Raw genomic sequence first — 172,849 nt, forward strand, 5'->3', positions numbered from 1 at the left:
TGGGTGACTGACTGCCCGAGCGCCCGCCGTCGAAAGCGGGCACCCAGTGGCCGCTGTGCGCGAACCACCGAAACCAACTAAACAGTCAGCGCGTGGAAGCAAACAGAGCAACCATGGGGCGGCATTGGAGCAAGAATGGAGCGCTACCTTCGATGACCTGCCCAAACACCATTCGAGCGACGCATACGTCGAACGAATAATAATACGGACACGATTCTAGACGGAAGTCTCGCGTCGCCGGGTAGGCTGAGAGCGGGCGCTCACGTTCCCGCGCCCGCTCTCAATCGAAGCCACACTTCTCCCGACAGCTTTTTCGGTCAGGACTTCGGCGTTACCCCTGTTCTCTGGCCGTCGCCCGCGAGGCAAGGACGGGGATTGCCTCGATCTTCTCCGGGGTGAGGTCTTCCCAGACAAGTCCCTGTGGTCGACGCCGATTGGTACACTCGATCGCTTCATCTGGTGTGATGATGAGATCGACGCTGACGTCGTGCTCGGTTTCGGGGATCTCCTCATCGACCACCTGAAGTTGGTGAACGGGTGCGACGATGGTCGTCTCGTCCGTTACCAAGCCCGCCTCGATAAGGAGAGCCACCTCCAAATCCGAGTACCCGGCGCCTTTACCGATGCGAGCGCCCGATCGGTTCACCGCGACACTGCCGCAGATCACGAGGTCGATTGGGGGTATGTCCTCGATGCTGACACGCTGCGCTACCTGCGCCGCTCCCCTCTTCTCGGCTGCCTGCTCAGGTGGGAGACCGAGAGAGGCCGGGTCGAGCAAGAAGAACGGCTGGAGGCTGGCCATTCTCGGGACAGCCATGTACAGCAGCTTGCCCTCCTTGAGCGCGTGGACACGGATCGGCAACTGCGCCCGGTCGGGGTTCGCCTTGATCGTCCTGGCTGTCTTCCAGACCTCGAGCTCGGCCAGGCGCTCGGCTGCCGCTTCCGCGCCGTAGAAGCCAGGAATCTTGCCATAGGAACCTTGCGGCACCGCACCCTCGCGCTCCAACAAGCGCCATACGCGGTCCCGAACGGCTTCCTTGGCCTGATCGATGTTCGTCACACCTCACCTTTACCTAGATCGTAGCGATGAGAGCAAGCAGACGGTCGTTGATGTCCTGCACCCACGACTCCTGCCGCCACTGGTGAAGCTCTCTCCCAGCGGCAAAGGCCAGGTTAAGACCGCCACCGCCGCGCGTCATTTCGACAGCGTCGATCGTCGCGTGCATGACGGTCGCCGCTTCGTCCAGCTTGCCCTGCCGGATCAGCGACAGGGTGAGGTTAGCAAGCGCAATGGCCTGGCTCTTTTGCTTCGCAGCGAGTGCACGCGCCGTGGTGCGCAGGATGGGCTCGGCGCGGTCTGGCAGGCCGAGGTAGAGGTAGCACGAGCCAGTCAGTCGGTTGAACTCGTTGATCGTGTAGGCCGGCGCGGCGACGTCGTCGGGGTATGTCCGGCCGAACTGGGCCTCGGCGAGCTTCAGTGCTTCCTCACACGCCTTGAGGTCGCCTGTCATGGCGTAGCCCTCGGCAACGTGCAGTAGGCTCAGGCCAGTCAGCGAAGGGCTGACGGGCTTGGCGATTTCGGCCCCTTCGCGGGCGAGCTGCAATCCCTTCTTCGGCTCCTTCTCGCCATATAGCGCCACGAAGCCTTTGCGCAAGACGGCGTACGCCTCGGTGTAGGGATCACGCACTTGCCGAGCTGCGGCGACCGCCTCGTCCAGATAAGTGATCGGTGCGGCGTGGTCGCGGCGCTGACTCACGTCCCACACGAGCTGACCCATGAAGGTGGCTGACTCGGCTTCGACCTCGAACAATGCTTTGCGTACGCGTGGATTGGCCGCATTCTCTCGAACGAATTTCACTTGGCCGTGGAGCTGGCCTGCAGACCCAAGCAGAGCCACCGAAGGTATCCGATCGTACTGCTCGTCGAGTTGGCGGACACGCTCGTGGAGGTAGCCGACAGTCACCAGATCTGCCGAAGAGGGGTTCTCGAGCACGTAGTTCATCCGGTCATTCGGCCGGATTTGAATGACCGTCACGTCATCGAGCAATGCCTGTAGTTCGTCGAGCGGCGCGCCGAGCGCGGCAGCCAGTTTGGGCCGGACCCATGGTTGCGGTTCGGTCTCCGCCCTTTCCCAGCGCACGACGGTCGATCGCTCGACTCCCAGACGTTCAGCAAGCTTCTCCTGCGTATAGCCCGCCGATTTGCGACGCTGGGCGAGGCGTGCACGTTTCGCCGTCATCCCCTCCTCCTCCCTGGGGTTGTCTCCACGATAGCCATGGTGTCGCAATTTGCCGAGGTCAGGGCAAACGCTGCATCATTTTTGCCTCAAACCTGCTTCGTTAACGGTCTGGAGCATAGCAATTCAACGCGGTTTTCTTGGTGTTCCGAATGCAATCCGCACTACCTGACTTCTGGGCCGAAGCGAGGAGGGGAAATGCTGGACTGTCGTTGGGTGCTCAATCCGGTCGGGCGTCGTGGCGTGCCCTGGTTGACCCGTACCGGGTGCAAACAGGTGTTGGTCATGATGGATCAGATGGTGGCGGGCACGCGGTTGTTGGATTTGTTGCCGCTGCTGGAGGTCGACCACCGGGTGCAGGTGGTGTTCACGGTGCCGGAGCCACCGGAGTCTTGGCGGGCCAGCCACGAGTTCGTCGAGGCGCAGGGTGGAGTGGTGATTCCGTGGTCGCAGGCCCGCCATCTGCGGTTCGATTTGGCGATTGCGGCCGGCCAGTTCGGCATCGACGAGGTCGACGCGCCGGTCATGTTGGTGCCGCACGGGTACGGCTTCGGCCAGTACAGGCTACGTCCTCGAGTTGCGGGCGATGACCGCGAACTCGTGATGAACCTGGACCGTGAGCAGTTGATGCGAGACGGACGGGTACGGGCGGAGGTCGTCGTGTTGATTCACGACGCGGAGCGGGAGGTTCTCGCGCGCACATGTCCGGAAGCTCTGTCTCACGCCGTCATTGGCGGCAACATCGCGTTCGATCGGCTGCTGGCCAGCGTAAGGGCGCGTGAGCGGTATCGCCGGGCGCTGAAGGTGACCGGGCGACGCAAGCTTGTCGTGGTCAGTTCCACCTGGACATCGCAGTCGGCGTTCGGTCGTCACCCGGACCTTTTCGGGCGGATCATGGCTCAACTGCCGCCGGAGGATTACCAGGTGGTGGGGTTGCTGCACCCGAACATCTGGGCGCATCACGGCCGTCGGCAGGTGCGGGCATGGCTGGAAGATTGCCTCTGCGCAGGGTTGGGGCTGGTGCCGCCGGAGGAGGGGTGGCGGGCAGCGCTGATCGCCGCGGACTTCGTGATCGGCGACTACGGCTCGGTCACCGGCTACGCGGCGGGTCTGGGGACTCCGCTGCTGCTGGCCGCGGAGCCGGACGATGCCCCGTTGGAAGGCAGCCCTTCTGCTGCCTTGCTGGACGCCGCATGGCGTTGGAAGCCGGAGCGGGCGTTGTTGCCGCAATTGGAGGAACTGGCGGAAAGCCATGCGCCCGACACATTTGTCGAGGTCCGTCGACGGTTGACGTCGCGTCCTGGCCAGGCTGCGGCCATTTTGCGGCGCACGATGTATGGACTGCTCGGCCTGCCCGAACCCGCTCGTCCGGCGTGTGTATCCCCTGTCCCCCTGCCGACGCTGGTCTCGTGAACAACGACTCGCTGCGTCGGGAGGCGACCAGTGGTCAGTTCGTACTTGCCGCCGCCGGAGACGTGGGCTACGAGCCGTTGGCCGACGTCGTCGTACTTCCTGCACACTCGAGCCTGCCCGATGCGCAGGCCGCGCTGACCTCCGTCCTATCCCGGCTCCCTGGTCTGACGTTGGCGGCGTCCGAATACGCGGGCGATCACCGTTTGCTGGCGACATCGAACGGTGAGACGGTCTCCGCCCGGGGCTCGTCGGTGGTGGCGTGGGCGACAGTTGGATACCTGCGGATCCTGACCTGCGGCAGGCTGACTGACCGTCACTCAGTCAGACGCGGCCTGGTCGAGGGCGGCGAGGCAAGCGTGGAGTCGTTCCTTCTGCGGGCCGTCGATGTCCTGGCACAGCTCCAGCGCCTCGGACAGGTAACGGCGGGCAGCCTCAAGGTCTCCGTGATCACGACTGATCTCCCCATAGGCGATCAGCACGTCCGCGTGGAATACCGCCGAACCTAACCCGGACAACACCTCCAGCGCCCGGTCCAGCCGACGCATCGCTTGATCGACGCGCCCGGCACGGGAATCGAGACGAGCCAGACTGATCAGCACCTGCGCTTCGTCTCGGGAGTCAGACAGGCCGGCAAACACGGTCCGAGCCTGCTCCAGGTGCACGGCGGCCTCGCCATCACGTCCAGCGCCGAACAGCACCTCGCCGATGCGTTGATGCCGCAGGGCCACACCACGCTCGATGCCCAACTCCTGCTCGATCAGCAGACTCTGCCCGAGGTGGTCGAGAGCAGCATCGATGTCACCGAGCCCCTCGGCGGCGAGTCCCAACTGTTGCAGCGCAACCGACTCGTTACGCCGGTCACCCGCCCGAACGGCCAGTACCCTGGCCTTCTCGGATTCCTCCCGGGCATCGTCGAAACGACGCAAGTCCAGGTAGGCGCGGCCCAACTGGCAGCGCAGCCGGGATTCCGCCACCGTGTTCGCGCACCGCGCTGCCGCCTCGATCCCGAGACGGTGAGACGCGATCCAATCCGGGTAGTGCTTGCGGAACACGAACAACTCCCACAGCGCCTCGCACACCTGCCAGGCCAGGTCGTCCCATCCGCGCGCCACCGCGTCCTCGAATACGGCCAGGAAGTTGGGCAACTGAGAATCCAGCCACTCCACCGCCTCCTGCCTGCTCGCGAACAAGGCAGGCGCGCCCTGGTACTGCCCGGATACGGTCCCTACGCGCCACCGGATCGGGATCACCATCATGTTTGCCCTGGTCATCGTGTGCAGGAACCATTCGCCGATCCGCCGCCGAGCAGGGTTGCGATCCGCGTCGGCCTGGGCGCGGGCGTGCAGTCGTACCAGGTCGTGGAAGCGGTAGCGATCCGGCCCGATCTCCTCCAGCAGGCTGACGTCCGCCAACGCTTGGAGTCCGTCCTCGGCATCGCCGTCGCTGATCTGTGCCGCCGCCGTAGCGACTCCGGCGCTGAACTCCGGCCCTGGATGCTCGCTCGCCAACCGGTACAGCCGCGCCAGCTCGTCGGGCAGCGCCTGATACGACAGATCGAAGGCAGCACTCACCGACACATCTCCCCCAATCGACAACCGGGACAACCGTTGGCACTCGTTGGTCAGCTCGGCCACGACTCGCGCTACCGTCCACCTTGGACGCGAGGCCAACCGCGCACCGGCCACCGACAACGCGATCGGCAACCGCCCACACAATGACGCCAGCTCCCGCACCTTCGGCAACTCGCCGGTAGCACGCTCGGGACCGACCGATCGGGCGAGCAACTCCTCCGCGTGTGCCGGTGGCAGCGGCGCTACCTCCACGAATCGCGCGCCCTCGGCGTGCAGCCCGTGAAGTCGCAGCCTGCTGGTGACCAGCACCAAGGACTCCGAAGACGTAGGCAGCAGTACCCGTACCTGCGCCGCCGACAGCGCGTTGTCCAGCACCACGACCAGCCGCTTGCCGACGGTCGTCGACCGGAACAACGTCACCTGCTCTGCCAACTCCACCGGAACGCGGTCGGGAGCTACCCCCAACGCACGCAGAAAAGGCCCCAGGACTTCATGAGGACGAGCAGCACCATCAGCGGAAAACCCACGCAGATCGGCATAGAGCTGACCATCCGGATACCGCTCCCTGTTTCTGATCGCCCAGGCCACGGCCAACGCCGTCTTACCCACACCCCCAGGGCCGGTCAGCAACACGAGCCCCGGCAGACCATCAGCGATCTCGGAACCCGTCGCGGTCTGATCCAATACCGCCATCTCGTCGGCCCGGTTGGTAAAATGCGCGACAGCCGGGGGCAACTGCCTCGGTATGGGCATCGCGTCTCGCTTGGCCTCGGCTGGCAGGACTACCTGCTGGATCGTTCCCGCTTGCACGACGGCACCGGCCGTAATCCCGCTGATGGTGTTCGCCACGCTCTCCCGCTCGATCACACACTTCAGTTTGTCGGCGTTTAAGCCAATCCAAGGCAACGCGTCTCCACACCACTCTGTTGGAGCAGCCCGATCGACTGAGGGATCTCCTGCTCGGGCCTTGCGCAGTCCCACCCAACCGCATCAGTGGAACACGCTGATCGTGAGCAACGCCCCGAACAGTAGGAACGGCCCCAACGGCACCGGCGAGTCCCGTGGTCTCCGCCGGATAATGCGGAGGTGTAACCACCCGAGGCCCGCGCCGAACCACGTGAGGAAAGTGGCAGCGATGAGGGCCGACCAACTCGACCAACCAAGCGCCAAGCCGAGCAGAGCGCTCAGCTTGACGTCGCCTGCTCCAAGTCCTCCCCCGGAGGCCAGCGCGAGGACCAGGTAGAACACCGCGAGGACCAGCATGCCAGCCATAGCGCGAAGCAAGTCAGGCCCGCGGGAGTGCAGGATCGCCGAGGTCGCCATCAGGGCACCGACAACTGCGACGCCAGAATAGGTGAGCACGCTGGGCAGCCGTTGCTCAATGACGTCAACCAGACCCAGGGTGGCCCCGACGGCGGCGAGCACGCTGTACGGCAAGACGTCGAATTGGTTACCGAAGCGCCAGGCCAGCCCACCGAACGCGCACCCTGTCAGCAGGGAGGTCGCAAGCTCAGCCCACGGCAAGCTGCGTGGGGCCGAGTTGAACAGCCGTCTGGAGTAGGCGGTCAGCGCTGCGCCGGCGAGGATGCCGGCGCCCATCCACGGAGCGACGAACGCGCCGGCCATCAGCCGGCACCGCCATCGCTGTGTTTCGGTCGCTGATTTGACACCACTTTGCCCCCAGGAATCCGCTGGTCGCGCCCCAAGTGTTACCCGGAACGTCCGAGGACGAAGATGTCAGTAACCCGGAAGAGTGAAGATTCAGAGGTGGGAGCATTCCGACTTGAAAGTCAGTACGTTACAGAATTTGCAGTGGGCGAGGGGTAATGGTGTACACGTATTACGTAACACTTGACGTTGGACGACTGTATCTGCCGTAGGGGGTGGATTGTGGTAGCCAGCAAGATCGCAAAGCCTGGGAGCATCCGGGCGGCGGCGATCCTCGCGGCGGCAGCTGCGGTGATGACCACAGCCGCCTGCAGTTCAGGCACGGCGAGCGACCCTTCACCCGCCACGACGCAACCTACTGGGCAGGCGTCTAGTTCGGCTCCTGCGTCCACCACGTTGTCCGTTGTGGACAAAGCGAAACAGGCCGCGCTGGTGGCCTATCGTGGCATGTGGCAAGACTTTGTGTCAGCCGGAACCACATCGGACTGGCAGTCACCAAAGCTCGGCCAGTACGCGACGGGAATCGCCCTGACCAACCTCTCCCGGAGCCTCTACGCCGATCACTACAACGGCTTGGTGACCAAGGGCGAGCCAGTTCTGAACCCGAGCGTATCGTCTGCGGACCCTTCCGACGATCCAACGAAGATCATCATCGCCGACTGCGGAGACTCGACACACTGGCTGAAGTACCGCGCTGACAACGGCCAACTCGCCGACAACGAACCAGGCGGACACCAGTTGATCAACGCTATCGTCCAGAAACAGGCCGACGGCTCATGGAAGGTGTACGACTACGGCGTGCATGACGTCGGGAGCTGTTGACCATGCGCCGTACCGCGATCATCACAGGCATCGTGACCGTGAGCATGCTCGGCCTGACGAGCCCGGCTCTGGCCAGCAACGGTTGGGGCACCACTACCTGCAGCCAAACTCCGACCCCTGCTTGCGACATCGGCGCGGGAACAGAGGGAAGCCCCGGAACGCCAGGCGGGGACCCTGGTAGTAGCAACCACAACCCCGGCCAGTCAGGTCATGTAGGACCCAGGGATAACGAGAACAACGGCGATCAGGTCGTCGGCGGTAAGCCAAACCTGGCGAACTGCTCGTACGTAAAAACCGACTTCCAACCGCCAGTGGGTGGGGCGACGGCCATAGCCCATGCCAAGCCGCTGAACCGAGGCGCGACCACCGTCCAGCCAGCAGTACTGGACGACGCGACCGGCCAGCCAGCGGTAGCTCGACATGCGGCGAACCCGGCGCCGGGGCAACAAGGTGCTTGGTATGTCTGGAAGTGCGACGGCCAGGGCATGGCTGATGCGCTATATCGGCCTCCGGTGTGGATTCCTGGTGGCCAGCAACCGGGAGCGACGCAGTTGCCCTCGCCCGCGGAACTCGCGGCGCTGGCGCATAAGCAGTTGCGGCTACCGACGCCGACGATCGCGGCAAACCCGACGGGCGATCAGTTGGTGAATCTCCCGACGTGGCTGTGGTTGTCAAGCGGGTGGGGGCCGGTGTCGGCAACCGCTTCGGTGCCCGGAGTGTCGGTGAGCGCGGTGGCAAGGCCGACTTCGGTGTCGTGGTCAATGGGTGACGGCGACACGGTGACCTGCACTGGTGCGGGCACCCCGTTCCGTCCAGGCGCGGACGCGACAGCGCCGTCGCCCGATTGCGGCCACACCTACCGCACCTCGTCAGCAAGCCAACCAGGGCAAGCGTTCCCGGTCACCGCAACGGTGCACTGGACGGTCACGTGGTCCGGCGCGGGTGAGGGTGGCACCTTCCCGGATATGACCACGACCAGCACCGCGACCTTCCGCGTGGCGGAGTCCCAAGCCCTCAACAACGGCGGCGGCTGACCCACCTCACAACAACACACGGCCAACTCGTCCTTCCGCCCGCCGAAAACGTCGGCGACGCGGCGCACTACCCCCATGCCTGGAGGTACGGCATGACCAGCAACATCACAACCCAGCCGGGCACCAACCGGTCCACGTCGTCGGCCACCGGCTCCTGGGCCACGGAAGGCACGAAGCCTGCCTCGCGGCTGCGCGCACTGAGGCGGCCACGCAGTCTCCCGCATCTGCTGCTGGGCGCGCTGTTGGTGCTGGCCTGTGCCGCCGCGTTTGCCGTGGTGTCACTGAACTCCGGGAACCGGGAATCAGTGCTCGCGCTGGCGCGGCCCGTGGCGGTCGGGCAGGTGTTGACTGCGCAGGATCTCAAGCAGGTCAACGTCGCCGTCGACCCTGGAGTATCCGTTATGGACGTTAGCCAGGCGGCGAGCGTAGTGGGCAAGACGATGTCGACGAGCCTGCCTGCCGGAGCCTTGTTGACCCCGGATGCGGTCAGCGGAGCCGGGGTTCCCGCGGCAGGGCAGGCGCTCGCGGCGTTGTCGTTGAAGGCGGGCCAGTTCCCTCCGGAGGTGTCGCCGGGAACGCACGTGTCGGTGGTGTTCGTACCCGGCCAGGCGGGCGCCGCGCTCGCGAGCCCGCCGGCTCCGTACTCCACAACGGTGTGGCCTGCGGTGGTGACCAGCGTGACAGCGCCGCCGAACCAGCAGAACACCGTCATTTCGGTGCAAGTGAGCCCCGCCGCAGCCCACCAGATCGCCGCCGTGCCCGCCGGCCAGCTGTCGGTTGTGATGCTGCCAGGCGGTGATCGGTGATGTTGGTCGTCGTCGTGAGTGTGAAGGGCTCGCCGGGCGTGACCACCTTCTCCATCGCGTTGGCCGCGCGCTGGCCGGCATCGGCACGCGCGCTGCTGGTGGAGGCCGACCCCTCTGGCGGGGACGTCGGCGTCCGGTTTTCGTTGGGGTCGGCGCCGAGCCTGGTGAGCCTGGCGGCTGCAGCCCGGCGCAGCGATGACCCGGCACTGCTGTGGCAGCACGCGCAAGCCCTGCCGGGTGGGCTACCGGTGGTGACGGCGCCACCGGATGCGGACCGCGCCCGAGCTGCCCTGTCCGCGCTGACCGACCCCACCAGTGGAGCGCGCGTCCTGCGTGTCCCCGCCAATGCGCCGGATGCGGCAGTAATCGTGGATTGTGGACGGATCGACACCGGATCACCGGCCATGCCGGTCGTACGCTCGGCCGACGCGATGATCTTGTTGACCCGTGCGCATGCTGACGACCTCGCGCACCTGGCGCGCCGGCTACCGACTCTCGGCCGCTGGACTCCGCATCCGGTGATGTTGCTGGTCGGGCAGGGCTACTCGTCGACCGAGGTCGCTCGCGAACTCGGTGTGCAGCCGCTGGGTCGTATTCCGGACGATCCGCGCGGCGCGGCGGTGCTGTGTGGGCGACCCAGCGCCCTGCGATGGGGCCGTAGCGGACCGGCACACTCCGCATTGGGCCAGCTGGCGCACAAGGTAGCGAAGGCACTCTTCGCCGAACAAGCACCACCTCCCGCACTGCCGCGCCAGGGACCGACCGAGGGCCAACCGATGCCGATCTTGCAGACCGTGCCCACGAGCCCGCTCCAGACCAACGGTCTGCGGCTCGCCCCGCCACCCCAACATCCCCATCACGGCCGGGATGCCACCGGAAATCCGGGCGGAGGACACGCGTCATGACTCACTCGAACAACGGCTACCCGCCACCGGTGCCTCTGCGCCTCCACCAGCAGCACGATCGGAGTGGGCAGCTCAGCACGGATGGCGTGGAGCGCATGCCGAACATCGAGGCCGTCGGGCGACTTCGCCAGCATCTGCGCGACACGCTCAGCTCCGAGCTGCCGAAGCGGGTGGATGCCCAGCAGGGCCGCACCGGCGCCACGGTCACTCGGGAAGGCCGCCGTGAACTGGCCCGCACGGTCCTGGACGACGCGGTGCGGGTGCACAGCGAGAACGAGCTGATGGCGAACCGCGCGCTCGTGGGCCGGGAAGTTGAGCAGCGGGTGATGACCGAGATGATCAACGAGTTGTTCGGCATGGCCGGGCTCCAGCCGCTACTGGACGACCCGACGGTGGAGACGATCAACGCCAACCGCTACGACCGGGTATTCGTGCAATACACCGACGGCCACCGTGCCCAGGTCGGCCCCATCGCCGACTCAAACGAGGAACTGACCGACCTCGTACGGCTGCTCGCCGCACGGGCGTCGAGCCAGGAACGCCGCTTCGACTACGGCTCCCCGGCGGTGAACCTCCAGTTGCCGGGCGGGGAACGGTTGTTCGCGGTCATGGGCCTGACCGCGGGCGGGGTGACTTCGCTGTCGATCCGCCGCCACGGGTACCTCACCGTGACCCTGTCCGAGTTGCGCGCTCGCGGCACCCTTGACCCCGGCCTGGAGCAGTTCCTGCGCGCCTTGGTCCAGAGCAGGAAGAACGTCTTGATCACCGGCGGTACTGGGGCGGGCAAAACCACCCTGCTGCGAGCGCTGGCCTCGGAGATGGAGCCGATGGAGCGGATCGTCACCATCGAGGACGCCTTCGAGCTCGGCCTGGAGCGAGATCCCGACATCCACGCCGACGTGACCGCGTTCCAGGCCCGCGAGCCCAATGTCGAGGGCGAGGGCGCGATCTCTCAGGCGGAGTTGGTCCGGTGGGGCCTGCGGATGAGCCCGGACCGCGTGATCGTCGGCGAGATCCGTGGTCCGGAGGTCATCCCGATGTGCAACGCCATGTCCCAGGGCAACGACGGCTCGATGGCTACTTTGCACGCATCCAGCTCAAGGATCGCCTTCACTCGCTTGGCCTCCTATGCCGCCCAAGGCCCCGAACGGCTCCCGCTGGAGGCCACCAACCTACTGGTGGCGAGCGCGGTGCATTTCGTCGTGCACCTCGCTCGCGGCCTGAACCGCACCACCCGGGTGGTGTCCTCGATCCGGGAGGTCGTCGGCGCCGACGGACCGCAGGTGATCTCCAACGAGGTCTACCGGCCCGGTGTGGACCGACGCGCCCGCCCGGTGGCCGGGGCGCTGCGCAGCGACACCCTGGACGACCTCGTCGACGCCGGGCTGGACCCTGGCGTGTTGGAGGAGCCCGACGGGTGGTGGCCCCGGTGAACGTCACGATCGGCGCCATCACCGCCTTGTCTACCGCGCTCGGCCTCGGCGTGGGCGTCGGCCTGTTGTTGGTCATCCTCGGCTGGCGGGGAACGGACCCGAACCGGCCATCGCGCAAGGCGCGGTCCCGCCGCGTCCCAGGGGACCAACGCAGGACGCTGCGGATCGGCTTGGCCGTCGCGGTCGGCGTGCTGACCGGTGTGGCCACCGGATGGATCGTGGGTGCCGTACTGGCCGGGCTCGCGGTCTGGGCGCTCCCCCACATCCTGGGCGGAGATCCCGAGCACGCCCGCCGGGTCGCTCGGATCGAAGCCATCGCGACCTGGACCGAAATGCTGCGGGACACGCTCTCGGCTGCCGCCGGTCTGGAGCAGGCCATCCTCGCCACCGCGTCGCTGGCCCCAGCGCCGATTCGCAACGAGATCACCGACCTCTCCACGAAAATCGAGAACGGAGACCGCCTGGCGCCCTCGCTCCGTGTACTGGCTGATCGGCTCGCCGATCCCACCGGCGACCTCGTGATCGCCGCGCTGGTGCTAGCCGCCGAGCAACAGGCTCGCCAGCTGTCCGATCTGCTCGGCTCGTTAGCCCACGCTGCCCGGGAACAAGCCTCGATGCGGATGCGCGTCGAGGCTGGACGTGCCCGCACCCGCACCTCGGTGCGGGTGATCGTGGGCACCACTCTGACCTTCGCCGTCGCCGTGGTGCTGCTTAACCGCGCCTACCTGTCCGCCTACGACACCGTCACCGGGCAAATCGTCCTGCTCGGCATCGGTGTCCTTTTCGGATTCGGGTTCGCCTGGCTCGTCCGGATCGCCACGCTCCCCGAACCGGACCGATTCCTGACCGCCGGCGAGACGGCCACGAGCCAGACTCCGCTCGTCGCCGAAAGGCAGGTGTAACCCGCCGTGATCACCGCACTCATATTGGGAGCAGGATGCGGCGTCGGCCTATGGGCACTGGCGGTCTGGCTGTTCCCGCCTCGACCCGCCCTCGGCGCAGTCCTCAAACGCAGCACGACCGCTACTGCCCCGACCCCGATCCTGGTCACCGAGGACACCAGCTGGGCCACCAAACTCGGCCGGCCGTTCATCGCCCCGCTACGCGCCCTCGGTCTACCCGGAGCGCGCCTGACCCGAGAACTGGCTGTCATCGGTCGCCCGGTCGCTACCCACCTGGCGGAGAAGGCGACCCTGTCCATCGCCGGGCTGCTCGTACCGGTCCTGGCGCACCTGCTACTCGCCCTCGCCGGGCTGTCGCTGGGCGTCGAGTTCCCCATCATCGCCGGGCTGGTGCTGGCCGCTGCCGGATTCGTCCTGCCCGACCTGCAAGCTCGTTCTGAGGCGGCCAAACTTCGCACCGGATTCCGCCATGCACTGTCGGCCTACCTGGACCTGGTGTGGATCACCCTTGCCGGAGGTGCCGGGGTCGACAGCGCGTTGAACGACTCGGTCGCCATCGGTCGCGGCTGGACATTCGTGCAAATCCGGCGCGCTCTGGACACCGCTCGCCTGACTCGCACCACCCCGTGGACCACGCTGCGCCAACTTGGTGAGGAACTCGGCATCACCGAACTGTCCGAACTCGCCGCCTCGGTCAGCCTCGCGGGCACCGAGGGCGCCAAGGTTCGCACCTCACTGGCCGCGAAGGCAGCCACGCTGCGCACCCATCTGCTCACCGACGCCGAAGGCGAAGCACAGGCCGCCACCGAACGCATGTCGCTACCGGTAATGGCGCTATTCCTGGGTTTCTTGGCGTTCATCGCCTACCCCGCGCTTACCGAAGTCCTGAATGGACTCTGAGTTCGCGGCGCACGATAAGAGGGAGGAGAACCCGATGCACGCCCTTCTGCTGGCATTGTGGACAACGCTGAAAGCACGGTGGGACCTGCTGCGCGAGCAACCCGAAGCTGGGTACTCGACCGAAACCGTCTTGGTGACCGCACTCTTGGTAGCTGCCGCGTTGGTGATCATCGCGATCATCATCGCCAAGGTGACCACCAAGGCCAACGGCATCGAGCTATAGCCATGACATGCACGATGAACACGCTGCTGTCCCGACGACGGCGTGGCCACTACGCCGACTCCGGTGACCCGCCCCTTGTTCCAAGGCGTATCCGGCGGCTGCTGCGCGGCGACCGTGGGGCAGTCAGCGTTGAGTTGGTAATCGCGACGCCATTGCTTCTGTTGATGCTGCTGGCAATCGTGCAGTTCGCGCTATGGTCGCACGCCACACACGTCGCCCAAGCCGCCGCCTCCCAAGGACTCTCCGCCGCGCGAGCCCAGAACGGCACCGCGGCCGCGGGCAGCGCGAGCGCACAGCAGATGCTCGATCGGCTCGCACGCGGCCCATTGACCGGCGCCAGCGTGAGCGCCGACCGCACCGCAGCCTCGGCGTCGATCCGCATCAGCGGCACCGCCACTCCTGTGATCCCGTTCTTGCATCTGCCTGTGCACGCCGAGGCGGCCGGTCCGGTCGAACGTTTCGTCCCGAATCTCACCAGCGGCGGGTGACACAGCGATGACCACGAACACGCCGCTATCGCACATGCCCCCACGCGATGGCCCGGGACGGCCGCTGGGACGGGACCACGGCGGCCTGGGTTGGTGGCTGGCCTGGTGGCACGCGGACCGAGGTTCCGTGGCTGCGGAAGTCACGCTCGCGGCACCGTTTCTGGTCATGCTGCTCGTGTTCGTCGCTGTATTCATCCACCGCGGCGTCGACGCGCGGCTGCGGCTGAACGACGCCGCACACCAAGCCGCTCGCGCGGCCAGCATCCAGCGCATCTCCGCCGCCGCGACCGCAGCGGCCCAAGACACCGCCTCGGCCGCGTTGTCCTCGGCCGGAGTGAGCTGCTCATCCCTGACGGTGGCCACCGCCACCGGCGGAATGCAGCCGGGCGGCACGGTGAGCGTGACCCTCACCTGCACTGTGGACTTCGGCGACGCGCTGACTCTCGGCGTGCCAAGCCAGAAAAGCCTGTCCGCTACCGCGATCGAGCCCGTCGACACCTGGCGCGCGGTTCCCCGTGAGTTCGCGAATTCTGAAGGTCTGTTGGGAGGGAACTGACGTGTGTCCGATGTGGATGGCCGTGTGTGCGTGCGTCGGTTGGGGAACTGGCGGTCGATCAGGGCTCGGTCGTCGGCAAGTTGGTGAGGTCGGGGTGGTCGAGGTCGGTGGTGTAGCGGGTAGCGGCTTTGATGCTGAGGCCGAAGAGGTCGACGATGCGGCGGGCGTCGCCGTCGGTGGCTCGGGCTTCGTCGAGGATGCGGTCTTGCCGGATGGAGGTGGCGGTCAGGCCGGGGCCGATGGTGAGTTTCACCCAGCGCTGGCCGACGGGGATGGTGCGTCCGGCGGTGCGGTAGTGCAGGAACAGGTGGGGGTTGAGGCTGTTGGGCCAGCGGGTGTTGCGGTAGTCGAGGTATGCGCTCAGCCGTGCGCGGACGGGGGCGGCGAGCACGATGGTGCGGCCGGCGTGGTGGAGTCGGCCGTCGCGGATGTCGGTGAGTTGCAGCGCGCGTATGTGGCTCGGTGTCAGGGCGTGGAAGGCGATCAGGGCGACGACGAGGGCTTGGGCCGGTTTCGGCGAGCTGATCGCCTCACGCAGGTTGGTGAGGTCGGCGGGCAGCAGTTGGTGTTCCTCGCTGTTGCTGGTTTTGATGCGGACGGTCGGGTTGGTGAAGAGGACTTTCTGTCCTTTGAGGATCTTGAAGATCGATTTGAGTGCTTGGCCTGCTTCGGCGCGTGGGTTTCCGCTGGGAGGCAAGGATTCCAGAATTGTGGTGCGGTCGATTTCCCGAAGGGATGTGTGTCCGGTCTTGGCCCAGATGTGCAGGGTGGGCAGGGCCCATTGCAGATGCAGGCGAATTGTGATGGGACTGCGCGGTCGGCGGCGAGGTGGGATGACGGACCCATTCTTCATGATGTCGAACCAGGTGCGCAGTTCGTCGGCCATAGTCTCGGGGAGCCCGGCAATGTTGCGGTCGAACCAGGCGTCGAGCGCGGGGGTCCGGTCTTCCTCGAGGAGCTCGGCGTCAGCGAGGACTTCCAACACGGTCCAGACGGGCAGGTCGATGCCGCGCAGCGCGGCGACTTCGCTGGCCTTGATTGGCGCGCCAGGGGTGTCTTGCAGACCGAGCAGGATGCGCAGGCCGTGGCAGGTGTCCTCGGTGGTGTTGGCTGTCCAGCCATGCTGCGCGGCGTGGTCGCGAGCGCGTTGGGCGAGTTCAGCGGCCAGGATGGGATCGGGCGGCTGCGGGAGTCCAGCGCGGCCGCGGGCGGCGAGGTCCCGCTGGACAGGGAACAGTACGTGTTGGTCGCCCGCGGTCATCTGGATCAGCGACGGTGTCGGTGTCTGGGGTGGCCGGGGCGGGCGTGGGGTCTCGCGTTGGAAGGCCATCCCGGCGAAGAACAGTTGCTGGCCATAGCGGTTGGCGCCGATCAGGTCGAGTGGCTTGCCGAACTCGCGCACCATGCTGGCCTGCTTGTGGCACAACCGGCAGGATCCGCGGCCGCTGAGGTGCGCAGTAGTGTGGCAGATGCAGCATTCGGCGACCGTTTTGTGCTGGCGACGCCAGCCGTCGCAACCACGGCAGAGCCAGCCCAGGGTGCGGGTCGCGCCCCAGGCGTGGCAGTCGCGGCAGGACTCGACTCGCGGGATCGCCGAGGGGTGGCAGCGGCGGCAGAGACCCGACGCGTAGTAGTCGATGCGGGAGGCGCAGCGCAGACAGGGTGGCGGGGTGACCGGCCCGCCTGGCCAGCAGCTGAAGCAGTAGTCCACGCGGGCCATCGCGACCGGTGTCGCACGGCAGACCACGCACAGGTTCTTGTGTCCGTGGCTCACGCGGGAGGCAGCGTTCGGTTGCGGCCCAGGTGTGGTGTGACAGACGGCCCGGCGGAGGCTTCGGCTGCCTGGGTGGGGCGGCGGGCGGCGACCTTGTCAGGTTCGCAGATCAGCAACTCCGCGGAATCGCAGTCCAGCACGGCGCAGATGACATCGAGGTCGTCGAGGCGGATCGAGGTCGGGGCTCCGGTCCATAGCGCCGACATCTTGCCTGCGCTGATCTCCAGCCCCGCCGCGGCGAGCTGGCGGCGCATCTCGGTCGATTTCCAGATGCCGCGTTCAGCGGCTTTCATCCGCAGATTCCAGCGCATCGGTGATCTCCCTTCCGGTTGTGAGTCGGGCCGCGACCCGGTCGTTGGCGGTGGCCCAGGCATGCTCGATGTGGTCGTCGTGGACGTGGATGTAACCGGTCGTTGTGGACAGCCAAGAATGGCCAAGCAAGTCCTGGATCGCTTTGAGGTCAACGCCTCTGGCGTAGAGCGACGAGGCGCAGAAGTGCCGCAGACCGTGCGGGCTGAGCCTACCGCTCCACGCCGGCAGCCAGCGGGTGACCGCGCCGGCGAGCCCGGTCCGCAGTGCGTCGTCCCCCGCGCGCAGACAGCTGCCCGTATGAGGATCGCGGCGCTCGCTGGGCAGCAACGGCGCGTCGGGATCGTCGTAGTCATTGCCGAACTGGTGGCGCACGTCGGTGAGCCACCAGGTGATCAACGCGTTCACCGAGTCGATCGCCGGGATCAGCCGGGTTTTCGGTCCCCGGCCCTGACTTCCCTTGCCGAACCGGATGTGGAGCTTGCCCAGCTCGCCGAGATCTGGTCGCCAGTCACGAATGTCGAGCATGACGGTCTCGTTGATCCGCAGACCGGCGCGGCGCCACAGCGACGCGGCCAGATAGTCCCGCGCCGCGGGAAGATACTTCCGCGCCTCGGGCAAGGACGTGCGCCACGCGTTGAACAAGCGGTCGACCTCGTCCTGGCTCGGCGGGATTCGCGGGGCACCGTAGACGGCTTTTGCCGGACGGTTGAACTCGTCGATCGGCTGCGTCACGACGTGCCCGGTCAATGCGTGCAGGTCGCCTTGATACCGGGTGATGAGGAAGTCGAAGAACTGGGCCAGCTTCCACGCCTTGCTCTGCACCGTGGTTTTCGCCTGCGCCCGGTCCTTACGCAGATAACCAAGGAACCGGTCGGCGTCCTCGGGCACGATCGTCCACACCGGTCGCCCGACAAACCGGGCGAACTCGAACACCGCGGTGCGATGGTCGCTCACATGCTTGTCGGTGATCCCCGCGCCGGCCATCGCCAGCGCGTACTGATCGACCAGACATCGCAGAAGTCGACAGTCTGTCAGGAATCTCGACTAATGGTCGGAATCGTTATGCGAACGAGCGCAACCACCCTGGCCAGCACAGGAGCCCCACCAGCCCCTTCATGCCCATCAGCAACCCGCGGGAGTTCCCACAGTGACCAGAACCGCCGTTGGAGGTGGGTCATGATCTGTCGGGGACGGTGCACCGTCCAGCGCGGTTGGTGGCGGGCCGACGAGGGCCGGACCACCGCGTTCGTTGTGGTCCTCGCCATCGGGATCCTCACCTTGGCCGGGCTCACCCTGGACGGCGGCATGGCGCTCGCAACCAAGGTCAAGGCTAACGGTCAGGCCGAGGCCGCAGCCCGCGCCGGCGCCCAGGCCATCGATCTGGCCGCCTATCGCAACACCGGCACCCTGCAGCTCCTGCCCACCCAGGCCGTGGCTGATGCACAACGCTATCTGGCCACCGTAGGCGCATCTGGAACCGTGACTGTCTCCGGAGACACCGTGACCGTCGTGATCACCACCACCCAAAGCACCCAACTGCTGGGCATGGTCGGGATCTCCCGCCTCTCCGTCCATGGCATTGGCAGCGCCCATCCCCAACGCGGGGTGGTGACAGAAGACCCCGGGTTCGCGCTTTCTGGAACAGGGATTGGCGGGAACTGACGTGCACGCCTCTTATATGTCTGTCGGATCTGGCTTCGGTTCCGGAACCGGCGTATGCCTTGCTCATCAGAATCGCGCAGCTGAGGTAGCTGGGCTCTGCTCAGCGCTGATCTCCAGCCCAGCCTCGACCGGCCGGGGGCGCATTTCGATGGACTTCCAGATCCCACGTTCGGCAGCGGTCATCCGCAGGCTCCTACGCACCAGCTCACACCTCGTCGGTCCTGGTGTCAGCTTCGTCGATGCCGAGTCCTGTGGTGACACCGTCATTGGCCCGCGCCCAGGCGTGCTCGACGTGGGCGTACTCTGGCGACGGCGGATGTCGCAACTGTCTGAATGCCCCTTCGGGTGGAGTGGTGGTCCGCCGCGTCATGGGCCCACGCGCTGGCTGACGTACGCGAGGGACTCAGTTTGTTGGGGGCAGCAGGTTGGCAAGCATGACCATGTCGCGTTGCTTGTCGCCGATGCGGTAGTAGGAGCGCAGTGTTCCTTCCTTGGTGAATCCCACTGCCCTGCAGACAGCTTGGGACGCATGGTTGTCGGTCTCGACAAGCGCTTCCAGCCGGAGGAGACCCAGCTCGCGCGCAAGGTCTGGGAGCAGCTCGAGCGCGGCCTTGGCGAAACCCTGCCCCCGGTAGCGGTGCAGGATCCAGTAACCGACGGCAGCTCGACGGTGCGCCCAGTTGATGCCGTTGATCGCGGCCATGCCGACCACGTCCCCGTTCTCGGTCGTGGTGATCGCCATCGGGCGTCCTCTGCCTTCGGCTGCCTGATCGTGTTGGCGGCGCAGCCAAGCGTGGCCTTCTTCTGTGGTGTAGACGCTCGGAGTGGTGGTGATCAGCGGGATGTACGGATCTCGGCTGGCTTCAGCGATGACGGGCAAGTCGCTCGGCAGCCATGGCCGGAGCGTGACGAGGTCGTTGCTTCGGGGACCGACCGTGCGCAGGTCAGGTGGTTGGCGTACGTCTCCGCCGGTTTGGTGCGCGAGCGGGCCAGCGCCGATGTTCCGGTTGTCAGTCACGGTCACCTTTCGAGGGTTCTTCTATTGGGTGCGACGGCTGATATCGGCGGATTAGCTGGTCCAGGGGCCTCTTGGGTGTTGGTTCCGGCTCAGCCAGAGCTGCGGTTGCAGGAGTTCGTACTGTGGGGCAAAGTCGTTGTCTCCTGGGAACCGGCCATCGCGGTCTGGCCAAAGCAGTTGCAGGAAGGGCACGGCAGGAGTGACTCGGTAGAAGCCCATGGCGGCGCCGAAGAACGTTGCGTACCAGCCCTCATCGATGGACCGGACGGTAACGAGGTAGTCGTTGCCGAGGACCTCATCAAGTTCGTCGCCCGCGCTCAGGGTGCGGCCGGCAGCGACCTGAGCGCCGACCGTGTTCAGACACCGCATCGCGATCGCAGGGTCAAGGCCGAACAGTGCGATCTCGGGTACCCGATAGGAGTGCCACAGGCCGACCGTAAAAGCCCAGCCGGGACTCGTGTCGTCCTCAGGAATCGCCAGAACGCCCCAGCCTGTCTGGTCGATGTTACTGATCAACTTGGCGTCGACGTCGTCGATCTGGTCTCGGTCGCCATAGTCCTGACAGACCAGGCATCGACAGATAGATGTGTTGTCAGTGGACATAGCGAGAACAGTAACGAAGCCGCCACGTTCCTGGTTAGACGCGAAGCGCACGTGTCTACCTCGGCATCTTGTCAGGAAACTCGACCACCGGTCGGATTCTCTACGCGATCGACCGAACTCACGTCCACCAGGACAAGGGCGCGACCTCGGGCCGCGGTCGATCAACGAACTCACGACAGTTCAGACAGTTGAGCCATGACCGTGTCGATCCCACGCCTGCCCAGCGTGTCAAAGAAAGGAGAATTTGCATGGCTACGTCTGAGGAGATCGAACGCCGTGTCGAGGCAAACGATGCGGCCCGCAGTGCGAGGAGAGCCGCTGCGGCCAAGCGGGTCGGTGAACTCGCCCAGCAGCGGGCTTCCGTCGTCGAGCAGCTGGCTGGCATCGAGCATGAACTCGGCGATGTCCTCGCTTCCGCCCAGGATGTCATCGACGTCGACGAACTGGCTCGGTTCACCGACGTCCCGGCATCCGATCTCACACAATGGCTCACCGCGCGCACGACCCGAAAGCCGACCCGCGCCAAACGCAAACGGCCACCCACCAACCCGTCGGGCGCGAACAACGACACCAGCGCAGAACCGCCTTCGGCGACGACACCGGACGCGGGTCGGGAAGCCACGCCGAGAAGGCCCGCCACACCTGGCGCCAGCGCCCCACACGCGCATATCCCGGCGGAGGTCACATGACGCCGCACAACCGCACCTCGGATGGGGTATTAAGTCCAGGCCACAGCCAGATCGTGTGCTTCCAGCGCCCTGCGGGTGGTGATCGTCAAGCCATAAAACCCTGTACAGCCGAGAAATCGAGCACATCGTGACCACGTCATCTAACGCCCCTCGCCGGAGGCCGGTCCGGCCGTCGAGCACGGGTCGTCGTGGTTGGTCGATGGTGGTGCAGACGTCCCGGTTCGTCGGCCGCGTCGTGCGGGGGCTGATCGCCGCCATGATGCTGCTCGCGCTCGTCGCGGGTTTGCCGTGGGCGTTGTGGCACTACATCGGCTGGCCGCTGCCGCATCACATCCCGACCTTGGCAGAGGTCCAAGGCGTGCTGCTGGGCCCGATGACTACGACGTTCGTGCTGGATGTGTTGGCTTGCCTGTGCTGGATCACGTGGGCCGCCTTCACCGTCGACGTTGGTCGCTGTGGGATGGAGGTGGTGCGGGGGGCACGGTTGCCGGACCTGTCGACCGTCGGGCCGGTGCACACGCTCGCCGCTGTGCTCGTGGGCGGGGTCATGTTGTCCCTCCTGGGCAATCGATCAGCGCCGGCCTCGGCTCCTGTGCTCTCGACCGCGCTCGGGACCGGCTCGGAGGTGGTCGCGACCGCACCGGCCTGGCAGCACGCGCAACCGCACGGTGAGGCCCTCGCTGTGCGGAACGTTGTCCTTACGACGCAATGGTCGGGCGGCAGTTCGACGACCGGAACCGCGCCCGTATCCGTTACCTCGGTGGTGGTGAGGGCACCAGCGAACGGGGTGCACGATTCGCTGTGGCGGATCGCCGAGCGAACCCTCGGTGATGGAGCGCGCTGGCCGGAGATCTTCGAACTCAACAAGGGCAAACCCCAACCCGGCGGCCACACCCTCACCCAGCCGAGCTTGATCTTTCCCGGTGAGGAGCTTCTCCTCCCCACGACCACGGCGACATCCCCGACACAGAACCCCAACCCTCCGGCGATCTCACCTACGCCGACGAGCACCGCGCCACCCACCAGTTCGCCGTCAACCACGAGCCCGCCACCCGCCAGCCGAGCACCATCGACGCCTGTTCCCTCCACCCAGGCACCGGCGACCCACCCGACACCGCCAGCCCTGACCGGAACAGGGTCGGAACCGTCGTCGCCCGCGCGAGAGCCGGGAACGCGATGGGGACCAGAGCTGTTCGTCGGCCTGGGACTCGCGGCGGCGGTCAGCGCCGCGCTCGTGGTCGCTCGCCGCCGCTACCGCGCCCGATACCGGCCCGGCAGCGGCGACCGCGACGACCTCCCGGTGGCGCCTGTGGTCTACCAACTGCGCTTGGCGCACCTGCGGGCCGACCAGGACGACGAGATCGACCTTGAGGAGAACACCGACCAGGGTGGCCGAGGAGAGCACGTCCCCTCGCCGCCCCTGGTGGTCGGCGCGTCCGACCCGGACTCGCCTCCTTCGTGCGCGCCGGGATTAGGCGTGCGTGACGGCCGTGAGATCGCCCTGAACCTGGCCAGGGCACGTGGTCTCGGCCTCGTAGGTCCCGGCGCCCCTGGCGCGGTACGCGCGCTTTTGCTGGCCACCCTCACGTCAACCGCGGCGGCAGGCGCGACGGTGGTGGTCCCCGCCGAGGATCTGGCTGCCCTGCTCGGGCACGCCGCCACACGCACGCACCTGCCCACAGCACTGCGCGTCGTCGACAACCTCCAGGCAGCGCTCGATGCGCTGGAGGCCGAAACCCTGGTACGCGCGGCGGCCCACCGCGAACAGGACACCGCGCCGCAGGTGTGGCCGGCCCTGGTGCTGGTGGCCCAACCACCGCAGCAACAACACCAGCGGCTGCAAGCGATCCTGGACAACGGCGCGCCGTTCGGCGTCACCGGGCTTCTTATGGGCCAGTGGCAACCCGGCATCACCTGCTACGTCCGCGCCGACGGCACGATCTCGGCCACCGGGCCCGGGCTGGGCGAGGCCCTGCGCGGCACCCACATGTTCCACCTCGGCGACAACCACACCGCCGAGGTGCTGACCCTGTTGAGCCAAGCCGACCCTCGTTCAGCCATCGAGGAGGACACCGTCATATCGCCGGTATCGAGGCCCAGGATCGTGCCGGCCCACACCGCCGTCGACCAAGCTCCCCGCCAGCCCAACCTGTTCGGCACACGCCACTCAGACCACACCGACGCCGAACCGGTCCCCGACTCCCCACTGGAGGTCACTGCCGCGAGCCACCCACCGGCAACTTCCGACACCCAGTTAGAGATCCTTGGTTCGAGGCGCCCACCAGAACCTGCCCCGAGCCAGTGCCCACAAGCCGCTGCGCCCCAACAACCTGCCGCGTCCCGCACCATCGTGGACGAACCGGAAACGCCCAACATGCACGCGCCTGTCGCCGAGCCCATGTCCAGATCAGACTGTGAAGCTGGCGCATTACGGGTTCCGGTCACCATCACGGTGCTGGGCGCCCTGCGCGTGCACTGGCATCCAGACCCCACCACCGTCGAACACGAGGAGCGGGAAATCACCGGGGCGCTGCAGCCCCGGACCCAGGAACTGTTGGTGCTGCTGGCGTTGCATCCTGGCGGTACCACCCGCGACTCGCTCGTCTCGGCGCTATGGGGCGACCAGCCACCGGCCCGCCCGACCAACGCCTTGCACACCGCGCTATCCCGGTTGCGCCGCGACTTCGCCGCGGCCACCGGCGGTGCGGTCACCGACATCACCTCCGTCGACAACGGCCACTACCAGCTCGATCCGGCGATCGTCGATGTGGACTACTGGCGCTTCGCGAAGGCCGTCACTGCCCGCCGCACGGCCACCACCGAGCAGCAACGGATCGACGCCTACCGAAAGGTCGTCACCAGCTATAGCGGGCCCCTAGCCGAAGGCATGTCGAAGATCGAGTGGATCGAGCCTGCACGGGAGGCGACCCGCCGCGACGCCATCGACGCCGTAGCCGCCCTGGCACGGGCCATGGTCGAGCACGATCCACAACAGACACTTGACCTCCTGGAGATCGCACGGGCCTTCGATCCACACAACGAGGCCCTTTACCGGGACATCATGCGACTACAGGAACGGCTCGGGCAGCTTGACGCCATCCCCCGCACCCTGGCCCTGCTGACCACCCGACTGGCCGAGATCAACGAGGCACCCAGCGAGCACGCCATCACACTCGCGACCCGGCTACGGCAACACCACCGGACAACAACTGACACACCCGCACGGCGACCCCAACCCGATGCGACCATCCCGCGGCGTCACGCCGCCAGCTGACCATGACCGCGGCAACGACGACCGCCGGCGTGCCTCACCCGGCATCCGCCCGGCTGGGTCGCCCGCACGCGTCCCACCATGGGTTTTGGCGGGGAAGCCTACTCCCCCGCATCGTCGGCGCCGGGCGACTTGTCGTGGTCATGACCGCTGCGCCGACGGTGAGCTTGAGCGCGCGCGATGAGATCTTTGTGGCGGCGCGCCCACTCCCGCACCGGCCCGATCGCGACCAAGAACTCCTCCATCGGTGGAGTCAAAGAGTAATACACCTCAGCCGGAAACGTCGGCGGATTGGACTCGGTGCGCACCAAAAGACCCTCTTCGGTCATCTTCTTCAATGCGCGCGCCAAAATGCTATCCTGCAGCGGTGTTTGCCTGTCCGACCATTCCGCACCATAGGAAAAAGAATTGATCGTGGAAAGAATGTCAGCCCGCCGCATTTCACCTTCGGCAAGAGTCACCAGGATCGCCGGCGCCCACTTGTCGTTGAGCAACTGCTTCACGTCATAAAACTGCCGCAGCAACTCCCCGTCCACGGCCATGAGTACCTCCCCTGTACGCGGCACGACACCCTCACCGCGCCACTTGTCCCATTACTCGGCCGAGTCCCCCTCGACCTGCCGCATGCCCGATCCCGTCTGGTCAACACGATCGCCCCGCCACGACGCGTCTCCCACACGTGGATCATGACAATCCCGACATTACTCCGAACAGTCCGAACTCGGCCACCGTAGTCCTACTCAAACGACCGTGAGCACTTGTCACCAACAGTCATCACAGGCGGGATCATCGGCGCGGATCGTGACGCCCGACAGGGGTTCATACAGGGGATCAGGATGGGGTTCAGACGGGGGATCACGTTAGACCACCACCCCCTACGCCTGGCGAAGCTGCTGCTCACCGGGGCCGTAAGGGGATCCGCTGGTATCCCAGACTCGCTTGGCCACAAGCCGGTAGACACATCGGGGCGGACTGCGTGGGCGGCCGTCCTCCTAACCCTGTTCGGTCGGCTACATATTTCGCCTCGCCTCCCACATTCCTCACTCCTCTTGTTTTCTTATTTCATTTCCTATCGTGCGATTCTATTGTTTTCCGACCCCGCCGAACTTTTCGCTCTCGACTGTCGACACTGCCTGCCCAGGTCGTCGACCTGCGGGAACCCAAACAGGCACGGAAAGAGTCTTGAAAAAGAGCGGCGTTTTCGGTTGCACGCAACACGGCGCAGAGTCATAATTGAATTGTCGCCGGGGAACCGGAAATCACATCGAATACCACGCCCGGCGCGAGCTATGTCCAACGAAGACCACCCGTAAATAACCGGAAATGTCCCGCAGAATGCGCGCCCGTCCGCCGCGCGATACCCGAAAGGACTCGCGATGACCACGCCGACCCCGCACCCGGCATCCGCTACCGCCGCCCCGTCGGGTGGGTCGGTGCCCCGGTTGCGTAACGGTGAGCTGCGCGCGATGGTTGCGCGGGTGCTCGCCGAGTCCGGGCAGGACCTGACACCCCGCGCCATCGCGCACACCCTGAACCGGTCATCAGGCGCGGTGGGCAACGCGTGCAAGGTGTTGGCCGACCGGGGCGAGGCGGAACTCGCCGCGACCGCGCCGCTGGCCTACCGGGCGACCGCGACCACCGCCTCCGCCGCAACCACGCCCGCCACGTCTAGCACTTCCCACCCGCGCCGCCCCAAAAAGACCCCCGTCACACCTGCGCCCGCCATGTCCGGGGCGAGTTCGGCGGCACCGGTCACCGGTCCCGTGATGCGCCCGAACGGCATGGCCTACCACCCCCGCCAGTTGTCGGGGATGCCGGATGTGACCGCGCTGCGCAAGCTCCGCGAGGCAGGTGTCGCGGCCCTGATGTACGGACCGCCCGGAACCGGGAAGACGTCAGTGGTCGAGGCGGCGTTTCCGGACTTGGTGACGGTGCAGGGCGACGGGGACACCACGGTCGCCGACCTGGTCGGCGAGTACACCCAAACCGGGGACGGGCGGTACGTGTTCGTCCACGGCCCCCTGGTCCGCGCGATGCGCGAGGGTCGGACCCTGTTCATCGACGACGCCACCCTGATCCCGCCGACCGTGCTCGCCGTGGTGTACCCAGCGATGGACGGACGCCGCCAGATCATCATCAAGGCCAACGGCGGCGAGGTTATCGACGCCGCACCGGGTTTCTACGTGGTCGCCGGACACAACCCCGGCGTGCATGGCGCGGTGCTCACCGATGCCCTGTCGTCGCGGTTCGCCGCGCAGATCCACGTGTCCACTGACTACGACCTCGCTGCGCAACTGAACATCGACCGCCGCGCGGTCAAGATCGCCCGCAACCTGGCCACCCGACAGGCCAACGGTGAGGTCGGATGGGCACCCCAACTGCGGGAGCTGTTGGCATTCCAAAAGATCGCCGACGTGTTGGGCGCGAGTGCCGCCGCCGGAAACCTGGTCGGCACTGCCCCGGAAGACGACCGCGCCATCGTCGCCGCCGTGGTGCGCGACGTGTTCGGCGGCACCGTCGCCCCGCTGTCCCTCGGTTCCCGCATCTGAATCCGCCCCGCCAGACAGCCAATCCACCGACCGTCCCGAAAGGACAGCCGACGCCATGAGCACCCACCTCGCCACCGACCCCGCCGCCACCGGCGCCGCCGTGTTCCCCACCCACCCCGAATGGCTCACCCTGTCCGCCGCGCTGGCCGAGGAGGTCGGTGTGATCGCCGACCGGGAAGACCTCCTCGTGTCCATCGCGCCCGGCGCGGGCGGCGGCGCCCCGGCGTGTTTCTACCCCGCCCGCGCGCTGATCGAGGTCGACGGCACCCACCTCGGCGTCGATCCCGCCACCGTCAACCCCGCCAACCTGTCCGACCGCCCCCGCTACGCGACCACATGGGGACTGTTGACCCACGAATGCGGGCACGCCAAACACACCGCCTGGGAGCCCCCGAAAGACGCGCCGCCCGCCGTGGTCGACGCCGCGATGTTGTTGGAAGAGCCTCGGATGGAAGCCGCGCAGATCCGCCGCCGCCCGGATGACCGGCACTGGTTGCGGGCGAGTGCGCGCGGCATCGTCGCCGCCGACCTGCACCTGTTCGCCGACCCCGCCCGCGCGCCACAGATGACGCGCACCGACGCCGCCCGCGCCGCCGCCCTGTTGCTGGCACGGGTGGACGGCGGAATCCTCACCCGCGTCGAAGCCGACCCCCTCGCCCGTGTCATCGACAACGTGCTCGGCGCGGACCTTGGCAAGCTACGCGCGGTGTGGCGCAAGGCGTTACACACCGCCGACAACGACGGCGAGGCGATGCTCGACCTCGGGCGGCAATGGTGCGAGATCGTCGGCACCGACCCGAACACCCCACCGAACCCCGGCGCTGCACCCGACCAGTCCAGCAGCCCGAACAGTTCCAGCACCCCGTCACCGTCGCCGTTGGCGGGCGCAATCGCCGCCGTGCTGGACACCGTCGCATCGAAGGTCGCGTCGGAGAAGGCACCGGAAGACCCCGCCACCCGCGCCGCCGCCGCACAGGCACGCGAGAACATTGCGAAGAAGATCGCCGACCAGGCCGCGCGGTCGGTATTCGGCGTCACGCCCGGCTCACGCAAAGGGCGCACCGCCTGCACCGGCACCCGCCCACCCACCACCGAGGAACGCACCGCCGCGCGGGTGCTGGCGCGCGCCCTGTCCACCGCCGGGATCCGCGACCGGGTGGCGGTCAAGACCACCTCGATCGTCCCGCCCGGACGGTTACGGATGCGCGGCGCGCTCGCCGCCGACGCGCAACGCGCCGCCGGAGCGCTGCCCACCGCCGAACCGTTCACCCGCACCACCCGCACCCCGGTCCCGACCCCGCCGCTACGACTCGCGATCGCGTGCGACGTGTCCGGCACGATGGGCTGGGCACGCGACCACGTTGCCTCGGCGGCATGGATCCTGGCCAATGCCGCCCGCCACACCACCGTGCCCGCCCAGACCGCGACCGTGATCTTCGGCGACCGGGTACGCCCGCTGACCATGCCCGGCAAAGCCCCCGCCGTGGTCACCGAGTTCGCCTCCAACGACAACTGGGAAGACATCCCCACCGCGATCGACGCCCTCGACGGCGCGCTCGGACTGTCCACCCCCGGCGCGGCGCGACTGCTGGTGATCGTGTCCGACGGCCGCTACCGCGACCAGCCACGCCGGGACGGACAGAAGAAACTCAACCGGTTACGCGCCAACGGGTGCGCCGTGCTGTGGCTGACCACCCGCGACACCGACACCCCACTGGACGGAGCAACCGTGCACCGGTTGACCGACCCCACCACCGCCGCCCGCGCCATCGGGCGCTCCGCCACCACCGCCCTGCGCGCCACTGCCCGCTGAACCTGCCTCAGCCGGGGGCGGGCCCACCAACCCCGCCCCGGCCGCAGCCCCATCGAACAACACACCAGAGGTGATCACCATGAACAACAACCCCATCGCGACCGTCGGCGACCTCATCGCCGCCATCACCACCTACGACCCCGCCACCCCGATCCGGGTCGCTACCCAGCCCAACTACCCGATGGAACACACCCTCGCGCGTGTCGTGTGCACACCCAACGACGCCGAAGGCGACGGCACACCGCCTACCGACCCACCCATCGTCTGGCTGGGTATCGGTGGCCAGGTCGGCTACCTGCCCCGACCCGCCGCCGACGCGCTGGGGTGGTCGCGATGAACACGACCACCCCGTCCGCACTCGCCGCCGAACTGGCTGAGCGCGCCGTGTACATCGCGCACCTACCAAGCCACCGCCCAATGTCAGAGCTGCGCAACGCACTCGGCACCCGTTGACCCGATCCGGTCGTTACCGCCGGAACAACGCCCCGGCGGGAATCCCGCCAACACGTGAAGACGAAAGGTTGCCATGACCACTGTGATCACCATCGAAGCGCGACCGCTGTCGCCGCCGAGGACGGCTACCCCTACGGCCTAGACGCCGACATCGCCGGGCAGACCGTGCGCGTCAGTATCGAGCGTGGCTTGTCCCATTCCGAGAGCTACGCGACCGACGACGGGGTGTGGACCTGTATTGTCCGGGACCTCGCCCACGAGTGGTGGGACACCACCCCGACACCGCGCCGTCATGGTCCTCGCCCCGACCCCGACGACGCCCACGCTCTCGCTCCATCTCCTCGGCGCCGTCAACGCGCTGCTGGCCACCACCCACGGCTACAACGGCGAACGCCGCATCACCCCGAACGACATGACCTCGGCACGCAATCACGGCGGCACGCTACGCGTCATCGAACACAACGACGGCAGCGTCACCTTCACCAAAGCCCACCATGGCGGGTGCCCGTTCATAACCAGCTCAGGGACCCAGGACTGCGACAACGAGTGCGCCTTCGAGCACCCCGCCCAGGTGCAACGGGCGCTCGCTCAGTGACCACCACCACCGCCGACCTCTACGACGGACGCGAACCGCGCCATCTAACTCGACTTCGAGGCGATCATGCTGGCCAAGGTCGAGCCGCAACGGGTGGCTGCGATCGTCGCCGACGCTGATCGGCCCACGCCATAGCAGACCCTTGCTCTTTTAGCCTCTGTGGCTGCTGGTCGAGTATTCGGAGAAGATCTCGCTGAGGATGCGACGCGCGTTCGGGCCTCTTCATCGGCTCGGCCCACGGTTTGAGCGCAGGCGATGAGCGTTTTCCATAGGGCCCAGCCGCGCCCGCGTGCCCATGTCGCCTCGTCGCTGGTTAGGCGCTCGCGGAACGCCTGGCGGCCGTCGGCGGTGGGACAGGGATGGGTAGCGGCAGTCGGGGAGCGAGCGCCGGAAGCCACCGTTGTTCCTTGCCGACCGCCAGTGCGTACTCGGACGCGCTGGGCAGACGCGCCACGATTGTGTCGCCGAGGTGGAAGGTGACGTTATCCCAACCGTTCTTGGCCACGGGCCGAACCGGGAGGCCGGCCCACTGCGGGAACTGGTCGCCGATCAACCGGCGCACCTGCTCCGCGCCGACGCTGACGCGCTTGGGTACGGGACCAAGATCCGGTGTGCTGCTCAAAGCGGCATCCTTTCCTGATACGGAAAGTCGAAGGGTGAGACCAGGACGATAGTTCGTGCCGTGAGGCAACAAACGAGCACCGACAAGACAGAACCGAACGACATGCTGTCACCGCACCACGGCCGCCGGCGCCAAGTCGACGCCACGAGGCTCACCTGCAGTCATCCTCTCATGCCGTGGATGAACTGGCGAAAATCCCGTTGCCCACGGGCGCTGATCGGGAACAATCCTGGCCCATGGATCTGGAGGAGTTGTCGGCGCGGCTCGACTCGTTGGTCTTTCCGACACGCCAGCGCGTTCTGGCTGACACCGCACGGTCGCTGGCCGGGACGCCGGCGCTGACCGCCCTGCTGGCGGAATTGGAGGGCCAGTCCGGCATCGCACGCACGTGGGCAGTGATGATGGCGATTGTCGCGGGTGACCAGACCTATCTGCGGCGCTGCCCGACCTCGCCCGACATAGCGGTAGCGGCAGCTGCGGTGAACTACTGCGTGCGAAAGGGCCTGCACTTCGAGGTGATCGCTGATGCGCTGCCGACCGCGCCGATGGCGTGGCGGCGCTCGCTCTATAGCGCATTGCGTGCCAAGAACAGGGTTGAGTGGGCGAGCAGCCTGCTGCCTTCGGTGCGCGAGCGGTTCGGCGATCACGAGGCGGCAGCCCTGTTGCCGGCCTGCAATACGGCTACGGTCACAACGCTGCTGCCCGAGTTGGACTTCGCGGTGGCGAACGTGGAAGTACTCGCCCGTCGGCATCCCGCCGTGGTGCTGGGTCACCTGCGGCGTCGACTGGTCGAGGCGGGTGAGGCCGAGCGTGCCGGTGTGTGGGCGCGCTACGGCGCGGCGGTCGGCGGTCTTGCCCGGCATGACTCCGGGCAGGTCCTCGAATTGCTGGAGCGGTGGGGACCGGTGACCGGGTTGCCGCTTGGGGCCGGCCGCTGGCTGGTCATGCTGGCCAAGGTCGAGCCGGAACGGGTGGCCGCGATCCTCGCCGACCCTGATCGGCGCATCCGTTTTCATCCCAGTCGAAACCTGTGCCAGGCGTTGCGGCAGGCGTCGGACGTGTCCCTGGCGGCACTGGCGCGTGCCGTGATCGGTGACCACGATCGTCTGACCACGCTGCTGCGTCGGCTCCCGCCGTCGCGGCGGGCGCGAGTGTTGGATGCCGCACTGGGCGGCCGGGACATCGTCGCGGCCGGACTGCCCACCCCGGTGTTGGATCTCCTGCATTGGCAGGCACGGCACGCCCAGGCACGCCGGCTGCTGACCACTCGGCCCGTGGCGGACAACCCTGGGGTCCGGTTGGAGGTCACCGCCCGGCTGCCGTGGGCGGAGGCCGAACCGATGCTGCAGGCGCAGACGGCTCGCCCGGTCGCCGCCGAGCGCGAGCACGCCTACCCGCTCCTGATAGGCGCGGCGGCGGCCACCCGCGACCCGAACACGGTCGGACAGGTGTTGGCGTCGCTGACCCGGCTGCCCAACGAACAGGATCCGGTCCGCCGCGCGGCGATGCAGGCGATCGCCGCGATCCCCGCGCGGCTGTTCCGGCCGTCCGACCTGCCGCAGGTGGAGAAGATGGCCACCGACGCCTTGCAGGCCAGGGACGCGTCCTGGACCACGCGGCAGGCCGTGGAGGCCGTGGCCGTGGGCCTGGTCCGACACGGCGCGGTGACCACCGATTCCCTCGTGGTCGACTGCGGTTTGCGGATCATGGAACTGGCCGGCGGGCACACCCGCATGCTCAACCTGTACAACCTGGACCGGAACTTGCCGCGCGGTGCGGAACACGCCGTGTTCGAGGTGTTGCGGCCGCGTATCGCCGCCGACGCGCGGGTCGACCGCCACGAACTCGCGCTGTCGCTCGCGGCGGGCCTGCGGCGGCGTGCCTGGGCCATGCCGGATCTGCAGGACTACCTCGGCGCGGCCATCACCGCGGCCTCGGACAGCACGGTCCGGCGCGCGATTGATCTCTGGTTGGCGTCACCGGCGAGCCGAGCGGAACGGGTCGAGATCGTGTTCGGCCACGACCCGTCGACGATCACCGTGGCCTCGGTCGCGGACGCGATCAGCCGCCTACGCACCGACCTGTTGGACCGAGTGCTGGACCAGCCGCTGCACGGCCGGTTCGTCAAGCCCGGTGTCCGGGTCGTGCCGATCTTCCACGGCTCGCTGCGGCACTGGCTGCCCCGCCAGGTCACTCGGTATGCCGAACTGCTGGCCGACCTGGCCACCGCACCGGGAAAGACGGTCTGGGAACGGGTGGCCGCCGTGCGGCGGCTGGGTCGGCTGCCCGGGGCCGGGGCCGACGCGGTGCGACCGTTCCTCTCCAACGATGAGGTGGCAGTGGTCGAGGCCGCTCTGGCAGCACTAGCCTGGACCGATCGTCCTGACCAGGTGCTGGGCGAGCTGCTCAGCTACGCCGATTCTGATCGTGCACGGGTCGCGGTGTACGCGGCGAGTCGCTGCGCCCGCGCCGTCTCACCCGAGATGGTGCTGGATGCACTGCGGCCGGTGCTCTCCGGCCGAAAGGTGACCTCCCGCAAGGAGGCGGTGCGGCTGATCGCCGAGCACCGCGCGCCCGGCGCTGTGGACGAGTTGACGGCGTTGTGGGCCGATCCGGACCTACACCGCGATGTCCGGCGCAGCGTCGTCTCGGCGGCGCGATGGGTGCTGGACGACGATCGCGTGTGGACGATGCTGTCCGACGCCGCTACGGCGGATGGCTCGGTTGCCATGGCGCTGGCCGACACCGGACCGTTCACTGTCGCCGAGCGGCACCGGGCTCGGTACGGCGTACTGGTCCGGACCGTGGCCGGTCATCCAGATCCCGACGCGGCTCGTGCGGGATTGTCCGCGTGGCCGTCATGGGCGGCCTGCGACCACGACGGCGCAGCATCGCTGGCGACGGTGATCTGCGACCTGCACAACACCGCCACCTGGCGGGCAGCGGTCGACGGGCTGATCACAGCCTGCGCGCTCACCCGTGATGCAGCGCCACTGCGTGCAGTGGTCGCGACATTGGCCAGCGTGGACGCGGTGATGGGTCCGGATCGGGATCTGCCGGCCCGCCAGCGTGTGCGCCACCTAGTGGAGAGTCTCGCAGCCCGCGTCGACATGTCGGGTGAGGCCCTGCGCGGTGTGGCGGATGCGATGTCCGAGGTGTTGGCCTCCACCGCGGAATACCGAGCAGACGGGCTCGCACTGGCCGTGGCCGCGTTGCCTCGGCGGGGCGACCTGTTGCCGGCGTTGCGACGGATCGCCAACCTCGCGGATCGACCGGTGCTGGCGTGGTGCGTCACGGACTGGCTGGAACGCTGGCTGACCGCACACGATCCGGGTCGGCCGTCGTTGTTGCCCACCGCTCGCGATCTTTCGACGACGTCCACGGGTGCGCTACTGGCCGCCGGCATCGCCGCCCAGGCCGGCCCGTACGCGGGCTGGCCGGCACCGTGGCGCGATCTCGTACTGGCACTACGCAAGCATGCCGACCCCGATATCCGCGAGCGCGCCCTACGAACTGCCACTGCCCCCGAATGACGTTGTGCCGGTGCAAGCGACCTCGCAAGGAACGGATCACAGCAGACGGCCCGCCGGAATGGACAGTGCACGACATCTGAACGCACGCTGATGCCGAGGTACGGGCGATGGCGTGACTTCAGTAGCAGTGCGTTTCCTCCCGACCACTGGAGGCTGCTGCCGAACGAGCGGACGTGAATGTAGTTGCGCCCCGGAGGGACGATCCCGTTGGGGCGCAACCACATCGGCCATGCTGGGCGGCTCAGTTCACGGGCGCGGCGGTAGTCGACTGCTCCGCCGGGGCGAGCGCGAAACGCCTCGGCCTGTCGTTGGTCTTCACGGCGGTACTGTCGGCAACCAGCTTGTCCAGCACGTTGCTCACCGCGCCGCTGGACTTCCCGCCCAGGGCCTTGGCGATCGCGGTGGGACCGAACTCCTCGCCGGGGTGGTCGCGCAGGTAGTCCTCGACCATGCCCCGCAGCGCACCGGGTGCCAGCCGCTCGGCCTTCTGGACTCCTCCGCTATCAGATGCCGCGTCGTGGGCAGTCGTCCCGCCGTCGGCGGGTTCGGTCGCCTCGGTGACGGCGGGTTCACTGTCTGGCGGTGCGATCTTCTCGGACTCTGCCTCCGAAGAGGCCGACGCGGTCGCGTATTGGGCGTCGTCGGCTGCGGTGGTCGTGGGCTCCGTTTCCGCAGGCTCGGCGGTAACGCTCTCGGACGGTGTGGCGTCGTCGGGCACGGCGTCGGCGTCGGGCGTGGCCAGGGCTCTGGACGCGATGGTGGGGTCGTCCAGCGCGGTGTCCGTCGGGACGGTTTCTTCCGCCGCCGGCTCATTGGCGGGTACGTCGGCACCGGTGCTGTCGGTGTCGGTGATCGTCCACAGGTCGGCGGCGCGCCGACCACCCTCGGCGATCCCAGGGGTGCGGGTGACGGTGCGGTCGCTCTCCCAGCGGGTCAGGATCTTCTGCGCGGTCGACTTCCCGATCTTTGCCGCGACCGACAGCTCGGCGGCGCTACTGTTGGGGTGGGCGTACAACGCAGCCCACAGCTTGTCTTCGGCGTCGGTGCGCACCGGCGCGGTGGTGGTCTGGTCAGGCACTGGCCGCAGTGCGCGGGCTGAGCCGGTCGTGCGGGTGGTACGGGCTTTGCGGGTACGGGTCTTGGTGGACATGACGTCCCTCGATTCGCGGTTCGTGGTCGGTGCTGGTCATTCCCCAGCCGGAGCGGTGTGACCCCCGGTGCGCTGCCGGTGTGGTCGGGCCACACGACTATGAACGCTTCCTTCGGCCCATGAAGTCAAGCGGGTTCGGCAAACAAGATTACTATCTCATGTAGACATTCGATCAACGTGCTCGAAATCTTTGCCCCACAAGGCGTGCATTTCCTGCCGTCGCCTATACGGGCGTTGACAATCGCGCGGCGACGAAGCGTCCATATAGGTCAGCCAACCGGCCAACCGACGTCAGAACCCGAAGGGACGCATAGACAATGTCGACCGACTACAACATCCCCGAACCGCCTGAAACAGCCCTCAACGCGGCCGTAGATACGGCGAAACGCGGCCCTGCACCCGATCACGCCAACGCGACCGCCGGGGCCCCGCGGTCGCACGAGGAGGTGGCGATGTGGGAATGGGAAGAGTTGCCGCCAAACACGATGATCCTCGCCCCTGCGTTCGACCCGCCGCCGATGCGGTGCCCGGACGGTGTGTGGGCGATGCTCGTGGCGGCGGTTGACCTCGTCGGTGACGCCGATCCCGACCGGGCGGGAGGGGTGGCGTTGTTCGCCGGGTGCTGGGTGCCCGACCAGCCACCGGCCGATGGCCTGTATGGCGGTGATCTCGTCGTGCGCCTGACGAACCCGGCCGGCCCGACCTACCCGCTGCCCTACAACCACGTGGCCGATGTCGAGATGCTGCTGGCCTTCCACGGCCGCTGGCAGTGTGTCGGCCGATGGTGCGGGGTTGACGACCGCTGGCCGCATATCGTCGCGCCCGCCGCCGCCGCTGTGATGGGCTTGCACGGCGTTCTCCGTGAAGCCACCGTGTCGTGCAATAGGCCACAGCCGCCGATCACGTGGACGAGTGCCGGTGTCGCCGAATTGCTGGATGCGGGACTGGTCAAGGTTGGCGAGGAGTTGTTGTTCTGGAATCAGCGCAACCTTGGCATCCGCCACAGCGCCCGGATCCGCGCCGACGGTGCGCTCGTCCTCACCGACGGCCAGGTGTATGCGAACCCGTCCGGTGCCACCACTGCGCTGGGCGGCACCCACCAGAACATCTGGGGCACGTTTCGCCGTGCCTCCGACGGACGCACCTAAAGTGATCTGCGAACCGAGCTTCATGCACGGCGAGGACAGTAAGTCCCGCCACCCGTAGCACGTTGTCCACGCCGGACGCCGCCTTGCGTGAGGCTTCGCCATGTGGCGGCGTCCGGCCAACCCGGAGGTATTCACCATAACCACATCAGAGTCCACAGTAGATTCTCTCGTCGTGTGGGGTGCGCGCCGGGGTAGGTCCCGGCTTTACCCTGGAGATCGCTGCGGTGCGATTGGCCAACGACATCGCCGAGTTACGCGACGACGGCGGCATTCCGGCCGACGTGCGCACCGTGACCACCGTACTTCCACTACAGCGAGTTCTAGAAATCAGAGTGCAGGCTTGTCGGTCGAAGCCGACCCGGACCGCACCACCATCCGCGAGGTGTCCAACACCCTATTCGAACTCGCCATTTTCCGGAGTTGGCGGCTGCGGCGTTGCGATGGGTAGGCGGCATCTCCGGCATACGTTGTCCAGGCCCGCAATGCGGGGTCGCGGCCAACCGTAGGTGCCGGATCGTGGAGCATCGCCGGGCGCCGGAACAGCACGGAACCTCCGAGGCCATTCAGGCGCCCGGTGGTCAGCCATCAGCGCGGCGCGGGCTTGCGGTTGTCGTGGACCAGTCACTCATACGGGCCCGCTCTGTCAGTGTGGTGATGAGCGGTTCTGGCTGGACGATGAGGCCGGCGAGGCTGCTATGAGTGTGCTCGACCGAGGCGACGAAGTCGGGGTGGGTCGCCCCGAGGGCCAGGAGTGCCTGATAGGCGACGAAGAAGGCGTTGGTGTGACATACCCGACGCCGATCGGGCGGGAGAGCTGCGGCGACGTCGTCGACGCGGTAGGTGCCGAGATGTTGGTAGGCGATCAGGAGACCTTCTCTGCGCACGATGGGGATATCGTCCTCGGACAGGCTTGGGACGACAACGGGGTGGCGGTGCAGCTGCTCATGTCTGGCGATGGCGCGGACCGCCTCGAGTTGTGGTACGACGGGATCGACCAGGTGACCTGGCGACCGTACCCAGGCCACATGGTGCGGAACACGGCACGTGCGAACCTTGGTGGGGTTCGCCATCGCCATCTCTTGCGGTTCGTCGAGCCTGATGTGTCCGTCATCGTGCAGCGCGAACAGGGCGACCTCGGCAATGTCCGTCTGCAGGCCGAGCATGCGGGCGGCGAGACAGGTTTCGACGGCGACCTCGAGCGGTTCGCGGGGAGGGCCGCCGGCAGCACGGTGAACTTCGACGGAGCCGAGCGCGCGGGCCGGTGCTGGGCCAGCACCGTGATGGAGCAGGAGAGTGCGCATGGCGTCTTCGTCGATAGGTAGCACGGTGTCGGGTGCGGGAACCCGCGGCCTGCCAAACGTCATTTCGCCACCATCGTCTGGCGGTTCGAACGGTGTGGTTGCCTGTCGATCAGCGGTGTCCTCGCACCAGGTCAGCAGAAGCCGCAGGATCCTGTCCACCAGGCCGGTGCGCTCGACTGCGGCAATCTCGGCCGGCACTGCTTCGGCGAGCCACGCAGTGCAGGCCGCCTTGTCCTCGTCGAGGTAGCAACGTAGTGCTTGCAGGACGGCCAGGATGTCGCGGTCGCCGGCCTGGATTGGGATCTCTTGCTCGCGAGCGAGGTCGGCGATGCGCCCAATCGCCGCGAAGACCCGAAATGCCCTGTGCTCCTGAGTTGTCATGCCCCCGATGCACGCGATGCCGAGGTTCCGTATCACTGTCGCGATGTCGAACCGTTGTAGTGCTCTCGCTCGGGCGGTGTCTTCGAACCGAGCAACAATGGCGTCTGCCCCGTCCCAGTCCCCGGTGTCGACGCACGCTTCGGCGATGATCCGCAGGACCTGGGGATACTCGGTATGATCGTGGTTCATCTGGGCGAGCAGTGCCTCACCCTGGGTCCGGGCTTCGGCGGCGCGCCCGGTTCTGATCAGCTGGTTGAGCCCGAGTAGTTCGTCGAACCAGTCGAGCCGGGTCGTGGTCGGGAGCATCCGGTGGAAGTCTCGCAGTGCGGACTGCAACGCGGCCAGTTGGGGATGCTCGGCCCCGTGATTCAGCAGGTTCTGCACAGTCGCACCGGCCCATCGAATGGACTCCGCCGCAGCTTGCTCGTGCAACGCTACCGCGCGGGGTACCTCGGCGATCAATCGCTCCAGGGCCGACACGATCTGATCAGCAACGTCGCGTGGACGGTCGGCCAGTTGATATAGCACGTGCGCGTAGGACGCGAGTGTCTGGATACGGAGAACGGCCGACTCGTCATCGGTCACGCTGTCCAGGTATGTCAATTCCGCAACCACATATCTCGCCACGCGCGGCCATGCCTCCCAGGCTCCGAGGACACCTGCGGTGTTACCCCACAAAAGAGCGCTCGCGCGGTTGACGACGCCCAGTTCGATGGTGCGTTCCGACAGTTCGATGGCATGAGACACGATGCTGACCGCCGCCCGCGTCTCGTCGCTCGACGTGAACGTCTGCAACCACGCTTGCGCGCAGAATGTCAGCTTGAACAGGGTGATGTCGGTGACGCCTTCGTTATCGACCAGACCCCGAACGATGAACTGAACGATGTCGTTCATGGCCACTGAGACACCGATCGGTCCGACGTCGATGGGGCCGCCGGACTCGATCAAAGGTAGGGGCAGAGGTTCATCCGCTGTCACCAGCGAGTCACGTTTCATCGCTCGCACGACCTCGCCCACGGGAGGATCAGACTGTGCGTAGTGTGGAAAGGTATTCAGCACCGTGTCTGCCGCAGCGGCCAACAGCAGTTGTACCGGGATCTGCCGCGACGCGACGAAGGCCGCACCACGCAACGCCTGCGCGGCCAGCACAGCCGCAGGGTCCGTGCGTCCGGTCACCCGCTGCCACATCGCGGTGATCGTGCCCACGACGGTGTCCGGGTAGCCCACAGGGACCGAGGGCCTGTCGTCCATCGCTCGTTGCAGCAGCCTCTCGAACTTGGCGATGGAACGAGCGAGATCGCTGTGATACTCCAACACCGTGGCCATCAGATAGGCCGCCGTGATCTCCAGGGCAAGCGGCCAGTTGTGCAGTCGAGTCGCCAGCCGCCGCAGTGACCGACGATCGTCATCCGCCGGTGAACGTCCCGCGAGAATACGGCGAGCGAGCAGATCGACGGCTTCGCTGTCGGTCATGGCACCCACCTCAACCTTCGCAGCGGCCGGTCCGACCAGCCGAGTCTGATCCGTACTGGTCACGATGACGTGACCATGGCCGCTGGGCGGGATCCAGTCCCGTACCACCATCTGATCCGCGCAGTTGTCGAACACCAGTAGCCAGGGCCTCGCGCTGCGCCCGAGCGCGCCGACAACCCGCTGCCGCAAAGGGACAGCCCGATCACCATCTGCAAGAAGGCCATGGTCCTGCAGCCATACCGCGACCGCAGTGAACGACGCCGTGATCCGCGATGATGTTGTCGCATCGATCCACATGATCATCGCGTAGGTGTCGGCGTTGTCATCGGACCATGCCGCAGCCAGGCTGCTCTTGCCGATACCCGACAGGCCAGTCAAGACACACACCGGTGCCCTGTCACGCGGCACCGGAACCGGCAGGTGCTCCCGCATCCGCGCTAGCACTTCGGGCCGCGGAATATCACCGGTTCGAGGCAACGGCGTCACCGGAACAGCCCAGTCTCGCTCACGCATCAACGCCTTCAACGACGCCGCATCCGTCCCCAATACGGCGAGGAGATCAGGCATGGTCAACTCCGTTTGAGCGGCGCCCGCTCCTTTCGCCATCACCTCCCACAGCAGATAGCCAGTCACCAACCCGGCCGCGTCCCACCCCACCGTCGACGGAGCGACGTGATGCCGCGCGGCGCGCACGCGTTCTCGCACGTCCATACGGACCTGCTCGATGCCCCGCGTGTCCAGCACAACTTGCACACGCCGCATCCGCTCCCAAAACCGCTCATCCTTGGTCGCCAAGACGGCCGCGACCTTCGACCGCCCAGCCACGGCGAGCACACGCTCCCGCAGGTCGGACTTGCCAGCCCGCAACACCGCCAGCAACTTGGTGAGACGGTCATCGGCCGACCGATTGGTGACCACCAGATACCGCTCGGCGGCATGAGTCAACAGCCGCACCAGAATGTCCAGCAACTGGGCCGCGGTCATGACGGCGGCCACGCCGCCGCTTTTCACCTGGGCAACGGTCCGGGTCCGCTCGCCACATCGCAACGAGAAATCGACAACGTCCTGGTCGGCATCAACCGCGGTGGTGAGGACGTCCTCAACCCCCAACGCAGTCACCTCCGCATCGTCAGAGAACACCGCCGACAGCCCGTATTCCAACGTCCACAGAAACTGGAACTCGAACCCGCGTATGGCGTCCTGTCCGCCCACCTGCGTGACTCCTTAAGCCTCGACCGAGCAGCCTCACCAAGCCGCCACCACGCGGTGACTCCGTGCAGTGGATCCACTTCGCGTGAGACCGATACAGAAACTCGGCCACCGTACTCCCGGGCACCGACAACAACGACGGTGTGCGTACCGAGAAATAGGTCCGTGCAGGTCAACGGGCATCGGCAGGGACTCGTTGCTGCTCCGCTTCGCCTACCTTGCCATCAGCCATGCTTTCGGCGCCCTACGACTGTTACCGATGTCCGAGCACGAGAACGACACCGAGATCCTCGCTCTGCGTCACCAGTTGGGCGGCGCGTAACGGCAACTCGCCGGCCAACGCCCCCAACTCCGGCCCGAGGACAGGGCGTGCTGGTACCGCAGTCTGTGCGACGTTGCGCCGGATACGGCTGCTGGTCCAACCAGACACCATGCTGCGCGGGCATCGTGACCTGGCGAAACACCGTCATACCCGCGTAAACATGAAGCGAAGACTTGGCCGCCCGCAGACGGCGGCCTCGATCAGCCGTCTCGTCCTGCGTCTGGCAGGTGAGAATTCTGCCTGGGCTACCGGCGTATCCACGGCGAACTCGCCCTTCTCGGTATCACGGTCGCCACATCTTTTCCCAACTACTGTAGGACCGTCCATTTTAGCCGTATCGTCCCCCCGCAAGGGTCGGATATCGAGGCGCGATTGAGGAGATAGCCAAATCCAACTTCGACTATCCGCCCGTGATGATCGGCAGACCGAGGTTCACGGGGCCGTTGTACAGACCGCGTTTCTGGGCGCGGTCGAGGCTGACGAGTTTCTCCTTTGCCTTCGTGAGGCTGGCTGCGAGTCCCTGGGCTTCTCCGAGCGAGCCGTTGGCGCGGGCCTCGATGATCCGTTCGGCGAGGTTGCGGATGATCTCGATTAGGCGGCGCCGCTGCCTCGGCAAGCCCCGGAGCATCTGGCAGCGGATGCATGTGTCAGATGTTCACTCCTGCTGCCGGACTCGGCCCAACGCGGCCGACTGGAGGAGATCCGCGATCACCTCATCGCCCGCATTGCCGAGGCCGAACGTGAAGGCTGACTCGGCGAAGTCGAAGGGCTCCGCGTCAGCCTGGCCGGCTCCCAAGACAAGCTCACCCAGCTCGATCGAGGCCGCGGGCAGCATACGGCCGTGGACCCTGGCATCCCCACCACGCGTGGTGATCGATGAACCCACGAAGGTGGGCTGCCACATGGCCCTCTACCAAGATCGAAAACAAGTACAAAGCAAGCGTGCATCAGACGCCCTTCAGAACACGATCAAGTGCCGCCCGGCCTGCAGGCCCCCAGTTCGGCTTACCGCCAGGAAGGCCTCGATCTCCGTTCTGCCCCATGAGCATCAGGAAGAGGCTCTTCATAGCGGCCAGCCCGCGGGCGCGCCGGATCGCCGCCTCATCTGCATGCGCGTACATCTCGAAGAACCGTGAGGCCGTGCCCGCAGGTAGCACCACCCATGCGGCAGCGAGGTCCCACGCCGGATCGCCGGCGAACATGTCACCGAAGTCGACGATGCCGGAGAGCGTTCCGTCCGAGACGACAACGTTCGCGGGATGGAGGTCGCCGTGCACCCACACCGGCGGGCCCTCCCACGCGTGGGCTGCAACGGCGTCGTCCCAGACGGCCCGGACGTCGGCAGCGATGTCGTCGGGAGCAACGGCCTGGAAGAAGTTCTCGAAGCCGTCCGCGCAGTCCCTGGGATGGGCTCCGCGGTCCGTAGCGATCGGTGCCTCGGCGGGCGCCGCCACATGGAGCGCCTGGAGGAAGCCCGCCAGAGTGTCGGCCGCCTGGGCGCCGCGGCTGATCGTGCCGTGGTCAAGCGGCTCGCCGGGAACCCACGTCATCACGGTCCAGTGCTTGGGGAAGCGCTCGGACGGTTCGCCGAACCGCACCGGGGTCGGCACTGGGAGCGGCAGGCGCGGGGCCAACACGGGTAGCCACCGCCGCTCCTTGAGCTGGAGCTCCGGGGTGGGGTCCATGCGCTGCATGCGTACGGCCAACTCGTCCCCGAGGCGCCACATTTGGTTGCCCCAGCCACCCGCCACCTCGCGGATGGTCAGCCCTGCAAGGTCTGGATGTTGCTCCTGCAGCAGGTCACGGACCAGGTCTGCGGTGATCTCGATCTCGGTGTCGGTCATGCGAAGTCACCGTACTGAGGCAGCGTGCGGAGTGGCGGATCGGAGGCTTTGCGACGGGGCCCCAAAGTTCAGAGAAGCTTGCGTCAGGTGTCTGCGGTCTGACCCAACGCGACGACCACGGTTGGAGGAGATCCGCGACAATCTTGAGGCCGGATCATCGAGGCCAAGCGTGAAGGATGGCGCCCAGATCGACGCTGCGCTCCAGCGCCGAACCAGTGCGGTCGCACTCGGCATGCCGTCGTTCACCTCACTGGCCGGTTACTGGTCGGCTAGCCTGCGGGCGTGTCCCTTGTGGTGGCGACGACGATGCCTGGCTTGCCACGTTGGGTGTGGTGCCACAGGCCGAGGCGGTCACCGGAGATGATTGAGTTCAGGAGGTCCTGTTCCCGATCTCCAAGTCGGAGGAGCTCCACCTTACGTGGGACATAGGCGCCGCGAGCGTGCGCATCCGATATCGGCGCGACGCCACCGTCGTGGTGGACCTTTTTCGCGAGCAGGCGACGTTGCTGACCATCGAGGCACAGAGCGACCGTTGCGCGGTGGTCGTGGAGTGGCGGGTGCCGGATGGAGTCGGACGGTCCAGGGCGCAGGTTCGGCCTGCGTTCGCCCTTGAGGATTCCTTTTTGCGTGTGTAGGCCGTCGGCGCGTTATTTCAGAGAAGCCTGCATCCGCTACCCGATGCTGCACGTCAACCCCAAAATGCTCGCCCGGCTCGACGAGCTCGAAACCAACCTGCTCGCCCGCCGCACCCGCGCCGAGAGCGAGGATTGGATCGGTGAGATCGAGGGCATCGACATGGCCCTGACGTTCCTGCGAGCCAAACGCGACGACACCCAACGCCGCACCAACAGGCCAGCTGTTGGCCTTGGGATCCCGCCGATCCAAGCAGCGCCCGAGGAGGCGAGATGACTCATCAGGCAAGGGATACGGCGGGACCCAGCCCACCTGTCGGCAAACAGAGCGACGAGATCAGCTACTCGACGGCCTTTCCGGGCAGTCTGCTTCGTTCCAGGTGGCGATCAAGTCACGACTGACGACGGTGAGCCATCCATCGAGGAAGCCAATCTCATGGCTACATCCGTGCTCGTGGGGCAGGATCTCGTCCAACGTGACCGCACCGAAGCTGGCCCAGTCGGACTGGTTGATCGTGTCGAGGCTGAGACTGCTGACACCGACATAGCGAATACTCAGGTCTTCTTCGTGCTTCCAGCAGTTGTGGCGGAAGCCAAGTTGCAGCCACCCCTCGCCAGCCGTTTCTCCGCGCAACAGAGTGTCGGGTGTGAGGTCCTTGACACACCGCCGGCTGAAGAAGTTGTAATGATCCGGATCGGCAGCGAACGCCCGTGCGCCAAGCGGAAGACCGCCGACTAGCGTGGGCAACAGACCAAGATATGCATCAGGGTCAAGGAAGTTGCCCGTCCCGGTCGCCTCCACCCTGACGTGTTCCAACCGCTACTCAACCTCTCCGCTGACGCGAGCGCAGTGCACCGGGTCCAGTGGGGACTACTCAGGACGCGGACCGCGCGCCTCGCCTGCGGGTCTCCCGCCTACCGCCTCTTACTCCCACCGGTTCGACACGTCGAGCCTCAGGCGCCCCGGAACGCCGGTTGTCGGGATAGCCAGATCATCGCACGCCAGTCAGTCGCGCAGCCACCAGATTTCCAACACCCTCAGCAGCGCCGCGTCAGATGCAATAACCGTCAATGAGCGGGACGTGTAGCTCCGGCATAGTCGTCTCCTTGGTACCGGTACGGTTCGACCTTTATGCTTTGGCCGACGTCCGGTGCGTCGATCATCAAGCCTCCGCCTATGTAGAGGCCCACGTGGTGGATGTGCGCCGTGGTGCCGTAGAAGACGAGGTCTCCGGGCAGTAGCGGCTGCCCGTCCGGCACGCGCGGCCCAGCTTGGAATTGCGCGTCGGCGGTGCGGGGTAGGGTGATTCCGGCCGCGCCGTAGGCGGCTACGGTCAGCCCGGAGCAGTCGAATCCGCCGTCGGCGGCCCCGTTTCCGCCCCATACATATGGCAGTCCTCTTTGTCCGCAGGCGTAGTTGATCGCGGCCAGGGTGACCGCGTTGGGGGCCTGGATGGCGGTGCAGTCGCCGGTGCCGACCATCTGGCTTGTGGTGGTCGTGCAGCTGGTGCCCTCGACCGCAGCGAGCACCTCGCGCGCCGTCTGCTCGTGTTGGGCGTAGGCGTTCGGGGTGCCGGAGCGTTGCACGGCTTGTGCGGCGTCGTTGATGCTCATCTGCTGCCAACCGGGCACGGCGAGCAGGTGTTGGTAGAACTGGGTGGCGGCGTAGGCGGGGTTCATGATCTGCGCCGGGCTACCCCAGCCCTGTGAGGGGCGTTGCTGGAACAGGCCGAGGCTGTCGCGGTCACCGTGGTCGAGGTTGCTCAGGCCCGATTCCTGCAGTGCGACGGCGAGCGCCACGACCTGGCCCTGCTCGGGGACGTTGAGCTGCGTGCCGACCGCGACGATGATCGCGGCGTTGGCCAGCTGATCGGCCCCGTACCCTGCCGCACCTACCGAGGACGAGTCACGGCCAAGGGTGCAGGCCATCCTGGTGCTGCTGCCGCCGAAGAGGGCCGAGATCGCGCCGGACACCCCAGCGGCAAGCACCAGCGGGATGAGCAGGAGCGCGGCGAGCACGGCAGCACCCACTTTGCCGATCATGGACGGCTCACCGCTTGGCGGATGCCCGGTTCGCGCGAGGTGGCCTGTGCCTGCGCGGGTGGCATGGGCGGCGGAGCCGGCACCATCAGCAACGACGGCGAGTCCGGCTCGAACGTCACCTCACCGCCCGGCTCACTAGCGCTGCTGGGCGCGAGGACGTGTGGCCAGGCGTCGGGCAATCGGTGCAACTCTCGCCGAACACCGGGCTGATTGGTGTGGTTGTCCAGGGGCAGCCACACTTTGTCGGCGGGGCTGGGATGGTCGGTCTCGGGGTTGAGCAAGTCGGCCGCCGCGGTGGCCACCGGCACGGTTCTCGGGTTGTCGAGTTCACGCCAGGCCCGGTGGAGCAGCCGGCGGGCGGTGGCTTCCCGCCGCGAGGACTGCAGCCACACCAGCACGGGCGTGGTGATGCCGGTGGCCTCGGCCAGCGCCGCATAACCGGCCAGTTTCCCGGCGAGTTTGGCCAGGACTTCGGTGCCGAAGTCATACTCGAGGAAGAACTCGATCTCCGTGCCATGCGCAGCCCAGCGCCCGTAGGCATCCGGCTTGATCAGATCGCCGAAGTGGCGGGCGCAACGCGCCTCCGACCACCACGCGGTCAGCACAGTGCGCTCGGCAGGGTCGCTGTGCCGGGCGCGAGCGACCAGGGCGGTGAACCACTCGTTCACCCCGACGGTGTGCGCTAGGCGCAGGGAATGCGCGATGGCGAAGGCACGGTCGTGGCGGTAGCCGAGACCCTTGACGTCCAGACCGTCCTCGCCGGCCAGCACCGCTGCCCCGGCGGGTGCGAGAACGTAGTGCATCGGCGCGGTTCCGACCGAGATGAAGGGCTGGAACCGATCCACCACACCCCACAGGTACAGCTCGCGCAGCCGCTGGCGTCCACTACGAAAAGACGGAAACGCGACGGCGGTGATCTGGTGGGCGGTCAGCACCCGATGCTCATGCAGCATCCGGATAATCCACCGATCCCGCGGCGTCAGCCGCCACGCCAACACGGCCTGGTGCTCGACCGTGTTCGCCGCCCGCGGGTTCGGGCGGGTGGCCTTGTGCCCGCGCAGATCGCGTTGCCTGGTGGAGTTGGTGATCATGACAAGAACCTCCGAAAAGGGTTGTGCGGTCGGGGAATTTTGCTCGCTGGTCGTTGGTCAGCCCCGGGTTCACGCCCGGCGGCGTGGGTCGGCACTGCGTGGTCGGACGCCAGGCCGGTTGCGATCGCGGGTAGTGGGCCGCTGCGGCTGCCCCGCGGTTACGGCGGGCTCTTGCGAAGGTTGGGGCATCGGCTGCGTGCTGGGGGCTGGCGTGGTGATGTCGCCGGCACGGGAGTGCCTGGTGCGGCGGGCGAGAGCGCGGATCTCCCGTGCCCGGCCGGGAATCGGTCTCGGGAGCGGCTGGGTGTGCATGGTGAAGGGCTGCGCTTCTTCCCCGTTGAGGACGAGGCGCACGGCGGCGTGGTAGGCGCCGAGGTGCGCGAGGTCGTGATCGGACAGCCGGGGCGCGGTGTGCCGGGACAGCTCGCGCGCGTCCTCCGGGGAGGCGTTGAAGAAAATCTTCGACCGGGCATTGGTGGACATGCCCTCCCGTAACTCACGCGGCAACTGGCCCAGATGCTGGTGCGCCAGCGTCATCGCGACCCGGAACCCCCGCGCCTCGGCCAACATGTCCTCGATGGGGTAGGGCAGGTTGAGGAAGTTGTGGCACTCGTCGATGACCAAGCTCGCGTCGCGCCGCTGGCGTTGCGGGATACGGGCACGGCCCGTTGTGGCCTGCCATGTGCGAGCCACCACCAACGACCCGACCAGCCGGGTCGTCTCCTCGCCCAAGCTGCCCTTGGGAATGCGCACCAGGCAGATGCCACCATCGAGCACACGAGACATGTCCACTGTGGAGCGCCCTCCGGCGATCGCGTCCCGCACGAACGGCCGCAACAGGAACGCCCGCAGCTTGTTCATCAACGGGGAGATGACCTGGCTGCGGGCCGAGTCGGTGAGTTCGGCGTACCAGGACCAGAACCCGCGCAGCACCGGGTCGGTGACACCGGCCGTGACCCGTGACCGGAAGGCCGCATCGGCCAGCAGCTTGGGCAGGTCGGCAAGGGTGGCGACCCCTTCCTGCGTGCACAGGGTCAAGCACGCGGCGCGCATCACGTCGTCGGTGCGCGGCCCCCAGAACGCCGAGTAGACACGGCGGAACACCGACACGAGGTTGTCGACGGTCAGGTCGGTTTCCCCGCCGTCCAACGGGTTCAGGCACGGCGGCCGGGACTTGGAGTCGGCGTCGAACAGGACAACTCGCTCGCCGGCCGAGCGCGGGAGCCGGGAGAGCACGTCGGTGACGAGGTCGCCCTTGGGGTCGATGAGCACGATCCCGCGCCCGGCTTCGGCGTCGGCCAGGATCATGTTGCCCAGCAACGTGGATTTGCCCGAGCCGGTCGCGCCGAGCACGTGCAGGTGGTGCCGCGCGTCCGGGACGCGCAGCGCGACGGGGCGCTGCTGGCCGGTGTCGGTGACGCCGATCGGCTTGGCTTCGGGGCCGGGGGTGGCGATACCGGGCGGTGGGGCGATGGCCTTGGCTCCGGCGCGCTGCACGCCGGGGATCGCCTCGTCGGTGGGCAGGTGCGCGATCGCGGCCAGCTCACTTACCGACAGCAGGTCGCCTGTGCCGAGGCGGCGGTCGGCCAGCACCGAGCCGGGGTGGCGCAGTCGGCGGCGGGTGTAGTGGTTGTGCTCGGTGTAGGAGGCGAAGCTGGCCGCCAGCGCGTGTGCCCTGCCGCGGGCGACATCCCGCGCCGCGCGTATCTCGGCCTCGGCCGCGCCTTCTGGGAGCAGTGTCGCAACGGCGTAGCGGATCACCGTCTCGTACTGGGAGCCGCGCTGTTTGGCCACGATCGCGCGGTTCTGCGCGGCATATTCGAGTGAGGTCTGCGGATCACTGTGCAACGCACCCGAGCGCGTTCTGCCTCCGCTGGGGCGGCTGGTCTTCATGCCAGGGGTGATCAGGTCGAGCACTCGCCCGACCATGCGGGTGGAGCCGCCGGTGTGTACCCGCCGTGCCGCGCGGCGCGCGCGGGCCACGCGGCGGCCGGTGACCGGCCGGGCGAGGACCTGCACGCAGGCGTACTCGTCCCGCCCCAGTCCGACCGGCGCGCCGATGAGGGCACGGATCGGGTCGGCGTCGAAGTCGGTGCGGATGGGCAGCGCCTCGTTGCGGGCGAGTCGGAGTTCGCCGGCGATCACCAGTCGGTGCTGCCCTGCGCCGGGTGGTGGCAGCGGTGGCTGGGCCGGGCTGGCTGTGTGGGTGTGCGCGCCTGGCCAGGCGGCCTCGATCGCCCGTTCCACCAAGCCTGGTGGGATGACGCCAGGCACCCACAGCCGGATCGCGACCCCGGCGTCGGAGAACACGTACTCGCACGCGACATGCGGCTGCCCGCTCCACCACCGGCGCCAGGCGGGTCGCAACAGCCCGACGAGGTTGGACCACAATGCCGCCCCACCCGCGGGATCGACGGTCGGTGGCGCGAGCACGGTGACTTGGCGGGCGTCGGCGACCAGCCGGGCGTGACAGCGTCGCGCCCACCAGCGCCGACCGAGGCCGAGCCCCGCGACACCGGCCGCGAGTGCGGGCGCGACGATCGGCCCCCACACGACCGCCCAGTCGCGCAGATGGTCCAGCAGCGCAAGGAACGCGCCACCGGGATCGCGCAGGTAATCATCGAGCCACCTGTTCGTTAGCCCGGACATCCTGGCGCCGGCAACGATCGGGGCGGACAAGTCGGGGTGAAAGAGGGCAGCCCGTATCCAGGCGCACATAGAAGGTCCTTCCACGAAGCACAGAAAAGCTCGGGTAGAAATGGCTGAGCGAGCGTTATGCGGCGTCGAGTTCGATCTGGTCGTCGGAACCGAAAGGACCGAACTCGCCGGTGTCTATCGCGTCGTCGGCTCTGTCAGCGGCGTCGTCAGCCCAGCCCAGGTCGACGTAAGATTGCTCGGAGTCGGCGGATTCGTCGGCTTCTCCGTCGGCCGCGTATCCGGCGAGTTCGGCCGGATTACTCGTAACGAGATAGTGCTCGGTCGGCGAGGCGATGCTCTGGAAAGCCACCCTTTGTGTCCCCGCCGACAGCAATCCCTGGCCCCGATCGGCCGAGAGCAGGAATTGCCGTTCCCCGGCCGACAGATCAAAGGTCTGGGTGATCTCGTCGATCGCCTGGGACGCCTGCCGCAACAGAATCTGTGTCGCGGCGTTCGCCACCACCGCTTTGCCGAGATCGCTGCCCAACACGTCGGCGGTGTCCTGGGTCGCGACCGTCAACCCGGCCCAGTGTTTCCGGGACGCTTTCGCCATCCTGAACAGAAACTCCGCGCCGGACTTTTCTTTCATCAGCAGCCACGCCTCGTCCACCACGACCAGGCGCGGGCGGCGGATCGCCGGGTTGGACACGCGCCGCCACACCGCATCCAGCGTCAGCAGGGTGCCGATCCCCTTCAGCTCGTCCGGTAGGTCCCGCAGCGAGAAGACCACCAAGTGGCCTTCGGGGTTGGTCGTGGTCGGGCCGTCGAACAATTGTTTGAACACGCCTTCGACGAACGGATGCAGCCGTGCGGCGAGTTCGCCGGCCGCCTGGTCGCCGGCCTGGTCCGCGGCGGCGAAGTGGTCGCGCAGCATACGCAAGGTCGGCGCGGGCCGGGTCCAGGTGCGGGCATCGGCCGTGATGCCCACCGCCTGGTAGGTCGCCGCGATGCCCCGATCCAGAGCGGCCCGCTGCCCGGCTTCCAACTCGCTGCCAACCAGCACGGCGATGACTGTGTGCAGGAACAAGCTGCGGCGCACCAGCGCGTCCTCTGGCGCGGTGCGGCGGCCGTCGGCGCGGGTGTGGATGGGCAGGTCGAACGGGTTGAGCCGCACGTTCTGTGCGCCGAGGTGGACGTAGGTGCCGCCTACCGCAGCGGCGAGCCGGGCGTATTCGTCCTCGGGGTCGACGACGGCGATCTCGATCCCTCGGTACAGGCTGCGCAGGAGTTCGAGTTTGACCAGGTACGACTTGCCCGCGCCGCTGCGCCCGAGGATGACGGAGTTGTGGTTGTGCATCCCCTCGCCGAATCGGTCCCAGTGCACCAGGCCCTGGGAGCCGACGTTGTAGCCGTAGAGCACCCCGGACGGAGCGGCCACGCTGGTCGGGTCGCCGCTGGGGAGATCGGGACTGGTGAAGGGAAACGCTGCGGACAGCGCGCTGGTGTCGAACGTGCGGCGCATCCCGATCAAATCCAGGCCCATCGGCAGCGTGGACACCCAGCCCTGCAGCGACCGGTAGGTGGTGTGCTTGGCATCCAGCAACAGTGACGCGCACAGCGACCGCAGCGCGGCGACCTCGTCGGCCAACGCGTGCTCCGAGGGCGCGTGCACCGTGAGGTAGAGGCCGACGCGGAACAGCTTGCCTTCGCCACGAGCGACGCGGGCCGAGAGGTCGTAGGCATCTTCGGTGGCGGCTTCGACCTGCGGGTCGTAGAGGCGGCCGTGTTCGGCGGTGTGCCTTCGACCGGACTCAAGTTTGGCGAGCTGTTTCTTCAGCCGCGCGGCAGCGGTGGCCGGGTCGATCGGCTCCACGTGCAGCGCAACATCCAACCGGCCTGGATAGGTCAGCAGTGGGGCAAGCCAGCCGGGGTGCACCTCTCGTGGGAAGCCGGTGACGGCGAAGCTGGCCACCCATTCGTTGCCGACCTCCAAGTGCCGGGCACCGACCGACAACGCATCCGGAGTGAACGCGGCGCCACCGTGCACCTCCCTGGGAAGGGAGCTGTAAGCGCTGCCGCGTGTGGCCGGGCGGCGCTCGCCGCGCCGGGTGCGTGCTCGGGCGGTCATCACAACCGCCCCCTCTCCACGAAGTCGCCCTGGAAGTCGTTGGCTTCGTTGTCGCAGTCCCAGTCGTCTATGTCGTTGTCGGAGTCGTGCTCGTCCGGGTCGGCGTCCACGTGGGCACGGCTGGCCTGCCAGAAGACGCCGTCGCCCAGGTCGTCCTCGCCCAGGTCTGTTCCACTGGCCGTGGTGATGACCTCGTCCGCACCGGCCAGACCGGCTGAGGGCGGCAGCAGGGTGTCCGGGTTGCAGGCGGAGGCGAGCACGGCGGTGGCCTGCCCGGCGTCCAACGGGGTGATCACGATTCCGGCCGGAGCGAGCAACTCGATGGCCTCGCCCAGGCGCCGCACCAACCGCGATTCCGCCGCCCTCCGCTCCCCCGCACTCACCCCGCTGGCCGCAGCGTCGGCACGGTGCCTGCGGTGGGCCAGGGAGGACAACACGGATAGGGGTCCTGGCCCGCCGAGCCCGTCGGTCGGCGCGGCCGTTGCGCCACCGATCGGCTCACGCAGGACGAGCAGTACCTGGCGGCGCAGCAGGTCCGCCTGCTGCCCGAGCTGCGCGAGGTAGTCGGCGTGCTCCACGGCGGCGGCCTCCAACGCCGGATGAGGCAACCCTCCCGCCCGCGCCCGCAGCTCGGCGATCTGCCCAGACAGATCAAGCCGCTCGGCGCGCACCAACACCTGCACTCCGGCGGTGAGCGAGTGCAGGTATCGGCCGAAACTGGCAACCAGCGCCTCCTGTTCGGCTGGTGTGCGCAGCGCGAAGTTCACCGTGGAAGCGACCGCCACGACAGCCAAACCATCGGCACCCAGGTCCACCACACCGGTGTCGGTGACCGCCTCAGCCGGTAGCCGCAATGCCGACGGCGAGATCCCCTCCCGTCCCGCCACCGAACCGGTTCGGCCCCTCGCACGCTTGGCCGATGTGGACCCTGCCCGAGCGGTGCCCGTCGCGGTGGTGGCGGCCGTGGTCAGCCACTGCGGCGCGGGCCGCACTCCTTCGGGCGCGGCGACACGGTGGCGCGGACCCATGCGCTGCCGGATCGCGGCGACCATCAGCCGGTCCAGACTGACACCGTCACGCTGGCCGAGCGCGAGGATCGCCGCAGCCACCCCGATCGGGATGGCCAGTGCGAAGAACACCGGCATCGGCACGAACGCGCGGGTGACCGTCCACACGGCATAGAGGACCAACCCGGTCACCGCGAGGATCGCTAATTGGCGGGAAGTCAACGGGCCAAGGACGCGATCGTGCATGTCGACGTCGGCCGGTATGCGAACAGGCGAAGTCACGACTTACCTCCAGGTGTGGGCGGGGTACGGCGCGCGGGTTTGGGCAGGTCCAACGGCAGCCGGAACTGCTGCCCCGCACGGGGTGTGCGCCGGGCCGCGGGAGGCGGCGTCGCGGGCGCGGGTTTCGGTGAGGCGACGCGGCGCACGCCCTCCAGCGGCAACGGATACTGGCCACCCCGGTTCGGGCGGTTGCCCTTGTACGGGTCGAACGGCAACTCCAACTGCGTCCCGCCACGTGGGCGTCCACGCGGCCGACCTCCCGTTCCCGGCTGGCCGGGCGGGGGTGGAGTGGGCTTGATGCGCTCGACGTCCAGCGGCAGCCGGTACTGGCCGTTGGGTCCGTGCTGCTTCCACTCCGGCCAGTCGTCGCCGAGCGGCAACGCGAACTGACGTCCTCGCGCGGGACGCGGTTTCGGCGCCGGAGCGGGCGTGGGTTTCCGCGTGGGACGGGTGCGGCGCACGCCCGTCAACGGCAACACGTACTGCCCGCCGGTGGTGGTGCGGGTGCGGGCGTAGGGGTCGGCCGGGCCACCACCACCGCCGTTGCCTCCGCAAGAATCCCCGCCGCCGGGCGAGCGCGGCCGACGGCCACCACCGCCTCGGCCTCGTAGCAGGCCGAAGGTCTTGTAGGCGATGAAGCCACGCGCGATCGACCCGAGCAGCGAACGCCCACCGCCGCCACGCAGCGATCCCAGGAACCAGAATGGGATCTTGAACAGCACGTACATGATCGCGAGCGCGACGAGCAGGTTGACCAACCCGTCCACGGTCGGGCCGAAGAGCGTGAACCCGCCGGGCGCGAGGAACACCCGCATCGCCGTGATCAGCGTGAGCGACTGGCCGACCTGGATGGCCAGGCAGCCACCGAACGCCTTCCACCACCACCGGGCGATGCCCTCGGTCTGCGGGAGCGCGTGCGCCATTAGCGCCAACGGCGCCCCACCGATCAGGATCACCGTGAGCGCCACGCGGACGATGTAGGTGACCAGCAGGACGATCAGCATCCCGGCCAGAAAGATGCCAATGAAGATGATGAAGATCCCGCCGTTCAGAGATCCGAGGACGAGGTTGCGCAGCGTCTGGCCGGCCGAGCTGGCATCCAGCCCGCCGCCCATCACCGCCTGGGCCAGCCCGTTGGCAATCTTGATGGCCTTGGTCGCCACCCACAACGACAGGGCACCGGCGAGGAACCCCACCACGAGCCTCGGCGCGATCTCCTTGATCGAGTGCCGGGTCTGGACCGTCTCATAAGCCATGACCAGGATCCCGGCGATCAGAATCAGCAGGCCATAGGTGGCGAGCAGGATCTGCCAGGAGTTGTTCCATAACTCGCCGATGCGCGGCAGCGAGTCCGGTGTCGGTGTGGTCAGCAGTGTCTTGGACAACAAGTCCAGCAACGGGTTGAGCGCGGCGGTCACGATGCCGCGGAAGAACGCGTTGATCGCGTTGGTGATGCAGCCACCGATGTTGGTGATCCCGCAGTCCTCATCACCGTCGCCGCTGTCGCCGGACTGGCCCGAGCCGGAATTGGACGGTGCGGGCGCCGAGGTCGTGGGCTGCGGGATGCATCCCTCGCCGATGCACGGCGCGGCCGACGAGGTTGGCGCCGGCGGCGTGAGACTCACCGTCGGCAGCAGGCACGCCGGGTTCGTCGAACCCGGCGTGCACGGGTCGCCGACGGTCGGCGGCGAAGTGGGAGCGGGCCGCGCCGCGGCCGGACCATTGCCAGGCGCGGCGACGGCGCCCGCCGCCAGCGTGCCGCCGAGCAGAACGACCAGGCTCACCGCCAGCATCGCCAGCGCGCGGCCTCGCGTCATGCGCGGCAGCCATCCCGGCAACCGCCGGCGGCCACCGACGCGCCGAGTGCTGTTCGTCTGTGGAGGCGCGAGCACTTCCCGGTCGGCGCGGGTGACCTCCCGACGGACCTGAGCGGACTCGTCGAAGCGCAGACCGCGGGCGGTCGCAGCGGCCGGTGTCCGACGACAGGTGGGCCTGGTCGTGGACATGGCTCAGGCCCCGACAATGCCTTGGAGCACGGTCACGACGACCGGCGCGAGCGCCGCCAGGCCATAGCCGATCCCGGCGGCCTTGAACGCGGTCTTGGCTTTCTCGATCTCACCGGGGTCACCGCCGCCCATCACGTAGCGAACCCCGCCGATGGACAAGAACACCGTCGCCAGGCCGGCGAGGATGCCCATCACCCAGTTACGGATATTGGTTAAAACCTCGTCGATGGATCCGGCCAGGGCGAGCACCTGTGCGGTCTCCGCGTGCGCCGCGGACGCGGAGACCACCAGGGCGAGCGCGGCAACCTCGGTGATCACGATGAGCCGCCGCCGGACAACAGTGCGCCGACCAGTTGACCCGGCAGAGGTCGGAGGTGTGGTGCACGGGTCGGCGGCCTGCCGGGACACGCAGGAGTTGACCGCACGGACTCGCTGAGCCGCCGCGAGCGGCGCAGCGACGCGACCGCAGTGAGGCCGCTGGGCATCGCGGCGGCGGTCCGGTTGACGAGGTTGGGGCGAACGGGTCAGGCGCATCGCGGCAACTCCTCCGGAGTCATGCCCGAGAGCCGCCGGGTGGTGCCAGTGGGGCGGCCGAGCGAGGTGGTGTGCGCGGAAGCGGCTGGTGTCCTCCCGCGGCCCTCGACTCCGGAATCGGGCCTGTTTTTCCCGGCTCGATACCGAACCGTTATCGAGAATCTCGCCGGCACATCGGTCCCAGAGCGCGATGACCGGGCCGGGCGGACGCGGTCGGCGGCGGTCCTGATGGCCGCGTCGTTGAGCGCGTGTGTCGCGATGTCGTGCTGACTGGGATCACTGTTGGAGTCGTCGTGCGCGGCTTGCTCGGTCAGCCATTCCAGCAACCGCGCTTCGGCGTGAGCGCGGGCGCGCTGCAGGGCGGTGACGCTGGTACCGGTGTCGGCAGCAGCGGCTTCGAGGGTGTAGTCCTCCAGCCGCGTGGAACCGATCAGTTCGGCCTCGTCTCCGCTGATGGCGCCCTCGGCGACCGCGCGCGCCAGGACGAAGTCCGGGTGGCCCCACGGCGGGGTGGGCTCGCTGGAGTGGAAGTCCTCGTCCGAGGGCATCGGGCGGTCCAGTGCCTCGCGGATGAAGACATGTCCGGCGCGCAGTGCCGCGCACCGCAGCCGCCACATCACCCACGGCCGCGCGAGGTCGACGGTGGCCAACTCCGACAGAAACCCGGTAAGCACCGCGGCGTGAATGTCGCGGTAGTCATCGGCGTAGGGCGCGCACAACTCGGCAGCGATGGCGAACAGGGCAGGCAACGCCACACCGACACACGCCACCGTCCACGCCCCGCCCTCGTCGCGGGAGCGGGTCACCAGGTGCATCCACACCAGGTCCACCGCCGACATCGGCAAGCGGGGGTCGCACAGCAACTCGCGCAACTCGTCCAGCGGCACCCGCCGATCGGGCAGGCCGGGAAAGAAGCGGCCGTCGATCGACAGCGGCGCCGGACCGGTGACCAGCCAGTCGAATGCGGTCCGCGCGTTGTCCAGTGCCAGGGAATCCCGTTCGAAGGGAATGCTGCGGGATTTACGTTTCGGCGTCATTACTCGACTCCTTCGCATGGTCGGGGAAACGACCAGACAAGGAAGCCGGGTCAAGTCCACCAAAACGCCACGAAACGACCACCAGAAGTCCACCAAAACGCCACCGATGACCTACCATGATCGTTTCGGCTCATCCACAAAAATCATCTAGTGCCCTACCGGGTCGCTCCCGAGCCCCGAGGAAAGATTGCGTGGCGATCGTCGGCAATAGTCGATGAGCTGCTAAAACAGTGCTTTGGTGGCAGTTTGGTGGCAATCCGGTAATAGCCCCCTACGCGTGCGGCGCACCCCGAGAGTCATCCCCGAGCTGCACATGATGGACACGCCAAATTTTTTTCCAGCAGCGCTCTCGCCTATCAGTCCTCAGCAACCCGCGCGCCCTCCGACGCGGGCGTACGCGCGCGAGCTTTTTCACCTTTCAGCCGCCATATCGCACCAAAACTCGACGATAAAGATTTGATAACGAGGCGGGAAAAGAGGGGTGTTTTTCGGAGTCGGGGGGTGTTACAGGGCGCCGCGGACAGCGCGGCGCAACCGACGGACTCTGCGAGGCATCCATGACGCAGCCCGACCACTCAGCACGCCGCTCTCGGCCGCATGGCCCGAAGCGGCGCGGCGACTCCACCCGCCTGGCGGGCACTCGCCGCGACGGCGACCGGCGCCCCTACCCGACCGCCCCGACCACCACCAGGATCAGCCCCGCCAAACCCGGCTCCGCGACCACCCGCACGCGGCCCCGTAGCTCGACCGAGACCCCAACCCCGGCGACGGTCTGGACAGCCGGCGCGACCGCGATCGACCTCGACGCGAGTTGGCCCGTGCCGATCGTGCGCAGGATCGTCGGCGCGTTCAGCAAGCCCGGAGCCCGGGTCGTGCTGCTGCCCTGGCCTACCCCTGGCGACCATTCCCGGCTCGGTCTCGTCGGCGCGGACGGCGTGATCGAGCGCGCCCCCGGAGCCGACCCGGATGCAGAAGTTGCCGACGCTCTCGACGCCGTCGATGGTCTCGACCGCAGCGCTCGCGTGGTGCGCGTCGCGGCCGAGACCAACCTCACCGGTCCGGCGTCACGACCGTTCTGGGCCGACCTTGTCGGCGACCCGCAACGCGCGCCCGTGGCCGACTCCGCGCCCTTGCTGCCCGGCCTCGACCCCGCAGTGCTCGACGGTCCCGACGCCGTCCCCGCGGACACGGATCTGATCATCACCAGCCTGCGTCCCGAGCACAGCGGCGACCACAGCAGCGACCTGGTGGCACTGGTCGCGGCCCGGCTGTTGCGCGTCGGCGGGATCCTCGCCGTTCTCACGCACAGCGACTGGTCCCAAGGTGAGCTGATCGACCCAACCGGCGCGGTCGTGGCCTCCGCGCAGAACGCCGACCTGCTCTACCTCCAGCACATCGTCGCCCTGCACGCGCCCGTGCACGGCGCCCGGTTCGCCACCGAACTGATCCCCGATATCAACGGTTCCGCCGCCGAGCAGCAGGCGCGCGCCACGCACCGCGCGACCGTGCGAGGACTACCCGCGCCACATCGACGCATCCACTCCGACGTGTTGGTGTTCGCCCAGCCACACGAATACGAACCGCTCCCCATCAGCACGGCCGGGCAGGCACACACGAGCGAAGCCATCCGATGACTAGCTCGCCGATCCCGCACTCCGCCCACCCCGGACCACACAGCCAGAAAGGCACCCCCGTGACCGACACCCGCAACCCTCACGCCCTGTCCGACCGCGCGAGCGACGCAGCGTCGGCGCCCTCTGACCCGGCCGTGGACACACAGCAGCAGCGCATCCCGAGCACCATCACCGACGCCCTCGACGCCACCGCCGAAGACATCGCGCCGGAACCGGTCGTGTCGGTGTGGACCACCGCGCAGACCTCCCCGGCCGCCCAACGCAAGAACCGCTACGTACCCGAGTCCACCGCACACCCGGCCAAGATGCTGCCCGCCGTCGCAGCCCACGCCATCAGCCACTACACCCAACCCAGAGACCTGGTGCTCGACCCCATGTGCGGCATCGGCACCACACTCGTCGAAGCCGTCCACGCCGGACGGCGCGCGGTCGGTGTGGAGTACGAACCGCACTGGGTCGACGTCACCCGCGCCAACCTCGCCCTCGCCCGCGACACCGGGGTGGCACACGAAGGCCAGGTGTTCCACGGTGACGCCCGACAGATCGCCGCACTCCTGCCGCCGGAGTACCTCGGGCAAGCCGCACTCGTCGTGACCTCCCCGCCCTACGGCCCGTCCACGCACGGGCAGGTCGCGGTCGCGCCCGGCCAGGGCGTGCAGAAGTACCACCACCTCTACGGCAACACCCTCGACCGCGGCAACCTCGCCAACATCGGCCACCACCGACTGCTCTCCGGATTCACCCGCATCCTCACCGGACTCGTGCCCTACCTGAAACCCGGCGGACACATCGCCATCACCATCCGGCCCTGGCGCGAACACGCCGAACTCATCGACCTGCCCTCCCAAATCCTCGCCTGCGGCATCCACGCCGGCCTCATCCCCGTCGAACGCTGCGTCGCCCTACTGGCACGCGCCGCCGAACACGACCTGGTACCTCGGGGATCGTTCTTCCAACGCGACTTCATCCGCAAACAACGCGACGCCGGACTACCGCTACACCTGATCGCACACGAGGACGTGCTCGTGTTCCGCACACCGTTAAATTCCTTAAGTTCCCAGAAATCCCAGCTTATTCCGGCAGAATCCGAGCGCGCGTTGGCGTCATTGCCGAGGCTGGACACTTGGGTTCGCAAGGATTCCGAGAATGCGGCGGCGTGACCGTCCTCCGAAGCCTTCGACCTGGTCATGTCCGCTCGGTGGAGGCGCTTACGACGGACACGATCCCCACCCGCTCACTACGCGGCGGCGCGCGCCGCGCTGGGCGCTGTCGATAGAAGGAGACCGGCAATATGACAACGCGTCCGCGATCGCGTCGTGGCGTCGCTCGCCCGAGCCCCAGCCGTCTTCCGGGCGAAGCCACCACGACACGTTCGGATGAACAGAAACCAGCGCTCACTGCCTCAGGCAACACCGAACCGCTCCTATATACCGCTGAGCAAGCCGCCGAACTGCTGCAGGTCCGGCCGTCCTGGCTGCGCCGCAAGGCCGCCGCCCGCGCCGTGCCCTGTCGCTTCGTCGGGAAGCATTTGCGTTTCTCGCGTGCCGACATCGCCGCTATCGCCGAGTCCGCCGCAACACCACCCCGCCAATCCCGAGCCTTTCCCGGCCGATTCTCAAAACCAGAAAATGACTCATCTCATCACCTATAGTTCTTCGCACAGTCGCTTGATTATTGACGAACATGGAGCGTCCATATGTTCGTCAATTCACATTTAGCGAACGAAGGAGCGGCAGTATGGCTTTCGTGGAGAAACGCGGCAAGAATTCGTGGCGAGTTCGTTATCCCAAAGACGACGGCGGATTCGGAACCATCACCGGATTCACCTCGAAGAAAGACGCCGAAGCCAAGGCTGACGAGATCGAAGCTGACCGCCGTCGCGGCACCTTCCTGGACCCCGATGCCGGAAAGCTGTCGCTGGCGGAGTGGACGGTCGCCTGGTTCGACGCCCTCGATGTCGCCAACACCACCGAAGAGCAGTACCGCAGCCTGGCCCGCAACCACATTGTTCCCCGCTGGGGCACCACCCGCCTCGACGCCATCTCCGGCCTGGCCGTGCACACTTGGGCCAAGAAACTCCGCGCCGACGGCTACGCCGTCTCCACCGTGGCCACCATCACCAAGCTCATGTCGATGATGCTGGCCGATGCCGCCGACGAACGCCTCATCCCCGCCAACCCGATCCGCCCCCGCCGCCGGGGCAAGCGCCGCCACCAACCCCGCACCGAACGCCTGTGGGCCACCCCCGAACAGGCCCTGACCGTCGCCGCCCAAGCCGCCGCCCTGGTCGGCGACTGGGCTGCCGTGCTGATGATCACAGCCGCCTGGACCGGCGCCCGCTGGGGAGAACTCACCGGACTCCGCCGCGTCAACACCCACCTCAACGACGGCGTCATCGTCATCGACCCCGACACCGGCGCGCTCCACGAGGTCCGGGGCCGGCTCGAACTCGGGCCACCCAAAACAGCCGAGTCCGCCCGCACCATCACACTCCCCCCGTTTCTCATCGACCTGCTCCGTGTCCATCTCGACAGCCATGACCACCCGCACGTGTTCGTCACCGCCGAGAACGAACTGCTGCGCCGGTCGAACTTCGCCCGCCGCGCCATGCGCCCCGCCGCCGACGGCAACCTCCACCGCAAACATCCCCGCCCGCGGGTCCATCCGGTCGTGCCCGGGCTGGTCTTCCACAGCTTCCGACACAGTCACAAGACCTGGATGATCGCCGACGGCATCCCCGACGTTGCCCAAGCCCGACGGCTAGGCCACACGATCCCCGACAAGATCGAACACATCTACTCCCACGTCGCCCCCGAAGTCGAAACCCGCCTCATCAACGCCCTCCAACACCGCTGGACCACCGCCGTCACCAGCCTCACCGGAAGCCACGGCGATACCGACAGCCTCGGGACCCTCGCACTGCCTGCAACGGCGCCGCAGAGGCGCGCCACCGCATAACCGCATACGACCAACAGCACCCGATTCGCCACCTCACCCGAGGTGGCGAATCTGCTTTCCAACACCCCGACCAGCCCAGTGAGTGGCGCCAGCTCGGACAGGACGATCCCGAGACGCCGTGGTCGGCAACCCGTCTTCCGGGTCGCGTCAGCCGCGCCGACCGGCCCGACCCGCACCCAACACACCCCACCGACCGTCACCAGCCGCCAACGGCCACCACACGGCCGCAACCGGCCCCAACGACGGCCAACCGACCCACACCGGACCCAGGTTGGCGACAGTTGACGCCTGTTGCGAGGCGTTGGACACACCGAGGCTGGGAGAGGCCGTTTCCGCGACCCCACATGGTCGTTTGGTCAAAGACGACCAAGATCGTCTCCCAATTTTCTCCCAAGCGGGCTTATTGATCTTGGTTCAGACCACAATGGACAGAGGGGCAAGATCAAAAAAGGAAAGCAAAAAGGCCCGCCGACCTGGGCTTTCACCCAGAACCAGCGGGCCTGCTCGACCGTCGGGACGACAGGATTTGAACCTGCGACCCCTTGACCCCCAGTCAAGTGCGCTACCAAGCTGCGCCACGTCCCGGCCATCGCCTCGCGAGGCGACGACCAATACTCTATAACGCTGCGACGGCGACCTTGAAGTCAGGTCATCCAAACGTTCAACCTGCGGCGATGCCCCAGTCGGCGGGAGCAGGCCCACGGCGAGTCGCGGACACGAAAGGGTCGACAGGCAAGCGAAGCCAGAGAGCCGGAGGAGTGCCTCGGACGGGTGGCGGTGAGGCCACGATCGCGCAGGTCACGGGCGATCTCGACGCGGGTTTGGCACCTGCGGCCGAGCAAAGTGGACAACCGTCACCATATCCGGCGGCCAACCCCCGCACCGGGCGGACAGGATCCGTCAAGCCCTAAAGTGAACGGCGATGCCAACACCTTCTGCGAGAACCGATACCCGGCACGTGAGCGGTGCCACGGGGAGGCAGGGGTCGGATGGCCCCGCTTGGGCGCGGCTGCCGCGGATTCCACGCAAGTTCCTGTGGCTGGTGCCGATCCCGTGCGCGGTGTGGCTGTTCTTCGCCCTGCAGGGCATGTTCCACTACCTGCCCACCCGACCCCAGATCGACCTCGAGGTCTACCGCTTCGGCGTGCAGGCGTGGTGGGCGGGCCACGACCTGTACGGCCCGCTACCGCGGGTCGAAAACGGCGCTGAGCTGCCGTTCGTCTACCCACCGTTCGCGGCGGTGATTCTCGGCCCGCTGGCCATGCTGTCGCGGGACGCGTCGGTCGGCACCGTCTACGTTCTCAGCGGCCTCGGCCTCGCGGTGACGCTCTACCTCGTCTCACGCGCGGTGCGCCCGTCGCTGGGTCGCGCCGGTGGGGTGGCGGTCGCCTCGCTCGCGCTGCCGCTGACCGTGTTCCTCGAACCGGTGATCGAGACGTTCGGCTTCGGTCAGGTCAGCCTGATCGTGATGGCGCTGGTCACGATCGACTGCCTGGCCGGGAAGACCCTGTGGCCGCGCGGGTTCGGCATCGGGATCGCGGCGGCGATCAAGCTGACGCCTGCCGGTTTCATCCTTTTCTTCCTGGTGCGCAGGGACTACCGGGCGGCGATCACGGCGGGCCTGACGTTCGCGGGAGCGGCGCTGATCGGGTTCATCGCCGACTTCCACGCATCGATCGAGTACTGGTTCCAGGGCGGCCTCAGTGGGGGTGGGGTCAGCGGCACGGCCTTCCGGACCAACCAGGCCATCGAGGCCACCCTGGTCCGGGCCGGCCTGTCCGGGATGACGGAAAAGGTCGTCTGGATCGGGGCCGTGCTGATCCTGCTGGTGCTCACCGCGCGGGCCATGCGGCACGCCGAACCGGCGCTCGCGCTGATGGCCAATGCCGGCCTCACCCTGCTCGCCTCTCCCACCTCGTGGTCGCACTACTATGTGTGGGTCGTACCGGCACTGCTGGTAATGTTCGGCTACGCGATTCACTATGCAGAGCAGCGCTCGTGGTGGTCCGCCGCGTGGCTGGCTTGGGGGGTTCTCACCGCCGTGTTCTTCCATCTCGCGCCGTTCCACGACCTGCCGGTCACCGACTTCCCGGTCGTCCACGTCCAGTGGACCTGGCCGCAGCAGTTGTCCGCCGCCACCTACGTGCTGGTCGGAGTGGCGCTGCTACTTGCCTTCGCATTGCCGAGGCTTCGCCGCCCGGCCCCGCTCGACGCGCTACCCGGAGTGAAGGGGCCGGCCAACGCGATCACCTCGTGAAATTCGCGCGTTACTGGGTGCCGCTGGTCGCGGCGCTCGCGCTCGCAGTGGAATTCCCGTGGCATTTCGCGAACCATCTGGATCTTGAGGTCTACCGCCTCGGGCTGCAGGCGTGGTGGGACGGCCGGGACATCTACGGCCCGCTGCCGACCACTTCGGCCGACATCGACCTGCCGTTCATCTACCCGCCGTTCTCGGTGCTCGCGCTCGGCGTGCTGGGCGTGTTGCCCTGGGCGCCGGCCGTCCTGCTGCTGTTCGCGGCGAACCTGGTCTGCATCGGCGGGACGCTGTTTCTGGTCGCGCGGCGAGCGTGGCCGTCGGGCGGCCGCGAGGGCGCGCTGCTGGTCGCGGCGGCGGGCCTCCCGGTGACGATGGCGCTCGAACCGCTGCGGCAGACGTTCGCCTTCGGGCAGGTCAACCTCCTGCTGATGGGCCTGGTCGCGGCGGACTGCCTGGTCGCACGGCCGCGGTGGCCGCGCGGCGTGGGGGTGGGACTGGCCGCCGCGATCAAGCTGACGCCGCTCGCTTTCGTGCTCTTTTTCCTGGTACGCAAGGATTACCGGGCCGCCGGGACCAGCATGATCACCGCGGCCGTGGCCACCGCGCTCGGGTTCGCCATCAGCCCGCGCGGTTCGGTCGAGTACTGGTTCGGCGGCCTGGCCGGAGCGGGCGGGCTGAGCGGTTCCCAGTACCGCACCAACCAGGGCCTCGAAGCCGTCCTGGCTCGGCTCGGCCTGCCGGCGGGCGCCACGACGCTCTGCTGGCTCGCGCTGGCGCTGGTGCTGCTCGCGCTCGCCATCGTCGCGATGCGCCGGTCGGAGCCGGCGGTCGCGCTGATCGCCAACGCCGGGTTCGCGCTGCTCGTCTCGCCGATCTCGTGGTCGCATCACTGGGTCTGGGTGGCTCCCGCACTGCTGGTCATGGTGATCCACGGCGCGCGGCGAACCCGCGAACGGTCGTGGCATGCGGCGGCAGGCTGGTGGGGCTCGGCGGCGGTCACCGCAACGGTGTACGTGGCAGCGCCGTTCCGCCACCTGTCCGCGCACGACAAGCCCGGCATGACCTGGGCCCCGCTCGAACAGTTGCCCGGCAATGCCTACGCCCTGCTGGGCACCTTGCTGCTCAGCGGCTATGCGCTGTCGAGGCTCAGGCGCTCGGCCGACCTGGTCGCTGCCGTCCCCAGTGACGGCTCACCACGCCCCAGCCGGATCGGGTGAGTACAGCGGGTTGGGGGCGTCGCCCCACCGGACGTCGAGCTCGTCGTCCCGCTCGATCTTGTCGAATCCCTCACCCGCCAGGAGTTCCCGGTTCGGCGTGACCCGCTCCACCCGCGGTGCGAACAACCGGCAGGCGTCGAAGGAGTCCGCCAGTTCGAAGTGCTCCTCGCGGAACCGGGTGACGACCTGCCTGACCAGCGCCCAGAATCGTGTCCTGGGCAGGCCGAGGTCATCGTCGAGCAGCTCGGCCCAGAACCGGAGTTGCCCCGAAAAGACGGGGCTGAACAGCGACTGGGCCAGCAGGGGCGCGGGCAAGCGCAGCATTTCCGCCCTCACCTCGCCGTCGAGCGCCGCATAGCAGTCGAGTTCCTCGTCGAGCAGGTCAACGCCCTGCGAAAACTCCTTGATCGCCACCCGCAGCGGGCGCCCGGCGGTATCCACGATCAGGACGAGGTTATGGCCGTGCGGGCGGAATCCGACGCCGTAGCGCAGCAGCCAGTGCAGCAGCGGCGTGAGCAGCAGGTCGAACACCCGCGCACACCACTGCTCGGCCGACCAGCCGCTGCGCCGGACCAGTTCGCCGATCACGGTGTCGCCATCGAGGTCGCGATAGGGCAGGGCGGCGAAGGAGATCGCCTGCTCGCCTTCGGCCAGCCGCGCGACGAGCGGCTCCTGCCACAGCGCGCCGAGCGCCTCGTGGAAGCGGTAGGGCAGGTCCTCCAATGACCCGAACAGCGGATGCCGCACGGATACGCCGGCGACCTCACCGAGCAGTTCGAAGCGATATTCCTCCGACAGCAGGGGATCTCCGTCGCTGATGCGCTTCAACCATGCCGTCACGGTGGGCCCGGCGAGGTGCGAATCGGCAAGGCCGCGGTGGGCGGGCATGTTGTGCAGGGACACGGTCGTCTTGACGTCGCGGCGGTCGGGCCGGCTCACGTTGGCCAGCGTGCGCACCGTCTGGTGTGCACGGTAGTGGTCCCGGCTCGGACCGAGGTCGACGAGCACCCCGGTGGCCAGTTCTCCGGCGTAGAGCGTGCCCACGATCTCGTCCGCCTCCCAGGGGTGCACCGGCAGCCACAGGTAGTCGGCCGGATCGCCGAACTCGGCCACCTTGACGGTGAACTCGGCGCGCTGCTCGGCGTCCAACTCGTCCTGCACGAGCTGGTCCTCGGTGAGCTCTCCGGCGGAGAAGAACCGCGCGTGCTCGCGGGGCACGGCGAACCAGTGCAGCAGAATGTCCGAACCGGACTCCGGCGCGTACAGCGCACGATCGGCGGCGGAGAACCCCACGCGAACCTTGTTGAGTACCAAGCCGGGAGACCCGGCCAGGTGCCCATCGGCCAGGTTGTAATCCATTGTGGACAGCTTCTCCGCGGTCGGCGCGGTCTTCAGCCGGGTGGCCTCGTTGGTCACCGTCGCGGTCAGCTCGGCCAGGACGTCGGCGAGCCGGGGTTCGGACAGGCCGAGCGTGGCCCTGGCGTCCACGACGAGGGTTCGCGGGTCCTCGGCCGGCACCGGCGGCGCCGAGCCGGCCCGGCGGGTGGCGGTCCCGGCGGCGACCGCCCAGGAGTCGAAGGCGCCCCGGCGCGCCTTGAAGTCGTAGCTGACCTCGTCCGGCAGCGACAGCCGCCATCCGCGGTAGGCGCCGGGGATCTCGTCCTCGGTGGGCACCGGATCGAAGGGCCCCTCGTAGGACAGCTCACCGAGCATCTTGTGGGTCACCAGCGACCCGGCCAGCCGCCAGGCCACCGCGTCGTCGACTTCCTCGGTCACCAAGCCCTCCAAGCTCCCTCCGCGGGTCTGCGCGCGACCGCGATCGTGCCGTCATGGCGTTCCTCACGTGCTCCGGCCACATCCTCCGCAAGAGCGCCCCTGCCGCCGGCGGCGCGCTCTGTGGTTGGCCTCAGAGCCGCGGCTTGATCTCTCACTTGGCCGGTCGCGCCGTGCCCCAGACCCGAATCTAGTGAACGCGGTCCGCGAAGGCAGGTCGTAGCCCGGCCTCACCCGGGCGCGAGGGCGGTGACCAGGCGGACCGGGTCGTCGATCTGGCCGGCCAGCGCGATGACCGGGGTGTCCAGTCCGTTGTCGACATATGCCTGGATCTTTTCGCGGCATTCGGCCGGTGAGCCGTGCACCACCAGATCGTCCACGACCTCGTCGGGGATGGCGGCGTTGGCGGCCTTGCGGGCACCCTCGGCCCAGGCCCGCCGCATCGGCGCGAGCAGCTCGCCACGCCCGAGCCAGTCGTGGAACGCCGCGTAGACCGGCACGGTGAGGTAGCTGCTGATCATCAGCCGGCCGATCGCCCGCGCGGCTTCGCGGTCCTCGGTCGGGCAGACGAAGATCCGCGCCACGAGCTCGATGTCCGGGCCGAGGGCGGCCCGGACCTTCGGCACGTCGCCGGCGGCGAGCCAGTTGGTGATCGCGCCGTCGGCCTCGCGGGCGGCGAGCGCGAGCATGCCCGGCCGCAGCGCGGCGAGCATGATCGCCGGCGCCGGGTCCGGCACCCGCTCCAGCCGGAACTTCTCCACCGAGAACGTCTCGTACTCGGCGGTCACCTTCTCCCCCGCCAGCGCCGAACGCAGGAAGCGCAGGGTGTCCCGGGTGCGTGCGAAGGGACGCGCGAATTCCGCGGCGTTCCAGTTCGACACGATGACCGGCGAGGACGCGCCGATGCCCAGCACGAACCGGCCCGGCGCGACGTCCGCCAGGGTCGCCGCCGACATGGCCAGCAGGCCGGGGCCACGGGTGTAGACCGGCACGATCGCGGTACCCAACCGCAGCCCCGGCGCCCACTGAGCGGCGAGCAGCAGCGGTGAGAACCCGTCGGCGCCCGCGGTCTCGGACGTCCAGGCGTCGGTGTAGCCGAGATCCGGCAGGCGCTCGACCAGCTCGCGGTGCGCGGTCAGCGGCAGCCCGCTCAACGGGATCGTCAAGCCCCAACGCCTCATGAGATCTCCTTGTCTGTGTTCAAACGGGCGCGATCGGATTTGGGTAGCCAGACCGTGACTCCCGCATGCCCCTTGCCTTCCCGGTCGGCGGCCCGCCTCCCCAAATCCGAGGCCGCCGGCGCCCCCGTGGTCGCCTTGGGTGGAAACACGACTTTGAAACGCACTCTAGTCCGCGCCGGCCATGCCCAGTGCTGCCTTGATCCAGTCGACCTGTACCCGCATCAGGTTCTCGGCGACGTCCTCGGCCTGCGGGCTCATGTGTGTGGTCCCGACCAGTGGCAGGAACGTGTGCGACCGTCCCGCGGCCAGCAGCGCCGCGGACAGTCGCAGCGAGTGCGCCACGAACACGTTGTCGTCGGCCAGACCGTGCACGATCAGCAGGGACCGGCGCAGTTCCGCGGCACCGGCGATCAGCGAATTCCGTTGGTAGGACTCGGGATTCTCCCCTGGCGTGCCGAGATACCGTTCCGTGTAGTGGGTGTCGTACAACGACCAGTCGGTGACCGGTGCGCCGGCGACCGCCGCGTGGAACACGTCCGGCCGCCGCAGCACCGCCAGCGCGGACAGGTACCCGCCGAAGGACCAGCCACGGATCGCGACCCGGCCGAGGTCGAGCTCGTCCCGCTCGGCCGCGACCGCCTGCAGCGCGTCGACCTGGTCGGCCAGCGGCACGTCCGCGAGCTCGCCGGCGACCGCCTTTTCCCAGTCCCTGCCCCGGCCCGGCGTGCCCCGCCCGTCCGCGACCAGCACGGCGAAACCCTGATCCGCCAGCCATTGGGAGGTGAGGAAGGCGTTGCGGCTACACAGCACACGCTGCGCGTGCGGGCCGCCGTAGGGATCGAGCAGGACCGGGAGCTTTCCGTCGCCGGGCCGGTAGCCGGTGGGCAACAGCAGTGCGACGCGCAGCCCTCGCTCGCCCACGGTCAACCGGATCGGGCGGGGCTCGATGCCCGGATCCACCGGGTACGAGCCGACCGTCGCGACGGGTTTGGAGTCCCGCACCACGGAAACCTCCGGCCCAGTGCGGTCGAGGCTCCACGACGAGAGCACCGCGACCTCCGCCGTACCACCACCGACGTGCACACCATCCGATGTGGACAGACGAACGACCTCGCCGCCTTCCGTGCGATACACGTGAATCTGCGCCGGGTCTTCCGCGGAGGCGCTGAACAGCACCTCGTCGCCGACGTCGAGCACCGACCGCACCTGCAGCCCGGCCGGGGTCACCGGCTCGTCGTTGATCACCAGCCGGTAGTCGCCGTCGGCGGCGCTCACCCGCACCAGCCGCCCGTCCCTGGTCCACGCCGGCACACCGGACACCAGCTCGACCCAGTCCGGGTCGGTTTCGGTGTGCAGGAGGGTGGTCGAACCGTCGACGGGGTCGACCGCGTGGATCTCCAGGCGCCGCTGGTCCCGGGGCTGGACGGCCAGCAACGGTGGCCCGCCGGCCGACCAGTGCACCGCGGCGAGGTACTCCCAGTCGCCGCGCTCGACGTCCACGCGCGAGCCGTCCAGTCCGAGGAAGGACAGGGACACGGCGACGTTCGCGGTGCCGGCGGCCGGGTAGGCGACGGTGTTGGGAGCCGCTCCCGGGTCGGCCGGATCCGCGATCGTCCAGCGCGGCACGCCGCCGCGGTCGGTCCGCTCGGCCAGCAGGCACGAGCCGTCCGGCGACCACCAGTAGCCGCGGGCCCGGCCCATCTCCTCGGCCGCGATGAACTCGGCCAGTCCCCACGCGAGGTCTTCGCCGTCCTCCTCGACGAGCGCGCGGTCCGCACCGGTCGCGAGCTCGACGACGCGCAGCCTCCGGTCGCGGACGTAGGCGACGTACCTGCCGGTCGGGTCGGGCCGCGGATCGACCACCGCGCCCTCGCCCAGCTCGGTCACCTCGCGAGTGATCAAGTTCACCGTGTAGAGCCGACTGGAAAGCGAGAAGGCGGCGACGCGCAGTTCGTCGTCCACGCCGTAACCGACGACTCCGCCCGCGCTCTCCCGGCTGCGCTCGCGCCGGGCACGCTCCTCGGGCGGGAGCTCCTCCTCGCCGGGTAGCAGCACCGCCGCGTCCACCAGCTTGCTCTCCTCGCCCGACGCGAGATCCAGCTCCCAGAGGCTGTTTCGCCGGTCCGTACCGGACTCCGAGCGCAGGAACAGCAGCCTCGAACCGTCCGGGGCGACCCGGAACTCGCGTGGCGTGCCGAGGGTGAAGCGCTGGGTCCTGGCCTGCTTGCGAAGAAAGGACAGCTTCTCGTTCACGCCCGCACTCTTCCAGACTCCGGCCGGGCTTGGCGAGTGTCGGCGCGCCGCTCTCCCGCCGGGCCCGGGAGCAGAACCCCGAATTCGGGCCCCACTGCAACAAACTGCCGACAAGTGACAGAATCACGCAACGAATCGCCCATCCCAGCAACGTTTTGCGGGGTGAATCGGCACTGAAGCTCCCTTTAACCTGAGGGCATGACGACCTTCGCGGGCCCCGCCCCAACCGAGTTCATCGAGCTGGACGAACGCTGGAGCACCCACAACTACCATCCGCTGCCGGTGGTCATCACCGAAGCCGAAGGCGCCTGGGTCACCGACGTGACGGGCCGGCGCTACCTCGACTTCCTGTCCGCGTACTCGGCACTCAACTTCGGGCACCGGCATCCCGAACTGGTGGCCGCGGCCGTGACGCAACTCGGCCGCGTCACCCTCACCTCACGGGCCTTCCACCACGACGTGCTGGGCCGCTTCTGCGCGGAACTGGCCCAGCTCACCGGCACCGAGATGGTCCTGCCGATGAACACCGGCGCCGAGGCCGTCGAGTCGGCGCTGAAGGTCGCACGCAAGTGGGCCTACGAGGTTAAGGGGGTCCCGGCGGGGCAGGCGGAGATCGTTGTCGCGGGATCGAACTTCCACGGGCGGACCATCAGCATCGTGTCGTTCTCCACCGACGAGACGGCGCGCACCGGGTTCGGGCCGTACACACCGGGCTTCGTCGTCGTCAAGTACGGCGACGCGGCAGCGCTGGCGGACGCGATCACCGAGCGCACCGCGGCCGTGCTGCTCGAGCCGATCCAGGGCGAGGCCGGTGTGATCGTCCCGCCGGACGGCTACCTGGCGGAAGCGCGCCGGCTGTGTGACGAGGCGGGCGTGCTCCTGATCGCCGACGAGATCCAGTCGGGCCTCGCCCGCACCGGCACCCTGCTCGCGCTCGACCACGAACGCGTCCGCGCCGACCTGTACACGCTGGGCAAGGCGCTCGGTGGCGGGATCGTGCCGCTGTCCGCGGTGGTCGGACGGCGGGACGTGCTCGGGGTGCTCAACCCCGGCGAGCACGGCTCGACGTTCGGCGGGAACCCGCTGGCCTGCGCGGTCGGGCGCGCGGTGATCCGCCTGCTGTCGACCGGCGAGTACCAGCGGCGGTCCGCGTCACTGGGCGCGCACCTGCACGCCCGGCTCGGCGAGCTCGTCGGCCATGGGCTCGCCGAGGTCCGCGGGCGCGGGCTGTGGGCGGGCATCGACATCGCACCCGGTGGGTTGTCCGGGCGCGCGGCGTCGGAGGAGCTGGCCGGACGCGGCGTGCTGTGCAAGGAAACCCACGGCGCCACGTTGCGGATCGCCCCGCCACTGACGATCAGCCAGGAGGACCTCGACCAGGGCATCGACGCCATCGCCGCGGTCGTCCGCCGCCCCGCCACGAGTTGAACCCACGCCCTCGCTCGCGTCGGAGTCAGCTCACCGGGACGGCGTCGCGGGCGAGGGCGGTCAGGCGGCTGAGCGCGCGCAGGTACTTCTTCCGGTAGCCGCCCTGCACCATCTCCTCGCTGAACAGGGCGGACAGCGGCTGCCCGGAAACCACCACCGGGATCGCCCGGTCGTACAACCGGTCGGCGAAGGCCACCAGCCGCAACGCGACCGTCTGGTCGGGTGCCGGATGCACGCCGCGCAGGTGCACCACGGAAACGCCGTCGACCAACCTGCCGTACCGCGACGGGTGCAGGCGCGCCAGATGCGCGCACAACGCGTCGAAATCGTCCACAGTGGACCCTTCGTGGGCCGCCGCGGACGCTACGAGGGCGTCGTCGTCCACCGGCGGCGGCGCCTCGGGCAGGCCGCGGTGCCGGTAGTCGGGTCCGTCGATCCGCACCACGGAGAACCGCTCGGACAGCGACTGGATCTCACGCAGGAAGTCCTCGGCGGCGAATCGGCCCGCCCCGAGTTTCTCCGGCAGCGTGTTGGACGTGGCCGCGACGCGCACCCCGGCGCTGGTGATCTCGCGGAGCAGCCGGCTCACCAGCGTCGTGTCGCCCGGATCGTCCAGCTCGAACTCGTCGATGGCGAGCAGCCGATGCTCCGACAGCCGCTTCACCGCGTCGGCGAACCCCAGCGCACCCACCAGGTGGGTCAGCTCGACGAAGGTTCCGTACGCCTTCGGACCGGGAGCGGCGTGCCACATGGACGCGAGCAGGTGGGTCTTGCCGACACCGAACCCGCCGTCGAGGTACACGCCGGGCGCACCGTCCGGCACCGAAGACCCGAACAGCGTCCGCCACCGCGACTTCTTCCGCGTGCCGTCCGGGATCGACTCGGTGAACGCCGAGCATGCCTGCACCGCGGCCGCCTGGCTCGGCTCGTCCGGGCTGGGCAGGTAGGTGGCGAACCGGACGCCGTCGAAGCGCGGCGGCGGGACCAGCGCTCTGATCAGCTCGTCGGCCTCGATCTCGGGGAACCGGTCAGTGAGGTGCATGAATTCGAATTTAAGCTGTCGCGCGCAGCACATCCGTTGAGGGTGGTGGTGGGCGAGGGCCGGCCTTGGCTGCTGTGAGCCGCCGCGCAGCGTCCGTTCGGGGTGTGGCGGGGGAACGGCCGGCCCTGGGCTGCCGCGCGGGTGGTGGCGGGCACATGCTGGGATTCAAGACATGCGCATGCTGTGGCCCGAATCGCTCGACGACCTGACCGACGACGACCTCGCGAAGATCTACGGGTATCCGGCGGAGGTCACCGGCTCCTGGGTGCAGGTGAACTTCGTCTCTTCCGCCGATGGCGCGGCCACCGTCGAGGACCGCTCCGAGCCGCTGTCGAGCCCTGCGGACAAGCGGATCTACCTGCTCGGGCGCGATCTGGCCGACGTGGTGCTCGTCGGCGCCGGCACCGTGCGTGCCGAGGGCTACCGGGGCGCGCGGGCCAACGACATCCGCCGTGAACGCCGCAAGCGCCTCGGTCTCGCGGAGATCCCGCCAATCGCCGTGGTCACCGCCAGCGCCCGGATCGACCCGGCCTGTGCCCTGCTCACGGACACACAGGTCCCGCCGATCATCATCACCACCGAAGAGGCACCGGCCGAGCGCGTGGCCGAACTCGCCGACGCCGGTGCGGAAATACTGGTCGCCGGACAGCAGCGGGTCGACCTGGCCGCCGCGCTGGCCGAACTGTCCCGCCGCGGGCTCAAGCGCGTCGACTGCGAGGGCGGCCCGTGCCTGTTCGGCGAACTGATCGCGGAGAACCTGGTCGACCAGTTGTGCCTCACCGTGGCGCCGCTGCTGGCCGGTGCCGGGGCGGACCGTATCGCGGTCGGCCCGGCGACGACCGAGTCCCGCCACCTCGAGCTGGCCTCGATCCTGCACGAGGACGGCTTCACGATGCTCCGCTACCGGCGACGGACCTGACACTGTCCGGCCGTCCACATCCGACTGGGGGCAGACCCGCTTACCGGCTGCTCACCGTGGCCGTGCGAAGGTCGGAGCGGACATGGATCGACCACGAGGGGAAAGCGCCTTGCGCCGCCGTAGGAGGCTGTTGCTCGCCCTGCTCGTGCCCGCCCTGCTCACCGGGTGCACGGCCGGGCCGTCGGACCGTCCGGCCATGCTGGAGAACGACGAGGAGTCCGCGGCGCCGACGACAACGTCCCCCCAGGACGTGCCGCTGCCGCCACTGGCCGAGCCGCGGTCGCCGACGATCCACTGGTCCGACTGCGACCAGCAGACCTTCGCCCGGTTCGATCCACCCGCGGTGCCGGACTCGCTGTCCCTCACCTGCGCCACGGTGATGTCGGTGCTCGACGCACCGGACCTGCCCGGCCGCGTCCCGATCGACGTCGCGCTGCTGAAGGCGGGCGACGGGCCGATTCCCCTGGTGGTGCTCAACGATGTCGAGGGCGAGGCCGGCACCGCCTACGCCGCGCATCTGGCCGCGAGCCTGCCTCCGGAGCTGTTGCAGCGGTTCTCGCTGATCGGCGTGGACCGCCGCGGCACCGGTGACTCCGACCCGCTCGGCTGCCTACCTCCGGAGGTGCACGGGCCGCTGCTGTCGCAGGATCCGGCCGGCGCCGGCATCGACGGCGTGCTCGACGCCGCCCGCCGGTCCGGCCAGCAGTGCGCGATCGACCTGGGCAGCTCGCAGCTGGCGATCGACAGCTGGCGTGCCGCGGGCGACCTGGAGGAGATCCGGGACGCGCTCGGCACCCCCACCCTCAACGCGATCGCGCACGGCGAGGCGTCGCGGGTGCTGATCTCCTACGCTGCCCGCTTTCCAAAACACCTCGGGCGAGTCGTGCTGGACGGCATCCCGGACCCGTCGCCCGATCCGGCCACCAAGGTCACGGACCAGGCCGAAGCCCAGCTGGCCGTGCTGGGCGCCTTCGCCCGGGACTGCGCGGCCCGGCACTGCGCGCTCGGCACCGACGCCACGAGCGCGGTGAACGCGCTGCTCGACCAGCTGCGCTCGGCGCCGGGTCCGGCCATCGGGGGTGTCGGCTTCGGCCCCGGGCTGGCGATCAACGCGATCGCCGTCGGCCTCGCCAACCCGGTGCGCTGGCCCGAACTCGGCGACGCCATCCAGGCCGCGCGCGGCGGCGACCTGTCGAAGCTGACCGCGTTCGTCGCGCCGCTGGTCAACGGCACGGAGCCGGTGCCGTCCCGGCTCGACGGGGCGCTGGCCACCGAATGCAACGACAGCGCGGACCGGCTGTCCGTGAACCAGATCAGCGCACTGGCCGATCAGCTGCGGAGCCGGTTCGCGCCGTTCGGCGCGCTGGCGACCCAGCGGCTGACCTGGTGCCTGCCCTGGCCGGGCAACACCAACACACCGGTGTTGCCGGGCAACGTCGCACTGCCGCCGATCCTGGTCACCAGCGCACTGGCCGACCCCGTGACGCCGGAACCCGGCACGGCGCGTGCCGCCCAGCAGCTGCCCAGCGCGGTCCGGGTCTCCTGGCAGGGCGCCGGGCACGCCGCCCTGATGTCGCCGTGTGTCGCCGACGCCGTCCGCGCGTTCCTGGTGGACGGGAAGGTGCCGGCGAACGGCACGCTCTGCCCCGCTTAGGGGCGGCCACGACCGGCCGATACGCTTCCCGACTGATCGCATAGTCGAGTGCCACAGAGGGGTCACCGTGTCGTCATCCGCCGTCGAGGCATTGGCCGACGCGCCGGTTCCCCCGCCGCAGAGGCGACCGATTCCGTGGCCGGCGTTCTGGGTGGCGTCGGTCCTCGGCCTGGTGGCCGCCGCCGAGTACCTCAAGGAGGTGCTCGCCGACCGCGGCGCGCTGATGCACCTGACGGACCTGAGCGTCTACCGGATCGCGGGCATGCGGGTCCTGGACGGCATCTCGGTTTACGACACGCCGCTGTACGGCCACACCCGGGGGGTCTGGGAGTTCGTCTACGCCCCGTTCTCCGCGCTGCTGTTCGCGCCACTGGCCAAGCTGGACGGTGATCCGCTGACCTACGTCGGCGCGATCGGGAACTTCGCGATCCTGGCGCTGGGCGTGTGGGCGGCGTTGGCAATGCTCGGCTACCGGCGCGACCTCCGGCTGGTGGTGGTCAGCCTGCCGGTGGCCGGGCTGCTGCTGTGGATCGAGCCGATCCGGCAGACCATGGGGTTCGGGCAGGTCAACATCCTGCTCATGTCGATCGTGCTGGTCGACCTGGCACTCCCGGATTCCTCCCGGGTCAAGGGCGTGCTCACCGGGATCGCCGCGGGCATCAAGCTCACCCCCGTGTTCTTCGTGCTGTATCTGCTGTTCACCAGGCGCTACCGGGCGGCGGCGGTCTCCGTCGGCTCGCTCGCGGCGACGGTGGTGATCGGGTTCCTCGTCCTGCCGCACGATTCGGCGACGTTCTGGTCGGGCGCGTTCGCCGATCCGACCCGGGTCGGCGTGCCGGAGAACCCCGACAACGAGTCGCTGCGGGGGTTGTTCGCGCGCAGCATCGGGCTCGTGGGCGGGACGCAGTTGCTCTGGCTGGCGGCGGCCGCGGTGATCGCGCTGGCCTGTCTGCTGCTCGCGCGTCGGCTTTCCTTTGCCGGCGAGGAACTTCTCGCCGTTGTGCTGTGCGGGCTGACCACCACCGCGGTGTCGCCGTACAGCTGGGTGCACCACTGGGTGTGGCTGGGCGCACTGATCATCTACCTGCTGCATGCATCGCTGCGACCGTGGGCGGTGGGCAGCTGGATCAGCCTCGTGCTCGTCTTCGTGGTCGCCTCGGGTGGCGTGCTGATGTTGTTCGATTACCCCGAAAGCAGCATCCTTTTCTTCCCGTCGTGGGGCCATCTCGGCGTCGTTTATCACAACGCCTACATCTGGCTCACCGTGGTGATCCTGCTCGTCGTCGCGATCGCGCAAGCCGTCCGCCGCCAGGACGCCGTCGTAACGAGTGAAGGCGTGCGGAGTCCCCACTAGGGTCGGTATATGCCATTCGCGATCTCCATCCCGCAGTTCTATTCCGATGGTGCCTTCGACCCGACCGCCTTCCGCACCTACGTGCGACGCGCCGAGGCGCTCGGCTACCACAGCGGCTGGACCCAGGAGCAGGTTCTGGGCCCGGGGCCGAACCTCTCGCCTGTGGAGACGATGACCTACGCGGCCTCGTGCACCGAGACGCTTCGCCTTGGCTGCGCCGTGTTCGTCACGCCGCTGCACAACCCCGTACACCTGGCGAAGAGCCTGAGCTCGCTGGATCAGCTCAGCCGGGGCCGGCTGGAGATCGGGATCGGCACGGGCGGCCGGGGCCGGATGTTCTCCGCGTTCGGGGTCGACCCGGATCGCCTGGTCACCCGCTTCACCGAGGGACTGCGGGTGATGAAGGAGCTGTGGACGCAGCCCAAGGTCACCTTCGAGGGGCGGTTCTGGCAGCTTTCCGAGGCGGCCATGGAGCCGAAACCGTTCCAGAAGCCACATCCGCCGGTCTGGTTCGGCGGCAGTCACCCAGCCGCGCTGCGCCGGGCGGTCCGGCTCGGGGACGGCTTCTTCGGCGCCGGCTCGACGACCACGGCCGCGTTCGCCGAGCAGGTGCGGATCGTGCTCGAGTCGCTGGCCGACGCGGGACGGGACCCGAAAACCTTCCGGATCGCGAAACGCGTCTACATCACGGTGGACGACAACGTCCAGCGCGCGCGGGAACGCACGGCCGAGGGGCTGGAGATGATCTACGGCGACTTCAGCCGGCGGCTCGGGTCGGTCGCGGTGGCCGGCACGCCCGAGGACTGCGTGCGGGGCGTGCAGCAGGTCATCGACTCCGGCGCCGAACTGGTCCTGTTCACCCCGATGTTCGACCAGGCCGCCCAGATGGAGCGGGTGGCCGCGGAGGTCATCCCCCAGCTCACCGGCAGCGTTGATCCAGGTTGACCGGGCGGCCAGGCGGGTGCAATACGGTAGGGCCATGTCCCGCCGCACCAAGCTGATCCTCGCGCTCGCCGTACTCACCGTGGCGGTCGCGGCTGCCTTCCTCCTGCGCCTGCCCGCCCCGGCGCAGGTGCGGGACTGGGCGGCGGGCAGGGGCTTTCTGGCCGCCGTGGTGTTCCTGGCCGCCTACTCCGTGCTCACGGTGGCGCCGGTGCCCAGGACCGTGTTCAACCTGGCGGCCGGGCTGCTGTTCGGCAATCTGGCGGGCATCGGCATCGCGATCACCGCCACGGCGATCTCGGGCATGCTGGGCTTCACCGTGGCCCGGCTGCTCGGCCGTGACCTGGTGACCCGGCACCTGCACCGCCGGTCCGTGCGCACGGTCGACGAGCGGCTGGCCGGTGGCGGCGTGCTCGCCGTCATGTCGCTGCGGCTGATCCCGGTGGTACCGTTCGCCCCGCTCAGCTACTGCTGCGGGATCCTGTCCGTGCGGCCGCTGCCCTATCTGGCCGGCACCGTCGTGGGCAGCGTGCCCGGCACGATCGCGGTGGTGGTGCTGGGCGACGCGCTCACCGGCGGCACCCCGCCGGCGCTGGTGGCGTGCTATGCCGTGTTCGCCCTGGCCGGAGCGCTGGGACTGATCAAGGTGGCGCGAGGGGCAGCTTACGACGGGCGCACGAACCAGGCCGCTACACTCGGTCCGGTGCGCGAGAAGCTCGTTCGCGCTCAACGAAGCCAAGAAATGCGGGTAGTTTCCGAGGAGTAGTCGCCATCGACACCGGTCAGCTGATCGCAGGGCACTATCGCCTCGTTGAGCACATCGGCAGCGGCGCCATGGGCGTCGTCTGGCGCGCGGTCGACGAACGCCTGGAACGCTCGGTGGCGGTGAAGCAGATCCTCGCCCAGCCGGGGATGTCCGAGACCGAGCGCAACAACATGCGCCAACGGGCGATGCGCGAGGCGAAGAACGCGGCACGATTCCAGCATCCCAACGCCATCGTCGTGTTCGACATCGCCGAGCACGGCGGTGATCCATGCCTGGTCATGGAGTACCTGCCATCACGAAGTCTCTCCGCGGTGCTCGCGGAGCGGACCACGCTGCCGCTCAGCCAGGTCGCCAGGATCGGTGAGCAGGTCGCGTCCGCGCTGGTGGCCGCGCACCGCGCGGGCATCGTGCACCGCGACATCAAGCCCGCCAACATCCTCATCGACGACTCGGGCACCGCCAAGATCACCGACTTCGGCATCTCGCGCGCGGCCGGCGACCTGACCCTGACCCAGACCGGGCTGATCGGCGGCACCCCCGCCTACCTGGCGCCCGAACTGGCGCGTGGTTCGGACCCCTCGTCCGCCTCGGACGTGTTCTCGCTCGGCGCGACGCTGTACCACGCGCTGGAAGGCCAGCCGCCGTACGGCAACACCACCAACCAGCTCGCCCTCCTCTACACCGCGGCGAACGGGCAGGTCATCCCGCCCCAACAGTCCGGCAAGGCGACCGCGCTGCTGATGAGCCTGCTCCGGATCGAGCCCGACGAACGCCCGAGCATGGCCGAGGCGCGAGACAGACTCGCGGCGCTGGCAGCAGGCGAACCCGAGCCCGCCTCGGGCACGCTGCTGGCGCCTGGACTGAGCACCACCGGCCGGCAGCCCGCCATTCCGCCCATCCCGGCCGACCCGCCGCCCCCCGTCGCGCCGGCCGAACGCCCGCCGTGGCAGCGCGTCGACAATCCCGTCGCCGGCCACGTCGGCGGCAATGCCGCTCCGCCGCCCCGGCTGCAGAACCCGACCGCGGCCTTCATCCCGTCGAACAGACCACTCGTCGGGTCGCCGCAGGCGGTCTCCGACCCCAAGCGCAAGGGCATCCTGATCGGTTCGCTCGCCGCGGGCGTGGTGGTGATCGCCGTCGTGGTGTTCCTGATCGTCAACATGTCGGGCAACGGCGGCAACAACCAGGGCCAGCAGGGCAACACCGGTGGCACCTCGCAGCCGGCCTCCCCACCGCCTTCCAGCCCGTCCTCATCGGCTTCGGTACCGTCGGCGGCGCTCGGCACGTACCCCAGCGGCGGCAAGCTCGACATCATCCCGGCCGCCAATTTCATGAAGGCCTTCCTCGACTCTCTGGGCACATCGAGCGCGTGGAACCAGTTGACGCCCGCGGCGCAGCAGGTCTACGGCAGCCAGGAGGCGTTCGCATCCTACTGGGCCCAGCACGTCATCCAGACGTACAAAACCATCAACGCGGACAACGGGCTGAACGCCGATGGCTCGGCCGAGATGTTCGTCTCGGTCGAGGGAGTGCCCGGACGAACGCATTGGCGCATCGTCAACACCGGGTCCGGGATGAAGATCGACGCCGATACCCGCTTGTTCTGATGCGCTACCGTGGTCGCATGGCCACCGAACCGGCCCGCAACCACCGCTTCGAGGAGGACCTGGTCGGGCTCGACCCGGCCGACCCCGAGGCGCAGGCCTTCGCCGCGCACCTGGACCGCATGGAGCGCTGCGAGCCGGCGTTCACCGTCGAGGCATCGCTTCAAGGGGTGTCCGACTTCGCCGACTCCAGCACCCGCGCGAGCGGGCCCCGCTGGTTCTTCGCGGCCCTGGTCGCCGCGCTGATCGTGCTGGGCGTGCTGGTCAGCGCGTGGGACATCATCGTCCGGGCCGTCGAGTGGCTCTCCCAGTGACTCCGGCTCGTGGACGGGTAGATTCGAAGACATGGCATCCGGAACGGAATCCGAACCACGCGTGGTGAAGTCCGACCAACAGTGGCGGGAGCAACTGTCCCCGCAGGAGTACGCGGTGCTCCGGCAGGCGGCCACGGAGCGCCCGTTCACCGGCGAATACACCGACACCAAGACCGAGGGCGTCTACGAGTGCCGTGCCTGCGGCGCCGAACTGTTCCGCAGTGACACCAAGTTCGAAAGCCACTGCGGCTGGCCGTCCTTCTACGATCCGGCCGACACGGACGCGGTGATCCTGCGCGAGGACCGCACGATGGGCATGGTCCGCATCGAGGTGCAGTGCGCCGCCTGTCACAGCCATCTCGGGCACGTGTTCGAGGGCGAGGGCTACGCAACCCCGACCGACCAGCGTTACTGCATCAACTCCATCTCGCTGAAACTGGTCCCGGCCAGGTAACCCTTTTCCCCCTCGCACGCCCGGTGGCGCGGATATCCTCGGCCGGTGAACGAGCCCTGGGGGATCTCGGGTCCCGAATTTCTCGCGATCTACGCCTGCCTGCTCGCGCTGCCGGTCGTGCTCATGCTGGGATGGTTGGTCGCGCTCCGGGGACGGCCGGCCACGATCGTCGCGCCGCTGCCCAGCGCCTACCACTACGCGTACCTGATCGGAGGCCCGGACCGGGTCGTCGACACGGCCACCGCCACCCTGATCGACCAGGAGCACCTGCGCGTCGACAGCAGGGGCAGGCTGACGGCGATCGGACGGCGGCCGCCGTCCGAACCGCTCGCCGCGGAAATCTGGAGATCGGTCCGGGAGAACCCGTCGCGCCCGGTCTTCTCCGTTCGCGCCAACCTCGGCCGCCACTCCCTGGTCACGCGCATTGGCGCCGATCTCGTCAACCGTGGCATGGTCGTGCCGAAGGTGAAGCTCACGGACGTCTGGTGGACCGTCGTCGTGCTGTACGCCCTGGTGCTCGCCCTTGGCATCGTCCGCATGTTCAACGGTCTCGTCCTGGAGCGACCGGTCGGCTATCTACAGTTGCTGATCGTGCTCGCGACGCTGCTGACCATTACCGCCCTCGGGAGCAGGCGCCGGTTCACCACGACCGTGACCGCACGCGGCGCCCAGGCCCGCCAGGCCGCGCAAGCGGGACAGGTGGCTCTCCTCACCGGCGTCGTCGGCGCGGTCGTGGTCGGGGGCCTGCCGGAGTATCCCGACCCGGAGATCGGTGCCGCTTTCGTCCCATCGCCGGGCTGGAGCGGCTCCACCGGCGGAAGCGGGTGCTCCTCGGTCGACAGTGGCAGCAGCTGCGGGTCCAGCAGCAGCGGCAGCAGTTGCGGTGGTGGCGGCTGCGGTGGTTGAGCCGTAGCTACGGAAGGTTGGTGATCAGTTCGGCCGGCGGCACCCGGGTGCCGGTGTAGAACGGGATTTCCACGCGAACGTGCCGTCGCGCCTCGGTCTCCCGCATGTGCCGCATGAGGTCGACGATCCGGTGCAGTTCGTCCGCCTCGAACGCCAGGATCCACTCGTAGTCGCCGAGCGCGAACGACGCCACCGTGTTGGCGCGCACGTCCGGGTAGTTGCGGGCCTTCATGCCGTGGTCGGCGAGCATCTTGCGGCGCTCGTCGTCCGGCAGCAGGTACCAGTCGTAGGAACGGACGAACGGGTAGACGCAGACGTACTTACGCGCCGCCTCGCCTGCCAGGAACGCCGGAATGTGGCTCTTGTTGAACTCGGCGGCCCGGTGCAGCGCGAACTGGCTCCAGACCGGGACGGACACGCGTCCCAGCGGGGTGCGCCGGAACCCCGTGTAGGCGGCCTGAACCTGCTCGGCCTCCTCGGCGTGCCACCAGATCATGAAATCGGCGTCCGCGCGCAACCCGGAAAGGTCGTAGACGCCACGGACCACGACTCCCTTGTCCTCGAGCGCGTCCAGGTACTCGGTGGTCTCGCTGGCCGCCGCGCCACGGTCGTCGGGCAGCCGGCCGGGCTCGACCCGGAACACCGACCAGGCGGTGTAGCGAATGGTGTCGTTGAGCTCGTTGTAGTTCAGGCGGGCCATGTCTCCATCATGGCACCAGCGGCTCCTTCAGCGTGCGGGTGTGGACGTGATACGTGCCGCTGCCGCGTCCGCGGTGGCGATGCAGGCGGGCACGCCGACGCCGTGCAGCGCCGCCCCGGCGATCGCCAGTCCGGGCACCTCGGCCACGGCACGCTCGATCGCCTCGACCCGTTCCCGATGTCCCACCCCGTATTGCGGCAACCCACCGCCCCACCGGGTGACCAGGGTGTCCACCGGCGCGATGGTGATCCCGGTCAGCTCGGCCAGATCCGCCCGCACCCGGCGCACGAGTTCCTCGTCGTCCGCGCGCAGCGCCTCGGGCTCGCCGAACCGCCCGACCGAGCCGCGCACGAGTACCCCGTCCCGGCCCAGATGCGCCCACTTCCGGCTGGAGAAGGTGAAGGCCTTGGCGGTGAACGGGGTGCCGTCCGCACGGCGCTCCCCGGCCGCGATGAGCATGCCGGAGGCGTCCGGCAGCTCGGTCCCCGGCGGCAGGGCCAGTGCGACCACGGCCATCGAGGCCAGCTCGATCTTCGCGAGGGCTGCCGACGCCCGCGGCGCCACTTCTTCGGTGAGCCGGCGCGCCGCCGGGGCGGGTACCGCCAGAACGACCGCGTCGGCCTCGACGGTCTCGGTCAGCCCGACGTCCAGCCGCCACCCGGCCGCCAGCCGGTGCAGCCCGCACACCGTGACGCCCAGGCGCACCTCGGCCTTCGCCCGCTGCACCAGCCGGTCTATCAGCGTGCCCAGGCCGCCGGTCAGGGTGCCGAACACCGGCGCCGGACTTGGCGAAGCGGGCAACAGTGACGAAGCGGCCGCGGTCAGCGAACCGGCGCCCCGGTCGAGCGCGTCGGCCAGCGCGGGCACGGTCGCGCGCAAGCCGAGGCTGTCCGAGCCGCTGGCATACACCCCGCCGAGCTGCGGATCGACCAGCCGGTCCACCAGCTCGTCACCGAACCTGGCGCGCAGGAGCTCGCCGAGTGCGACATCCCGCCCGCCCAGCGAAATCTGGGGCAGTCCCGGTTCGGCCGCGACGAGCTTCCGCCCGTGTTCGGAAAGCACTCCGGCCACTGCCTCGACAGACCCGGGAACGCCCATCACGGTGCCGCCGGGCAGGCCGGCCGACCGCCCGCCGGCGCGCACCGTGGAGCGCGCACCGGTCGGGTGAACCAGGTCCCCGGCGAGCCCGATCTCCTCGATCAGCGCGATTGCCTCGGGCCGGCGCGCCAGAAAGGCCTCGGCACCCACGTCATAGGCGTGGCCGCCGACCTCGGCCGTGCGCAGCTTGCCACCGAGCGCCTGGGTCGCCTCGAACAGCGTGATGGTCGCGCTGTCGCCGAGCCGGGTACGCAGGCGGTAGGCGGCGGCCGCGCCCGCGATGCCACCGCCGATGACCGCGATCCGCAGGGGCCCTGGCGAGGCCCCGGAGGGGCCCGTCATCAAACCTCCAGCCCGTGGACCAACTCCACCACGCGGGTCAGCACCTCGGGATCGGTGTCCGGCGGCACGCCGTGCCCGAGGTTGAAGATGTGCCCGGCGGCGGCGCGGCCCTCGGCGGCCACCCGGCGGACCTCGGCTTCGAGCACCGGCCAGGGCGCGCCCAGCAGGGCCGGGTCGAGGTTGCCCTGGACCACGGGCGGCGCCTCGCCGTGCGCGGTGAGCCGGCGCACCGCTTCGTCGAGCGGGATCCGCCAGTCGACGCCGACCACGTCGGCGCCCGCTTCGCGCATGGCCGGCAGCAGCTCGCCGGTGCCCACACCGAAGTGGATCCGCGGCACGCCGGCGTCGGCCAGCCCGGACAGCACGGCCGTCGAATGCGGCAGCACGAACTCGCGGTACTCCCGCTCCGACAGCGCGCCCGCCCACGAATCGAACAGCTGCACCGCGTTCACCCCGGCGTCGATCTGGACGCGCAGGAAGGTCAGCGCGGTCTCGGCCAGCCGCCCCGCCAGCGCATGCCACAACTCGGGCGCACCGTGCATGAGCGCCTTGGTGTGTTCGTGGTTGCGGCTCGGCCCGCCCTCGATGAGGTACGAGGCAAGGGTGAACGGGGCACCGGCGAAGCCGATCAGCGGCGTGTCACCGAGCCGCTCGACCAGCAGCCGCACCCCGTCGGCGACCGGCCGCACCTGCTCGGCCTCGAGCCTGGGCAGGGCCGCGACGGCGTCCGCGCTGCGGACCGGGGCGGCCACGACCGGGCCGGTGCCCGGCACGATGTCGAGGTCCACTCCCGCCGCGTACAGCGGCACCACGATGTCGCTGAACAGGACGGCCGCATCCACCCCGTGCCGGCGAACCGGCTGGATCGTGATCTCCGCGAGCATCTCGGGGTCGAAGCACGCCTTGAGCATCGGCACACCCTCGCGGATGGCGCGGTACTCGGGCAGGGAACGGCCGGCCTGGCGCATGAACCACACGGGCAGCCGGTCGGGACGGCCGCCTCGGGCGGCGACCAGGAAGGGGGCGCGGGAAAGGTCCCGGGTAGTGGTAACCATCGCTCACATCGTGCCACGGCCGTGTGACACCCCTTGTGTCAAGTCGCGGCAATCACGGTGACCACCGAGCGCGCGCTTCTGTCCCGTGTCTTGCGGGGGCTCCGCCCCCACACACCTGACTGGGGGCAAGCCCCCAGACGCTCTGCCTTGCGGGGGCTCCGCCCCCACACTCCGACTCGGGGCAAGCCCCCAGACGCTCTGCCTTGCGGGGGCTCCGCCCCCACACCCCGACTGGGGGCCAGCCCCCAGACCCCCTTTACCGGGGCGGCGGGGCGCCGTCGTCGAGGACGTGACTTGCTCCCTCACGGAGCGCCCCGTCGACACGATCGCGGTCGCGCGCAGACTCGCGGAGGGGGAGCATGACACCGTTTCGGTGTGTCTGCCACCGGTGATACCACTCTCGGCTTACAGTCGGTCGTGTGACCGCGATGACGCATGCGCCCGAGTTGTTCCGCGAAGCCGTCGCGGCGCTGGAAGCCGTTCGCCCCCGCTCCGAAGTCACGCTGGAAAGCGTGCGCGCGCCGCAGCGCCTCGCCCCGTGGGCCTACGCACTCAGCTGTGACGTCACCGGCGAGGTGGACGTGCCGGCGACCGGCCGGCTGGTGCTGCTGCACGACCCGGAGGGCCCGGAGGCGTGGCGCGGCGTGTTGCGGCTGGTCGTTTATGTGCGCGCCGGGCTCGACCGCGAGCTGGCCAGCGATCCGTTCCTGCCGACGGTCGGCTGGTCGTGGCTGACCGACGCACTGGAGTGCTCCGGCGCGTCGTGGACCGCCCTCGGCGGGACCGTCACCGAGACCTCGTCCGCCCGGTTCGGCGAACTCGCCGATCAGGGGCGCAGCGACGACCTGGAGCTACGCGCGTCCTGGACGCCGACGGACGCCAAGCTCCAGCCGCACGGCGAGGCGTTCCTGCAGCTGATGTCCAGCGTGGCCGGCCTGCCCCCGGTGGGTGTCACCGCGTTCCGTCAGACCTCCTGACAGCCTCCTGCGCGCACTCACCCACGCCGCGCTGGGGCACTTGAGCATGTTCACCCGGCTTCGCCGGCTGCCTGGTACCGGCCGTGCCCGGAGGCCAGTACTTCGATCTGATGAACGTGCTCCCCGAAGGGGTGAGTGCAAGTTAAAGTGCCGCAATCGGCTGCACGATTCGTATGCACGCGCACCGTCAGGGTGACAACCTTTGGTTATCGGACGCACTCCGCTACATGTTAGCCACGACTCGCGTATTGACCCAAACGTGTTACAGCGACACCAGTTAGTAACTACTCGATAGGGATAGATACCCGTTCGATCGCCCCGTAGACCCCCTAGTACGGCTAGAGTGCCTCTTCGACGACACCACTTTCGGTCTAGAGCTGGCGCGGCTGATTGGCCGAAAGTCCCGGTGCCGGTCGGGGGGCACGACCGACTCCAGGGAGGTAGTGACGTGGCTGCCGTCGGCTTATCTCAGGCCGTCAGATCCACGCCTGCCGGCGCCTTGCCGGCAAGCATGGTTCCGCATCCGCGGGAAGAGCTGTTTTCCGTGCTGGTGGTTGACGACCACCCGCTGCTGAGGGAGGCGATTGCCGCCCGGCTCGCTCAAATGGGAGCGGGCACCGTACACGAGGCTGCCACGGTGGCCGAGGCGAGAGCGCGGGCGACCGCGACGGGTCCGTGCGACCTGGCAATCCTCGACCTCGGGCTGCCCGATGGCAGCGGCATCGAGCTGGTCACGGAGCTCCGTAACCACGGCTGGCCCCGCATCGTGGTGCTCGCCTCGTCGGACGACCCGTACGCGGTGCGTTCGGCGTTCCAGGCGGGTGCCCAGGCATACCTGCTCAAGTCGGCCTCGCCCGTGGTGGTGACCGACGGCGTGCGCAGGGTGCTCGAGGGCGGCGTGTACGCGGACCCGAGCGTGGCTCCGGTGCTGGCGACCGGAACCCGCGTACCGGGCACCGACAACACCCCGCGGGAGCTCTCCGCCCGCGAGGTCGAGGTGCTGCAACTGGTCGCGGACGGTCAGTCCAACAAGGAAATCGGCGAGGAGCTCAGCCTCTCCGCGCTCACCGTCAAATCGCACCTGTCGCGCATCGGCCGCAAACTCGGCACGGGCGACCGGGCACAGATGGTGGCGCTGGCGATGCGAGCAGGCGTCATCCGCTGATCCACGCCGGCTCTACGGGACGGGCGCACCCGGTGCGGCGCGCCCGTCCCGTAGGGTTCATCGCTGTGGAAACCGCAGATCAAGGCATCGACACCGGGGAAGCCCCCACGCCCATCCTGTTGCAGGAACCGGCGGACGGGACGCCACCGGTAGTCGTCGATCCTGCCGGGCTGGCGCATGCTTGCGCACAGCTCGCGGGTGGCACCGGTGCCGTCGCGGTGGACACCGAGCGAGCCTCGGGCTACCGGTACTGGCCGAAGGCGTACCTGGTCCAGTTGCGGCGGGAGGGCGCGGGCACGGTCCTCGTCGACCCAATCGCGCTCGAGGGCGAGCTGGAACCGCTCCGGGAGGTGCTCAACGACCTGGAGTGGGTGCTGCACGCCGCCTCGCAGGACCTGCCGTGCCTGGCCGAGCTGGGCCTGGCACCGGCCAGCCTGTTCGACACCGAGCTGGCCGGCCGGCTGGCCGGATATGAGCGGGTCGCGCTCGGCACGCTCGTGGAACGCCTGCTCGGCTATCAGCTGGAGAAGGGGCACAGCGCGGCGGACTGGTCGAGGCGACCGCTGCCGGTGGACTGGCTCAACTACGCCGCTCTCGACGTCGAGCTGCTGATCCCGCTGCGGGAAAAGCTCGAAGCCGAACTCGCCGCCCAGGGCAAGCTGGGGTGGGCCAAGCAGGAATTCGAGGCCGTGCGGACGGCCCCGCCACCCGCGCCCCGGGCCGAGCCGTGGCGGCGTACTTCGGGCATCCACAAGGTGCGCACCGCTCGCGGCCTGGCCGTGGTCCGCGCGCTCTGGGAGGCACGGGACGAGCTGGCGCGCCGGCGCGACCGGGCCCCCAGCCGGGTTCTGCCGGACGCCGCGATCATCAACGCGGTGCTCGCCGACCCGCGCACGATGGCGGAACTGCAGGCGCTGCCGGTGTTCAGCGGCCGGGTCCAGCGGCGGCACGCGGCGAGCTGGTTCCGGCATCTTCAGGCCGCCCGCTCACTGCCGCGCGAGGCGCTGCCCAGCCCGTCCCAGCCCAACGACGGGCCGCCGCCGGTCAACCGCTGGGCGGACAAGGACCCGGACGCCGCCGCGCGCCTTTCCGCGGCACGTGCGGCGCTCGCCGACATCGCCGCGCACCACCAGCTGCCGGTGGAAAACCTGTTGCTGCCCGATCTCCTTCGCCGGACCTGCTGGCGCCCGCCAGCGGACCGCTCCGTCCACGGCGTCGGCGAGGTGCTGCGCGAAGGCGGCGCCCGTCCGTGGCAGATCGAGCTGGCCGCCCCGGCACTGACCGAGGCTCTCGGCGCAACCGCACCCCGCGACTCATAGCGGGCCGCCCCATCAGGGCAACGCCACACGCGTGGTCTCGCCCACTCGTCCGGGGAACGCCACTGGTTACCCGACAGTAACAAGGGCTATGGTGCGGGGGTACACCCCGAAGCTGTGAGGAGCGACCGTGGCCGCAACACCCCTCTCGCCGACCGCGCGGGCGGTGCGCAACGTGGCCTTCGTCGAAGGCGTGCGTACCCCCTTCGGCAAGGCGGGCGAGAAAGGCATCTACGCGAACACGCGGGCTGACGACCTGGTGGTCAAGGTGATCCGGGAGCTGCTGCGGCGGCATCCCGGACTGCCGCCGGAACGCGTCGACGACGTGGCCATCGCGGCCACCACCCAGATCGGCGACCAGGGCCTGACCATCGGCCGGACCGCCGCGCTGCTGGCCGGGCTGCCGAGGTCCGTGCCCGGGTACGCGATCGACCGGATGTGCGCGGGCGCGATGACCGCGGTGACCACGGTCGCCGGCGGCATCGGCTTCGGCGCCTACGACATCGCGATCGCGGGCGGCGTCGAGCACATGGGCCGGCACCCGATGGGCGAGGGCGTCGACCCGAACCCGCGGATCATCGCCGACAAGCTGGTGGACCCGAGCGCATTGGTGATGGGCCAGACCGCGGAGAACGTGCACGACCGGTTCCCGGCGATCACCAAGCAGCGCGCCGACGCCTACGCCGCGCAAAGCCAGGAGCGCTACGCCGACGCGGTCAAGACCGCCAAGATCGGGCCCGAACTGGTACCGGTCGCGACCCGCTCGCCGGAGCTGGGCTGGGGCCTGGCCACCGAGGACGAGCCACCGCGGCCGGGCACCACGGTGGAGACCCTCGCGGGGCTGCGCACCCCGTTCCGCCCGCACGGCCGGGTCACCGCGGGCAACTCCGCGGGCCTCAACGACGGCGCCACCGGCGCGATCATCGCCGCCGAGGACACCGCCCGCGAGCTGGGCCTGCCGATCGGCATGCGGATGGTCGGCTACGCCTTCGCGGGGGTCGACCCGGAGGTCATGGGCATCGGGCCGGTGCCGGCCACCGAGAAGGTGCTCACCCGCACCGGGTTGTCCATTTCGGACATCGGGTTGTTCGAGATCAACGAGGCGTTCGCCGTGCAGGTGCTGTCCTTCCTCGACCACTTCGGCATCGACCAGGAGGACCCGCGGGTCAACCCGTGGGGCGGCGCGATCGCGTGTGGGCACCCGCTGGCCGCCTCCGGCATCCGGCTGATGACGCAGCTGTCCCGGCAGTTCGCCGAGCATCCCGAGGTGCGCTACGGCATCACCACGATGTGCATCGGCCTCGGCATGGGCGGCACGGTGATCTGGGAGAACCCCGCGTACGACGGCACCAACGGGAGCGCGAAGTGACTTTCACGATGGAACAGGCCAAGGCGGCGTTTCCCGACGAGGTGGTGACGCGCGCGATCACCCGGCTGATCACCGTGCCGGGCCTGGCCGGGAAGGTCGCGCTGATCACCCTGGACAACGGGCACGACCACACCCGGCCGTCCACCTTCGGACCACAGGGGCTGGCCAGCCTGAACGCCGCGCTGGACGCCGCGTTCGCCGCCGAGCCGGCCGCGATCGCGGTGACCGGCAAGCCGTTCGTGTTCGCCGTGGGCGCGGATTTGTCCGGGATAGAGGCGATCTCCGACCCCGGACTGGCTCGTGAAATCGCGGAGACCGGGCACACGGTGTTCCGCCGGCTGACCGACTCGACGATCCCCACCTTCGCGTTCGTCAACGGCGCGGCCATGGGCGGCGGTCTCGAGCTCGCGCTGGCCTGCCACTACCGGACGTTGTCCGAAAACGCCGCGGCCATCGCCTTCCCCGAGGTCTTCCTCGGCCTGTTCCCCGGTTGGGGCGGCACGCAACTGCTGCCCAACCTGATCGGGCCGGACGCCGCGGTGACCGTGATCGTCGAAAACGCGTTGAACCAGAACAAGATGTTGTCCGTGGCCAAGGCCGCGGAGTTCGGCATCGTGGACGCGGTGTTCCCCTCCGCCGACTACCTGGAGCAGTCACTGGCGTGGCTGGCGAAGGTGGTCCGCGGCGAGGTCACGCCGGCTCGCCACGAGATCGACCGGGGCGCCGGCTGGGACGCCGCGATCGCCCGCGCACGTTCCATTGTGGACGGCAAGACCCGGGGTGCTTCCCCGGGTGCGGCCAGGGCGGTCGAACTGCTGGAGCTGGCCCGCACGGCCGATCTCGACACCGGATACGCGGCGGAGACCGACGCGCTCGCCGAGCTGCTGCTGGATGACACGCTGCGCGCCGGGCTGTACTCGTTCAACCTGGTCAACAAGCGTGCGAAGCGGCCCGCGGGCGCTCCCGACAAGTCACTGGCGCGCCCGGTAACCAAGGTCGGGGTGGTCGGCGCCGGGCTGATGGCAAGCCAGCTGGCGCTGCTGTTCGTCCGCCGGCTCAACGTGCCGGTGGTGCTCACCGACGTGGACTCCGAACGCATCGACCGCGGTGTGTCCTATGTGCACGGTGAGATCGACAAGTTGCTGGCGCGGAAGCGGGTTTCACCGGACGGGGCCAACCGGCTCAAGGCGCTGGTCACCGGCTCGCTGGACAAGGCTCCCTTCGCCGACGCCGACTTCGTCATCGAGGCCGTCTTCGAGGAAATGGGCGTCAAGCAGCAGGTGTTCGCCGAGCTGGAGCAGCACGTCTCGCCGGAGGCGATCCTGGCCACCAACACCTCCTCGCTGTCGGTCAGCGAGATGGCGTCGAAGCTGGCCCACCCGGAGCGGGTCGTCGGCTTCCACTTCTTCAACCCGGTGGCCGTGCTGCCGCTGCTGGAGATCGTGCGCGGTACACAGACCGACGAGGCGTCGCTGGCCACCGCGTTCGCCGTCGGCAAGCAGTTGAAGAAGTCCTGCGTGCTGGTCAAGGACGCGCCCGCCTTCGTGGTGAACCGGTTGCTACTGCGATTCCTCGGCGAGGTGCTGACCGCGGTCGACGAGGGCACTCCGTTCGACGTCGCCGACCGTGCGCTGGACCCGCTCGGGCTGCCGATGTCACCGTTGACGCTGATGCAACTGGTCGGGCCGGCGATCGCCCTGCACGTCGGCGAAACGCTGAACGCGGCGTTCCCGGACCGGTTCGGTGTGAGCGAGAACCTGCGGCGTCTGGTCCAGTCCGGCAAGACCGCGGTGTGGCAGTGGGATTCCGCGGGCACGGCGACGGTCGACCCGGAAGTCGCCGAGTTGTGGCAGCAGGGCGAGAAGCCAGCCACCGGCGAGCAGGTGCGGGAGCGGGCGCTGGCCGCGATCGCCGAGGAGATCCGGATCATGCTCGACGAGGGTGTGGTCGCCGAGGCGCAGGACATCGACCTGTGCCTGATCCTCGGCGCCGGCTGGCCGTTCTGGCTCGGCGGCATCACGCCCTACCTCGACCGGGCGGGCGTCTCGGAGCGGGTCAACGGCAAGCCGTTCCTCGCGCCCGGACTGGCCTCCGTCCCGGCCTAGCCGACCGGCCGCGCGAGTTCCCCATTCCCGTCGCGCGAGTCCCTCATTCCCGTCGCGTGAGTCCCGCATTCCCGTCGCGCGAGTCCCCCATTCCCGTCTACCGGAATGTGGAACTCGCGCTACGCGAGTGTGGGACTCGCGCGACCGGGGTGTGGGACTCGCGCCTCAGGTCTCGATCACTCGGACTACGCGCTCCAAACCGGCGAAATCCCGGCCGTTTCGCGTCAGGACGGGCAGCGAATGCGCGCCCGCCGTCGCCGCGATCTGCAGGTCCATCCGTCGCGGGCGTGGGTCACGGCCGGACCTGCGAACGAGCGCGGCGAGGGTGCCGTACAGCCGCGCCGCCTTCGTGTCGAACGGCAAAATCTCCGTGCGACTGAGCAACGACTCGAGGCGTTCCAACCGGATATGGCGCTCAACCGGATCGTCGACGTCGAGGCCGTAGGCGAGTTCGGCGATCGTCACCGCGGATACCACGGGCCTCGCACCGCTCAGGTCGCCCAGTTGGACGTCCCGCGGATCGATGATCACGGAGGTATCGAAGAGGACGCGGGCGGTCATCCCGCGCCTTCGCCGATGTCGTCGGGCCCGAACACGAGGTCATCTTCGGCGCGCTCGCGGTTCCACCGCTCGACATCCATCGGCGGTAGCGCCTGGAGGGCCTCCAGCAGCTCACCGGCCGTGCACTCGCGCCGGAGAGCGCTCCCAGCCTGGTGGGGAACGATGTCCGCAATCGGCTTGTTGTTGCGGGTTACGGTGAAGCTCTCGCCACGCTCAACCCTGCGCATGATCTCCGCGTTGTCGTTACGGAGCTCACGCTGACCGATCGTTTGCGCCATAGCACAACCGTAGCACTACATGTGCCAGATGTGCGACATGGTCAGCGCAGGGCGGAAAGCCGGACGGTGACGGACAAGCCCCCGCCGATGACCGGCTCCGCGGTGACCATCCCGCCGTGCGCATCGACCGCGGCCCGCACGATGGACAACCCCAGCCCGGCGCCCGAACGGGCGGTGCGGGCCCGCCCGGCCCGGCGGAACGGTTCGAACAGCTCGTCCACGATCGCCCGGTCCACCAGCGCGCCCGAGGAGCGCACCCGCAGCGTTGAGGTGTCGGCGACCGACTCCGTCGTCACGTCGATCCAGCCCCGCTCGACGTTGTGCCGCACCGCGTTCTCCAGCAGGTTCCCGGCGATCCGTTCCAGCAGCGCGGCATCTCCCCGCACCGGCGCGGGCGAGCAGTGGAACTGCGCACGGATGCCGACCTGGTCGGCCTCGCCACGCACCGCACGCCAGGCGCTGGCCACCACGTCGGCCAGGTCCACCGGCTCGTGCGCGGCCAGGCCCGCGCCGTCGGTGCGGGCGAGCAGCAGCAGGGAGCCGACCAGCTGTCCGGCGCGTTCGGTGGCGTCCCGGACCACCGCCGCCATCCGGCGCAGCTCCGCCAGGTCGGCGTCCGGATCGGAGAGGGTCACGTCCAGTTCCGTGCGGATCACCGACAGCGGGGTGCGCAGCTCGTGGCTGGCGTTGGCGACGAAGGTCCGCTGCGCCTCGAACGCCGCCTGCAGCCGGTCGAGCATCGCGTCGAAGGTGTGCGCCAGCTCGGCGAGCTCCCCGCGGGCACCGACCTCGCCGATCCGCTCCCCCAGCGACTCCACGGAAAGCCGCTGGGCGGTGCCGGTGATCTCCCGCAACGGCCGCAGCACGCGTGAGGTGAACGTCCAGGCCAGGATCGCGGTCGCCGCGACCACGCAGCAGAACGCGATCGATCCGACCAGCAGCACCCGGTCCCGCGCGAGGGTCTGCAGATGCGCGGTGAGCGCCGAGGAATCCACGTCCATGCCGTCGACCCGGACGGGCGTGCCCGGCGGCAGCTGCGGCACCGCGGAGACCGCGTCCCCGGTCAGCGTCCAGGCCAGCCAGAGCAACACCATGCTGACCCCGGCGGCCAGCCCGGTCGCCAGCAACGTGATCCGCGCCCGCAGACTGCGGGGCGTCACCCCTTCACGGCACCGGCGTCCGGTACCCGGTATCCCGATCCCACCACGGTTTCGATTATCCCCGGCTCGCCGAGCTTCTTGCGCAGGGTCATCACCGTGACCCGGACGGTCGTGGTGAACGGGTCGGCGTTCTCGTCCCACACGCGTTCCAGCAGCTCCTCGCTGCTCACCACGGCGCCCTTGGCCGCCAGCAGCACCTCCAGCACGCCGAACTCCTTGCGCGTGAGCTCGACCGGCGCACCGGCCCGCCGCACGGTGCGCCGCGCCGGATCGAGCTCGACGTCGCCCGCGGTGAGCAGGGGAGGCGCCGCCGGGGTGGCCCGCCGGCCCAGCGCGCGCACGCGCGCGACCAGTTCCGGGAAGGCGAACGGCTTGGCGAGGTAGTCGTCCGCACCGAGGGAGAGCCCGGCCACCCGGTCGGACACCGTGCCGCTCGCGGTCAACATGAGAACCCTGGTCAGCTCGCCGGAGGCGACGATCTCCTTGCACAACTCGTCGCCGGACATGCCGGGCAGGTCGCGGTCGAGCAGCACCACGTCGTAGCGGGTGATGCTGGCCTTCTCGTGCCCGTCGTCACCGTTGAACGCGACGTCGACCGCCATGCCCTCGCGGCGAAGGCCGCGAGCGATCGCCTCGGCGAGGGGCTCCTCGTCCTCGACTACCAGAATTCGCACGTCAACCACCGTGCCACAGTTTCCTGAGAGCCAGTTATGAGACGTCGCCACCAACCGGGCCCCGGCCCGGGGAGTCCTCCACTTCCCCACTCCGGTGCCGTCATGCCGTCACCTGCCGCACCCGCGCCGACCGGATCCCGAACGTCCGGCGCAACGCCGCGAGTGCGTAGTGGGAACGCGACTTCACCGTGCCGGGCGGCACACCCAGGGCCCGCGCGGCCTCGGCCACGCTCGCGTCCCGGAAGTAGATCTCGGTCAGCACGTCGCGATGCTCCGGCGAAAGCCGGGCCAGCGCCGCCAGCACGGTCATCGAGTTCACCACCTCGTCGGCGTGGTCGCCCTGCACCGCCGGACTCGCCGCCGATTCCGCGACCTCGGGCGGCCGCACGGATCTCCGGCGGTACCGGTCGGTGACGATGTTTCGGGTCACCGTGAGCAGCCAGCCACCCACCGACCCCTTTTCGCTGACCAGCGCGTCGGGATGCCGCCACGCGCGCACCAGGGTTTCCTGGACGACGTCCTCGGCGGCGCCGCGGTCGCCGGTCAGCCGCGTCGCGTAGGCGAGCAGCGTGCGCCCGTGTTCCTCGTACAGGGAAAGGATCTGGGCCTCGTCGGCCACCGCTGCCCGGTTCCGGGCCCGCAGCATGACCATCCGCTTCACTCCTCATGCGTTCGGTGTGGGACAACCGCCGTAGCCGCGCTTTCGCCTGAAAGCACGCGCTCGCCCGCGAAAACACCGTGGGCAAAGGCCATGACTGGCGGCCGGTGGCACGTTTCCGGCAACCCGAAACGTCCACTGTGCACCCGCCCCGCCGGGCAGCGAGGGCGATGGTCCAGCCCTCGCTCGTCATCATGGGATACGGCACTGGCGGTAGTGTAGTTCAAAAAGAGATCATCGCGTTACTACTCTGTGATCAAAGTCTGAGTCCGAATGGTCTCTACCCCCGGTCGCGCAACGCCTGCCGCAAGGCGCGCACCGCATGGTAGGTCCGCGATTTGACGGTGCCGGGAGGAACGCCGAGCGTCCGCGCGACCTCGTTGACCGTCCGGTCCCGCAGGTAGGTCCGCAACACGGCCTCACGGTGTTCGGGGGAAAGGTGCTCCAGCGCCTGATAGACCACCACGGCCGCCAGCGTCCGGTCTGACTCGTCCGGCACGCCGACCGCGTCGGCGTCGGGCTCCTCGACCTCCTGCGGACGCGCCTTCCTGCTGCGCCATCCATCGATCACGATGCGGCGGGCCACGGTGAAGAGCCAAGCGCGCAACATCTCGGGTTCGGTGTCCAGCTTGTCCGCGTTGCGCCAGGCCCGGATCAGGGTTTCCTGCACGACGTCCTCGGCCCAGAGCCGGTCGCCACCGGTCAGCGTGATCACGAAGGCGAGCAGGGGGCTGCCGAACTTCTGGTACAGCGTGGCGGCGAGGTCGTCACGCACACCGGGACCGCGTTCGGCATCGGCCTCGGAACAAGAAGATGTTCGGCCCTGGGCTACCACGGGGGACATCCTGGTGTCGGACGGGTTATTCGTCCAGTACCAACCGAGATCAAAATGATTTTGAACCGTGTTCTACCGGTGCCCGTATCCCCTTCCGAAGGCCCCGGACGGCCCCGACCCCGACGGCGCCTCCTCCACCGTGGACGCGAAAGTGTCCACAGTGGATTTTTCACGCGCTTTTCCCAGCACTTTCCGCACCCGACCTCCGACGGAAGGGAAGTCTTCATGAAGAATTCCCGCTCACGTCCTCCGGCGAGAAAGCGCCGCCGGCGACGACGAATCACGTTCGAATTCCTGCCAATGGCGTCGCCCGTGACCGGCCGAATGGACGAATCGATTTCACTGCTCTCCGGCGGGCTCGCTGCCCGGAAACGTGAAAGAGAAACCCCATGACCGTGACGTTCCTCGCACAGGCGTCGCCGGACGCCGGACTGCGCCACGTCGCCCAGTACTCGGCGCGCCTGTCGTACGTGTTCATGTGCCTCACCCTGTGCTGGGGCGTGCTGACCGCCACCGGCTGGGTCCGGAACATCACGGGCCGCAAGGCACTGCGCGGCTCGCACCTCGCGCTGGCCATGCTGACGCTGGCGTTCGGCGTCGTCCACGCGCTCTGCTTCCTGTTCCTTTCCAGCGGCGCGCTCAGCCTGGCCTACGAGACGATCCCGTTCTTCGTGCCGGGCGCGCTCGTCCGGCACGAACTCGGCATCGTCGGGCTCGAACTGATGCTCGCCATCGCGATCACCGCGACGCTGCACCGGTTCACCTCCTACCGCCGTTGGCTGTGGCTGCACCGGATGGCCTATGCCGCGGTCGGGCTCACCGCGGTGCACTCGCTGTTCGGCGCGATCGAAAACGGCAACCTCGCCACGGACTGGCTGATCGGGACCACGCTGCTGGTGCCGACGGTGCTGCTGTCGGTGTTGCGGTTCGTGCCGACGCGGGCGCTGGAGCGGATCGGTCTGTTGGAGGAGCAGATCTGAAATGAAGAAGCCCCTCCGCGGCGGTCCGCGCATCAGCGTGGACAACGACCGCTGCGAGCTGTACGGAATCTGCCAGATGGAGGCACCCGACATCTTCAAGCTCGACCTGGACGGCCGCCTGAAATACCGGCGCCAGCTGGGGCCCGGAGACTTCCATCAGGCCGCGCAGGCGGCCAGATGCTGCCCGATGCAAGCCGTTGTCCTGAAGGGAGTGTCCCTCAAAACGCGAGATGAACCCGTTTAGTGACGCTTCACAACGCTGCCTTGCGGGGCCAGCGTGGTCAACCGGCAACCGACGAGCAGAAGTCACGGCCTGGCTGCCCGAACACGTTCTGAACAGCACTGAAGGGTTTTTCGGATGAGTGAAGGCGACAGAATCGTCATCGTGGGCGCCGGGGCAGCGGGGCTGCGCGCGGCCGAACGGTTGCGGGAGCTCGGTTTCGACGGCGAAGTGCTGATCATCGGCGAGGAAGCCCGGCGGCCGTACCACCGGCCGATGGTGTCCAAACAACTGGTGATGGGCACCGTCCGCCCGTTGGACACCTACCTCAAGCCGTATGTCGAACTCGACGCGCACTGGCGACTGGGCACCCGGGCCACCCGGCTGGACACCAGAGGGCGGGTGGTCTACCTGCCCGGCGGCGAGGAACTGTGGTACGACGGGCTGATCATCGCCACCGGTGTGGTGCCCCGGCACCTGCCGGGTGCGCCCCGGCACGACCCGCGGGTGCGCGTGCTGCGGACGGTCGAGGACGCGATCATGCTCCGGCGGACGCTGGTGGAGAGCACGAAACCGGCCGTAGTGATCGGCAGCGGACTCATCGGCTGCGAATTCGCCGCGAGCATGCGTTACCTGGGCCGGGACGTGACCCTCGTCGGGCATGCCAAGGCGCCGCTGTACCGGTTCGGGCCCCACATCGCCGAGGCGGTGACCAAGGTGCACCGCTCGCACCGGGCGAACCTCGCGATGAACAGCGAGGTGCGGCACTGGATCAGCACCAAGGACACCTTCGGCCTGCACCTGACCAACAACCAGCTGGTGGTGGCCAGTTGCGTGGTACTCGCCATCGGCAGCACGCCCGCGGTCGACTGGATGCACGGGTCCGGGCTGGTGCTCGACGACGGCGTGCTGTGCGAGTCCACGCTGTTCGCGGCCCAGGCCGAGGACGTCGTGGTCGCCGGGGACGTAGCGCGCTGGCCCAACCTGCGCTTCGACGACGTGCCACGCCGGGTGGAGCATTGGCTCAACGCCGTCGAATCCGGGCGCGCCGCGGCGGAGAACCTGTTGGCCGGGCGGACAGCGGCGGTCCCGTTCACGCCGCTGCCCCGGGCCTGGTCGACCATCTACGACGTGCGGTTGCAGATGGCCGGCATGCCCTCCCTCGGCGAGGACACGGTGGAGCTGGCGGACAACGTGACCGGGTTCCTCAAGGGCGGCCGGCTGGTGGGCGTCTGCACCTGGGACCGGCCGCGCTCGATGCTGCACTGGCGGGCCGAGCTGGAACGCAGCCTGCCCGTGCCGGCGCGGACCACCACGGCCACGGTGTCCGGACCGGCCGTGGACCGGCTTCTCGACGACGAAGTCGAGCAGCTGGCCATGCCGTCGCTGGAGGAATCCCGCTGATGTCGTCCGGCTCCGCGCAGGGCGAACTCAATCCTGTGCGGAGTCGGCGGGCTCCTGCTGCGTGGCCTCGCCCAGCAGGTTCGCCGCCCACTCGGTGACCTTGCGTGCCACGTCCTGCGCGGTGAGCCCCACCCTGGCGAGCACCTCCTCACGCGAACCGTGCGCCAGGAACTGTTGCGGCACGGCGAGATCGCGCAACGGAACGTCGCATTCGGCGTCGCGCAGCACCGCGGCGAGCGCCGAACCGAAGCCGCCGTGACGGCCGCTGTCCTCGACGGTGACCACCAGCCGGTGCCCGGCCGCCAGCTTGACCAGTTCGGCGGGCACCGGCACGACCCACCGTGGGTCCACCACGGTCACCCCGATGCCCTGGTCCGCCAGGCGTTCCGCGGCGGCCAGGCCCAGCGGCGCGAACGCGCCCACCGCGACCAGCAGGACGTCCGGCGACGCCGGCTTGCGCAGCACGTCGGTCACGCCGATCCGCTCGATGGCCGGGATCCGCTCGGGCACGCCGCCCTTGGAGAAGCGCAGCACGCTCGGGCCGTCCGAGATCGCGACCGCCTCACGAAGTTCCTCGCGCAGCGTCTCCGCATCGCGCGGCGCGGCGACGCGGATGCCGGGCACCATGCCCAGCAGCGACAGGTCCCACATGCCGTGGTGGCTGGGCCCGTCCGGGCCGGTGATGCCCGCCCGGTCCAGCACCAGGGTGACCGGCTGCCGGTGCAGCGCCACGTCCATCAGCAACTGGTCGAAGGCGCGGTTGAGGAAGGTCGAATACACCGCGACCACCGGATGCAGGCCGCCCATCGCGAGCCCCGCCGCCGAGGTCACCGCGTGCTGCTCGGCGATGCCCACGTCGAACCAGCGGTCCGGGTGGCGTTCGGCGAAGGCGTCCAGTCCGGTCGAGCGCAGCATCGCCGCGGTGATCGCGACCACGTCCGGCCGCTCGTCGCCGATCCTGGCCAGTTCCGCGCCGAACACCGACGTCCACGAAAGGCCCTTCGGCTTGGGCAGCCCGGTCTCGGGGTCGATCGGGTCGGTCTGGTGCATCTGGTCGTGCCCGTCGTTGACCGCGGGCGGATACCCGTGGCCCTTCTCCGTGACCGCGTGCACGATGACCGCACCGCCGAACGCCTTCGCCGCGTGTAGCGCTTTCTCCAGCGCGGCCAGGTCATGGCCGTCGACCGGGCCGAGGTACTTGAGCCCGAGGTCGGAGAACATCATCTGCGGGATGAGCGCGTCCTTGATGCCGGCCTTCGCGGCATGCAGCGCGGCGTAGATCGTCTTGCCGACGACGGGCGTGTGCAGCAGCAGTTCCTTCCCGCCGTCGAGCACCCGCTCGTAGCCGGGCTGCAGGCGCAGCGACGCGAGGTGGTCGGCGAAGCCGCCGATGGTCGGCGAGTAGGAGCGGCCGTTGTCGTTGACCACGATCACCACCGGCCGTTCGGGCTCGGCGGCGATGTTGTTCAACGCCTCCCAGCACATGCCACCGGTGAGCGCGCCGTCGCCGACCACCGCCACGGCGTGCCGCCCGCCGCCGGCCAGCTGGAACGCCTTGGCCAGACCATCCACATAGGACAGGGCGGTGGAGGCGTGGCTGTTCTCCACCAGGTCGTGCTCGCTCTCCCCGCGGATCGGGTAACCGGCGATGCCGCCGGTCTGGCGCAGACGGTCGAACTCGTCGTGCCGGCCGGTGACGATCTTGTGCACGTAGCTCTGGTGCCCGACGTCGAAGACGATCGCGTCGCGCGGCGAGTCGAAGACGCGGTGCAGCGCCAGGGTCAGCTCGACCACACCCAGGTTGGGCCCGAGGTGCCCGCCGGACCGGCGCACCTTGTCGACCAGGAAGTCACGGATCTCCCCCGCCAGCTGCTGCAGCTGGCTGTGCCCCATCCGCTTGAGGTCGGCCGGTCCGTGCACTGACTCCAGCAATGTCACTTCATCACCTCACCGCTCGATCGGGCCGTTCGCTCAGTCTAGGGAAGCAGCGCGCTCGGCATAGGGCACCGAGTCCTGTCAGGAAGTGATAAACAACAACCCACAGTGCTGGGATGTTACAGGGCTAGGAACGCGCCAGCAGGGCCACGCACTCGACGTGGTGCGTCATCGGGAAGGCGTCGAAGGCGCGCAGTCCCGACAGCTCGTAGCCGCGGCCGGCGAAGGTGGCCACATCACGAGCCAGCGCCGCCGGATCGCACGCGACGTACACCACTCTCGCCGGGCCGGCGTCCGCAATGGACTCCACGACCGCGCGCCCGGCCCCGGCCCGCGGCGGGTCCAGGACCACCACCGCCGGCTCCGGCAACTGTCGCACCACTTGTTCGACCCGCCCGGAGTGCCAGCGCACCTGGGGTAGATCGGGCAGGTTCGCCGCGCCGTCGGCCGATGCCCGGCGGCCGGACTCGACCGCCCAGACCTCGCCATCGGGACCCACCTGCCCGGCGAGCACGGCCGCGAACAGCCCGGCCCCCGCGTACAGGTCCCAGGCACGGCCGCCGCGCGGCGCGTCCGCCCACTGCCCGGCCACGGACGCCAGCGCCTCCGCTGCCGCGGGATGCACCTGCCAGAACCCGTGCGCGTCGAGTTTCCAGGTGCGCCCGGCGGCGTGCTCCACGCAGACGCCTCCGCGGATGTGCCGAGCGCGCCGCTTGCCCCGCACGGTGCTCAGCTCGCGCACGTGCGTGTTTCCGTCGGCGTCCGCGGTGACCTCCAGTTCCGCACCGGGCTGCCATCGCCGGGACACCACGGAATCCAGCATGCCCGCCCGCGCGATCGGGCAGGGCCCGGCGCCGCCCGGCGGTGAGTCCGGCAGTGGCACCACGTCGTGACTGCGATGCGCCCGCATGCCCGCCCGCCCGTCGCGGCCCACGACCAGCCGCATCCGGGTGCGCCAGCCGAGCATGCCGCCGGGCAGTTCCTCGACCACGACCGTGCGGTCGATTCCGGCCAGCCGCGACAGTTGTTCGGAAACGACCCGCGCTTTCAGCTCTCGCTGGAACTCCGGCGCGGCGTGCTGCCAGTCGCAGCCACCGCACTTCCCCGGCGCGGCCAGCGGGCACGGCGGCGTCACCCGCTGCGGAGCCGCCCGCAGCACGCGCACCGCGTCGGCGCGGCAGTACGAGCCGCCCTTGTCCTCGGTGACCTCGGCGAGCACCAGCTCGCCCGGCAGCGCGTGCCGGACGAACACCACCCGTCCGTCCACTCTGGACACACAGTGCCCGCCGTGCGCCACCGCGCCGACCTCGGCCTCGAGCGTCCGCCCCAGCCAACTGGTCATCGTTGTTCCTCCGCGGCTTTGTGCGCGACCGCGATCGTGTCGACGGGGCGCTCCATGGGGAATCGAGTCACGTCCGCGACGAGGGCGCCCCGCCGCCCCGATAAGGGGGTCTGGGGGCTTGCCCCCAGTCGGGGGTGTGGGGGCGGAGCCCCCACAAGGCAGAGCGTCTGGGGGCTTGCCCCCAGACGGGGGCGTGGGGACAGCGCCCCCACAAGACACGGGACGGAAGCGCGCGCCCGGTGGTCACCGTGATTGCCGCGGGTTGGCACAAGGGGTGTCATCGCTTGTCCTCGGTGTAGAGGCCGCGGCGCACGTCGCCGGCCGCGGGACGGGCGCGCATCGCCCGCTTCACCGCCTTGACCGAAGACGCGAGTTGCCACGGCACGCTGGTCACCATCACGCCCGGCTGGAACAACAGCCTGCCCTTGAGCCGCAGCGCGCTCTGGTTGTGCAACAACTGCTCCCACCAGCGGCCGACCACATACTCCGGGATGAACACGGTGATCACGTCGCGCGGATTGTCACCGCGGACTCGTTTCACGTAGTCCAGCACGGGCTTGGTGATCTCCCGGTACGGCGACTCGATCACCTTCAACGGCACCCGGAAACCACGCCGCTCCCATTCGGCCACCAGTTCCCGGGTCTCCGCGTCGTCGACGTTGACCGTGACCGCCTCGAGCACATCCGGACGCACGGCCTTGGCGTAGGCGAGCGCGCGCAGGGTCGGCTGGTGCAGCTTCGACACCAGCACGATCGCGTGGTTGCGCGACGGCAGCACGGTGGCCTTCGCCATGTCGCCGTCATCGCTCAACTCGACCGCGACCCGGTCGTAGTGCCGGCGGATCGCGGTCATCGTGAGATAGATCACCACCATCGCCGCGATCGCGATCCACGCGCCGAGCAGGAACTTCGTGACCAGCACGATGAGCAGCACGGTGCCGGTCAGGGTCAGGCCGATCGCGTTGACCGTCTGCGAACGCCGCATCTTCCGGCGCGTCGCCGGATCGGTTTCGTCGCGCAGCAAGCGGTTCCAGTGCCGCAGCATGCCGGTCTGGCTGACCGTGAACGACACGAACACGCCGACGATGTAGAGCTGGATCAGCCGGCTCACCTCGGCGTTGAACGCCACGATCAGCAGCAGTGCGAACGCCGCCAGCAGGATGATCCCGTTCGAGTAGGCCAGCCGGTCACCCCGGGTGTGCAGCTGCCGGGGCAGGTACCGGTCCTGCGCCAGGATCGAGCCGAGTACCGGGAAGCCGTTGAACGCCGTGTTCGCCGCCAGCAGCAGGATGATCCCGGTGATGAACGAGATGTAGTAGAACCCGGGCGGGAAGTTCCCGAAGACGGCCTGCGCGATCTGGCTGACGATGGTCTTCTGCTCGTAGCCGGCAGGCGCGCCGGTGAGCTGCTGGGCCGGGTTCTCGGCGAACTTGACCTGGGTGATGATCGCCAGCGCGATGATGCCGACCAGCATGACCACCGCCAGCAGCCCCATCATCAGCAGCGTCGTGGCGGCGTTCTTCGACTTCGGTTTGCGGAAGGCCGGCACCCCGTTGGAGATCGCCTCCACCCCGGTCAGTGCCGCGGCGCCGGAGGAGAACGAACGCAGGATCAGGAAGACGAACGCGAACCCGACCGGGAAGGTCTCCGCGTGCAGCTGGAACCCGGCGCTTTCCGCGCGCAGATCCGCACCCTGCGCCGCCTGGACCAGGCCCCACAGCACCATCACCAGCACACCCACGATGAAGCCGTAGGTGGGGATGGCGAAGGTGGTGCCGGACTCCCGCACGCCCCGCAGGTTCATCGCGGTCAGCACGGCGATGATGAGAATCGCGCACAGCACCTTGTGCTGGGCGACCCAGGGCCAGGCGGAGCCGATATTGGCCACCCCGGAGGAGGTCGACACCGCCACGGTCAACACGTAATCGACGAGGAGCGCGCTGGCCACGGTGAGACCGAACCTGCCGCCGAGGTTCACGGTGGCGACCTCGTAGTCCCCGCCGCCGCTGGGATAGGCGTGCACGTTCTGCCGGTACGAAGCGACCACCACCAGCATGACCACGGCGACCGCGATGCCGATCCATGGCGCATACGCGTAGGCCGACAGCCCCGCGACGCTGAGCGTCAGGAAGATCTCTTCCGGCGCGTAGGCGACGCTGGAAAGCGCGTCGGACGCGAAGATCGGCAGGGCGATGCGCTTGGGGAGCAGCGTGTGCGACAACCGGTCGCTGCGGAAAGGACGACCCAGCAAAAGCCGTTTGGTCACCGTCGCTAACTTCGGCACGTCAGCAGCGTAGTGCCAGGTGGTACAAAGTAGGTTCTGCGTTGGGTGTAACCCGGGTAACCACCCGGAGAAGTGTCTACAGGAGGCAGGCACCGTGCACGTGGTGATCATGGGATGCGGCCGGGTCGGCGCGTCCCTGGCCGCGGCGCTCGAGCGCCTCGGTCACGAGGTCGCGGTGATCGACAAGGCCAACGCGGCGTTCCGGCGGCTGGGCAGCGACTTCCACGGCCGGCAGGTGCTCGGCGTGGGCTTCGACCGGCAGGTCCTGATCGAGGCCGGCATCGAGCGGGCCGGGGCGTTCGCGGCCGTGTCCAACGGGGACAATTCGAACATAATTTCCGCCAGGGTGGCCCGGGAGACCTTCGGCGTCGAGCACGTGGTGGCCCGCATCTACGACCCCAAGCGGGCCGCCGTCTACGAGCGGCTGGGCATCCCGACCGTGGCGACCGTCCCGTGGACCACCGACCGGTTCCTCCGGACGCTGCTGCCCGACGGCGTCGCCTCCGCCTGGCGCGACCCGACCGGCAATGTCGCGGTTCTGCAGTTGCCACTGCACGAATCCTGGGTGGGCTGCAGCGTGGCCGACCTGCAGGAGGCCACCGGCGCGCGGGTGGCGTTCGTGATGCGGTTCGGCACGCCGGTGCTGCCGGACAACAAGACCCTGCTGCAGGCCGACGACCTGGTCTACGTGGCCGCCCGCTCGGGCACGGTCAGCGACATCACCAACGTGGCGTCGCGAGCCCCGGAGGAGGCCTGATGGGCGAGATTCGACCGGGTGCGGGTGTCCCGCGGAACACTGAGGAGGTCTGATGCGGGTCGCTGTCGCCGGCGCGGGCGCGGTGGGGCGCTCGATCGCGGCGGAACTGATCGACGGCGGGCACCAGGTGATGCTCATCGAACGGCAGTCCGAGCAGTTCGAGCCGGAGACCGTCGAGCAGGCGGACTGGGTGCTGGGCGACGCCTGCGAGGTCTCCACGCTGGAGGAGTCCGGCATCGAGCAGTGTGACGTGGTGATCGCCGCGACCGGGGACGACAAGGTGAACCTCGTGGTGTCGCTGCTGGCCAAGACCGAGTTCGCGGTGCCCCGGGTGGTGGCGCGGGTGAACAACCCGGCCAACGAGTGGCTGTTCACCGACGCCTGGGGCGTGGACGTCGCGGTGTCCACGCCGCGGATGCTCGCCGCGATGGTCGAAGAGGCGGTCAGCGTCGGCGACCTGGTGCGGCTGATGACGTTCCGGCAGGGGCAGGCGAACCTGGTCGAGCTCACGCTGCCGCAGCAGACTCCCCTGGCGGGGAAGCCGGTCAGCGAGATCGCGCTGCCGCGGGACGCCGCGCTGGTCACCATTCTGCGCGGAGACCGGGTGATCGTGCCGCAACCGGAAGATCCACTCGAACCGGGCGACGAGTTGCTGTTCGTCGCCGCCACCGAGGTCGAGCCGGAGATCCGCACGGCGCTGGGCTATTGAGCCCAAGCGCGCCGTAAATCATCACCGGAAAGGTCGATCACAAGAAAGTAACCTGCACGACCACCCAGTTGCACCCTATTGACTTCAAAGTATTCACGAATCTCTGAAAACTGTGTAGCTTGTGAAGCATGGCGAACGAGACGACCGAACTTCCTCCGGTACCCCAGGGTCTGCCCACCGTGCGGCAGTGCCCCTTCGATCCGCCGGCAGAACTCGCCCCGCTGCGGGAGCAGCGGCCGATCAGCCGGATGATCTATCCCGACGGCCACCATGGCTGGCTCGTGACCGGTTACCGGCAGGTGCGCGCGATCCTTGCCGACCGCCGCTTCAGCTCGCGGCGGGAGCTGATCCGACACTCGCCGATCCCGATGCGGATGTCCCCGGACGAGCTCCCGCCGCCCATGCCGGGCGCGCTCACCCAGGTCGACCCGCCCGAGCACACCCACTACCGCAGGTTGCTGACCGGCCAGTTCACCGTCCGGCGGATGCAGCAGCTCACGCCACGCATCGAGCAGATCGTCGAGGAACACCTCGATGCGCTGGAAAACGCGGGACCGCCGGCCGACCTGGTGCCGGGCTTCGCCCTGCCGATCCCGTCCCTGGTGATCTGCGAACTGCTCGGCGTGCCCTATGACGATCACGAGCGCTTCCAGCGCGATTCGGCAACCATGTTCAATCTGGACACGCCCGGCGACAAGCTCATCGAAGCGATGAACGATCTCACGGCCTTCCTCGCTGAACTGGTAGAGCGCAAGCGTGCCAAGCCGGAGGACGACCTGCTCAGCGGCCTGATCACCGGCGGGGTGCTGAACGACGAGGAGCTGTTGACCATCGCGATGACGCTGCTCGTCGCCGGTCACGAAACCACCGCGAACATGCTGTCCCTGGGCACCTACGCCCTCCTGGAGCATCCCGGCCAGCTCGCCGCGCTCCGGGACGACCCGGCGCTGGCCGGCAACGCCGTGGAAGAACTGCTGCGGTATCTCAGCATCGTCCACATCGGACCGATACGGGCGGCGCTGGGGGACGTCGAGATCGACGGCGTGCTGATCAAGGCCGGTGAGGGGGTCACCCTCAACCTGCCCGCCGCCAACCGGGACCCGGCGCGGTTCGGCCAGGCCGACGAGCTCGACATCACCCGCCCGGCCACCGGGCACGTGTCGTTCGGGCACGGCGTGCACCAGTGCCTCGGTCAACAACTGGCCCGGATCGAGATGCGGGTCGCCTATCCGGCGCTGCTCCGGCGTTTTCCCGGGTTGCGCCTGGCGGACGAACCCGACGCGGCCGTGCCCCGCCCGCATGCGGCCATTTACGGCCTCAACCGGCTCCTCGTCACCTGGTAAGGCGGGCAATCAGGCAGCCGCGGTTGTCTGGCCGCCTAGTGATTCTGCTGAAGAAGTTCCAGGATGCGGTCCACTTTCGTCGACATCTCGCCGACGTCGGTCTTCAAACCGCCGACATCAGTCTTCAAGACACCGACATCAGTCTTCAAACCGGCGACATCCGTTTCGAGACGGCCGAGTCGGAGATCCACCCCGTCGAACCGGTCATGCATGTCCCGCCGCATCGCCTCTTGGCGATTGTGCAGAGCCACCGTGACCTCGTACAGGTCGTGGATCTTGCCGTCAACTGTGTGTTCTGGAACTCCCATGCCTGGCACGCTACCTCCGAACCGGGCAGCTCGATCGGGTGGAACGCGGCCAGCCGCACCAGCCGACTGGGCACCGCTCACTACTCCTGGAGTCAGTCCGTGCTGTTGTCGTATTGGCCGTATTTGGCGCGGAGGGCGGCCTCGGTGTCGGCCTCCGCGGCCTCGCGGGCCGCCTCGAGCTCCTTGATGCGTTTGTCGGAGCGGCGCACCGCCCAGACGACGACCAGCAGCGCCAGCCCGTAGAGCGGGTAGCCCATGGCGATCTTCGCGAAGGCGAGCCACCCGGTGTAGTCCGCCTCGTACAGCCAGCGCTGGACCACGAACCGGGCGCCGAACACGGCCGCGAGCGCGAGCGTGGCCAGGTCGTAGCCGTACCGGGACGGCCGGTCGGAGCGCCAGGCGGTCCCTGTGCCGTTGAGGAGGTTCCAGACGACCCCGGCCAGTGGCCAGCGCACGAGGATCGACAGCACGAACACGCCGCAGTACACCAGGCTCGCCCAGATGCCGAAGAGGAAGAAGCCCTTCGCCGAGCCGGTGCGGTAGGCGATGAAGGCGGCGACGGCCACCCCGAAGAACCCGGAGATCGCCGGCTGCAACGGTTCCTTGCGCACCAGCCGCAGCACGGTGATCGCGACCGCGCTGCCCAGCGCGCTCCAGATTCCGGCCTTGAGCCCGAACACGGAGTTGGCGAGCACGAACACGATGACCGGCAGCGACGAGTAGACGAGACCCGATACCCCGCCCATCTGCTCCATCAGCGTGGGCGCGGGCCGGTCCTCACCCTTGCTCTCGCCGGCGCGTTCGGTCATCTCACGTCCTCGTCGCGATCTCGCGACCGGGCGGGCAAGCCGCCCGCTTCCTTCGTGCCCGCCCACCCAGCGCCGCCCGGCCGTCGGCCACCCGCCTTCGATCTGGCGGGGCCACCGGTGCCGGGCAGCCGCTCAGGACGTCGTTTGCAGCTCGTAGTAGGGGTTGTACAGCACCTTCCGGCCGTCGCGAACGGCCATCCGGCCGTGCACCTTGATGGTCCGCCCGGCTTCGATGCCCGGGATACGGCGCCGTCCGAGCCAGACTAGCGTCACGCCCTCGGTCCCGTCGAACAGCTCCGCCTGAAGTGTCGCCGCTTCACTCGTCGGACACAGCTGGACGCTGCGCAGGCGGCCCAGCACGGTCACCTCTTCCCCAGTCCGGCAGTCGCAGGCGCGCCGCGCCCCTTCGGCTTCGGATTTTTCGGACAGATCGTCTGCGTCGAGTTCGTCGACATCGGTGGTCAGCTTGCGTACCAGCCGGCTGAAGTAGCCGCCGTCTTTGGCGGACATAAGCGCCTGCTCCCATGAGTTCCGGGGCCCCCGACAACCACGGCCCATTACGTGATCCAGCGTAACCTTTCCGAGTCAGGGAAACGGGTTTGCGTCAAGATCGCAACGTGACCTCTGCTATTGCGCGGCCATCGGCGGTACTGCTACCAGGCACCGGTTCCGACGAGATCTTCGTACGCTCCGTGTTCGCGGGCCCGCTGGCCGTCGCCGGTGTCGGGGCGATCACCCCGCCGCCGCCCCCGGGCGAACTGGTCGGCGTGGAGTACCTGAAGTTGCTGGACATGCTCGCCGACGCCGGGCCTCTGATCGTCGGCGGCATCTCCTTCGGCGCCCACCTGGCCGTGGAGTGGGCGGTGCGCAACCGCCACCGGTGCGCGGGCCTGCTACTCGCGCTGCCCGCGTGGCATGGGGAGCCCGGCCGGGCACCGGCGTCCCTGGCCGCCATGGCGTCGGCCGACCTGGTCGCCGCGCAGGGATTGGAGGAGGCGCTGCGCCGGTCGACCGCCGGGGTCGCGCCCTGGCTCGCCGCCGAGCTGGCCCGGGCCTGGCGGCGGCACGGTCACGGGCTCGCCGCAAGCCTGCGCGCGGCCGCCGCCCGGCCCGCGCCGCCCCTGTCCGCCCTGCGCACGCTGGACGTCCCGGCCGGCATCGCCGCATGTACGGACGACCCGGTGCATCCTCTCGCCTGCGCGAGGGCGTGGGCGCGCGCCCTGCCGCGGGCCGCGCTGGTGGAGACGACACTGGCCGCGCTGGGCGAAGACCGAGAGTCGCTCGGCCGCGCGGCCGTACTCGCCTGGCAGCGCGCCAGCCGCTCCTGACGAGTCAAGCTCCCTGCTGGGACTGCTGCTGGGCGATATGCGTAGCGACAGCCTCGGGCAGGGTGATCGGCAACGGAGTACGCACGGGCATCGGCGCGTCCCCGCGGACGACGATGGTGCCAGCCATGATCTCCCGCAGCACCCGGGGCGCGTCGGCGGCCTGCGACTGAGGCCCGGCGATCACGCCGCGCAGCATCCACCTCGGCCCGTCGACGCCGATGAAGCGCAGCGCCACATCACCGAGCAGGGCCGACAACTCGAACCCCCACTCCCCCTCGCCGGGATAGACCTTCGCGCCATCGGCCCGCAACTGCTCCGTCAACTCACCGCCGACCTCGTCCCACAGGCCACCCGACCGCGGCGCGGCGTACGCGCTGACCGTGACCTGGCCCTGCGGGGTGACCACGTGGACCGCGCGCACGCCGGCGGTGGCCGGGTCCACCTCGACCTGGACCTGTGCGCCGTTGGGCACCGGGACACGCACCGAGCCGAGGTCGATGCGTGTCACGCCGTCATCGGGCGCGTCCACGACGTCGAACGGCCCTTCGGTGACGAGTTCTTCCTCCTCCTCGAAGTCCTCCGGCACGTCGGCGAAGTCGCCGCGTTCGGATGCCGCATGCCTGCCCCGGGGCCGCTTGCGTCCGAAAATGCCCACTAGTGTCCCGCTCCTTCCCCAGCGTTTTCCCCACCGCGCGCGGCCTCGGAGTCCGCAGCGCCGTTCAGCCTCGCATGCCCGCCGGTCGACCCGTAACCGCCGCTCCCGCGGACGGAGCCGGAAAGCTCAGCGACCTCAACGAATTCGGCGGTCTCGACCCGCTGCACGATCAGTTGCGCGATCCGGTCGCCGCGGGACAGCTTGACCGGCTCGCTGGGGTCGTGGTTGATCAGGCAGACCCGGATCTCGCCGCGATAGCCGGCGTCGATGGTGCCCGGCGTGTTCACCACGGAAAGCCCCACGCGGGCGGCGAGCCCGGAGCGCGGGTGCACGAAACCGGCGTACCCGGGCGGCAGCGCGATCGCGATGCCAGTTCCTACCACTACCCGCTCGCCTGGCGCGAGCACGACATCGGTGGTGGTCACAAGATCGGCGCCCGCGTCGCCGGGGTGCGCGTAGGCGGGTAAGGGAACGCCGGGGTCGAGCCGGGTAAGCGGGACCTGCACAGTGGACACGGGCGGCGAGACTACCCTGGAGCCGTGAGTGAGAGCTCCAGCGCGCCTGGCACAGCAACGAACGACACCGGCACGAGATACTCCGAACGCCTCTACGTGCCGTGGTGGAACTGGCCCCTGCCGCTGATCGGAGCGGCGCTGATGGCCGCGACGATCCACCTCGGCTATCCGGGTCTGCGGGGCTGGTTGCCCTACGTGGTGCTGATCGCGCTGATGGCCGCCCTGCTGGTGCAGTTCGGCCGGGCCAAGGTCGAGGTCACCGGCGACGAGCTGCGGGTGGGGAAGGCGCATCTGCCGTTGCGGTTCGTCGGCCAGGTCGAGGTGATCTCCAAGGAAGCGAAGCGCAAGGCACTGGGCCCGGAATTCGACCCGGCCGCCTTCATGCTGCACCGCGGCTGGGTCGGGCCGGTCGTGCGGGTGCACCTCACCGACCCCGACGATCCCACTCCCTACTGGGTGTTCAGCACCCGCAAACCCGAAAAGCTGGCCGAAATCCTGCGCTCGCGCTAACTCACCTGGGGCAGGCGCCCGGTCCATCTCGTGGTGACACGCCCGAGACAACGCCGCGCCCGGCAACATGTCGACATGTTGCCGGGCCGACCGGTTCACGCGCAGTCGCGGCAGATCATCCGGCCGTTGCTCTCCTCGGCCAGGCGGCTGCGGTGATGCACCAGGAAGCAGACCGAGCACGTGAACTCGTCGGCCTGCTTCGGCACCACCTTGACCGTCAGATCTTCCCCGGAGAGCCCGGAAAGATCCGCGCCCGGGAGCTCGAAGTTCTCCGCGGTCGCGTCCTCGTCGACGTCCACGACGCCGGACTGGTTCTCGTTACGCCTCGCTTTCAGTTCCTCCAACGAGTCTTCGGCAAGCTCGTCGGCCTCACTGCGGCGCGGAGCGTCGTAGTCGGTCGCCATCGTCCCTCACCCCTGCGATCAGCTTGGATGTCAATCTTCGGGCCCACGAAGCCTCTCGCGTACCCTGCGTGCCGCTGGTCAACGTTCCAGCGCCCCTGTTTGTGCCCGGCTACGTAGTGAGGCAGGTCTCTCTTCTCAATCGGTTCGCAGCACCTGACCTACGGCCTGAGCCCGCAGAGGGTAGCTCACGAAGTACCCGAACTCGCAACGAGTTAGGCCAAGCCCTCGATACGTCACCCAGCAGGGGGAACGATGGGACCCAAAAGACCAGGTGAGCAAGGTATGACGGCCCCTGCGCCCGGACGACACGCCGGTCTGGCCCCCGTGGTGGGGCCGGGGAGTCGCACACCCGGAGAACACGGGGTGTGACGCGGCCGGGCACGGCACCGCTTAGGCTGATCAGGTACGGGTTTCCGGCACCACCTCGGGGACCTGGTGAGCGGAAGGATTGGGGAAGTGGCGTCGGGCATCCCTTTCGGCAACCGGCTCGGCAAACGGACATCTCGGCCCTACCGCAGATACCGGCCGCTGCCCGCGGTCATCGTGCTCGTGGTGCTCGGTCTGGTCGCCATGGTCGTCTGGGTCCGGGCGATCGCCAGCAAGGCCGACATCGACGCCCAGACCCGCTGCAGCCCGCCCGCCACCCCGCCGGCCGGAGTGATCTTCACCTCAGTGGGCCATGGTGCGCTGGACGACGCGGCGCCGCTGCCGCTGGAGCAGGTGGCGGTGCGGGTGCTCAACGCCAGCCAGTCGCGCGGTCTGGCCTCGATCACCACGGAAAGCCTGCGCCAGCAAGGGTTCACCCAGGTCGCCCCGCCCGACAACGATCCCGCCTACCCACAGGGCAACGCGAAGTGCCGCGGCCAGATCCGGTTCGGTGAGCACGGCACCTCGGCGGCACGCACCCTGAGCTTCGTCGCGCCGTGCGCCGAACTGGTGAAGGACAACCGGGCCGACGCGACCGTCGACCTGGTCATCGGCAACGGGTTCACCGACCTGCAGATCACCGAACCGGCACACCGGGTGCTTCAGCAGTTGCAGGACTGGTCGGCACAGCATCCGGGCGGCGGCAACGACCAGTCGGCGACCAGCCCGGTCATCGACCCCTCCCTGCTGGCCGCCGCGCACGACGTCGCCTGCTGAGTGCCGCTCAGATTTCGCCGGCTCCGCAGGAGATGAAGGCCTCGCGCAGTGGACCGGCGATGGTCGGCGCGGCCGCGAACGTGGCGTCGGGGCCCAGTTCGGGGTCCCTGCCCGGCAGGCTGACCACCGCGCCCGCCTCGGCCGCGATCAGCGCGCCGGCCGCCCAGTCCCAGCGGTGCAGGCCGTGCTCCAGGTAGCCGTCCGTCCACCCGGCCGCCACCGAGCACAGATCGAGCGCGCCCGATCCGGGGCGGCGCACGTCACGCACCCGGTCGAGCAGCCCGGCGATCATGCGCGCCTGCCGCGACCGGCGCTCGGCCAGGTAGGCGAACCCGGTGCCGACCAGCGCCAGGTCGAGCCGCTCCGGTGCCGACACGCGCAGGCGCCGCCCGTCCAGCCACGCACCGTCCCCGCGGGAGGCGGTCCAGCACCGCCCGCTGATCGGCTCGACGACGGCGCCCGCAACCGATGCGCCGGAAATCTGCGCGGCCACCGACACCGCGAAAACCGGTGATCCGTAAAGGAAGTTGACCGTGCCGTCGATCGGGTCGACGACCCAGGTGACCGGGTCGGCGTCGCCCTCGACGGAGGCGGCGGGCGCCACGCCGCCACCCTCCTCACCGAGCACCGCCTCCCCCGGCCTCAGCTCGGCGAGCCGGCGCCGGATCAGCTCCTCGGAGGCGCGGTCCACCGCGGTGACCACATCGGTTTCCGAGGTCTTCGTCTCGACCCGCACCCGCTCACCTGCCACCATGGCGTTACGGGCCTTTCGCACCAGGTCGGCGGCCTCCCGCGCGACCTCGACGGCAACATCCTTCAAAGCAGACTCCACAGCTCCCACGGCAACCATGGGACCACACCCCGATAAGGTTTCCTGAGCAGGCATCTGAATCGAGTAGGAAGGGACACGCCAATGACGGCGACCCGAGGTTTCGGTATCGACATCGGCGGCAGTGGTATCAAGGGCGCCCTTGTCGACCTGGAAAAGGGCGCGCTCATTGGCGACCGCCTCCGGATCGACACCCCGCAGCCATCGACCCCCGAGGCCGTCGCCGAGGTGGTCGAGCAGGTCGTGCGCCACTTCGACTGGAACGGCCCGGTCGGCATCACGCTGCCGGCCGTGGTGAAGAAGGGGGTGGCGCACACCGCGGCGAACATCGACCGCCGGTGGATCGACACCGACGCGCAGAGCCTGTTCGCCAAGCAGCTGGGCCACAGCACCGACGACATCGCGGTGCTCAACGACGCCGACGCGGCCGGCATGGCGGAGATCCGGTTCGGCGACCCCGCCGGCCGCACCGGCGTCACCACGCTGCTCACCTTCGGCACCGGTATCGGCAGCGCGCTGTTCCAGGACGGCAAGCTGGTGCCCAACACCGAACTCGGCCACGTGGAGGTCAACGGCCACGACGCCGAGAAGAAGGCGGCGGCGTCGGCGAAGGACAACGAGGGCCTGTCCTACCCGGAGTGGGCGAAGCGCGTGAATCGTTACCTGCGTGTGCTGGAGAACCTGATCTGGCCGGATCTGTTCATCGTGGGCGGCGGGGTCAGCAAGAAGTCCGAGAAGTGGGTGCCGCTGCTGAAGATCAGGACACCCGTCGCCGTCGCATCACTGCAGAACAACGCGGGCATCGTGGGCGCCGCGGCCGCCGCGGCCGAAGGCATCGAGCACTAGCGTGACGGTGCGGCCCGTGACTGCACGGCTCGATGTCTAGCCCGGACGAGTGCCAGGTTAGATGATCGGGCGCAACACACGGGCGTATCGTCGTTACAATGGAACGCAGGCCGGGTCGAGGAGTTGGACAGCAGGCCTTGATACGTTTCCGAATTCTGAGGCTGGCTGGGGCCGCGTGTCCCGGCTCGCCGTGATCGACCGCTGCGAAAGGGCGTAAGTGGCAGCCGCAAAAACCGCTACCCGAAGCGGCACGAAGACAACGAGCGCCGCCCAGGCTTCGTCGGCCGGCGCGAGCGCGGATCCCGAAGCGCGTGAGGCCACCGCCACCGAGCGGAACGGCACCGCGGCCAAGAAGCCGGCCACCCGGAAGTCGACCGCGGCCAAGCCGGGCGCCAAGAAGGGGCCCGCCAAGTCCGCGCGGCCCCGCAAGGCGGCCAAGGCGGAGGACTCCAAGGCAGAGCCGGAAGACGGTCCCGGCGAGGACCTGGAGGACGTCGATCTCGACGTCGACCTGTCGGACCTGGAAGAGGTCGAGGTCGATGTCGTCGACGCCACCGTCACCGACGAGTCCGACGACGACGAGGAGGAGCCCGAGGGCACGCCGCGCGAGCGGGCCAAGGGCGGCAAGTCCGCCAACGACCCGGACTTCGTCTGGGACGAGGAGGAGTCCGAGGCGCTGCGCCAGGCGCGCAAGGACGCCGAGCTGACCGCCTCCGCGGACTCGGTGCGCGCCTACCTCAAGCAGATCGGCAAGGTCGCGCTGCTCAACGCCGAGGAGGAGGTGGAGCTGGCCAAGCGGATCGAGGCCGGGCTCTACGCCGCCGAGCGCGTCCGGGTCGCCGAGGAGGAGGGCGAGAAGCTGGTCACCCAGCTCCGCCGCGACCTCAAGTGGATCGTCCGGGATGGTGAGCGCGCCAAGAACCACCTGCTGGAGGCCAACCTCCGGCTGGTCGTGTCGCTCGCCAAGCGCTACACCGGACGCGGCATGGCGTTCCTGGATCTGATCCAGGAGGGCAACCTGGGCCTGATCCGCGCGGTCGAGAAGTTCGACTACACCAAGGGCTACAAGTTCTCCACCTACGCCACCTGGTGGATCCGGCAGGCGATCACCCGTGCCATGGCCGACCAGGCACGCACCATCCGTATCCCGGTGCACATGGTCGAGGTGATCAACAAGCTGGGCCGCATCCAGCGTGAGCTGCTCCAGGACCTCGGGCGCGAGCCCACCCCGGAGGAGCTGGCGAAGGAGATGGACATCTCGCCGGAGAAGGTCCTGGAGATCCAGCAGTACGCGCGCGAGCCGATCTCGCTCGACCAGACCATCGGTGACGAGGGCGATTCGCAGCTCGGTGACTTCATCGAGGACTCCGAGGCGGTCGTGGCGGTGGACGCGGTTTCGTTCACCCTGCTGCAGGACCAGCTCCAGTCGGTGCTGCAGACGCTGTCCGAACGCGAAGCCGGCGTGGTCCGGCTGCGCTTCGGCCTCACCGACGGCCAGCCGAGGACTTTAGACGAAATCGGCCAGGTGTACGGCGTCACCCGCGAGCGCATCCGCCAGATCGAGTCCAAGACGATGTCGAAACTGCGTCACCCGTCGCGGTCGCAGGTGCTGCGCGACTACCTCGACTGACGCGCCACGGAGTTTTACACCGGCCTTTCGCCCCCACCGGGGCGGGAGGCCGGTTTTCATGTTATCGGGCGGGCCCGATCAGGAACAGTTCGCGCAATGCGTAGACCAGGCGTTCGATAACCTGGAACCGCACGCGGCCATCGTTTTCCACCACGGCGAGCACGGTACCTCCGGGGCCGGTGACGGTGCCGGCAATCAGCATGCTTCGCAAACCGTGACGGCGCGAAGTCCACAACGGAGGGAGCCCGCCCTCGAGGTAGTCGAGCAACGCCCGGTCCGGCGTGTCGTCCGCACCCAGACCGTGAAGGTCCACAATGGCCACTGGTGCGACCCAGGAATGCTTGTACAGCCCGGAAAGAAGGGCACTGAAGCCGTCGACAGTCCACTTGGGACCGAGATTCCGCCCGCACAGCGGCCCTGGCGCCTCGATCTCATCGCGAAAAGGGGAGACCAGCGCTCGGGCGCCGGGAAACCAGCGCACCTGATCCAGCAACGTCAATGCAGTGTCCTCGTCCGATTTGGCCCAGCCGCCGTCAGTACCGCCGCAGGCGCGCCGCGATGGTCTCCGCGGCGGTGGGCTCGGCCGGGCCGGCCGACAGCCGGCACCGGGCTGCCTGGCTCCGCTACGAGCATGTTGTGACGACCCCGCCACAGCGACATACGCAGGTGTCCGCCGTTGACCACCGCCCCGGGACCGGCGGTCGGCGCGAAGCTGACGCGCAGGCCGCACGTCGCGCGGCGGCGTGGATGGTCCGGCCGGCGAGCCTGACCGGCCGGCGTAACCGCTCCGTCACCGGCGCCGGCCGCACGTCCCCGGCCGCGGCCGGGTCCTCGACAGCCGCCGATGCTGCCTTCGTCATGCCGTGCAGTGTCCCACCGATTCAGCTGAGAACGAACAAACCACCGGGCCGGCATGCCATCGGCAGCCGCCCGGCCGCCCTTTTCCACTGCCCCGAATGGGCGCTTGACCACGGGAAACTCCGGTGCAAACGGCTTGGGACGCCAGAAATCCGGGATCGGTTCTACGGCATCCGGGGTAATTCGAGGTGACGCAGGTCCCAGTACCGCGGGAACACTTGCGGCTGGCGTAGCGTCTGAAAGAGTGGAAGCCACGAACACCGCGGTGATCGCGGCTGGATCGATGGCACCGGGGCACCGGTGCCGGGACGGAGGGAGACCCCGATGACCACTACGACGCTCACCCGCCCCGAACTGACCGCTGCCGACCGATGCGACCGGTGCGGTGCCGCAGCCAAGGTTCGTGCGATTCTCCCCACCGGGGGAGAACTGCTCTTTTGCGGCCACCACGCCCGTGAGCACGAGTCCAAACTCCGCGAGCTGGCGGCCGAGATCCAGAGCTGAGGATTCAGGCGTAGGACGGGCGGGAACCGCGAAGGGTTCCCGCCCGTTTTTTATGACCTATGTCACGACTGGCAACGCTTTCTTGACCCGCCACTCGCGCCGACCCTGAGCTGTTTCTACCAAGACCGGAGCGTGACGATGCGTTCCTCGAGCTGCTCGACGGAGGCCATCGCGGTCGGCGGGCCACCGCAGACGCGGCGCAGTTCGCTGTGAATCGCACCGTGCGGCTTTTTCGTCCGGTGGTGGTACATCCCGACCAGTGCGTTCAGTTCCTTGCGCAGCGCGGCGATACGTTCGGAAACCGACTGCGGTTTCGGCGCGGGCGCCGGTGCCTCTTCCTTCGCGGGCTTACGTCGTTTCACATCGGCGAGTTGCTCCTCCTGCCGTTTGCGCAGCAGCGCGCGGACCTGCTCGGGTTCGAGCAGGCCGGGCAGGCCGAGGTACTCCTGCTCCTCGTCGCTGCCGGAGAACACCGCCGTGCCGAAGGAGTTTCCGTCGTAGATGACCTGGTCCAGCTCGGCGGAGGCGCCCAGCGAAGTGAACGCCTTCTCCTCCTCGCCGGGCTCGTCCTCGGTGCGGTTCGCGTTGGCGAGCAGCTCGTCGTCCCAGCCGTCCTTTTCCCGGTGGGGCTTGCCGAGCACGTGATCGCGTTCGGCCTCCAGCTCGCTGGCCAGCTCGAGCAGCACCGGCACGCTGGGCAGGAACACGCTGGCCGTCTCGCCCTTCGCGCGTGAGCGCACGAACCGGCCGATGGCCTGCGCGAAGAACAGCGGGGTCGACGCGCTGGTCGCGTACACACCGACCGCCAGCCGGGGCACGTCGACGCCTTCGGACACCATCCGGACCGCGACCAGCCAGCGGTCGCGCGACTCGGAGAACTCGCCGATCCGCTTGGTGGCCCCGGGATCGTCGGAAAGCACCACCGTCGGCGTCTCGCCGTTGATCTCGCGCAGCAGCTTCGCGTAGGCGCGCGCGGACTCCTGGTCGGTCGCGATCACCAGGCCCCCGGCGTCGGGAATGCCACCGCCGCGCACCTGCTCCAGGCGGGTGTCGGCGGCCCGCAGCACCGAGGGAATCCACTCACCGCCGGGGTCCAGCGCGGTGCGCCAGGCCCGTGCGGTCTGTTCCGCGGTCAGCGGCTCCCCCAGCCGTGCGGTGAACTCCTCGCCCGCGTTGGTCCGCCAGGACGCCTCGCCCGAATACGCCAGGAACACCACGGGCCGCACGACGCCGTCCGCGAGCGCGTCGGCGTAGCCGTAGGAGTGGTCCGGCTTGCTGCGCAGCGCGCCGTCGCCGTCGGGTTCGTAGGAGATGAACGGGATCGGCGAATCGTCGCTGCGAAACGGCGTCCCGGTCAGCGCCAGGCGGCGCACGGCGGGCGTGAACGCCTCTCGCACCGCGTCGCCCCAGGACTTGGCGTCGCCGCCGTGGTGGATCTCGTCCAGGATGACCAGCGTCTTGCGGTTCTCCGTGCGCACCCGGTGCAGCGTGGGATGCGCGGCCACCTGGGCGTAGGTCAGCGCGACCCCCTGGTAGTCCGAGGAGGTCGCGCCCTGGCCGTTGCGGTAGTTGGAATCGATGGCGATGCCGGACAGCGCGGCCGAAGCGGCCCACTGGTGCTTGAGGTGCTCGGTCGGGGTGACGATGGTGATCGACTCGACCGTCCGGTCGGTCAGCAGCTCGGCCGCGACACGCAGCCCGAACACCGTCTTGCCCGCACCCGGCGTGGCGACCGCGAGGAAGTCCTGCGGCCTGGTGGTGAGGTACTTCGTCAGGGCTCGGCGCTGCCAGGCACGCAGCGGGCGAGCTGTGGCATCGTGCTGGGGCTCAGGAGCCGTGTAGCTCCCGTTACGCTGGGCCGTGTCCGTCAAGGACTCCTCCCCCTCCTCTCGCCGATCGGGAACGCGACATGCGAAGGCCCCCAGTAAGAACGCAGCACCCGGCTCCGCTGCCGGGCTGCGATGGGGGCGCCCGAAGGAGACTACCCGGCGGCCGCGAGGAGGGCGCAGACGAACACGCCGCGGCGGCAGCGGGCCAAATCACTGCGGATGCAGCATCCTGGGAAGTGCGATGAGCACGACAAAACCCGGCGGCGAGCCGAGGCCGGCACGCAAGGGCGCGCGACTGTTGATCACGCGGACCCTGGGCAAGGCTTGGGACGGCAACATCTTCGCCGAGTCCGCCGAGGCCGCGTTCTGGCAGACACTGTCGCTGCCCCCGCTGTTACTCGGGTTGCTGGGCAGTCTCGGCTTCATGCGGGACTGGTTCGGCGAGGGGTTCGTCAACACGGTGCACGACCGGATCATTTCGTTCTGTCACCGCGTGTTCACCAACAACGTGGTCACCCAGATCATCGAGCCGACGGTGAACGACATCCTCACCACCGGCAAGGGCGAGATCGTCTCGGTCGGCTTCCTGATCTCGCTGTGGGCGGGTTCCTCGGCGATGTCGTCGTTCGTGGACGCGATCACGGTGGCGCACGACCAGTACGGGGTGCGCAACGAGGTGTGGCAACGGATCTTCGCCCTGCTGCTGTATCTGGCCGGGCTGATCCTGCTGGTGATCGGGCTGCCGCTGATCGCGATCGGGCCGGACCTGCTGGCCGACTTCTTCCCGGACGACTGGAAGCCCACCGTCTCGAACTGGACCAGCGCGCTGTACTACCCGGTGCTGGGCGTGGTGCTGGTGCTCGCGCTGGCCACGCTGTACAAGCTGGCGCTGCCCCGCCGGCTGCCCTGGCACCGCGGGCTGCCCGGCGCGGTGCTGGCGATGGTGATCTTCCTGCTGTCCAGTGTCGGGCTGCGGATCTACCTGACCTGGATCACCAGCACCGGCTACACCTACGGCGCGCTCGCCACCCCGATCGCCTGGCTGTTGTTCACCTTCTTCATCGGGCTGGCGGTGGTCGGCGGCGCGTACTTCAACAGCGCGATCCAGGAGCTGTGGCCGGCGAAGATGACACGGCGGCAGCGGCGGAAGTGGCACCGCCTGGAACTGGAACGGCTGAACGAGCGGCTGCGGTCGACTCGGGACGGCAGCCTCTGGGAGCGCACCACCGCGCCGCTGCGCCGGCCCCAGCAGGAGGTGGCCGAACCGGCCCAAGACAGTGAAGCTCCGGAACCAGAGCAGCCCCCCAGCGAAAGCCGCGAACGGAAGCCCTGAAACGCCTGAGTGACCCGTTTATTGCCGTATTTCGACAGTGACGGGTCACTCATCCACACTGGGGCTTGCGCTCATGGTCGCGATCGCGTAGCGGTCAGTGGCGGATCGCGCGCGAAAAGCTGAGCGTCACTCGCCGCCGGGGCCCGGCTTCAGGCCCTGGTAGATCTCCTTGCACGCCGGGCAGACCGGCGAGCCGGGCTTGGGCGATTTGGTCACCGGGAAGACCTCGCCGCACAGCGCCACCACGTGCGTCCCCATGACCGCGCTTTCGGCGATCTTCTCCTTGCGCACGTAGTGGAAGACCTTGGGTTCGTCGCTGTCGGTGCTGTCCGTGCCTTCCGGACGGGTGTCGACCTCGGGCAACGTCGTCGCTGTGCTCATGTGCACATGATACGGCCGGGCGCGGTATGTTCGGGCCGAGGGAAGTGACCTCCAGATGCCCGAACCACGCGCGAGCCGTCCGTACATGCCCGGATACGGAACGCTGCCACCGGATGAGGGGTCCGGTCTGCTTCCGTGGTCCTGGGCGCTGAAACGACTTCGTGACTCCCACGACTACTGGCTGTCGACGGTCTGGCCGGACGGCCGCCCGCATCTGATGCCCGTGTGGGCGGTGTGGCACGACGAGGCGTTGTGGTTCTCCTCCTCGCTGCATGCCCGCAAGATCCGCAACATTCGCGCGGGCTCCGCGGTCTCCGTCGCCACCGACGACGCGCTGAACCCAGTCGTGATCGAGGGAACCGCACGGGTGATGAAGGATTCGACGTCGCTGCGGACGTTCATGGCGATCATGAACGACAAGTACCGCACCGGCTACACGATCGAGTTCCTCGACCCGGCGTGCAACGCCACCGTACGAGTGCGACCCAGGTGGGCCTTCGCGCTCCGCGAGTGTGACTTCCCCGGCTCGCCCACCCGCTGGGAGTTCCACTGATCCTGGCGAACGCCCGGCGGCGGTTTCAGCCGTCGATCACCGGATGGCTGTGCCCTTCGATGGCGCGCGCCTCGTGCCGGTACCGGTTGACCTCCTCGGCCTTGCGCGGCGGGCGGTCGTTGGCGATCAGCACCGCGACCCAGGGCAACGGGACCGACAGGGCCACGAACAGCAGCGCGAGCCACCACGTGTGATAGAAGATGCCGGCCAGGATCAGGCACGGGAAGCGAAGCGACATCATGAGCATGTACTTCCGCTTGCGCGCCGCGTGCTGGTCGTCGTAGGAGGGGGCGGCCTCGGTGATGAGCACCGGGTCGGCCTCTTCCCCGGTGCGCCGGGGAGACCTGTTCACTGCGACCACCTCCGCCGTCCATGCTCCCACTCCCATCGGCCACGCGATACCCCAGGGGCTGTTCCGATCGACGGACGGCCCGCCCCGACAGGCGCTGATCCGGCCGGCGGTGGCCGAACGCGTCCGATTTGGACGGTCGCCGGACGCGACGCGGTGAAACCGGTTGCCCAGCAGCGAAATGCCTTCCTGTCTCCGGCCGGGAGGCTTCACCTCACCTGGCCACGATCGCATCGGGTACCGAGAGAAACTCCAGCGCCGCCACGACCAGGGTTTCCACGCCGGTACGCAGCGTCGGGTGCAGCACGGGCGCGAACAGCGGCGAGTGGTTGGACGGGATGTCCTGCTCGAACCGCCCGGCGGCCACCGCCTGCCGCACGGCTGCGGTGTCCATGCCGCCGACCAGCCAGAACACCGAGGGCGCCGCGGCGGCCCGGCCGAACTCGCCGAAGTCCTCGCTGCCGGTGACCAGCGGCGCCTCCAGCACCCGCTCGCCGCCGAAGTACCCGCGGAAGGCCCCGGTCAGCCGGGTGTTGGTGGCCTCGTCGTTCACGGTCACCCCGAAACCCGAGATCCGGGTGATCTCCGGCGGCCGGGACACACCGGCCGCGGCGGATTCGCCATGCACGATTCGCCCGATCGCGGCCACCACCTTGCGCCGCACGGTCTCGTCGAACGCGCGCACGCTCACCTCCAGCACGGCCCGGTCCGGAATCACGTTGTGCGCGGTTCCCGCGTGCAGCGACCCGACCGTCACCACGGCGGACTCGGTCGCAGCGATCTCGCGGGAGACGATCGTCTGCAGGCGCAGCACGATCGACGCGGCCAGCACCACCGGATCGACGGTGCTCTCCGGCCGCGCGCCGTGCCCGCCCCGCCCGTGCAGGACGATGCGCAGCGCGTCGGTGGCCGCCATGATCACGCCGGGCCGGGTGAGCACCCAGCCGGCGCCGCCGGGCACCAGGTGCTGGCCGAGTACCACGTCGGGCCGGCCCGCCACGTCGAATACCCCATCACGGACCATCGCCGTGGCGCCGTCGCCCGCCTCCTCGCCGGGCTGGAACGCGACGAGCAGGGTGCCGCCCCAGGTGTGCCGGGACGCGGCCAGCAGCGTGGCCGCGCCGCTGAGCCAGGTGGCGTGCATGTCGTGCCCGCAGGCGTGCATCACCGGCACCTCGTTGCCCTCGGTGTCGGGTGCGCGCACCGTGCTCGCGTAGTCCAGTCCCGTCTGCTCCTCCACCGGGAGGGCGTCGATGTCCGCGCGCAGCATCACGGTCGGGCCTGGCCCGTTGCGTAACACGCCGAGCACGCCCGTGCCGCCGACGCCGGTACGCACCTCGTAGCCGGTCAGCCGGCGCGCCAGCGCCGCTGCCGTGCGGTGCTCGGCAAAGGACAGCTCCGGGTGCGCGTGCAGGTCCCGGTAGAGCGCCTCCAGCTCCGGCAACAAGGGCTCGAGCGAGGCGAGAACGTCCCGAGCGGTCACGATGACACCTTCCTGTGTGCGACCATGGCCCATCTCAGCACAGGGCCGCCTGTCCTGGGCCGGGCTCGGTGGCACGTGGGATGATTACCCGTCGTGAGCGTCGATACTTCCTTCGCTGGGCCCCGGTTTTCGGACGAGCTGTGCGCACGGCTGCGCGAGGCGCTGCACCGCACCGGCTACGACGCGGATGGCGTGCTGTCCGTGCTGGGCGGTGCCGCCCATGCCGCGCTCGGCCGGGGCGAGCCGGAGCCGGCCGACCGCGCCAGCCGGGACGCGGGTGACCTCGGCACGCTGATCCGCCTGTTCCTGCTCGGCGGGGCCGAGCCGCGTGCGGCGGTGCGGTCGGCGATCGCACCGGTGAGCCTGGACGACGCGATCGAGGCCGGCCTCGTGCGCGGAGACGACCTGCTGCGCGCCGGGCTCGACCTGCGCCCGCACGGGGACGAGACGGGCTCCTGGTGGGTGCTGTCGGACCTGGACTCGGACCAGTCGGGCGGCCAGGTACGGCCGGACCACGTGCTGGGGGTCGGGCACGCCTCGCTGAGCCTCATCCGCGCCACCATCCGGCGCCCGGTGGACACCCTGCTCGACCTCGGCACCGGCAACGGTGTGCAGGCGCTGCACGCGGCCAGGCACGCCCGGCGCGTCACCGCGACCGACGTGTCCGCGCGGGCGCTCGCGCTGGCGGACGCGACCTTCCGGCTCAACGAACTCGACGTCGAGTTGCTGCGTGGTGAATGGTTTGCGCCGGTGGCTCGCCGGACGTTCGACCAGATCGTGTGCAACCCGCCGTTCGTCGTCGGCCCGCCACGGGTCGACTACACCTACCGTGATTCGGGTCTTGCCGGTGACGACGCCAGCGCGCTCGTCGTCCGGCAGTTGCCGGCCTTCCTGACCGACGGCGGAGTGGGCCAGTTGCTCGCGTCGTGGCTGCACGTCAAGGGAGAGGACTGGGCCGACCGGGTGCAGCGGTGGCTGCCGCCGGGCACCGACGCGTGGTTCGTGCAGCGTGACGTCGCCGACCCTGCCCTGTACGTCGGCACCTGGCTGCGTGACGCCGGCATCGACCCGCGCTCCGCGGAGGGGCGGGCGAAGGGCGCCGCCTGGCTCGACTGGTTCGCCGACGAGAAAGTCGACGGCGTCGGATTCGGTTTCGTGACGCTGCGCCGGGCGGGCGTGGCACATGCCACCGTGGTCTGCGAGGACCTGCGACAGTCCTACGACGACCCGCTCGGCCCCGAGGCGGGCACCTGGCTGGACCGGGTGGACTGGCTGCGCGAGCACGACGGTGAGCTGCTCGAAACGCGGTTCCGCGTGCCGCCGACGGTGCTGCTCGAACGCGTCGACCAGCTCGGCGTCGAGGGCTGGGAGGCGTCCGTGCGCAGGCTCCACCGCACCGACGGGCCTGGGTGGCAGCACGATGTCGACGAGCTGGCCGCCGCGTTGTTGGCCGGCTGCCAGGGCGCGCTCCCGCTGTCCGACCTGCTCGAACTGCTGGCCGCGGCGCACGGCCGCCCGGCAGGCGAACTCACCGCGGCGGCGCTGCCGATGATCCGCGAGCTGGTGCGGCACGGGATGCTGGAGCCAGCGTGAGCCCGGTGGCATCGAGCCGTGGCCGCACAGCCTTACTCGCGGAGAAAGAGGAGCAAGCATGAGGGCGGTGGTCGCCCGGGTCACCGAGGCCGACGTCACGGTGGATGGGACGGTCGTCGGCGCCATCGACGAGCCCGGCCTGCTGGTGCTGCTCGGCGTCCACGCCGACGACGGGCTCGGAAAGGCTCCCGTCATGGCGCGCAAACTGCACGAGCTCCGCATCCTGCGCGACGAGCAGTCGTGCGCGGCGACCGGGGCGCCGTTGTTGCTGGTGAGCCAATTCACATTGTATGGAGACACCCGTAAAGGCCGCCGTCCATCGTGGACGGCGGCGGCGCGGCCGGAACTGGCCGCGAAACTGTTCGATTCCGTAGTCACGGAACTACGCGGGCGCGGCGCACGGGTGAGCACCGGCACATTTGGCGCGATGATGGCGGTACGGAGCGTGAACGACGGACCCTTCACGGTTCTCGTCGAGGTTTGACTTGTGGTTTAGACCATTTTTCCTCAGGAAAACCTCAGGTTTGGTCGAGCGCCACCCCGAGGAAAGTGGTGGCTTTTCGCGGACTCGGGAACGAATCGCGGTTCCACAGCGTTGACCCGAATGTCCAGCCAGCAAGCTGGACTCGCGAACCGGGTTCCACAGGTCCGCTTCGCGAAGCACAGCCGGTATGACGCGCGCGACGTGTCAGCCCGTGACCGGGGAGGCCGAACATGTCAGCACCGACCCTCGAGCGCAACACTCGCAGCATCCGCGAACAGGATTCGATTCCCGAGCCGGTTCTCGATTCGGCTCTTGAGACCAGCGTACCCGTTCAGCCGAGCCTGGACGCCGATCTCGACGCCCAGGGCCCGGCGGCGGATCTGGTTCGCGTCTACCTCAACGGCATTGGCAAGACCGCGCTGCTGACCGCCGCCGACGAGGTCGAACTCGCGAAGCGAATCGAAGCGGGCGTCTTCGCCCAGCACATGCTCGACACCGCGGAGAACCTGACCGCCGAGCGCCGCCGGGAACTGAAGGCGCTGGTGCTGGACGGGCACCGGGCCAAGAACCACCTGCTGGAGGCCAACCTCCGGCTGGTCGTGTCGCTCGCCAAGCGCTACACCGGACGCGGCATGCCGCTGCTGGACCTGATCCAGGAGGGGAACCTGGGCCTGATCCGCGCGGTCGAAAAGTTCGACTATTCCAAGGGTTTCAAGTTCTCCACCTACGCCACCTGGTGGATCCGGCAGGCGATCACCCGCGGGATGGCCGACCAGGGGCGCACCATCCGGCTGCCGGTGCATCTGGTGGAGCAGGTGAACAAGCTCGCCCGGATCAAGCGGGACCTGCACCAGCAGCTCGGCCGGGAGGCCACGCACGAGGAACTGGCCGCGGAATCCGGCATTTCGGCGGAAAAGGTTTCGGATCTGCTCGACCACGCGCGCGACCCGGTGAGCCTGGACATGCCGGTCGGCACCGAGGAAGACGCCCCGCTGGGCGACTTCATCGAGGACTCCGAGGCGACCGACGCGGAAAGCGCCGTCATTTCCGGGCTGCTGCAGGACGACCTGCGCCGGGTGCTGGCCACGCTGGACGATCGGGAGCAGCAGGTGATCCGGCTGCGCTACGGCCTGGACGACGGGCAGCCGCGCACCCTGGACCAGATCGGCCGGCATTTCAGCCTGTCCCGGGAGCGGGTGCGTCAGATCGAGCGCGAGGTCATGTCGAAGCTGCGCCAAGGCGAGCGCGCGGAGCGACTGCGCGCCTACGCGAGCTGAAGAGAAGCGGTTACGGTGCGCATTCACCAGCACCCGTTCGGCAGCATTGACATATGACGTAGGTCACGCCACCTTCGATGCAACGAGACGGGAGGACGCTACGTCTTTCCAAGAGCTGATGCTTCGCGGTGGGTGACCCGTGCGCCCTAACCGCTTTCCCCGGAAGGTCGGGTCCGTCGGGGTGGGCCCGGCCTTCCGATTTTTTTCACACCTTTTCCCGCCACTCCGCGCTGTCGACGAGCGCGCGCGGGCGGTAACGTCTTGGCACCCGAACGCTCGAAAGGGATCGGAATGACCGCCACGCCGTTCCAGCACACCGACGTGCTGCCGCTCGCCCCCGACCACGACACCGAGTACCGGTTGGTGACCTCCGAAGGGGTGCGCGTCGTCGAGGCGGCGGGGCGCCGGTTTCTCGAAGTCTCACCCGACGCGCTGACCACACTCGCGCGCACGGCGGTCACCGACATCCAGCACCTGCTGCGTTCCTCGCACCTGGCGCAGCTGCGCGCGATCGTCGACGACCCCGAGGCCAGCGGCAACGACCGGTTCGTCGCGATGGACCTGTTGCGCAACGCCGCCATCTCCGCGGGCGGCGTGCTGCCGATGTGCCAGGACACCGGCACCGCCATCGTGATCGGCAAGCGCAGCGAGGGGGTGCTCACCGGCGGTGACGACGAAAAGGCGCTCGCCCACGGGATCTACCAGGCGTATCAGGACCTCAACCTGCGCTACTCGCAGATGGCGCCGGTGAACTTCTGGGAAGAGCGCAACACCGGCACCAACCTGCCGGCGCAGATCGAGCTGTTCCACAGAAACAGCACCGGCGGTCAAGACGATCCAATCTATGAGTTCCTCTTCATGGCCAAGGGGGGCGGCAGCGCGAACAAGACGTTCCTGTACCAGGAGACGAAGGCGGTGCTCACGCCGAAGCGGCTGGCCCGGTTCCTGGACGAGAAGCTGCGCAGCCTCGGCACCGCCGCCTGCCCGCCCTACCACCTGGCCATCGTGGTGGGCGGCATGTCGGCCGAGTACAACCTCAAGGTCGCCAAGCTCGCCTCGGCCCGGTACCTGGACAACCTGCCGCGCGAGGGTTCGGCGCTGGGGCACGGGTTCCGGGACGTGGACCTGGAGCAGCAGGTGCTGGAGATGACCCGCCAGTTCGGTATCGGCGCGCAGTTCGGCGGCAAGTACTTCTGCCACGACGTGCGCGTGATCCGGTTGCCCCGGCACGGCGCGTCCTGCCCGGTCGGCATCGCCGTGTCCTGTTCGGCGGACCGGCAGGCCAAGGCGAAGATCACCGCGGACGGGGTGTTCATCGAACAGTTGGAACGCGACCCGGCCCGGTTCCTGCCGGAGGTCACCGAGGACGAGCTTTCCGACGAGGTGGTCAGCATCGACCTCAACCTCCCGATGGCCGAGATCCGCGAGCGTCTCTCGGCGCTGCCGGTGAAGACGCGGCTATCGCTGACCGGACCGCTGGTGGTGGCGCGGGACATCGCGCACGCGAAGATCGCCGAGCGGCTGGAAGCGGGCGAAGAGATGCCGCAGTACCTGCGCGATCACCCGGTCTATTACGCCGGCCCGGCCAAGACGCCGGAGGGCTACGCGTCGGGCTCCTTCGGCCCGACCACGGCCGGCCGCATGGACTCCTACGTCGCGCAGTTCCAGGCGGCGGGCGGCTCGCTGGTCATGCTGGCCAAGGGAAACCGGTCGAAGCAGGTCACCGAGGCATGCCGGAGGCACGGCGGGTTCTACCTCGGCTCGATCGGCGGCCCCGCGGCCCGGCTGGCCCAGGACTGCATCAAGAAGGTCGAGGTCCTGGAGTATCCGGAGCTGGGGATGGAAGCCGTGTGGAAGATCGAGGTCGAGAACTTCCCGGCTTTCATCGTCGTCGACGACAAGGGCAACGACTTCTTCGCGGCCACGTCGGAGCCGGTGCTGCAGATCAGCTTCCGCAGCTGAGGAGTCTGTTCTGGAACCGGCAGATCCCTGGTCAAGGTGAGTCCTCGAACCCGCCGCCGGAGGTAGTGGGCGGGTTATCAAACAAGCACTGACTCAGTTCGGCCGTTTCTCCATGGTCAGGACCACCTGCCGCGTGCCGAGCGGTTCGGCCAGCTGCGCCTGCACCACCGGGTAGCGGATGATCATCGGGCACATCTGCCCCTTGGCCTGGGGCTGGTTTTCGACCAGAGCGACCGCGACCCGTTGCGCCGTCTGCTCGCGCACCTCCGCGGTGGCCTGGCCGCAGCCGCCTTCCTCCGCCCGGATGTAGAGGGTCTTCCCGTCGCGGGAAACCCAGACCTCGTGCGGAAAATCGGACGGCAGCGCGCCGAAGTCGACCTGACTCGGGAGCACCGGCGCGCGGTCGGTGGGCGGCGTCTGCGATGACGGCCCGCCAGGTGGCGGAGCCGCGGATGGTGGCATCGGCGCCGGCGACGGCGGCCCGCCGGGTGGCGAAACCGGCGGCGACGGCGTTACCGACGACGGCGGCCCGCTGGGTGGTGCACCCACCGGCGGGGTCGGATTGCCGCTCGGACCGCCACCGCAGGCCGCTGCGAGCGTCAGTCCGAACCCGATCAACAGAGATTTCCACCACGTGCCCCTCATACCACCGAAGACGGAACAGCCACGCGGAAGGTTGCACGGTTGAATAGGCGTGTGACGGAACGGCTTGAGCGGCGCCTGGGCACCGGCGACGCGGTAGTGATCGGGCTCGGTTCGATGATCGGGGCCGGGGTGTTCGCGGCGTTCGCACCGGCGGCGCGGGCCGCGGGTGCGGGCCTGCTCATCGGGTTGGCGATCGCGGCGGTCGTGGCCTACTGCAATGCGACCTCGTCGGCGCGCCTGGCCGCCCGGTACCCGTCGTCCGGCGGAACCTACGTCTACGGCCGGGAACGGCTCGGCGACTTCTGGGGGTATCTCGCCGGCTGGGGCTTCGTCGTCGGCAAGACGGCGAGTTGCGCGGCCATGGCCCTGACCGTGGCCGCCTACACCGCACCCGGTCTCGGGCGGGCCGGGCAGTCCGCGATCGCCGCCGCGGCGGTGCTCACGTTGACGGCACTGAACTACTTCGGCGTACAACGCTCGGCGCTGGCCACCCGCGTGATCGTCGCGGTGTCACTGCTAGTGCTGGCCGGCGCGGTCGTCGCGATCGGTGTCGCCGGTGACCCGTCGGCGTCGCGGCTGTCACCGTTTCCCGGGTCGGGCGTGCTGGGCATCCTGCAGGCGGCAGGCCTGCTGTTCTTCGCCTTCGCCGGGTATGCGCGGATCGCGACGCTCGGCGAAGAGGTCCGCGACCCGGAACACGCCATCCCGCGAGCGATCCCGATCGCGCTGGGCATCACGCTCGTGGTGTACGCCGCGGTCGCGATCGCGCTGCTGCTCCAACTCGGCCCGGCCGCGCTCGGTGCCGCCGCGGATCCGGTGGCGCAGGCGGTCCCGTCCGGGCTGTCGCCGGTGGTCCGCGCCGGGGCCGCGCTGGCGGCGCTGGGCTCGCTGCTCGCGCTCGTGCTCGGCGTGTCGCGAACCGCGTTCGCCATGGCCCGCGACGGCCACCTGCCGCGCACGCTCGCCGCGGTGCACCCGCGTCACGGCGTGCCCCACCACGCGGAGATCGCCGTCGGCGTAGTGGTCGCCCTCCTCGTCGCCTTCACCGACCTGCGTGGCGCGATCGGCTTTTCGTCGTTCGCGGTCCTCACTTACTACGCGATCGCCAACGCCAGCGCCTGGACGCTGCGCGCCGGCCGCGCCATCCCGGCCGTCGGGCTGGCCGGCTGTGTCGTGCTCGCCTTCACACTGCCCCTGTCCTCTGTGGTCAGCGGCTGCGCGATGCTGGCCGTCGGCGCACTCGCCTGGGTCGTCAGAACCCGGGCGCGCTAGCACATGGTCAACGACAGCGTTGGCGGCGCTTGGCGGGGCGGGTCGCCGATGTCGTCCCGGTGATCGTCCTTTGTAGACTCGTCGACTTTTCCGACGTTCGGTTCGAGGTGAAGGTGATGGTGCAGACCGGGAAGCAACGGCTGCCGCGAGGAAGACGCGTCCCCGGCCATGGGCCAGTACATCGCAACGACTCTCCCGTGCTCGGGCTGGACGTGGGCGGGGTGATCGCGTGGCTGCACCACCACAAGTTCTTCCACCGCACCGGCATCCCCACCGAGAACCTGCATTTCGTTCGTGACCGTGCCGACAAAGCGCCGGTCTGTGCGCGGCTGCGCATCACGCACTTCGTCGACGACCGCCTCGACATCCTGAGGCGACTGACCACAGTCGGCCACCGTTACCTGTTCGTCGGCGGGCTTGGCGATGAAACAGCCCCGAGCGAGATTCCGCCCTGGGTGACAGTGGCGGAAACGTGGGCGGAGCTCGCTGATGCGATACAGAGCCGCCCGCCCGGCGCCCTGGACAAGCCGCCCCGCGACACCTGAGTGGTGGCCGGCTGGGCCCTGGCCCGGGTGCAGGGATCCAGCCGCGCTTCAACAGCGACCCGGGAAGATCTCAGCGGGTTTTGTCGAGGCGGTCCAGGGTTTCCTGGTAGTCGCGGACCAGGTCGCCGACGATCTCCGCGACCGGGCGGACGCGGTCGATCCGGCCGACGATCTGCCCGGCCGGCATGGACACCAGCGTCGGATCGTTCGCTTCCTGCAGGCGGTCGTGGGCGGGTGCCACCAGCAGGTTCTGCAGCGGCATGGGTAGTGGCTCCGGCGCGTCCGGCGCCGCCCACGCCTCAGTCCACCGGGTTCGCAGGAGGCGCGCGGGTTTGCCGGTGTAGATCCGGGTTCGCACGGTGTCCGAGGATGTCGCCGCGACCAGTGCGGCCTGCATCGCGCCCGAGCCCGGCATGGTCCGCAGGTACTCCTCGGTGGCCAGCCACAGCGAGCCCGTCCACGCCCCGGACGCGCCGAGCGCGAGCGCGGCGGCGATCTGGCGGCCCGAGCCGATCCCGCCGGCGGCGAGCACCGGAACCGAGTCGCCGACCGCGTCCACGATCTCCGGGAGCAGCACCATCGACGCGATTTCGCCGGTGTGCCCGCCGGCCTCATATCCTTGTGCGACAACGAAATCCACCCCGTTGCCGACATGCCGCCGGGCGTGCTCGACCTTTCCGGCGAGCGCGGCCACTCCAACGCCGTGAGCGTGCGCCTGCTCGATCACGTCCACCGGCGGCGAGCCCAACGCGTTGGCGATCAGCTTGATGGGATGCCGGAGCGCGACCTCGACATGCGAGCGCGCGACCGAGTGCAGCCAGCCCAGCACCCCGGCCTGTCCGGCTTCGTCCGCCGGCTCGGGCACCCCCAGTTCGCGCAGCGTCCGGGCCACGAATGCCCGGTGCTCGTCCGGGATGAGTTTGCCGAGGTCCACGCTCGTGCCCTCGGCCGGGATCTTCGCGGGCATCACCACGTCCACGCCGTACGGCCGGCCGCTCGTGTTGGCGTCCATCCAGTCGAGCACACGGTCCAGCTCTGCGGCGTCGTTGAACCGGACACAGCCGAGCACGCCGAGCCCGCCCGCGTTGCTGATCGCCGCCGCCACATGCTCGGACGGGGTGAACCCGATGATCGGATACTCGATACCGAGCGTCTCGCACAGCGCGGTGCGCATCGACTCCTCCTCGAACTACGGTTGGACGGCGGGTTTGTGCTGGGCCGCGTACTTCTGCGCCCACGGATAGTCGGGCTTGCCGCTGGGCAGGCGGCCGACCTCCTCGGCCAGCCAGATGCTGCGGGGCACCTTGTAGCCCGCGAGCTCCCGCCGCACGTGCTCGTCGAGGGCCGCCCAGTCCGGGAGGTGGCCGGGCCGGGACTGGACGATCGCGCCCACTCGCTGGCCGAGCCGCTCGTCCGGAAGGCCGATGACGAGCGCGTCGAACACGTCGGGATGCGACTTCAGCGCGCCCTCGACCTCTTCGGGGAAGACCTTTTCACCGCCGGTGTTGACGCACTGGGACCCGCGGCCGAGCAGGGTCACCGTGCCGTCCTGCTCGTAGCGTGCCCAGTCGCCGGGAATCACGTACCGCGCACCGTCGATCTCGACGAAGATCTGCTTCGTCTTGCCGGGATCCTTGTAGTAGCCCAGGGGAACGTGACCGCGGCGGGCGATGCGGCCGGTCGCGCCGGGCTCCGGAGCCACCGGGCGGTTGTCCTCGTCGACGAGGATCGCGTCGCGGCCGAAGTTGACCCGCGGGCCGGCCGAGTGGTCGGTGTCCTTGGCCACCATGCCCATGCCGGTGAACCCGCTCTCCGACGATCCGATCGCGTCGGTGAGCACGACGTTGGGGAAGGTCTTGAGGTACTCCTGCTTGACGGCCTGGGAGAACAGCGCCGCGTGGCTGGACACCGCGACCAGCGACGACGCGTCGTAGTCTCCCTGGTGGTATGCCTCGATCAGCGGCCGCGCCATCGCGTCGCCCACGATCGTGAGCACCTGGACCCGGTGCTCGACGACCCGCCGCCAGATGTCGACCGCGTCGAACTGCGGCACGAACACCACGGTGCCACCGGCGAACAAGGCGCCGAACGCGGCCCATTGTGCGGCACCGTGGATCAACGGCGCGGCGGGCAGGCGGACGAGGCCGTACTGCTTGGCCTGCTCGGCCATGGCCCACTCGTCGGGCACGTACTCGCCGGTGACGAAGTCGATCCCACCACCGAGCGCGCGCCAGACGTCTTCGTGCCGCCACACGACTCCCTTGGGATAGCCGGTGGTGCCCCCGGTGTAGAGGATGTAGTGGTCGTCGGCGCTGCGTTCGCCGAAGTCCCGATCCGGGGAGCCCTCCGCCAGCGCGGTGGCGTATTCGACACCCTCGAATTCGGCGTCGCTGCCGTCTTCGACGACTACAACGTGTTTCAGTTGTGGGGTCTCCCGGCGCACCGCGGCGACCCGGTCCGCGTATTGCCGCTCGTGCACGAGCGCGACCAGGTCGGCATTGTCGAACAGATATTTCAGCTCGCCGTGCACGTACCGGTAATTGATGTTCACCGCGACGGCGCGGAGCTTGTAGGCCGCGAACATCGCCTCGATCATCTCGATGGAGTTTCGCGAATACACGCCGATGTGATCACCCTTGCCCACGCCGTGCGCAGCGAGATGGTGGGCGAGCCGGTTGGCGTGTTCGTCCAGTTGTGCGTAAGTGACCTGCCGGTCACCGCAGATGACCGCGGTGCGATCCGGCACGGCGTCGACGGCGTGCTCGAGTAGATCCGCGATGTTATAAGCCACCCAGCCAAAGTAGAACATGTTATCGTTCTGGGCAATATCCGGCTGGTCTGGGAGGACGCGGACATGGCGGAACCGCACGCTCTGGTAGAACAACGCGGCCACACGCTGGTGGTGACGATGAACCGGCCACAGGCGCGCAATGCGATCACCGGCGAGATGATGTCGATCCTGGTCGAGGCCTGGAACCGGGTGGACAACGACCCGGAGATCCGCAGTTGCGTGCTCACCGGCGCGGGCGGCGCGTTCTGCGCCGGGGCGGACCTCAAATCGATGGCGCGCAACTCCCCCGGCGACTCCTACGAGCGCGGCGCGTTCGACCCCACCCGCATCGAGGGCCTGCTGAAGGGGCGCCGCCTGACCAAGCCGCTGATCGCCGCGGTGGAAGGGCCGGCGATCGCGGGGGGCACCGAGATCCTGCAGGCCACCGACATCCGGATCGCCGGGCAGGGCGCGAAGTTCGGCGTCTCCGAGGCACGCTGGGGACTGTTCCCGATGGGCGGCTCGGCGGTCCGGCTGCCGCGCCAGATCCCGTACACGGTGGCCGCCGAACTCCTGCTGACCGGCCGCCACCTGACCGCCGGCCAGGCGAAGGAGATCGGTCTCATCGGCCGCGTCGTGCCCGACGGCACCGCGCTGGAGAGCGCCCTCGAAGTCGCCGAACGCATCGCCGCCAACGGCCCTCTTGCGGTGCAAGCCATCCTGCGCACCATGCGCGACACCGAGGGGCTGCACGAGGAAGAGGCGTTCAAGCTCGAAGCCCAGTACGGGATCAAGGTTTTCCAGTCCGAGGACGCCAAGGAAGGCCCGCGCGCCTTCGCCGAGAAACGCGAACCCGACTTCAAGGGCCGCTGATCACGAGCAGCTCACCGGCCGCGGTGAGCTGCTCGTCGTGGCCAGGCCCCGCAGGTGGAGCATCGCGGCATGTTGCCGGAGCAGTTGTGGGCAAGCTTGCGGGCGGAACGGCCCTCGGCTGCTCAGATCGCGCGTTCGCGGCCCTTCCAGTACGGGTCACGCAGCTTGCGCTTGTACAGCTTGCCGTTCGGGTCGCGCGGCAGCTCGTCGAGGTAGTCGATGCTCCGGGGAAGCTTGAACTTCGCCAGCTTTTCCCGGGCATAGCCGAGCAGTTCCCGAGTCAGCTCGTCCCCGGGCACCACGCCGTCGGCAGGCTGGACGACGGCCTTGATCTCCTCGCCCCAGTCGTCGTGGGGCACGCCGAAGACCGCGACGTCGGCCACCTTGGGGTGCATCACCAGCTCGTTCTCGATCTCCGCCGGGTAGATGTTCACCCCACCGGAGATGATCATGTCGTTCTTCCGGTCGTGCAGGAACAGGTAGCCGTCCTCGTCCAGGTGCCCGATGTCGCCCATAGTGAACAGGTCCCCGACCCTGGCTCGCTCGGTCTTGGCCTTGTCCCGGTGATATTCGAACTTCGAGTCGCCCATCTTCAGGTAGACGACGCCGGGCTGCCCCGGCGGGAGCTCGCGCCCGTCCTCGTCGAGGATCTTGATGACCGACCCGGGCCAGGCGCGCCCGACCGAACCGGGCTTGCGCAGCCATTCCTCGCCGCTGATCACCGTCCCGCCGCCCTCCGTGGCCGCGTAGTAGTCGGTGACCACCGGGCCCCACCAGTCGAGCATGCGCCGCTTCACCTCGGGTGGGCACGGCGCGGCGCCGTGGATCATGTTGCGCAGCGAGGAAACGTCGTAGGAGTTGCGCACCTCCTCGGGCAACGCGAGGAGGCGGCGGAACTGCGTCGGCACCATGTGACTGTGGGTGACCCGATGCCGTTCGATCAGCCGGAGCATCTCCTCCGGGTCCCACCGGTCCATCAGCACGACGGGATGGCCGAGCTGGATCGAGATCACCGCGAAGTTCAGCACCGCGGTGTGGTAGAGCGGCGAACCGCACAGGTGCACGTGATCGTCGAACGCCTTGAGCCCGAAAATCCCGAAGAACCCGGTGGACGCGGCCGGGACCTCGTCGGGGTCGGCGCCGGTCAGCGGCCGGCGGACGCCCTTCGGCCGGCCCGTGGTACCCGAGGTGTAGAGCATCGGAGAGCCGGCGGTGCGCCGCTTGGGGCGCCCGTGGCCGCCCGCGCCCAGTTCGGCCACGGGACGGAAGCCCTCGACGTGGCCGGCCGCGAACCGCGCGCTCGGCGGGAGCCCGGCCTCGTCCGCGGCGGCGATCGCGACGTCCGCGAACCGCTCGTGCGCCAGAAACGCCTTGGCGCCGCTGTCGGAAAGGATGTGGGCGACCTCGGGTCCGACCAGATGCCAGTTGACCATCACGACGTAGAGACCGGACTGGATCGCCGCGAAGAAGGCGGCGAGCAGCTCGGCACCGTTGGGCTGCAGGACCACCACCGCGTCCCCAACCTCAAGCCCCAGCTCCTGCAGGCCGCGGGCGTAGGCATCGGCCTTGTCCGCGAGCTGCCGGTAGGCGACCTCGGTCCCGTCCGGGTCGATCACGGCCGTGCGTCCCGGCTGTTCCGCGGCGATGTTCCAGAACCCCGTCATGCGTGCCTCTCCGCGAGTTTGCGCGCGACCGCAATCGTGTCGACGGGGCGCTCCATCTTGGATCGAGTCGCGTCCTCGATCCGGGCGCCCCGCCGCCTCGATGGCGGGCCTTCGGGGCGCGCGTGCTGGTCACCTTGCTTGCCGCGACCTGACAGAGGGCTGTTCATGGCTACGAATCTAGAACGAGTTCCACCAAGCATCAAGCCGCTTCGGTGCGCACCTTGCCGACTTTTCGAGAACATGTTTCACTCTCTGTCGTGCGTACCCCGCTGTCGGCACCACTGGAGATCTCCTTCGACTACACGCGCTCGCTCGGGCCGGTGCTCGGGCGGTTCGTCACCGGCCTGCGAGATCGCCGGATCGAGGGCGTGCGCGGCTCCGACGGCCGCGTGCACGTACCGCCGGTCGAGTACGACCCGGTCACCGCCCAGCCACTCGGCGAGTTCGTGCCGGTGGGCGAGGAAGGCACCGTGCTGTCGTGGTCCTGGACCGCCGGCCCGCTGGAGGGACAACCACTGGCGCATCCCTTTGCCTGGGCGCTGATCCAGTTGGACGGCGCCGACACCGCCATGCTGCACGCCGTCGACGTGAGCAGCCCGGAGGAGATCCACACCGGCATGCGAGTCCGGGTCCGGTGGGCCGACGAGCGGGTCGGGCACATCCGCGACATCGCCTGCTTCGTCCCCGCGGACGCCCCCGGCGAGCCGTCCGAGGAGACGGCCGGCAACGAAGGTGGCGCAGTGTCCATAATGGTCACTCCGGTACGGCTGAGCTACCAGCATTCCGTCTCGCCAGAGGAAAGCCGGTTCCTGCGTGGCCTCGCCGACGGGCGGCTGATCGGCCAGCGGTGCCCCGCCTGCCGCAAGGTCTACGTGCCACCGCGCGGTGCCTGCCCCACCGACGGGGTGCCCACCGAGGAAGAAGTCGAGCTCCCCGACACCGGGATCGTCACCACGTTCTGCATCGTCAACGTGCCGTTCCTCGGACAGCGCATCAAGCCGCCTTACGTCGCCGCCTACATCCTGCTCGACGGCGCCGATATCGCCTTCCTGCACCTGGTGCTCGGCTGCGACGCCTCGGAAGTCCGGATGGGCATGCGCGTGCGCGCCGCCTGGAAACCGCGCGAAGAGTGGTGGACCAGCCTGGAGAACATCGACCACTTCGAGCCGACCGGCGAGCCGGACGCGCCGTACGAATCCTTCGCCCACCACCTGTGAGAGGGAACGAGATGCACGACGTGGCCGTGGTCGGGTTCGCGCAGGCCCCGAACGTCCGTCGCACCACCGGCACCACCAACGGGGTGGAAATGCTGGTGCCGATCTTCGCCGAGGCGTTCACCCGAACCGGACTGTCCAAAGCAGACATCGGGTTCTGGTGTTCGGGCTCGTCGGATTACCTGGCCGGGCGGGCGTTCTCGTTCATCTCCGCGATCGACGCGATCGGCGCGTTCCCACCGATCAACGAGTCGCATGTGGAAATGGACGCGGCGTGGGCGCTCTACGAGGCGTGGCTGAAGATCCGCACCGGCGAGGTGGACACAGCGCTGGTGTACGGGTTCGGCAAGTCCTCGGCCGGCCAGCTCAAGCGCGTGCTCGCCCTGCAGCTCGACCCCTACACCGTCGCTCCACTGTGGCCGGATTCGATCAGCATCGCCGGACTGCAGGCGCGGCTGGGGCTGGACGCCGGTCTGTGGAGCGAGAAGGACCTGGCCGAGGTGGCCGCGCGCAGCCGCGCGGACGCCGTGTCCAACCCGTACGCCCAGATCTCGGGCACGGCCGGCGTGACGGAACTGCTCGACGCTCCCTATGTCGCGAATCCCTTGCGAGCACACGACATCGCGCCGGTTACCGACGGCGCCGCGGTGATGATCCTGGCCGCCGCGGACCGGGCGAAGGACATCGTCGACCGGCCGGCCGTGATCACCGCGCTGGAGCACCGTGTCGACTCCCCCGTTCTCGGCGCCCGCGACCTCACCCGCTCGCCCTCCACCGAGGCCGCCGCGAAGGCGGCTGGAATCGACGGAGTCGAGGTGGCCGAACTGCACGCCCCGTTCACCCACCAGGAACTGATCCTGCGCACCGCGCTGGGCCTCGACGAGCGGGTGCGCATCAACCCGTCCGGCGGGGCCCTGACCGGGAACCCGATGTTCGCCGCGGGCCTGGCGCGGATCGGCGAAGCGGCGCAGCAGATCTTCACCGGAAAAGCGCAGAAGGTGCTCGCCCACGCCACCAGTGGGCCCGCGCTGCAGCAGAACCTCGTCGCCGTCCTTACCGCCGGATGACCGCTTTATTGGAGGACCACTGATGGCCAAGCGACCGGCCGCGGTGCTCGGCACCGGGCAGACCCATCATCGCGCGAAGCGCACGGACGTGTCGATGCCGGGCCTGGTCCGCGAAGCCATCGACCGCGCACTCGCCGATGCGCAGGTGGACTGGCCGGACATCGACGCGGTCGTGCTCGGAAAGGCGCCCGACCTGTTCGAGGGCGTGATGATGCCCGAACTGTTCCTCGCCGACGCGATCGGCGCGACCGGCAAGCCGATGCTGCGCGTGCACACCGCGGGCTCGGTCGGTGGTTCCACCGCGCTGGTGGCCACGAGCCTGGTGCAGGCGGGGGTGCACCGCCGGGTGCTGACCGTCGCCTTCGAGAAACAGTCCGAGTCGAACGCGATGTGGGGGCTCTCGATCATGCCGCCGTTCCAGATGCCGGTGGGCGCCGGCGCGGGCGGCTATTTCGCGCCGCACGTTCGCTCCTACATCCGGCGTTCCGGTGCGCCGGAGCACATCGGCGCTGTGGTCGCTGCCAAGGACCGCCGCAACGGCGCGCTGAACCCGTTTGCGCACCTGCGACAGGGCGACATCACGGTGGAGTCGGTGCAGGCGTCGCAGATGCTGTGGGACCCGATCCGCTACGACGAGACCTGCCCGTCCTCGGACGGCGCCTGCGCGATGGTGATCGGCGACGAGGCCGCCGGAGACGCGGTACCCGGCGGCGCGGCATGGGTCCACGCCACCGCCATGCGCACCGAACCGACCACGTTCGCCGGCCGCGACCAGGTCAGCCCCCAGGCCGGGCGGGACGCTGCCACCGCGTTGTGGCGGGAGGCCGGAATCACCGATCCGTTGTCCGAAGTGGACACCGCAGAGATTTACGTGCCGTTCTCCTGGTTCGAGCCGATGTGGCTGGAGAACCTCGGCTTCATGCCGGAGGGCGAGGGCTGGCGGCTGACCGAGGCAGGCGAGACGGCACTCGGCGGACGCCTGCCGGTGAACCCGTCCGGCGGCGTGCTGTCTTCCAACCCGATCGGCGCGTCCGGCATGCTGCGTTTTTCCGAGGCCGCGAAGCAGGTGATGGGCCGGGCCGGCGACTACCAGGTGGACGGCGCCCGGACCGCGCTCGGTCACGCCTACGGCGGTGGCTCCCAGTACTTCGCCATGTGGGTCGTGGGCTCCGCCAAGCCCGGCCAGAACTAGTTTTCACGACCGTTGCCGGGGGAAGCAACGGCGGTTTCCGGCAAGCCGCCCCGCTCGTCGGTAAGCAACAGCGATCGTCGGCAAGCCGCGGCGATCGTCGGCAAGCCGCGGCGATCGTCGGCAAGCCGCGGCGGTTGTCGGCAAGCAACGGCAGTTTGGGAAGCTGCGGGGCTATCGCGGAACCCGTAGCGGTTATTGGAGAAGCCGCAGTGGTTGCCGGCAAGCTGAGGCGGTTTCCGAGAAGCCGACGTCGCGAAGGCACAACTCGCCTCACTGAACCCGGAACTCGCCCGCCCGAACCCGGAACTCGCCCGCCCGAACCCCGAACTCGCGCGCCCTAATCGGGAACTCACGCGCCCTAATCGGGGACACGCCGTAGACCTGGCGTGTCCCCGATTCAGGAGGGTGTGTGCCCGGTTCAGGAGCGTGTGTGCCCGGTTCAGGAGGGTGTGTTCCCGGGTGGGGAGGGTGTGTGCCCGGGTGGGGAACGGGTGGGGAGGGTGTGTTTCCGGGTGGGGTTATTCGTAGGCGACGGGGTAGTGCTTGATGCCGTTGAGCCAACTGGAGCGCAACCGGTCGGGCCGGTCGAGTTCGCGGATGTTCGGCATCTCGTCGGCGATCGCGTTGAAGATCAGGTCTATCTCCAGCCGGGCCAGGTTCGCGCCGATGCAGTAGTGCGCGCCGGTGCCGCCGAAGCCGACGTGCGGGTTGTCTTCGCGCAGGATGTCGAACCGCTCCGGCTGGTCGAACACCTCCGGGTCGAAGTTGGCCGAACTGTAGAACAGCCCCACCCGGTCACCCTTGCGGATCCGCTGCCCGCCCAGTTCCGTGTCGGCGGTCGCGGTGCGCTGGAAGGCGACCACCGGGGTCGCCCACCGGACGATCTCGTCCGGCGCGGTCTTCGGTCGCCGCTGCTTGTAGAGCTCCCACTGCTCGGGATGATCGAGGAGCGCCTTCATGCCGTGGGTGATCGCGTTGCGCGTGGTCTCGTTGCCGGCCACGGAAAGCAGGATGACGAAGAAGCCGAACTCCTCCGAGCTCAACGCCTCCCCGTCCACGTCCGCCTGGATCAGCTTGGTCACGATGTCGTTCATCGGGCACTTGCGGCGTTCCTCGGCCAACTGCCACGCGTAGCCGACCAACTCGGCCGACGCGGCTATCGGCTCGACGTCGTATTCGGGGTCGTCGTAGCCGACCATCTGGTTCGACCACGCGAAGATCTTGCCGCGATCTTCCTGCGGGATCCCGATCAGCTCGGCGATCGCCTGCAGCGGCAGCTCGCAGGCCACATCCTCGACGAAGTCGCCCGAGCCCTTCTTCCTGGCCTCGTGGACGATCCGCGCGGCGCGCTCGCGCAGCGTGTCTTCGAGCTTGTTGACCGCTCGCGGGGTGAACCCCTTGGACACGATGCGGCGAAGCTTGGTGTGCTGGGGCGCGTCCATATTGAGCAGGACCAGCCGGTTGGCCTCCATGCCCTCGTCGGTCAAGTTCTCGTCGAACCGGATGATCGCGAGCTTTTCCTGGGAGGAGAACAGGGTGCTGTCGCGCGAGACGGTCTTGACGTCCTCGTGGCGGGTCACCACCCAGAAGCCTTCGTCGCGGAAACCCGCTGTGTTGTACGGCTGGGCGTTCCACCAGACCGGAGCGGTCCGGCGTAGCTCCGCCCACTCCTGGATGGGCAGCCTGCTCGCGTACAGATCCGGGTCGGTGAAGTCGAAGCCGGCGGGGATCATCGGTGTCGCCACGGCTACCTCCAGGGGTCTCGCGATGTCGTGGAACACGTTCTAGAGGCGATTGAAGCATACGGCGTTAACCAAGTGAAGAGTTTTAGTGATACCTGTTTACTTTCTCGATTATGCCTAGCTATCATGGGTTCCTTGGACAAGATCGAAACATGGCCTGACCTGCATGCCACTTGTCAATCATTGCAACGCGTTCTATTTTTGGACGAAGGCGGACGAAGGAGGCGCTAGTGGGCGAAGCGGTCATCGTCGAGGCGGTCCGAACCCCGATCGGGAAGCGGCGCGGCTGGCTGTCCGCCGTGCATGCCGCGGAATTGCTGGGCGCCGCGCAGCGGGCCGTCGTCGAACGCGCCGGACTGGACCCCGCGCTCATCGAGCAGGTGATCGGTGGCAGCGTGACCCAGGCCGGCGAGCAGGCCGGCAACGTGACCCGCACGGCATGGCTGCACGCGGGGCTCGGCGAAGCCACCGGAGCCACCACCATCGACGCGCAGTGCGGGTCTGCGCAGCAGGCCACGCACCTGATCGCCGGGCTCATCGCGGCCGGCGCGATCGAGATCGGCGTCGCCTGCGGCGTGGAGGTGATGAGCCGGGTGCCGCTGGGCGCGAACCGCGGGACCGGCGCCGGTGAGCGCAAGCCCGCGTCCTGGTCGATCGACATGCCGGACCAGTACGGCGCCGCGGAACGGATTGCCGTGCGACGCGGGCTGAACCGCGAAGACGTCGACCGCTTCGGCGTCGAGTCGCAAGCCAAGGCCGCGACCGCCTGGGCGGAAGGCCGCTTCGAGCGCGAGATCGTGCCGGTCAAGGCGCCGGTGCTCGACGAGCACGGCACGCCCACCGGGGAGACCCGGCTGGTGGGCCGCGACCAGGGCCTGCGGGAGACTTCCCTGGCCGGCCTGGCAAAGCTCAAGCCGGTGCTCGACGGTGGCCTGCACACCGCCGGAACTTCCTCACAGATCTCCGACGGCGCCTCCGCCGTGCTGCTGATGGACGCCGCGCGGGCGCGCGAACTCGGCCTGCGCCCACGTGCCCGCATCCGCGCGCAGGCGCTCGTCGGCGCCGAACCCTATTACCACCTGGACGGCCCGGTTCAGGCCACCGAACGGGTGCTGCGACTGGCCGGGATGACGATCGGAGACCCGGATCTGTTCGAGGTGAACGAGGCGTTCGCGAGCGTCGTGCTGTCCTGGCAGCAGGTGCACCGGCCCGATCCGGACAAGGTGAACGTCAACGGCGGCGCGATCGCGCTCGGGCACCCGGTCGGCAGCACCGGAACGCGCCTGATCACCACCGCCCTCCATGAGCTGGAGCGGCGCGACGGGGCCACCGCGCTGATCACCATGTGCGCCGGCGGAGCCATGTCCACGGCGACGATCCTCGAGCGCGTGTAGGCACGGTCTTCGGTCAGCCGATCGGTGGATGTGCTCCGCCGTCCGGCTGGCCGGCGGGCTCAGCCGCCGGACTCGCCCGCTGGCCGATGTGAGACAGGGCCTCATTCCGCGACGCTGGCCCCATGAAAACAGCCGAAGAACGCCTGAGCAGTCCACGCACCCGCACCGCGTTACGCGGGGTGAAGATCCTCGTCGCCGGCTACCTCACCATCAGCGTGCTCACACTGGTGGCCGTCGTTTTCTTGCGCGGCAACCCCGCGGTGGTGAACGACGCCGTATGGATCCGCGGAACGATCGTCGTCGCCAGCGCGGCGCTGATGTTCTCCTTCGCCGTCCGGGCCGCACGCGGCTCCCGTGGCGCCTACCGGAGGTTGCGGATCGTCGCGGCGATCATGGTGGTGGCCATCGCGGTCATCATCGCGGTGCCGGGCCCTTTCCCGCTGTGGATGAAGATCGAACAGGGCGGGTGCGGACTGCTCTTGCTCGGCGCCCTGGCGGCCGCCAACCGCGGGCACCTGCGATCGGCGTTCGCCACGAAGTGAACATGGCGCCGTCCGGGCCGGCCGCGGCTAGATTGTTCCCGGGAGAGCCGGAACCGCGGAGGTTGCGCATGCTGATTTCCCGGCTGGACGTCCCGGGACGCCGGGCACTTCCGGTGGTGCCGATCGTGCCGTACGTTCTGCTGGCGATCCTGGTCGTCGTCACGGTGATCCTCAAGCCCGCCGGGGGGCGTTCCCTGGCGATCGACCTCGCGCTGTGTGCGCTGGCCGCGGTGTGGATGCTGTGGATGTTCACGCTGCATCCCGCGTGGCGCGAGCGCCCGGGCGTGATGGCGGTGTTCTTCACCGGCCTGATCACGATCGCCGCGATCCTGGTGCTGCGTGACCCCTGGTTCGGCTTCTTCACGCCCGCCGGATACCTCTACGCCTTCACGGTCCTCCGCTGGCCCGTGCGGCTGGCCGGGGTCGCCGCGGTGGCGGTGGTGGCGGCCACCGCGCAAACGTCCGGCTTGCCCAGGTCCGACCCGCTCGATCTGACCCTTTACCTTCTCGTCGTCACCGTGAACGTGGGCCCGATGTGTTTCCTCGCCTGGCTGGAATGGAAGAACACCCAGCAGAACGAGCAACGCACGCAGGCGTTGGCCGAGTTACGGGAGGCCAACCGCCGGCTCGAGGCGGCGCTGACGGAGAACGCCGGCCTGCACGAACGGTTGCTGGCGCAGGCGCGCGAGGCCGGGGTCGTTGACGAGCGACAGCGGATGGCGCGGGAGATTCACGACACCCTCGCCCAGGGGCTCACCGGGATCATCACGCAACTGCAGGCCGCCGTGCATACCGGTGCGGATTCCGGGGGCTGGCAGCGGCACGTCGACGCCGCGACCACGCTGGCGAGGGAAAGCCTGTCGGAGGCGCGGCGATCCGTGCAGGACCTGCGACCCGAGCCGCTGCGGACGGCACGCCTGAGCGAAGCGCTGTCCGGCGTCGCCGAGCGCTGGTCGGCGCTGCACGGCATCCCGGTCCACACCACCACAACCGGCACGGTGCGGCCGCTACGGCCGGAGGCCGAGGTCGCGCTGCTGCGTGCGGCACAAGAAGCGCTGGCCAACGTCGCCAAGCACGCGCGGGCGGGCCGGGTCGGAGTGACACTGTCCTATCTGGACCATGAGGTCGCCCTGGATGTGCGCGACGACGGACGGGGCTTCGATCCGGCCCGGCCGGAGAGCACCGGCGGCGGGTTCGGTCTGGTCGCCATGCGTCAGCGGATCGAGGCCTTGTCGGGAACCCTGCAGATCGAGTCGGAACCGGGCGCCGGCACGGGAATCTCCGCCCGCGTCCCGCTGGCACCGGTGGAGGCGCAAGCGTGAACAGGCCGATCAAGCTGGTGATCGCCGACGATCACCCCGTCGTCCGGGACGGGCTGAGCAGCATGTTCGCGGCGGACGAGGGGTTCGAAGTGCTCGGCGAGGCCGCCGACGGCACCGAGGCGGTCCAGCTCGCCAGAACACTCGAGCCGGACGTGATCCTGATGGACCTGCGAATGCCCGGTATGGACGGCGTCGCCGCGATAACCGAGCTCGCCCGACAAGGCAACGCGGCCCGCGTGCTGGTGCTGACCACCTACGACACCGACAGCCACGTGCTGCCGGCGATCGAAGCGGGCGCCACCGGTTACCTGCTCAAGGACGCTCCACGCGCCGAACTGCTGCGGGCCGTCCGGGCGGCCGCCCGGGGCGAGGCGGTGCTCTCACCGTCGGTCGCGGCCCGGTTGATGAGCCGCGTCCGGAAGCCCGCCGCGGGACCGCTCAGCGAGCGCGAACTCGAAGTCCTCGGGCTGGTGGCGGCGGGGAACACCAACCGGGAAGCGGCCGCTCGGCTGTTCATCACCGAAGCGACGGTCAAGAGCCATCTGCTGAACATCTACGCCAAGCTCGGCGTGAACGACCGCGCCGCCGCCGTCGCGGAGGCGTTCAACCGCGGGCTGCTCGGTTCTGGCCCGTGAGGCCGCGATCGGGTTCACAGCCAGCCGTTGTCCGTGGCCACACGGGCGGCTTCCACCCGGTTGCGCGCCCCGGTTTTATGGATCGCCGACGACAGGTAGTTCCGGACGGTACCTTCCGACAGGTGCAGCGTCCGCGCGATGTCGGGTGCGGTCAGCCCGTTCGAGGCGGCGCTGAGCACATCCCGTTCCCGTGCCGACAACGGGTTGGGGCCGGTCGACAGCGCCACGACCGCCAGCGCGGGGTCGATCACGCGTTCTCCGGCGAGCACCCGGCGGATCGCCGCGGCGAGTTGCTCGACCGGCCCGTCCTTGACCAGGAAGCCATCGGCACCCGCGTCCATCGCGCGGCGCAGGTAGCCGGGCCGCCCGAAGGTGGTCAGGATCAGCACCCGGCAGCCCGGCCGGGCCGCCCGCAGCCGCCGGGTGGCGGTGATCCCGTCCACCCCCGCCATCTCGATGTCCAGGAGCGCGATATCGGGCTCCTCCCGGATGGCCGCCGCGACGGCCGCGTCGCCGTCAGCGACCTGTGCGACCACCTCGATGTCGGCTTCGAGGTTCAGCAGGGCCGCGAGCGCGCCCCGCACCATGCCCTGGTCCTCGGCCAGCAGCACCCGGATCACGCGATCTCCTCTCGGGCCACGGTGGCCGGAAGCGGGAGCGACGCGGCGAGGCGAAACCCGCGATCGGCGGCAGGCCCCGCCTCGAGGCGTCCGCCAACGGCCGCCAAGCGCTCGGCGAGCCCGGCCAACCCGTTGCCGGGGCCGGACTCCGCCGGGCCTCGACCGTCGTCCCGGATCTCCAGCGACAGGCGGTTTTCCTTGCGCCGCAACACAATACCGGCCGAACTCGCCCGGCTGTGCCGGAGCAGATTGGTGGTACCTTCCCGGAGGATCCAGCCCAGCAGAGCGTCGACGTCGGCGGGCAGGCGCTCCGCTTCGACGCGCGCGGTCACCTCGATACCGGCGGCGGCGAGCCGATGTCGCGCGCTGTCCAGCTCCTCCGCGAAGCTGCGCCGCCGGTACCCGGTCACCGCCTCCCGGACTTCGCTGAGCGCCTGTCGTGTGACCTGTTCGATATCGGCCACCTCGCGGGCCGCGGGCGAACCCGGTTCCATGAGCCGCCCGGCGAGCTGCCCCTTGAGCGAGATGACGGACAAGCTGTGGCCGAGCAGGTCATGCAGGTCGCGCGCGATGCGCAGGCGCTCCTCGGTCACCGCCAGCCGGGCCAGTTCCTCGCGCGCCTGGCGCAGCTCGATCACCAGGGTCATGACCCGCCGGTGGAACCACAGCATCAGGCCGAGAAAGAAATCCATGCTCAGCCCGGTGACGATCTCGTTCAGCCGGTCGCTGGCCGGGGCCGGCCCGAGGTACTGCGGGTTGCGGAACTCGGCGAGCGCCCCGAGCGCGGTGACGGCCGCGATCGCCGGCACCGCCCAGCGAATCGGCACGCAGACCGCGCACGCGATGCTGACGTAGATGAGCAGGCCCTTGTACTGGCCGCCTAGCACGAGGGCGAGGCAGACGCCCACCGCGACGACCCCGGCCAGCCACCACGCGATCTCGCGGAACGGGCGTGTGGTGGCCTGAGCAAGCCAGTACGCCCGGATCCACAGCGCGCCCACGGCGATCTGCGCCAGCACGGTGAACGTGACCGCGGCTGCGCCGTAGTGCCGGTGAGCCAGATCGCTCAACGGGTAGGCGTGGAAAGCCTGCATCAGCAGCAGGTATCCGAGCCAGCGGCCGCGGCGCACCTTGCCGGCCGGCGACATCGCGGCGAGGATCGGGGTGTCCGACGGCATCGTTGCCACCTCGTTTCCGATCGATCGACCCAACCTACGGCCCAGTCGCCGGCATCGCACGGTATCCGAAAACCGTGTCAGCGCGCGGTTTTCGACGACCCGGTCACCGCGCGGCGTTGGCCCGGCGGTAAGCGGCCACGGCGAGCGCGGCGAAGGCGGCCAGCCAGCCGGTCAGGATCGCGACACCGGGCCCGGAAGGCCCGTGCGCGGCCGCGAGGTTCCAGCCCAACTCCGCGAAGCGGTTGGACGGCAGCACGACCGCCACGTGCCGCAGGGCCGTCGGCAGCACGTCCACCGGCATCCACAGCCCGCCCACCGCGCCGAGGAAGATGTAGATCCCGTACATCACGCCGAACGCGGCCGACTCGTCGGCGAGATAGCCGAGGAAGGCGCCCAGCGCGGCGAACGGCGCGGTCCCGACCCACAGCAGGCCGCCGATGCCCAGCCACTGCCAGGCGGCCAGCCGCACCCCGTGGTCGATCACCGCGGCGAGGTCGACCAGCGCGATCGCCGGGATCGCCCACACCATCGCGCAGAGCACCTTCGCCATGATCACCCGGTGCGCCGGGATCGGCATCACCTTCAACTGGCGCAACCAGCCGTTGGTCCGTTCCGCGGCGATCCGGGGCGCCGTGGCCATGAAGGCCGCGCCGATCGCCCCGTAGGCGGCCATGGACACCATGAGGCTGATGTTCTGGTCCAGACCGTAGGCGCGCTGGCCCGCACCGAAGAGGTTGGTGAACAGCAGATACATGAAGATCGGCAGGCAAAGCATGAGGATCAGGAACCGCTTGTCGGCAAGCATTCGCCGGATTTCCAGGCGCAGCAGGGTAAGCATGTCTTCCTCCGGGTCTGTCGAAGTTGGTCAGGAGGTAAGGGCGAGCACGGCGTCTTCGAGGTTCGTGCCCGCCACCTCGATGTCGGGCACCCGGTCGCGGCCGGCGAAGAGCGCACGCACGGTCGCCTCCGCGTCGGTCGTGTGCAGGATCGCCGCCGGACCGTGTATCTCCACCGCGGTCACGCCGGGCAAACGGTCGAGACCGGCACAGTCGTCGTCGCCGAGCGTGAACCGGACGACCCGGCCGCCCGCCGCGGCCTTGATCCGGCCTGGCGTGCCGTCCGCGACCACCTTGCCCGCGGCGATCACGACGATGCGATCGGCGTTTTCGTCGGCCTCTTCGAGATAGTGCGTGGCGAACAGGATCGTCTTCCCGCTGGCCGCGTATTCCTGGATACCCGCCCAAAAAGCGCGACGGGAGGCGACGTCCATGGCGGTCGTCGGCTCGTCCAGCACCAGCAGATCGGGATCACCGGCGACCGCGATCGCGAACCGCAACCGCTGGTACTGCCCGCCGGAGAGGCGATCCACCCGGCGCCGCGCCAGATCGGTGAGGCCGGCGTCCGCCAGCAATCGCGCCAACGGTCGTGGGCGCGGGTAGAGCGCCCTGGCCAGGCCGATCAACTCGGCCACGGCCACGCCCGGCATCAATCCGCCGTCCTGCAGCATCACCCCGACCCGCCCGGCCGCGACCGCCTCGCCGGGCCGCCCGCCCAGCACGCTGACCCGCCCGGCGCTGGGGGTGAGCAGCCCCAGCAAAAGGTTCACCGTCGTGCTCTTGCCCGCCCCGTTCGCGCCGAGCAGGGCCACCGTCTCACCGCGGCGCAGCGACAGGTCCAGCCCGTCGACCGCGCGCACGGCAGCGAAGTTCTTTGCCACACCGTGGAATTCGACCGCCATTTCGCTCATGGAAAGGACGGTAGGCGGGCCGGGGGACGCCGGTTAGTGCGCGGAATCAGCAATCCGGTGTGACAGCTGTCAGGTCGGCGGCCACTCACCGGCCACCCGGCCACGCCGATCGCGGCGCGACGGCTACATTCTCCGCGTGACAACCGAGGGCACCTGCCAGGTCGAGGACGCCGAACTGCACGTCCGCCGCGGTGGGGACGGGCCCCCGCTGCTGTTCGTCCCCGGTGGGATCGGTTCGGCCGACAGCCTGAAGTCTCTGGCTTCCCGGCTGTCCAGCGCGTACACGGTGCTCGTCTACGACCGGCGGGGGCACTCACGCAGCACCGACCGTTCGGCGGGTTCGATCACGGTCGAGCGGCAGGCCGACGACGCCCGCGCGGTGATCGAGCATTTCGGGTTCGGCAAGGCCCTGGTCTTCGGCACCAGCGCCGGGGCGCAGATCGGGCTGGCGCTGGCGGCCCGGCATCCGGAGGCGGTGGCCGGACTCGTCAGCCACGAGCCGCCCGCGGTCCGGTTGCTGCCGGATGCCCAGGAGTGGCTCGACTTCGCCGACGAGCAGGTGGCGCTGACCCGCGAAGGCAAAGTTTTCGAGGCGTTCAAGGAGTTCGTCGCCTCGATCGCCGGGGCCGGACTGCCCGACGCGAAAGCCGTGCGCCTGCCCAACGAGACCGAATGGCAACGACTGTTCTGCCGCGAGCTGGCCGAGATCTACCGGTACCTGCCGGATGTCGAGACACTGCGCCGCGGCGGGGTGCCGATCGTGCTCGCCGCGGGCCAGGGCAGCCGCGGCTACTACCACTACCGCCCGGCGCGCGCCCTCGCCCTCGAACTCGGCCTGCCGTTCGTGGAGATGCCCGGCGCCCACCTCGCTCCCCAGCGAAGCAGCGCCGAGTTCGCCGCCGCCCTCACCGAGATCCTCGGCGAGCTACTTACCTGACCTGCCTCACGCGATCTTCCACCGCCTGACGCCCGCAGTCATCGGTGATGAACCCACCGTGTCCGGGCTGGGCGCACAGAACGTGAGAAATCGTTTACGGTCTGTCCTTAATGGAATTCCTCCTCGGCAACCGGATGAACCCTGCTCCGGTTCCGGCAAACCGCGCTATTCTGAGGTTGTAGCGGCTGGCGACATCCTCCCCAGTTTCTCGCCGGTCGCGCCCCGGCGCATTACCTCCCCCCTCGGGCGCCGGGGCAAGGCCCCCGGGCGCGCCTTCCTCCCCCAGATCGGCGCCGCCCGGGGGTTTCTCACGTACGGCCGACGCTGAAGTCGTGTCCCCACAGGCTGACCGCGGTGCTTTCGCGCGCGACCCAGTGCTCGTCGTCGACCTGCCGGCCCTCACACCCGAACTCGACGTCGAACCCGCCCGGCGTTTTCAGGTAGAAGGAAAGCATCAGGTCGTTGACATGGCGGCCGAGCGTGGCCGACATCGGCACGTTGCGCCGCTTGGCGCGGTCCAGGCAAAGGCCGACGTCGTCGGTGCTTTCCACCTCGATCATCAGGTGCACGATGCCGCTGGGCGTCGGCATCGGCAGGAACGCGAGGCTGTGGTGGCGCGGGTTGCAGCCGAAGAACCGCAGCCAGGCGGGCGCGCCGTCGGCGGGCCGGCCGACCAGCTGTGGCGGCAGCCGCATCGAGTCGCGCAGCCGGAAGCCCAGCACGTCCCGGTAGAACCGCAACGCCGCCTCATCGTCGTGAGTGGACAGTACGACGTGCCCGAGCCCCTGCTCACCGGTGACGAACCGGTGCCCGTACGGGCTCACGACCCGCCGGTGCTGCAGTGCGATTCCGTGAAACACCTCCAGCGTGTTGCCCGACGGGTCGTCGAAGCTGATCAGCTCGGCGACCCGGCGCTCGGCCAGCAGTTCGGCGGTGCCCTCCTTGAACGGCACCTCGTGCGCCGCCAGGCGTGCCCGCATCTCGTCGAGTTCGGCGGCGCCGGCGACCTCCCACCCGGCCTGCGCCAGCCGGTCGGTCTCGCCGGGAACGATCACCAGCCGGGCCGGGAAGTCGTCCATCCGCAGGTACAGCGCGTCCGGATGCGCGCCTTCGCCCTCGACCATGCCGAGCACCTTGAGGCCGAACTCTCGCCACTTGGCCATATCCGTGGCTTCGATCCGCAGGTAACCCAGCGAGGAGATGCCCATTACCGTCACACCATCCCGTTTTCCACCCGGAGCCCGAATTCCCCGGTGCCGAACATCGTGTAGGCGCGTTCCGGATCGTTGGCCGCGTGGACCCGCCCCGCGTGCGCGTCGCGCCAGAACCGCTGGATCGGCGTGCCCACCCGCAGCGCTCGCCCGCCGGAGTTCTCGAAGAGCCGGTCGATCGCGGCGATCGACCGCTCGGTGCCGCGGACCTGGTCCCGCCGCACCCGCAGCCTCGTGGCGAACGGCAGTTTCTCGCCGCGGCACGCCGCCTGATACAGCTCGTCGATGTTGTGCGTGAGCTGCAGCCACGCCGCGTCGATCTCGCTGGCCGCCTCGGCCACCCGCACCTTGGCGAAGGGGTCCTCTTTGGACTGTTCGCCGAGGTAGGCCGCGCGGACCCGGTTGCGCTGGTGCTCCACGTGCGCTTCGTAGGCGCCGTAGGCCATGCCGATGATCGGCGCGGTGATCGTGGACGGGTGCACCGAGCCGTAGGGAAGCCGGTACAGCGGGCCCGGGTTGATCTGCTGGCCCGGGGTCTTGCACTTCGACGTGGCCCCGAAGCTCAGCGCCCGGTGCGCGGGGACGAACACGTCCTCGACGAGGATGTCGTTGCTGCCGGTCCCACGCAGGCCGACGGTGTCCCACACGTCGATGATCTGGTAGTCCGCGATCGGCAGCAGGTAGGTGCAGAAATCCACGGCCTTGTCCCCGGAGAACGCGGGCGCGCCGAGGAAGACCCAGGTGGCGTGGTCGCAGCCGGAGGAAAAGCTCCACCGGCCGGACAACCGGTACCCACCGTCGACCACGGTGGCCCGGCCCATCGGCGCGTAGGAGGACGCGACCCGGACGTCGGTGTCCTCGCCCCACACGTCCTCCTGCGCCTGCGCGTCGAACAGCGCGAGGTGCCAGGGATGCACGCCGAGGATCGAGGCGACCCAGCCGGTCGAGCCGCATGCGCTCGCGATCAGCTTCACCGCGGTGTAGAAGCTGACCGGGTCGGCCTCCACCCCGCCGAAGGTCTTGGGCTGCAACAACTTGAAGAAACCGGTCTCCGCCAGTGCCTTGATCGACTCTTCGGGGATCCGGCGGGCGTCCTCGGTCTCCTGCGCCCGTTCCCGCAGGATGGGCCGCAGTTCGGAGACGGCGGTGATCACCCTGCTCACGTCCTGCTCGGTCATGTGCCCCAGACTAGAACACGTTCTCGTTTTCGTCTATCGTGGCCACAAGGAAACACGCAAGACGGCAAGGCCGTCGATGCAACACGTTTCAGCCGGAGGTGGAGGAACGAGCATGGCGGAGGCCTTCGACGTGGTGGTTGTCGGCAGCGGCGCGGCCGGCATGACCGCCGCGCTCACCGCGGCGCATCACGGCCTGAACGCGGTCGTCGTCGAGAAGGCGGACCGTTTCGGCGGCTCCACCGCGCGCTCCGGCGGCGGCGTCTGGATCCCCAACAACGAGGTCCTCCGGGCCGCCGGGGTCGAGGACACCCCTGAGCGGGCGCGCGAGTACCTGGCGGCCATCGTCGGCGACGTGGTGCCGGCCGAACTCCGGAACGCGTTCCTGGATACCGGCCCGGAAGTCCTCTCGTTCATCCAGCGCACGACACCCCTGCGCTTCCAGTGGGTGCGTGGCTACTCCGACTACCACCCGGAGGCGCCGGGCGGGCGACCCGGAGGGCGCTCCGTCGAGCCCAAGCCGCTGGACGCGCGGCTCCTGGGTGCGGAGATGGCCAACCTGGAACCGCCGTACAGCGCCGCGCCGCTGGGGGTGCCGATCACGCAGGCCGACTACCGCTGGCTGAGCCTCATCGGGCGGCACCCGCGCGGCGTTGCGCGGATGCTCGCACTCGGCACACGCTGGATCGTGGCCAGGGCCACCGGAAAGCGCCCGCTGACCATGGGGCAGGCCGTCGCGGCGGGCCTGCGGGCGGGGCTGCTGCAGGCCGGGGTGCCGGTGTGGCTCGGCACGCCGCTGCTCGACCTGGTGACCGAAGGAGACCGGGTCACCGGCGTGGTCGTCCGTCGTGACGGTGAAGAGACCGTTCTGCGCGCGAAAGCGGGCGTGATCCTCGCGTCGGGCGGCTTCGAGCACAACGAGCAGATGCGCGCCAAGTACCAGCGGCCACCCATCGGTACACAGTGGACGGTAGGGGCGAAGGCCAACACCGGCGACGGGATCACCGCCGGGCTGAAGCTCGGCGCCGAGGTGGACCTGATGGACGACGCGTGGTGGGGGCCGTCGATCCCGCTCACCGGTGGCCCGTGGTTCGCGCTCGCCGAGCGCTCGCGGCCGGGTTGCGTCATGGTCAACGCGCGCGGCGAACGGTTCGTCAACGAGTCGGCCCCCTACGTCGAGGCGGTGCACGCGATGTACGGGCCCGGCGACGGCCCGGCCCGCAACATCCCGGCCTGGCTGGTGTTCGATCAGCGCTATCGCAACCGGTACATGTTCACCGGCATCGCGCCACGCCAGAAGCTGCCCGGCCGCTGGTACCGGGCGGGCATCGTGCGGCAGGCGCCCACGCTCGCCGGCCTCGCCGAACTGATCGAGGTGCCGCCCGCCTCGCTCGCCGCCACCGTCGAGCGGTTCAACACGTTCGCCCGCAACGGCGTCGACGAGGACTTCCGGCGTGGCGAAAGCGCTTACGACCACTACTACGGCGACCCGCGCAACCGCCCCAACCCGAGCCTCGGCCCGCTGGACGCCGCCCCCTTCTACGCCGTGGAGATCGTGCCCGGAGATCTCGGCACCAAGGGCGGCCTGCGTACCGATCCGCATGCGCGGGTGCTGCGCGCCGACGGTTCGGCCATCCCCGGCCTGTACGCGGCGGGCAACACCAGCGCCGCGGTGATGGGCCACACCTACGCGGGCCCCGGCGCGACGATCGGCCCCGCCATGGTCTTCGGCTATCTGGCCGCCCGGCACCTGTGCCACCAGAAACCTTCCGGAGGTCAACGATGACAGAAGTCCGCACGATCGACGCCGGCGCCCCGCCGGCGCGGTTCGCCCGCGGCTGGCACTGCCTCGGGCTGGCCGAGGACTTCCGCGACGGAAAACCGCACGCGGTCAACGCGTTCGGTACCAAGCTCGTGGTGTTCGCCGACAGCGACGGCGCGCTGCACGTCCTCGACGGCTACTGCCGGCACATGGGCGGCGACCTGACCCAGGGCACGATCAAGGGTGACGAGGTGGCCTGCCCGTTCCACGACTGGCGCTGGGCGGGTAACGGCAAGTGCGTGTCGATCCCTTACGCCAGGCGGGTTCCACTGCGGGCACGGACCAGGTCATGGCTCACCTGCGAAGAGAACAAGCAGTTGTTCGTCTGGCACGACCCACAGGGCAACCCGCCGCCGGCGGACGTGGTGATCCCCCGCATCGACGGGATCTTCACCGGCGAATGGAGCAACTGGACCTGGGACTCGGTGCTCATCGAGGGCTCCAACTGCCGCGAGATCATCGACAACATGGTCGACATGGCCCATTTCTTCTACATCCACTACGCCTTCCCGACCTATTTCAAGAACGTGTTCGAGGGGCACATCGCCAGCCAGTACCTCAACACGAAGGGCCGCCCGGACAAGGGAATGGCCTCGAACTACGGCGGCGAGGACAACCTGCTGCGCTCGGAGGCGTCCTACTTCGGCCCGTCCTACATGATCAACAAGTTGGTCAACACCGTGCGCGGCTTCGAGATCGAGAACGTGCTGATCAACTGCCACTACCCGGTCACGCCGAACTCGTTCGTGCTGCAATGGGGAGTCAGCGTGAAGAAGCTGCCCGGTGTGTCCGACGAGCAGGCCGACAAGATCGCCGGAAAGTTCGCCAAGGGCATCGGCGCGGGGTTCCTCCAGGACGTGGAGATCTGGAAGAACAAGACCCGGATCGACAACCCGCTGCTGTGCGAAGAGGACGGCCCGGTCTACCAGTTGCGGCGCTGGTACGAGCAGTTCTATGTGGACGTCGAGGACGTGACCGAGGAAATGACCCGGCGATTCGAGTTCGAAGTGGACACCACGAAGGCGAACGAGGCATGGGAGCACGAGGTCGCGGAGAACCTCGCGCAGCAGCAAGCCGAGGTTTGAGCGAACTCGCGGAGGGAGCACCATGACTGCGGCGGAGTTCCTGGCCGGTGGGCTGCGGCGGCACACCTGCGCGTCGTGCGGCACCGACGTGCTGGTGAAGAAGAACAGCCGGCCGCACACCAGCATCCAGTGGACCACGGACGCGGCCACCAGCTGCCCGGTCTTCGCCGAGCGGGCCGCCGCGGGGGCGAACACCGCGTTGCTGGACACCTGCGAGCGGCTGCGCGAAAGCATCGCCAAGGCGGCGGTGAACGGCGAATTCGGAGTTCTGGATGACTGAACGGGTGCGCACCTTGACGGTGGCGGAGGTGATCGCGGAGACCGCCGACGCCTGCTCGCTGGTCTTCGACGTTCCCCCCGAGCAGGCCGAGGCCTTCCGCTACCGGCCCGGCCAGTTCCTGACGCTGCGGGCCGGCTCGGTGGCGCGCTGCTATTCGCTGTCCAGCGCGCCCGACGAGGGTTCCCGGCTGAAGATCACGGTGAAGCGGACCGGGGCCGGCTCGGGCTCGAACTGGCTCTGCGACAACGTCCGGCCGGGCACGAAGATCGAGGTCCTGCCGCCCGCCGGGGTGTTCACCCCGAAGTCGTTCGACGAGGACCTGCTCTTGTTCGCCGCCGGCAGCGGCATCACGCCGGTGATGTCGATCCTGAAAACCGCGCTGCGGCAGGGAACCGGCCAAGTGGTACTGGTGTACGCGAACCGCGATGAGCGGTCGGTGATCTTCGGTGCGGAGCTGGCCGCCTTCGGTCGCGAGCACGCCGACCGGTTCGCCGTACTGCACTGGCTGGAGAGCGTGCAGGGCCTCCCGGACGTGGCTCGACTGCGCGCGCTGGCCCGGCCGTTCACCACGTTCGAGGCGTTCCTGTGCGGGCCCACGCCGTTCATGACCACCACCCGGCAGGCACTGACGGAACTGGGCATGCCGAGGCGGCGTGTCCATCTGGAGAAGTTCGTGTCGCTCGGGGGAAATCCGTTCGAGGCGAGCACCGAGCCCACCACCGGCGAGAGCGACACGGCAGCCTTGCGGGTGAACCTCGACGGGACCGAACACACGTTCCCCTGGCCGCGCCAACGAAAACTGCTCGACCTGTTGCTCGACAAGGGACTGGCCGCGCCGTACTCCTGCCGCGAAGGGCAGTGCAGCGCCTGCGCGTGCCGGATCGTCGCGGGCGAGGTCAAGATGCTGAACAATGACATTCTCGATCCGGAGGACATCGCGGAAGGTATCGTTTTGGCCTGCCAGTCCGTGCCGCTAACGGACGAGGTCCGGATCACCTACGAGTAGGAGCCGCCCGTGCCCATCGATCCCGGTCTCGCCATCGGCGCCGAACTCGACGAGGCTTCCTTTTCCTGGACCGCCACGGACGTGCTGCTCTACCACCTGGCCCTGGGCGCCGGCGCACACCCGACCGACGAGCGGGAGCTTCACTACACCTACGAGCGTGACCTGCGCGTGCTGCCGACCTTCGCGACCGTCGCCGCGAGCGCCGGCCGGCACGAGACTCCCCGGGTGTCCTTTCCGGGCGTGGAGATCGACCTCGCCAAGGTGGTGCACGGCACCCAGTCGGTGACGGTGCACCGGCCGATCCCGGTGGCGGGCGACGCGGTCGCGCGCGGCCGCATCGTCGACGTGCTGGACAAGGGCAAGGCCGCGGTGATCGTCAGCGAGACCGTCGTGACCGGAACGGACGGCAGTCCATTATGGACAGCTCAGTCAAGCCTCTTCGCCCGCGGCGAAGGCGGGTTCGGCGGGAAGCGCGGCAGCGCCGACAAGGTCGAACTGCCAGCGCGGGAGCCCGACGCGGTCATCGACACGCCGACGCTTCCCCAGCAGGCACTGCTGTACCGGCTGTGCGGCGACTGTAACCCGCTGCACGCCGACCCGGAGTTCGCCCGGGCGGCCGGCTTCGAGGTGCCGATCCTGCACGGCCTGTGCACCTACGGCGTCGTCGCCAAGGCCGTCACCGACGCGATGCTCGAGGCCGACGTCACCCGCGTCTCGTCGTTCTCGGCGCGGTTCGCCGGCATCGTCCTGCCCGGCGAGACGCTGCGGACCCGCGTGTGGCAGGACGGCTCCCGCCTGATCCTCACCACCACCGCACCCGGCCGCGACGACGCCCCGGTGCTGTCCGACGCCGTACTGACCGTCGCTTGACGTGCTCCCCTCACGCCCGCTCCACAGGCGTTTCGCCTCTCCGCACGCCCTCCGGCGAGGATGTTGAAAGACGCCGGTTCACGGTCACCAGCCGCCTCATCGCTCATAATCACTCGATTGTGTTCGTTCATGTATTCGATACAGCGGTATGATGAGAGCATGGCCGCCGATCCGACCTCCGATTCCATGTCCTCCCTGGGGGACGCGGAGTTGCTGGATGTCGTGTGCGACGAGGCAGTTCGGCATCGTCGGTCGTATTCCAGGCAGTTGCAAGCGATCGCCGAAATCGACGCCCGCGGTATCTGCAACGAGCATGGACATTACGTTGGGACGGCCGCGCTGATCCGGGAAATGCTCAACCTGGACCCGCACGAGGCCCGTCGCATGGTCGCTCACGCCGAACTACTCAACGAGACCGTGTCACCATCCGGTGCCCGGATCGAAGCGAAACTGCCCGTGGTGGCCGAAGCATTGGCCGAGGGCGCCATCTCGCCCGAACACGTCGAAGTAATCCGCAAAGCCATCACGACCCTGCCCGACACCGCCTCGCTGGAAGACCGGGCGGTTGCGGAGAAAATCCTGTGTGAGGCCGCGGTCTCCTGCGAACCCCGCATCGTCAGGCGGCTGGGTCAGGAGATCCACCACCGCCTCAACCCCGACGGCGACAAGCCCAAAGACACCACGCTCCGCGATCCTCTCCGACGCCTGAACATCCGGGAACGCAAAGACGGAGGCGTGTCCGGCACCTTCGACCTCGATGCCGAGAGCGGCGCGTTGCTGACCAACCTGTTGTCCCCGCTCACCGCGCCCACCCCCGGCCCCAACGGATGGGACGAACGCTCCCCCAGCGAGAGACGGGGGTGATGCCTTCGCCCACATCCTCAAAGCCGCCGCCAACTGTCCCGACGCATCGACGGAGGCGGGAGAACCGGTCACCGTCATGGTCAACGTCTCCCTGGAGGACCTGAAGGCCGGTGTAGGACGCGGACTCATCGATGGCCACACCAACATCTCCGCCGCACGAATCCGACGCATGGCCTGCGACGCCAAGATTCTCCCCGTCGTACTGGGCAGCAAGAGCGAACCACTGGACATCGGACGCGCCACCCGCGTCGTCCCCCGCAGCATCCGACGAGCACTCATCCAACGAGACCGCGGATGCACCTTCCCATCATGCACGAAACGTGCAAAATGGACACATGCCCACCACCTCGTCCACTGGGCCATGGGCGGTCCCACCTCACTCCAGAACCTGGCGCTGTTATGCCACCACCATCATCGGCTCATCCACCAGCGACTGGGAAGTCCGGATGATCCAGGGACATCCGTGGTTCATCCCACCATCCCATGTGGACCACCAGCGCACACCACGACGCAACGTCCTCCACTCCACCCGAGCATCATGACCAAATCCGAGGTGGAGGCCACTATCAAGTGCGGCTCGGAGTCGCTGGGGTACGCATGGCGGTCAGGATTTCCACGTCCTCGTCGCTGAGTACGACCTTCGCGGCTGCGATGTTCTCCTCCAGGTGTTTGCGGGAGGAAGTTCCGGGAATCGGCAACATGACCGGGGATCGGTGCAACAGCCATGCCAGGGCGACCTGGGTCCGGGTGGCGCCCACCCGCCGCGCGACAGTGTCGATCGGGTCGTCGGCGACGGGTCTCGTGCGGGCCACCGGAAGCCAGGGCATGAACGCGATGCCGTGCTGTTCGCAGTAGTCGAGTACCGGATCTGACGAGCGATCGACGAGGTTGTAGCGATTCTGCACGCTGACGATCGGCATGATCGTCCGGGCCTCGGCCAACTGCTCGACGGTGACCTCCGACAGCCCCACGTGCCGGACTTTTCCCTCCTGCTGCAGGCGCCGGAGTGCGCCGATCTGATCGGCGAGCGGCACCGTCGGGTCGATCCGGTGCAACTGGTAGAGATCGATCCGGTCCAGCCGGAGCCGGCGCAGGCTCAGCTCGGCCTGCTGGCGGAGATATTCCGGGCGGCCGAGCGGAATCCAGTCCTTACCCAGGTTGACGTGCCCGCCCTTGGTCGCGATCACCACCTCCGGCGGGTACGGGTGTAGTGCCGCGGCGAGCAACTCCTCGTTCTCGCCCAGGTCGTAGGAGTCGGCGGTATCGACGAGCGTGATGCCGAGTTCGACCGCCCGCTGGGCGATGGCGATCCCGGTGGCCCGGTCCAGCCCACCGGTCAGGCGCATCGCGCCGAAGCCGAGCCGGTGGACCGGCAGGTCGCCGCCGATGACGAAAGTGCTGTGGTCAGGGTTGAACATGGACTCTCCTGGTGTGGGGGAACGGTCTCAACCTGCAGCAATCCACCGCTAAGGACAAGTGACTCTTTCTGCCCTCTACTGTGTAGTATCGCTACGATGTTGAACCTGGACCGGCTACGCGTGCTGCACACGGTGTCCGTGACCGGGTCCGTCAGCAACGCCGCCCGGACGTTGCATGTCACCACCTCGGCCATCTCCCAGCAGATCGCTCGCCTGGAGCGCGAGGTCGGTCAACGGCTGGTCGAGCGGCACGGCCGGGGCATCCGGTTGACCGAGGCGGGAACCTTCCTCGCCCGGGACGCCGGTGAACTGCTGACCCACGTCGAACGGGTGGAGGCCGGGCTCGCCGAGCACCGCGGCACGGTCACCGGGACACTGGCCGTCGCCGCGTTCGCCACCGCGGCACGCGGGCTGTTGCCAGGCGTGCTGGGCACGCTGCGGTCCCGTTACCCGGAACTTCGCGTATCGCTGTCGGAGCGAGAACCCCACGAGTCCATCCCGGCGCTGAGCCGGGGCCGGCTCGACATCGCGATCGTCCAGGAATGGCCCGGCGACGAGCTGACCATTCCGGACGGCCTGACCCGATGCGACCTGAGCGAGGACACGTTCGACCTGGCCTTGCCCGCGGACCACCCACTCGCCGGCCGTGACCGCCTTGCCATCACGGAACTACTGGACGAGGACTGGATCGCCTGGAGCGACGGGCAGATCTGCCACGACTGGCTCGTGCGCACACTGCGCGCGAACGACGCACAGCCATGCATCGCACACACCGCCTCCGAGCACGCGACTCAACTCGCGTTGGTCGCAGCCGGCCTCGGCGTCGCTCTCATCCCGCGCCTCGGACGCGATCACGCACCATCGTCAGTCCACTTTGTACCGATAACCCCGGCACCGGCTCGCCGGATCTTCGCACTCCAACGGACCAGCGCGAGCGCTCGCCCCGCCCTTCGCGCCACCCTCGACACACTCCAACGCGCCGCGAACTCGCCGGCTGATGCGCGCCCTACAAAACCGCCGAGCCAAGCAGGTAAGCCATGCCGGCGCCCATGACGGCCCGGCAGGCCGGGCGCGCGAAGGTCACGTCCCGCACACCGGCGACACGCGCGTTGCGGATCGCCCGGCGGCCGATGCGCACGGCGTCGTAGGAGAAGTAGGCAGCGCCGAGCGCCGCCAGGGCCGGCACGGCAAGGCGGGCAGAGGAGGGCATGGCGAACCAGGGCCCGTGGTCCATGGCTTCCGCGGGCATCGCGGCGAGCATGTAGAGCATGGCCGCCGCGGCGATGGTGTTATGGACGGCGTAGGCCCGGCGACCGCGAACGGCGGCCACGAGGGACCAGCCGGCGGTCAGCAGCAGCACGGCCTCCCAGCCCGCGGCCGGGATCGGCCCGCCCAGCGGCGACACCATGGCGGCCATGGCGAGCATCATCAGCAGTTCGATGAGGTCGATCTCCCGGCCGGTCCGGCCGGCGAGGCCGCGCTCCCCCGCCTGGCCGGGGACAGCGCGCACCATCCGGTACACGCTGGGGATCGCGAGCAGAACGAAGACCGCCAGCAGAACCCAATTGGCCGCGACGGGAATCGGCATTCGTCAACCATCGCACAGGACACACCGCCCGAACAGCCAGCAACCGGCCGAACCCGCTCAGGGACGGCTGAGCAGGAGGGCGGAGGTGGGGACGCCGGTACCGGCCGTCACCAGGACGTGCTCGGCGCCGGAAACCTGATTGACGGCGTTGCCGCGGATCTGGCGGACCGCCTCGGCGATGCCGTTCATGCCGTGGACGTATGCCTCGCCGAGCTGGCCGCCGTGCGGGTTGAGCGGCAACTCGCCGTCCAGCTCCAGAGTGCCACCCGCGGTGAAGTCCTTGGCCTCTCCCCGGCCGCAGAACCCGAGTTCCTCCAACTGCATCAGCACGTACGGGGTGAAATGGTCGTACAGCACCGCGACATCCACATCGGACGGTGAAAGCCCGGACCTCGACCACAGCTGCCGCCCCACCACGTTCATCTCCGGCAGCGCCGCGAGGTCGTCGCGGTAGTAGCTGGTCATGACGTACTGGTCCGGACCGCTGCCCTGGGCGGCAGCGGTGATCATCGCCGGAAGGTTCGGCAGGTCCCGGGCGCGCGCGGCGCTGGTGACGACCAGGGCCACGCCACCATCGGTCTCCTGGCAGCAGTCCAGCAGGCGCAGCGGTTCGACGATCCAGCGCGACGCCTGATGGTCGGCCAGGGTGATCGGCTTACGGTAGAACCAGGCGTTCGGGTTGGTCGCGGCGTGCTTGCGGTCGATCACCGCGATCCGGCCGAAGTCCTCGCTCGTGGCGCCGTACTCGTGCTGGTAACGACGCGCCACCATGGCGACCGTCGCGGCCGGGGTGGCCAGGCCCATCGGGTAGTGGAACGAGTTGTCCACGCCCGAGGAGTTGACCTGCTGGGCCGCGGCGGCGGATACCTGGCCGAAGCGGTGCCCGGACCGCTCGTTGAACGCCCGGTAGGCCACCACCACGTTCGCGGCCCCGGTCTCGACCGCCATCACCGCCTGCTGCACGGTGGCCGCCGCGGCGCCGCCGCCGTAGTGCACGCGGCTGAAGAACGTCAGCTCGGGAATGCCGAGTTCGCGTGCGACCGAGATTTCACTGTTGGCGTCCATGGTGAACGAGACCAGACCGTCCACATCAGAGGGTCGCAACCCGGCGTCGGCGAGCGCGGCCAGCACCGCCTCACCCGCCAGCCGCAACTCGCTTCGCCCGGAGTTCTTCGAGAACTCCGTCGCCCCGATGCCCACGATCGCCGCAGTCATGATCGTTCCCTCTCCGCGGGTTTGCGCGGTTTTTCTGGTAATACAACCGAAACCGTGCCGGTGAGGTGTTCGCCGAGCCGGCCGGTCCCGGTCACGCCGACCGTCAGAGCCCGGCCGTCGGCTTCGATCACACGCCCCGAGAGCACGAGCGTGTCGCCCGCGTAGCAGGGCACGCCGAGCCTGATCTTGATGGATTTCACCAGCGCTTCCGGCCCTGCCCAGTCGCTGACGAACCGCTGCACCAGGCCGGTGTCGGTGAGGATGTTGAGGAAGATGTCCTGCGAACCGCGGCTGACGGCGGCATCCCGGTCGTGGTGCACGTCCTGGAAGTCCCGGGTGGCCAGCGCCGTGCTGATCACGAAGGTCGGGGTGACGTCGATGGTCAGCAATGGCAGGTCCGTGCCGATGTCGATCATGGCTCCCCCTTCCGCGCCCCGAGTGGCCGCCAGACGGGCAGGGTCAGCTCGTCGTCCACCTTCCGGAAGGCCACCTGCACCGGCTGTCCGATGTAGACACTCGACGGGCTTGCGTCGACCAGTTCACCCAGCATCCGCACTCCCTCCGTCAATTCGACGAGCGCGATCACGAAGGGCAGCCGCTTCCCCGGCACCTCGGGCCGGTGGTGCACCACGTAGCTGTAGACGGTGCCGTGCCCGCTCGCGACCACGTAGTCCGGCTTCGCGTTCAGGTCGCCGTCCGGCGGCAGCGGACCGGGCGGGTGCCGCAGCACCTCGCCCCAGCGCTGGATCCGCAACTCACCGGCCCGGGTCCCGGCCCAGAAGAACTCGGTGTCGGCGCTGATCACCGGCCGCAGCACGGCAGCCGGATCCGCCTGAGGCGGGCGTTCGGGAGGCCGGAACTTCAACACCCGGAACAGCATCTCGGCGACTGCTTCGTCGCCCACGTACCAGGTGGTCCTCGTGGTGACGAACCAGCCCTCGCCGAGCGCGGTCCGTTTCGGTCCGGTCACGTCGTCGAGTTTCGTGGATGCCGAGGTTTGCTCACCGTGCCGCAGGTAGCGGTGGTAGGTCTGCTCGGAGTTCGTCGCGACGACGGAGGTGAACCCGGCCTCGTCGAGCACCGCGATCATCGCGCCGAGCGGATCGTCAGCCGGATCTGAGGAGCGCTGCCTGAGCAACCCGGGCATCGTCCACACCTGCGCCATCGCGGGCGGCGCAACGAGTCCACCGTGGACGGACGCCGCCGCGAACTCCGGATCGACGTACACCGGGTTGGTGTCGCCGATGGCCTCGACCCAGTTGTTGACCATCGCCTGGTTCACCGGGTCGCGCGCCGGGCGCGGTCTCGATTCCCCTTGTGCGGCAACACGCTCGGCCACCTGCCTTATTTCCGGCGGGCCCAAGTGCTCGGGGGCGCGCTCAGTGGTCACCTCGGGCGCCGCCTCTCCGATCTGATCGGCGTCAGCCCGCGCTGGGTCTGGTCGAGGGTGAAGTCCACGCCGGCTCCTTCGGCCATGATTGAAACTCGTTCTAGTTTTAGCCGAGGAGCACGCTGGTGGCAAGTCAGCCGGTGGCCTTGAGAAGCTGCTGCATCTCGTCCGGGACCGCGTCCGCGAGCGACCACAGGTCTGGAACGAGTTCTCGCGCACCGATCAGGCCGACGTCCACCCGCCCGTCGCTGGAGATGACGGTGATGTTCAGGCCGGCACCGTGAAAGACCGGCCCGAGCGGGTACATCCCAGTGATCCGCGCGCCCAGCAGGTACAGCGGGACCGGCGGGCCGGGCACGTTGGAGATCACCAGGTTGTGCACGACGGGATGTTTGTCGGCCAGCCGCAGCGCCGAGTAGGCCCGCATCGCCAGGCCGAGCAGCCGGGCCGGGGCGAACTCGGCCCAGTCGGCCAGCATGTCGGCGTCGATGCTGAAGTGGTGTTGCTTGGCCAGCCGGTTGTTCTCCGCGATCGCGTAGACCCGGGCGACCGGTTCCGCGAGGTGGGTGGGCAGCAAAGCGAAGAACGCCGAGACGTGGTTACTGCCGGACTCGCGGACGCTGCGGTCGTGCACGGACACCGGCACGGTCACCACGAGCGGATCGTCCGGCAGCTCACCACGCGCTTCCAGGAAGCTCCGCAACGCGCCCGTGCACAGCGCGAGCACCACGTCGTTCACGGTTACCCCGAAGGCGTTCTTCACCTGCTTCACGTCGTCGAGGTCGACCGAGGTGAACGCGACGCTGCGGTGCCCGGTGATGGTGCCGTTGAGCGAAGTGCGCGGCGCGGTGAACGGCATCGGCATGCCCCGCCGGTGCAGCGCGCTGCTCAGCCAGCGCGACCCCACGCCGAGCAGGCCCGGCAGGAGCCTGACCAACTCGCCCGGGCGGTGGAGCAGGTCCGCGGCACTGGCCTTGAGCAGATCGACGTGGCTGGGCGGGGGAGCGCTCTCCCGCGGTTCGGGCGGCGGCGGCAGGGCCGCGGGCTCGACGCCGGCCAGGTAGGCGATGAGGCTCGCGCCACCGACCCCGTCCACGGCGGCGTGGTGCATCTTGATCAGCACGGCGAACGCATCGTCACCGGGAAGCCCCTCGATCACGCAAATCTCCCACAGCGGGCGGCGGCGATCCAGTGGCCGGGCGGCGAATCGTGCGCACAGGCGCGCGAGTTCGTCACGGCCTCGCGGTGACGGGAGGCCGACGCGGTGCACGTGGTGGCCGATGTCGAAGCCGGCGTCCTCGACCCACACCGGGTGCACCAGGTTCAGCGGCGAATTGTGCAGTTTCCGCCGGAATTCCGGAATGAGCCGGACACGTTGATCCAGATTTCCGACAAAATCGTCGAAGCGGTACCCACCGGGGATGGTCGAGCCGTCCAGAGTGAGCAACGCACAGACGTGCAGCGGCTGCGAAGTCGTTTCGAGATATAGAAAACTAGCGTCGAGGCCGCTGAGCACTTGCACAACGCCAGCGTAATCCTGCATTTATGATCGAAGCCATGCGACCGCGCTTTCTCACCCGCCGGGCCGTAGAGCTGGCCCTGACCGCTAATGCACTGCGGCCGCTGCCCGGCTCGGATTTCGTATCCATACCGGCGTTCTTCGCGGCCTGGCTGACCGGCGAACTCGCCCCGCATCTGCTGGCGCTCAGCGCGGCGGACACCGCCGCGCACCTGGCCCGCTACGGCGCACGCACCAAACCGGATCGGGTCAGCCTCGGACTGGCGGCGCTTTCCGCGGCGGGCCTCGGCGCGCTGATCGTGGACTCGCAACGCGCCCGTGGCGCGGTCGAGCGGGCGCTGGCCGAAGCGCTCGGCGCGCGGTATGCCGAGGATCTCGCGCGCCCGCCGGACCCGCGGGACCTGGCCACGCCGTGGGGCCAGCTGGTGTGGCCGTTCCGGATGCGTGACAAGGACGTCCGGCGCGATCGCGACATCGCCTACGCGCCCGGCGGACAGCGTTTCTGGCTGGACATCTACCGCCCGGTCCAGGCGGTCCGCGACCGGCCGGTGCTGCTGCAGATCCACGGCGGCGCCTGGATGGTGGACAGCAAGAACCACCAGGGCATCCCCCTGATGCTGCACATGGCCCGGCGCGGCTGGATCTGCGTGGCGATCAACTATCCGCTCTCCCCCGCGTCGCGCTGGCCCGCGCACATCGTCGCGGTCAAGCGGGCGGTCGCCTGGATCCGGGAGAACATCGCCGAATACGGCGGCGATCCGGCGTTCCTGGCGGCGACCGGAGGCTCGGCGGGCGGGCACCTCGCGGCCCTGCTCGCCCTGACCCCGGACGACACCGGACTTCAGCCCGGCTTCGCCGAGGCCGACACCAGCGTGCAGGCTTGCGTTCCGCACTACGGCGTCTACGACTTCGCGGCGACCAGCGGTCTGCCGGCGAGCGCCCAGCGGCTCGAGTCACTCGTGGCGCGTTACGTCGTCGGTAAGGACCCGGTGAAGTACCTCGACGACTACATCGCCGCCTCCCCGCTCGAACGGATCAACGACAAGGCCCCGCCCTTCTTCGTGATCCACGGTGAGCGCGACACGATGGTGCCGGCGATCGAGGCACAGGAGTTCGTCCAGCGCCTGCGGCGGGCCTCACCGAACCCCGTTGCCTACGCTGAGCTTCCCGGCGCACAGCACGCCTTCGACGTCTTCCCGTCCATCCGCAGCGCGCACGTCGCGCGCGGTGTCGAGCGTTTCCTGGAGTGGGCCTACGTCCGCTCACTCCGCTCCTGACCCCGGCTACGGTTGCGCAACGGTTTACTCCATGAGTGACCCGTTCCTACCGCTTTTTGACAGTAACGGGTCACTCATGAACGACAAGCGCGTCCACCGGGTGGTCGGAGCCGGGGCCGTCGGGCAGCCAGCCGAGACGGGTGTGGGCGAAGCGGTACCAGCGCCCGTCCGGGCCCAGCCGGAGCTGGACGTCGCCGCGGGTGAGACGGTTGCGCCACACTTTCGTCTCACCGGGATCGCCGGGCAGGTCCGCCTCGTCGAGTTCGGCGCGGCCCTCGGCGAGACGGCCGCGGGGCGGCTGCCAGGTTTCCCGCAGCGCACCGAGCCCGCCACGGCCGGCCTCGCGCCAGGCGATCGCCCAGCGCGCCAGGTCCCGGGTGGGCAGGCCGGCCGCGGCGGCCAGTCCGGTGACGTCGTCGAGCCGGGCGGCCCGGCGGGCGAGATCCTCCTCGGCGGACAGGCCGAGCACCTCGTCACCGTTACCGCTCAACAGCTGCCAGGCGACGGTGCCCGCGTCGGCCGCCAGCTCGGCGAGCACGTCCGCGCGGAGCGTGCCGCCCGGCGGCGGGTCCAGCGGCGGCGTCACCGGGCGGCCGGGCGCGTCCGGCAGCGGCGGGAGCGCGGGCACCGGGGCCGGTACCCGCGCGAACGCCTCCTCCGGTGAGACCCCCTCCTCGACGACCGCCCGCGCCGGCACGGCACGGCTGCGGCGGGCCCGGAGCTCACCCAGGATCTCCTCGCGGCCCCGGCCGCGAAGCAGGAACAGGACGAACGGGTCGTCGTCCACCTCGTCGGCCACCAGGTAGCACACCGCGGCCGAATGTTTGCACGGATCGGCGCTGTCCGGGCACGAGCAGCGGGGGCGCAGCTCGCCCGGGCCGGGCAGCAGGTCCACCCCGGACGCCCGCGCGTGCTCGGCGAGCTCGGGCGGCAGTTCCCCGTCGAGCAGGGCCGCGGAGTAGCCGAGCTGGGCGCCGACGGTGTCCAGCAGCCTTTCCCAGTCCGGCGCGGAAAACCGGCGGATCGAGATGGTGACCCGGTACGGCGCCGGCCGGCTGCCCCGCACGCTGGCCCGGAGCTGCCCGGCGGTCACCTCGAGCGCGCCGACCATGCCCTTGCGCGCGTAGGTCCGGCCGCGCGGCAGCCGGTTCGGGTCCAACTGGGCGCGGCCTTCCAGAGCCTCCACCCACGCCCGGCCCCACCACGTGTGCCCGAATTTCCGCCGGCTCATTCTTCCTCCGCGAGCTGCCGCGACTTCCCACAATGGGTAGTCACGGCTCTGATCCGAGCCGGACCAGCTCGGCCAGTTCCTCGTCGGACAGCTCCGTGATCCAGTCCTCGCCGGCACCGATCACGGCGTCGGCGAGGCCCCGCTTGGTCTCCAGCACCGTGGCGATCCGCTCCTCCAGGGTGCCCTCGGCGATCAGCCGGTGCACCTGGACCGGCCGGTCCTGCCCGATCCGGTAGGCGCGGTCGGTCGCCTGGTCCTCGACCGCGGGGTTCCACCAGCGGTCGTAGTGGATGACCTGGGTGGCCCGGGTCAGGTTCAGCCCGACCCCGCCGGCCTTGAGCGAGAGCAGGAAGACCGGCACCTCGCCGGCCTGGAACCGGCGCACCAGCTCCTCCCGCCGATTCGGCGGAGTCGCCCCGGACAGCAGTTCGGCGTCGATCCCGCGTTCGGCCAGGCGGCCCGCGAGCAACCGGCACAGCCGCACGTACTGGCTGAACACCAGCACGCTGTCGCCCTCGTCGAGGATGACGTCGAGCAGTTCCTCGAACGCGGCGAGCTTGCCGGACCGGTCGGCCAGCGGCCCGCTTTCCTTGAGGTACTGCGCGGGATGGTTGCAGATCTGCTTCAGCTCTGTGAGCAGCTTGAGCACCTGCCCGCGCCGTTGCACGCCCGCCGACTCGGCGATCAGGGCCAGGTTCTCCCGCACCACCGCCTCGTACAGGGTCGCCTGCTCGGCGGTCAGCGGCACGAACCGGTCGGTCTCGGTCTTGCGCGGCAGCTCCGGCGCGATGTCGGGGTCGGTCTTCCTGCGCCGCAACAGGAAGGGCCGGACCATCGCGGCGAACCGTTCGGTGGCCGCGGCGTCGGAGTCGCGTTCCACCGGACGTGCGACGGTGCGGCGGAAGTGTTCGAGGCTGCCCAGCAGTCCCGGCGTAGTCCAGTCCACAATGGACCATAACTCGGTGAGCCGGTTCTCCATCGGCGTGCCGGTGAGCGCGACCCGGGCATCGGCGGGAATGCGGCGCAGCTCCTTCGCCGTCGCCGACAACGGGTTCTTCACGTGCTGGGCCTCGTCCGCGGCGACCAGACCCCAGCTGACCTCGCCCAGCGCCGCCCGGTCCCGGCGCAGCACCCCGTAGGTCGCCAGCACCACCTCGTCCGGTTCGAGATCGTCGAGATGCCGTCCCCCGCCGTGGAACCGGCGCACCGGGATCTTCGGCGCGAACTTCGCGAACTCCCGTTCCCAGTTGCCCAGCAGCGAGGTCGGGCACACCACCAGCGTCGGTCCCGCGCCGGACGCACGCCGGTGCAGGTGCAGCGCGATGAGCTGGATCGTCTTGCCGAGCCCCATGTCGTCGGCGAGACAGGCGCCGAGCCCGAGCCCGGTCATGGTGGCCAGCCACCCCAGCCCGGCGAGCTGGTAGGGCCGCAGCGTCGCCTCGAGACCGGCGGGTGGCACGAAGTTCCGGTCCGCGCCGGCCGAGCGAACCCGCTCCAGCAGGCCGGAAAGCTCGGCGGGCGGCGCGAAGTCGACCCGCTCTCCGTCGATCTCGATCGAGCCGGACAGTGCCGCCGCGAGCGCTTCGGCGCCGCTGAGGGTGCGCGAACGGCGGCGGAGCCGGGCGAGCATGGCGGGGTCGACCCGCACCCACTGCCCGCGCAACCGCACCAGTGGCCGCTTCGCCTCGGCCAGCGCGGCGACCTCCTCGCCGGTCAGCGCCTGCCCGCCGACGGCCAGTTGCCAGCGGAAGGAGAGCAGGTCGGTCAGGCGGAACGCGGCGCCGCTCTCGCTGCCCGGCGACGGCGTCGCACTCGCCTGCATGCGCACGCTGTCGGCGAACATTCCCTTGGGCCACAACACTTCCACGCCCGCGTCGCGCAGCGGGTCGTGGGTGAGCAGCTCGACGACCTCGTCGTCGGACAGGGCCAGCTCCGCCGGGGCCGCAGCGGCCAGTGCGCGGGTCAGCACGGGCCAGGCCCGCGCGGCCCGCCGCAGACCGACCAGCAGCTGTGCCTCGACCTGTTCGCCGAGCCGGGACAGTACCGCCTCGGGCGCGTCCCACAGCGTCGCAGCGTCGATCACCAGGCTCGGATCCGTTGCGCTGCGCAACGCGAGCACGCCCGCGAAGGAGAATTCCTCGCCGTCTTCCCGGATCTCCACGCGCAGCAGCAACCGCGCCCCTGAGGACGGCAACCCGGTGGCGAGCCATTCGGCGTCCGCCTCGCCCAGACGGGTGGGCTCGGGCGCCGCGAAGGCGGGGCCACGCGCGGCCACCGACGCCGCCGGGGTCCGCACCAGTACGTCGGCAACCGCGTCCCACAACGCGCGGATCAGCGATTCCGGCGAGTGCAGGCGGATCCGGTCGACACCGGACAATGGCAGTGCGTGCGCCTCGGGCGGGAGCGCCGCGGCCAGATCCCGAGCCAACGCGTCGTCCGCCGCGTCGAGCGGCCCGACGCGCCACGAGTCCACCCCGCCCGGGCTCACGCCGGGGGTCAGGCGGCCGCGGGCGATGAGGTTCAGCGCGGCCTCCACGGCGGCGCTCCAGCCCGCGATCGCCGGGCTGGGTGGATCGGTGACGGTGAGCAGGAACGGAATCGCGTCCGGCAGTCGCAGCACGTGCGCGTCGACCTTGGTGCGGCGGAAGCCCTTTCCGTCGGGCAGCACCAGCTCGATCGCGCTGTGTCCGTGTTGTCCGGGGGCGCAACCCCCGGGCCCCGCCTGGGGGTGAACCCCCAGATCCCCATCGCTGTCCCACAGTGCGAACACGCCGTCCCGTGGTGGGTCGGAGGGCACGTAGATCGCGTTGGTCGCTGGTGTCAGCTCCACCCGGTAACCATAGGAGCCCAGCGAGCAGGCCGGCCCCGGACACCTGCCAGCGGCCTCCCGAAGGCGTAGAACGCGTTTCAGTTTTTCCGAAAGAAGTCCGTTAGGTAAGCTATGCGATGACACTGAAACAAGTTTCGGAGCAGAGGCCGATGGCGGGTAAACCGAAGGTGACCTCCCAGTCCAGGAACGGGATAGGCGCGCTGTCCGGCGAGGAGCCGGGTTCTGCCGCGCAGCGAGACCGGCGCCGCCGCATCCTCGACGCGACACTGGCGCTGGCGTCGAAGGGCGGGTACGACGCGGTGCAGATGCGCGCCGTGGCCGAGAAGGCCGATGTCGCCCTCGGCACGCTGTACCGGTACTTCCCGTCCAAGATCCACCTGCTCGTCTCCGGCCTCGCCCGCGAGTTCGACCGCGCACGGGAGAAGCTGGACCGGACCGCCATCCCCGGCGATACGCCCAGCGACCGCCTGATCTTCGTGCTCAGCCGCAACACCCGGATGATGCAGCGCGACCCGCACCTCACCGAGGCCATGGTGCGCGCGTTCATGTTCGCCGACACCGCGGCCGCCGCCGAAGTGGAGCAGGTCGGCCAGCTCATGGAGGCGATGTTCGCGACGGCCATGGGCATCGACGAACCGACCGAGCACGACCGCGCGGTGTTCCACCTGATCGCCGACGTGTGGATGGCCAACCTGGTCGCCTGGGTGACCCGGCGCGCCTCGGCCGCCGACGTCGCCGCCCGCCTCGAACTGTCGGTGCGCCTGCTGCTCGAGCACCCTGCCGGTCCGTGATCGCCGCGAAGCGCTCGGTGCGGAAAGCTGTGAGACAACTGTGAAGTTCGTGAGGATTCCCTGACGATCCGGTTGCCGGACAACGGCAGCCGTTCACGACCTCGTGCTTTCGGTCGTGAGGAAGCGACAGGTGGAGGTCGGCACGGCCGTGCGCAAGACCGTCCCGGGCGCCACGGTCGGGGTCGAGGTCTACGACCGCGACACCGCCACGGTGCTTACCAGTCTCGGCGCGGATCATCAGTTCCCCAGCATGTCGCTGGTGAAGCTGTTCATTGCGCTCGACGTCCTGCACCAGAACAACTGGGAGCTCCCCGGCGTTCCCATGCAACAGCGGCTCACCAGGATGCTTTCCGGCAGCGACGACCAAATCGCCAACGCGCTCTGGTCGTCGAACGGCGGTCCGGCGATCGTCGACCGAGTCGTCCGGCTGCTGGGTCTGACCGGCACGGAACCGCCCGAGGATCCCGGCGAATGGGGCGACACCCTGGTCACGCCACAGGATCTGGTGACCACCTACAACTACCTCGCCGACAACCTGCCGCCGCCCGCCCACGATCTGCTCTACAACGCGCTTTACCACGCGTCGAGGACGGCCGCCGACGGCACCGACCAGTACTTCGGCATCCCGGAGGGTCTCCCCGGCACCACGTGGGCGATCAAGCAGGGCTGGGGCAGCAGCGGCGCCAAGGCTGAACTCAACACCACCGGGTTGGTCGGCGCCGACGCCCGCTACGTCGTGATCGTGCTGGCGTCGGCGCCGCTGTCCGCCTACCGACAGCTGCCGGCCGCGCTCACCAACGGCACCGCGCAACTGGCCGGGCTGGTGTCCGGCCCCTGAGACGTCAGCCCTTGAGCTTGGGCAGGACTTCGCGACCGAAGACCTCCATCCACTCCTTCTGGTTGCGGCCGACGTTGTGGATGTAGATCCGGTTGAACCCCGCGTCGATGAACTTCTGCAACGAAGCGCGATGCACGTCCGGATCGGACGAGATGACCATCCGGCCATCGAAGTCCTCGGCCCGCACCAGCTTGGCCATCTGTGCGAAGTCGAACGGCGAGCGAATGTCCGCCTTCGGGAACTTCATGCCTCCGTTGGGCCACTGGTCCATCGCGTTGGCCAGCGCCTCCTCGTCGGTCGCCGCCCACGACAGGTGCACCTGCAGCAGCTTGGGCATGCTGTCCGGGTCCTTGCCCGCCTTGCGCGCACCCTGGCCGAAGTTGTCCAGGATTCCGGCCAGCTTCTCCAGCGACGCCCCGGGCGTGATCAGACCGTCGGCCAGTTCACCGGTCTTACGCGACGTGTAAGGGCCCGCGGAAGCGATGTACACCGGCGGCGGGGCGTCCGGCAGCGTCCACAACCGCGTCGTGTGCAGCTTGAAGAACTCGCCGTTGTGCTTGACGTCCTTGCCGGTGAACAGCTTCCGGATGATCTCCAGGGCCTCGAACATGCGCCGGACCCGCTCCGGCGCCTCCGGCCAGTACCCGCCGATGATGTGCTCGTTGAGTGCCTCACCGGAACCGATGCCCAGCCAGGTCCGGCCCGGATAGGTGGCCTCCAGGGTCGCCGCGGCCTGCGCGACCATCGCCGGGTGCAGCCGGAACGACGGGCAGGTCACGCCCGGACCCAGGTCACCGGTGGTGTTCTCGGCCAGCGAGGCCAGCACGCTCCACACGAACGACGCCTGGCCCTGCTGCGGCACCCACGGCTGGAAGTGGTCGGCGGCCATCTGGCCGGAGAAACCGTGCTGTTCGGCCAGCGCCGCCAGTTCGATCGACTCCCTCGGCGAGAACTGCTCCAACGCAGCCGCCAATCCGATCTGAACGCTCACAACTCGTCACCTTTCTCACAACTTCGGTTCCGAACCTACCGGTAGCGGGCCACGATCGCCGCCAACCGGTCGAGCCGGTGGAGCGTCGCCGACTCCGGTTCGGGCGGGATCGCCAGGCTCACCTGTGTTACGCCGTTCTCGGCGTAGGCGGACAGGATCTCGTCCCGCGGCGGAACCGAGGACACCATCACCGAAACGCCGCTTGGCACCGGCTTCAGCTGGCCGGGAACCTCCACCGGGTCGGCCACGCTGTTGGGCATCCAGCCCACTCCCTGCCGAACGGCCCGCTCGAGCGCGAACCGGGTGTTGCCGCCGACGTAAATGGGTGGGTGCGGTTTCTGCACCGGCTTCGGCCACTGGAAAATCGGATCGAAGTCGACGAACCGGCCGTGAAACTCCGCCTCATCATGGGTCCAAATCGCCTTCAACGCCTCAATCCGCTCATCCAACAACGCCCCACGCGTACGCGGATCAGTACCGTGATTACGCATCTCCTCACGATTCCA

158 protein-coding genes and 1 tRNA gene are annotated in these 172,849 nt (G+C 68.9%); 83 read left to right on the top strand and 76 right to left on the bottom strand.

The window, feature by feature from the left end; all coding sequences use genetic code 11:
* Nucleotides 1-331: 331 nt before the first annotated feature.
* Together A3CU_RS0140070 and A3CU_RS0140075 are read right to left on the bottom strand one after the other, a co-directional pair.
* Entirely contained in the window at nt 332-1,060 is a 729-nt protein-coding gene (locus A3CU_RS0140070) for a 5-formyltetrahydrofolate cyclo-ligase (RefSeq protein WP_027946961.1), read from the bottom strand.
* Between the two features lie 13 nt (nt 1,061-1,073).
* Nucleotides 1,074-2,240, bottom strand: coding sequence for a helix-turn-helix transcriptional regulator (locus A3CU_RS0140075; protein WP_027946962.1), 1,167 nt, complete (start codon nt 2,238-2,240; stop codon nt 1,074-1,076).
* Nucleotides 2,241-2,435: 195 nt separating this feature from the next.
* On the opposite strand from A3CU_RS0140075, the gene A3CU_RS0140080 reads away from it, so the two are divergent.
* Nucleotides 2,436-3,650, top strand: coding sequence for a hypothetical protein (locus tag A3CU_RS0140080; protein WP_027946963.1), 1,215 nt, complete (start codon nt 2,436-2,438; stop codon nt 3,648-3,650).
* A 317-nt stretch (nt 3,651-3,967) separates the two neighbouring features.
* On the opposite strand, the gene A3CU_RS0140085 is transcribed toward A3CU_RS0140080, so the two are convergent.
* Nucleotides 3,968-6,088, bottom strand: coding sequence for an ATP-binding protein (locus A3CU_RS0140085; protein WP_084144203.1), 2,121 nt, complete (start codon nt 6,086-6,088; stop codon nt 3,968-3,970).
* Between the two features lie 123 nt (nt 6,089-6,211).
* Nucleotides 6,212-6,847 carry a prepilin peptidase gene (locus A3CU_RS0140090; RefSeq protein WP_027946965.1) on the bottom strand — a complete coding sequence of 212 codons (636 nt, stop codon included), beginning with the start codon at nt 6,845-6,847 and terminating at the stop codon, nt 6,212-6,214.
* Between the two features lie 447 nt (nt 6,848-7,294).
* Between A3CU_RS0140090 and A3CU_RS0140095 the strand changes: the two genes are divergently transcribed.
* Nucleotides 7,295-7,711, top strand: coding sequence for a hypothetical protein (locus A3CU_RS0140095; protein WP_245617536.1), 417 nt, complete (start codon nt 7,295-7,297; stop codon nt 7,709-7,711).
* A gap of 203 nt (nt 7,712-7,914) precedes the next feature.
* Here the strand turns inward: A3CU_RS0140095 and A3CU_RS55005 are convergent, their stop codons facing one another.
* On the bottom strand, nt 7,915-8,133 hold the full coding sequence (locus A3CU_RS55005; RefSeq protein ID WP_245617537.1) for a hypothetical protein: 219 nt from the start codon (nt 8,131-8,133) through the stop codon (nt 7,915-7,917).
* A 90-nt stretch (nt 8,134-8,223) separates the two neighbouring features.
* Between A3CU_RS55005 and A3CU_RS55010 the strand changes: the two genes are divergently transcribed.
* The 9 genes from A3CU_RS55010 to A3CU_RS49155 all read left to right on the top strand — a co-directional run bounded on the left by A3CU_RS55010 (nt 8,224) and on the right by A3CU_RS49155 (nt 14,958).
* Complete coding sequence (locus A3CU_RS55010) at nt 8,224-8,745, top strand: hypothetical protein (RefSeq protein WP_245617538.1); 522 nt, start codon at nt 8,224-8,226, stop codon at nt 8,743-8,745.
* A 92-nt stretch (nt 8,746-8,837) separates the two neighbouring features.
* Complete coding sequence (locus A3CU_RS0140110) at nt 8,838-9,551, top strand: SAF domain-containing protein (protein WP_027946967.1); 714 nt, start codon at nt 8,838-8,840, stop codon at nt 9,549-9,551.
* On the top strand, nt 9,551-10,456 hold the full coding sequence (locus tag A3CU_RS49145) for a CpaE/TadZ family protein (RefSeq protein ID WP_052373024.1): 906 nt from the start codon (nt 9,551-9,553) through the stop codon (nt 10,454-10,456). Before A3CU_RS0140110 ends, A3CU_RS49145 begins: the two co-directional genes overlap by 1 nt.
* Complete coding sequence (locus tag A3CU_RS0140120; RefSeq protein ID WP_027946968.1) at nt 10,453-11,889, top strand: TadA family conjugal transfer-associated ATPase; 1,437 nt, start codon at nt 10,453-10,455, stop codon at nt 11,887-11,889. The genes A3CU_RS49145 and A3CU_RS0140120 overlap by 4 nt, the downstream gene beginning before the upstream one ends.
* Nucleotides 11,877-12,791, top strand: coding sequence for a type II secretion system F family protein (locus A3CU_RS0140125; RefSeq protein ID WP_027946969.1), 915 nt, complete (start codon nt 11,877-11,879; stop codon nt 12,789-12,791). The genes A3CU_RS0140120 and A3CU_RS0140125 overlap by 13 nt, the downstream gene beginning before the upstream one ends.
* 6 nt (nt 12,792-12,797) lie before the next feature.
* Nucleotides 12,798-13,691 (top strand): type II secretion system F family protein, encoded by an 894-nt coding sequence (locus A3CU_RS0140130; protein ID WP_027946970.1) that lies wholly within the window; start codon nt 12,798-12,800, stop codon nt 13,689-13,691.
* 34 nt (nt 13,692-13,725) lie between these two features.
* The gene (locus A3CU_RS0140135) at nt 13,726-13,914 is read left to right on the top strand and encodes a hypothetical protein (RefSeq protein WP_027946971.1); all 189 of its coding nucleotides are present in this window, start codon (nt 13,726-13,728) and stop codon (nt 13,912-13,914) included.
* A 14-nt stretch (nt 13,915-13,928) separates the two neighbouring features.
* Entirely contained in the window at nt 13,929-14,402 is a 474-nt protein-coding gene (locus A3CU_RS49150; RefSeq protein ID WP_084144225.1) for a TadE/TadG family type IV pilus assembly protein, read from the top strand.
* 127 nt (nt 14,403-14,529) lie between these two features.
* The gene (locus tag A3CU_RS49155) at nt 14,530-14,958 is read left to right on the top strand and encodes a TadE/TadG family type IV pilus assembly protein (protein WP_245617539.1); all 429 of its coding nucleotides are present in this window, start codon (nt 14,530-14,532) and stop codon (nt 14,956-14,958) included.
* Nucleotides 14,959-15,016: 58 nt separating this feature from the next.
* Here A3CU_RS49155 and A3CU_RS0140150 read toward each other — a convergent pair whose 3' ends face one another.
* The 3 genes from A3CU_RS0140150 to A3CU_RS49160 are packed head-to-tail and all read right to left on the bottom strand — an operon-like array spanning nt 15,017 to nt 18,028.
* Nucleotides 15,017-16,732, bottom strand: a complete 1,716-nt coding sequence (locus A3CU_RS0140150) for a hypothetical protein (protein ID WP_211246635.1) — start codon at nt 16,730-16,732, stop codon at nt 15,017-15,019.
* Nucleotides 16,729-17,043: a helix-turn-helix domain-containing protein gene (locus A3CU_RS0140155; RefSeq protein WP_027946973.1), complete on the bottom strand. Its 315-nt coding sequence runs from the start codon at nt 17,041-17,043 to the stop codon at nt 16,729-16,731. Before A3CU_RS0140155 ends, A3CU_RS0140150 begins: the two co-directional genes overlap by 4 nt.
* Nucleotides 17,012-18,028, bottom strand: a complete 1,017-nt coding sequence (locus A3CU_RS49160) for a tyrosine-type recombinase/integrase (RefSeq protein WP_084144205.1) — start codon at nt 18,026-18,028, stop codon at nt 17,012-17,014. Before A3CU_RS49160 ends, A3CU_RS0140155 begins: the two co-directional genes overlap by 32 nt.
* 192 nt (nt 18,029-18,220) lie before the next feature.
* Between A3CU_RS49160 and A3CU_RS49165 the strand changes: the two genes are divergently transcribed.
* Complete coding sequence (locus A3CU_RS49165; protein ID WP_245617540.1) at nt 18,221-18,706, top strand: pilus assembly protein TadG-related protein; 486 nt, start codon at nt 18,221-18,223, stop codon at nt 18,704-18,706.
* A 403-nt stretch (nt 18,707-19,109) separates the two neighbouring features.
* On the opposite strand, the gene A3CU_RS0140170 is transcribed toward A3CU_RS49165, so the two are convergent.
* Nucleotides 19,110-19,724, bottom strand: a complete 615-nt coding sequence (locus A3CU_RS0140170; RefSeq protein WP_169739752.1) for a GNAT family N-acetyltransferase — start codon at nt 19,722-19,724, stop codon at nt 19,110-19,112.
* Nucleotides 19,725-19,775: 51 nt separating this feature from the next.
* A complete protein-coding gene (locus A3CU_RS0140175; protein WP_043844200.1) occupies nt 19,776-20,327 on the bottom strand; it encodes a DUF4262 domain-containing protein in 552 nt (183 codons plus the stop codon).
* 248 nt (nt 20,328-20,575) lie between these two features.
* Between A3CU_RS0140175 and A3CU_RS52005 the strand changes: the two genes are divergently transcribed.
* A complete protein-coding gene (locus A3CU_RS52005) occupies nt 20,576-21,016 on the top strand; it encodes a hypothetical protein (protein WP_084144207.1) in 441 nt (146 codons plus the stop codon).
* Nucleotides 21,017-21,215: 199 nt separating this feature from the next.
* Entirely contained in the window at nt 21,216-24,290 is a 3,075-nt protein-coding gene (locus A3CU_RS0140185) for a BTAD domain-containing putative transcriptional regulator (protein ID WP_245617541.1), read from the top strand.
* Nucleotides 24,291-24,388: 98 nt separating this feature from the next.
* Here A3CU_RS0140185 and A3CU_RS0140190 read toward each other — a convergent pair whose 3' ends face one another.
* Complete coding sequence (locus tag A3CU_RS0140190; RefSeq protein WP_027946978.1) at nt 24,389-24,829, bottom strand: winged helix-turn-helix transcriptional regulator; 441 nt, start codon at nt 24,827-24,829, stop codon at nt 24,389-24,391.
* An 834-nt stretch (nt 24,830-25,663) separates the two neighbouring features.
* Between A3CU_RS0140190 and A3CU_RS0140195 the strand changes: the two genes are divergently transcribed.
* The 4 genes from A3CU_RS0140195 (at nt 25,664) to A3CU_RS49170 (ending at nt 29,697) form a co-directional block, all read left to right on the top strand.
* Nucleotides 25,664-26,836: an AAA family ATPase gene (locus A3CU_RS0140195; protein ID WP_027946979.1), complete on the top strand. Its 1,173-nt coding sequence runs from the start codon at nt 25,664-25,666 to the stop codon at nt 26,834-26,836.
* A 55-nt stretch (nt 26,837-26,891) separates the two neighbouring features.
* Nucleotides 26,892-28,649 carry a vWA domain-containing protein gene (locus A3CU_RS0140200; protein WP_027946980.1) on the top strand — a complete coding sequence of 586 codons (1,758 nt, stop codon included), beginning with the start codon at nt 26,892-26,894 and terminating at the stop codon, nt 28,647-28,649.
* Between the two features lie 79 nt (nt 28,650-28,728).
* Nucleotides 28,729-28,986, top strand: coding sequence for a hypothetical protein (locus A3CU_RS0140205; protein ID WP_027946981.1), 258 nt, complete (start codon nt 28,729-28,731; stop codon nt 28,984-28,986).
* Between the two features lie 408 nt (nt 28,987-29,394).
* Nucleotides 29,395-29,697, top strand: a complete 303-nt coding sequence (locus tag A3CU_RS49170) for a hypothetical protein (protein WP_027946982.1) — start codon at nt 29,395-29,397, stop codon at nt 29,695-29,697.
* A gap of 313 nt (nt 29,698-30,010) precedes the next feature.
* On the opposite strand, the gene A3CU_RS0140215 is transcribed toward A3CU_RS49170, so the two are convergent.
* Nucleotides 30,011-30,319, bottom strand: a complete 309-nt coding sequence (locus tag A3CU_RS0140215) for a phosphotransferase (RefSeq protein WP_027946983.1) — start codon at nt 30,317-30,319, stop codon at nt 30,011-30,013.
* A gap of 236 nt (nt 30,320-30,555) precedes the next feature.
* Between A3CU_RS0140215 and A3CU_RS0140220 the strand changes: the two genes are divergently transcribed.
* Nucleotides 30,556-33,852 (top strand): hypothetical protein, encoded by a 3,297-nt coding sequence (locus tag A3CU_RS0140220; protein ID WP_027946984.1) that lies wholly within the window; start codon nt 30,556-30,558, stop codon nt 33,850-33,852.
* A 241-nt stretch (nt 33,853-34,093) separates the two neighbouring features.
* Here A3CU_RS0140220 and A3CU_RS0140225 read toward each other — a convergent pair whose 3' ends face one another.
* Nucleotides 34,094-35,002, bottom strand: coding sequence for a MarR family transcriptional regulator (locus tag A3CU_RS0140225; protein WP_027946985.1), 909 nt, complete (start codon nt 35,000-35,002; stop codon nt 34,094-34,096).
* 452 nt (nt 35,003-35,454) lie between these two features.
* Between A3CU_RS0140225 and A3CU_RS49175 the strand changes: the two genes are divergently transcribed.
* Nucleotides 35,455-36,150, top strand: coding sequence for a restriction system modified-DNA reader domain-containing protein (locus tag A3CU_RS49175; RefSeq protein ID WP_245617542.1), 696 nt, complete (start codon nt 35,455-35,457; stop codon nt 36,148-36,150).
* Between the two features lie 578 nt (nt 36,151-36,728).
* Here the strand turns inward: A3CU_RS49175 and A3CU_RS0140235 are convergent.
* From A3CU_RS0140235 to A3CU_RS0140255, 4 genes are all read right to left on the bottom strand, one after another.
* A complete protein-coding gene (locus A3CU_RS0140235; protein ID WP_027946986.1) occupies nt 36,729-40,517 on the bottom strand; it encodes a bifunctional sulfate adenylyltransferase/adenylylsulfate kinase in 3,789 nt (1,262 codons plus the stop codon).
* A gap of 719 nt (nt 40,518-41,236) precedes the next feature.
* On the bottom strand, nt 41,237-41,452 hold the full coding sequence (locus A3CU_RS49185) for a hypothetical protein (protein WP_211246636.1): 216 nt from the start codon (nt 41,450-41,452) through the stop codon (nt 41,237-41,239).
* Between the two features lie 39 nt (nt 41,453-41,491).
* A complete protein-coding gene (locus A3CU_RS53275; RefSeq protein ID WP_043844203.1) occupies nt 41,492-41,740 on the bottom strand; it encodes a hypothetical protein in 249 nt (82 codons plus the stop codon).
* Between the two features lie 43 nt (nt 41,741-41,783).
* Nucleotides 41,784-42,680, bottom strand: coding sequence for an aminoglycoside phosphotransferase family protein (locus A3CU_RS0140255; RefSeq protein WP_027946987.1), 897 nt, complete (start codon nt 42,678-42,680; stop codon nt 41,784-41,786).
* A gap of 440 nt (nt 42,681-43,120) precedes the next feature.
* On the opposite strand from A3CU_RS0140255, the gene A3CU_RS0140260 reads away from it, so the two are divergent.
* Nucleotides 43,121-43,315, top strand: coding sequence for a hypothetical protein (locus A3CU_RS0140260; RefSeq protein ID WP_027946988.1), 195 nt, complete (start codon nt 43,121-43,123; stop codon nt 43,313-43,315).
* Nucleotides 43,316-43,358: 43 nt separating this feature from the next.
* Complete coding sequence (locus tag A3CU_RS0140265) at nt 43,359-43,589, top strand: hypothetical protein (protein WP_027946989.1); 231 nt, start codon at nt 43,359-43,361, stop codon at nt 43,587-43,589.
* 60 nt (nt 43,590-43,649) lie between these two features.
* Here the strand turns inward: A3CU_RS0140265 and A3CU_RS0140270 are convergent, their stop codons facing one another.
* The 9 genes from A3CU_RS0140270 to A3CU_RS0140310 form a co-directional block, all read right to left on the bottom strand.
* Nucleotides 43,650-44,060 carry a hypothetical protein gene (locus tag A3CU_RS0140270; protein ID WP_245617543.1) on the bottom strand — a complete coding sequence of 137 codons (411 nt, stop codon included), beginning with the start codon at nt 44,058-44,060 and terminating at the stop codon, nt 43,650-43,652.
* A gap of 320 nt (nt 44,061-44,380) precedes the next feature.
* Entirely contained in the window at nt 44,381-45,355 is a 975-nt protein-coding gene (locus tag A3CU_RS0140275) for a C40 family peptidase (RefSeq protein ID WP_027946991.1), read from the bottom strand.
* Complete coding sequence (locus A3CU_RS0140280; protein WP_027946992.1) at nt 45,352-46,446, bottom strand: replication-relaxation family protein; 1,095 nt, start codon at nt 46,444-46,446, stop codon at nt 45,352-45,354. The genes A3CU_RS0140275 and A3CU_RS0140280 overlap by 4 nt, the downstream gene beginning before the upstream one ends.
* 69 nt (nt 46,447-46,515) lie before the next feature.
* On the bottom strand, nt 46,516-49,095 hold the full coding sequence (locus A3CU_RS0140285) for a type IV secretory system conjugative DNA transfer family protein (RefSeq protein WP_245617544.1): 2,580 nt from the start codon (nt 49,093-49,095) through the stop codon (nt 46,516-46,518).
* 124 nt (nt 49,096-49,219) lie between these two features.
* Entirely contained in the window at nt 49,220-51,211 is a 1,992-nt protein-coding gene (locus A3CU_RS0140290) for a VirB4 family type IV secretion system protein (RefSeq protein WP_043844205.1), read from the bottom strand.
* Nucleotides 51,211-52,500 (bottom strand): PrgI family protein, encoded by a 1,290-nt coding sequence (locus A3CU_RS0140295; protein WP_027946995.1) that lies wholly within the window; start codon nt 52,498-52,500, stop codon nt 51,211-51,213. The genes A3CU_RS0140290 and A3CU_RS0140295 overlap by 1 nt, the downstream gene beginning before the upstream one ends.
* Nucleotides 52,497-54,506, bottom strand: a complete 2,010-nt coding sequence (locus tag A3CU_RS0140300; RefSeq protein ID WP_245617545.1) for a TrbL/VirB6 family protein — start codon at nt 54,504-54,506, stop codon at nt 52,497-52,499. The genes A3CU_RS0140295 and A3CU_RS0140300 overlap by 4 nt, the downstream gene beginning before the upstream one ends.
* A gap of 3 nt (nt 54,507-54,509) precedes the next feature.
* On the bottom strand, nt 54,510-54,821 hold the full coding sequence (locus tag A3CU_RS0140305) for a pilin (protein WP_027946997.1): 312 nt from the start codon (nt 54,819-54,821) through the stop codon (nt 54,510-54,512).
* 209 nt (nt 54,822-55,030) lie between these two features.
* Entirely contained in the window at nt 55,031-56,077 is a 1,047-nt protein-coding gene (locus A3CU_RS0140310) for a hypothetical protein (protein ID WP_027946998.1), read from the bottom strand.
* 557 nt (nt 56,078-56,634) lie between these two features.
* On the opposite strand from A3CU_RS0140310, the gene A3CU_RS0140315 reads away from it, so the two are divergent.
* From A3CU_RS0140315 to A3CU_RS49205, 4 genes are all read left to right on the top strand, one after another.
* Nucleotides 56,635-57,711, top strand: coding sequence for a hypothetical protein (locus A3CU_RS0140315; RefSeq protein ID WP_027946999.1), 1,077 nt, complete (start codon nt 56,635-56,637; stop codon nt 57,709-57,711).
* Nucleotides 57,708-58,871 carry a TRM11 family SAM-dependent methyltransferase gene (locus tag A3CU_RS49195; protein WP_027947000.1) on the top strand — a complete coding sequence of 388 codons (1,164 nt, stop codon included), beginning with the start codon at nt 57,708-57,710 and terminating at the stop codon, nt 58,869-58,871. Before A3CU_RS0140315 ends, A3CU_RS49195 begins: the two co-directional genes overlap by 4 nt.
* A 131-nt stretch (nt 58,872-59,002) precedes the next feature.
* Complete coding sequence (locus tag A3CU_RS52025) at nt 59,003-59,362, top strand: helix-turn-helix domain-containing protein (RefSeq protein ID WP_043844207.1); 360 nt, start codon at nt 59,003-59,005, stop codon at nt 59,360-59,362.
* 32 nt (nt 59,363-59,394) lie between these two features.
* The gene (locus A3CU_RS49205; protein ID WP_245617546.1) at nt 59,395-60,669 is read left to right on the top strand and encodes a tyrosine-type recombinase/integrase; all 1,275 of its coding nucleotides are present in this window, start codon (nt 59,395-59,397) and stop codon (nt 60,667-60,669) included.
* A 511-nt stretch (nt 60,670-61,180) separates the two neighbouring features.
* Here A3CU_RS49205 and A3CU_RS0140330 read toward each other — a convergent pair.
* Nucleotides 61,181-61,254 (bottom strand) — tRNA-Pro (locus A3CU_RS0140330).
* 373 nt (nt 61,255-61,627) lie between these two features.
* On the opposite strand from A3CU_RS0140330, the gene A3CU_RS0140335 reads away from it, so the two are divergent.
* On the top strand, nt 61,628-62,926 hold the full coding sequence (locus tag A3CU_RS0140335; RefSeq protein ID WP_245617547.1) for a glycosyltransferase 87 family protein: 1,299 nt from the start codon (nt 61,628-61,630) through the stop codon (nt 62,924-62,926).
* Nucleotides 62,923-64,143 carry a glycosyltransferase 87 family protein gene (locus A3CU_RS49210; protein WP_156960806.1) on the top strand — a complete coding sequence of 407 codons (1,221 nt, stop codon included), beginning with the start codon at nt 62,923-62,925 and terminating at the stop codon, nt 64,141-64,143. Before A3CU_RS0140335 ends, A3CU_RS49210 begins: the two co-directional genes overlap by 4 nt.
* Here A3CU_RS49210 and A3CU_RS0140345 read toward each other — a convergent pair.
* The 3 genes from A3CU_RS0140345 to A3CU_RS0140355 form a co-directional block, all read right to left on the bottom strand.
* Nucleotides 64,117-65,856 (bottom strand): IucA/IucC family protein, encoded by a 1,740-nt coding sequence (locus A3CU_RS0140345; RefSeq protein ID WP_052373097.1) that lies wholly within the window; start codon nt 65,854-65,856, stop codon nt 64,117-64,119. The two genes, A3CU_RS49210 and A3CU_RS0140345, sit on opposite strands and share 27 nt — an antisense overlap.
* A gap of 290 nt (nt 65,857-66,146) precedes the next feature.
* Nucleotides 66,147-67,097, bottom strand: a complete 951-nt coding sequence (locus A3CU_RS0140350) for an LLM class F420-dependent oxidoreductase (RefSeq protein ID WP_027947003.1) — start codon at nt 67,095-67,097, stop codon at nt 66,147-66,149.
* A 165-nt stretch (nt 67,098-67,262) separates the two neighbouring features.
* On the bottom strand, nt 67,263-69,350 hold the full coding sequence (locus tag A3CU_RS0140355) for a S9 family peptidase (RefSeq protein ID WP_027947004.1): 2,088 nt from the start codon (nt 69,348-69,350) through the stop codon (nt 67,263-67,265).
* 198 nt (nt 69,351-69,548) lie between these two features.
* Here A3CU_RS0140355 and rocD point away from each other — a divergent pair, with 198 nt between their 5' ends.
* Complete coding sequence (gene rocD, locus A3CU_RS0140360; RefSeq protein ID WP_027947005.1) at nt 69,549-70,778, top strand: ornithine--oxo-acid transaminase; 1,230 nt, start codon at nt 69,549-69,551, stop codon at nt 70,776-70,778.
* Between the two features lie 25 nt (nt 70,779-70,803).
* Here the strand turns inward: rocD and zapE are convergent, their stop codons facing one another.
* Nucleotides 70,804-71,820 carry a cell division protein ZapE gene (gene zapE / locus A3CU_RS0140365; RefSeq protein ID WP_027947006.1) on the bottom strand — a complete coding sequence of 339 codons (1,017 nt, stop codon included), beginning with the start codon at nt 71,818-71,820 and terminating at the stop codon, nt 70,804-70,806.
* Between the two features lie 172 nt (nt 71,821-71,992).
* Here zapE and A3CU_RS0140370 point away from each other — a divergent pair, with 172 nt between their 5' ends.
* The 9 genes from A3CU_RS0140370 (at nt 71,993) to A3CU_RS0140410 (ending at nt 80,733) form a co-directional block, all read left to right on the top strand.
* Entirely contained in the window at nt 71,993-72,739 is a 747-nt protein-coding gene (locus tag A3CU_RS0140370) for a pyrimidine reductase family protein (RefSeq protein ID WP_027947007.1), read from the top strand.
* A gap of 82 nt (nt 72,740-72,821) precedes the next feature.
* The gene (locus A3CU_RS0140375) at nt 72,822-74,393 is read left to right on the top strand and encodes an alpha/beta hydrolase (RefSeq protein WP_027947008.1); all 1,572 of its coding nucleotides are present in this window, start codon (nt 72,822-72,824) and stop codon (nt 74,391-74,393) included.
* A 67-nt stretch (nt 74,394-74,460) separates the two neighbouring features.
* On the top strand, nt 74,461-75,747 hold the full coding sequence (locus A3CU_RS49215) for a glycosyltransferase 87 family protein (RefSeq protein WP_052373031.1): 1,287 nt from the start codon (nt 74,461-74,463) through the stop codon (nt 75,745-75,747).
* Between the two features lie 9 nt (nt 75,748-75,756).
* On the top strand, nt 75,757-76,692 hold the full coding sequence (locus A3CU_RS0140385; protein WP_027947009.1) for an LLM class flavin-dependent oxidoreductase: 936 nt from the start codon (nt 75,757-75,759) through the stop codon (nt 76,690-76,692).
* Between the two features lie 34 nt (nt 76,693-76,726).
* Nucleotides 76,727-77,455 carry a TVP38/TMEM64 family protein gene (locus tag A3CU_RS0140390; protein ID WP_027947010.1) on the top strand — a complete coding sequence of 243 codons (729 nt, stop codon included), beginning with the start codon at nt 76,727-76,729 and terminating at the stop codon, nt 77,453-77,455.
* Nucleotides 77,456-77,523: 68 nt separating this feature from the next.
* Nucleotides 77,524-79,062: a serine/threonine-protein kinase gene (locus tag A3CU_RS0140395; RefSeq protein WP_027947011.1), complete on the top strand. Its 1,539-nt coding sequence runs from the start codon at nt 77,524-77,526 to the stop codon at nt 79,060-79,062.
* Nucleotides 79,063-79,079: 17 nt separating this feature from the next.
* Nucleotides 79,080-79,373: a hypothetical protein gene (locus A3CU_RS0140400; RefSeq protein WP_027947012.1), complete on the top strand. Its 294-nt coding sequence runs from the start codon at nt 79,080-79,082 to the stop codon at nt 79,371-79,373.
* A 31-nt stretch (nt 79,374-79,404) separates the two neighbouring features.
* Nucleotides 79,405-79,827 (top strand): peptide-methionine (R)-S-oxide reductase MsrB, encoded by a 423-nt coding sequence (msrB, locus tag A3CU_RS0140405; RefSeq protein ID WP_027947013.1) that lies wholly within the window; start codon nt 79,405-79,407, stop codon nt 79,825-79,827.
* Between the two features lie 45 nt (nt 79,828-79,872).
* Entirely contained in the window at nt 79,873-80,733 is an 861-nt protein-coding gene (locus tag A3CU_RS0140410; protein ID WP_027947014.1) for a TIGR04222 domain-containing membrane protein, read from the top strand.
* Nucleotides 80,734-80,740: 7 nt separating this feature from the next.
* On the opposite strand, the gene hemQ is transcribed toward A3CU_RS0140410, so the two are convergent.
* From hemQ to hemE, 3 genes are read right to left on the bottom strand one after another with little or no spacing between them, the layout of a single operon-like run.
* Nucleotides 80,741-81,433, bottom strand: a complete 693-nt coding sequence (hemQ, locus tag A3CU_RS0140415; RefSeq protein ID WP_027947015.1) for a hydrogen peroxide-dependent heme synthase — start codon at nt 81,431-81,433, stop codon at nt 80,741-80,743.
* A 27-nt stretch (nt 81,434-81,460) separates the two neighbouring features.
* The gene (gene hemG, locus A3CU_RS0140420; RefSeq protein WP_052373032.1) at nt 81,461-82,873 is read right to left on the bottom strand and encodes a protoporphyrinogen oxidase; all 1,413 of its coding nucleotides are present in this window, start codon (nt 82,871-82,873) and stop codon (nt 81,461-81,463) included.
* A complete protein-coding gene (gene hemE, locus A3CU_RS0140425; RefSeq protein ID WP_027947017.1) occupies nt 82,873-83,928 on the bottom strand; it encodes a uroporphyrinogen decarboxylase in 1,056 nt (351 codons plus the stop codon). The genes hemG and hemE overlap by 1 nt, the downstream gene beginning before the upstream one ends.
* Nucleotides 83,929-84,347: 419 nt before the next feature.
* On the opposite strand from hemE, the gene A3CU_RS0140430 reads away from it, so the two are divergent.
* The 5 genes from A3CU_RS0140430 (at nt 84,348) to A3CU_RS0140450 (ending at nt 90,860) form a co-directional block, all read left to right on the top strand.
* Nucleotides 84,348-84,905 carry a DUF3000 domain-containing protein gene (locus tag A3CU_RS0140430; protein ID WP_027947018.1) on the top strand — a complete coding sequence of 186 codons (558 nt, stop codon included), beginning with the start codon at nt 84,348-84,350 and terminating at the stop codon, nt 84,903-84,905.
* 511 nt (nt 84,906-85,416) lie between these two features.
* The gene (locus A3CU_RS49220; RefSeq protein WP_245617548.1) at nt 85,417-86,070 is read left to right on the top strand and encodes a response regulator; all 654 of its coding nucleotides are present in this window, start codon (nt 85,417-85,419) and stop codon (nt 86,068-86,070) included.
* A gap of 65 nt (nt 86,071-86,135) precedes the next feature.
* On the top strand, nt 86,136-87,389 hold the full coding sequence (locus A3CU_RS0140440) for a ribonuclease D (RefSeq protein ID WP_084144211.1): 1,254 nt from the start codon (nt 86,136-86,138) through the stop codon (nt 87,387-87,389).
* Between the two features lie 163 nt (nt 87,390-87,552).
* Nucleotides 87,553-88,755, top strand: coding sequence for a thiolase family protein (locus tag A3CU_RS0140445; RefSeq protein ID WP_027947021.1), 1,203 nt, complete (start codon nt 87,553-87,555; stop codon nt 88,753-88,755).
* Entirely contained in the window at nt 88,752-90,860 is a 2,109-nt protein-coding gene (locus tag A3CU_RS0140450) for a 3-hydroxyacyl-CoA dehydrogenase NAD-binding domain-containing protein (protein ID WP_027947022.1), read from the top strand. Before A3CU_RS0140445 ends, A3CU_RS0140450 begins: the two co-directional genes overlap by 4 nt.
* A 165-nt stretch (nt 90,861-91,025) precedes the next feature.
* On the opposite strand, the gene A3CU_RS0140455 is transcribed toward A3CU_RS0140450, so the two are convergent.
* From A3CU_RS0140455 to A3CU_RS0140480, 6 genes are all read right to left on the bottom strand, one after another.
* Entirely contained in the window at nt 91,026-91,421 is a 396-nt protein-coding gene (locus A3CU_RS0140455) for a type II toxin-antitoxin system VapC family toxin (RefSeq protein WP_027947023.1), read from the bottom strand.
* Nucleotides 91,418-91,699 carry a type II toxin-antitoxin system Phd/YefM family antitoxin gene (locus A3CU_RS0140460; protein ID WP_027947024.1) on the bottom strand — a complete coding sequence of 94 codons (282 nt, stop codon included), beginning with the start codon at nt 91,697-91,699 and terminating at the stop codon, nt 91,418-91,420. Before A3CU_RS0140460 ends, A3CU_RS0140455 begins: the two co-directional genes overlap by 4 nt.
* A 41-nt stretch (nt 91,700-91,740) precedes the next feature.
* Nucleotides 91,741-92,898: a HAMP domain-containing sensor histidine kinase gene (locus A3CU_RS0140465; protein WP_425388323.1), complete on the bottom strand. Its 1,158-nt coding sequence runs from the start codon at nt 92,896-92,898 to the stop codon at nt 91,741-91,743.
* Nucleotides 92,856-93,533, bottom strand: coding sequence for a response regulator transcription factor (locus tag A3CU_RS0140470; RefSeq protein ID WP_027947026.1), 678 nt, complete (start codon nt 93,531-93,533; stop codon nt 92,856-92,858). Before A3CU_RS0140470 ends, A3CU_RS0140465 begins: the two co-directional genes overlap by 43 nt.
* Nucleotides 93,534-93,633: 100 nt before the next feature.
* The gene (locus A3CU_RS0140475; protein WP_027947027.1) at nt 93,634-94,185 is read right to left on the bottom strand and encodes a sigma-70 family RNA polymerase sigma factor; all 552 of its coding nucleotides are present in this window, start codon (nt 94,183-94,185) and stop codon (nt 93,634-93,636) included.
* Between the two features lie 286 nt (nt 94,186-94,471).
* Complete coding sequence (locus tag A3CU_RS0140480) at nt 94,472-95,035, bottom strand: sigma-70 family RNA polymerase sigma factor (RefSeq protein WP_052373034.1); 564 nt, start codon at nt 95,033-95,035, stop codon at nt 94,472-94,474.
* Between the two features lie 380 nt (nt 95,036-95,415).
* Here A3CU_RS0140480 and A3CU_RS0140485 point away from each other — a divergent pair, with 380 nt between their 5' ends.
* The 3 genes from A3CU_RS0140485 to A3CU_RS0140495 all read left to right on the top strand — a co-directional run bounded on the left by A3CU_RS0140485 (nt 95,416) and on the right by A3CU_RS0140495 (nt 97,630).
* Entirely contained in the window at nt 95,416-96,006 is a 591-nt protein-coding gene (locus A3CU_RS0140485; RefSeq protein WP_027947029.1) for a ferric reductase-like transmembrane domain-containing protein, read from the top strand.
* Between the two features lies 1 nt (nt 96,007).
* Nucleotides 96,008-96,250 carry a ferredoxin gene (locus A3CU_RS0140490; protein ID WP_027947030.1) on the top strand — a complete coding sequence of 81 codons (243 nt, stop codon included), beginning with the start codon at nt 96,008-96,010 and terminating at the stop codon, nt 96,248-96,250.
* Nucleotides 96,251-96,364: 114 nt separating this feature from the next.
* Nucleotides 96,365-97,630, top strand: a complete 1,266-nt coding sequence (locus A3CU_RS0140495; RefSeq protein ID WP_027947031.1) for an NAD(P)/FAD-dependent oxidoreductase — start codon at nt 96,365-96,367, stop codon at nt 97,628-97,630.
* A gap of 27 nt (nt 97,631-97,657) precedes the next feature.
* Here the strand turns inward: A3CU_RS0140495 and dxs are convergent, their stop codons facing one another.
* From dxs to A3CU_RS0140510, 3 genes are all read right to left on the bottom strand, one after another.
* The gene (dxs, locus tag A3CU_RS0140500) at nt 97,658-99,568 is read right to left on the bottom strand and encodes a 1-deoxy-D-xylulose-5-phosphate synthase (RefSeq protein ID WP_027947032.1); all 1,911 of its coding nucleotides are present in this window, start codon (nt 99,566-99,568) and stop codon (nt 97,658-97,660) included.
* A gap of 124 nt (nt 99,569-99,692) precedes the next feature.
* A complete protein-coding gene (locus A3CU_RS0140505) occupies nt 99,693-100,907 on the bottom strand; it encodes a class I SAM-dependent RNA methyltransferase (RefSeq protein ID WP_027947033.1) in 1,215 nt (404 codons plus the stop codon).
* A 277-nt stretch (nt 100,908-101,184) separates the two neighbouring features.
* Nucleotides 101,185-103,191 (bottom strand): APC family permease, encoded by a 2,007-nt coding sequence (locus A3CU_RS0140510; protein ID WP_027947034.1) that lies wholly within the window; start codon nt 103,189-103,191, stop codon nt 101,185-101,187.
* A gap of 94 nt (nt 103,192-103,285) precedes the next feature.
* On the opposite strand from A3CU_RS0140510, the gene A3CU_RS0140515 reads away from it, so the two are divergent.
* The 3 genes from A3CU_RS0140515 to A3CU_RS0140525 all read left to right on the top strand — a co-directional run bounded on the left by A3CU_RS0140515 (nt 103,286) and on the right by A3CU_RS0140525 (nt 106,000).
* Nucleotides 103,286-103,948: a potassium channel family protein gene (locus A3CU_RS0140515; RefSeq protein ID WP_027947035.1), complete on the top strand. Its 663-nt coding sequence runs from the start codon at nt 103,286-103,288 to the stop codon at nt 103,946-103,948.
* 52 nt (nt 103,949-104,000) lie between these two features.
* Nucleotides 104,001-104,657: a potassium channel family protein gene (locus A3CU_RS0140520; protein ID WP_027947036.1), complete on the top strand. Its 657-nt coding sequence runs from the start codon at nt 104,001-104,003 to the stop codon at nt 104,655-104,657.
* Between the two features lie 128 nt (nt 104,658-104,785).
* The gene (locus A3CU_RS0140525) at nt 104,786-106,000 is read left to right on the top strand and encodes a cytochrome P450 (RefSeq protein WP_043844220.1); all 1,215 of its coding nucleotides are present in this window, start codon (nt 104,786-104,788) and stop codon (nt 105,998-106,000) included.
* A gap of 35 nt (nt 106,001-106,035) precedes the next feature.
* On the opposite strand, the gene A3CU_RS49225 is transcribed toward A3CU_RS0140525, so the two are convergent.
* The 3 genes from A3CU_RS49225 to A3CU_RS0140540 form a co-directional block, all read right to left on the bottom strand.
* On the bottom strand, nt 106,036-106,308 hold the full coding sequence (locus tag A3CU_RS49225; RefSeq protein ID WP_052373036.1) for a hypothetical protein: 273 nt from the start codon (nt 106,306-106,308) through the stop codon (nt 106,036-106,038).
* A 92-nt stretch (nt 106,309-106,400) separates the two neighbouring features.
* The gene (locus A3CU_RS0140535) at nt 106,401-107,117 is read right to left on the bottom strand and encodes a DUF3159 domain-containing protein (RefSeq protein ID WP_027947038.1); all 717 of its coding nucleotides are present in this window, start codon (nt 107,115-107,117) and stop codon (nt 106,401-106,403) included.
* Between the two features lie 132 nt (nt 107,118-107,249).
* Nucleotides 107,250-107,627: an OB-fold nucleic acid binding domain-containing protein gene (locus tag A3CU_RS0140540; RefSeq protein WP_027947039.1), complete on the bottom strand. Its 378-nt coding sequence runs from the start codon at nt 107,625-107,627 to the stop codon at nt 107,250-107,252.
* A gap of 107 nt (nt 107,628-107,734) precedes the next feature.
* Here A3CU_RS0140540 and A3CU_RS0140545 point away from each other — a divergent pair, with 107 nt between their 5' ends.
* Nucleotides 107,735-108,445, top strand: coding sequence for an alpha/beta fold hydrolase (locus tag A3CU_RS0140545; RefSeq protein WP_027947040.1), 711 nt, complete (start codon nt 107,735-107,737; stop codon nt 108,443-108,445).
* Nucleotides 108,446-108,449: 4 nt separating this feature from the next.
* Here A3CU_RS0140545 and A3CU_RS0140550 read toward each other — a convergent pair whose 3' ends face one another.
* Nucleotides 108,450-109,100, bottom strand: a complete 651-nt coding sequence (locus tag A3CU_RS0140550; protein ID WP_027947041.1) for a DUF3710 domain-containing protein — start codon at nt 109,098-109,100, stop codon at nt 108,450-108,452.
* Nucleotides 109,100-109,615, bottom strand: coding sequence for a dUTP diphosphatase (gene dut, locus A3CU_RS0140555; RefSeq protein WP_027947042.1), 516 nt, complete (start codon nt 109,613-109,615; stop codon nt 109,100-109,102). The genes A3CU_RS0140550 and dut overlap by 1 nt, the downstream gene beginning before the upstream one ends.
* A gap of 24 nt (nt 109,616-109,639) precedes the next feature.
* Between dut and A3CU_RS0140560 the strand changes: the two genes are divergently transcribed.
* Entirely contained in the window at nt 109,640-110,125 is a 486-nt protein-coding gene (locus A3CU_RS0140560; protein ID WP_027947043.1) for a DUF3093 domain-containing protein, read from the top strand.
* A 95-nt stretch (nt 110,126-110,220) separates the two neighbouring features.
* Here A3CU_RS0140560 and A3CU_RS0140565 read toward each other — a convergent pair whose 3' ends face one another.
* Nucleotides 110,221-110,529 carry a DUF4193 domain-containing protein gene (locus tag A3CU_RS0140565; RefSeq protein ID WP_027947044.1) on the bottom strand — a complete coding sequence of 103 codons (309 nt, stop codon included), beginning with the start codon at nt 110,527-110,529 and terminating at the stop codon, nt 110,221-110,223.
* 468 nt (nt 110,530-110,997) lie between these two features.
* On the opposite strand from A3CU_RS0140565, the gene cei reads away from it, so the two are divergent.
* Complete coding sequence (gene cei, locus A3CU_RS0140570; protein WP_043844303.1) at nt 110,998-111,672, top strand: envelope integrity protein Cei; 675 nt, start codon at nt 110,998-111,000, stop codon at nt 111,670-111,672.
* 7 nt (nt 111,673-111,679) lie between these two features.
* On the opposite strand, the gene A3CU_RS0140575 is transcribed toward cei, so the two are convergent.
* Complete coding sequence (locus A3CU_RS0140575; RefSeq protein ID WP_027947046.1) at nt 111,680-112,522, bottom strand: inositol monophosphatase family protein; 843 nt, start codon at nt 112,520-112,522, stop codon at nt 111,680-111,682.
* Between the two features lie 63 nt (nt 112,523-112,585).
* Between A3CU_RS0140575 and ppgK the strand changes: the two genes are divergently transcribed.
* Complete coding sequence (gene ppgK, locus A3CU_RS0140580; RefSeq protein ID WP_027947047.1) at nt 112,586-113,347, top strand: polyphosphate--glucose phosphotransferase; 762 nt, start codon at nt 112,586-112,588, stop codon at nt 113,345-113,347.
* Between the two features lie 217 nt (nt 113,348-113,564).
* Entirely contained in the window at nt 113,565-114,977 is a 1,413-nt protein-coding gene (locus A3CU_RS0140585; RefSeq protein WP_027947048.1) for an RNA polymerase sigma factor, read from the top strand.
* Nucleotides 114,978-115,038: 61 nt separating this feature from the next.
* Here A3CU_RS0140585 and A3CU_RS50430 read toward each other — a convergent pair whose 3' ends face one another.
* Complete coding sequence (locus tag A3CU_RS50430; protein WP_027947049.1) at nt 115,039-115,476, bottom strand: DUF6885 family protein; 438 nt, start codon at nt 115,474-115,476, stop codon at nt 115,039-115,041.
* Between the two features lie 683 nt (nt 115,477-116,159).
* Between A3CU_RS50430 and A3CU_RS0140595 the strand changes: the two genes are divergently transcribed.
* Complete coding sequence (locus A3CU_RS0140595) at nt 116,160-116,339, top strand: DUF7455 domain-containing protein (protein WP_027947050.1); 180 nt, start codon at nt 116,160-116,162, stop codon at nt 116,337-116,339.
* A 116-nt stretch (nt 116,340-116,455) separates the two neighbouring features.
* Here A3CU_RS0140595 and A3CU_RS0140600 read toward each other — a convergent pair whose 3' ends face one another.
* On the bottom strand, nt 116,456-118,210 hold the full coding sequence (locus A3CU_RS0140600) for a DEAD/DEAH box helicase (RefSeq protein ID WP_027947051.1): 1,755 nt from the start codon (nt 118,208-118,210) through the stop codon (nt 116,456-116,458).
* Between the two features lie 199 nt (nt 118,211-118,409).
* Here A3CU_RS0140600 and A3CU_RS49235 point away from each other — a divergent pair, with 199 nt between their 5' ends.
* A complete protein-coding gene (locus tag A3CU_RS49235) occupies nt 118,410-119,501 on the top strand; it encodes a YihY/virulence factor BrkB family protein (RefSeq protein WP_052373037.1) in 1,092 nt (363 codons plus the stop codon).
* 126 nt (nt 119,502-119,627) lie between these two features.
* On the opposite strand, the gene A3CU_RS0140610 is transcribed toward A3CU_RS49235, so the two are convergent.
* Nucleotides 119,628-119,882: a DUF3039 domain-containing protein gene (locus A3CU_RS0140610; protein ID WP_027947052.1), complete on the bottom strand. Its 255-nt coding sequence runs from the start codon at nt 119,880-119,882 to the stop codon at nt 119,628-119,630.
* Between the two features lie 55 nt (nt 119,883-119,937).
* Here A3CU_RS0140610 and A3CU_RS0140615 point away from each other — a divergent pair, with 55 nt between their 5' ends.
* Nucleotides 119,938-120,435 carry a pyridoxamine 5'-phosphate oxidase family protein gene (locus A3CU_RS0140615; RefSeq protein ID WP_027947053.1) on the top strand — a complete coding sequence of 166 codons (498 nt, stop codon included), beginning with the start codon at nt 119,938-119,940 and terminating at the stop codon, nt 120,433-120,435.
* A 25-nt stretch (nt 120,436-120,460) separates the two neighbouring features.
* Here A3CU_RS0140615 and A3CU_RS0140620 read toward each other — a convergent pair whose 3' ends face one another.
* Both A3CU_RS0140620 and A3CU_RS0140625 read right to left on the bottom strand, forming a co-directional pair.
* Nucleotides 120,461-120,796: a DUF3099 domain-containing protein gene (locus tag A3CU_RS0140620; protein WP_052373100.1), complete on the bottom strand. Its 336-nt coding sequence runs from the start codon at nt 120,794-120,796 to the stop codon at nt 120,461-120,463.
* A gap of 202 nt (nt 120,797-120,998) precedes the next feature.
* Nucleotides 120,999-122,267, bottom strand: a complete 1,269-nt coding sequence (locus tag A3CU_RS0140625) for an amidohydrolase (RefSeq protein ID WP_027947055.1) — start codon at nt 122,265-122,267, stop codon at nt 120,999-121,001.
* 93 nt (nt 122,268-122,360) lie between these two features.
* On the opposite strand from A3CU_RS0140625, the gene A3CU_RS0140630 reads away from it, so the two are divergent.
* From A3CU_RS0140630 to A3CU_RS0140645, 4 genes are all read left to right on the top strand, one after another.
* A complete protein-coding gene (locus A3CU_RS0140630) occupies nt 122,361-123,860 on the top strand; it encodes a DUF7782 domain-containing protein (RefSeq protein WP_043844223.1) in 1,500 nt (499 codons plus the stop codon).
* A gap of 58 nt (nt 123,861-123,918) precedes the next feature.
* The gene (gene dtd, locus A3CU_RS0140635) at nt 123,919-124,344 is read left to right on the top strand and encodes a D-aminoacyl-tRNA deacylase (RefSeq protein WP_027947057.1); all 426 of its coding nucleotides are present in this window, start codon (nt 123,919-123,921) and stop codon (nt 124,342-124,344) included.
* 230 nt (nt 124,345-124,574) lie between these two features.
* Nucleotides 124,575-125,621 (top strand): sigma-70 family RNA polymerase sigma factor, encoded by a 1,047-nt coding sequence (locus A3CU_RS0140640; protein WP_027947058.1) that lies wholly within the window; start codon nt 124,575-124,577, stop codon nt 125,619-125,621.
* 291 nt (nt 125,622-125,912) lie between these two features.
* Complete coding sequence (locus tag A3CU_RS0140645; RefSeq protein ID WP_027947059.1) at nt 125,913-127,583, top strand: fumarate hydratase; 1,671 nt, start codon at nt 125,913-125,915, stop codon at nt 127,581-127,583.
* Between the two features lie 93 nt (nt 127,584-127,676).
* On the opposite strand, the gene A3CU_RS55015 is transcribed toward A3CU_RS0140645, so the two are convergent.
* A complete protein-coding gene (locus A3CU_RS55015; protein WP_245617549.1) occupies nt 127,677-127,976 on the bottom strand; it encodes a hypothetical protein in 300 nt (99 codons plus the stop codon).
* A gap of 303 nt (nt 127,977-128,279) precedes the next feature.
* On the opposite strand from A3CU_RS55015, the gene A3CU_RS0140655 reads away from it, so the two are divergent.
* On the top strand, nt 128,280-129,500 hold the full coding sequence (locus A3CU_RS0140655; protein ID WP_052373039.1) for an APC family permease: 1,221 nt from the start codon (nt 128,280-128,282) through the stop codon (nt 129,498-129,500).
* 29 nt (nt 129,501-129,529) lie between these two features.
* Entirely contained in the window at nt 129,530-130,045 is a 516-nt protein-coding gene (locus A3CU_RS49240; protein ID WP_156960807.1) for a hypothetical protein, read from the top strand.
* Nucleotides 130,046-130,115: 70 nt separating this feature from the next.
* Here the strand turns inward: A3CU_RS49240 and A3CU_RS0140670 are convergent, their stop codons facing one another.
* Both A3CU_RS0140670 and A3CU_RS0140675 read right to left on the bottom strand, forming a co-directional pair.
* Entirely contained in the window at nt 130,116-131,219 is a 1,104-nt protein-coding gene (locus A3CU_RS0140670; RefSeq protein WP_027947063.1) for an NAD(P)H-dependent flavin oxidoreductase, read from the bottom strand.
* 15 nt (nt 131,220-131,234) lie between these two features.
* Nucleotides 131,235-132,836, bottom strand: coding sequence for an acyl-CoA synthetase (locus A3CU_RS0140675; RefSeq protein ID WP_211246637.1), 1,602 nt, complete (start codon nt 132,834-132,836; stop codon nt 131,235-131,237).
* Nucleotides 132,837-132,899: 63 nt separating this feature from the next.
* Here A3CU_RS0140675 and A3CU_RS0140680 point away from each other — a divergent pair, with 63 nt between their 5' ends.
* Entirely contained in the window at nt 132,900-133,688 is a 789-nt protein-coding gene (locus tag A3CU_RS0140680) for a crotonase/enoyl-CoA hydratase family protein (RefSeq protein ID WP_027947065.1), read from the top strand.
* 122 nt (nt 133,689-133,810) lie between these two features.
* Here A3CU_RS0140680 and A3CU_RS0140685 read toward each other — a convergent pair whose 3' ends face one another.
* Entirely contained in the window at nt 133,811-135,352 is a 1,542-nt protein-coding gene (locus A3CU_RS0140685; protein ID WP_027947066.1) for an acyl-CoA synthetase, read from the bottom strand.
* A gap of 257 nt (nt 135,353-135,609) precedes the next feature.
* Between A3CU_RS0140685 and A3CU_RS0140690 the strand changes: the two genes are divergently transcribed.
* The 3 genes from A3CU_RS0140690 to A3CU_RS0140700 are packed head-to-tail and all read left to right on the top strand — an operon-like array spanning nt 135,610 to nt 138,825.
* The gene (locus A3CU_RS0140690) at nt 135,610-136,569 is read left to right on the top strand and encodes a Zn-ribbon domain-containing OB-fold protein (protein WP_027947067.1); all 960 of its coding nucleotides are present in this window, start codon (nt 135,610-135,612) and stop codon (nt 136,567-136,569) included.
* Nucleotides 136,570-136,580: 11 nt separating this feature from the next.
* Nucleotides 136,581-137,633, top strand: a complete 1,053-nt coding sequence (locus tag A3CU_RS0140695; protein ID WP_027947068.1) for a thiolase domain-containing protein — start codon at nt 136,581-136,583, stop codon at nt 137,631-137,633.
* Between the two features lie 22 nt (nt 137,634-137,655).
* The gene (locus tag A3CU_RS0140700; protein WP_027947069.1) at nt 137,656-138,825 is read left to right on the top strand and encodes a thiolase domain-containing protein; all 1,170 of its coding nucleotides are present in this window, start codon (nt 137,656-137,658) and stop codon (nt 138,823-138,825) included.
* Between the two features lie 518 nt (nt 138,826-139,343).
* Here the strand turns inward: A3CU_RS0140700 and A3CU_RS0140705 are convergent.
* Nucleotides 139,344-140,570 carry a cytochrome P450 gene (locus tag A3CU_RS0140705; protein WP_027947070.1) on the bottom strand — a complete coding sequence of 409 codons (1,227 nt, stop codon included), beginning with the start codon at nt 140,568-140,570 and terminating at the stop codon, nt 139,344-139,346.
* A 227-nt stretch (nt 140,571-140,797) separates the two neighbouring features.
* On the opposite strand from A3CU_RS0140705, the gene A3CU_RS0140710 reads away from it, so the two are divergent.
* The 4 genes from A3CU_RS0140710 (at nt 140,798) to A3CU_RS0140725 (ending at nt 144,460) form a co-directional block, all read left to right on the top strand.
* Complete coding sequence (locus tag A3CU_RS0140710) at nt 140,798-141,961, top strand: steroid 3-ketoacyl-CoA thiolase (protein WP_027947071.1); 1,164 nt, start codon at nt 140,798-140,800, stop codon at nt 141,959-141,961.
* A 122-nt stretch (nt 141,962-142,083) separates the two neighbouring features.
* Complete coding sequence (locus A3CU_RS0140715) at nt 142,084-142,503, top strand: hypothetical protein (protein WP_027947072.1); 420 nt, start codon at nt 142,084-142,086, stop codon at nt 142,501-142,503.
* Nucleotides 142,504-142,571: 68 nt separating this feature from the next.
* Complete coding sequence (locus tag A3CU_RS0140720; protein WP_052373042.1) at nt 142,572-143,825, top strand: sensor histidine kinase; 1,254 nt, start codon at nt 142,572-142,574, stop codon at nt 143,823-143,825.
* A complete protein-coding gene (locus A3CU_RS0140725; RefSeq protein ID WP_027947074.1) occupies nt 143,822-144,460 on the top strand; it encodes a response regulator in 639 nt (212 codons plus the stop codon). Before A3CU_RS0140720 ends, A3CU_RS0140725 begins: the two co-directional genes overlap by 4 nt.
* Before the next feature lie 14 nt (nt 144,461-144,474).
* Here A3CU_RS0140725 and A3CU_RS0140730 read toward each other — a convergent pair whose 3' ends face one another.
* The 4 genes from A3CU_RS0140730 to A3CU_RS0140745 all read right to left on the bottom strand — a co-directional run bounded on the left by A3CU_RS0140730 (nt 144,475) and on the right by A3CU_RS0140745 (nt 148,005).
* A complete protein-coding gene (locus A3CU_RS0140730; RefSeq protein WP_027947075.1) occupies nt 144,475-145,080 on the bottom strand; it encodes a response regulator transcription factor in 606 nt (201 codons plus the stop codon).
* A complete protein-coding gene (locus A3CU_RS0140735; protein ID WP_052373043.1) occupies nt 145,077-146,258 on the bottom strand; it encodes a sensor histidine kinase in 1,182 nt (393 codons plus the stop codon). The genes A3CU_RS0140730 and A3CU_RS0140735 overlap by 4 nt, the downstream gene beginning before the upstream one ends.
* Before the next feature lie 103 nt (nt 146,259-146,361).
* Complete coding sequence (locus A3CU_RS0140740) at nt 146,362-147,096, bottom strand: ABC transporter permease (protein WP_027947077.1); 735 nt, start codon at nt 147,094-147,096, stop codon at nt 146,362-146,364.
* Between the two features lie 27 nt (nt 147,097-147,123).
* Nucleotides 147,124-148,005 carry an ABC transporter ATP-binding protein gene (locus tag A3CU_RS0140745; RefSeq protein ID WP_052373046.1) on the bottom strand — a complete coding sequence of 294 codons (882 nt, stop codon included), beginning with the start codon at nt 148,003-148,005 and terminating at the stop codon, nt 147,124-147,126.
* A gap of 136 nt (nt 148,006-148,141) precedes the next feature.
* On the opposite strand from A3CU_RS0140745, the gene A3CU_RS0140750 reads away from it, so the two are divergent.
* Entirely contained in the window at nt 148,142-148,942 is an 801-nt protein-coding gene (locus A3CU_RS0140750) for an alpha/beta fold hydrolase (protein ID WP_027947079.1), read from the top strand.
* Nucleotides 148,943-149,250: 308 nt separating this feature from the next.
* On the opposite strand, the gene hsaC is transcribed toward A3CU_RS0140750, so the two are convergent.
* Nucleotides 149,251-150,150, bottom strand: coding sequence for an iron-dependent extradiol dioxygenase HsaC (gene hsaC / locus A3CU_RS0140755; protein WP_027947080.1), 900 nt, complete (start codon nt 150,148-150,150; stop codon nt 149,251-149,253).
* Nucleotides 150,151-150,155: 5 nt separating this feature from the next.
* Nucleotides 150,156-151,331, bottom strand: coding sequence for a 3-hydroxy-9,10-secoandrosta-1,3,5(10)-triene-9,17-dione monooxygenase oxygenase subunit (gene hsaA, locus A3CU_RS0140760; RefSeq protein ID WP_027947081.1), 1,176 nt, complete (start codon nt 151,329-151,331; stop codon nt 150,156-150,158).
* A 112-nt stretch (nt 151,332-151,443) separates the two neighbouring features.
* Here hsaA and kstD point away from each other — a divergent pair, with 112 nt between their 5' ends.
* The 7 genes from kstD (at nt 151,444) to A3CU_RS55930 (ending at nt 157,886) form a co-directional block, all read left to right on the top strand.
* Nucleotides 151,444-153,114, top strand: coding sequence for a 3-oxosteroid 1-dehydrogenase (kstD, locus tag A3CU_RS0140765; RefSeq protein ID WP_027947082.1), 1,671 nt, complete (start codon nt 151,444-151,446; stop codon nt 153,112-153,114).
* Nucleotides 153,111-154,235 (top strand): 3-ketosteroid-9-alpha-monooxygenase, oxygenase component, encoded by a 1,125-nt coding sequence (locus A3CU_RS0140770; RefSeq protein ID WP_027947083.1) that lies wholly within the window; start codon nt 153,111-153,113, stop codon nt 154,233-154,235. Before kstD ends, A3CU_RS0140770 begins: the two co-directional genes overlap by 4 nt.
* 22 nt (nt 154,236-154,257) lie before the next feature.
* Nucleotides 154,258-154,515 carry a hypothetical protein gene (locus A3CU_RS0140775; RefSeq protein WP_027947084.1) on the top strand — a complete coding sequence of 86 codons (258 nt, stop codon included), beginning with the start codon at nt 154,258-154,260 and terminating at the stop codon, nt 154,513-154,515.
* The gene (locus A3CU_RS0140780; protein ID WP_027947085.1) at nt 154,508-155,521 is read left to right on the top strand and encodes a ferredoxin--NADP reductase; all 1,014 of its coding nucleotides are present in this window, start codon (nt 154,508-154,510) and stop codon (nt 155,519-155,521) included. The genes A3CU_RS0140775 and A3CU_RS0140780 overlap by 8 nt, the downstream gene beginning before the upstream one ends.
* A 9-nt stretch (nt 155,522-155,530) precedes the next feature.
* On the top strand, nt 155,531-156,391 hold the full coding sequence (locus A3CU_RS0140785; protein WP_027947086.1) for a MaoC/PaaZ C-terminal domain-containing protein: 861 nt from the start codon (nt 155,531-155,533) through the stop codon (nt 156,389-156,391).
* Between the two features lie 159 nt (nt 156,392-156,550).
* Nucleotides 156,551-157,255 carry a DUF222 domain-containing protein gene (locus A3CU_RS50435; RefSeq protein WP_052373047.1) on the top strand — a complete coding sequence of 235 codons (705 nt, stop codon included), beginning with the start codon at nt 156,551-156,553 and terminating at the stop codon, nt 157,253-157,255.
* A gap of 13 nt (nt 157,256-157,268) precedes the next feature.
* Nucleotides 157,269-157,886 (top strand): HNH endonuclease signature motif containing protein, encoded by a 618-nt coding sequence (locus tag A3CU_RS55930; protein WP_425388324.1) that lies wholly within the window; start codon nt 157,269-157,271, stop codon nt 157,884-157,886.
* Here the strand turns inward: A3CU_RS55930 and A3CU_RS0140795 are convergent.
* On the bottom strand, nt 157,822-158,673 hold the full coding sequence (locus A3CU_RS0140795) for an aldo/keto reductase (RefSeq protein WP_052373049.1): 852 nt from the start codon (nt 158,671-158,673) through the stop codon (nt 157,822-157,824). The two genes, A3CU_RS55930 and A3CU_RS0140795, sit on opposite strands and share 65 nt — an antisense overlap.
* Nucleotides 158,674-158,769: 96 nt before the next feature.
* On the opposite strand from A3CU_RS0140795, the gene A3CU_RS49250 reads away from it, so the two are divergent.
* Nucleotides 158,770-159,726, top strand: a complete 957-nt coding sequence (locus A3CU_RS49250) for a LysR family transcriptional regulator (RefSeq protein ID WP_052373051.1) — start codon at nt 158,770-158,772, stop codon at nt 159,724-159,726.
* Here A3CU_RS49250 and A3CU_RS0140805 read toward each other — a convergent pair.
* From A3CU_RS0140805 to A3CU_RS0140830, 5 genes are all read right to left on the bottom strand, one after another.
* On the bottom strand, nt 159,680-160,261 hold the full coding sequence (locus A3CU_RS0140805; protein ID WP_027947088.1) for a DUF5134 domain-containing protein: 582 nt from the start codon (nt 160,259-160,261) through the stop codon (nt 159,680-159,682). The genes A3CU_RS49250 and A3CU_RS0140805 overlap by 47 nt on opposite strands.
* Before the next feature lie 57 nt (nt 160,262-160,318).
* Entirely contained in the window at nt 160,319-161,476 is a 1,158-nt protein-coding gene (locus A3CU_RS0140810; RefSeq protein WP_027947089.1) for a lipid-transfer protein, read from the bottom strand.
* The gene (locus A3CU_RS0140815) at nt 161,473-161,892 is read right to left on the bottom strand and encodes a MaoC family dehydratase (protein WP_027947090.1); all 420 of its coding nucleotides are present in this window, start codon (nt 161,890-161,892) and stop codon (nt 161,473-161,475) included. Before A3CU_RS0140815 ends, A3CU_RS0140810 begins: the two co-directional genes overlap by 4 nt.
* Nucleotides 161,889-162,866 (bottom strand): bifunctional MaoC family dehydratase N-terminal/OB-fold nucleic acid binding domain-containing protein, encoded by a 978-nt coding sequence (locus A3CU_RS0140820; RefSeq protein WP_425388320.1) that lies wholly within the window; start codon nt 162,864-162,866, stop codon nt 161,889-161,891. Before A3CU_RS0140820 ends, A3CU_RS0140815 begins: the two co-directional genes overlap by 4 nt.
* A gap of 133 nt (nt 162,867-162,999) precedes the next feature.
* Nucleotides 163,000-164,388 carry a WS/DGAT/MGAT family O-acyltransferase gene (locus A3CU_RS0140830; protein ID WP_027947092.1) on the bottom strand — a complete coding sequence of 463 codons (1,389 nt, stop codon included), beginning with the start codon at nt 164,386-164,388 and terminating at the stop codon, nt 163,000-163,002.
* A 35-nt stretch (nt 164,389-164,423) separates the two neighbouring features.
* Between A3CU_RS0140830 and A3CU_RS0140835 the strand changes: the two genes are divergently transcribed.
* The gene (locus tag A3CU_RS0140835) at nt 164,424-165,662 is read left to right on the top strand and encodes an alpha/beta hydrolase (RefSeq protein WP_027947093.1); all 1,239 of its coding nucleotides are present in this window, start codon (nt 164,424-164,426) and stop codon (nt 165,660-165,662) included.
* A gap of 70 nt (nt 165,663-165,732) precedes the next feature.
* Here the strand turns inward: A3CU_RS0140835 and A3CU_RS0140840 are convergent, their stop codons facing one another.
* Nucleotides 165,733-166,893 carry an SWIM zinc finger family protein gene (locus A3CU_RS0140840; RefSeq protein ID WP_027947094.1) on the bottom strand — a complete coding sequence of 387 codons (1,161 nt, stop codon included), beginning with the start codon at nt 166,891-166,893 and terminating at the stop codon, nt 165,733-165,735.
* Nucleotides 166,894-166,933: 40 nt separating this feature from the next.
* A complete protein-coding gene (locus A3CU_RS0140845; RefSeq protein ID WP_027947095.1) occupies nt 166,934-169,723 on the bottom strand; it encodes a DEAD/DEAH box helicase in 2,790 nt (929 codons plus the stop codon).
* A gap of 149 nt (nt 169,724-169,872) precedes the next feature.
* Between A3CU_RS0140845 and kstR the strand changes: the two genes are divergently transcribed.
* Together kstR and A3CU_RS49255 are read left to right on the top strand one after the other, a co-directional pair.
* On the top strand, nt 169,873-170,514 hold the full coding sequence (kstR, locus tag A3CU_RS0140850) for a cholesterol catabolism transcriptional regulator KstR (protein ID WP_027947096.1): 642 nt from the start codon (nt 169,873-169,875) through the stop codon (nt 170,512-170,514).
* Between the two features lie 115 nt (nt 170,515-170,629).
* The gene (locus A3CU_RS49255; protein WP_245617550.1) at nt 170,630-171,352 is read left to right on the top strand and encodes a serine hydrolase; all 723 of its coding nucleotides are present in this window, start codon (nt 170,630-170,632) and stop codon (nt 171,350-171,352) included.
* Nucleotides 171,353-171,356: 4 nt separating this feature from the next.
* Here A3CU_RS49255 and A3CU_RS0140860 read toward each other — a convergent pair whose 3' ends face one another.
* Nucleotides 171,357-172,343 (bottom strand): TIGR03557 family F420-dependent LLM class oxidoreductase, encoded by a 987-nt coding sequence (locus A3CU_RS0140860; protein WP_043844227.1) that lies wholly within the window; start codon nt 172,341-172,343, stop codon nt 171,357-171,359.
* Between the two features lie 35 nt (nt 172,344-172,378).
* On the bottom strand, nt 172,379-172,849 hold a 471-nt coding region (locus A3CU_RS0140865), incomplete at its 5' end, for an LLM class flavin-dependent oxidoreductase (RefSeq protein ID WP_027947098.1).

Source organism: Amycolatopsis taiwanensis DSM 45107, assembly GCF_000519205.1.
GTDB lineage: Bacteria > Actinomycetota > Actinomycetes > Mycobacteriales > Pseudonocardiaceae > Amycolatopsis_E > Amycolatopsis_E taiwanensis.

Coding starts and splice junctions, on each gene's coding strand:
- A3CU_RS0140075 (WP_027946962.1), bottom strand. CDS start 2,240: ATGACGGCGAAACGTGCACGCCTCGCCCAGCGTCGCAAATCGGCGGGC.
- A3CU_RS0140080 (WP_027946963.1), top strand. CDS start 2,436: ATGCTGGACTGTCGTTGGGTGCTCAATCCGGTCGGGCGTCGTGGCGTG.
- A3CU_RS0140090 (WP_027946965.1), bottom strand. CDS start 6,847: ATGGCCGGCGCGTTCGTCGCTCCGTGGATGGGCGCCGGCATCCTCGCC.
- A3CU_RS55005 (WP_245617537.1), bottom strand. CDS start 8,133: ATGTCGAGCTACCGCTGGCTGGCCGGTCGCGTCGTCCAGTACTGCTGG.
- A3CU_RS0140110 (WP_027946967.1), top strand. CDS start 8,838: ATGACCAGCAACATCACAACCCAGCCGGGCACCAACCGGTCCACGTCG.
- A3CU_RS49145 (WP_052373024.1), top strand. CDS start 9,551: ATGTTGGTCGTCGTCGTGAGTGTGAAGGGCTCGCCGGGCGTGACCACC.
- A3CU_RS0140120 (WP_027946968.1), top strand. CDS start 10,453: ATGACTCACTCGAACAACGGCTACCCGCCACCGGTGCCTCTGCGCCTC.
- A3CU_RS0140135 (WP_027946971.1), top strand. CDS start 13,726: ATGCACGCCCTTCTGCTGGCATTGTGGACAACGCTGAAAGCACGGTGG.
- A3CU_RS49150 (WP_084144225.1), top strand. CDS start 13,929: ATGAACACGCTGCTGTCCCGACGACGGCGTGGCCACTACGCCGACTCC.
- A3CU_RS0140155 (WP_027946973.1), bottom strand. CDS start 17,043: ATGCGCTGGAATCTGCGGATGAAAGCCGCTGAACGCGGCATCTGGAAA.
- A3CU_RS49160 (WP_084144205.1), bottom strand. CDS start 18,028: ATGGCCGGCGCGGGGATCACCGACAAGCATGTGAGCGACCATCGCACC.
- A3CU_RS49165 (WP_245617540.1), top strand. CDS start 18,221: ATGATCTGTCGGGGACGGTGCACCGTCCAGCGCGGTTGGTGGCGGGCC.
- A3CU_RS0140175 (WP_043844200.1), bottom strand. CDS start 20,327: ATGTCCACTGACAACACATCTATCTGTCGATGCCTGGTCTGTCAGGAC.
- A3CU_RS52005 (WP_084144207.1), top strand. CDS start 20,576: ATGGCTACGTCTGAGGAGATCGAACGCCGTGTCGAGGCAAACGATGCG.
- A3CU_RS0140185 (WP_245617541.1), top strand. CDS start 21,216: ATGGTGGTGCAGACGTCCCGGTTCGTCGGCCGCGTCGTGCGGGGGCTG.
- A3CU_RS0140190 (WP_027946978.1), bottom strand. CDS start 24,829: ATGGCCGTGGACGGGGAGTTGCTGCGGCAGTTTTATGACGTGAAGCAG.
- A3CU_RS0140195 (WP_027946979.1), top strand. CDS start 25,664: ATGACCACGCCGACCCCGCACCCGGCATCCGCTACCGCCGCCCCGTCG.
- A3CU_RS0140200 (WP_027946980.1), top strand. CDS start 26,892: ATGAGCACCCACCTCGCCACCGACCCCGCCGCCACCGGCGCCGCCGTG.
- A3CU_RS0140205 (WP_027946981.1), top strand. CDS start 28,729: ATGAACAACAACCCCATCGCGACCGTCGGCGACCTCATCGCCGCCATC.
- A3CU_RS49170 (WP_027946982.1), top strand. CDS start 29,395: ATGGTCCTCGCCCCGACCCCGACGACGCCCACGCTCTCGCTCCATCTC.
- A3CU_RS0140220 (WP_027946984.1), top strand. CDS start 30,556: ATGGATCTGGAGGAGTTGTCGGCGCGGCTCGACTCGTTGGTCTTTCCG.
- A3CU_RS0140225 (WP_027946985.1), bottom strand. CDS start 35,002: ATGTCCACCAAGACCCGTACCCGCAAAGCCCGTACCACCCGCACGACC.
- A3CU_RS49175 (WP_245617542.1), top strand. CDS start 35,455: ATGTGGGAATGGGAAGAGTTGCCGCCAAACACGATGATCCTCGCCCCT.
- A3CU_RS53275 (WP_043844203.1), bottom strand. CDS start 41,740: ATGTGGCAGCCCACCTTCGTGGGTTCATCGATCACCACGCGTGGTGGG.
- A3CU_RS0140255 (WP_027946987.1), bottom strand. CDS start 42,680: ATGACCGACACCGAGATCGAGATCACCGCAGACCTGGTCCGTGACCTG.
- A3CU_RS0140265 (WP_027946989.1), top strand. CDS start 43,359: ATGCTGCACGTCAACCCCAAAATGCTCGCCCGGCTCGACGAGCTCGAA.
- A3CU_RS0140275 (WP_027946991.1), bottom strand. CDS start 45,355: ATGATCGGCAAAGTGGGTGCTGCCGTGCTCGCCGCGCTCCTGCTCATC.
- A3CU_RS0140280 (WP_027946992.1), bottom strand. CDS start 46,446: ATGATCACCAACTCCACCAGGCAACGCGATCTGCGCGGGCACAAGGCC.
- A3CU_RS0140285 (WP_245617544.1), bottom strand. CDS start 49,095: ATGTCCGGGCTAACGAACAGGTGGCTCGATGATTACCTGCGCGATCCC.
- A3CU_RS0140290 (WP_043844205.1), bottom strand. CDS start 51,211: ATGACCGCCCGAGCACGCACCCGGCGCGGCGAGCGCCGCCCGGCCACA.
- A3CU_RS0140300 (WP_245617545.1), bottom strand. CDS start 54,506: ATGTCCACGACCAGGCCCACCTGTCGTCGGACACCGGCCGCTGCGACC.
- A3CU_RS0140310 (WP_027946998.1), bottom strand. CDS start 56,077: ATGACGCCGAAACGTAAATCCCGCAGCATTCCCTTCGAACGGGATTCC.
- A3CU_RS0140315 (WP_027946999.1), top strand. CDS start 56,635: ATGACGCAGCCCGACCACTCAGCACGCCGCTCTCGGCCGCATGGCCCG.
- A3CU_RS49195 (WP_027947000.1), top strand. CDS start 57,708: ATGACTAGCTCGCCGATCCCGCACTCCGCCCACCCCGGACCACACAGC.
- A3CU_RS52025 (WP_043844207.1), top strand. CDS start 59,003: ATGACAACGCGTCCGCGATCGCGTCGTGGCGTCGCTCGCCCGAGCCCC.
- A3CU_RS49205 (WP_245617546.1), top strand. CDS start 59,395: ATGGAGCGTCCATATGTTCGTCAATTCACATTTAGCGAACGAAGGAGC.
- A3CU_RS0140345 (WP_052373097.1), bottom strand. CDS start 65,856: ATGCTCGGTGAGCTGTCCTACGAGGGGCCCTTCGATCCGGTGCCCACC.
- A3CU_RS0140350 (WP_027947003.1), bottom strand. CDS start 67,097: ATGAGGCGTTGGGGCTTGACGATCCCGTTGAGCGGGCTGCCGCTGACC.
- rocD (WP_027947005.1), top strand. CDS start 69,549: ATGACGACCTTCGCGGGCCCCGCCCCAACCGAGTTCATCGAGCTGGAC.
- zapE (WP_027947006.1), bottom strand. CDS start 71,820: ATGCACCTCACTGACCGGTTCCCCGAGATCGAGGCCGACGAGCTGATC.
- A3CU_RS0140370 (WP_027947007.1), top strand. CDS start 71,993: ATGCGCATGCTGTGGCCCGAATCGCTCGACGACCTGACCGACGACGAC.
- A3CU_RS0140375 (WP_027947008.1), top strand. CDS start 72,822: ATGGATCGACCACGAGGGGAAAGCGCCTTGCGCCGCCGTAGGAGGCTG.
- A3CU_RS0140385 (WP_027947009.1), top strand. CDS start 75,757: ATGCCATTCGCGATCTCCATCCCGCAGTTCTATTCCGATGGTGCCTTC.
- A3CU_RS0140390 (WP_027947010.1), top strand. CDS start 76,727: ATGTCCCGCCGCACCAAGCTGATCCTCGCGCTCGCCGTACTCACCGTG.
- A3CU_RS0140395 (WP_027947011.1), top strand. CDS start 77,524: ATGGGCGTCGTCTGGCGCGCGGTCGACGAACGCCTGGAACGCTCGGTG.
- A3CU_RS0140400 (WP_027947012.1), top strand. CDS start 79,080: ATGGCCACCGAACCGGCCCGCAACCACCGCTTCGAGGAGGACCTGGTC.
- msrB (WP_027947013.1), top strand. CDS start 79,405: ATGGCATCCGGAACGGAATCCGAACCACGCGTGGTGAAGTCCGACCAA.
- hemQ (WP_027947015.1), bottom strand. CDS start 81,433: ATGGCCCGCCTGAACTACAACGAGCTCAACGACACCATTCGCTACACC.
- hemG (WP_052373032.1), bottom strand. CDS start 82,873: ATGACGGGCCCCTCCGGGGCCTCGCCAGGGCCCCTGCGGATCGCGGTC.
- hemE (WP_027947017.1), bottom strand. CDS start 83,928: ATGGTTACCACTACCCGGGACCTTTCCCGCGCCCCCTTCCTGGTCGCC.
- A3CU_RS49220 (WP_245617548.1), top strand. CDS start 85,417: ATGGTTCCGCATCCGCGGGAAGAGCTGTTTTCCGTGCTGGTGGTTGAC.
- A3CU_RS0140455 (WP_027947023.1), bottom strand. CDS start 91,421: ATGACCGCCCGCGTCCTCTTCGATACCTCCGTGATCATCGATCCGCGG.
- A3CU_RS0140460 (WP_027947024.1), bottom strand. CDS start 91,699: ATGGCGCAAACGATCGGTCAGCGTGAGCTCCGTAACGACAACGCGGAG.
- A3CU_RS0140475 (WP_027947027.1), bottom strand. CDS start 94,185: ATGGTCATGCTGCGGGCCCGGAACCGGGCAGCGGTGGCCGACGAGGCC.
- A3CU_RS0140480 (WP_052373034.1), bottom strand. CDS start 95,035: ATGTCCCCCGTGGTAGCCCAGGGCCGAACATCTTCTTGTTCCGAGGCC.
- A3CU_RS0140485 (WP_027947029.1), top strand. CDS start 95,416: ATGACCGTGACGTTCCTCGCACAGGCGTCGCCGGACGCCGGACTGCGC.
- A3CU_RS0140490 (WP_027947030.1), top strand. CDS start 96,008: ATGAAGAAGCCCCTCCGCGGCGGTCCGCGCATCAGCGTGGACAACGAC.
- A3CU_RS0140495 (WP_027947031.1), top strand. CDS start 96,365: ATGAGTGAAGGCGACAGAATCGTCATCGTGGGCGCCGGGGCAGCGGGG.
- A3CU_RS0140505 (WP_027947033.1), bottom strand. CDS start 100,907: ATGACCAGTTGGCTGGGGCGGACGCTCGAGGCCGAGGTCGGCGCGGTG.
- A3CU_RS0140520 (WP_027947036.1), top strand. CDS start 104,001: ATGCGGGTCGCTGTCGCCGGCGCGGGCGCGGTGGGGCGCTCGATCGCG.
- A3CU_RS0140525 (WP_043844220.1), top strand. CDS start 104,786: ATGGCGAACGAGACGACCGAACTTCCTCCGGTACCCCAGGGTCTGCCC.
- A3CU_RS49225 (WP_052373036.1), bottom strand. CDS start 106,308: ATGGGAGTTCCAGAACACACAGTTGACGGCAAGATCCACGACCTGTAC.
- A3CU_RS0140535 (WP_027947038.1), bottom strand. CDS start 107,117: ATGACCGAACGCGCCGGCGAGAGCAAGGGTGAGGACCGGCCCGCGCCC.
- A3CU_RS0140540 (WP_027947039.1), bottom strand. CDS start 107,627: ATGTCCGCCAAAGACGGCGGCTACTTCAGCCGGCTGGTACGCAAGCTG.
- A3CU_RS0140565 (WP_027947044.1), bottom strand. CDS start 110,529: ATGGCGACCGACTACGACGCTCCGCGCCGCAGTGAGGCCGACGAGCTT.
- A3CU_RS0140575 (WP_027947046.1), bottom strand. CDS start 112,522: ATGGTTGCCGTGGGAGCTGTGGAGTCTGCTTTGAAGGATGTTGCCGTC.
- ppgK (WP_027947047.1), top strand. CDS start 112,586: ATGACGGCGACCCGAGGTTTCGGTATCGACATCGGCGGCAGTGGTATC.
- A3CU_RS0140595 (WP_027947050.1), top strand. CDS start 116,160: ATGACCACTACGACGCTCACCCGCCCCGAACTGACCGCTGCCGACCGA.
- A3CU_RS49235 (WP_052373037.1), top strand. CDS start 118,410: ATGAGCACGACAAAACCCGGCGGCGAGCCGAGGCCGGCACGCAAGGGC.
- A3CU_RS0140610 (WP_027947052.1), bottom strand. CDS start 119,882: ATGAGCACAGCGACGACGTTGCCCGAGGTCGACACCCGTCCGGAAGGC.
- A3CU_RS0140615 (WP_027947053.1), top strand. CDS start 119,938: ATGCCCGAACCACGCGCGAGCCGTCCGTACATGCCCGGATACGGAACG.
- dtd (WP_027947057.1), top strand. CDS start 123,919: ATGAGGGCGGTGGTCGCCCGGGTCACCGAGGCCGACGTCACGGTGGAT.
- A3CU_RS0140640 (WP_027947058.1), top strand. CDS start 124,575: ATGTCAGCACCGACCCTCGAGCGCAACACTCGCAGCATCCGCGAACAG.
- A3CU_RS0140645 (WP_027947059.1), top strand. CDS start 125,913: ATGACCGCCACGCCGTTCCAGCACACCGACGTGCTGCCGCTCGCCCCC.
- A3CU_RS0140670 (WP_027947063.1), bottom strand. CDS start 131,219: ATGCGCACCGCGCTGTGCGAGACGCTCGGTATCGAGTATCCGATCATC.
- A3CU_RS0140680 (WP_027947065.1), top strand. CDS start 132,900: ATGGCGGAACCGCACGCTCTGGTAGAACAACGCGGCCACACGCTGGTG.
- A3CU_RS0140685 (WP_027947066.1), bottom strand. CDS start 135,352: ATGACGGGGTTCTGGAACATCGCCGCGGAACAGCCGGGACGCACGGCC.
- A3CU_RS0140695 (WP_027947068.1), top strand. CDS start 136,581: ATGCACGACGTGGCCGTGGTCGGGTTCGCGCAGGCCCCGAACGTCCGT.
- A3CU_RS0140700 (WP_027947069.1), top strand. CDS start 137,656: ATGGCCAAGCGACCGGCCGCGGTGCTCGGCACCGGGCAGACCCATCAT.
- A3CU_RS0140715 (WP_027947072.1), top strand. CDS start 142,084: ATGAAAACAGCCGAAGAACGCCTGAGCAGTCCACGCACCCGCACCGCG.
- A3CU_RS0140720 (WP_052373042.1), top strand. CDS start 142,572: ATGCTGATTTCCCGGCTGGACGTCCCGGGACGCCGGGCACTTCCGGTG.
- A3CU_RS0140735 (WP_052373043.1), bottom strand. CDS start 146,258: ATGCCGTCGGACACCCCGATCCTCGCCGCGATGTCGCCGGCCGGCAAG.
- A3CU_RS0140740 (WP_027947077.1), bottom strand. CDS start 147,096: ATGCTTACCCTGCTGCGCCTGGAAATCCGGCGAATGCTTGCCGACAAG.
- A3CU_RS0140745 (WP_052373046.1), bottom strand. CDS start 148,005: ATGAGCGAAATGGCGGTCGAATTCCACGGTGTGGCAAAGAACTTCGCT.
- hsaC (WP_027947080.1), bottom strand. CDS start 150,150: ATGGGCATCTCCTCGCTGGGTTACCTGCGGATCGAAGCCACGGATATG.
- hsaA (WP_027947081.1), bottom strand. CDS start 151,331: ATGACCGAGCAGGACGTGAGCAGGGTGATCACCGCCGTCTCCGAACTG.
- kstD (WP_027947082.1), top strand. CDS start 151,444: ATGGCGGAGGCCTTCGACGTGGTGGTTGTCGGCAGCGGCGCGGCCGGC.
- A3CU_RS0140770 (WP_027947083.1), top strand. CDS start 153,111: ATGACAGAAGTCCGCACGATCGACGCCGGCGCCCCGCCGGCGCGGTTC.
- A3CU_RS0140775 (WP_027947084.1), top strand. CDS start 154,258: ATGACTGCGGCGGAGTTCCTGGCCGGTGGGCTGCGGCGGCACACCTGC.
- A3CU_RS0140780 (WP_027947085.1), top strand. CDS start 154,508: ATGACTGAACGGGTGCGCACCTTGACGGTGGCGGAGGTGATCGCGGAG.
- A3CU_RS50435 (WP_052373047.1), top strand. CDS start 156,551: ATGGCCGCCGATCCGACCTCCGATTCCATGTCCTCCCTGGGGGACGCG.
- A3CU_RS0140795 (WP_052373049.1), bottom strand. CDS start 158,673: ATGTTCAACCCTGACCACAGCACTTTCGTCATCGGCGGCGACCTGCCG.
- A3CU_RS49250 (WP_052373051.1), top strand. CDS start 158,770: ATGTTGAACCTGGACCGGCTACGCGTGCTGCACACGGTGTCCGTGACC.
- A3CU_RS0140805 (WP_027947088.1), bottom strand. CDS start 160,261: ATGCCGATTCCCGTCGCGGCCAATTGGGTTCTGCTGGCGGTCTTCGTT.
- A3CU_RS0140810 (WP_027947089.1), bottom strand. CDS start 161,476: ATGACTGCGGCGATCGTGGGCATCGGGGCGACGGAGTTCTCGAAGAAC.
- A3CU_RS0140815 (WP_027947090.1), bottom strand. CDS start 161,892: ATGATCGACATCGGCACGGACCTGCCATTGCTGACCATCGACGTCACC.
- A3CU_RS0140835 (WP_027947093.1), top strand. CDS start 164,424: ATGCGACCGCGCTTTCTCACCCGCCGGGCCGTAGAGCTGGCCCTGACC.
- A3CU_RS0140840 (WP_027947094.1), bottom strand. CDS start 166,893: ATGAGCCGGCGGAAATTCGGGCACACGTGGTGGGGCCGGGCGTGGGTG.
- kstR (WP_027947096.1), top strand. CDS start 169,873: ATGGCGGGTAAACCGAAGGTGACCTCCCAGTCCAGGAACGGGATAGGC.